We start from the raw sequence: 222,988 nt of genomic DNA on the forward strand, positions 1-222,988 counted from the left end.
GATGTCGATCGTCGGATTCTCCGCCTCGAACGCGTCGAACAGCGCCTTGAACTCCGGCGTCTGGTCGTACGCCCAGACCGCGATGGTCAGGACGTCCTTGCCGTCCGCGGTCTTGGCCGGCTCGTCACCGCCGCCGCCACAGGCGGCGGTGACCAGGAGCAGCGCGGACGCGACCGTGAGGCTTCTCATGAGGTGCCTCTTCATGAAAATGACTCCATCTCTCTTATGCGTGCGTCGTGAGCAGGTCTGCCGTGACCTCGGCGCGCAGCGGCTCGGCCGCGAGCCACCGGCCCAGCTCGTCCAGCGCGAAGTCGCTGAGCCGCAGGATCTCGGTGCCGAGAGACCCCGCGATGTGCGGCGTGATCATGACGTTGGGCAGCGACCGGAGCGGATGCGCGGCCGGCAGCGGCTCCGGGTCCGTGACGTCGAGGATCGCGAAGAGCCGGCCGGACCGGCACTCCGCCTCCAGCGCCACGGGGTCGATCAGGCTGCCCCGGGCGGTGTTGATGACGGTGGCGTGGTCGGGCAGCAGCGCCAGCTCGGCCGCGCCGATCATGCCCCGGGTCTGCGCGTTCTCCGGCGCGTGCAGCGTGAGCACGTCGCTGCCGCGCAGCAGGCCGGGCAGATCCGCCGGCACGCCACCGGCGCGGCGGACCTCGTCCGGGTCGGCGAACGGGTCGGCCACCAGGCACTGCGCGTGGTCGAGCAGGCCGAGCAGCCGGACCACGCGGCGCCCGATCCGGGAGAAGCCGACCACGCCGATCGTGCGGCGGTAGTTGGACAGGTCGCCGTAGCCGTTGCGGTGTCCCCAGCCGGTCGCCGCGGCCTGCCGGTCCGCGGCCAGGAACGGCGCCTTCTTGCCGGCCAGGATGATCGCGGCCAGCGTGAACTCCGCGACCGGGATCGCGTTGATGTCGGCCGCGTTGCTGACCCGCAGGCCACGCCGCCAGACCGCGTCGCTGACCAGCGTGCGCACCGTGCCGGCGCAGTGGATCACCGCGCGGAGCCGGTCCGCGCCGGCCAGCCGCTCCTCGGTGAGCCGGGGCGCGCCCCACGAGGTGAGCAGGACGTCGGCGCGGGCCAGGCTCCGTTGCGCGGCGGGGGAGTCGAGCTCGCCGACCCGGACGGGGTCGCCCAGCGCCACCATGCCGGCCAGCCGGTCGAGGCGCTCCGCGTCGAAGTGCGCCCGGAACGAGCTCTCGTCCATCACGAGCAGCGCCCGCGGCTTTGACACTGGTGCCTCCCGCTCGATTTCGGTAGAAGGTGAGCTGGGTTACATGAATAACGGCAGGCGAACATGGAGGGCCAGACTCCGTAACCCGCCGGACACAAACGTTCAGACTCGAACATCGCCCGTGGAGGCGCCCGTGCAGCCGGATCGCATGTTCAACCTGCAACGCCAGGAGCGCCTGCTCGGCGAGCTGCGCCGGCACGGCGCCGTCCGCGTCCGTGACCTGGCCCGCGACTTCGGCGTCTCCGAGCTGACCATCCGCCGTGACATCGCCGCGCTCGCGGAACGCCATCTGCTCACCAAGGTGCACGGCGGCGCCACGCTGCCGATCGACTTCGTGCCGCCGTCCCAGCGCGCCCGCCGCGTGGCGCCGACCCGGTTCACCATCGGAATGGTCGTGCCGTCGCTGGACTTCTACTGGCCCGCGATCGTGGCCGGCGCGCGCACCGCCGCCGCCGTGATGGGCGTCAGCATCCAGCTTCGCGGGTCCAGCTACGACCAGGCCGAGGACCGCCGCCAGATCACCCGCCTGATCGAGGCCCAGCAGGTCCAGGGCCTGCTGCTGGCGCCGAGCCTGGACGGCGACCCGCTGGACGAGATGCTGGACTGGATCGGCCGGCTGCCGGTGCCCACGATCCTGGTGGAACGGCAGCCGGCCCGGTGGACACCGACGCCGCGGCAGCTGGAGTGGGTGCGCAGCGACCACGCGCTGGGCGTGGAGCTGGCGGTCCGGCACCTGTGGGAGCACGGGCACCGCCGGATCGGGCTGGTGCTGTCCAAGGGCAGCCCCACGTCCGCGCACCTGGAGCGCGGGTGGCGGGCGGTCTGCGCGGACCTGGACCTGCCGCCGGAGCCGCTGGTGCGCGAGTCGGTGGCGCTGGACGCGCCCGGGCACCGCGAGATCATCGCGGAGATCCTGGCGGCGTGCCGCCGGACCGGCACGCGCGCGCTGATCGTGCACAGCGACCCGGACGCGATGTCCGTGGCCCAGTTCTGCGCGGAGCAGGGCATGTCCATCCCCGGCGACCTCGCCATCGTCTCCTACGACGACGAGGTGGCGCACCTGGCCGAGCCCGCGCTCACCGCGGTCCGGCCACCGAAGAACCACGTCGGCCGGGTGGCGGTGGAGCTGATGGTGTCCCGGCTGCTGGAGGGGGAGCGGCGGCCGTCCCAGCAGGTCCTGGTCACGCCGGAGCTGGTGATCCGCAGCTCCTCGCTGCCCCGCCCGGTCCGCTGAGCCGTTGCCCCGGTCTGCCGGACCGGGGCTCGGCGGGACGAGGGAGCGCGGCGCCCGGGCGCTTAGCGTGTCGCGGCAACCGTGACCCCTCGTCCTGGAGTGTGCCGTGAGCCTGACCGTCGCATCGGCCGGCCGTGTGTTCGTCGACCCGCGCGCGTACGCGGATCCCGAGCGGTTCCTGGCCGCCTGCGCCTTCCTGCGCCGGGAGGCGCCGGTCGTGCGGGTGGAGCACGAGGACTTCCGGCCGTTCTGGGCGCTGACCCGGCACGCCGACATCGTGCGGGTGCTGCGCGACCCGGGCCGGTTCCTCAGCGAACCCCGGATCACGCTGGCGCCGAAGGCGTACGAGGCGGTCTCCAAGCGCCGGTCGGTCAGCATCATCCAGATGGACGGGCCGGAGCACGACGTGCACCGCCGGATCGTCGCGGACTGGTTCACGCCGCGCGCGATGCGCCGGCTCGAGCAGGACGTCACCGCGCTGGCCCGGCGGGCCGTCGACCGGATGGCCGGGCTCGGCGGGGAGTGCGACTTCGTGGCCGACGTCGCCCGTGCGTACCCGCTGCAGGTCATCCTGTCCATGCTCGGGTTCCCCGAGCGGGACTACGACGCGCTGCTGCGGCTGACCCAGCAGTCGCTGGGCGTGCTCGACGAGGACCTGCGGCGCTCCGCGGACCCGGCGGACCAGGCCGCGGTCGTGGCCGACCTGGTCGGCTACCTCACCGACGCGGCGCGGGAACGGCGCGCGCGGCCGACCGGCGACCTGGCGTCGGCGATCGCCAACGCCCGCGTCGACGGCCGGCCGCTGGACCTGCCGGACGTCGCCGCGTACTACATGCTGCTGGTCACGGCCGGGCACGACACCACGACCAGCTGCATCGCGGGCGGCGTGCAGGCGCTGGCGCGGTTCCCGGGCCAGCGGGAGCTGCTGCGGGCCGACCCGGGGCTGCTGCCGGCCGCGGCGGACGAGATCATCCGCTGGGTCACGCCGACCACGGAGTTCATGCGTACGGCGATCGAGGACTGCGTGATCGCGGGCGTCGGCATCGCGGCCGGGGACGCGCTGTACCTGTCCTACCGCAGCGCGAACCGGGACGAGGAGGTGTTCGCGTCGCCCGACGTGTTCGACGTGCGCCGCCGGCCCAACCGGCATCTCGCGTTCGGCCACGGCGTGCACCACTGCCTCGGCGCGCCGCTGGCCCGGATGGAGATCCGGGCGTTCCTCGGCGAGCTGCTGCCCCGGCTGCGCGAGCTGGAGCAGGCCGGCGACGCGCCGCTGTCCGAGACACTGTTCGTCAGCGGGCTCAAGCGCCTGCCGATCCGCTACCGGATGGCCGGGTGAGCGTCCCGCAGCCGGGCCAGCCGCTCCGCGCCGTCCGTGCCCGGCTCGGGGCGCAGCACCATCAGCCGGTGACCGCCGTCCGAGCTGAGCTGCATGTCGCAGTTGACCCGCAGCGTCCCGGTCACCGGGTGGACGAACGTCTTGCGCGTGGTGCGGAACCGGTAGACGTCGTTGGTGGCCCAGTAGCGGGCGAACTCCTCGCTGGCCGCCAGCAGCGCGGCGACCAGGCGGGACGCGGCGTCGTCGTGCCCGCGCGCCGCGACCGCGCCGCGCAGCTCGGCGGCCCAGCCCCGGCCGATCTCCTCGTGCTCGGCCGGGACACTGCACGCCCGGGTGCGCGGGTCGGTGAACCACCGCCAGGTCATGTTCCCCCGGTAGCCCGGCAGGTCCGCGCACCGGCCGAACAGTGCGACGCTGAGCGCGTTCTGCGCGACGACGTTGGTCAGGCCGTCGAGCACGTGCGCCGGGACCGCGTCCAGGCTGTTCAGCACGAACAGCAGGCCGTCCTCGACGCCCGCGTCGTCCCGCGCGGGCCGGGCCGGGACCGGCTGCCCGGCCAGGTGGTAGAGGTGGTCGGTCTCGTCGGCGCTGAGCCGCAGCGCCTCCGCCAGCTTGGCGAGCAGCGCGGCGGACGGGTTGCCGGCGCGCGAGCGCTCCAGCCGCTCGTAGTAGTCGGCGGAGACGTCCGCCAGCGTGGCGACCTCCTCGCGGCGCAGGCCGGGCGTGCGGCGTGCGCCGCCACGGACCAGCCCCGCCGCCTCCGGCGTCAGCGCCTCCCGGCGCGTCCGTAGATAGTCACCCAGCCGCTCCGCCATGCGCCCATCCTGGCGCATGACGCCCGGCCGTGCTCGCCCCCGGCTACCGCACCGCGCCGAGGCGGGCCCGGACGCGGTCGGCTATCGCCCGGATGTGGGGCGTGCGCACGTGCGCGACCAGCGCGTTCGGCGAGCCGGGGCCGTGCCGGTGCAGCATGTCCGCGATGCGGTCGTCGATGGCGAGCGGCTCGCCGCGGGAGCCGACGGTCTGGTCCGCGAACGTCAGCGCGTCCGACGTCGGCGAGGCCTCGTCCGGGTAGTGCGCCATCTCCGCCTCGAGGCCGTGCACCGCGGCGACGAAGCAGGCGCCGGAGTGGTTCGCCACCAGGCTGGAGATGCGGATGGGCCAGCCGTGCCGGTCGAGCAGGCGGGCGCCGTCCAGCGGGTGGAAGCCGGTGGCTCGGGCCAGCTCGCCGTAGCCGATGTCGTGCAGCCACGCGGACGCGATCAGGATCTCGCGGTCCACGGGCGGGACCGCGGCGGCGAGCTGCTCCGCGCGGGCGGCCACGGCGGCGGTGTGCAGCCATCGGTTGCCCAGGTCACCGATCACGGCCCGGGCCAGCTCGCGGGCGGCGTCGGCGGTGGGTCGGAGCAGAACCGAAGGCATCTGACCACGGTACGGCCGGACAAGGGGGCGTTGACCAGGCAGTTCGCCCCCTGTTCACCCAGGTTTCAGTGGCCGGTAGCTGACTCCTTGCTCAGACGTTCCGCAATGATCGCCGTGACCCGGTTGCGCGTGGGCGCGTCCAGCGTCGTGCGGTCCAGGCGGCGGGCGGCCAGGTCGAGCACCGCGTGCGCCACGCGGCCGATCACCGGGTCGGTGAGACCGTCGCGGGCGGCGGGCTCCCAGCGGCCGGCCGCGGGTGCGGCCAGGTCGCGGGCGAGGTCGGTGGTCTCGTCGTCGGCCAGCAGCGCGGCGACGACGGCGACCGGGGCGATCCACTCGCTGCCGGGCTGCGCGTCCAGGCAGCGGACCTCGAGGTAGCCGCGCGGCCGGATCGGCGGGAACAGCAGGGTGAGGTGGTACTCCAGGTCCTCGGTGGTGGGCGGGGTGTCCAGCGCGCCGTCGATCCAGTCGTTGAACGTGAGGCCGCGCGGCGCCTCCCAGTCCCGGTCGTCGCGGCGGACGCAGAGCAGCGGCGCGGCGAGCGCGTGCCGGGCCCAGGCGTGCGCCGGGTCGGCGCCGAGGTCGATGGCGCGGGTGAGCTGGCGATCGACGCCGAACCAGGCGCGCATGCGAGCGGAGCGCCAGCCGGTGTCGATGCCGCCCTGGCGGTGCGACGTGGCGAACGCGGCCATCAGCGCGGGGCCGGCGGCGTAGAGCGCGGCCCAGCGCGCGGCGAGCTGGTGGGGCTCGCCCGCGTCCACGCACGCCTGCAGGCCGGCGGTGTTGCACATCATCACCCGCCCGGCCGGACCGGTGCGGTCGAAGGCCTTCTCCAGCGCGTCGAACCGCGGGGTGCGCAGCAGGCGGCGCGGTGACCGCCACGGGTCCAGGCCGTGCTCGCCGAGCACCAGGCCCTCGGCCGCGAGCAGCGTGGCCAGCTGGCGGCGGTCGCCCTCGGTCGCGGCGTAGAGCGCGGTCAGCGACCGGAACGGCGCGGACGAGATCTCCACCTGGCCGCCCGGCTCGACCGTCACCGGCGTGCCGTTGTCCAGCGTCTCATGGGGACCGTCCGGCGCGATCGTGTGCGGCGCGTGCGGGCCGAGCGCGCGGCGCAGGCTATCCGGGTCGAGCGGGCGGGCCGGGTCGTCCGCGTGGTGGACGGTGAACTCCAGCTCGGCGCCGATCAGCCGGGACGGTCCGGTCCGGAAGCAGACGGAGGCGATGTGCTCCTCGGCCTGATCCCGGTCGATGACCGGGGTGTGCGGCGCGATGATGGTGGATGTGGACAAGACCAGAGCCTCCGGGACGCGTGGCATCAGCGAGTTTCCCCGTGTGGACGTGCGGAATCGCGTCGCGCCCGCGCCGGCCCGGGCGGCAACAACCCACGCGACGTTACCGGCTCGCTGCGTAAGGTGATACCCCCAGGTCGTGCAAATCTCAGATCCGGAAGTTCACCGCGAGCGGCCCATCCACTCAGGACATTCGCACAGCGCGGACCTGGGGGTACGCCCACCGGGGCGCGGCGCCGGAGGGCAGGCCCGGCACCGCGACCGTCCCGACCGTGTGCCGGGCCTGCCCATCACACGACTCAGCGCCGGCCGCCGAGGTTCCGTCACGCCCGGAGGATCACCAGTGCGCCAGATCACCCCGCGCCCGAATACGGCCCGACCTGCACCCATCCCTGATGCGTCACTGTCACACGGAGTGGGTAGTTTTCACGTATGCCAGAGGCCCCCACCATGATCGCCGGTCGTTACCGGCTCGGCGAAGCGATCGGCTCCGGCGGCATGGGCCGGGTGTGGCTCGCCCACGACGAGCGCCTCGACCGCGATGTCGCCATCAAGGAAATCGTGCTTCCGCCCGGCAGCGAGGAGGACGCGGCGGTCGCCCGCCGCCGCACGCTGCGCGAGGCGCGGGCGGCCGCGCGGCTCAACCATCCGGGGGTCGTCGGCGTCTACGACGTGTTCGAGGCGGACGGCAAGCCGTGGATCGTGATGGAGCACGTGCCGTCCCGCTCGCTCAAGGAGATCGTGCAGCAGGACGGGCCGCTCGACGACCGCCAGGCCGCGGTGATCGGGCTGGACATCCTGGAGGCGCTCCAGGCCGCGCACAAGGCCGGCGTCCAGCACCGCGACGTGAAGCCGGCGAACGTGCTGATCGCCGACGACGGCCGCGTGGTGCTCACCGACTTCGGCATCGCCACCATCGAGGGCGACGGGCTGATCACCAGCTCCGGGCAGCAGCTGCACGCCTCGCTGGACTACATGGCGCCGGAGCGCGCGCAGGAGGGCGAGGCGACGGCCGCGGCCGACCTGTGGTCGCTCGGCGCCACGCTCTACGACGCGGTCGAGGGCCGGGCGCCGTTCCACCGCTCGTCCGCGGTCGGCACGCTGACCGCGATCGCGGCCGACCCGCCGGACCCGATGGAGCGCGCCGGCGCGCTGGCCCCGGTGATCGACGGGCTGCTGAAGAAGAACCCGGGCGAGCGCCTGTCCGCCGCGGAGGCGACCCGCCTGCTGCAGGCCGCCGCGGACGGCAAGGTCGCGCGCGCGACCGCGGCGCCGGTGGCGCCGGCCAAACCCGATCACAAGCCCGCCACGGTCCGGACGACGCCGCGGCGCCCGCTGCTGATCGGCGCCGCGGTCGTGCTGGTGCTGGTCGTGGCGCTGGTCGCGTTCATCGCGCTGCGGCCGGACGGCACCACCGGGCCCGGCACCGGCGACAACGTGGCGGCCGATCCGACCGGCACCGCTGCCGGCGCGCCCTCGGCCGTACCGTCGGATGATCCCGCTCCACCGTCGGCGGAGCCGACGCTGACCGGCGCGGCCAACCCGTCGCCGAGCGGCGGCGCGGCCCCCGGCGGCGGCAGCGAGGGCGACGGCACCGAGGGCGGCGGCGGGCGCCCGCAGCTCCCGCAGGGCTGGCGGGACTACACCGATCCGACCGGCTTCAAGGTGTACGTGCCGAACGGCTGGACACGGTCGCAGGAGGGGACCGAGGTGTACTTCACCGGCAGCAACGGCCGGGTGCTCCTCATCGACCAGACCAACGAGCCCAAACCGGACCCGGTCGCGGACTGGAACTCCCAGCGTGACTACCGCGTCGGTCGCGGCGAATTCCCCGGCTACACCGAGGTGAAGATCGTCGCGGTGGACTACTTCCAGAAGGCGGCGGACTGGGAGTGGCTGTACAACGAGAGCTACGGGCGGGTGCACGTCAACAACCGCGGCGTGATCACCGCGCCGGACCAGGCCTACGGCATCTACTGGCAGACGAACGAGGCGGACTGGGCGGCGTCGCAGTCCGACCTCCAGCTCATCTACGAGAGCTTCGTGCCGCGCCCGTGATCGCTTGACCTGAACCGCGATTGAGGTTCGACGCTGGGCGCATGGCTGACTCAGCGCTCGACGAGGCGTACGCACGACTGACGAACACCGGACCGGAACGGGACGGCTGGCTCTCCAACCACGCGCCGATGGCGGTGGAGGTGCTGGCCGCCCGCGGTCTCGCCGCCCGGGTGCACGGCTGGATCGACGGGTACGCGGACCGGCTCTCCGAGCGGCCGCGCGGGATCGCGCCGATCCGGCCCGCGGAGTGGCGCGACCCGCTCGGCGACCCGGTCCGCACCGGCGACTGGCTGGACTTCTTCGCCCGCGAGACGGCCGCGGCGCCGTGGCGCGAGGTGCTGGTCGCCTGGTGGCCGCGGCTGCTGCCCGGCATCGCGGCCGGCGCCACGCACGGGGTGATCAGAGTCGGTCACGCGGTGCGCGCGCTGCGCGGGGCCGAGACGCCGGAACGGGTTGCCGAGCTGGGTCAGGGGCTGGCGTACTGGGCGGCCCGCTGGCAGCCGCTGGCGCCGGCCGGCGCGGGGCCCTACCGGGCGAGCGATCCGCGGTCGGCGCTGGACGCGGTGCCGCTGGTGCGCGACCAGCGCTACGGCATCCGGTCCCGGCTGGCGCAGCTCGCCGCGATGCCGTCGTGGGCGGTCACGGCGGGCGCGATTCCCACGGTGCCGGTGGGCGCCGGCTCCGGGGACGCGCCCACCTCGTCGCCGCCCGCCGCCGCGGTGGCGGCGATCGCGGACGCGGCGGTGGCCCGGCACGCCACGCACGGTCACCGCGACCCGGTCATGCTGGTGCACGCGGCCACCGCGCCGACCGCGGTGCTGCGCGTGCTGCCCGAGCTGCCGGCCGGGCTGCACCGGGCCAGCCTGGCCGCGGCGTGGGCGGCCACCGCGGCGGTGACGGCCGCGTACGCCGCGCCGACGCCGCGCCCGGCGCCTGCCGGGCCGGTGGAGCGGGACGAGGTGCTGGACCGGGCGCTCGCCACCGGCGATCCGCACGCGATCAAGTTCGCCGACGCGGCCGTCGACGCCTACGCCCGTACCGGGGATGCCCGGCACCTGACCGCGTCCGCGGTGGCCACGGCGGACATCGGCTGAGCCGGTCACCCGGCGGTGCGGCGACGGGCGGCCTGCCGGCGGCGGTACTGGCGTTCGGCGCGGGCGAGCAGGCGTCGCCGGCCGCCGGGGAACCGGCCGGCGACGTGCGTGACGGGGAGGTTGACGGCCGCGCGCCACAGCCCGTACCACGGCAGGCGCGGCGGCAGGCCGAGGTCGCGCAGGGCGGCGGGGCCGAGCAGCCAGGTGGCGAGCGAGAGCGCGCGATCGCGCGGTTCCGGCACGCCGGCCTCGATCAGCGCGCGGGCCAGCGCCAGGCTGTTGCCGTCCGGCGGCGGGTCATGGGCGAGCAGGTGGTAGAGCAGGCGGCGGCCGTGGCGTTCGTCGCGCGGCAGCCAGCGGTCGGCCACGCCCAGCAGCCACCCGACGTAGCGCCACAGGTGCATCACGGCCGCGCCGTCCGCGCGCCCGACGCGCACCCCGAGCAGACGCAGGTGCAGCAGGAAGCTGGTGCTGAACACGCCCAGCGTGCTGGCCTGGTCGTACTGGTTGATCGGCACGCCGCGGGCCGCCCGGTCCCAGCCCGGGTCCGCCTCCAGCCGGTGATTGACCATGGCGTGCATGACCCGGACGTGCAGCGTCAGCCGGTGGCCCTCGGCGCCGGGGCGCAGACCGCCGGGCGCGGTCACGGCGCGCCACCAGTCGGTCGTCTCCGCGATCCGGAGCGCGGTCGCGTCGCCGGTCAGCCGGCCGGTGCGGACCAGCGGCTCCAGCGCGGCGGCGGTGCGGTATCCGCCGAGCAGCGAGCCGTAGGCCAGCACCAGGTCGGCGTCCGCACCGAACGCGCGGCACGTCTCCGCGCCGCGCGCCAGCAGCGCCTCGTCCAGCCAGGACGGTGGGACGCGCACCGTCTCCAGGAAGCGCTCCATCGGTGCGGGCGCGGGGGCGGCCGGGTCGGCGAGCGCGGCCCGGATCTGCGCCTGGGTGACCGTGTGGTCGTCGAGCAGCGCGCGGGCCAGCGCGGCGCCCGGCTCGTCCCGTTCCAGCAGCGCGGCGCGCAGCGCGTCCAGTTCGTCGGGGGTGGGGTGTGCGCCGGGGCCGGCCGTCAGCCGGAGCGGGCGGGCGGCACGTTCCGCCCACCCACCGCCCGCGCCGAACCGGGCAGGGGTGACCATGTTCCGACCATAAAACAGGTGGGTACGGCGTGCCGGTCGAGGAAGCGGTGGTTCCACCTCAGGCGTGCGGTGCGCGCATGCGCAGCAGGCGGCGGGCGAGGGTGAGCAGGTGGGTGCGCAGCTCGTCGTCGGTGAGGTCGGCGAGGCCGGGATCGCGGCCGGCCGTGGCCATGCCGCCGGCCAGCAGCGTGGCGGCCACCCGGCTCTCCGGGTCACCGGCGGAGGCGCCGAGGATCGCGGCGCTGAGCCGGCGGGCCTGGGTGGCGAGGCCGGCGTGGCCGCCGATCAGCGCGGCCATGGCGGGGTCCCCGGAGAGGACCGCGGCGCGCTCGCGGTCGGTCACCATCAGCTCGACCACGCCGGTGAGCGCGGTCTCGCGGCGGGCGGCCCGGGTGGGTGCGGCCTCCGCGGCGTCCGCGACCGCGGCGAGCGCGTCGATCGCGGGCTGGACGACCGCGAGCGCGATCTCCTCCTTGGTGGCGAACTGGTGATAGACCGCGGCCTTGGTGACGCCGAGCTCGTCCGCGATCATCCGCAGCGACGTGCCGCCGACGCCGTGTGCGGCGTAGAGCCGGAGCGTGGCGTCGAGCAGGCGCCGGCGGGCCTCGCCCGGTGGTCGTCTCACGCGATGAGACTAGCCGACCGGCTACTCCGTCGCGCGAGATCCGGGTGCCAGATCGATTGACCGTCATCGCTTGACCGGCTCCCGTGGGATGCCTAGCGTCGACGCCATGACGTTGCTTCGCCGGCGGCCGCTGGCTGCTCTGATGCTGTTCGTGCTGGCGATCGTGCTGCCCGGTTCCGCGGGCACCGCGCAGCCGCCGAGACCGTCCCCGGCCTGGGTCGGCACCTGGGCGACCGGGCCGACCACCGTGCCGCCCGGCTCCGTGACCACGCTGGAGCGCCAGACGTTCCGCCAGGTCGTGCACGCCAGCATCGGCGGCGACACGGTCCGGGTGCGGCTGACCAACGAGTTCGGCGAGACGCCGCTGCGGATCGGCGCCGCGCACGTGGCCCGCCGCGCCGGCACCACCGGCACCGACATCAACCCGCGCACCGACCGGCCGCTCACCTTCGGCGGTTCCGGCACCGCGCTGGTCCCACCCGGCGCGCCGCTGCTCAGCGACCCGGTGCCGCTGGCGCTCCCGGCCGGCGGCGACCTGGTGATCAGCATCTATCTGCCGGAGCGGACGCCGGTCGGCACCGTGCACGCCTTCTCCTTCCAGGAGAACGTGATCGCCGACGGCGACGTCACCGCGGCCCGCAGCGTCACGCCGGTCGCCACCGCCACCCAGTGGTTCCTGCTCTCCGGCGTCAGCGTCTCCACCCGCGCGCCGCGCGCCTCGGCCGTCGCGGCGTTCGGCGACTCCATCACGGACGGCGCCGTCACGGAGAACGGTGCGAACCATCGCTGGCCCGACCTGCTCGCGGCCCGGCTGCGCGCCACGCCCGGGGTGCGCGACCGCGGCGTGCTCAACCTCGGCATCTCCGGCAACCGCCTGCTGCACGATCCTCACCCGACGCCCGGCGCCGAGGGCTTCGCGGCCTGGTTCGGGGTGAACGGGCTGGCCCGCTTCGACCGCGACGTGCTCGCCCAGCCCGGCGTCGGCGCCGCCATCGTGCTGCTCGGGATCAACGACATCGGCCAGCCGGGCGGCCCCGCGCCGGCCTCGGAGGCGGTCACCGCCGAGGAGATCATCGCCGGTCACCGGCAGCTGATCGCCCGCGCGCACGCGGCCGGCATCGAGATCTACGCGGGCACGCTGCTGCCCTTCAAGGGCGACACCCTCGGCTTCTACACCGAGGCCAACGAGGCGAAGCGCGCCGCGGTCAACCACTGGCTGCGCACCTCGGGGGAGTACGACGGCATCGTGGACTTCGACGCGGCCGTCCGCGACCCCGCCGACCCGCTGCGGCTGCGCCCCGCCTTCGACAGCGGCGACGGGCTGCACCCCAACGACGCCGGCATGGCCGCGATGGCCGCCGCCGTCCCGCTCCACTGGTTCCGCTGACCGTCCGGATACGCGCGACGGCCGCCGGTGAGGACCCCGGCGGCCGTCGCGGTGGGCGGTCAGGAGACGCGGCAGGTGACCGTGGGCGCGGACCAGGTGCCGTTGGCCATCACCGTGAAGCCGAAGGTGGTGGACGCGCCGGGTGCGAGGTTGCCGTTGCCGTTCGGGCGCATGGTCAGCACGGTGCCGGTGCCGTCCCAGCTGGGCGTGCCGTTCCAGGTGGTGTTGATCCGCTGGCCGCCGCTGAGCGTGACCGTCGACGTCCAGCTCGTGATGGCGCTGTTCCCGGCCCGGATGGTGACCTGGCCGTTGAAGCGGTCACCCCAGCGCTGCGTCTCGGCGTAGGTGGCGGTGCACGCGCCCGGCACCGGCGGCGGCGTGGTCGGGTTGGAGCCGCCGCCGTCCGGGGCCACGGCGCGGCCGGTGGACGGCGAGATCATGCCGGGGCAGAGGCCGCGGGCGGCCAGGTTGGAGACGATCTGCGGCACCGCGTTGATCGTGTTCTGGTAGGCGTCGTGCATCAGGATCACGCCGCCGGACTGCAGGGAGTTCGCGGCGGAGACGATCTGTGCGGTGCTCGCGCCGTTCCAGTCCTGTGAGTCGACGGTCCAGATCACCTCGCGCAGGCCGAGCTGCGACGCGACGGACTGCAGCGTCGCGTTCGTCTCGCCGTAGGGCGGGCGGAACAGGCGCGGCGTCACGCCGGTGGCCTGCTGGATCGCGGACTGGGTGGAGGACAGCTCCTGCTGCATCTGCGCGGCCGACAGCTGCGTCATGTGCGGGTGGCTCCAGCTGTGGTTCGCGACCCAGTGGCCGGCCGTGACCTGCGCCTGGGCCAGGCCGGGGTTCTGCTGGACGCGCTGGCCGGTGTTGAAGAACGTGGCGCGCGCGCCCGCGTTGCGCAGCGCCGTGAGCAGCGCCTGCGTGGTGGACGGGTTCGGGCCGTCGTCGTAGGTGAGCGCGACGTAGCCGTTCTCGCAGGCGGCGGCCGCGGTGGCGGGACCGGTCGCGACGGCGGTGAGCGTGCCGGCCGCGACGGCCAGGACGGCGGCGGCGAGGGCGGTGGAGCGGGGCCGGGGCATCGGTGGACTCCTTCCGGACAACTTTTGAAACATTCCGGAGTATGAATGGAGTCGACACCCAGTATCAAGAGATGCATGTCGATTGAATCGCCGTGGCGTCAGCGCATGGCGTCGGCGCGTCCTTCCGGAAGTTTGCGGAAAGCTGGGATGGGACGGTCTCGGTGCCGAGCCGGCGCGGCAGCGCGGTTGCCGCCGCGGACCCACTCCTCGATCAGGCGGCCGGCGAGGTGCTGGCCCGGCGCCGCGGATATCGGGCTCACGGGGGCGGAGAGGCCGCCTCGATCCGCTGACGGCCCGTACCGTGCGGGACCACGAACACCGGCGGCTACCCGGTGTCGCAGGCGGTGCGGAGCAGCCCGACCGGGCCGCGACGCGGGTCAGGGCAGGTCGCGTGCGGGGCGGAGGTCGTCCGGTTGACCGCCGCCCGCGCCGGAGCGGGCCGCCATCGTCGCCCGGGGCGGACACCGGCGGCTACGGGGTGTGCCAGGCGGTGCGGAGCAGCGCGGGCAGGAGGGTGGCCGCGCCGCCGCGGAGGTTGAGGTCGCAGCTGGCGTCGAGGGCGGAGCGCTCGGGGTTGATCTGGATGACGGGCGCGCCGGAGCGGGCCGCGATCCGGGGGATCTCCGCGGCCGGGTAGACGACGCCGGACGTGCCGATGGTCAGGGCCAGGTCGCAGGCCGTGGCCGCGTCGTAGGCGGCGGCCAGCGCGTCCTCCGGCAGCAGCTCGCCGAACCAGACCACGCCCGGCCGGATCGCGTCAGCACAGATCGCACATCGTGGTGGCGCGATCCGCCGGCCCTCCGCCGGCTCCACATCGGCCGTGGCGAGCTCGGCGGGGAACGGGCGGGCGCAGCCCGCGCAGCGGGGCGCGAAGAGGCTGCCGTGCAGGTGGATGGGGCAGCTGGACCCGGCGCGTTCGTGCAGGTCGTCGACGTTCTGGGTGATCAGCGTGAGGGTCGGGACGCGCGTCTCGAGCGCGGCGACCGCGACGTGGCCGGGGTTCGGGCGGGCCGCGCGGACCCGGGCGGCCCGCCACCGGTACCAGCCCCACACCAGGTCAGGGTCGTCGCGGAACGCCTCCGGCGTGGCCAGGCGCTGGGCGTCGTACCGGGACCACAGGCCGGTCAGGTCGTCCCGGAAGGTGGGCACGCCGCTCTCCGCCGACATGCCCGCCCCGGTGAAGACCACCACGTGCCGCGCCTCGCGCAGCATCGCGGCGGCGCGCATCGTCTCGTCCATCCGGCGATTGTCCCGGCGGGCGCGGGCGGCCGGGGACGGGGGCGGGTACGGTGCGGCGATGCCGATGCCTCGCCCGTGGTGGTCCGTCGTCGTCGCGGCCGTGCTGTCGCTGGCCGGTGGGCTGGCCGGCCTGGCGTACGCGGATCACGGGCTGGCCCGCGAAGCGGTGCGGACCGGCGGCGTACCCGTGGAGATCGTCCGGGCGGGCGGCGGGACCGGCGCCCGGCCCGCGGTCGTGGTGGTGCACGGATACGCCGGTTCCGGGCGGCTGATGCGGCCGTTCGCGGACACGCTCGCCCGCCGCGGCTACGTGGTGCTGCTGCCGGACCTGGCCGGGCACGGCGCCAGCCCGCGCCGCCTGGACGTGCCGTCGGTGATCGACGCGGAGGTCGCGGCCGTGGTCGCGCACGCGCGCGGCCTGCCGGACGTGGACCCGGACCGGGTCGCGCTGCTCGGCCACTCGATGGGCGCCGGCGCGGCGGTCCGGGCCGGGGCCGCCGATCCGCGCGTCGCGGCCACGGTCGCGATCTCGCTGCCCGGCGCCGGTGACGTGTCCGCGGCCGGTCCGCGGCGCCTGCTGCTGCTCGTCGGCGCGCTGGAGCCCGGCGGGTTCCGCACCGCCGGCCGGGAGGCGGCCGCCGGCGACGACCGGCGCCTGGTCAGCGTGCCGTTCGTGGAGCACGTGAGCGTGTTGTTCGCGCCGCGCACCCACCGGGAGGCCGCGGACTGGCTCGACGCCGCGACCGGCAACGCGCCCGCCGCGACCGGCATCGCGCCGCTGCGCCGCGTCACGGCCGGCGCGCTGACGCTGCTCGGCGCGGTGTCGCTGCTGATCGCGGCGCTGACCCGCGGTCACCGGCGGGGCACAGGCGGCCCGGCGGACGCGGCGGCCGGACGGGGCCGCACCCCGGCGGCGGGCGCGCTCGCCAGGCCCCGGACGTGGCTCGCCGTCGGGCTGGGCGGCGCGCTCGGGATCGTCGGCGGCGGGCTCGGGTCGGGCCTGCTGCCGTCGCCGGTGGCCGGATATCTGGCCGGCTACGTCGCGGTGGCCGGTGGCGTCCTGACGGCGGCGGCCGGATGGCGCCGGCCGCGACCCCCGAGGTGGACGGCCGTGCTGTCGGCGGTCGCCGGGGGCGCGGCCGTGGTCGTACCGGTGCAGCTGGGGCTGACCCTGATGGTGCCGCACGGGGACCGCTGGTGGCTGCTGGGTGCGCTCGCCCCGGCCACCGCGGCGCTGCTGGCCGGGGCGCGGTCGCTGGCCGGGCCCGGGTGGGACGTGGCCGTGCTCGCCGCGCTCGGCCTGCCGCCGGCGGTCGCGGCCGTGCTCGGGCTCGCGCCGGGGTTCCTGCTGCTGATCGCGCCGCTGGTCGCCGTGCTGTTCGGGGTGTACGGCCTGCTCGCGGCCGCCGCCCGGTGGAGCGGCGCGGACTGGTGGCATCCGGTCGCGGCGGGCGCGGTGATGATCGCCTGGCCGGTCGCGGTCGCGCTGCCGGTCAGCGTCGGCTGAGGGATACGTCGCAGATCGGCGTCGCCGGGAACCGCGGGGCGGGGCCGGGTGTTGTCGGCGAACGTGAAGAAGATCGGGTTTCTGTCGTTCGGGCACTGGCGGGACATGCCGGGCTCGCGGACGCGCAGCGGCGCGGACGCGCTGTTGCAGACGATCGAGCTGGCCGAGGCGGCCGAGGAGCTCGGCGTGAACGGCGCGTTCGTGCGCGTGCACCACTTCGAGCGGCAGCTCGCCTCGCCGTTCCCGCTGCTGGCCGCGATCGGCGCGCGCACCCGCCGGATCGAGATCGGCACCGGCGTGATCGACATGCGGTACGAGAACCCGCTGTACATGGCGGAGGAGGCCGCGGCCGCGGACCTGATCAGCGGCGGGCGGCTCCAGCTGGGGATCAGCCGGGGGTCCCCGGAGACCGCGCTGCGCGGCGCGGAGACGTTCGGGTACGTGGCCGACGACCCGGCGGAGATGGCGCGGCAGAAGGCGGAGGCGTTCCTGGCCGCGATCGACGGCGCGCCGGTGGCCCGCACCGACCCGGCCCGGACCGGCGGGGTGAGCGGGCGGCTGGCGATCCAGCCGCAGTCGCCGGGGCTGCGCGATCGGATCTGGTGGGGCGCCGGCACCCGCGCGACCGGGCAGTGGGCGGCGCGGCTCGGCGTGCACCTGCAGAGCTCGACGCTGCTGACCGAGGACACCGGCGTGCCGTTCGACCAGCTGCAGGCGGAGCAGATCCGGCTCTACCGCGCGGCGTGGGCGGAGGCGGGGCACGAGCGTACGCCGCGCGTGTCCGTGTCGCGCAGCGTGCTGCCGATCACCGAGGCGATCGACGAGATGTACTTCGGCGCGCAGGGCCACGACGACCAGGTCGGGCTGCTGGAGGGCGTACGCTCCCGGTTCGGGCGTACGTACGTGGGTGAGCCGGACCGGATCGCGGCGGAGCTGGCCGCGGACGAGGCGGTCGGCGAGGCCGACTACGTGTTGTTCACGGTGCCGAACCAGCTCGGCGTGGAGTACAACGCCCGCATCCTGAGCACGATCACCGCGCACGTGGCGCCCGCGATCGGCTGGAAGCCCGCGGCCGGCGGCGAGGTGTGAAATAGATCCGACGGGGCTCCGACGGTCGGCGCGGCAGAATGGTCGTCGTGCCGACTTTCGACAAGCCGTTGCGGAAACTGGGATTCCTCACCATCGGGCTCTTCGACGAGGCCGACCCCGCGGCCGGCCACGAGTCCACGCTGCAGCTCATCGAGCTGGGGGAGCGGCTCGGCTTCGACAGCGCGTGGCTGCGTCACCGCCACTTCCAGTTCGGCATCTCCTCGCCGGTCGCGGTGCTGGCCGCGGCCACCCAGCGCACCCGCCGGATCGAACTGGGCACCGCGGTCACGCCGCTCGGCTGGGAGAACCCGGTGCGGCTCGCCGAGGACTGGGCGACCGTCGACGTGCTCTCCGGCGGCCGGCTCAACCCGGGCATCAGCGTCGGCCCGCCGATGCGCTGGGACGTGGTGAAGGACGCTCTCTACCCGGACACCGCGGACGCGGAGAACCTCGGCTACGCGCGGGTCGAACGGCTGATCGCGGCCGTGCGCGGCGACGAGCTGACCGAGGGTGACGCGGTCGAGGGCTTCGAGGCGTACTCGCGTCGGGTGCAGCCGCACGCGCCCGGCCTGGCGCGCCGCCTCTGGTACGGCGCCTCCAGCCTCCGCTCCGCGATCTGGGCCGGCGAGCACGGCATGAACCTACTGATCAGCAGCGTCGTCAAGGCCGAGGGGTCGGAGGACTTCGCGCAGCTGCAGCTGGCGCAGGTGCGCGCGTTCCGGGCCGCGCACCCGGACGGCGACGCCGCCCGCGTCTCGCAGGGCCTGGTCGTCATCCCGACCGACACCGCCACCGCGGAGCAGGCCGCGCGATACCGGGCGTACGCGGAGAAGCGCACGCCCCGCACCCGCGCGCCGCAGGGCCCGGGCCGGATGATGTTCGCACCGGACCTGGTCGGCACCGCCGAGGAGATCGCCGAGCGGCTGTCCGCGCACGCCGCGTTCCGCGAGGTGGACGAGGTGGCGTTCGCGCTGCCGTTCACCTTCACGCACGCCGACTACGTGCAGATCCTCACGGACATGGCGACCCGCCTCGGCCCCGCGCTCGGCTGGAGCCCGGCTAGCTGAAGTCGGCCGCGTGATCGCGCGCCCACGCCGCGAACCCGCGCGCCGGCCGCCCGGTCTGCTCCTCCACGGTACGGGTGACCGGCTCCGGCGTCCCCACCAGCGACGCCCAGTAGTCCAGCGACGCGTCCGCGAACTCCGGCGACGCCCAGCGGAGCAGCTCCGCGCGCGCCTCCGCCCGCGGCTGCTCCTGGACGCGCAGCTCCCGGCCGATCGCGTCGCCGATCAGGCGTACCTGCTCGGCCTGGGAGACCGCGGAAGGACCCGTGATCACGTGGGTACGGCCGGCGTGCGCGGCCGGGGCGGTCAGCGCCAGCAGCGCCACGTCCGCGATGTCCCGCTCGTGGATCAGCGACCGCCGGGCCGCCGGGTAGGGCATGCGTACCGTCCCGGTGGTCCTGATCCGCTCCGCCCACCCGAGCGTGTTGGTCGCGAAGCCGCTCGGCCGCAGGAACGTCCACCGGTCGGTGACGCCGCGGATCGCGCTCTCCACCTCGCCCCAGAACCCGGTCTCCGCGCTCATCGCGGACAGGTAGACGATGTGCCGGCCCGCGAGCCGCCCGGCCACCGGCTTCGCGAGGTCCGCGGTCATGAACGGCCAGATCAGGAACACCGCGTCCACGCCCTCGGCCGCGCGCTCCAGGTCCACCGGCGACGCGAGATCACCACCCCGCCGCCGGCTCATCCCGCGAACCGGCACCGCACGCTCCCGCAGCCCCACGACCACGTGCCGCCCGACGTTCCCCGTAGCGCCGATGACCAGCGCAGTCCCACTCATGTGGACGATCGTCATCCCTCAACGCCGGTCGAGGTCAAGGCCGGGCAGATGAGGCTAGCCTCCTAGGAAGCGGCAGGCGGCGTGACGCGGGGCCGGCCGGGGCGACCGTACCGGGAAAACGGGGTGGGCGGTCCAGGGTGGGAACTTCGTGCCCGAACGGGGGTCCCGGGCGTCGTACCCACGGATGGTTTTGATCTCCGGAGCGGCGCGGCGCGGCCAAGCGGCGCCCGAATTGATTGCAAATATCGGCATAATGTGCGTCATGAAGCGTAACTACGTGGCGTGGGCGGCGCTCGCGCTGTCCCTCTCAGGGCTGGTGGTCGGTGCGGCACCGGGCGCCGCGATGGCCAAGGGGTCGCAGGTGTCGCTCGGTGGCGTGCAGGCGCCCGAGCCGAGCGGCGCGAGCCTGCGCGACCTCACCGGTGGAAGCAGGAGCATCTGCGTGAACATCCAGGTCGAGAAGACCGGGTGGCAGGGTTGGCGGTGCGGGCGGAAGGGTGCGCGGGCGACCGCGGGCGCGGCCGGCACCACCAAGAAGGCCAGGGCGGTGGCGATCACGGCGAACGGCGTCGGGACGCTCTGCGTGAAGATCATGATCCAGTCGGCGCCGGTGCAGTCCTGCGTCAGCGACCGCACCGTGCTGGTAGCGGGCTCGGCGAGCGGCGTCCGCCTGGACACGTTGCAGGTGAAGACGAGCGGCAGCGGCGTCTGCGGCAACAGCCGGTCGATGACGGCCGCGTGGTCGTCCGTGAAGTGCGCGAAGGCGGGCCAGTGGCTCGCGGTCGGGCGCTGGGGCGCCAACGCGGTCGGGCTGTCGGTCTGACGATCGAAGACCCTTCGAGGGTACGGCCGGGAGCGCACGCTCCCGGCCGTACCGCGGTGCCGGGGCGTGTCTGGCGGATCTTCGCCGGCCTGCGGCGTGGCCCGGCCGCACGGCACGAACACCCGGATACAGCACCGGTATACCGACGCCCGCGCCGCACCCCCGGACGACACCTTGACCTCGCCTCGGCTCGACGAGTTCCACCAGACACGCCTAGTGGAAGACGATCGCGTGACCGCCGGCGATGCTGGCGCGGCACGCCTCCCACAGCGCGAACCAGATGGTGATCTCCGTGGCGAAGTCCGCGTCGTCGTCCACGTGCCCGATCCGGTGCGCCTCCGCCTCCGGCAGCGACCCGTCCGCGGCGAGCGTGATGCCGAGCGCGGGCGCGCACCGGCGCAGCTCCGCGCGCAGGCCCTGGCTGGAGCCGACCATGCCGCCGCCGGCCACGCCCGGCGCGTCCCCGAGGAACAGCGGGTCCGGGAGGTCGACCGGCACGTAGTAGCCGGCCGAGTCGGAGTGGCAGAGCAGGTGCGAGGAGAACATCATGGTCTCGTCGTCGATCAGCTCGCGGTCGGCCCGCAGTTCCTCCGGCGTGCGCGCGGGCGTGACCGGGCGCCCGGTGTCGACCAGCGCCATCACCCGGCGCAGGTAGGCCAGCGCGGAGTAGGGCAGGTCCGCGGGCACGTGCGGATCGAGCGGCACCGGCGGCGTGTCCGGCTCGGACCAGCCGATGCCCTCGGCGGCGAGCGCGGTGCGCAGCGCCTCCAGCCCGGCGCGTGCCTCGTCGCCGGAGATGCCCACGGTTATCGCAAGACCCACGCCGGGAACGTTACCGGGCGTGGTCGCCCGTGCGGAGAACCGGGCCCGGGGCCACGCGGCGTGACCGTGCTGTCCGAAGCGCGACAACCGACCGCATAGGACGGTCCGGCGGGCGAAGCTGGGACCCTCACGGTACGGAGGGGGCCTGCGATGCAGCGGGTGATGGCGGGATTCCACGCGGGGGGCGGCTGGCGTACCGACCGGCATCCTCGGCACATGATCGACCTGACCGGTGACGGGCGCGCGGACATCGTCGGCTTCGGCGAGGACGGCGTGCACACCGCGCTGGCCACCGGCGGTGGCGGGTTCGCGGCGCCGCGGCGGGCGCTGGCCGAGTTCGGGTACGCGGCCGGGTGGCGCGTCGACCGGCACCCGCGCCTGTTCGCGGACGTGACCGGCGACGGCCGGCCGGACCTCGTCGCGTTCGGCGACGACGGCGTGGCGGTCGCGCGCGGCAACGGCGACGGCACGTTCGCGCCGTCCCGGCTGGTCGTGCCGGATCTGGGCTACACCGCGGGCGGCTGGCGGGTGGAGCGCAACCCGCGGTTCGCCGTGGACCTGACCGGCGACGGCCGCGCGGACCTGGTCGGGTTCGGCGACGACGGCGTGGTCACCGCGCTCGGCAACGGCGACGGCACGTTCACCGCGCCGCGCCTGGTGCTGGCGGACCTGGCGGTGGAGGCCGGCGGCTGGACGGTGGAGCGGCACCCGCGGTTCGTGACGGACCTGACCGGCGACGGGCGCGCGGACATCGTGGGCTTCGGCAACGAGGGCGTGGTGGTGGCGCAGGGCAACGGCGACGGCACGTTCGCGCCGCCGAAGCTGGTGCTGCCCGCGTTCGGCTTCGATGCGGGTGGCTGGCGCACCACCCGGCACGTGCGGCTGCTGGCGGACGTGACCGGCGACGGCCGGCCGGACATCGTCGGTTTCGGCGAGGACGGCGTGTGGGTCGCGCTCAACGACGGCGCGGGCGGGTTCGGCCCGGCCCGGCGGGTGCTGGACGACTTCGCGATCGGCGCGGGCGGGTGGCTGCCGGACCGGCATCCGCGGCTGCTGGCGGACGTGACCGGCGACGGCCGCGCGGACGTCGTGGGCTTCGGTGACACGGGCGTGCGGATCGCCCGGAGCAACGGCGACGGCACGTTCGCCGCGCCGGTGCTCGCGCTGACCGGCTTCGGCTACCGGGCCGGGGAGTGGCGGACCGACCGGCATCCGCGGTTCGCCGTGGACCTCACCGGGGACCGGCGCGCGGACCTGGCCGGGTCCGGCGAGGACGGCGTGTGGACCGCGCCGAACGCGGGCGACGGCACGTTCCGGTCGGTGCGGGTGCGCCGGGACGCCTGGGACCTGCCGGTGTGGGACCCGGCGCTGCTGTCCTACGCGCGGGCGGTGCGGGCGATGCAGTCCCGGCCGATCTCGGATCCGACGAGCTGGGCGTACCAGGCGGCGATGCACGGGCGGAGCGGCTCCACGCCGTCCGGCGCGGACTGGAACCTGTGTCAGCACGGCAGCTGGCACTTCCTGCCCTGGCACCGCGGCTACCTGTACTTCTTCGAGCAGATCGTCCGCGCGGAGGTGATCCGCCAGGGTGGTCCGGCGGACTGGGCGCTGCCGTACTGGGACTACTCGACCCCGGCCCGGGCCGCGTTGCCGCCCGCGTTCCGGGAGCGGACGCTGCCGGACGGCACGCCGAACCCGCTGTTCGTGGCGCAGCGCGCGGCCGGGCTCAACGCGGGCGGGCGGCTGCCCGCGTCCGCGACCGGCAGCGCCACGGCGATGCGCACCACCGTGTTCACGCCGGACTTCGGCGGCGGGCGGACCGGCCCGCAGCACTTCTTCAACGCGTACGGCGAGCTGGAGTTCACGCCGCACAACGACGTCCACTCGCTGATCGGTGGCCTGATGGGCGACCCGAACCAGGCCGCGCTGGATCCGATCTTCTGGCTGCACCACGCGAACGTGGACCGGCTGTGGACGGTGTGGCTGCGGCAGGGCGGCGGGCGGGCGGACCCGGCCGACGCGGCGTGGCGCAACCAGTCGTGGGCGTTCCGGGACGCGTCCGGCAACCGGGTCACGATCACCACCGGCGCGATGCTGGACCCCGGCCGGGACCTCGGTTACGTGTACCAGGACGGCGTCGGCGCCCCGGCCGCGCTGGAGAGCATGGCGACGTTCGCGGCGGTGCCCGCGGCGGAGCCGGAGCTGGTCGGCGCCTCGGACCGCCCGGTCGACCTGGCCGGGCGGGCCACGGCCGTGGACGTGCCGGTCGACGCGCGCGCCGCCACCGAGTCGGCCGGCGCACCGCGCGCGTTGCTCAACCTGGAGGACATCGTGGCGGACGCCAACCCGGAGCTGGTGTACGAGGTGTTCGTCCGCCCGCTCGGTGCGCCGCGCGCGGTCCCGCACTACGTCGGCAACGTGTCATTCTTCGGCATCGAGCACAACGGCCCGCGCGGGGACACGCCGCACGGGTTCCGGCGCACGTTCGACATCAGCGACTGGGTGGCGGCGCAGGGCGCGGCCGTGCCGGGCGCGGCGGTGTCGTTCCGCCCGGTCGCGCTGGCGGCGCCGGAGCAGGACGGTGAGCCGGCCGTGCCGCCGGTGCGGGTGGGCCGGGTGAGCATCTTCTACGCACAGTGACCGATCCGCTGCTGTGCCGACGATCTCACCAGCCGTGACCGCCACTCCGCCCGCGGGTCTGAGCAGGAAGGATTCTCGCGTACCCGCTCGACGGCGGTGAATGTGAGGTGGGTGCGCCCTCGTGCCCGCGGCGTGATCACTACCATCGCGCCCGTGATCCACAGAAGAGTGTCCATAGTGGCCGCTCTCGGCCTGCTCGGCACCATCGCGGTCGCACCATCCGCCGCGCTCGCCGACGAGACCGAGACCGCACCGCCCGCCGAACCGGCCAAGGTCGAGCTGGTCCTCGACGTCAGCGGTTCCATGGAGGCCGCCGACATCGACGGCCGCACCCGCATGTCCGTCGCCAAGGACGCGTTCAACACGGTCGTCGACGCGGTGCCGGAGACCACGCAGCTCGGCATCCGCGTGCTCGGCGCCACCTACGGCGGCGACGACAAGGCGCAGGGCTGCAAGGACAGCCAGCAGTTGGTCGAGGTCGGCCCGATCAACCGGGTCGCCGCCAAGAACGCGATCGCGTCGCTGCAGCCCACCGGCTTCACCCCGGTCGGCCTGGCGCTGCGCGGCGCGGCCGAGGACCTCGGCACCGGCGGCTCCACCCGGCACATCATTCTGATCACCGACGGCGAGGACACCTGCGCGCCGCCCGACCCGTGCGAGGTCGCGCGCGAGCTGGCCGCGCAGGGCACCAACCTGGTGGTGGACACGCTCGGCCTGGCGCCGGACGAGAAGGTCCGGCAGCAACTGGTCTGCATCGCGACCGCGACCGGCGGTACGTACACGGCCGCGACCACCCCGACCGAGCTGACCGACCGGATCACCCAGCTGGTCGAGCGCGCCACGGACGTACCGGCCGCGGCCCCGCCGGTCGCGGTCACCGGCACCGACGCCTGCGAGGGCGCGCCGACGCTGACCGCCGGCATCTACACCGACCGGGAGCGCTTCGAGGAGCACCGGTTCTACCGCGTCGTCGTGGCGGAGGACCAGGAGCTGCGCGCGTCGGTCAGCGTGGCGCTGGATCGGCCGTTGCAGCGTGACTACGGCGTGCTGCTGCGCGCCACCGCCACGGACGGCCGGGAGCTGGTCCGCGGCACGGACGCCGGCAGCGGGCGCACCGACGTGCTCTCCACCGGCCTGCGCTACTCCGGCGCGCTGGACGCGGAGGACGCCGAGGAGGAGGACGCCGAGCGCGTCGTCTGCCTCGTGGTCAGCAACTCGTTCGCGCCCGGCGCCGGCGCGGCCAACGCCGCCAACACGCCCGGCATGCCGATCGAGCTGAGCATCGACGTGGTCGAGGCCTCGCCCGCCCCGGACGCGCCCGGCCTCGGCCGCGGCTTCCTGCTCCTGCTCGTGCTCACCGTGTCCGGCCTGGTCGCCGGCCTGCTCGCCGGCTGGCTGACCCGCTGGTGGGTCGCCACCTGGAGGGAGAACTGACATGCGTCTTCCCCTGTACCTGAGCGGCGTCGTGGCCGCCGGCGGTCTGCTGTTCGGCGCCGCGCTGCCCGCGCAGGCCGCGCCGACCCCCACGCCGGACGGCGGCGTCACGCCGTCGCCGGGCGCCGAGACGGTCACCAAGGCGGGCACCAGCTTCCTGACCGCGGCCGAGATCGAGGCCGGGCAGCCGGTCGAGGTGGACGCCGCCACCGGTGAGTACCTCTACTGGTCGTTCGCGGCGCGCGCCGGCCAGGTGCACGACATCGAGGCCACGGTCACGCTGCCGGCGGACCGTACCGGCGACCAGGCCTGGACGATCGAGGTCTTCGACGGGCTCCGCCGCCGCCAGGCGTGCGTGGACGGCGTGCAGAGCCCGGTCGCGAAGACCACCGACACGGCCGTGGAACTGCGCTGCTCGCTGCGCCGGGTGCGGTCGTGGGCCGAGCCGTGGTCCGGCGACCCGCTGCCCGGCACCTACTACGTGCGGCTGTCCATCACGCAGCTGCCGGAGGAGGACCTCGGCCAGTCCGCCACGGTGTCGCTGGTGATCGGCGCGGAGAACGCGGGCACCTCCGCGGACGACGGTGAACTGGCCGCGCCGCTGAACCCGGTCACCCGGTCCGGCACCGTCAACGCGCAGCCGTCCGCGGCGCCGTCCGGCACCCCGCTCGCGGGTGCGGCGGACGACGCGGACGGCGAGGGCTGGAGCTGGGACTGGCTGCCGGACCTGCCGAAGTTCTCCGCGCGCTGGTTCTGGACCGCCGGCGGTGGCGTGCTCGCCGCGATCGCGGGCGTGGTCGGCTTCGCGCTGACCCGCCGCCCGCGCGTACCGGCGCGCCCCTGATGCCCCACTGAATCCCCCGCACCGGCGCGGGCGCGGCCAGCCCCCACGCGCGCGCCGGTTCCCTGCCGCGGGGGAGAACGGCCGGGCCCGGTGAGAGTGCCGGGCCCGGCCGTCCGTCTCTTATGGGCGACACCGAGTGACCGCGCGTGTTTGTCTGGTACGACGGACGGGAACGCGGTCGCGGGTTCTCGCGGGGAGGCGGGCATGATCAAGCTTGACGGGGTCACCTGGTCGGTGGCCGGGGGCTGGACCGCGCGCTGGGCCGCCGGCGCGGTCCTCGGCCAGCTCATCTTCGGGCCGACCACGATGCTGTTCATCGCGCTCGTCACCGGCGTCGCGCTCGGCGCCGGCGGGATGTACCTCGTCCACCGCCGCGCCACCACGCCGCGGGTGTCCCGCCCGCGGCGGCGTACCCGCGCGGCCGTCCTCTCCGCCCGGCTGGCCGCGCTCGCGTCCCGCTCCCGGCGTGCGCTGCGCCGGCCGCGCCGCGCCCGCCCCGCGCCGGTGCGCCGCTACTCGCCGCGCGCGCCGAGGCGCTCGTTCTCCCCGCTGGCACCGCGCTGATGCGGTTCTCGCTCGGTGCGCTGCTGGCCGACGTGCCCGCGGATCAGGTCGCGCAGGCCCGGGAGTTCTACCGGACCAGGGTCGCCGGGCGCGGCCCGAGCGATCTCGACGAGCTGGCCGAGATGCGGGCGACGCGATCCGCGCCGGTTCCCGCCGACCCGCCCGCGGTCGAGGAGACGATCGGCGGGCGGGTGCCGGTCCGGATTCTCACGCCGGCCGGCGGGCCACCGCGCGGTGTCTACCTGGACATTCACGGCGGCGGGTTCTATCTGGACTCGGCGGCGCGCGGCGACGTGCGCAACCGCGCGCTGGCGGAGGCGCTGCGGCTGGCCGTGGTGAGCGTCGACTACCGGCTGGCGCCCGAGCATCCGTGGCCGGCCGCGCCGGACGACTGCGAGACGGCCGCGCTCTGGCTGGCCGAGCACGCCGAGGCCCGGTTCGGCGCGTCCCGACTGGCGATCGGCGGCACCTCCGCCGGGGCCACGCTCGCGATGGCGACGCTGCTGCGGCTGCGCGATCGCGGCCTGGCCGGCCGCGTCGCCGCCGCGGTGCTGCTGTACGGCACGTACGACCTGAGCGCGCGCACGCCGGCCGGCCGCCGCATCGCCGACGAGTACTTCATCCGCGCGTACGCCGGGCACGTCGCGGACCGCACCGTGCCGGACGTCTCGCCCGTCTACGGCGACCCGCGCGGGCTCCCGCCGGCGCTGCTGGTCGTCGGCGCCGCGGACGTGCTGCTGGAGGACAACCTGGTCATGGCGGCCCGGCTCGCCGCCGCCGGCAACGACGTGGACCTGCGCGTCTACCCGGAGGCCCCGCACGGCTTCACGCTGCACGCCACCGCCCTGGCCCGCACCGCCCTGCGCGACGCGGACGCCTGGCTGAGCGACCGCTGCTGACCGGCCGCCGCACGCGGACGCCGGTGCGCCCGGCGGGGTCACGGCGTCCGCGCCGATCCGGACCGGCCGCCCGGCAGGCCGTGGTTGTGGCATGATGGCGGCCAGCATGACGATGGTGGATCTCTGCCGGGACAGCCTGGACGGGCTGTCGGTGGGCGACGCGCTCGGCGCCCAGTTCTTCGTTCCGGGCACGCGGCCGGACAGGCTTCCGGACGGGCCGTGGCCCTGGACGGACGACACCGAGATGGCCTGCGCGATCACGGCCTCGCTGCGGGCGGGTGCGCCGCTCGATCAGGACGCGCTGGCGGCGCTGTTCGGGGAGCATTTCGAGCCCTACCGCGGATACGGCGGGGGAGCGGTGGTGCTGCTGCGGCAGTTGCGCGAGGGTGCGTCCTGGCGGGACGTGGCGCCGGCCGCGTTCGGCGGGCAGGGGTCGATGGGGAACGGGGCGGCGATGCGGGTCGCGCCGCTCGGCGCGTTCCACGCCGGGGACTCGCGGACCGCGGCCCGGGAGGCGCTGCGCTCCGCGGAGATCACGCACGCGCATCCGGAGGCGATCATCGGCGCGGTCGCCGTGGCGGTCGCGGCGGCGGAGGCCGGGTGGGCGCGGACGGTGAGTGACCGGCCGGAGCCCGCGGACCTGCTCGACGTGGTGCACGGATATCTCGTCGGCGGTCAGGTGGCCGACGGTGTGGCCCGGGCCCGGCGGCTACTCGGGGTGAGCGTGGCGGAGGCCGCGTACGAGCTCGGCAACGGATCGCGGGTGCTCGCGCAGGACACGGTGCCGTTCGCGCTGTGGACCGCGGTCACGTATCTGAACGACTTTCCGGGCGCCATCCTGGCGTGCGTGGAGGCGGGCGGGGACGTCGACACCACCGGCGCGATCGTGGGCGGGATTGTGGCGTCCTATACGGGGCGTGACGGAATTCCGGGGGAGTGGCTGGCGCGGCGCGAGCCGTTGCCGTCGTATGCGCTAAACGTTTCCTAGCGCGTACTCTCCGTTGTTTTGATCTTTCGCCGGGTCTCCGGTCACCCCGCCGGTGAGCAGCGCGAACGCCCGATGATGCCGCGATAGCGCGAAATATCGGGCGGACCGCGCGCGACCAGGTAGATCACAGACGGCGGACCCCGGCGCGCCGCCCGGGCCGGCTCGGGCAGAATCGACCGTCCCCAGTGGCCCGGCGGCGGTGGGAAATCGATGACCGGGCGGGCGCCCGAATGCGTCCCCGGTCTTTTCCGAAGAAGATTCGTTCGGTACGGTCTGGGGCGCTGTGCCGAATTAAGCAATTCTTAAAAGAGCGGTGGGAAGCCAAGTGACCGAGGGTATCGACCTCGTTGTTGCGGCCCGCGTGGGCGACCGTCGAGCGCTTGCGGAGCTCAACGCGCTCCATCTACCCCTGGTCTACAACGTCGCGGGCCGGGCGCTGCGCGTTCACGCCGACATCGAGCACGCGGTCCGCCGCACGTTCGCCCGGGCCGCCCGCGAGCTGGCCCAGCTGCGCGACCCGGAGCGCTTCCGCGGCTGGCTGCTCGCCTGCACGGTGCGTGAGATCGCGGGCGTCCAGGCCGCCGGCACCGTGGTGGCACCCGCGCTCGACGGCGGCCCCGCCGACCCGGCCGCGGACTTCGTCAGCCTCTGTGTCGTCCAGCACAGGCTCACCGGCCGGCGCCGCGAGCTGGACGAGGCCACCCGCTGGATCGACGCGGAATACTCCGTGCTGCTCGCGCTCTGGTGGCTGGAGGCCGCCGGCCTGCTCACCCGCGCCGAGGTCGCGGACGCGCTGCGCATGCCGCCGGACGACGTCGCCGGCCGGGTCACCGAACTCCGCGCGCAGTGGGAGCAGGCCCGCGCGCTGGTCGGCGCGCTCCGCGCCCAGCCCGGCTGCCCCGAGCTGACCATGCTCACCGACGGCTGGGACCGCGTGCCGCTCCCCGCCTGGCGCCGCGGCCTCGGCCTGCACGTCGGCGACTGCCCGGTCTGCGGCGCCGCCGTGGCCGGCCTGCCCGAACTGGTCCGCCTGCTCGGCGAGGAGCCGCTGGTCCCGGTCCCGGGCGCGCTGGTCGGCGCCCTCACCACGGACGGGCTCGTCCCGGCCGACGCCGCCAGGACCAACCCCATGCTCGGCGGTACGCCACCGGCCACGCCGGTCCGCTCGTCCAGCACCACGCCGAGCGGCCCGGCGTCCGGGCGCCCCGGGGCGTACTCGGCGGGCTGGGCCGGCGCACCCGGCACCCCGGCCGCGGCCGCCGCGGCGGCCGGCGGCGTGGCGGCCCGGCCGGGCACCACCCGATCGGGTGAAGTCTCCGCGGGCCCGACCGTCGACATCGCCGCCATCACGGCCGCCGCGGCGGCCGGAGCCGCCGGCGCGGTCGCGGGTGCGGCCGGTGCCGATGCGGTGTCGCGGGCCGGGTCGGGTGCCGCCCACGGCGGTGCGGCGGCGGGCGGCGCGGTCGCGGCCGCGGGCGGTGCCGGTGCCGATGCGACGTCGCGGGCCGGGTCGGGTGCCGCCCGCGCCGGTGCGGCGGCGGGCAGCGGCGGCGGAGCCACGGCGGCCGGCGCCGCGAGCGCGGGCTCCGGGCGACCGGACACGGCGGCCGGGCAGCCCGCCGGAAGCGCTCGCCACGCGGCGCCGGGCGGCGGCTCCGGGACGCGCGGTGGTGCGGGCAGCGACCCCACGGGCGCCGGCGGCGCCGGGAGCGACCCGGCGGCGCCGGGTGGCTCGCGCCGGGCGGCCACGGGCGTGCCGGAGCTCTCTCAGGGCGGCACGGCCGCCGGAGGCGCGCGGCACCCGGCCTCCTCGGCACGTGGCGGTGCGGAGCCGGGCGCACGCCCGGCCGCGCCGGGCTCGCGGCACGCGGCCGACGGTGGCGCGGCCGGGCCGGGCGGCGGGCGGCGGGCGGCCTCGCAGCCGGGAACGGACGCGCGGGACGCGGGCGCGGCGGGGCTGGGCGGCGGCGGGCGGGCGGTCGCCGGCCGTACCGTGGCCGGGTCTGCCGGGGTCGCGGCCGGAACGGCCGACGGGCGCACGGCGGCGCACGCGGCCGTCGGCGGTGACGCCACGACCTCGTCCACCGGTGAGAGCCCGGCCTGGACCGGTACGCCCACCCGCGTCCCGAGCGCGGACACGCCCGCCGCGCCGGGGGCGGCCGAGGACGGGCCGTCGTGGAAGGGCGCGCCGACGCGCATCCCGGTCACGGACGCGCCCACGTCCATCCTTCCCGCCGTGGCCGGCGCCGGATCGGCCGCCGCCGCCAAGGGCGCGCACCCGCGCGAGGTGCCGCCGGCCGCCGCGGGCAACACGGTGGCGATCCCGCGTCAGCGCGCGGCCACGCCGGACGACGGCGCCACCGCGGTGATCCCGCGGGTGCCGCTCGCCGCGGGGGCGGACGCCGCGGACACCGGCACGCTGGCCGGCGTGATCCTGCCCGGCGACCAGTTCGTGCCGCCGCAGACCGCGTCCCGGCACATCCCGCCGCCGGCCGGTGGTGACGGCGACGACTCCGGCGCGATCGTGCCGCTGGGCGACCCGGAGCCGGAGGACGGCGGCCGGTCCAAGAAGACGCTGGCGCTGGTCGGCGTGGCCGCGGCCGTGGTCGTGCTGAGCACCGCGGCCGGCCTGGTCATCAACAGTGTGATCGGCGGCGACGAGGACACGCTCACGCCGATCGCGGCGCCGTCCGACGCGCAGGCGTACGCGGTACCGACGGCCGCGGGCTCCGCCTCGGCGTCCGCGTCGCCGTCCCCCTCCGCGTCCGCCTCGCCCTCGCCGTCCGCGTCACCGTCACCGTCCCCGACCGCGGCCGGGAAGCCCTCGCCCACGGCCACGAGCCCGTCCGCGCCGTCGTCGTCGGCCGGGTCGAACGGCGGCGACAACGCGAACCTGCGGTCGATCCGGATGGCCGGCTCCTCCGACCGGTACGTGCGGGTCAGCGGCGGCAACGTGGTGGTGGAGCGGCTGACCTCCGGCAGCGCGGCGTCGAACCGGCAGCAGGCCACGTTCGAGGTGGTCCCGGGCCTGGCCGACGCGGGTTGCGTGTCGCTGCGCACGTCCGACGGCCGGTACCTGCGGCACTACGACTACCGGTTGCGGCCGTCCGCGGACGACGGTTCCGCGCTGTTCAAGGCGGACGCCACGTTCTGCATGCAGCAGGCCGCCGGCGCGGTGATGCTGCGCTCGCACAACTACCCGGACCACTTCGTCCGGCTGCGTGACTCCGCGCTCTACATCTCGCAGATCGACCGCCAGTCCGCGGCCACCATGCTGTGGGTGCTGGCCGACCCGATCGGCTGACCGCCCCCGTGGGGCGCCCGGCCTCGTGCCGCGGCGCCCTCGGGGGTCAGGAGTGCAGGCGCGCGCGGTAGGCGCGGGTCTTGGCGCGGTTGCCGCAGACGTTCATCGAGCACCACCGGCCCGCGCCGCTCTTGGACGTGTCGTGGAACGCCCAGCGGCAGTCCGGTGCCGCGCACAGCTTCATCCGCGCCCACGCGCCGGTGACGACCGCCCGTGCGACGGCCTCGACGATCCGGTCGAGCGCGGTGTCCCCGGCCGCGCGCAGCCGCAGCCCGCCCTCCGCCGCCGTCAGGTGCAGCGGAAACTCGATCAAGCCCGGGTCGCCGCCGCGCAGGCTGTCGCGCAGTGCGCCGCGCAGGCGCAGCGCCGCGTCCAGGCGGGCGCCCGGGGGCAGCCCTTGATCCGCCAGCCAGGCGTCCAGCGCGGTCTGTGAGGTGAGCCGTTCGCCGCCGGCGTGCGCGGTGCCGTGCCGCCGGAACGTGCGCTCGTCCACGGTGTTGAGAAACGACTCCACCAGCGCGAGATCATCCACGACACCAGATTAGCCCATCACTGGTGTTGCAATCTCCGACACCACTGTTATGTTTTTCTGGTGTTGGAGCCCTTCGCGCTGCACGTCAGCGACCACGACCTGGCCGACCTCCGCCGCCGCCTCCGGGAGACCCGCCCGCCCGCGCCCATCCCGCACCCCGGCTGGATCGCCGGCGCGGACGCCGCCACCGTCGCCCGGCTGGTCCGCCACTGGGCCGGTGACTTCGACTGGCGCGCGCGGGAGGCCGAGATCAACGCATTGCCGCAGTTCACCGCCGACGTCGGCGGCACCCGCGTGCACCTGGTGCGGCTGCGCGGCGAGGGCCCGGAGCCGCTGCCGATCGTGCTCACGCACGGCTGGCCGAGCACCTTCCTGGAGCTGACCGCGCTCGGCGACCGGCTGGCCCGCCCGGGCCGGTACGGCGGGGACCCGGCCGACGCGTTCGACGTGGTGATCCCGTCGCTGCCCGGGTTCGCGTTCTCCGCGCCGTCCCGCGTCCCCACGCACGAGCTGTGGCACACGCTGATGCACGACGTGCTCGGCTACCGGCGGTACGGCGCGCACGGCGGTGACCTCGGCGCGGGCGTGAGCAGCAGGCTGGCGGCGTACCACCCGGAGGCCGTGGTCGGTCTGCACCTGCTGGCCGCGATGGCGCCGCCGGACGGGCCCGTCACCGACGAGGAGCGCGCGCACGTCGCGCGGACCGAACGCTGGGACGCGGAGGAGGGCGGCTACCAGCACCTCCAGCGCACCCGGCCGCTGACGCCGGCGCACGCGCTGAGCGACTCCCCGGCCGGGCTGCTGGCCTGGATCGCGGAGAAGTACCGGGCGTGGAGCGACGCGCCGGACGCGTTCTCCGACGACGAACTGCTCACCCAGGTCTCGCTCTACTGGTTCACCAACACGATCGCCACGTCGTTCCTGCCGTACTACGACCACCGGCCGTTCTGGCGGCGGATCGAGGTGCCGACCGGGATCGCGGTGTTCCCGCACGACCTGGCCCGGCCGCCGCGTAGCTGGGTGGAGCGCACCTATCGGCTGAGCCGGTACACCGCGATGCCGCGCGGCGGGCACTTCGCGGCGCACGAGGAGCCGGCGCTGCTGGCCGCCGACCTCACCGCCTTCTTCCGCCAGCGTCGTACAGATTACAGAAGTTGAAATCTGTAACCGGCGCGCGTACGGTCGTCGGCATGGAGATGAGACGACTGGGCTCCGGTGGGCCCCTCGTGTCCGCGATCGGCCTCGGCTGCGAGCGGATGTCCGCCGGTGAGCCCGCCCCGGGTGGCGTGGCCACGATCCGCGCGGCGATCGACGCCGGCGTCACGCTGCTCGACACCGCGGACTTCTACGGCGCGGGCCACAACGAGGAGCTGATCCGGCGCGCGCTGCGGGACGGCGACCGCGACCGCGTGGTGATCAGCGACAAGTTCGGCGCCCAGCGCGACCCGGCCGGCCGGTTCATCGGGCTGGACGCGCGGCCGGCGCACGCCAAGAGCGCGCTGGCCTACTCGCTGCACCGGCTCGGCACCGACCACGTGGACATCTACCGGCCGGCGCGGCTGGACCCGGCCGTGCCGATCGAGGAGACGGTCGGCGCGATCGCGGAGCTGGTCCAGGCCGGCTGGGTGCGGCACATCGGGCTGTCCGAGGTCGGCGCGGAGACGCTGCGCCGCGCGCACGCGGTGCATCCGATCGTGGACCTCCAGATCGAGTACTCGATCTTCAGCCGCGGGCCGGAGCGCGCCATCCTGGACACCTGCCGCGAGCTGGGCGTGAGCGTCACCGCGTACGGCGTGCTCGGCCACGGCATGCTCACCGGCGCCTACGCCGGCGGCGGCGAGGTCGGGCACCTGCCGCGCTTCCACGGCGCGAACCTGACGGCCAACCTGGCGCTGGTCGAGCGGCTGCGCGCGGTCGCGGAGGCGCGCGGCGTGACGGTCGCGCGGCTGGCGATCGCATGGGTGCTGCGGCGCTCCGAGGTGGTCGCGCTGGTCGGCACCAGCCGCCCGGAGCGGATCGCGGACGCGGTGGCCGCGGCCGGGATCGTGCTCACCGACGCGGAACTGGCCGCGATCGACGAGGCGGTGCCGGACGGCGCGGTGGCCGGCGGGCGCTACGCCACCCCGCTGCTGGCGCTGCTGGACAGCGAGCGGTGAGCCGCGGCGCGGCCGGGTAGGGTCGGGACCCATGGCCGCGCTGGACACCGAGACGATCATGGTCGCCACCGAGGACGTGCTCCGGCGGTACGGCTGGTCGAAGGCGACCGTGGTGGACGTGGCCCGCGCGCTGGGCGTCAGCCACGCGGCCGTCTACCGGCACTTCCCGTCCAAGGTCGCGCTGCGGGAGGCGGTGGCGCGCCGCTGGCTGAGCCGCGCCTACGACGAACTGGCCGCGGTGGCGGCCGACCCGGACCGCACCCCGCCGGAGCGGCTTCGGGCCTGGCTGCTGACGCTGTTCCGGCACAAGCGCCGCGCCGCGGTGGAGGAGCCGGAGCTGTTCGAGACGTACGGCGCGCTGGTCCGCGAGCACAGCGCGGTGTCCGCCGAGCACGTCGCGGTGCTGCTCGATCAGCTGGAGGGCATCGTGGCCGGGATGGGCGGCGACCGGGACGCGGCGCGCGCGGTGCTCGTGGCGACCACGGCGTTCCACCACCCGGCGCACGTGGCCGAGTGGGGCCGGCCGGACCGCGAGCGGCTGCTCGACGACGTCTGCACGCTGCTGATCAGGGGGCTGGAATAGGGCGGACGCCGCCGGACGGGGGGAGTCCGGCGGCGTCCGTGGCGGTGCGAATCAGGTCTGCCGGACGCCGCCGGGGCGGCACCGGGGTGTGGCGCGGGTCAGGCGCGCGGGCCGTCCGGCGCGGCGGCGGCGCCCGCCGGTGCCGGCGTGTGCGGCTCCTCCTCCTCGTCCAGCATGGTGGCCTCGTCGAACGGGTCGCGCCCGGAGAGCACGGCCGCCATCTTCTCCCGGTCGATCTCCCGCGTCCAGGTGCCGACCAGCACCGTGGCGACCGCGTTGCCGGCGAAGTTGGTCAGCGCCCGCGCCTCGGACATGAACCGGTCGATGCCGACGATCAGGCCGACGCCGTCGACCAGCTCCGGGCGGTGGCTCTGCAGGCCGCCGGCGAGCGTGGCCAGGCCGGCGCCGGTGATGCCGGCCGCGCCCTTCGACGCGATGATCATGAAGAGGAGCAGCGAGATCTGCTCGCCGATGCTCAGCGGGTCGCCCATCGCGGCCGCGATGAACAGCGACGCCATGGTCAGGTAGATGGCGGTGCCGTCCAGGTTGAACGAGTACCCGGTCGGGACCGTGATGCCGACCACCGACTTGCTGATGCCCGCGTGCTGCATCTTCGCGATCAGGCGCGGCAGCGCGGACTCCGACGACGAGGTCGACACGATCAGCAGGAACTCGCGGCCCAGGTACTTCAGCAGCGTGAAGATGTTGACCCCGGAGACCAGCTTGAGGATCAGGCCGAGGATCACGAACACGAAGATCGCGCAGGTGACGTAGAAGCCGAGCATGATCTGCGCCAGGCTCCTGAGCGCGTCCATGCCGGTGGCGCCGACGACCGCGGCGATCGCGCCGAACGCGCCGATCGGCGCCAGCCACATGATCATGGCGAGGATCTTGAAGACCAGCCGCTGGATGACCTCGATCGCGCGCAGCACCGGCTCGCCGCGGCTGCCCATCGACTGGACCGCGAAGCCGACCAGCAGCGCCACCAGCAGCGTCTGCAGCACCAGGCCCTCGGTCAGCGACGAGACCAGCGTGTGCGGGATGATGCTGAGCAGGAACTCCGACGTGCTCTGGTGCGGCGCGTTGCCGGCCGCCTTCTGGCCCGCGTCCGCGACCGCGTCGCTGAGCTGGACGCCCTCGCCCGGGTGCACGATGTTGCCGACCACCAGGCCGATCGCCAGCGCCACCGTGGACATGGTGAGGAAGTAGCCGAGCGCCAGGCCGCCGACCCGGCCCACCCGCGCCGCCTGCCGGATCGAGCCGATGCCGAGCACGATGGTGCAGAAGATGACCGGGCCGATCATCATCTTGATCAGGTTGACGAAGCCGGTGCCGAGCGGTGCCAGCGCCTTCGCGGTGTCCGGCCAGATGAAGCCGACCGCGATGCCGAGAAGCACGGCGACGATGACGGCGATATAGAGGAGGTGGGTGCGGCCGCCCCGCCGTACCCGCGCGGTGTTCTCCGTGACGCTCATGCCGCAGACTGTGGCCTGTGTCTCACGGCGAGGCACGGTTGCGTTCATTCTGTTCATCGCGAGGACCCGGAACCGAAACATGCCGATCATCCGTCGATGGAGCATCGCGCGCGAGCTGTTCGTGTTGCAGGTGCTGGTCGTGACGCTGCTGGTCACGGCCGCGACCGTGGGCACGGTCGCGCTCGCGGCGCAGGACGCGCAGCACGCGGCCGTCGAGGAGGTCACGGCCGTGGCCGAGACGATCGCGCGCTCACCCGTCGTGGTCTCGGCGCTGCGCACCGACGACCCCACCACCACGCTCCAGCCGTACGCGGAGAGCGTGCGCGTCGCGACCGGCACCGACTTCATCGTGGTGATGGCGCCGGACCGCACCCGGTACACGCACCCGAACCCCGCGCTGATCCACGGCCCGTTCGTCGGCTCGATCGACGCCGCGCTGCACGGCGGCACCGTGGTGGAGACGTCCACCGGCAGCCTCGGCCCGTCCGTGCGCACGGTCGTGCCGGTCCGCGACGAGCGCGGCGCGATCACCGGCCTGGTCTCGGTCGGCATCACCACCGACGAGATCAACCGGCGGCTGCGCAACCAGCTGCCCGCGGTGCTGCTGGCCACCGTGCTCGCGCTCGCGCTGGCCGGGCTCGGCGCCTGGCTGCTGTCCAACCGGCTGCGCCGGCAGACGCACGGGCTCGGCCCGGCCGAGATGCGCCGGATGTACGAGTACTACGACGCGGTGCTGCACTCCGTCCGCGAGGGACTGCTCGTGGTCGACCGCGACGGGCGGATCACGCTGATCAACGACGAGGGCCGTCGGCTGCTCGGCCTGCCGGACGACGCGCCGGTCGCCGCGCTGACGCTGCCGCCCGAGGTCGCGGAGCTGCTCACCGCGGCGGAGCCGGCCGCGGACGTGCCGGTGCTCGCCGGTGACCGCGTCCTGGTCGCCAACCAGCGGGTGACCCGCTTCGACGGCCGCACCCTCGGCACGGTCCTGACCCTGCGCGACCACACCGAGCTGCGCGCGCTCGCCGGCGAACTGGACTCGGTGCGCGGCCTGACCGAGGCGCTGCGCGCCCAGGCGCACGAGGCCGCGAACCGGCTGCACACCGTGCTCACGATGGTCGAGCTCGGCCGCGCGGACGAGGCGGTCCGGCTCGCCACCGCGGAGCTGGAACTCGCCCAGCAGCTCACCGACCAGGTCGTCGGCGCGGTCGCGGAACCGGCGCTGGCCGCGCTGCTGCTCGGCAAGTCCGCGCAGGCCGCGGAGCGCGGCGTCGAGCTGGTCGTCGACCCGGAGTCCAGGCTGGACGGTGCCCGGCTGCCCAGCCGCGACCTGCTCACCGTGGTCGGCAACCTGGTCGACAACGCGCTCGAGGCGGTCACCGGCCGCCCCGCGCCGCGCCGCGTCACCGTGCTGGTCACCGAGGGCGCGGCCGAGGTGCTGGTCCGCGTCTCCGACACCGGCCCGGGCATGACGCCGGAGGAGGCCGCGGCCGCGTTCCGCCGCGGCTGGACCACCAAGCACGAGGGCCGCGGCCTCGGGCTCGCGCTGGTCCGCCAGGTCGCGGAGCGCCACAACGGCACCGCCTCCGCCACCCCGGCCTCCCCGGACGGCGGCGCGGTCATCACGGTACGACTGCCGGTGGCCGGATCGTGACCGGCATAAGGGTGCTCGTGGTGGACGACGAGCCGCTGATCGCGGAGGCGCACGTGGCGTACACTCGGCGGGTCGAGGGTTTCGCGGTGGTCGGCGTCGCGCACTCCGGACGCGCCGCGCTCGCCGCACTCCGCACCGGCGGCGTCGACCTGGTCCTGCTCGACCTCAACCTGCCCGACCTGCACGGCCTGGAGATCGTCCGCGCGCTGCGCACCGCCGGCAGCCCCACGGACGTGCTGGCCGTGACGTCCGCGCGCGACCTCGCCGTGGTCCGTTCCGCCGCCGCGCTCGGCGTCGCCCACTACCTGCTGAAACCATTCACGTTCGCCGGCTTCCGGGACAAGCTGGAGCGCTACGCCGCCTACCACCGTCAGCTGCACGGCGAGGGGCAGGTCGCGGCCCAGCACGAGATCGACCGCGTCTTCGCCACGCTGCGCGCCGCCCCGGCCGACTCCCTGCCCAAGGGCCTCGACACCGCCACGCTGGACCTGGTCCTCGCCGCGCTGCGCGCCGCCCCGCCCGCCACCGGTGGGCTGTCCGCCGCCGAGGTCGCCGCCCGCACCGGCGTCTCCCGCGTCACGGCCCGCCGCTACCTCGAACACCTCGCCACCACCGGCCGCGTCGTGCGCACCCCGCGCTACGGCGGCCCGGGGCGGCCCGAGGTCGAGTACCGGCCGGCGTAGCGCACCCGCCGTCCCGGCCGTTCGGCTTCCCGTCGCGGGCCGTCCCGAGGACGACTCCCGCCCTGGACCCGTGCGAGAGGGCGGCACGTCGTGATCCTCAACGCCGGCCGACCGGGACCCGGTGCGGGATGGCCGGCGTGCTGGTGCCGCCGTCGATGCGCTCCTCGGGACGATCCCGGCGCAGCTCCTGGAGACCGCGGTGCAGCGCCGCGCGCAGCATCGGGCCGAAGCGGCGCTCGACGAAGCGGTGCACCAGCCAGGCGGGCAGCAGCATCAGCGCCATCGTGGCCGGGACCAGGACCTCGAGCGGGATGCCGGCGTCGACCAGACCGTGGCGGATGACGATATAGCCGAGGCGCTGGTGGAGCAGGTAGTACGGGTAGGTGAGCGCGCCGGCCACGGTCAGCCAGCGCCAGTCGAAGCGGTCCGCCTTGCCGAGCGCGACGGCGATCAGGACCAGGTAGCACAGGGTGACGACGAGGACGGCGGGCCAGAGCGGGACGTGCCAGCCGGGGTTGAGCTGGACCCGCTCGCTGAGGCTGTGCAGGTTGATCAGCCAGGTGAAGGCCAGCATCGCCCACAGCAGCGGCGAGCCGCCGAACCGGCGAACCAGGTAGAGCAGGATGCCGGCGCAGAAGTAGCCGGCGTACGCGGGGACGGTCAGCATGGTGATCGCCGGGTGGTCGAGCTGCACGGCGAGGACCGACGCGGTCATCCAGGCGACGCAGAAGAGCACGGCCCGCCGGTACGTGACGCCGCGGCCGACCACGAGCGCCCACAGCAGGTAGAAGCGCAGCTCCACCCAGAGCGTCCAGTAGACGTTGTCGACCGACGGATGGCCCAGCGGGTCCTGCAGCATGGTGAGGTTGATGCCGACGTCGACCCAGGTGAACGTGTCGTAGACCGGTACCCAGCCGCCGCGGACCGGCACGAGCGTGGTGCAGGCCAGCGTGATCGCGATGCACGCCCAGTACGCGGGGTAGAGCCGGGCCACCCGGGAGACCGCGTAGTCACCGAGCCGCTTGCCCCAACTGCTCATGCCGATCACGAAGCCGCTGATCATGAAGAACAGCTCGACGCCGAGGAACCCGTAGACGGTCACCCGCCCGGCCTCCGGCAGGTAGTGCGTGGGGTTGTGCGTGCCGTCCGGTGACCAGAACGTCGTGTAGTGATACAGCGCCACAGCCAGCGCGGCTACGAGTCTCAGGGCATCCAGGGCGGGTATTCGGCGCATAACGCCCCATCTTTGCCGAACCGCCGCCCACCCACACAACGGGGTTTTGCCCGTGTGGCCTCCCGCATGGCGCAGCACCGGCCGTTGCGATCGCCACCCAGCCTGTTCGGCCCGGCCGACCCGGCCTGCGCCCCGGCGCGGAGGAGCAGCGTCAGCGGCCTCGGCCGCGGCGGCCGGTCGGGGTGTCGTGGCGGAAGTGGACGAAGAGGCGGCCCCAGTTGTCGCCGTCCTTCTCGACGCGGTGGTAGAGCTGCTTGATGTCGCGCTGGTCGAGGAAGCGGAGCACCTTCTTCTTCAGGGCGCCGCTGCCCTTGCCCGGGATGATCTCGACGGTGGCGGCCTTCTTCTGGATCGCCTCGTCGATGATGTTCCGCAGCGCGCGGTCGATCTCGTGGCCCTTGTTGAAGATGTCGTGCAGATCCAGCTTCAGCTTCACCCGACGATGATAGCTGTCGCCCACGTCTCACCCCGGCCCGGAAATCCCGGCGATCATGGTGGGGTTGGCGGGTCTGTAGAGCCTTTCTGACAGACCTTATGGGGTGACCCCGGCATGGATGGACGTGCGGACGCCGTCGTTCTCTTCGGCGTGACCGGCGATCTCGCCGCCAAGAAGCTGATCCCCGCTCTCTACGAGCTGACCCGGCGCGGGCGTCTCGACGTGCCCGTGGTCGGCGTCGCCCGGACGACGTGGGATCACGAACAGCTCGTCACGGCCGCGCGCAAGGCGGTCACCGAGGCCGTCGACGTGGTGGACGAGGCCGCGTTCGACGCGCTCGCCGGCCGCCTGACCATGGTGTCCGGCGAGTACGGCACGCCCGAGACCTACCGGCGGCTGGCGTCGGAGCTGGGCGCGGCGGTGCGACCGCTGTTCTACCTGGCGATCCCGCCCACCGTGTTCACCGACGTGGTCGGCGGGCTGGCCGGGTCCGGGCTCGCGGCGCGCGGGCGGGTGATCGTGGAGAAGCCGTTCGGGCACGACCTCGCGTCCGCGCACGCGCTCGCGGTCACGCTGCGCGGCGCGTTCGACCCGGCGCGGACGTTCCGGATCGACCACTACCTCGGCAAGGAGGCGGTCGAGGGAATCCGGGCGGTCCGGTTCGGCAACCGGCTGCTGGAGCCGATCTGGAGCCGCGAGCACATCGACAACGTGCAGATCACGCTGGCCGAGGAGTTCGGCACGCAGGGCCGGGCCGGCTTCTACGACCGCAGCGGCGCGGTCCGCGACGTGCTGCAGAACCACGTGCTCCAGGTGGCCGCGCTGCTGGCGGCGGAGCCGGGCGGCCGGGACGAGGAACTGCACGTGCTGCGCCGCATGCGGCCACTGACGCCGGCCGGCACGGTGTTCGGCCAGTACGCGGGCTACCGCGACGAGCCGGGCGTCGCCCCGGGCTCGGCCACCGAGACGTTCGTGGCCGCCACGCTGCGGATCGACACGCGCCGGTGGGCGGGCGTGCCGTTCCACCTGCGCGCCGGCAAGCACCTCGCGACCACCGCGACCGAGGTGGTGGTCACGCTGCGGCCCGCCTCCTCCGGCCTGCCCGGCGCCGCGCCGAACCTGCTCCGGCTGCGCCTCGGCCGCGGCGACGGCCTCGGCCTCACGCTCAACGTCAAGGAGCCCGGCGGTACGCTCGCGGCCCGCCCGCTCCCGCTGGACGTGGACTTCGGTACCGCGCTCGGCCGCCGGCGGGAGGCCTACGAGCGGCTGATCGACGACGCCATGGACGGCCGGCCCGACCGCTTCGCCTCCGAGGAGGCGATCCGCGAGGAGTGGCGGATCGTGACGCCGGTGCTGGACGGCAGCGTGCCGGTCCACCCGTACGAGCGGGGCGGCTGGGGGCCGACGACCGTGGGCACGCTGCCGGCCGGTGGCTGGCACCCGGTCGGCAGCGCGCTCTGACGGTCAGGGCAGCAGGTCCGGCAGCGGCACGGACTCGTCGGCCAGCCGGTCCAGGTCCACCTTGCGACCGGCCAGGCCGGCCCGGATCAGGTCCTGGATCTGATCCTGCACGTCCCAGACGTTGAGGTTCATGCCGGCCGCCACCCGGTCGCCGGCCAGCCAGAACACGATGGCCTCGCGGCCGGCGAGGTCACCGCGCACCACCACACGGGGCTGGGTGCCCGGCGGCACCCAGCCCGCGTACTCCATGCCCAGGTCGTACTGATCGGTGAAGAAGAACGGCAGTTTGTCCCACGGCGTGCCGCGGCCGAGCATGGCGCGGGCCGCGGCCGGGCCGGAGTCCAGGGCGTTCGCCCAGTGCTCGACGCGGATTCGCGCGCCCAGCAGCGGGTGGTCGACGGCCGCCAGGTCACCGGCCGCGAAGATCGCCGGGTCGCTGGTGGTGTGCAGCGCGTCCACGTGCACGCCGTCGCCGGTCGCCAGGCCCGCCTCCGCGGCCAGCTCGGCGTTGGGCACCGCGCCGATCGCGACCAGCACCGCGTCCGCCTGCAGCGTGGTGCCGTCGTCCAGCGTCACGCCGTCCGGCCGGATCTCCGTGGTGTGCGCGCCGAACCGGAACTCGACGCCGTGCGCGCGGTGCAGCTCCGCGAAGACCTCCGCCACCGTGTCGCCGAGCACCGCGCGCAGCGGCAGCCGGTCCGGCGTGACCACGGTGACCTGCGCGCCGCGCTGCCGGGCCGCGGCCGCCACCTCCATGCCGATCCAGCCCGCGCCCACGATCACCAGCCGGGCCTTCTCCTTCAGCACGGCGGCGAAGTGGTCGGCGTCGGTCCAGGTGCGCAGCGTGTGCGCGAACGTCCCGCTGCCGTCCAGGCGCCGCGGCATCGCGCCGGTGGCCAGCAGCAGCCGGTCGTAGCCGACGTCCTCGCCGGAGGCGGTGCGCACCACCCGCGCGGCCCGGTCGATGCCGGTGACCACCGCGCCGAGGCGCAGGTCGACGCCGTGCTCCGCGTACCACCCCGCCTCGTGCACGAACGGCTCGTCCGGGGCGGCGGTGCCGAGCAGCAGGCCCTTGGAGAGCGGCGGGCGCTCGTACGGCCGGAGCAACTCCGACCCGAGCAGGGTGACCCGGCCGCCGAAGCCCTCCGTGCGAAGGGTCTCGGCGGCCTTCGCGCCGGCGAGCCCGGCGCCGGCGATGACTATCGATTCAGGTTCGGACATGCTCCGTTCTTACCCCGAGAGGCACCGGACCGCTCGCCGGCTAGCCGCTTGTGAGATCGCTCAGCTCACGGCTGATCGCATCCGCCACGTTGCGCCGCTGCCACTGGCGCGCGAACGCGTCCGGCGGCACGACCTGTACCGGGCAGACCGCGTGGGACACGCAGTAGCCCGCCACCGACCGCCGGAACACCCGCCGCCACCAGCGATGCGGCGTGCGGCCGACGAACAGCACGTCGTCCTCGCGCGCGTAGTCGACCAGCGCCGCGCCGGGCCGGTCGAGCACGGTCACCGAATTGATCTGCACGTCCGGCGGCATCCCGCCGAGCGCGTCCGCGAAACACTCCCGGATCAGCTGCCGGGCCGCGTCGCGCCCACGCACGTACACCGCGTCCGTACCGTCGAGATCCCAGGCGCGCACCGCACGCAGCGGCACGCCACGCCGCCGCGCCTCCGCCACCGCCAGGCGCAGCGCCCGCAGGCCGGTCAGCGACGGCGACACGCCGACGATGACACGCGGACCCACCGAGTCGGCCAACACTCTGCCCTCCGTCCCGTCCGCCCCGTCACCCACCACGCCGATGCGCCGGCGGACGTGCCGCATCACAAGACACAACGATCGAGTGACACGGAGTGCCCGTCCGTGCCGCTCGCCGTCATGCAGACGGTAAGCCAGCAATGGCCTCTCTGGTAAGGGCCGAATTCCATCGATCTGTGACGGGCCGTTCGACCCAGCGTTCCCGGCTTGACGTCATGCAGGTATATGCCTGCATAATCGAGCCCGTGGACCGGGTCTTCAAAGCGCTCGCCGACCCCACCCGTCGCGGCATGCTCGACAGGCTCCGCGCCCGCGACGGGCAGACGCTCGGCGAGCTCTGCGCCGGTCTCGACATGGCCCGGCAGTCCGCCACCCAGCACCTCGCCGTGCTGGAGCAGGCGAACCTGATCAGCACCGTCCGCCGCGGCCGGGAGAGGCTCCACTACCTCAATCCCGTACCGATCCACGAGATTCGGCGCCGCTGGATCTCCGCCTTCGACGAGCCGCGGCTGGCGGCGCTGGAAGCCATCAAGGAGCGCGCGATGATCCCCGACTACGTCTACGTGACCTACATCCGCGGCACCGCCGAACGCGTCTGGTCCGCCCTCATCGACGCCGAGCTGACCGCCTCGTACTGGGGGCACAGCAACCGCTCCGACTGGCAGCCCGGCTCGACCTGGGAACACGTCCGCCCCGACGGCTCCGGCATCGCCGACGGCGGCGGCGTCGTCCTCTCCGCCGATCCGCCGCGCAAACTGGTCATCACGTTCGGCATGCCCGGCCAGCGCCCGGAGGACGGCGCCGGCACGGTCACCTTCGACATCGAACCCTGGCAGGAGATCGTCCGCCTCACCGTCACCCACACCGGCCTCCGCACCGACGACGACCACGCCGCGATCTCCCTGGGCTGGCCCGCGGTGTTCGCGAACCTCAAGTCGCTGCTGGAAACCGGCGAGGTGCTGCCACAGGCGCCGTGGGAGATGCGCCCGGTCCGCTGACCCGTCCGCCTTCATTCTCGCGGTGAGCTGATCGGGCCGGAATCGGTTATGTCCCGCTACCGTCCGCCGCGCTCACCGGCCGGCCGGTTCAGGCGTCCGCCCGAATTGTCGCCGCGCACCGGGTGCGTCGCCGGCTGAAGACGCGTGAGGCACGTAGAGGGCGGCTCATGACGTGCGCTACGTATCAGTAAGCATGTTGATCATGCTTTAGCCGACGGGATGGAGTATTAGCGAGACCCGATGCTGGTTGCTTCTCGGGCATAACGGATCGGGGACCGGGTGGGCCGGGCCTTGCGGCTACGAAGTGTGCGGTGGCCCGGTCGACCCCAAGCTCCAGGTGCCGAGATTCCGGTGCCCAGTTTTTATCGTCGGGTGCTGAGTGCGTCCCGGGTGCGGACCCGGGACTCGCTTCCGGCAGGGTGCCGGTCCGCATGTTCCCGCCGGGCACTGGGCAGCCTGGATGAGACCCTGAAGCCCCATATTCCCGCTTTCGGCGTGGGCGCGGTCCGCATGCTCCCGCGGGCAAACCTCGCGGCGGCTCCGCCGCCGCTCCGCCACCGCATCGGAGCCGGTTCCGCGTCGGCGAGGGTGTCCCGGGCCGGGCGCCGCGCGCCCGGAATCTCGGCCTCATGGGGGATCTCGGTGTGCGTCGATGGCCGCCACCGACAGCGCGATCGCTGTTGTGTGGGCTGTTCCAGCGACCACGCATCCACCAGACACGCCCTAGCGGTGCCAGGCGAGGCGTTGGGTGAGGAGGGTGAGGATGCCGGCGAGGATGATGGAGATCAGGTTGATCAGCAGTTGGACGGCGGAGCCGGCCGCTTCCTCCCAGACGCCGTAGGCGATGGCGACGGCCGCGTTGGCGGCGGCGGGGACCGTGGTGACGGAGATCAGGACGCCGACCAGGGTGCCCGCCTTCGAGGTGGTCAGGGAGAGCATGCCGGCGATGCCGCCCAGGAAGCCGACCACCCAGGAGAGCGCGTCGGGGCGCCAGATGAAGTCGGTGAGGGGCCGTTCCGCGAGCAGCATGGAGCGGTCGACGAGGCCGGCGGCGTCCAGCATGAGCGTGGTGGCGGCGGTGCAGGCCATGCCGACGGCGAAACCGACGGCGAGGGCGAGGAGCGCACGGCGTACCAGATAGGGCTTGATTCTCACGGCTCCGATGCAGAGCGCGGCGAGCGGGCCGAACTCGGGGCCGACCACCATGGAGCCGACGATGAGGATGGGCTGGTCGAGCAGGACGCCGATGCCGGCGAGGACGCACGCGACGGCCATGAACACGCAGAACGCGACGGAGAGCCGTGCCTCCTCGCCGGTCTTCGACTCGATCTCGTGCCAGACGACCGCGTCCACGCCGAGCCCGGGCGTACGGCGGGCGGCGCGGCCGGCGGCCCGGGAGATCGCCACGTCGACCTGCTCGATCACGATGGAGCCGGTCTGGTCGACGCCGAGGTCGCGCAGCGCGTCCAGGATGCCGCTGGCGCCCTCGCGGACCACGTCGAACTCGATCAGATCACCGCGCGGCGAGCGGGCGACCGCGGGCAGGACCACCAGGTGGGTGACGGCGTCGTCCGCGTCGAGCAGCGCCTCGACCTTGGACGTAAGCTCCTCGGGCGTGATCACCCGTACGTGCAACATGAGACACGAGTGTAGGAGGGGGAGAGCGGACGACGGGACTCGAACCCGCGACCCTCACCTTGGCAAGGTGATGCGCTACCAACTGCGCTACGTCCGCATGTCTTCCCGGGGCCGTTGCTCCGGCGACACAGAGAACTTTAGACCACGCCCACCGGTGACCGGGCACCGGGTTCCGGGTCGGCTACCGTGGTGACCATGGCGCACTGGATCGTCCAGGCGAACGCGGCGGCCTGGCACCAGCGTGCCGGCCAGGACGTGCGCGAGTGGTGCGTGAAGCGCTACCGCGACCGGATCACCCCGGGCGACGACCTCGCGCTGTGGCTGACCGGCGGCGTCGGACTGGCCGGTGTCGGCCGGTTCACCGGCGTGCCGTACCGGTGGGTGGACGGCACCTGGCACGCGCCGGTCGACCTGGTGCCGCTGGGCACGCCGGTCGGCCGCGCGGAACTGCTGTCCGACCCGGACTTCGCCCGCAGCGCGATCCTGCGCATGCCCGGCGGCGCGAACCCGTTCCCGGTGACGGACCGGGAGTGGGAGGCGATCCGGCGGCGGGTGCCCGCCGCCCGCCCACCGGGACGGGCGGCGGACAGGTCAGCCCTTCACGCCACCGGCGATGAGGTCGAGTTTCCAGTAGCGCTGGAGGAACAGGAACAGCGCGAAGATCGGGATGATCGACAGCAGCGCACCGGTGATCACGAGCGTGTACAGCGCGGGCTGTGACGCGCCGCGGTTGAGCAGGGAGTAGAGGCCGACGGTGAGCGGGAAGCGGTCGTCGTCGGCCAGCATGATGTACGGCAGCAGGAAGTTGTTCCAGATGCCGATGAACTGCAGCAGGAAGACGGTCACCAGGCCGGGCATCATGACCGGCAGGCCGATCGACCACAGCATGCGGAACTCGCCGGCGCCGTCCACCCGGCCCGCCTCCAGCATCTCGTCCGGGATCGACGCCTGCGCGTAGACCTGGCAGAGGTAGATGCTGTACGGGCTGATCACGCTGGGCAGGATGACCGACCAGTACGTGCCGACCAGCCCGGTCGAGGAGAGCAGCAGGTACTGCGGGATGGACAGCGTGATGCCGGGCACGAGCACGCCGGCCAGCAGCGACCCGAGGATCAGCTTGCGGCCGTGGAAGCGGTACTTCGCCATCGCGTACCCGCATGCGGCGGAGACGACCACGGTGAGCAGCGCGCCGCCGCCCGCGTAGATCAGGCTGTTCAGCGTCCACGTCCAGAAGCGGCCGTCGCCGTACTCGTTGAGCGCCCGCACGTTCTCCAGGAACCCGCCGTTGAGGCTGGGCAGGCCGGAGAACGTGGTGAACAGCTCGCCCGGCCCCTTGGTGGAGGCGAAGACCAGCCACACGACGGGCGCCAGCGAGTAGAGCGCGCCGAGCAGCAGCAGGATCGTCGGTACGATCTTGACGCGACGATTCACGACGACCTCCTGGCACGGAAGCGGAACACGGCCAGCGCGGCCAGGGACAGCGCCACGGTGACGAGCGCCAGCAGCACCGACGTCGCCGCGCTCAGGTAGATGTCGTTCTCGATGAAGCCCTGCTGGTAGATGCGCATCAGCGGCACCCAGTCCGGCGTGATCGCGTTGGTCATCGACTTGACCGTGTTCGGCTCGCTGAAGACCTGGAGCATGCCGATCAGCGAGAAGACCGACGTCATCACCAGCGCGGGCGCCAGCAGCGGAATCTTGATCTTCCAGGCGATCTGCCACTCCGACGCGCCGTCGATCTTCGCGGCCTCGTAGATCTCGGCCGGCATCGCGCGCAGCGCCGTGTAGAGCACGACCATGGTGAAGCCGACCGAGCCCCAGACCGCGATGTTCGCGATCGAGAAGTAGATCGAGACGTCGCCGAAGAAGTCCGGCGCGGGCAGGCCGGCCTCGGCGGACGCGCGGTGGACCGGGCTGACCGCGGGCAGGTAGGTGAAGCCCCAGAGCACCGAGGCGATCACGCCGGGCACCGCGTACGGCAGGAAGATGGACAGCCGGGAGAAGCCCTTCAGCCCGGCCCGCGGCACGTCGAGCATGAGCGCGAACGACAGCGCCAGGCCCATGGTCACCGGGACCATGATCACGCCGTATGCGAGCATGCGGACCAGCGCCTCGTACATGGCCGAGTCGGTGATCGCGGTGAGGTAGTTCTCCATCCCGACGAACACCTCGGTGCGTACGCCGAGGCCGCGCCCGCGGACGCGCATGGCGTGCAGGCTGAGCCAGATCGCGTACCCGATGGGAATGAGGAAGAAGGCGATGAACAGCAGGACGGCCGGCGCGGCCATCAGGTACGGCGCGGCGCCGGGGCCACGGCGCCGCCGCCTCGAGAGACCCGGGAGAGTTGACATGTGCGTATCCGTTCCGGCGGAGTCGGCCCGCCCGCACCGGCGACCGGCGCGGGCGGGCCGGGGGATCAGGCGACCTGGTAGCCCTGCTTCTTGAGGTCGTCGACCGAGGTGGTCTGCACCTGGTCCGCGACGGCCGCGAGATCGGTCCTGTTCTTCACCGCGGTCGGCATCAGGTCCTCGAACGCGCCGTACGTGACGTTGGTGTTCGGGCCCCAGCTGTCGAAGCCGCGCGCGGTCTTCGCGATCGCCGCCGCGGTGGTGTAGTAATCGGACTGGTTGCTCATGAACTCCGGCGCGTTGCCGAGCATGTCCGCGCCCTGGCCGGCGGTGGCGGCCGGGTACAGGCCGATCTTGACGAGCGCGGCCAGCGCCTCCGGGTCCGAGGTGATCCACCGGGCGAACTTCGCGGCCTGGGCCTTCTGCGTCGACGTGGTGGAGACGCCGGTCGACGAGCCGCCCCAGAAGCCGGTGACGTTCTCGCCCGCGGTCCACTGCGGCAGTGGCGCGACCTTCCACGTGCCCTTGGTGCCCGGCGCGACGCCGGCGAGCACGCCCGCGCCCCAGACCGCGCTCGGCCACGCGATGATCGTGCCGTCGCCCATCTGCGCGTTCCACTGTGGCGTGTACATCGGGTCGCCGAGCACGTCGCCGGTGTTCACCAGCCCGCCCCAGAACGCCAGCATCCGTTTGGTGGCCTCGTCGTTGATGCCGACGGTCCAGGCGTCGTTCGCGTTGCTCCACCAGTTCGCGCCGGCCTGCTGGGCGAAGCCGGCCAGCCAGCCCGCGTCGCCGGGGGAGAACGTGGTCAGGTAACGCTTGCTGTCCTTCTGCCGCACCGCCTTGGCCAGCGTGGCGAACTCGTCCCAGGTCTTCGGCACGGAGAAGCCCAGCTCCTGGAAGATGTCCTCGCGGTAGAACAGCATCATCGGGCCGACGTCCTGCGGGATCGCGTAGGTGGCCCCGCCGAACGAGGTCAGGTTCCAGGTGCCCTCCGCGAACGCGCCCTTGATCGGCGTGATCGCGCTGGTGATGTCCTGCAGCGCGTTGTTCGTGATGAGTGTGGGCAGCGACTGGTACTCCGCCTGGATCACGTCCGGCGCGTTGCCGGCCTTGACCGCGGTGAGGAACTTCGCGACCAACTCGTCGCTGGCCGCCTGTCCGCTCAGCTGCACCTGCTGGGTCGGGTTCTTCGAGTTCCACAGGTCCACGACCTGCTGGATGTTCTCGGCCCAGGACCAGAAGACGATGGTGGCGGGCGCGTTCTCGTCGCCCTCGATCGCCGGCGCGGTGCCGTTCTCGGCGCTCTCGTCGTCGCCGGAGCCGCACGCGGCCAGCAGGAGGGCGGTGGACGACGCGGCCAGCAGGGACCTTCTACGCATGACGTTTCTCCGCTTTGCAGGCGTTACCAGGGGTGTTCATCGGGTGGCCGGTCCGGCGGTGCCCGTACCGGCGTGCTGCCGCAGGATCGCGACACCACGGGGGGCGAGCGTCGCCCCGTTGCGCAGCGGGCTGCCGGTGAGCACGTCCACGGCATCCCCGTCGAAGGGCACGGAGACGGTGCCGTCTCCGTGATTGAGCAGGAACAACAGGTCGCCGCGGGCGACCGCCTCGACGTCCTCGGGCAGGTCGGGGAGCACGCCGGCGACGCCGGCGTCGGCGAGGAACCGCGCGGTCAGCTCGGACAGCGCGGCGGCGGACGGCAGCGTGCCGACGTACCAGGCGACGCCCGCGCCGAACTCGTGCCGGGTCACCGCGGGCCCGCCGTCGGCGTCGAACGTGGCGATCACCTCCGCGCCGTCGGCGCGCAGCGTCTCGGTCCAGTCGCGCGCCGTGAAGGAGGTGGGCGTGAAACCGGTTTCATCGCGCCACGAACAGTGCACCGCCCGGTCCGCCGGGCGCCACGCCTCTCCGGAGACGCCGAGCACCTCGCGCAGCGGCGCCGGGAACCGCCCGGTGTAGAGGTGCCCGCGGGCGTCCGCGATCCCGGAGAACGGCCCCACCACGAGCACGCCGCCGGACCGCACGAACCCGGTCAGCGCCGCGGCGCCGGCCTCGTCGAGCAGGAACAGCTGAGGAGCGATGACCAGGCGGTACGGTGTCAGCTCCGACGACGGCCGCGCCACATCGACGGTCACGCCTCGTTGCCAGAGCGGGTGATAATAATCGGTCAGCTGCTCCGTCACGGACAGCCGGTCGCTGGGCCGGGCCCGCTCCTCCGCCGCCCACCAGCTGTGCCAGTCGTGCAGCAGCGCCACGCTCGCCCGCACGGTCGTACCGGCGACGTCGCTCAGAGCGTGCAGCTCTCGGCCGTGCGCCCGGACCTCGTCGTGGGCGGCGGTGTCCGGGCCGGCCAGCGGCAGCATGGCGGAGTGGAAGCGCTCCGCACCGAACGCCGACTGCCGCCACTGGAAGTAGCAGAGCCCGTCCGCGCCGCGCGCCACCGCCTGGAACGATTCAAGTCGCAGTTGCCCGGGCGGCTTCGGCAGGTTGTGCGGCCGCCAGTTGACCGCGCCCGCGGCCTGCTCCATCAGCATCCAGGGCCGGCCGCCGGCCAGCGAGCGCATCAGGTCGTGGGTGAGCGCGGCGCGGGCCGGGAAGCGCGGGTCGGCCGGGTCCGGGTACCAGTCGTTGGAGATGACGTCCTGTTCGGGCGCCCACGCGAAGTAGTCGACCGGCTTGAAGAAGCCCATGTAGTTCGTGGTGATCGGCTTGTCCGGGGAGTGCGCGCGCAGCACGTCCCGCTCCGCCGTGAACTGGGCGAGCAGCGCGTCCGAGCAGAACCGGGCCCAGTCCAGCCGCTGCGACGGGTTCACGATGTACGGCGCGGTGCGCGGCGGCAGGATCTCGTCCCAGTCCGAGTAGTGCTGCGACCAGAACGTGGTGCCCCAGGCCTCGTTGAGCGCGTCCAGCTCGCGGTAGCGCGCCCGCAGCCAGCGGCGGAAGTGCGCGGCGCTCAGGTCGCAGTGGCAGACCTGGCCGTACTCGTTGCCGACGTGCCACATCACCACGGCCGGGTGGCCGGCGTAGCGCTCGGCCAGCGCGGTGGTGATCGCCAGCGACCGCTCCCGGTAGACCGGCGAGGACGGGCACCACTGGTTGCGCGCGCCGTACCAGAGCGTGGTCCCGGACTCGTCCACCGGCAGCGTCTCCGGCCAGCGGTGGCCGAGCCAGGGCGGCGGCGACGCGGTCGGCGTGGCCAGGTCGACCGCCACGCCCGCGCCGTGCATCAGCTCCAGCACCCGGTCCAGCCAGGCGAAATCGCGCTCGCCCGGCGACGGCTCCAGCCGGCCCCAGCTGAACACGCCCACGGTGACCAGGTTGACGCCGGCCGCCCGCATCAGCGCCGCGTCCTCCGCCCACACGTGCTCCGGCCACTGCTCCGGGTTGTAGTCGCCACCGAACAGCAGGCCGCGGCCCTCCGTCACGGTGTGCAGGCCGGGTCTCACGTCCGTACCCCCTCGTGGTCGTGCCGCGGTGGCGCGGAGCTGTCGCCGGGCACCAGGCGGCACGGCACCAGCTCGCCGCCGGGCGGCGGGCCCGCGGCGTCGTCCGCGAGCTGCTCGATCAGCATCTGCGCGCCGCGCCGGCCCAGCTCCAGGCTGGGCGGCTCCAGCGTGGTCAGTCGCGGCCGGAACATGGCCGCCACCTGCGCGGACGTCAGGACCAACAGCACGGTCAGATCCCGCGGTACGCGCCAGCCGCGCGCCTCCACGGCCGCCAGCACGCCGACCGCGGCCTGGTCGCTGAGCACCGCCACGGCCGTGACCTCGGGATGCGCGGCCAGCAGCGCGTCCAGCGCGGCCCGGCCCTGCTCCGCGGTGTCCGCGTCGAAGCCGTCCGCGTACGTCATGCCCGCCTCCTTGGCGGACGCCGCGATCTCCTCACCGATGCGCACGACCGGGCCGTACTCGCCGGCGTAGGCGTCACGGGTGTGGTTGATGAACGCCATCGCGCGGTGGCCGAGCCCGGTCAGGTGGCCGGCCACGTCCGCGCCGAGCCGGCCGAAGTCGATGTCCGCGAACCACAGCCCGTCCGGGCGCCGGGTGCGGCCGATCAGCGCGAACGGCACGTTCTCCGCGGTCAGCAGCGGCACGCGCTCGTCGTCGAGCCCGACCTCCATCAGCAGCACGCCGTCGAGCAGCCCGGTGCCGGTGAGGTAGCGCAGCTCCGCCAGGGGGTCCTCGTTCTCCGGGGAGAGCAGCAGGTGGTAGCCGAGCTCGCTGGCGGCCGCGGCCGCGCCGGTCGCGAACTGCATCTCGGTGAGGCCGAAGCCGCTGGCCGGCGCCGGGTAGTGCAGCGCCAGGATCCGGGTGCGCTTGGAGACCAGGCCGCGGGCCAGCACGTTCGGCCGGTAGCCGAGCTCGGCCGCGGCGGCCTCGACGCGGCGCCGGGTCTCCGCGGCGACCGGGCGCGTGCCGTTCAGCGCGGCGGACGCGGTGGAGACCGCGACATTCGCCCGCCTGGCTACGTCCCGTAGCGAACCCATGCGCCACCGATCCCGTCGTCCGTTGACCGTCGAAACGTTTCGCAAAAGCTAGGCCTGTGACGCAGAACATGTCAATGGTGTTACGCGCACAATTCCCGCGGCCGAACGTTGACTGTCCGTAGCTGTCCGGGCGCGGCTCCGGTCCCACCCGCGCGCGCCGGTCGTCTATTTTGGACGACATTCGCGTCCGTGGTGTGGTGAGGAGCCGACCGTGACATCCCCGATCGACCAGTCCGTCTCGCACTCCGCGCGGATCTGGAACTACTGGCTCGGCGGCAAGGACAACTTCGAGGTCGACCGGCAGATCGGCGACCAGTTCGCGCAGCTCTTCCCGGACATCGTGCCGGTGGCCAAGGGCTCGCGCGCGTTCCTGTCCCGCGCCGTGACCTACCTGGCCACCGAGGCCGGCATCCGCCAGTTCCTGGACATCGGCACCGGACTGCCCACGGTGGACAACACGCACGAGGTCGCGCAGCGCGCCGCGCCGGACGCCCGGGTGGTCTACGTCGACAACGACCCGATGGTGCTGGCGTACGCGCGGGCGCTGCTCACCGGCACGCCCGAGGGCCGCACCCGGTACATCGACTGCGACCTGCACCGGCCGGACGACATCCTGGCCGCGGCCGGCGAGGTCCTCGACCTGGACGCGCCGGTCGGGCTGATGCTGATGAACATTCTCGGTCACGTGCCGGACGCGGCCGAGGCGAAGTCGATCGTGGCCCGGCTGATGGGCGCGCTGCCGTCCGGCAGCCACCTGGTGGTCGCGGACGGCACCAACGTCATCCGCGGCGAGGAGTTCGAGGCCGCCATCGCGGTCTGGAACTCCAGCGGCTCGCTGCCGTACCACCTGCGTACCCCGGACGAGATCCTGGAGATCATCGGCGACCTCGAGGTGATCGAGCCGGGCATCGTGCCGTGCCCGCTCTGGCGCCCGGACACCACGGACCCGGCGCGGCTGCGCGAGGTCGACGAGTTCGGCGTGGTGGCGCGCAAGCGATAGGCGTTCGCCGATCTAGAATCGGCTCGTGTCCGGAATCGTCGTCGTCGGGGCCTCCGCGGCCGGCCTGACCGCCGTGGAGACGCTGCGCCGCGAGGGGTACGCGGGGCCGCTCACGCTGATCGGCGAGGAACTGGACCCGCCGTACGACCGCCCGCCGCTGTCCAAGCAGCTCCTGGCCGGTGACTGGGCGGCCGAGCGGCTGGCGCTGCGCACCGCGGACCACCTCGCCGGCCTGCACCTCGACCTGCGCCTCGGCACGGTCGCGGCCGGCCTGGACCGGGACGCCCGGGTGGTGCGGCTGGCCGACGGCGAGCCGATCGGCTACGACGGGCTGATCATCGCCACCGGCGTGCGGCCGCGCCGGCTCCCCGGCCGGGGCGGCCACGTGCTGCGCACCCTGCGCGACGCGCTGGCGCTGCGCGAACGGCTCGGCCCGGGCCGGCGGCTCGCGATCGTGGGCGCCGGCTTCCTCGGCGCCGAGGCGGCCGCGGTCGCCCGCGGGCTCGGCTGCGAGGTCGTGCTGCTCGAACCCGCGCCGGTGCCGCTCGCGCACGCGGTGGGCGAGCGGGTCGGCCGGGTGCTATCCGGCGTGCACCGCGCGCACGGCGTCGACCTGCGCACCGGCGTGGCGGTCACCGAGATCACCGACGGCGGCGTGCTGCTGGCCGGCGGCGAACCGGTCGAGGCGGACGAGGTGCTGGTCTCGATCGGCACGCTGCCCAACACCGAGTGGCTCGACGGCAGCGGGCTGACGGTCGCCGACGGGCTGGTCTGCGACGAGTACAGCGCCGCCGCACCGGGCGTCTACGGCGCCGGCGACGTGGCCCGCTGGCACAACCCGCTGTTCGGCGTCTCGATGCGGATCGAGCACCGGACGAACGCGGCCGAGCAGGGCGTGGCCGCGGCCCGCAACCTGCTGGGCGCCGCACGGCCGTTCGCGCCGGTGCCGTACTTCTGGTCCGACCAGTACGACCTCAAGATCCACGCGTACGGCTACCTGCGCGGCCACGACACCGTCGAGATAGCCGAGGGCGACCTCGCGGAGCGGCGCTTCCTGGCGGCGTACCGTCGGGACGGCCGCCTGGTCGGCGCGCTCGCGGTGAACCTGCCGCCCAAGGCGATCCGCCCGTGGCGGCAGGCCATCCTCCACGGCGGACGCTGAGGCCCGCGGGCAGGTCCGTGCGACCATGTCCGGCGTGGACTGGACGCTGATCGCGACGACCGGTGGTGGCGCGGTCTCCACGCTGCTCGGCGTGGTGGCGGGCGGGCTGCTCGGCCGCCGCAGCCAGGACCGGCAGTGGCTGCGCGAGACCAAGGCCGCGGCCTACCGTGAGCTGCTGCGGGAGTACACGCGCATCGAGTTCGACGTGCGGCGGGCGTACCTGGGGCAGCTCGACGTGCGCGAGCTGGACTGGCCGCGCTGGGGTGCCGCCGTCACGGAGCTGACGCTGGTCGCGGACGAGCCGGTCGCCGCCGCGGCGCACGAGTTGGCGGAGGCGCTGGTCGGCCTGGAGCGGTACGTGCACACCGGCGACCGCGACGACGAGCACTGGCGCGCGCTGCTGCACGCGGTGGCGGGCGCACAGGTGCGCTTCGTCAACGCGGCCCGGCGCAGCCTCAGCCGCCGCCGGCGCGCGCTGACCGCCCGGTCCGGCGGCCCGCTGATCACGGGCTGAGGGACTGTCGTAGGGGTGGCGGCCGTGAGCCCGGAGGAGACCCGCGTGGCGGCGCAGCCTGTACCCGCGACGCGGCGGCTGGTTCAGCGACGTCCGCGGGCCGGCGCCCGATCCGGCTTCGGCGGACGCGTTCGGTGGAGCGGCACGGCGAGCGGGCCCGCACGGTGCCGCACTCGGCCCGGTCACCGCGTCGGAGCTGCCGCGCGACCTGCACGAGTTGGCGCTGATCAGTCCGCGGGGGTGCAGAGGCGGGTCAACGCGGCGAGCTGGGCGCCGTGGCGGCGGGTGAAGACCTGGACCGGGGCGTGCTGCCAGCGGGCGTGCGCGTCCTCCGGGGTGAGGCCGGCGGCGGTGGCGATGTCGGTCCAGGAGGCGCCGAGCTCGCGGGCCTGGCCGACCGCGGTGAGCGCGCGGTCGGCGGGCAGGTGGGGGAGCGAGGCGAGCACGTCGTCGCGGACCGGGGCGATGTGCTCGCCGTACTCGTGACCGCTGATCAGGTCGATCGTGTCCATCGGCGGGGACGGGTGCGGCGACCAGACGCGGCGGGCGGGCAGATCCTGGTCCCGCGGCGTGGCGGCGCGCCGCCAGTGGGTGCCGCGCCAGCCGCAGGAGCAGACGTGCGCCCAGCCGGTGATCTCGTTGTCCGGGCGGACGTGGTACTCCTCCGGCTCCAGGTCGCGGTCGCCGAGCTTGACGATCAGGACCTTGCCCTCGGCGTATCCCGCGCCGACGCCGCCGTCCGCGAACGTGGCGCCGAGCAGACCCTCGTGCCGCATGACCGACCTCCTGGCAGAGACGCTCCGGTGCGAATCGCGCACAGGGTACCCGCCCGGGGCCACCGAGGGTGCGGACACGACACTTCGGACAGTCGCCGATAGGGTGGTGCCACTAAACCGTGAGATGAGGAGACGCCGTGGGCCGCTTCGACATGCCCGACGCCGACACGCTTCGCGCCCGCGAGAAGCTGGTGCTCGACCACATCCACGACGAGGGGCGCCAGGACTGGGACGACGTGCTCGCCACGTTCCCGCACCCGTACTACGAGCTGGTCGCCACGATGACCGTGCACGACGGCGAGGCCGCGGTGCGCGGCTACTGGGACGCCACGCGCGGCGCGTTCCCCGACCAGGACCACGAGATCATCTCGCTGCGGCACAGCGCGGACGCGGTGATCGTCGAGTTCTGGCTGATGGGCACGCACCGCGGCCCGCTGAACGGCATCCCGCCGACCGGCGGCCGGTTCCGGGTGCGGATGAGCGCCTACTTCATCTTCGACGAGGAGGAGAACCTGGTCTCCGAGCGCGTCTACTTCGACCGGCTCACCATGTTCACGCAGCTGCTCGGCGGGCTCAACCTGCGGAATCCGCGCAACTGGCCGTGGGTGATCCGCGCGCTGCGCGGCATGGCCGCGATGGGCGCCAACCCGGACCCGCGCCTGCTGAACACCACGCCGCCGGAGCTGTAGGTGCCCCGCGCGGTCGCGGACCGGGCTCCGGTCCGCGACCGCGCGGGCGCGCGTCAGGTGATCGAGTTGTAGACCGGCACGAAGCCGATGCTGGCGCCGGCGGCATCGAAGACCTCGATCCGGCGGACCACCGTTCCCGGGCGGGTCGCGGCGGCCGCGTTGCCGACGCCGATGCCGCCCATGGCGATCACCTTGCCGGTCGCCTTGATCATGTCGGGCTTGCCGGCCGACGGGTCCGTCACCGGCTGCATGATGACCGTGTCGGCGGGCGCGTAGGTGTGGTGCACCGCCGCGATCCGGTTCCAGGCCACGGTGACGTTGGTCGCGGGCGGGGTGACGGTGCCGTCGGGCAGCGTCTCCTGCGGCTTCACCCAGATCGCCGGGCGCTTCCCCGGGTCCTCCTGGTGGCACTCGTTGCCGACGACGACCGCGCCGTCCGTGCGCTGGTTGATCGCGATGCAGGTGCCCTCGCGGTCGTTCCGGATCACGTTGCCCGTGACGGTGACGCCCACGGTGTACAGCACGTTGATGTTGCCGAGGTTGTTCTCCAGCGTGTTGCCGGTGATCGCCACGTTGTACGCGCGCGGCTTCTCCGGCTCCGGCGTCGGCTTCGACGGCGTCTCCCCGTGCTTGCGCTGCCCGTCGATCTCGATGCCCCGCAGGACGCACCGGGTGACGGTGTTCCCGGTGATGACCAGGTTCTTCACCGCCTGCGTGTAGATGCCGGACTGACCGCAGGCGGTGATGGTGTTGCCCGAGATCACGGTGCGGTCCGCGCCGAACAGCACGCAGATGCCGTCGTAGTAGTCCGAACTCGCCTCCCACGGGCGCACCGCCTCGGGGGTGTCCCACCAGTCCATCGCCACGTGGTTGCCGACGATGCGGATGTCGCGGCCGTTGACCGAGATGCCCTGCCGGGTGCCCTCGATGACGCACTCGGTGATCAGCACGTCGTCGGAGAGCGCGGGCCGGTCCGGAGCGGCCGGCGGCTGGTCGAAGACCGAGATGCCGGTCCACCGCACGTCGATCACCCGGACGCCCCGGACGACGCACCGCTTGGCCCTGGACAGCAGCAGACCGTCGAACTGCTGGGTGCGGTCGGTGTCGCGGATCGTCAGATCCTGGACGGTGACCTCCCGGACGTCGCTCAGGCGCAGCACCCGCCGCGCGCCCTTCTCGCTCGGCTTCGCACCGGCGAGCGCCAGCGTCGCGCCGTTCCCGGCGATCGTCGCGTTCGCGTACCCGGTGAGGCTGAGCTCGTCGCTGACCCGGAACACCCGTCCGGCCGGGAAGTACACGCTCTGCTGCGGGCGCGCGGCCTGTGCCGCGTTCAGCGCCGCCTGGATCTTCGCGGTGTCGTCGGTGACCCCGTCGCCGACCGCGCCGTGGTCGAGCACCGAGACCCATCCCTCGTCCGCGGGCGCGGCCTGGGCGGCCGGTGCCATGACCGCCGCGCCGGTGGCCGCCGCGCCGCCGACCACCGCGGCGCGCAAGGCATTACGTCTGCTGAATATGTCCGTCACGGAGGAGAGGCTAGCGAAGATCCGTTACCGAGGGAATCGCCGAGTGCACGGATTGTCGATCACGGAGTGAGCACCTCGACCCTGACGGCGGTCAGGTCGCCGGTGGCGAGCTTGTTGGCCTCGCGAACCGCGCGCTTGACCGGCAGCACGTAGGAGCCGCGCCTGCTGTCCGGGAAGATCGAGGTGGACCACTCGCTGCGGCCGATCGTGGCGCGGACCTTGACCGCGCCGAAGCCGCGCCGCAACCCCTCGGTCAGGTGCTTGATGTCCTCCGAGGCGTCCGCCGGCAGGCTGACGAAGGTCCAGCTCTCCTGGCGGGCGTCCCACTCCCAGAGCGGCGCCTCGAACTCGACGATCATCGGGACAGCACCGCCACCAGGAAGTCGGAGTCCGCGGCGAACGGGCGCAGGTCCCAGGTGCCGAGCAGCACCGACGGGCCGAGGCCGGCCCGCTTGACGTCGGCCAGGTATTCCTCGAAGTCGTAGCCGCGGCCGGCGCCGAAGCCGGTCACCACCCGGCCGCCGTCGGCCAGGTGATCGGCGAAGCGGCGCAGGATCTCGACGCGGGTGGACGGCGCCACGAAGGTCAGCACGTTGCCCGCGCAGACGATCACGTCGAACCGGTCCGGCAGGCTCAGCGCGGCCAGGTCCCCGACGAGCCAGTCCGAGCCGGGGTACGTCGCGCGCGCGTCCTCGATCAGCTCCGGGTCCAGGTCGACGCCGGTCACGGTGTGCCCGGCCGCGGCGAGCAGCCCGCCGACCCGCCCGGTGCCGCAGCCCGCGTCCAGGATTCGCGCGCCGCGTGGCGCCATCGCGTCGATCAGCCGGGCCTCACCGCCCAGGTCGGCCCCGCGCGCCGCCATGTCCCGGAACCGCTGGACGTACCACCGCGAATGACCCGGGTTATCCGCGATCTGCCGCAGCCAGAGGTTCTCCTCCGCCATGGCCGCCCTCCCCCCGTACCCCCATGATCCGCTCTTGCCCGTCAACGGTAGCGGAGGACCCGGCGGCCCACTGGGCGAGGAGGCGGAGCGCGGTGTGCGCCGGGGTGCCGGTGGGTGCGGTGTAGACGAACAGCGTCTGCTCGGCGTCGTCCGGGAGGGTCAGGGCCTGGTAGGTGAGGGCGAACTCGCCGACGACCGGGTGGCGGTAGTGCTTGGTGCCCGAGGTGCGGGTCAGCACCTGATGGTCGGCCCACCAGCGGCGGAAGTCCTCGCTGCGCACGGAGAGCTCGCCGACCAGCGCGGACAGGTCCGGGTCGTCGGGATGCCGGCCGGCGTAGAGCCGCAGCGCCGCCACGGTCTCGGACGCGATCGTGGACCAGTGCGCGTGCAGCGAGCGTGCGTTCTCGTCGAGGATCACGAACCGCGCGTAGTTGCGCTCGCGGGCCGGCAGCGCCTGCAGGTCGCCGAGCAGCGCCCGCGCGGTGCGGTTGATCGCCAGCACGTCCATCCGGCGGCCGAGCAGCAGCGCCGGGCTGGCCGCCAGATCGAGCGTCTCCATCAGCTGGTACGTCGCGACCGCGATCCGCTGCGGCCGGCGCGGCGTGCGGCGCCGCGTCACCGGCGGCTTGGCCAGGTCGAACAGGTGCGCCCGCTCCGCGTCGTCCAGGCGCAGCGCGCGGGCCAGCGCGTCCAGCACCTCGTCCGACGGCCGCAGGTCGCGCCCCTGCTCCAGGCGCACGTAGTAGTCCACGCTGACGCCGGCCAACGCGGCCAGTTCCTCGCGCCGCAGCCCGGGAACCCGGCGCCCGGCCCGGGTCTCCGGCAGCCCGAGGTCGTCCGGCCGGAGCCGGGCGCGCCGTGATCGCAGGAACTCGCGCAATTCGACATTGCCACTCACGACTACGAGTATCCGCCGTGCGCACCCGGGCGGGCGGGTCCCGGGTGGTACGGGCGTTCCTAGGTTCGCCCGGGCCGGACAGCGCGCACCATCGGCCCTCCTCCGGAGCTGTGATGGATGGGCAACTTCGACAGAGAGAAGGTCCTCCGATGTCCACCATGCGTTCCGCCCTGGTCCGCGAGCCCGGCGCCGCGTTCGAGATCGTCGACCGGGAGCTGCCCGAGCCCGGCCGCGGCCAGGTGCGCATCGCGGTCGAGGCGTGCGGCGTGTGCCGTACCGACTCCGCGTTCGTCAACGCCGCGTATCCGGTGTCGTTCCCGCTGATCGCCGGCCACGAGATCGCCGGGCGGATCAGCGCGGTGGGCGACGGCGTCGAGGGCTGGTCGGCTGGCGACCGGGTCGCGGTGGGCTGGTTCGGCGGCAACTGCGGCGTCTGCGAGCCGTGCCGCGCGGATGCGGCGATCTACTGCGAGCGGCTGCAGGTGCCGGGCTGGGCGTACCCGGGCGGGTTCGCCGAGGAGGTCGTGGTGCCGTCGTCCGCGCCGGCCCGCGTCCCGGACGCGATCTCCGCGGTCGAGGCCGCGCCGATGGGCTGTGCGGGCGTGGCCACGTTCAACGCGTTGCGGCGCAGCGCGGCCCGGCCCGGCGACCTGGTGGCGGTGCTCGGCCTCGGCGGGCTCGGCCACCTCGGCGTCCAGTTCGCCAACCGGCTCGGCTTCGAGGTCGTGGCCGTGGCGCGCGGCGGCGAGCGGGAGGCGGTCGCCAAGGAACTCGGCGCGCACCACTACGTCGACAGCACCGCCGGTGACGTGGCCGCGCGGCTGCGCGAGCGCGGCGGTGCGAAGGCCGTGCTGGCCACCGCCGCCAGCGCGGACGCGATGAGCGCGGCGATCGACGGCCTGCGGTACGGCGGCGAGTTGCTCGTCGTCGGCGCGGACCCGGCGCCGATCCGGGTCAGCCCGTTCCAGCTGATCCCCGGCGGCAAGACCGTGCACGGCCACCCGTCCGGCACCGCGCGCGACGTCGAGGAGACGCTCGCGTTCGCGGCGCTGACCGGCGTCCGCCCGATCACCGAGACGGCGCCGCTGTCCGAGGCGGACGCGGCGTACCGCCGGATGATGTCGGGCGAAGCCCGGTTCCGGATGGTGCTGACGAACTGACGCCGGTCAGCGGGACTCCAGGACCGCCAGGTCCCGTTCCGCGTAGAGCCGGTGGTGCCACTCCTCGTTGAGCACGGTGAGCAGGCAGTCGGAGACCGGGTACGTGTCGTTCTCCAGCGGCCAGCCCGGACCCTTCGCCGGCGGGGTGTGCGCGGCCAGCGACTCCGGCGTGAGCGAGGCGATCACGTCGCGGACGCCGGACATGCGGTCGCGGCGCATGGCCAGCACCTCGTCCAGCGACGGCCGGGCGGCCCGGTCCCACGGCACGCCCGGCGTCTGCGGCATGCCGTCCCAGGGCAGCGCGAGCGGGTGCCACGGCGCGGCCTCGCCCCGGATCGCCCGCCGCACCCAGCAGTCGGTGGCGAAGACCAGGTGGCGCAGCGTCTCGATGAACGACCACTCGTCGTCCACCCGCTCGTGCAGCAGCGCCGGGTCGAGCCGTCGCGCGCGGTCGACCGTCTCGTCCCACATGCGCTCGACCACCTCCCAGCCGGTGACGAAGCCCTCGGGGGTGGTCGGGCGCATCAGCGCCCGGCGCGGGTCGCGGCGGTCCAGTTCCGCCTCGATCAGCGGCGCCACGTCCACGCCGTTGATCGTCAGGTTGCTGATCTCGCCGGAGATGTCGACGTCGGACAGGTAGACGCCGCGCATCCGCGCGCCGAAGAAGTCCACGTCGCGGAAGCGGGCGCCGGCCAGCCGTACCATCCGGAACCGCGCGCCGCTCAGATCCCGCTCGACGAAGTCCGTCATGGTCAGAGGGTACGCACGGCGACGGTCTCGCCACCGGACAGCTCGCCGGTGGGGACGAAGCCGAGCCGGCGGTAGAACGGCTCCGGCCCGCCGTCGCGCGGCACGTAGGTCACGTAGAACCGCGTGTTGCCGCGCGAGCGCAGTTCCGCGCAGGCCGCCTCGACCGCGAATCGGCCGTAGCCCTTGCCCTGCTCGTCGGCCGCGATGTTCAGCCGCCACAGCCCACAGCGGCGGTCGGTGTCGTCCGGGTCCTTCCACGGCAGGTCCACGAACGCCATCAGGAACCCCACCATCCGGTCACCGTCGTAGATCAGCCGCGGCCAGGCGTGCTCGCCCCACACGTACGCCTCCGCCAGTGACTTCTCGACGGAGGACACCAGGTCGCGCTGGTCCTCCCGGACCGAGAGCTTCAGCGCGTCCTCGTAGTTGCGCGGCGTGATCGGTTCCAGGCGCATACCAGCAGGATAGGTGTCATGGGTGACCGACTTTCCGGTCCTTACCGCGGCCGATCGGCCCATCGTTCCTAACGCGAAATGTAAGGATAAATCGTAATCACTTGTGTGAGGACCATTACGGTCCGGACCGGACCAGATTGGTCCATGACGGACTACGTTGGTCCATGTGCCGCGACAGACGAAGGAAGAGATCGACGAGGAGATCGTCGAGCACGCGGCCGCGCTGTTCGCCCAGCACGGCTTCAAGGACACGTCCGTGCAGCGCATCGCGGACGCGGCCGGCTACTCCAAGACCGGACTGCTGCACCGCTTCCCGAACAAGGAGGCGCTGTGGGGCGCCGCCACCGGGACCTGCGCGGCCGCCATGCGCGAGGTGGCGGAGACCGCCGCCGCGCTGCCGGACGGGCCCGCGCGCGACCGCGCGGTGATCGAGCAGCTGGTCGACCTGGCGCTGAGCAGCCCCGGGCTGGCCTCGCTGGCGCTGTCCTTCGTGGGCCGGGCCACCGAGCCCGGCGAGCAGGACCAGCTGGAGGGCATCGCGCGCCCGGTGATGACCGCGTTCGGCGTGCAGCCCGGGACCACGGACGTGGGCCGGGTGGTGCGGGTGATCGCGGCGGCCGGCGCGCTCGCCGTCGCCACCGTGGCGCTGAGCCGCGACCAGCACCCGTTCGACCAGCTCAGAAGCGGTTCGATTCGCGACCACCTGATCGACGCGATCTACGACGCGCTCGGCCATCCCCGCTGACAGCACCGAGAGGAACATCGGCATGGCAACCTTCCTGCATCGCCTGGGGCTGGGCTCGTTCCGGCACCGATGGGCGGTCACGCTCGTCTGGCTGGTGGTCTTCGTCGCCACCGGCGCCGGCGCGGCCACGCTCTCCGGCACCATGGCCACGTCGTTCAGCATTCCCGGCCAGGAGTCGACCACGGCGCTCGACCTGATCGACGAGCGGTTCGGCGGCGGCTCCGGCGCCACCGCGCAGGTCGTCGTGGCCGCCCCGGACGGCGCCACGGTCAGCGACCCGGCCGTCGCCGCGCAGATCACGGCGTACGTGCAGAAGCTCGCCACGCTCCCCGGCGTGGTCGGCGCCAGCAACCCGTTCGACCCGCAGGCGCCGTCGGTCGCGCCGGACCGCAGCGCGGCGTACAGCACGGTCTCCTACGGCGTGCCCGCGCCCGAGATCACCGCGGAGCAGCGGGAGGCGCTGCTCGACGCGGTCGCCGAGGCGCGCGACGGCGGGCTGGACACCGAGGTCAGCGGCGAGGCGAGCCAGGAGAGCGGCGCGGACATCGGCGGCCCGGCCGAGGCAATCGGCGTGGTCGTGGCGCTGCTGGTGCTGGCCGTCACGTACGGCTCGCTGATCGCGGCCGGCATGAACCTGCTCACCGCGATCGTCGGCGTCGGCATCGGCGCGCTCGGCATCACCACGCTCAGCGGCTTCGTCGACCTCCAGTCCACCACGCCGATCCTCGCGGTCATGCTCGGCCTCGCGGTCGGCATCGACTACACGCTGTTCATCGTCACCCGGTACCGGCACGAACTGCTGCACGGCCGCGACCCCGAGTCCGCCACCGCGATGGCGGTCGGCACCGCCGGGTCCGCGGTCGTCACGGCCGGCATCACGGTCGTCATCGCGCTGGCCGGCCTCGCGGTCGCCGGCATCCCGTTCCTCACCGAGATGGGCATCGCAGCCGCCGCCACCATCGTCGTGGCGGTGCTGATCGCGATCACGCTGGTCCCCGCGGTGCTCGGCTTCATCGGCCGCCGCGCGCTGCCGAGGAAGCTGCGCGCCGCCGGCGCGGTCGACCCGGAGGAGCAGGGCCGGCCGTTCTACCGCGCGTGGGCCAACGCGGTCACCCGGTTCCGCACGCTGAGCCTGCTGGCCGCGGTGGTCGTGCTGGGCGTCGTCTCGATCCCGTTCTTCTCCATGCAGACCACGCTGATCCAGACGCCGCCGCCCGGCAGCACCCAGGAGCGGGCCCAGGCGCTGATCGCGGAGAAGTTCGGCCCCGGCTTCTCCGGCCCGCTGATCGTGCTGGTCGACGGCGCCGGCGCCGGCGCGCGCGCCACCGCGATCGCCGGCACGTTCCAGGGCCTCGACGGCGTGCGGTTCGCCGCCCCGTCCCGCGTCGCCGAGGGTGACGCCGCCGCCATGGTCACGGTCGTCGCCACGTCCGCGCCGGACAGCCAGGAGACCAAGGATCTGGTCCACGACCTGCGCGCCGCCGTGGACGAGGCCGGCGACGACCGGATCTACGTGACCGGCCAGACCGCGATCAGCGTGGACGTGGCCGAGAAGCTGGACGAGGCGCTGCCGCGCTACCTGGTCCTGGTGGTCGGGCTCGCGCTGCTGCTGCTGGTGCTGGTCTTCCGGTCGCTGCTGGTGCCGGTGGTCGGCGTGCTCGGCTTCCTGCTCACCATCGGCTCCGCGCTGGGCGCGACCACCGCGGTCTTCCAGTGGGGCTGGCTCAACGAGCTGGTCAACACGGAGATCGAGGCGCCGCTGCTGAGCCTGGCCCCGATCATCGTGATCGGCATCCTGTTCGGCCTGGCCATGGACTACCAGGTCTTCCTGGTCTCCCGGATGCACGAGGCGCACGCGCACGGCGCCTCGCCGCGGGACGCCGTGATCACCGGCTTCAAGCAGGCCGCGCCGGTCGTGGTCGCGGCGGCCACCATCATGTTCGCGGTCTTCGCCGGCTTCGTGCCGGAGGGCAACGACACGATCAAGCCGATCGCGTTCGCGCTGGCCGTCGGCATCCTGTTCGACGCCATCATCGTCCGCATGATCGCGGTCCCGGCCGCGCTCGGCCTGCTCGGCCGCGCCGCCTGGTGGCTGCCGTCCTGGCTGCGCTGGCTGCCGGTGCTGGACGTGGAGGGCGCGGCACTGGAGCGCGCCGTGCCGGCCGCCACCGTCACCGAGACGACGGAGACCAGCCCGGCCGCGACCACGCCCTCGTCGGCCTCCTCGGCCCAGGGCTGACCCACGGGGTGGGTCCTCTCCCGTTGATCGTTATCCGCTCGTGTCCTCTGAGCAGGTCTGACGGCCGTCGCGGCCGGGAAGACAGGACGCCTTGACGATCTTCAAACGGGGGAGGACCCATGACCGCGGTTGTCGAGCCCACCACGGCGCACGGTGACGATCTGGAGCAGCGCCGCGCCAAGATACGCCGACGGCAGCTGCTGATGGCGGTGGAGCAGTGGGCGCCGGCCTACCGCGACGTGGCCGGCGGCTGGCTGCGGTACGTCGCCGAGATCACCGGCGCCACCGAGGAGGAACGCGCCTGGCTGGAGCAGCAGGTCGCGGCGCACGGTCTGCCGGAGGCCGTCCGTACCGACTGGTTCGAGCTGCGTCTCGCCCAGGGGCGGGAGGCGAACGCGGGCGCGACCGCGGCGTTCCTGGCCGGCGACTTCGGCCGGGCGCGCGACCTGATCGACGAGGCCCGGGCGTGCGGCGCGGTGCTGGAGACCGAGTGGGAGCACCTGCACGAGTTCATCACCGCCCGCACCCAAGGGTGACACTCAGGAAACTCACAGTGACCTCCGGGGGTGATCCCGCGGAATTCCGGGCATCAGGGGCGGCATGGATGCGCGCGTCATGGTGTTCTCGGCCGTACCGATCCTGACCGTCACGATCGAGGACCGGGCGGACCGGCCCGAGCTGCACGTGCACGCGGGCGGCCAGGGCGTCTGGATGTCCCGCATGATCGCGGCGCTCGGCGTGCCGGTGACGCTCTGCGTCTCTCTCGGCGGCGAGACCGGTGACGTCGTCCGCACCCGGCTCGGCGGCGGGAACGGCGACAACATCGACGTCCGGTCCGTGAAGCGCGACTCGGGCACCGGCTGGTACGTGCACGACCGCCGCAGCGGCGAGCGCGACGAGATCGCCAGCGACGGCGGCGAACCGCTCACCCGGCACGACCTCGACGAGCTCTACGGGCTCGCGCTCACCGAGGGCCTGCGCTCGCCGGTCGCCGTGCTCAGCGGCTCGGCCGACCCCGGCGTGGTCGACCCGGACATCTACCGCCGGCTCGCCGCGGACCTCGGCAACAACGACGTGACCGTGGTCGTGGACCTCTCCGGCGACGATCTGACCGCGGTCCTGCGCGGCAGGCCCGCGTTCGTCAAGGTCAGCCACGAGGAGCTGATCAACGCGGGCCGCGCCTCCGGCGACGACGAGAAGGCGCTGATCGAGGCCGGCCGTGGCGTGCTGGACGAGGGCGCCGGCGCGGTGCTGATCAGCCGCCCGCACGCGCCCAGCCTCGCCATCTTCGACGGCCGGGTGGTCACGGTGGAGCCGCCCGCGCTGGAGGTCGCCGACCACCGCGGCGCGGGCGACTCGATGACCGCCGGCATCGCATCCGTCCTCGCCCGCGGCGGCGACATGGAGGAGGCGGTGCGCACCGGTGCCGCGGCCGGCGCGCTCAACGTCACCCGCCACGGCCTCGGCACCGGCAACGCCGAGGCGATCGCGGAGCTGATCGGCCGCGTCCGCGTCGAGAACCGCTGATTCGCCGCTCGCCGGCCCGGGCGGATTGTTATGGTTCGGGCATGTTGCCGGTGACCGAGAGCACGCTGGTCGTGCGCACTGACTTCGCCGACCCGGACGCGTGGGCGCGGGTCCGCCGCGCCGTCGCCGAGCCACCCGGGCGCGACCTGATCAGCGCCGCGTTCACGTTCGTCGACGATCCCGCCCACGCCGGGCTGAGCCCCCGGCGGGCGCTGGAACTGGTGCCGCCGCGGCCGTCGCACCCGATGATCGCGCTGGCCGACAGCGTCACCATGTCCTCGCCGTACCTGCCGCTGCTCGTGGTCGACCTGGCCGACGATCCCGGCGGCACGTTCCGGTCCGCGCCGGAGGTGCTCTGGCACGTCGCCAGCAGCCTGTTCGTGGCGCCCGGCTACTTCCACGAGTACGTCCGCAGCGTCGACCCGGACGGCATCTACCGCTGCGGCGGCCGGGACGGCCAGATCAAGGTGCTGTCCGCGATCGCGTCGCTCAAGGGTGTCCCGTTCGACGCCGACGACTACGACTTCACCGACGCCCCGGCCGCGTCCCGCCGGCGCTGAACCTCTTCCCCGTCGCGCGACGCGCCGCGGCCGTGTCTAGCGGCGGATCAGGCGCCGCAGGACCGGGATCGCGCCGGTGGCGAGCAGCGCCCACGCGACCAGCATCGGCTGGAACAGCAGCCGCACGCCGCGGGCCAGGTCCGTGTCCAGGCCGAAGGCGTCGCGCTGCTCGGTGAACTGGGCGACGTTGCCGGGAAACACCGCGACCAGGAACGCGGCCGTGATCGCGCCCACCAGGCCCCGCGCGGGCTGCCGCCACACCACCAGCAGCGCCAGGCCCAGCGCGACCTCGACCACGCCGGACGCGACCACCACCAGGTCGGCGTCCAGCGGGAGCCACGGCGGCACCTGCGCCTGGAACTGGCGCCGCAGCACCGTGAGATGACCGGTGCCGGCGCCCAGCAACCCCAGCCCCAGCAGCACCTGCGCCACGATCGCGACCACGGGCATGGTCAGGACAGGTCCGTGCGCCACGCGGCGACCAGCGACGCGTCGACCGGCAGGTCCCAGCGGCCGTCCGGGCGTACCGCGCCGCCGGTGTGAAAGGCCGTCACGCCGGCCGCGCGCAGCGGGGCCAGGTGCGGGCGGCGCAGGCCGCCGCCGGCCAGCACCGGCACGCCCGCGGCCGCCTCCGCGGCCAGCACGGACAGGCCGTCGGCGACGCCGGCCGGTCCGCCGGCGGTCAGCACGCAGTCGAGGCCGGGCAGGCCGCGCAGCGACGCCCACAGCGCGGCGCGGTCGGTGGCGTGGTCGATCGCACGGTGGAACGTCCAGGGCGCGCCGTCCAGCACGTCCAGCACCTCGCAGACCGCGGGCAGGTCCAGGTCGCCGGCGGGGGAGAGGAAGCCGAGCACGAACTCGGCCGCGCCCGCGCCCCGGACCGCCTTGGCGGCGTGCCGCAGCGCGGTCAGGTCGTGCGGGGCGAAGCCGTCGCGGTCGCGCAGCATCACCCGGACCGGGATGTCGACGGCCGCGCACACCGCCTCCACCGTGGCCGGGTCCGGCGTCAGGCCGCCCGCGTCCATGTCGCTGACCAGCTCGATCCGGTCGGCGCCGGCGTCGGCGGCGCGGCGGGCGTCGGCGGGGCCGAGCGCGATGACTTCCAGGAGCGGGCGCGACATAGGCGGCATGGTCCCATATGCGCCGCATGCTCCACGTCGATCACCGCTGTGATCTCCCGTACCCCGCGAATTCACCGAAGTCGCTTGCTGAACCGCTCGTGCGCCGACTGCTTGGTGATCCCGAGCGCCTGCCCGATCTCCATCCAGGAGGCGCCGCCGGCCCGCGCGGCCGCGACCGCCTCGTCCAGCAGCGTGCGGTGCCAGCGCTCCACGTCGGCCAGCACGCCGAGTGACTGGAGCGGCCAGCGCGCGGTCAGGTCCTCGATCGCGGCGCGCAGCGTGTCCGACCGGTGCATCATCCAGTCCGGCGGCGCCATCGCGAAGTGCGGCCGCATGTGGTCCAGCCACTCCGACGTGGCCCGCATCCGCCCGGTCTCGTCCGGGGGCAGGTCGGCGGAGCCGGCCCAGCCGCAGGAGCAGACCGGCCGGTGCGCGATCACGTCCCCGCCGGGCCCGGTCGGCGACGTGATCGTGCCTTCGTGGCCGGGCAGGGAGATCTCGATCCGCACGACCACGCAGTCTATGCCGGTCAGGCTTCCCTGACCGCAGAAGTCAGGATATCCTGACGAGCCATGACGAGCATCGAAGGTACGGTGGCGCCCGGCTACGAGCGGGTCGCCGAGGCGTTCGCGGCGAACCTGGCGCTGGAGGCGGGCGCCGCGGTCGCGGTCTACCGGCACGGCGAGCCGGTCGTCGACCTGTGGGGCGGCGTGGCCGACCCGGGCACCGGCCGGCCGTGGCGGCGCGACACGCTCCAGGTGGTCTACTCGACCACCAAGGCGCTCCCGTCCGCCTGCGCGTGCCTGCTGGCCGAGCGCGGCGTGCTCGACCTGGACGCGCCGGTCGCGGCGTACTGGCCGGAGTTCGCGGCCGGCGGCAAGGACCGCATCCCGGTCCGCTGGCTGCTCACCCACCAGGCCGGGCTGTCCGCGCTGCCCCGCATGCCGCTGGCCGACCTCTACGCCTGGCACCCGGTGATCGAACGGTTGGCGGCCGCCGTGCCGGAGTGGGAGCCCGGCACCGCCATCGGCTACCACGCGCTGACCTTCGGCTGGCTGGTCGGCGAGGTGATCCGGCGCGCCGACGGCCGCACCCCCGGGCGGTTCTTCGCGGACGAGATCGCGGCGCCGCTCGGCCTGGATCTCCACATCGGCCTGCCGCCGTCCGAACTGGACCGGCGGGCGAGGGTGATCACGGCGCCGGGGGAGCGGGAGGCGCTCGCCCGCCTCGATCCGGCCGCGCTCGCGACCCGCACCCTGGTGATCAGCGACGAGCCGCTCGACCTCGACGCGCCGGACGCGCTCACCTGCGAGCTGCCGTCCGTCAACGGCGTCGGCACCGCCCGCGCGCTGGCCCGCTTCTACGCCGCGCTGATCGGCGAGGTGGACGGCGTCCGCGTCCTCGCGCCGGAGACGCTGCGCGCCGCCACGTCCGAGCAGGCCGCCGGGCCGGACGTGGTGATGGGCGTGCCCAGCCGGGTCGGGCTCGGGTTCGGGCTGCCGTCGCCGGAGGTCCCGTGGTACTCGCCGTCCGCGTTCGGCTTCCCCGGGCACGGCGGCTCGCTCGGCTACGCGGACCCGGAGACCGGCATCGCGTTCGGCTACCTGATGAACCGGCTCCACGCCGACTACGCGCGGCCGGACCCGCGCGCCGCGAACCTGATCCGCGCGGTCCGTGCCGCCGTCAGCCCAGCCGGGCGGTGAGCACCTCCGGGCCGGTCGGGCCCGGCTGATCGTTCTCGGACTGGAGCGTCACCACCAGCTCCGGGAACGCGGCCGGCTCGACCGCGCTCCACAGGAAGATCGGGATGCCGGTGCGCCGCTCGTGGAACGACCCGAGCGGCACGGTCGCGCCGTCCGGGCCGCGCAGCCACGCCGCGTAGTAACTGCCCTCCGGCGCCGCGGGCAGGCCGTCCGGCTCCAGCACCACGCCGGTCCCGGTCCCGGTCGGCACCAGCCGCACCGTGCCGGTCGCACCGTCGGCCCCGGTCGCGGCGTACTCCGTACCGCCCTCCAGGAACGGGTTCGGCGGCGTCAGCACACGGTTCACCACCAGCACGCCGGCGGTCAGTGCCGCGGCGGCCGCCAGCGCCGCGAGCGGCAGCGCCCACGGGCGCCGCGAACCCCGACGAGCATCAGAGGGTACGCCGTGCGGGCGGGCCGGCCCGGCCACCGAACTCACCGGCCCCGCCGGTTGCGGTGCGACCGGCCCGGCCGGCACGTCCCGCCGCCGCCTCCCCCTCCCGCGCTCCGGCCCGGCCTCCACCGGCTCACGCGGCGGCACCGGCCAGTAGTCGGCGGGCTCCGCGGGCGGGTGGCCGGGGTCGGTCGCGCGCCGCGGATCGGCCGGGTAGCCGGGCTGGCCCGTGCTCGGCGGCAGCGGCGCGGTCGGCTCGTCCGGGAGCGGGTAGGCGTCGGCATAGCCCCCGGCCGGCGCGTACGAACCGGCGCCGCCCGCCGGGTCCGCGGGCTGTCCTGGCGCGCCCGGCGGCGGTGGATACGGCGCGGGAGCGTCCGGGAAGTCCTCGAGCTCCTCGTCGTCCGGCGTGCCGAACCACTGCCCGGGCGCGCCACGGCCCGCTCCCGTCCCGGGGGCATGATCCCGTGGTGACTCCGCGTCGGTCACACCGGCAACCATACGACCCCGCCGAAACGGCCGGGCCCGTCGCGCGCCGCTCGACCGGGTGACGTCGTGCCTGATCGACGGCTCTTTACCCGTACGGCGAGAATTGGGGAGAACCGGTTCTGGATTTTCACCGTATCGGGTGTGGCGGGGCGCGTCCCGGGCCGCACGGGGGGTCCGGGCCGTGGGACGGCGATGCGGAGGCGGGCTGAGATGTCGGAATGGGAGCGGGAGCGGCGGGGTGCCGCGCTCCGGATCGTCGCGGTGGGGGTGGCGGTGCTGGTCGGCGTGGGGGTGGCGCTGGCCGGGACCCGCCTGCTGCTCGCGGACGAGGTGACCGGCTCCTCCTCGCCGAACGACGTACCGGAGATCGTGCTGACCAACGCGGCCGCCGCGATCGCCTCGAACCGGCTGGACCCGGCCGGCCCGCAGTCCCTCTTCGACAACCGCTCCGGCGAGCGCCTGGCGCCCGGCGACGAGGTCAACGTGTCACTGCTGGACGTGGCGGAGGGCAGCACCGCGGTGGTGCTCGCGGTCTCCGCGATCGACGCGCAGCAGGCCGGCGCGGTCACCGTCACGTCGTCCGCGGGCACGATCCCGGCGCTGAAGCTGGCCGGCAAGGGCGGCCAGACCAGCACCACGCTGATCGTGCCGGTCGCCGGCGACGGCGCGCTCCGGGTGCGCGACGAGGCCGGCGGGCGGCTGGTGGTGCAACTCGTCGGCACGCTCGCGCCGTCCTCCTCCTCGTCCGCGGGGCGGGTCGTGCCGGTGCCGTCGCGCGAGGTGTTCCGACTGGTCAAGGAGCCGGAGGGGGACGAGAAGGAGCTCGCGCTGGACGCCATCCCCGAGCTGGCCGACCAGTCGGTCTCGGCCGTGCTGCTCCAGGTCGCGGCGGACGTCGGCGCGGACGGCGGGTTCGTCCGCGCGGGTGACGGGGAGCGGCAGGAGCTGTTCTGGTCCGCGACCAAGGGCGCGGACCGCACCCGCGGCGGCCTGATGCTCGTCCCGGTCGACGGCGACAAGATCACGATCCACTACGAGGCGGGTACGGAACTGCGCGCGGACCTGGTCGGCTACGTGACCGGCGACGAGGCGCCGAAGTCGGCGGAGGGCCTGCTGGTCGTGGTGCCGCCGCCCGGCCCGGCCCCGTCCGCCGCGCCCGGCCTCCCCGCACCGTCCGGTGCCTCCGGCCCGGCTCCCGGCGCCGAGGTCGTGCCCACGCCGGTCGCCGGCGCGCCGTCCGCGGCGAACCCGGGCGCGCCCGGCCGGGCCGACGTGGACGCGGGCGCCGCGGAGACCGTGACCGTGGTGCCGGCCGGTGGCCTGGCCGGCGTGCCGCAGGACCGGATCGGCGGCGTGTTCCTGCGGGTCACCGCCAAGGGCGACGGCACCGGCGACGTCGCGGTCCGCGGCGCGGGCGGCGCGGCGACGGACGACGGCAACCCGACCATGCTGGCCGCGCAGGGCATCTCGCGCAGCATCCTCACGCTGGTCGCGCTGGACGACGGCGCGGTCACCGCGCGCGCCGAGGCCGGTGCCGAGCTGACGCTCACCCCGGAGGTGCTGCTGCTCACCGCGGACTGAGCGGCCGGGGCCTGCCCGGGCGGGACGTCCGGCCCATGGCCTATGTTGCTGGTACCGCCGCCGGTCGGGCGGCGGCCTGCGACGCTGGGGAGAGACGTGGAGCTGCGGGAGCTGCGGGGCCGCCGGGTGGCGGTCTGGGGTACGGGCCGTGAGGGCATCGCGGCGGTCGAGGCGATCGCGCCGGCCGGCACGCAGCGGCTGATCACCGTGCAGGACTCCGCGAACTTCCTGGCCACCACGTGGACCGGGCACCTCGCCGAGGCCGCGCCGCTGTTCGCGGGCGAGGACGCGCACCGCGAACTGGCCGGCATCGACGTGATCGTGCGGTCGCCCGGCATCCCGGACGTGCACCCGTGGATCGTCGAGCACCGCGCCCGCGGCGGCGTGGTGACCAGCGGGACCGCGCTGTGGATGGCCGCGCACCGGGACCGCACGGTCGGCGTCACCGGCAGCAAGGGTAAGTCGACCACGTCCAGCCTGGTGCACGCGCTGCTGACCGGCGCCGGCCGGCCGAACGAGCTGGGCGGCAACATCGGCATCGCGGCGCTGGCCATGCCGGACGCGCCGCTGTACGTGATGGAGCTCAGCGCGTACCAGTGCGCCGACCTGGACGACTCTCCGCGCGTGGCGGTGGTGACCTCGCTGTTCCCGGAACACCTCGACTGGTTCGGCGGCGAGGAGGCGTACTACCGCGGCAAGCTCAACATTGCAATGCACGGCGCCTCGGCGGTGGTCTACAACGGTCACGACGCGCGGCTGGCGGACGAGTTCGCCCGCCGCGCCGGGCTGCCGCTGATCGCGGCCGGGCTGCCGGACGGCTTCCACGTCGCGCCCGGCCCGGACGGCGAGCGGTGGTTCTTCCGGGCGGGCGAGCCGCTGTTCCCGCGCGCGGACCTGGCGCTGCTCGGCCGGCACAACGAGGGCAACCTGTGCGTGGCGCTGGCCGCGATCGAGGCGGCCGGCGTGGACTGCGTGGCCTCCCGGGAGGAACTGGCCGCGGCCGTGCGCGGCTTCGCGGGGCTGGAGCACCGGCTCCAGCCGATCGCGGACCCGTCCGGCCTGACGTTCGTGGACGACTCGCTCTCCACGATCCCGCAGTCGACGATCCACGCGATCGAGAACTTCGCCGACCGGCCGCTCAGCGTGATCGTCGGCGGCGACGACCGCGGCGTCGATTACACGCCGCTCCGCGACTACCTGCGGGAAAACAAGATCAACGCGACGCTGATCGGCATCCCGGACAGCGGGCCGATGATCCTCTCGCTGGTCGCGGACCTGCCGACGATCACGGTCGTGTCCGCGGCCGACATGCACGAGGCGGTACGCCTCGGCCGCGAGCACACCGCGCCCGGCGGCGTGGTGCTGATGTCACCGGCCGCCGCCAGCTACGGCCGCTACGACAATTACGCGCACCGCTCCCGCGTCTTCCGCGAGGCGATCGAGGCGACCCGGCCGTAGCCGACACGTTCGGGTAGCGGGCGTGAATGAGGGCGGTCTCACGATTCGGCGGTGACGGAACGGGCACTGCGTGGTCAGAGCACATCCCCCCTGTGGAGGTAAGCGATGACCAGCACCGATAGCCTCGTCCACGACACTCCCGCCACGCGGGACGGTAAGACCGGCACGGGCCGCGTCGGCCAGGCCGTCGCCGCCGCGCCCGAGGCCGCCCGCCGCACCGGCGCCGCGCTCCGCCGCAACCCGGCCCCGGTCGCGGCCGCGGCACTCCTCCTCGCCGGCGCGGCCGCCGCGGTGCTCCGGATGCGGGCGATGAGCGCGAAGCCGGCGCCGCTGACCCGTACGCAGCGGGTGCGCGCGGCGGTGACCTCGCTGCCGTCGCGGGTGGGCCGGCCGGCGCTGTTCGGCCGCGCCGCCGCCACGCCGGGCCGGACCGTGCGCTTCGGCGGGCGCTGACCCGGCACGGGTGCCCGGCCGCCCGCACGGCCGGGCATCACCCGTCGCCGGTCGCGGCCAGCAGCCGCTGCATGGACAGGATCGCGGAGCGGATCTCCTGGAGGTAGCGGTCGGGGCCGGTCGCGGTCGCCGGCTGCGGCGGCACCGCGCGCCCGGGATCGAACCCCACGGTCTCGATCTCACAGCCGAGCGGCAGGCCGAGCATGCGGATCGCGTCGCAGTGCTGGAACGGCACGTAGATCGGCGAGGTGACCACCAGGACCCGGTGGCCCGGCCGCACCGGGAAGCGGCGCGCCCAGAACGCGTACGTGTCCGGCGTGTGCGCCCGCCGCCGCTCCGGCTCACTGGACGGGGCCGCCAGCACGTACACCGCCGGGTCCCCGCGGAACGTGCGGATCGCCCAGGAGTCGTGGCCGATCGGCCCGTCCTCGCGGTCCACCAGCGGGCCGGCCGTGAAGCCGAAGCTCGCCCGGACCGCCACCTCCATCGCGTCCACCTCGTGCGTGGCGCCGGACAGGCCCGGCTCCGCGCGCTCCGCTTCGGACAGCGGCCGGAAGCTGCCGAGCGCCGCCACCTCCGGCGCCGTCACGCCGGACCGGAACAGCGCGGCCGTGTGCGCCACCCGCTGCAGGCATGCGCGCCCGAGCCCGCCCAGGATCAGCACGTGGTCGTAGCGCCGGTGGCGCGGCGGGCGCCCGTCCGCGAGGCCGAGCGCGGTGGCCGCCTCCCGTACCGTGGCGATGATCTCGGGGTTGAAGGCCGGCGGCCGGACCTGGTCGCGCTCGACGTTGCCGGCCCGCCGGAAGTCCCAGTGCGCGGCCGAGAAGTCGTCCAGCCAGGCCAGCAGCTTCTCCGTCGCCCCGGACGGCAGCTCACCGCCGGACGCGGCCACGAGATCGCTCAGCGGCGGTGCCGTGATCCAGGCTCGCACCTGTCCGGCGATCAGCTCCGGCTCCCCGGACGGCAACGGCACGGGCGCGTAGCGGGCCACGCTCCTCCTTCATCGGCGGTTCGGCGAAGACCCTAGTCAACGGGTACGACGGCCGCGCGCACCACCCCGGTGGCGCGTCGCCAGGTATGCGCCCGGCGCAGCGCCGTATGCAGGACTTTCATGCTTCTCTCGGGCTCGCGCCGGGAAAGCCGACGTCATGACTACCTGGTTCATCACCGGAACGTCCCGGGGTCTGGGCCGTGAGCTGACCGAGCAGGCGCTGGCCCGGGGCGACCGCGTCGCCGCCACGCTGCGCCGGCCGGAGCAGCTCGACGACCTCGCCGCCGAGTACGGCGACAGGCTGTGGCGTGCCCCCATGGACGTGACCGATTCCGCGCAGATCGAGTCGGTGCTGGCTCGGGCCTTCGCCGAACTGGGCCGGATCGACGTCGTGGTCTCCAACGCCGGGCTCGGCGTCTTCGGCGCCGCCGAGGACCTGACCGACCGGCAGATCGACAACATGATCGCGACCAACCTGACCGGCTCGATCCAATTCGCCCGCCGCGTCGTGCCCCACCTGCGGGAACAGGGCGGCGGCGTCCTGGTCCAGCTCTCCAGCCAGGGCGGCCACATCGCCTTCCCCCGCTTCGCCATCTATCACGCGACCAAGTGGGGCGTGGAGGGTTACTTCGAGGCCATGGCACAGGAGATCGCTCCCTTCGGCATCCGCACGATGCTGGTCGAACCCGGCATGGTGCCGACCACCTTCTACGCCGCGGCGGAACGGGTCCCGGTCAGCGCCCCCTACCGCGGCGGGCCGGCCGACGCGCCGCCGATGCCCGTCGAGGACATGGTCGCCACCCAGTCCGGCACCGCGCACGCGATCATCGTCGCCGCCACCTCGCCGGAGCCGCCTCTGCGCCTGCTGCTCAACGGCGACGCGTACGAGGCCGTCACCTCCACCCTCCGACAGCGTCTCGCCGACCTGGAGAGCCAGCGCGACACCGCGTACGCCGCGGACGCCGAGTACCCGAGGAGTAATCGATGACGCACCACCTGTTCACCCGACGGCGTACGCTCACCGCGCTCACCGGCGCCGCGGCGGCCACCGCGCTGGGCGCCTGCGCCCAGCCGTCCGCGTCCGCCCCACCGTCCGGCGCGTCCCCCACCGGCGCTCCGCCCACCCCGAGCACCGAGCCGGACCTCTCCGCCGACGACCCCGCGCTGGACGCCCGCGCCCGGGCGCTCATCCGGATCGGCGAGGACGGTATCGCCCGCGAGAACCAGGCCGCCCTGGAGGCCTTCTTCGCCCCCGGCTTCCGCTTCCACGGCCCCGACGGCGCCACCATCGACCGCCGTCAACTGTGGGACTACTTCGCCTCCTGCCGGCGGGCCTTCGACGACTTCCACGTCACCCGCCAGGCCATCCACTCCACCGGCGGCCCTTTCGTCGCGGCCCGCACGACGTTCTCCGGCATCTTCGCCCGCCGCTTCGACGCATCCCCGATCGGCCCCCTGGAGCCGACGGGCCGGCGGGCGATGTACCGCATCAACAACATCTTCCGCTACGACGACAACGGACAGTTGATCGAGGAGTGGGCCCAGTACGACAGCCGCCTGTTCCTGGAGACACTGGGAGTGCGACTGGTGGCCGCGCCTGCCTGAGCCGACCCGAACGGTTCCCCGGCGGCCACGCCACCGGTGTGAGGTTGCGGCAACCGCCGGGCCTCGCCGGGATCGGGCGGCATCCGGCGGCGTGCCCGTCGTCTCCGGTGCTCCTTCCACCGCGCTCGCGGCCCGCTGCGGCACTCCCAGGTGGCAGCGGACGACCGTCCGGCGCTCCGCGCCCGAAATTTCGGCATATTGAGGCCACAAGTCGATCTCCACTGTGACTTTGTGAGCCTCAGGCACGTAATTCCGCTCGAATAACGTGCCTGAGGCTCACAAAGTGGGCGAGCACCCCGGGGCCCGAGCCAGTCGGCAATCGCCAGGTCCTCCATATGCCGAAATTTCGGGCAGCTCACTCCTCGCGGTCAAGCGGACCTCGCTCCGGCGCGGGCCGGCGAGCATGCGAGTCACCGCGGCCCCGCGCCGCCCTCGCCCGCGAGCGCGCAACCTGCGCTGCCGCGCTCGTGTGCCGCCGTCCCAGCCAGAACCGCAGGCGCGGCGACAGGCGCCGGCCAACCACGGCTGCGGAACGGCACCATCGTCGGTGTCGGCCGCCAGGCCGCTTGGGTTCGCTCTCATGCGCCAGCACATACCGCCGCCGCCTGGCTGTCCCCGTCGCCGTCGACCCGCCCTTGGGGTGCAGATCATCGGCAGGGCCGCCACCACCGACGAAACCGAAGCCGGCGAGACCAAAGCTGGCGGCCCTGCCGATGATCTGCTCGGCTTCGCCCGGGAGACGGTGACGGGGACAGCCAGGCACACCAGACGCAACCAACCCACCCACGAAAAAACAGCCGGGCCGACGACCCCGCCGTGCCACCGAAGCCATGCCCATTCCCCGGAGCCAGAGGCCCCCCGGAGGGTGCCCTCGACCGCGGCCCCACCGCCCAGAGCCACCAATAGACCGAAATTTCGGGCGCGCAGCGCCCGCCGGAGGCCTTCACCACGTGTCGCAAGGTGCGGCCGAAGGGAGATGCGGCCCCGGCCTTGACCGCCCGCAAGAAAAGCGGAAGTGCCTGACGGGGGTCTTCACCGCGTGTCGCAAGGTGGGGCCAAAGGGGATGCGGCTCCGGCCTGACCGCCCGCAAGGGAAGCGGAAGTGTTTGACGCGGGCCTTCACCGCGTGTCGCAAGGTGCGGCCGAAGGGAGATGCGGCCCCGGCCTGACCGCCCGCAAGGGAAGCGGAAGTGTTTGACGCGGGCCTTCACCGCGTGTCGCAAGGTGCGGCCGAAGGGAGATGCGGCCCCGGCCTGACCCCCCGCAAGGGAAGCGGAACTGCCCGAGCCGCGCTCTTGGTCGCCCCACGCCGCGCGTGGGGGCCAGGGCGAACGGGAGTCGCACCGTGGCCGGACCCGCGCCGGAAGGGAGTGACGGGGTCGCCGTCGCGGCGGATGGAGGTGTGGCGGTGGACTTACGTGAAGAACACCGCCGGCCGTCACGCAAGGCCGGCGCGATCGCCGGTTTTTGGTGACCACGGCGGCGCCGGCAGGGAGGAGCGCCAGCGACGACCGGTGCCCGCGGGAGCGTGCGGACGGCACCACGCCGGAAGCGGGAAAGGCAAAGGCTCCTCAGGGTTTGAGTAACAGCACCCCCGCGGTGGCCAGCGCCGCCACCTTCAGCACCTCCAGAGCCACATAGATCAAATGCGCATGTGACCGCGGCCCGGTCTCCCCGGCGAGTACCCGGTCGGATCGGCGGCTCAGTGCCGGCCGTACCGCCGCGACCTGGACGACGAGCACGATGACCGCCAGGCCCAGCGCGCTCAGTGCCGCGCCGCCGATCCCGGCGAGCAGGGTGCCGGCCAGTGCCAGCGCCGCCAGGAGACCTTCGGCGATGTTGAGGGCGCGGAAGACCAGGCGGCCGATGCCCAGCCCGATCGGCAGCGTCACCCCGGGTGCGCGGAACTTGAGCGGCGCCTCGATGAACGAGATGGCGATGACCATGCCGAGCCAGACGAGGACCGCGGCGGCGCTCATGACGCGCGCCGGGGGAGGGCGGCGATGAACGGCGTGTCGGCCGGGATCGGGCCGAGTGTGGCGGCGCCGCCGGGGGACCCGATGGGGGTGTCGCGGCCGGGGAGCGGGTTCGTGAAGAACTGGGCGTTCTCGTTGGCGTATCGGGTCATCGAGTCGGGGAGGTCGTCCTCGTAGAAGATCGCCTCGGTGGGGCAGACGGGCTCGCACGCGCCGCAGTCGACGCACTCGTCGGGGTGGACGTACAGCGTGCGGCCACCCTCGTAGATGCAGTCGACCGGGCATTCCTCGACGCACGCCTTGTCCATCACGTCGACGCACGGTTCCGCGATCACGTAGGCCATGCGAGCGATTTTATACAAAACCCCGTAGTGAAAACCTCGTGGGTACGTGTGAGAATGGCGTCGTGAGCGGTCGTCGCCGGGAGGTGCTGGAGCTGCTGCGGGCCGCGCCCGGGGCGGTGAGCATCGGGGCGGTGGCGGAGCGGCTCGGCATCCATCCGAACACGGCGCGCTTCCACCTGGAGACGCTGGCGCGCTCGGGGCACGCGGACCGGGTGCACGGCGCGCCGGACGGGCCGGGGCGGCCACCGCTGCTGTTCACGGCGCGGCGCGAGATGGATCGCGGTGGGCCGCGCAACTACCGGGTGCTCGCGGAGCTGCTGGCGGACGACCTGGCCCGCGCGGACGATCCGATCGCGGCGGCGCAGGACGCGGGTCGTCGCTGGGGTGCGCGCGTCGCGGGGGAGGTGCACGTCGCGGACGGCACCGAGCCGGCCATCGTCTGGCTGCGCGACCTGCTGGACGATCTCGGATTCGCGCCGGAGGAGCCGTCGGTGGCGGGGCGCGGCGGGGCGATCGGGCTGCGGCACTGCCCGTTCCTGGACCTGGTGGACACGCACGGTGGCATGATCTGCGCGCTGCACGAGGGGCTGCTGGAGAGCGCGATGGACGGGCTGCCGGCGCCGGTCGCGGTGGAAGGCCTGACCCCGTTCGCCACGCCCGACCGCTGCCTGGTCACACTGCGTATCGAGGCGGTCTGAGCGGGCCGTCGTACCCCTCGGCTAACCTTGTCCCCCGGCGCGGAAGGTGATCGGGGGTGAGGGGTGTCGGTGCAGGTCGAGACGGGTGAGGGTGATCCGGGGGCGCTGCGGTCGCCGTCGGCGGAGGCGTCGATGCGGGCGCGCTGGCGGGCGCTGGTGCTCACCGATCCGGTCGCCCGGCTGGTGCGGAACGCGGCCTTCGCGAACGTGGACGACCGGCGGTTCGACCTGCGGCAGCTGGCGCTGGCGGCGGTCGACATCGCGGTGGCGTCGATGGGATTCGCGCGGCAGGTGACGCTGGGTGAGCTGCTGGAGTCGATCGCGGACCTGGCCGTGCGGATGGCGCCGGCCGCGCCCCGGGAGGCGTGCGCGGAGGCGGCACGCTGGGTGGTGAAGGGCCTGCTCAACGACGCGGAGGGGCAGCGCGCGTTCGTGTACGCGTTCACCGGCGAGGACGGGCGGCGCGAGGAGTTCGCGTTCAAGCTGCTCCAACTGCAGGACAGCGCGGACGGCGCGATCGTGCAGGCCTCGCCGCAGGCGGTCATGCTCTACCTCAGCGGCCTCGACCTGGACGTGGACGACGCGGAGGCGGCGTTCTCCGTGGTGCTGCGGCGGCAGCTGCGCGACCGGCGGTTCGAGGCGGCCGGGCGCACGGCCGCGCAGGCCGAGCGCGTGTCGGTGGCGATGGCCGCGTCGTTGACGGACCTGATGGAGGCGACCCGGCGGGACGTGCGCGCCGTCGACTGGTCGGTCGACGTGCCGCGCCGGCTGGAGCGCGCCCGCGAGCACGTCGAGTCGCGCGTGGCCGAGGACGCGGAGGTGCTCAACCACGTCGCGGCCGGCATCGACACGGAGACGGACGCGGCAGTGCGGCAGGCGTCCGGCGAACTGGTCGAGACGCTGCGCCGGATCCGGCAGGTGCACCTCGACCTGGCCGCCCGCGTGGGCACGGCGCACACCGTGTTCATCCAGGCGCAGCTGAGCCAGGTGTTCGCGCGCCCGGTGCATCTGCGGCTGCTCGACCCGGAGCGGGAGCTGTTCCACCCGGTGCTGCGGCTGCCGGACGCGGACGCGCTGCCGGTGATCGAGGCGTTCGGCGACCGCGTGCTCGGCCTGCGCGTTCCCCGGCTGCTGCACCTGGACGGCCTGGTCGACACCCTGCTGGCGCCGCCGCGCGCGGCCGAGCCGGAGGACTTCGACCCGGAGCGGCCGGGCGAGACCGAGGGCGTGGACCTCCAGTCGTACCCGCCGTCGGTCATCGCCGAGGCCACGCGCGTGCTGCGCGCGGCGGGCGCCGCGCCGGTGCCGCTGTCGTCGCTGGTCTCCGGCGTGGACCCGGGCGGGCCGGACGCGGCCGACGCGATAGAGTTGATCTTGCTGTCCGCTCTGTGGGCTTATGCGCCTGATGCGGCCGCGGACACGGAGACGGCCGAGGACGACGGCGGCCTCACCGCCCTGGTCGGCGCGCTGGCCGTGGAGCGCGGCGACGACGTGATCGACACGCCCGCGGCCTGGGGGGACGACCTGCTGGTCCGGTTCACACGGGAGGAGACGCGGTGACGGTGCCGCTGGAGGACGTGCGCGCGGCGGCGGAACTGGTCGCGTTCGGGCTGCGCGCCGGCGCCCGGCCCACCGACGCGAACCCGTACGGCGTGCTGCTGGAGCGGTTCCGCAGCAACACCGAGTTCCGGACACGGTCGAGGCGGTCGCGGGCGGGCTCGGCCTGACCGTGCTCGGCGCGCCCAGCCGTGGCGGCATCGTGCTCACCACCCAGCCGAACAGCGTCTTCGCGGTCCGGATGAGCGACCTGCGCAGCACCGCCATGAGCGCGGACGACAAGCTGGTCGCGGGCCTGATCGTGCTCGGCATCGCGGCCTACGCGTTCCCCCGCCAGCTCGACCTGGACAGCACCGACGTCAAGATCGTGGAGGTGGCCGCGCTGGACGCGTTCGTCCGGGACGCGATCGAGCAGGTCACCGCGCTGCCCGGCGACGAGGGCACGGTGGACGGGCAGGCCCGCGTCGCAGCGGCCGTGTACGAGCGGATGCCCTCGTTCAAGCCCAAGGACCGGCAGCCCGGGCCGGCACGCGGATGCACCCAGTTCGCGATCGCGGAGGTGCTCGGCTGGCTGGTCGAGCGCGGCGCGGCGCGCGTGATGCCGCAGATGGGGCCCACGTCGTACCAGCTCACCGACCGGTTCCGGCTGCTGGTCGCGGACGTGGCCGGCGGCGAGGCGCTGGCCGCGCTGCGCGCGCACCGGCGGACCCGGCAGGAGGCGGCCTGATGGCGGCGCCCGCGCGGCTGTGGCGGATCCGCCGCATCTTCCTGGACCGGATCGGCTCGCCCGCGGCCCGGTTCCGCGACGTCACGCTGGAACTGACCGGCCGGGACGGCACACCGCTCGACACGATCCTCTGGATGCGCAACGGCGGCGGCAAGTCCACGCTGATCGCGCTGGTCTGCGCGCTGATCCGGCCGGACCGCCGGGACTTCCTCGCCACCGCCACCACCGGCCGGCACCTGGAGGACTGCGTCCTCGGCGCGGACACCGCGCACGTGGTCGTCGAGTGGATCGACCCGTCCGGGCGGCGCCTGATCACCGGCGCGGTCTACGAGTGGGCCGACCGGGTGCAGCCCGCCGACCCGAACGCGTCGCACGACCGGCTGCGGCAGTGCTGGTACGCGTTCAGCCCGGACTCCGCGGACGCGCAGATCGAGACGCTGCCGTTCACCCGGGAGGACGGCCGGCCGGCCGACTTCCGGGAGTTCGTCAAGGCGCTCGAGGCGCTGCCGCTCGACCTGGACCCGGTCGTGGTCACCAAGCAGGAGCGATGGGCCGGCGCGCTCACCGACCGCGGTCTCGACCCCGGCCTGTTCACCGCCATCCTCAAGATCAACGCAACCGAGGGCGGCATCGAGCACCACTTCAAGTTCAAGACCGCGGACGAGTTCGTGCAGTACCTGCTCTCGCTGGTCACCGACCCCGGCTCGGCCGGCAAGATCTCCGAGATCCTGCGCACCACCCGCGACCGCCTCGCCCGCCAGCCCCGGCTGCGCGCCGAGGTCGACTTCTGCGACGAGGCCACCGGCCTGCTGGAACGGCTCGCCACCGCCCGTGACGAGGTGGACGCCGCGGAACGCACGGTCGCGCTCCGCCGCGCGGACGCGGTCTCGCTGGCCGGTGCACTGCGGGCCGCGGCAACGGACGCACGCGACCGGGTCGGCGCCGAATCCGCGGCCGCCGCCGGGCACCGGTCCGCCGAGCGCGACGCGCTGACCCGGGTGGCCACGAGCGACGAGCAGATCCGCGAGTACGCGTGGTGGGCGGCCCACCTGCGGCACGCCGAGGCGGCCGGCGCGCACGCGGAGGCGCTGGAGGACGTACGCCGCTCCGCGCTCGAACACGCGGCCTGGCAGATCGTGCCGCTGCTGGCCGAGCACCTGACCGCCAGCCGCCGCCTGGCCAGCGCCGTGCAGCGCCAGGAGGAGGCCGAGGCCGGCGCGGAGCCGGCCCGGCTGGCCCGCGCGGAGGCCGCGGCGGTGCTGGTCGCGGTGCTGCGCGAGGTGGCGCGCTCGCTGGACGCGGAGGCGTCCGCGCACGCGGAGGCGGCGGCGGAGTCCTCGGCGGCGCACGCGGCGGCCCGGGCGGCGGCGGGGGAGTTGCAGGCCCGGATCGGCGGTCTGGACGCGCGGCTGCGCACCATCGACGAGCAGATCGCGGCGTTCGCCACCGCCATCGAGGCGGCGATCGCGGACGGCCACCTGGACGCGCTCCTCGACGACGCGACGGTTCCCGTGGGTGCGGCCGGCCGGGAGGACGGGCCGGCCGTGCCGGGGCAGCGGGCCGGGAGCGGCGTGCGCCGGCGGCCGCGCACGCCCGCCGCGCGGGCGGAGACGGTCGATGACCGGGAGATCGAGGACGCCTACCGGGCCGCGCGCGACGCGGACGCCGCCGTGGTGCGGGAGCTGGAGGAGATCCTGCCCGCGGCCGTCGAGGCGCTGGCTCTGCGGCGGCGCGAACTGGACCGGGCGGCCGAGGACCTGGCCGGGGAACGGAACGCGGCGCTGGACCGGCGGGCCGGGCTGGTGGCGGAACGGGAGCCGCTGGTCGCGGAGATCGACGCGCTGGCGACGGAGCACCGGCTGCTGGTGCTGGCCGAGGCGGACAGCATCGACCCGGTCGGCGAGCACCGGCGGCTGGCGGACCTGCTCACCGAGGAGATCCTGACCGCGGACCGGCGGCGCATCGACCTCGCGGTCGCGGACGTGGAGGACCACCGGGCCACCCGCGCGCTGGAGTCGGCGCGCGGGCTGCTGCCGGCCGCGCTGGACCTGGCGATGGCCGCGGACGTGCTGGCCGAGCGGCGGATTCCGGCGATCACGGGCTGGCACTACCTGGCCGACTCGGTGCCGCCGAGCCGGTGGGCGCCGGCCATCGCGGCCGCGCCGGACCTGGTCGGCGGGCTGCTCGTACCCGCGAGTGAAGATCTTGAAAGGGCGCGGGCCGCGCTCGCGGCGGCGTCGCTGCGGCCGACCAGCGCGGTCCGGGTGTCGACCACGGCCGCGCTGCAACGGATCGTGGACGAACTGCCGGAGCCGGGCGACGGGTTCGTGATCGCGCCGGCGCAGGCGCTGTTCGACCGTACCGCCGGTGCGGCCGAGGCCGAGCGACGGCGGGCCGGGCAGCGGTCCCGCAGCGAGCAGATCCAGGAGCTGACCGACGGCCGCGACCGCGACAAGACGCTCAAGGACCGGCTGCTGATCCTCGTCGACCGGTGCCCGCCCGGCCACCGCGAGCACCTGGACGAGAGCATCGCGCGCTTGGACGAGCGGCTCAGGGACGCGGACGCCCGCGCCGCCGCGCTCGCCCGGGACCGGGCCGCGCTCGACGCCGAGCACGCGGAGCTGCAGGAACGCCGCCAATCGCGGGCGGCGGAACGGCGCACGCTGGCGATCCGGATGGGCGTGCTGGCCGACATCGTGCACCGCGTACCGGCGATGGCGGGGCTGCGCGCGGAGCGCGACGGGCTCCCGGCCGCGCGGGCCGAGGCGGAGGCGTCGCTGGCCGCGGCACAGGCCGAGGAGCAGGCGCACGCGGCCGCCGCGGGGGCGCAGACGCGGGCGGCGGAGGAGAAGCGGTCCCGGGCGGCCGAGTACCGGTCCCGGGCGGACGAGCTGCGCCGCGTCGCCGGTGCGGCCACGGCCGAGCCCGGCGAACTGCCCACGCTGGCGGACGCGCGGGCCGGATACCAGGCGGCGGACGAGGCGTACCTGCGGCAGGCCTCGGAGTCCGCGCTGGAGGCCACGATCGCCGAGATCAACAACCGGCTGGCCGCGCTCGACGACCAGATCGACTCGTTCGGCCGCGCCGAACGGGCCGCCGCGGAGATCCTCGCGGGTACGCCGGAGGCGGCCGACCCGGTGTCGGTACGCCGCTCGACCGCCATCGCCAAGGACACGCACGACGAGGCCCTGATCGCGTCCGGCACCGCGCGCGCCGACGTGCAGTCCGCCGAGCGCGTGCTCGCCGCCGCGACCGCGCGCCGCCCCGCCGCCTGCCCGGTGACGCCGCCGGACACCGCCGCCGAGGCCGACCTGCGCGCCCGCGAGGCCCGCGCCGCACTCGACCGGCACCAGCGCGAGGCCGACGGCCACGCCGCGTCCGCCGCGACCGCGGAGACCCGGGCGCAGGCCGCGACCCGCCGCGCCGAGGACCTCGACCGCGCCGCCACCGATCTGGTCGACGACGCCACCACGTACCCGCCGGGGATCATGCCCTTCGCCGGTGAGGTCTTCGACGCGGACCGCGAGGTCCGGGCCGCCCGCCGCGCGCTGCACGAGGCCGAGACCGCGCTGACCGCCGCCCGGAACGCGCTGACCGCCGGCGGGCACCGCCTCGCCCGGTGGGCGTCGCAGGAGCGGTTCGCCGTGGTCAGTCCCGAGGTGCGCGACCGGTTCCGCACCGAGAACACGGTCGACGAGCTGGCCCCGCACGCGGAGGCGCTCGCCGCGCGGCTCACCGACTACCGCGAGGGTCTGCGCGGCGAGCTGTCCGCGATCGACAAGGACAAGCACCTGGTCGTGACCGCGCTGTGCGCCGAGGTCCGCGAGGCGCTGAAGACGCTGCAGCGCGCGCAGAACCACGCCCAGCTCCCCGGCGGCCTCGGCGACCAGCTCAGCAACCGCCGCTTCCTCGACGTCGGCCCCCGCGCCAGCGTCGACACCGGCGACGCCGTGCTCCGCTCCCGCGTCGAACGCCTCGTCGACAAGCTCGTCGAACGCAAGGACCCGATCCCCGACGGCATGACCCTCGCCTGGGAGGCCACCTCCGCCGCCGTCGGCCGCGGCAACTTCGTCGCCCGCGTGCTCAAGCCGTCCACCGCGCTCGGCGAGGAACGCCAGCCGGTCGAGCTGATGAGCAAGTGGTCCGGCGGCGAGAAGGTCACGATCAGCCTGCTGCTCTTCTGCATGCTGGCCCGCCTGCGCGCCGCGAACCGCGGCTCGGACGTGCCCGGGCTGGGCGTGCTGCCGATGGACAACCCACTGGGCACGGCGAACTACGTCGCCTTCCTCGACCTGCAACGCCGGGTCGCGGCGGCGAACGGTATCCAGCTCATCTTCCTGTCCGGCCTGGGGGACATGCGCGCGGTGGGCCGCTTCCCGAACGTGGTGCGGATGCGCAACACCCAGAACCAGGGCAGGTCGTACGCGCAGGTGGTGGAGCGGGACGTGAACGAGGACACGCTGACGGCGACGATCACCACGGCCCGGCTGACGCTGCCCCGCCAGGAGCGGCTGCTGTAGATCCGGCGGCCGCCAGACCCTCGAGCGGGGACCTGCCGACCAAGGGCCGGGCTCTGCCAAGGTGGTGCGATGGAGGATCTCGGCCGCAGGCTCAGCTCGCACCGGGTCGACGGCGGGCGGTACTGGCGGACCGTCGGCGCCGCCCTGGCCTGCGTGAGCGCCGGGGTCGCGATCGCCGCCGTGGTGGTGGCCGTGCCCACTCTCACCGCGGCCCGGCCGGTCGCCTACGCCGCGCTCGCCACGCTCCTCGGGCTGCCGATCGCGGTCGTCCAACTCGGACACGCCGTGCGCAGCGGCCGGGACGAGCATCTCGACCGGTACGAGCACGGGCTCGTCCATCGCACCGCGCGACGCCGGCGCGCCTGGCGGTGGGCGGAGATCACCCGGCTGTCGGCGGGCGACGAAACCGCGGCCGACCGGGTGCCGGTGACCCCGATCGACCGGCTGGTCCGGACGCTCGGCTGGCGGTACGGGTGCCGGGTGCGGTTCGCGGACGGTGGGCGACTGCGGTTCGACGAGTACACCTCGGAGGCGGTGGCGCTCGGCCGCGCGCTGCGGGAGCGGCGGCCGGACGCGGTCTCGGACGCGTCGCGCGCGGTGCTGCTGGTGCCGGCCGGGGCGCTGGTGACGTTCGTGGGGACGGGCGCCGCGCTCGTCCTGGCGGTGCGCTTCCTGGCGTCGCCGGGCGCCGACGGCCTCGGCGGGAGCGCGTCCGCCGCGATCATCCTCGGGCTCGTCGCGGGCCTGACCGTCTGCGCGCTGTCCTTCGGCGTGCTGGTGATGACCGCCATCTCGGTGTACCGCGACCTGCGGTGAGGGAGGACGGGGTTAGGGTTCCGCCGTGCGATTGCGGGAGATGGGTGAGGACGACTGGCCCGGCGTGTGGCGGATCATCCACGAGGTCGTCCGGGAGCAGGAGACGTTTCCGTTCGATCCGGAGATGAGCGAGGAGCAGGCGCGGGCGATCTGGGTGGAGCGTCCCCCGGGGCGGACCATCGTCGCGGTCGACGGGGATCGGGTGATCGGCACCGCGAAGATGGGGCCCAACCGGCTCGGTCCGGGCGGGCACGTGTCGACCGCGAGTTTCATGGTGGCGGCCGAGGCGCGCGGGCGCGGGGTGGGCACCGCGCTCTGCCGGTACGCCGTGGACTGGGCGCAGCGGCAGGGCTACGCCGGCATGCAGTTCAACGCGGTGGTCGAGACGAACCACGGTGCGGTGCGCCTCTACCAGCGGCACGGCTTCGAGATCCTGGGCACCGTGCCGCGGGCGTTCGCGCACCCGGCGCTCGGCCGCGTTGGGCTGCACCTGATGTACCGGGAGTTCGACGCCTAACGGAGCGTGTCCGCGACCGGGCGGCGCGCGGCGCGGACCGCGGGCAGGGCGGTGAGCGCGGCCAGCGCCAGCAGGACCGCGGTCGCGGCCAGCGCCATCCACCAGGCCGGGGCGTAGGGCTCGTCGCCGTATGACTCGTTGGCGAAGCGGTAGAGCCCGATGCCGAAGAGCAGGCCGAGCGCGACGCCGGGCAGCGCGGGCAGCAGCTGGGAGATCGCGAGGCCGAGGCCGGCCTGGGCGGGGGTGGCGCCGAGCGCGCGGGCGACGGCCAGCGGCGCGCGGGCGTCGAGCGCGGCGGTCCAGGTGCTGACGATCGTGTTCAGCAGCGCGAGCACGCAGACGAGCACGACCAGCAGCATCAGCGCGTACCGCAGCCGCCCGCCGCCGGTGTCGGGGACGGTCATGCCGCCGAGATCGTCGGTGCCGGGGCGCTGCGCCAGGCCGGTGAGCACGGCGGCGATCGAGGTCATGGTGATCAGCGTGTTGACCGTGGTGAGGCGGGCGCGGCGCGGGCGGCGGGCGGTGATCCGCACGCCGAGCAGCAGCGCGGGTGGCAGCCGGCGGGACAGGCCGATGAGCAGCGAGCGGCGGTCGGGTGGTGCGGCGGAGTCGGCGAGCGCGTGCACGGTGTCGGTGGTGGCGGCGCGCAGCACCTGACCGAGCGTGGCGGTCACCGCGATGGTCAGCGCCAGCCCGAGCACGGTCCACACCAGACCGGCCGGGGGCGGTGCGGTGCCGACCGTACCGATGAGGCCGACGCTCGGGCGGAACAGCACGGGCGCGGCCAGCCAGCCGACGGTGAGCCCGGTGCCGGCCGCGACCACGCCGATCACCAGGTACTCCAGCAGGTGCAGGACAGCGATCAGGCCGGGGCCGGCGCCGACCGCCTTGAGCAGGCCGACGCGCCGGCGCTGCGCGATGACCCGGCCGCCGACAATCCCGGCGACGCCGGTGACGGCCAGGCCGGTCAGTAGCCAGCTGCCGACCAGCAGCGCCTCGAACAGCGCGCCGTACCGGCGGCCGGCGGAGTCGACGAAGTCCTGCCAGGGCCGGATGTGCCAGCCACGGTACGCGAGGTTCTTCTCGCCGGACGGCAGGCGGGTGAACGCGCGGGCGAGCTCCGGGTCCGCGATGGTGACGTTGAGGTTGTAGCTGAGCGGCTGCCCGCCGGCCAGCGCCGGGATGTCGTCGCGGTGCACCCAGACCGCGCCGCCCTTGTACGTGTCCAGCGTGCTCGGCACGTGCCAGTTCACGTTCGGGAACGGTGCCCGGGCGGCGGTGACCGCGAGGCCCTCGACCCGCAACACCCGGCCGTTGATCGTCACCGGGTCGCCGACGCGCAGGCCGAACGCGTCCGCGAACGCCAGCTCCAGCACCGCGCCGCCGGGGCGCACCCAGCCGCCGTCCAGCACGGCCGGCTGGTCGATCGCGACCGGCGCCTCGTCCCGCCCCTGCACCACGACGCGCGAGGTGAGCTCGCCGGCGTTCAGGCTCAGGAACAGCAGCGGGTACGGCCCGGACCAGCCGGTCACGTCCGGGCGGGCGGTCACCGTCGTCAGCGCGTCCAGCGCGGCCGGCCCGGTGACGCCCGGCTCGATCACCAGGTCGGGTCCGCCGGTGGCCGCGCGGGTCCGCTCGTACGGCCGGGAGGCCAGCTCGTGCAGCGTCAGCCCGAGCGTCAGCGTCGCGGTCGCCGCGGTGATCGCGACCAGCAGCAGCGCGGTCTCGGTGCGGCGCCCGCGCAGGTCCCGCCTCAGCAGCCGGAGGACGAGCAGCAGTCGGCCGGCCACGTCAGCGCGCCCCGGCCAGCATGCTGTCGTCCGCGAACGCGCCGTCCCGCATCGCGATGACCCGGTCCGCGATCGCGGCGATGCGCGCGTCGTGCGTGACCACGACCAGCGTCTGGCCGGCCGCGCGCAACTCCTCGAAGAGGCGCAGCACCTCCAGCGTGGCGGCACTGTCCAGGTTGCCGGTGGGCTCGTCGGCGAGCACCACCTGCGGCGAGTTGCTGAGCGCGCGGGCGATCGCGACGCGCTGGCGCTGGCCGCCGGACAGTTCGGACGGCAGGTGCGCGGCGCGGTCGGCGAGACCGACGCGGTCGAGCAGGTGCAGCGCGCGGCGGCGGGCCGGGCCGGGTGACGTGCCGGCCAGCAGCGCGGCCAGCTCCACGTTCTCCACCGCGGTCAGCTCGTCCATCAGGTGGAAGGACTGGAACACCAGTCCGATGTGGTGGCGGCGCAGCTTGGCCAGCGCGCGCTCACCCAGCCGGTCGATGCGCCGCCCGGCCACCCACAGCTCGCCGCTCGTCGGGCGTTGCAGGCCGCCGAGCAGGTGCAGCAGCGTGGACTTGCCGCACCCGCTCGGCCCCATGATCGCCAGGGACTGCCCGGCGGGTACGTCGAGGTCGATCTCGTCGACCGCGCGCACCAGCGAGTCGTTCCAGCCGTACCGCTTGGTCAGCCCGCGGGCCCGCAACATCATGATCTCCGTCCGGTCCAGGTGCGCTCGCACGCCTCCAGCCACTCCAGGTCGGCCCGCAGCCGCAGCACCACGCCCTCCAGCAGCAGCGCCGCGACCGGGTCGACGTCCCGGCCGAGCGCGGCACGCTGGGCGTCGCGGATGCGCCGCAGCACCTCACGCCGCTGCGCGTCGACCAGGTCGACCGGGTCGGCGAGCCGGGCGGACGCGGCGGCGACCAGCTTGAGGTGGAACTCGGTGATGTCCGGCCGTGGCCACGTCACCTCCGCCAGCCAGGCGGTGACGCGCTGCTGCCCGGCCGGCGTCAGGTGGTAGACGCGCCGGTCGGGCCGGTCCGGTAGGCCCTCGTCGTGCTCGGCGACGACCAGCCCGGCCCGGGCCAGCCGGGTCAGCGTCACGTAGATCTGGCCCGCGTTCATCGACTCGCCGAGCGGGCCCAGCGCGTCGCGCAACCGGGCACGCAACTCGTACCCGTGCGCGGGTTCCTTGGCCAGCATCGCCAGCACCACGTCCTGCACGCGGTAATGGATAACGGTTAGCCATAAGACCTGTCAAGGACCCGCCGGGGTACGGCAGGTCAGAGGCCCAGCGCCGGATGCCGCGCGCCGGCCGGCGCGAACCAGGCGGCCTCGCCGCCGCGCAGCGCGGTCTCGATCCGCAGCCGGTCGTAGTCGTCCAGCGGCGGCAGCGCGTCCGGCGCGTACCAGCCGACCTCCAGCGACTCGTCGTCCGCGACGTGCGCGTCCCCGCCGCCCGCGACCGGCCGGCACAGGAACCACAGGTTGAGGTACTGGCACTCGTCGCCGTTGGGGTAGCTGGTCGGGTGCAGCGCGGTGCCGGCCAGCCGGACCACCTCCACCCGCACGCCGGTCTCCTCCAGGACCTCGCGCACCGCCGCGTCCGCGGGCTGCTCGCCCGGGTCGATCACGCCGGACGGGATCGACCAGCGGCCGTCGTCGCTGCGCCGCTCCAGCAGCAGCTCGCCCGCGCCGTTGACCACCACGGCACTGGCGCTGGGAAGCATGAGCAGGTCATGGCCGATCCGCTTGCGGAGACCGGCCAGGTAGTCCGAGATACCCATGATCAAACTTTAGCCAGGAAGCTCCTCAGCGCCGCCATGAACGCCTCCGGCTGGTCCATGTTGACGGTGTGCGCGGCGCCCTCGATCACGGCCTGCTCCGCGCCCGGCACCGCGGCCCTGATCTGGTCCGACACGCGCCAGATGTCCGAGGTGTCCAGCGTGCCCACCATGGTCAGCAGCGGCGGGCGCAACTCGGACAGCCGGTCGATCGCGCCCACCTCGACCATCGTGCCGGTCCCCTCCGCGGACAGGCGCACCACGCCCTCCCGGATCATCCGCGCGCATTTCGCCCGCATCTCCGCCGGCACGTCCGAGGGCGCCCGCCGCGGCCCGTCCACCAGCGCGCGCAGCATCGCCTCCACGAACGCGTCCGCGTCCCGGCGCGCCGCCGCCTCCGCCTGCACCCGCCCACACTCCACCGTGAACGGGTCGGTGAACACCATGCCGCTCACCCCGGTCGCGACCAGGACCAGGGTCACCGGCACGTCCGGGTACGCCAGCGCGAAGTCGATCGAGGTGCGCCCGCCGAGGGAGAGCCCGACCAGGATCGGCCGATCCGCGCCCAGGTGCCGCAGCACGGCCGCGAGATCCTGATACGGCCGGTACTCGCCGCGCGCGGCCGTGGACCGCCCGTGGCCCCGCGCGTCGTATCTGGTCACCCGGTAGTCGGCGGCCAGCTCCTCGAACTGGCCGTCCCACATGGACGCGTCCAGCCCGCCGCCGTGCAGCAGCACCAGGTCCCGCCCGGTGCCCGCGCACTCGTAGTACAGCTGTCTGTCGTCGACCGCGATCGTGCTCAAGACCCGCTCCTCCCGCCGCGCCGCGTGAACTCCAGCGTATAGAAGCTGGTGCCGATGGACAGCGCGGAAAGAGGATCGGGCCCAGGAGTGGGTCTCGGACGATGACGTGCGGTCGAGAGGCCTACCGGACCAGATCCGGGCCGGCTTCGGCGATCGTGGAACGGAGACCGTGCTCCGTCGGTCAACTCGGGCGGTGCATCGCCCGGTAACGGCCGGGCGGGGCGCCGTGTGACCGGACGAAGGCGCGGCTGAACGCCGGCGCGGAGTTGTAGCCGACGGCTGCCGCGATGGACGCCACGGGCTGGTCGGTGGTCCTCAGGCGGCTGGCGGCGAGGTCCAGCCGCCATTGGGTGAGGTAGGCGGCGGGTGTCAGGCCGACAGCCGCGGGAAAGCGGCGGGTGAGGGTCGACCGTGAGGCGGCGATCGCGGCAGCGAGGGTCGCCGTGGTCCATTGGCGGGCAGGGTCGGCATGGAGGTGCCGCAACGCGCGATGGACCACCGGGTCACCCATCATGCCGAGCCAGGTGCCTCGGCGTTCGCCGACATGAGCGGGCAACCAGGCGCGCAGCACCTGGATCAGGACGATGTCGACAAGGGAGGCGAGCACCGCCGTGGTGGCGATCTGCGGATGGGCGAGCTCGCGGCCGAGCATCCGCACGGCCTCGTCGAGGCCGTGCGCGCCGGTGCTGCCCCGGACGTGCATCAGCTCGGGCAGGGCGAATAGGAGTTGGGTCCGTACGGTGCGGTCGCAGTCATACGCGATGGTGACGATCCTGGTGTCCGGGGCGCTGGTCCCGAACCGAACCGCCTCACCGGTCCGCCGGGCCCGGGCCAGCTCGACCGGATCACAGGCCGTCACCGGCGAACCGGGCGCGTCGCCCAGCACGTAAGGGACTCCCGCGGCTAGGAGGACGACATCGCCGGCACCCAGCCGCAGCGGCGAATGCCCTGCCAGCGTCAGCCAGGCCTCGCCCGCGGTGATGGCGTGCAGACCCGCGGCCGAGCCGTCGTCGCCGGCGACGGCCCATCGACCGCCGGCCTCGACGCAGGCGCCGAGCGTGCCCCGGACCCCGGCCACCCTGAGCACATCACTCACCACATCCATGACGCACGAGGTTAACCATCTGGCGCAGGGAAGCATCGACTGGGTCATTCTGTGGTCCGTACGGTTTCTCCATGGTCAACAAGGCAATGCGGGGCTCTGTCACCGCCGGCAACCGGCACGATCGTCGTCACCGGATGAGGGCTCTCCAGTTCGACCGCTTCGGATCCCCCGACGTCCTCGTGCTCCGCGACGTCACCACACCCGAACCGGGCACCGGCCAGATCCGGATCGCGGTGCGGGCGTGTGGCCTGAATCCCGCCGACTGGGCGAACGTCGCCGGCCTCTTCGCCGACCGACTGCCGCCACCGCCGCGCGGACTCGGACTCGAGGTCTCCGGCGTCGTTGACGCGGTCGGCCAGGGGGTCACCGACGTCGAGGTCGGCGACCGGGTGTTCGGACCGGCGCCCTACGACGGCCCGACGGCCGGCGCCGCCGAATACGCGCTGATGACCAGGTGGGCACGCCTTCCCGGCGGTGTCGCGGACGAGCAGGCCGCCGGGATACCGATGGCCGCCGACACGGCGCTGCACGCCCTCGACGATCTCGGCGTCCGGCCGGGTGAGCTGCTGCTCGTCCACGGCGCGGGCTCCACCGTCGGCGAGGCGGCGGTGCGCCTCGCTCTGCACCGCGGCGCCCGGGTGATCGCCACCGCCGGCTCGGCCAAGGCCGCCTCCTTGCGGCAGGCAGGCGCTGCCGTGACCGGCTACGGCGAAGGTATGGTCGAGCGGGTCACCACCCTGGCCCCCGGCCGTATCGACCGGGCCCTGGACGCCACCCCGACCGGGGGCCGAGCCGACCGCCCCGGCCAGGCCGGCCCGGCTGGTGGTTCGCTGCCGGCCCTGATCGAGCTGACCGGGAACCCCGACCTGGTCCTGACCATCTCGGACTTCGCCGCCGCGGCAGAACTCGGCACCCGGACCACTCAGATCGACATGCGATACGACCTGCTGGACGAGATCGCCCGGCTGGCCGGCAGCGGTGTCCTGACCGTCACGATCGCCCGCACCTTCCCGCTCGAGGCCATCCGGGAGGCCGCCGACCTCAGCCGATCCGGGCGGCCCGGCGGCAAACTCATCCTGCTCCCGTAATCCTCGATCGACCGAGCTCGTCGGGTACGGCTCGAACGCCCCTGGATCGGCCAGCGCCAGCTGCATCGCGTCCCGCCCCGTGACCGGCCGCCCGTCCGTGGACGCGCACGCCGCGGACGGCATCAGCGGTGACCCGTCGATCAACAGGCTCCGCGGTGCGCGACCGTGCCGTGTGAGGTAGGCCGCGGTGTGCGCGGTCCCGGAATCCACACCCGGCCGCATCTCGCTGGCATCCATGGCGGCCAGCGTGGAACCACGCCGCATCGTCGCCCCGCCGGAGCGACGATCGTCGCTATGATCCTCGTGCTTGTCCGACAACCACGGGGGTGTGACCTGACATGCGCCGTACGCTGATGTCCACGATCGTCCTGGCCACCGCGGCCGCCCTGCTGCCCGCCGCACCAGCCGCGGCGCGGGCCGCGGCTCCGTCGCTCGACGCGAGGCCGCCGGCCGCGGTCGGCTCCGGGCAGAACTCGATCGAATTCCCGGTGACGCTGACCGGCACCGGCGGTCAGGACCGGGCCTACCTGCGGCTCACCATCACGCCGGTGCCGGGCGGCGACGTCCGGCCGCTGGCGCGGACACTGCTGCTGACCTACGACGGCGCGAGCCGCCGGCCGCTCACCTACACCACGCAGGGCGACACGCTGATCGCCACCACGCCGTCGCTGACCGGCGTGGCCGAGGGCGACACGGTCACGTTCCAGCTAGGCATCGCGCTGCAGCCGACCACGACGGCACCGCACGTGGACGCGATGCGCGTGGACATCCGGACCGAGGCGCTCGACGCCCAGGGTGGCGTGCTCGCCGCCGACCCCGCGCCGGACCGGGTCACGCTGTTCGAGCCGCGCGCCGAGCTGATCGGACTGCCCGCGCAGGTGCGGGTCGGCACGCCGTTCGAGGTGACCGTGCGCACCACGAACACGACGCCGCTGGCGTACAACCTGCTGCTCGAGACCATCTACCTGGGCCGGACGGGAGACAGCAACCGGCTCGTGACGGTCGAGCGCCGCGATGGTGCACGGTGGACGACGGTGCCTGGACCGACCGACAACTATTTCTGGTACGTGGCCGGGAACTACCCGAGCCTGCAACCCGGCGGCGTCTTCGAGGCCCGGCTCCGGATGACGTTCACGGACGACGCGGCGGCGGGCGAGGAGCCCTGGCTTTACCACAACGTGTACACGATCTTCGGTACACCGATCGCGACCGACAGCCGCCCGTTCACGATCCTGCCGCGCGCCTGACGGTGAGGGGGCTTCCGCGCGGAAGCCCCCTCACATCCGCGCCCTCAGCACGTCGAACTCGCAGCCCGGCGAGTCCGGGTCGAAGCCGTGCTCGACCAGCCAGCGGGCCGCCACCAGGCTGCGCCACGACCACCAGCCGCGGATCACGTCGAGGTCGACGCCGGCGCCGTAGCCGGCGACCACGTCGCCGAGGCGCTCCTCGTGGCCGAGCGTCAGCACCGCGAGGTCGAACATGGCGTCGCCGCGGGCGGCCTCGGACCAGTCGATCACGCCGGTGACCCGGTCGCCGTCGACGAACACGTGGGTGATCTGCAGGTCGCCGTGCACGAACACCGGCTTCCACGGCCGCAGCGCGGCCTCGGCGACCTCCCGGTTGCGGCGGACCAGGCCGGCCGGGAGGACGCCGTTCCTGACGAGCCAGTCGCACTCACCGTCCAGGCGGGACACCAGATCGTCGAGCCGGAAGCCCGGCCAGGGTGGCAGCGGCGCGTCGTGCAGCGCCCGCACGGCCGCACCGGCCGCGGCCCACGCGCGCGGCGACGCGGGTGACGGCTCGCCGAGGCGGCCGAGCGCCATCCCGGGTACGGCGGCGAGCGCCAGCACGGGCGGCTCACGCCACAGCACCCGCGGCGTCGGCACCGGAGCCATCGCCATCGCCTCGACCTCCACGTCGATGCGCGTCCGATCGGCGTCGACCTTCAGGAACACGTCCCCGACGCGCAGCGTCGCACGCTCACTGTGGGCGACGACGACCTCGACCTCATCCACGCCGGCCATCATCACGGAACGCTCATCAACCCCGCCACGGGTTTAACCGGGCATCCGGCTGGCTCTCCTCCGACACACTGGAGGCCCATCGACGACGCGGAGGTGTGCGCAGTGGACAGCGCGCCTACCAGTCCTTTCACCGGGAGGCCTCCACGGGCCGGGGCTGGGGTGTCTGGACGGGCTCCGGACGTCGCCTGATCGGGCCGCTGAACGCGGCCGGAGTCGCCAGGGCCTACCGGCGCCTCCTCGCCGCCACGCTCCTGATCGGCGTCGTCTTCACCCTGGTCGGCGGCGTGCTGGCCCGACTCGGCACCGCACTGGTCGTCGGCTGCGTCTTCGCGTTCGGCGCCTGGATGGCGCAGGCCTGGGCGCTGTCGCGCGAGGCCGAGTTCCGGATCGAGGACATGATGCTGTCCGAGCTGGAGCGCGAACGGCTGGCGCCGCTCGCGGAGCGGATCATCGCGTTGGAGAGGCAACGGCGCGAGATCCGCTGAGAACGGGGCTCCGGCGTGCGACGCGCTACGGTCCAGCAAGCAACCCGCCTGCCGGCGTTCCCGGCGAGGACCCGGGTCGTCCGCGCCCTCCGCGCGGCACGCCTCCGGCCGCAGGGCGACACGCTGGACGACATCGAGACGTTTCCGGAGTCTCGCCTCCACGGACGTGGCTCTGAACCCGGATATCATCGCCCGATGGCCGCATTCGCGCAGATCTCGCTGGGCGTAGACGATCCGGACCGGGCCGGCGCCTTCTGGGCGCAGGCCCTCGGCTACGTCCGCCGCCCGCCGCGATGGGACGGCGACGAGTGGATCGTGATCGAGCCGCCCCCGGGCGAGCGTGGCCCCGCCATCGCCATGGACACCAGCGAGAGCCCGGCCGAGGAATTTCCCCGCATCCACATGGATCTCGACGCCGGCGACCGCGACCTGGACACCGAAGTGGATCGTCTGATCGCGCTCGGCGCGCGGCACGTCGACTGGCCGTACTATCCGGAGCCCGGCGAGCGCCACCCCGCGGAACCGCCGTACGTCGTCCTCGCGGACCCCGAGGGTAACCGGTTCTGCGTCGCCGGATACCGGACCTCCGCGTAGCGACCCATTGCTCACGCCGCGTGCGTACGCCATTCTCATCAGGCTGCCGTCCGTAGGAGCCGGGTGACGATCAGCGAGCTTGCGCAGAGCTACGACCCGCTGGGTGAGCACCTCGCGGACCCGTACCCGTTCTACGCCACGGCCCGGCGCCGGGAGCCGGTCTTCTACTCGCCGCGGCTGGACGCCTGGGTGGTCACCCGCTTCCGCGACGTGGACGCGGTGCTCCGCGACTCCGCCACGTTCTCGTCCGTCAACAGCCTGCGCCCGATCCGCCCGCTCTACCCCGCAACGCTCGCCGCGCTCGCCGACGGCTATCCGCCCGCACCGGACCACATCACCTCCGACGGGCCGGCCCACCATCGGCTGCGGGTCCCGTACACCCGGCATCTGACCGCTCCCGGCCGCGTCAAGACCCTGGAGCCGGAGATCCGCGCCCGGGCCACCACGCTGCTCGACGCGCTCGACACCGGCGCGGCCGACCTGGTCGCCGGCTACACGGCGCCACTGCCACTGGGCACCGCCGCCGGCCTCTTCGGGCTCGCACCGTCCGATGTGGAGATCGCGCGAGCGGGCAGCGAGTCGCTGTTCCGGCTGGGCAGCGCGGATCTCTCACCGGACGAGGAGGCAGCCGCCGCCCGTACCGCCGTGGCCTTCCACCGGATGATGGCCGGTTACGTGCGGTCGCGGCGCGCGGCCCCGACCGGGGACCTGATCAGCGACGTGGTGGCGGCGCTCGCGCCGGGCGCGGAGCCGCTCACGTTCGGTCAGGAGGCCGAGGTCGTCGGCACGCTGTCCAGCACGTTCGGCGCCGCGCACATCACCACCACGGACCTGATCGGCAACGCGATCCGGCTGCTGCTCGACCACCCCGACCAGTGGCGGCTGCTGCGCCGCAACCCCGACCTGATCCCCCACGCGGTCGAGGAGGCGCTGCGCTGCGAGGCGCCGGTCCCGACGATCTTCAGATACGCCACCCGGCCGGTCACGCTCTCCGGCGTGGACGTCCCGCAGGGCGCGCACGTGCTGCTGATCTTCGCCTCCGCGAACCGCGACGAGGACCGCTTCCCCGACGCGGAGTGCTTCGACGTGACCCGCACCCCGAGCCGCCACTTCGGGTTCGGCGCGGGCGTGCACACCTGCGCCGGCGCCGGCCCGGCCCGCGCCCAGGCCCGGATCGCGCTCGGCCTCCTCGCCGAGCGCCTGCCCGACCCGCGCCGCGACCCGGACCACGACATCCCGCTCCGGCGGTCGATCAACGTGCGAGGACCGCTCTCGCTGTACGTACGCCGGTAAAAGGTCTTGGTGTCCCGCTTCCGGCGCCGGTCGCTACCCGCGGGCACCGGCCCGCCGCGGGTACGGAGCGTTCACTCCGGTCAGGGCGTGGACAGCCGGGCTCCCTGCCGCGACCGTGGGTGGTCACCGAGAACCGAGGAATGTCGGGGGCCGCTGATAGCGTGCGCGGCATGACGGGGGTCGATGATGAAAAGGCCGTGTTGTGGGAGTTTTTGACGTACCAGCGGGGGGTGGTTCACGACATTGTGGCGGGTCTGAGCGACGACGCGTTGCGCACGGTGGTCCTGCCGTCGGGGTGGAGTCCGCTCGGGATGGTCGAGCACCTCGGGCACGCCGAGCGGCACTGGTTCCAGGACATCTTCACCGGCGAGTCCGCACCGCTGCCCTGGCCCGAGGACGACGCACCCCCGCTGACCACGCCGCGCCCGCCGGAGGTGGTCTTCGACTTCTACCGGGCCCAGTGCCGCATCTCCGACGAGATCATCGCCGCCGCACCGCTGACAGCCGCGCCGGTGGGCCGGCATCACGACGAGCCACTGGCCGCACAGACCACCGACCTGCGGCGCATCATGCTCCACCTGATCGAGGAAACCGCCCGCCACGCCGGCCACCTGGACACAGCCCGCGAGCTGATCGACGGTCGAACCGGCCTCGGCCCACGCTGAGCGCTCACCCCGGGGCCCGGAGCCGGTCGACCCGATCGCGGAGACCGCGTGGCATGTCGGTCAGCTGGACCCGGTGCGCGAGTTGACCGGCAGGCGGGCCGCGCTGAGTGGTCACGCGGAGGGCTGGATCCAGTCGAAGGTGTGGGCGACCGCGCGCTGCCAGTTGCCGTACTCGGTGGCGCGCAGTGCCGGGCTCATGTCCGGCTGCCACTGGCCCGCGCGGTGCCACAGGTCGCGCAGTGCGCCCAGGTCCGGCCAGTAGCCGACGGCGAGTCCGGCGGCGTAGGCGGCGCCGAGCGAGACGGTCTCCGCGACCATCGGGCGGACCACCGGCACGTCCAGCACGTCCGCGACGAACTGCATGAGCAGGTTGTCCGAGGTCATGCCGCCGTCGACCTTGAGCGTGGAGAGCGCGATGCCGGAGTCCGCGTTCATCGCGTCGACGACCTCGCGGGTCTGCCAGCCGGTCGCCTCCAGCACCGCGCGGGCCAGGTGGCCCTTGGTGATGTAGCTGGTCAGCCCCACGATCACACCGCGGGCAGAGCTGCGCCAGTGCGGGGCGTACAGGCCGGAGAACGCGGGCACGATGTAGCAGCCGCCGTTGTCCTTGACGGTCCGGGCCAGCGTCTCGATCTCCGGCGCGGTGGTGATCAGGCCGAGCTGGTCGCGGAACCACTGCACCAGCGAACCGGTGATCGCGATCGAGCCTTCCAGCGCGTACGCGGGCGCCTCCCCGGCGAGCTGGTAGGCGACCGTGCTGAGCAGGCCATGGGTGGACGCGACCGGTTCCAGCCCGGTGTGCAGCAGCAGGAAGCTGCCGGTGCCGTAGGTGCACTTGGCCTCGCCCGGCGTGAAGCACGTCTGGCCGAACAGCGCGGCCTGCTGATCCCCGAGCGCGGCCGCGATCGGCACCCCGTCCAGCACGTCCCGGCAGGTGCCGAGCACGCCGACCGACGGCCGGATCGTGGGCAGTACGGCCGCCGGGATGCCGAAGAAGTCCAGCAGTTCGGGATCCCAGGCGAGCGTGCGCAGGTCCATGAGCTGGGTCCGGGACGCGTTGGTGACATCGGTGACGTGCAGGCCGGTCAGGTTCCAGATCAGCCAGGTCTCCATGGTGCCGAACAGGATGTCCCCGGCGAGCGCACGCTCCCGCAGCCCGGGCGTGTGGTCGAGCAGCCAGCGGATGCGCGGCGCGGAGAAGTACGTGGCCAGCGGCAGTCCGCAACGTTTCGGGATGCTCTCCGCGCCCGGCGTGGCGGCGAGCGCGTTGACTAGCTCGTCCGTGCGGGTGTCCTGCCAGACGATGGCGCGCGCGACCGGGCGGCCGGTGTGCCGGTCCCAGAGCACGGTGGTCTCCCGCTGGTTGGTGATGCCGAGCGCGGCGACCTGGTCGAGCCCGATCCCGGCGGACTGGAGCGCGGCCGTGGCGGTCCGGCGGACGTGGTGCCAGATCTCCATGGCGTCGTGCTCCACCCAGCCGGGGCGCGGATAGTACTGGTGGTGCTCCTGCTGGGCGACCGCGTGCAGCCGCCCCCGGCGGTCGAAGACGATGCACCGGGTGGAGGTGGTCCCCTGATCTATGGCGACGACGTAACGCTCGGACACGGCTCAGCTCCCCGTCTCAGTGTCGCGACGACCCCAGGTCCCGGGAGATGGCGCGGGCCGCGTCCCGTACGAATCCGACAAGCCGGGCATGGGGTCGCGGCGCGGCGGAGCACAGCCGCTCCACGGCACCCGAGATCCCGATGGCCCCGACCACCAGCCCGCCGTAGCCCCTGATCGGGGCCGCGATGGACGCCTCCCCGGGCGTGAGCTCGGAGATCTCGCACGCCCATCCCGCCTCCCGAACCGCCACCAGCTCACGGGCGAGGTCGCGGCGCGAGACGAGCGTCCGGCGGGTGAAGGACTCCAGCTCGTGCAGCGCACCGAAGGCAGTCGAGTCGTACGCCAGCAGGACCTTGCCGAGCGCGGTGGCGTGCAGCGGCAGCAGCGTGCCCACGTCGAGCGTCTGCAGCGAGTCGTCCGGGCGGAACACGTGGTGCACGACCAGCACCTGGCCCTCCAGGACCGTGCCGATCCGCACCGCCTCGCCGCTGCGCGCGGCCAGCGGATCCGCCCAGTTGATCGAGCGGGAGCGCAGCTCGTTGACGTCCAGGTACGACGTGCCGAGGTGCAGGAGCGCGGCGCCGAGCTGGTACTTGCCGCCCTCGTCCTGCTCGACGAACCCGACGCGCTGGAGCGTGCGGATGATCCCGTGCGCCGTGCCCTTCGCGAGGTCCAGCGACCGCGCTATCTCCACGATCCCGAGCCGCCCAGGACTGGTCGCGAGCAGTCGCAGCATCGCGGCCGCCCGCTCGATCGACTGCACGGAGCCGGGCATTCCTACAGGGTGCATCGAAACCGGCGGTTCGACAATGTCGACCCCGGTTCGTTGACGATCAATGTCGGCCGTCCATAGCGTCGGGCAGGTAACCACAGTGCAATCACCCCGTAACTTTGGAGGCGGGATGGCACAGCGATTCAGAATCCCCGGTGGCCTGACGGGCGAACTGGCCGCGGAGTTCGCCGGAACCTTGATCCTCATTCTCTTCGGGTGCGGCGTCGTCGCACAGGTCGTCGCCGGCGGGATCGGCGACCACGACAGCATCGCCTGGGCGTGGGGCCTGGGCGTCACGCTCGGTGTCTACGTGGCGGGCCGGATCAGCGGCGCGCACCTCAACCCGGCGGTCACGGTGGCGCTCGCGGTCTTCAAGGGCTTCCCGTGGCGCAAGGTGGCACCGTACGCGCTGGCCCAGCTGCTCGGCGCGTTCGTCGCGGCGCTGATCGTGCGCTGGAACTATACGGAGGTGCTCAACGCGTTCGACCCCGGTCTGACGATCAAGTCGCAGGGCGTGTTCTCCACGTTGCCGGGCAACGGCGCGCTGCCGGTCGGGGAGTGGGGCGCGTTCCGCGACCAGGTGATCGGCACCGCGATCCTGCTGTTCCTGATCCTGGCCGTGACCGACGTGCTCAACACGCCGCCGGGCGCGAACCTGGCACCGTTCGTGGTCGGGCTGATCGTGGTCGCGATCGGCATGGCGTGGGGCACGGACGCGGGCTACGCGATCAACCCGGCCCGCGACCTCGGCCCTCGGCTGGCGTCGTTCCTGACCGGATACGAGGGCGCGTTCCGGGATCAGAACGGGTATCCATACTTCTGGATACCGATCGTCGGGCCGCTGATCGGCGGCGTGCTCGGGGCCGGGCTCTACCAGGTCCTGATCGGCCGGTTCCTGCCGGCGCGGCCCGAGCCGGTGGCCGAGCCGGACGTCCCGGCCCAGCGCGCCGGCGTGTGAAGATCCAAACGTCTCGGGGGTACGTCGTGAGCGCGTCCCCCTCGGCCAGAAAGGGCACCCATGGCTGACTTCGTCGGCGCGATAGACCAGGGCACGACCAGCACCCGGTTTATGATCTTCGACCACGGCGGCAACGAGGTCGGCCGCCACCAGCTCGAACACGAGCAGATTCTGCCGCAGGCCGGCTGGGTCGAGCACAACCCGATCGAGATCTGGGAGCGCACGGTCGCGGTCGCCCGAACCGCGATGGGCAAACTCAACCTCTCCGCCACCGACCTGGCGGCGCTCGGCATCACCAACCAGCGCGAGACCACCGTGGTGTGGAACCGGCGCACCGGCCGGCCCTACTACAACGCGATCGTCTGGCAGGACACCCGCACCGACCGGATCGCATCCGCGCTCGACCGCGACGGCCGGGGCGACGTGATCCGCCAGAAGGCGGGGCTGCCGCCGGCCACCTACTTCTCCGGCGGCAAGATCCAATGGATTCTGGAGAACGTCGACGGGGTACGCGAGGCGGCCGAGGCCGGCGAGGCGATCTTCGGCAACACCGACTCGTGGCTGCTGTGGAACCTCACCGGCGGCGTCGACGGTGGCGTGCACGTCACGGACGTGACCAACGCGTCCAGGACCATGCTGATGAACCTGGAGACGCTCCAGTGGGACGACGAACTGCTGTCGTTCTTCGGCATCCCGCGTGCGATGCTGCCCGAGATCCGGCCGTCGTCCGAGCCGGCCGGCTACGGCGTGTGCCGGGTCTCCGGCCCGCTCGGCGGCGAGGTGCCGATCACCGGCGACCTCGGTGACCAGCAGGCCGCCACGGTCGGGCAGGTGTGCTTCAACGTCGGCGAGGCCAAGAACACGTACGGCACCGGCAATTTCATGCTGCTCAACACCGGCCACGAGCTGGTGCGGTCCAGCAACGGGCTGCTCACCACGGTCTGCTACCAGCTCGGCGAGTCCGCACCGGTCTACGCGCTGGAGGGCTCGATCGCGGTGACCGGCTCGGCCGTGCAGTGGCTGCGCGATCAGCTGCGCATCATCGGCAACGCGGCGGAGAGCGAGTCGCTGGCCGCGCAGGTCGAGGACAACGGCGGCGTCTACTTCGTGCCCGCGTTCTCCGGCCTGTTCGCGCCGTACTGGCGGTCGGACGCGCGCGGCGCGATCGTCGGGCTGTCCCGCTACAACACGAACGCGCACATCGCACGCGCCACGCTCGAGTCGATCTGCTACCAGACCCGGGACGTGACCGAGGCGATGCGCGAGGACTCCGGCGTCACGCTCGACGTGCTCAAGGTCGACGGCGGCGTCACCGCGAACAACCTCTGCATGCAGCTCCAGGCGGACGTGCTCGGCGTGCCGGTCAGCCGGCCGGTCGTCGCGGAGACCACGGCGCTGGGCGCGGCCTACGCGGCCGGGCTCGCGGTCGGGTTCTGGAAGGACACCCAGGAACTGCGCGCGAACTGGAACGAGTCGCAGCGCTGGCAGCCCACCTGGGACGCGGAGCGCCGTGAGCAGGGGTACGGCCGGTGGAAGAAGGCGGTCGAGCGCACGCTCGGCTGGGTCGACGTCGACTGACCGGATGTCCGGGGCGGGCCCGCACGCCGGGTGCCGCCCCGGCTCCCGGCACGGGGCGGGCGAACCGCCGCGAGATCTTGATCGTGAGCTGTGCTTCTGGGGAGGCGGTGCAGGATGAGCAGCACGGGAGATCTGTCGCCCGCGGGCCGCGCGGCGGCGCTGGACGCGCTGGCCGGCGACCGTGAGCTGGACGTCGTCGTGATCGGCGGCGGCGTGGTCGGCGCCGGCTGCGCGCTGGACGCGGTCACGCGCGGGCTGAGCGTGGGGCTGGTCGAGGCGCGGGACTGGGCGAGCGGGACATCGAGCCGGTCCAGCAAGCTGCTCCACGGCGGGCTGCGCTACCTGGAGATGCTCGACTTCGGCCTGGTGCGGGAGGCGCTGCGGGAGCGCGGCCTGATCCTCTCCGTGCTGGCACCGCACCTGGCCAGGCCCGTGCGGTTCCTCTACCCGCTGCGGCACCGCGCGTGGGAACGGGCGTACGCGGGCGCGGGCGTGCTGCTCTACGACGTGATGGCGCGGCGGGGCGGGCTGCCACCGCATCGGCACCTGACCCGGCGGCAGGCTCTGCGTGCGTGCGCCGCGCTCCGCAAGGACAGCCTGGTCGGGGCGTTGCAGTACTCGGACGCCCAGGTCGACGACGCGCGGCACACGCTGTTTCTGGTGCGGACCGCCGCGGCCTACGGCGCGCACGTCGCGTCGCGGACCCGCGTGGTCGGCTTCCTGCGCGAAGGAGCGCGGGTGACCGGCGTACGGGTACGCGACCTCGAGTACGACCGCACGTTCGACGTTCGCGCGCGCCAGGTGATCAACGCGACCGGCGTGTGGACCGACGAGACGCAGAGCCTGGTGGGGGAGCGCGGGCAGTTCCACGTGCGCGCGTCGAAGGGCATCCACCTGGTGGTGCCGCGCGACCGCATCCAGTCGACGAGCGGGCTGATTCTGCGCACGGCCAGCTCCGTGCTGTTCGTGATCCCGTGGGGACGACACTGGATCATCGGCACGACGGACAGCGACTGGACGCTCGGCAAGGCTCACCCGGCCGCGTCCCGCAAGGACATCGACTATCTGTTGTCGCAGGTCAACCGCGTGCTGGTCACGCCGCTGACGCGCGCGGACGTGGAGGGCGTCTACGCGGGCCTCCGGCCGTTGCTGCACGGCGAGTCGGAGTCGACGTCGCAGTTGTCGCGGGAGCACACGGTCGCGTCGCCGCAGCCCGGGCTGGTCGTGGTAGCCGGCGGCAAGTACACCACCTATCGCGTCATGGCAGCGGACGCGGTGAACGCGGCGGCGCACAATCTCGGCGGCGCGATCCCGCGGTCGGTGACCGCGCGCGTGCCGCTGGTCGGCGCCGAGGGCTTCGCCGCGCTGTGGAACCAGCGGCATCGGCTCGCCGCGTCGTCCGGCCTGCACGTGGCGCGGATCGAACACCTCCTCGGCCGGTACGGCGCCCTCATCCACGAGGTGCTGCGGTTGATCGCCGACGATCCGTCGCTCAAGTCCCCGGTCGCCGGCGCGGACGACTACCTCCGGGCGGAGGTGGTCTACGCCGTGACGCTCGAGGGGGCGCGGCACATCGAGGACGTGATGACCCGCCGCACCCGGATCTCCATCGAAACGTTCGACCGCGGGATGGAGGCGCTGCCGGTGGTGGCGGACCTGATGGCCGGGCCGCTGGAATGGACGGACGAACAGAAGCGTAAGGAGATCGAGCACTATCGGCTGCGGGTGGAGGCGGAGCGCGCCTCCCAGGAGGAGCCGGACGACGAGACCGCGGACGCGACACGCCTCGGAGCGCCGGAGGTCGTGCCGCTGGCGTGAGGCCTCGGCCGCCGCCGGATTCCCGCTGCGCGGCGGCACCGGGCGGCTTCTCAGGTCGTGTAGGGCGGGCACGTCAGGCTCCCAGGTAGGTCAGGACCGCGCGGACGCGGCGGTGGCCGCCGTCGGCCGGGTCGAGGCCGAGCTTGGCGAAGATGTTGCTGATGTGCTTGTGGACCGCGTTGCCGGTGATCAGCATCCGGTCAGCGATGTCCCGGTTGTCGTGTCCCTGTGCCATCAGCGCCAGCACCTCCCTCTCCCGTGGCGTCAGTCCGGCCGTCGGATCCTCCGGGCCGCGGACGAGCAACTGGGCCACCACGTCCGGATCGAGCGCGGTGCCGCCGGCCGCGACCCGGCGCAGCGCGTCGACGAACTCCTCCACCCGGCTCACCCGGTCCTTGAGCAGGTAGCCGACCGCGTTCCCGGACCCGAGCAACTCGGCGGCGTAGTCACGCGCCACGTACTGCGACAGCACCAGCACGGGCAGACCGGCGATCTCCTCCCGGGCGCGCAGCGCGGCACGAAGTCCCTCGTCCCGGTAGGACGGTGGCAGCCGCACGTCCACCACCGTCACGTCGGGGCGGTGCGTGCGCACCGCGTCGAGGAACGTCTCGGCGTCCCCGGTCGCGGCCGGCACGGTGCAGCCGGCGTGGCGTAGCAGCAACGCCAGGCCCTCGCGCAGCAGAGCGTCATCCTCCGCGATCACGACTCGCACGGGACCTCCACGGTGACGGTCGTGGGGCCGCCCGGTGGGCTGTGCACCCGTAGCGTGCCGTCCAGCGCCTCGGCCCGGCGGGCGAGTCCGGTGAGGCCGGTGCCGCGGTGCGGGTCGGCGCCGCCGGTGCCGTCGTCGGTGACGGTCGCGGTCAGCGTGCGACCGTCGTGCCGCACGCGCACCTCCGCCCGCTGTGCGTGGCCGTGCCGGGCGGCGTTGGTGAGCGCCTCCACCACCGCGAAGTAGGCGAGCGCCTCCACCGCGGCCGGCACCGCGGTGGTGTCCGGCACGTCGAGCGTGACCGGCAGCGGGCAGTGGGCGGCGGCGCCGGTCAGCGCGCCCTTGAGCCCGTGCTCGGCCAGGACCGGCGGATAGACGCCGTGGATCACGGTGCGCAACTCGGTCATGGCGCCCTCGGTGGCGTCGTGTGCCTCCGCGAGCAGCTTCCGGACGAGCACGGTGTCGCCCTCGCCGACCCCGTCCAGCACGCGCCGGGACACGGCCAGCCGCATGGCGATCGCCACCAGGCGGGCCTGGGTGCCGTCGTGCAGGTCCCGCTCGATCCGCCGGAGCTCGGCGGCGTGCGCGTCCAGCAGGTCCAGCCGGGCACGGTGAACCTGCTGTCGCGTGGTCGGCGCCAGCACCGCGTGGCACAGGCGTGCGTGGACGCGGGCGAGGCGCGGGGCGACGAGGACCGTGGCCACGGTGAAGATCGTGGCCTGGGCAGGGCCGAGCACGAGCGCGGTCGGCCAGTCGTCGACCGCGATCTCGAAGAACAGCCGGGGCTCGACGGCGGGCCAGAGGACGGTCGAGACGGCGCCGAGCAGTGCATTCCCCACCAGGAAAACCAAGATCAAGGGTTAGGCGTGCCCGTCGTGGCGTGGATCGGCAGCCACAGCAGAGCGCGGGTCGTGGTCGGGGTGCCGGGATCGGTCGGGATCTTTCGGTATTCGTCGGCATTCTGGCGGTGCTGCACGGCCCACGGAACCGCCAGCGTGGGAAGCAGCAGCAGCGGTAACGCGAGAACGGTCAGCAGAGCCGAGTTGCAGACGCCGATGAGGTAGGTCGTCGTGCGCCACACGCCGACCATTCTGGAGCGCCGGGCCATCCGCGGCACTACCCCAAGGGGTACCTCTGATGCGGTGGCCTGGGGTATCGGTTGGCGGCGGGCGCGCTTCTAGCGTCGACGCCATGAAACCGACTCGCCGTCAGATCCTCCAGGCCGCCGCGCTCGTCCCCGCCGGGGCCGCGCTGCACGTCCCGGACGCACGGCACACCGCCGACCTCCTGAAACCGATCACCGCGCTCGGAGTCGTCGGGGTCCTCCTCCGGGCTCACCCCGGCGACATCCGCGCGACCGACGGCGTGCCGATCGACGCACGGTTCCGCATCGCGAGCACGCGCAAGCCGTTCCTGGCCACGGTCGTGCTGCAGTTGGCCGCCGAGGGCAAGCTGACGCTGGACGGCCCGGCGCCCGACCTGCGGTTCTCGATCCGGCAGCTGCTGCAGCACACCACCGGTCTCCAGGACGACCTGCCGGGGTACGAGACGGCGGAGGAATACCTGGCCCGGCGCTTCGACGTCCACACCCGGGCCGAGCTGATCGCGCGGGCGACGGCACGGCCGCTCGCGTTCGCGCCCGGCACCGGCTGGCGATACTCGAACGCCGGTTACCTCATGGCCGCCGACGTCGTCGAGCGGCTGACCGGCCGCCCTCTCCGCGCCGAGATCACCACGCGGATCCTGCGCCCGCTCGGCCTGCGAGACACCGGCTTCCCCGGCACGTCACCTTATCTGCCCCGGCCGCACGCGCGGGCATATCAACAGCTCGGCGCCGATCTGACCGACGTCACCGTGCAGGTCCCCGGCGACCCCGACTCGATGGTGTCGACCGCGTCCGACCTCGGCCGGTTCTTCCGCGCGCTGCTCGGTGGCCGGCTGCTGCCGCCACGCTGGCTGGCGGAGATGCGGCGCACGGTCCCGGTCGACGCCGGTCTCCAGGAGATCTGGCCCGGCATGGAGTACGGCCTGGGCCTGATGCGGCGACCGTTGCCGGGCGGGGGCGTCCGCTGGGGCCACGACGGTGGTGACGCCGGTTTCGCCACCGTCACGGGCGTCACGGAGGGCGGTGCCCGCAGCGTCGTCATCAGCATGTCCACCACGCTCGCCGGCGACGCCGCGGTCCGCCAGCAACAGGCCGCGGACCGCGTCACCGAGCGCCTGCTGCAGCGAACATGACGATCCGCGAGCCATCCGGCGGCTTCCGGTCGCTGTCGAATCAAGGACTGTGGTTTTCCCACTCAGTCGATTGAGTGCCGTCATCGCCTAGCGAGGGAGACGCCATGAGCACGCGTGCGAGCGAATCGTCAGCGCAGCGCCGGCCACCACCGCGCCGCAGCGGTGAGCGGAAACCCGGCAGGACGCTCCTGCGGGCCGGGGGAGCGGCCGTGCTCGCCGTGCTGCTGCTCGCCGCGCCAGTCGCGGCCCCGGCGTCCGCCGCACCCGGGGCCCCGGACGGCAACCCGGTGGTCACGTGGGACCTGCACGCCGAGCGTGCGGTCTGGGACGTGGCGCGGCAGCCGCCGTACGTGACCGGCCGAAGCTTCGCGGTCGTGCACGGTGCGGTGTACGACGCGGTCAACGCCATCGCGGGGACGCCGTACGCGCCGTTGATCAGCGCTCCGCGGGCGACCGGGCGGGAGTCGGTGCCGGCGGCGGTGGCCACGGCCGCGTACCGGACGCTCGACTGGATGTTTCCGGCACAGCACGCCGACCTGACCGCGACGTATCAGGCGTACCTCGACGAGATCCCGGACGGCCGTGCCGAGCGGGACGGCATCGCGGTCGGCAGCCGTGCCGCCGACGCCATGATCGCCAACCGGACCGGTGACGGCGCGTACGGCGACCGGACCTGGACCCAGGGCACCGCGCCGGGACAGTGGCGACCGACGCCGCCCACGTTCGCGCAGGACGGGGCGTGGGTGGGGTACACGCGCCCGTTCGTGCTGCCGTCCGCGGACCTGTTCCGCACCGCGGGCCCGCCGGCCCTCACCAGTCGTGCGTATGCCCGGGAGCTCAACGAGGTCAAGGACCTCGGCGGGATCGACAGCACGAAACGGACCGCGGACCAGACCGAGGCCGCGATCTGGTGGCACGACCGGCGCCTGACCATCTGGGAGATCCGTCGTCAGCTCGCCACCGCGCAGCGCCTCGGCACGCTGCCGACGGCCCGGCTGTTTGCGCTGGTCAACACGTCCATCGCGGACTCCGCTGTGATCTGCTTCGCGGAGAAGGACCGGTGGAGCTTCTGGCGGCCGGTCACGGCGGTCCGGCTGGCGGACACCGACGGCAACCCCGCCACGCACGGCGATCCGGACTGGACGCCACTCGCGATCACGCCGCCGCACCCCGACTTCACCTCCGGCCACGCCTGCTCGACCGGCTCGGTCACGTCGGCGTTCCGCGCGTTCTTCGGCCGCGACGACATCCCGTTCAGCGCCTACAGCGCCGACGCGGGCACCCGTCGGCACTACACCAGCTTCAGCCAAGCCCGCGACGAACTCATCGGCGCCCGGGTCTGGGCCGGCGTGCACTTCCGCTCCGCGGACGTGCACGGCACCCGGATCGGCGAGCAAACCACCGCCTACCTGCTCAAGCACGCCTTCTACCGCACCTGACCCGCCGCAGGGGGCGCCGCTCACCCGGGCGGGCGGCGTCGGGCCGCCGATCGCGGTGAGCGGACTGCGGATCGTCGGGACCGTGGATAGGCTCGATCCTCAGTGACCAGCTCAGCCTGTTTTGGGGGCCCGGTGAACGTCTACGAGCTCATGAGTGCGGCCCGGGATGCGATGACCGTGCGGCGAGTGTTCGGCGAGCCGTATGAACGGGACGGCGTGACCCTGGTCCCGGCCGCGCTGGTGGCCGGTGGGCTCGGCGCCGGCAGCGGCCGGATCAGGGAGCCCCGGACGGACGGCGAGCCAGACGCTGCACACGCGGCGGGCGGCAAGACGACCGACCACGGTCCCGCCGCCAAGGGCGCCACGGCCGACAAAGCCGACAAGGCCGAGAAGGCGGACAAGGCCGAGAAGGCGGACAAGGCCGACAAGCCTGAGAAGGTCGACAAGCGCCACGGCAAGAACGGCGAGCGGCAGGGCGACGGCGGCGGGTTCGGGATGGCGGCGATCCCGGTCGGGGCCTACAGCATCCGCGACGGTGAGGTCCGCTGGCACCCGGCGGTCAACGTCAACCTACTGATCATCGCGGCCTCCGCCGTGACCGTCACATGGCTCGCCGGCCGTGCTCTCGCCCCGCGCCGCAGACGGTAGCTCACCCGGTGACCTGCCATGAGGTAAGGCGACAACGCGGGTGTTCTGTCACGCCGCCGCGGAGGTAAGGCGGCAGCGCGGTGATGAGCCGTGCCGGCCGGCGAGCTAAGGCGACAACCCGGGTGACCTGCCGTGCCGGCCGCGAGCTAAGGCGACAACCCGGGTGACCTGCCGTGCCGGCCGCCGAGCTAAGGCCACAACCCGGGCGACCTGCCGTGCCGGCCGCGAGCTAAGGCGACAACCCGGGCGACCTGCTGTGCCGGCCGCCGAGCTAAGGCGACAACCCGCGTGACGTGCCACGCCAGTCGCCGAGGTAAGGCGCCGCAGTGACGTCCGCCGACGTCGAACGTCGCGGGTGTCTTGCGCCGGATGACCGCTGGAAATGCGCAGGGAGGCCTTGGGTGACACGGTAGGTTCTCTCCGGGCGACCGTCCGTCTCCGAGATCGGCCGGACCGTCCCTTGTGTCCGGGGCGCGAAACATGGTCGGGTGGATCACAATGTTGTGGACGAACGATGGGAGGGACGGATGGCGGCTCCGGGAATCGTCCACGGTGGAATGTTCCGTCTGGGAGCAGGTCTCTAGTGGCGGAGCCCAGTCGTCTCGTGCGGGTCGCCGGGGCCGCTGATCGGCCGCTCGGGTATGTGATCGCCGACGGTCTCGTGCTGACGGCGGAGCATCACCCGGGGCGCCTGGACGACACGGTCGAGGTGGAGGACTACCCGGACCATCCGCGCAGCACGCCCGGCCGGCTGATCTGGTCGGACCCGGTGATGGAGGTGGCGCTCGTCGAGGTGCCGGCCGCGGCGGGGGAGACCCGGCTGCCACCGGCCCGGTTCGGGCGCATCCTGTCGTCCGGCACCGAGCTGGACGTGGTCGCGCTCGCGCTGACCACGGCGGACACCGGCGCGGAGATCCCGGAGCAGCGCACGCCGCCGGAGCGCGAGTCCATCCGCCCGGTGGGGACGGCACGGCCCCGGGGCCACGAGCCGCGGCCGGCGTGGGCGGGACCGACCCGGCAGACGCGCATCGTGACCGGGCCGCCGGATCCGATCTCGGCGCTGCGCGCGCTGGAGGCGCTGCAACCGCCGGACGACGAGCCGGAGGCGCCGGCCGACGAGGACGACGAGGAGGAACCGGCCGAACAGGCGGTCATGATCCATGGCCGGGTGCGCGTCTCGGACGGCCTCTACCAGCTCGAACTCGACGCGGACCGGCTGCCGCCGGGGCTCGCCGGCGCGCCGGTGTTCGCGCGCGGGCTGCTGCTCGGCGTGATCACCGATGACGCGTACCGGCCGGGGCGCCGCTCGCTGACCCTCACGCCGGTCTGGCGGCTGCTGCGGGACCGCACGTTCTCCCGGCCGGTGGGCCGGTTCGCGAAGCGGCCGGCGGTGTCCGAGCCGGTCGAGCTGGCGCACGCGCTCGTCGACCCGTATGCGGGCCCGGACCGGATCGTGGCCCGCGCGGCCGAGGGGCCGTACCCACCGCTGCTCACGGCGGAGGCCGCGGTGGTGCCGTTCCGCGGCCGGGTCCGGGAGATCCGCGAGCTGACCGCCTGGTGCAACGCCGAGGATCGCACCGTCCACATGCTGATGCACGCGCCGTCCGGCGAGGGTAAGACGCGGCTCGCGGCCGAGCTGCTGACCCGGCTGCGCGCGCAGGGCTGGCTCGGCGGCGTCGCCGGTGACCTGCGCCGGCTGATCGCGGGGCTGGACGCGGTGGACGGGCCGACCGCACCCACGCTGATCATCGTGGACGACGCGGAGACGCGCCCGCCGGCGCTGCTGGCCGAGGTGCTGGACCGGCTGGCGATGGGCCGCCGCGCCCGGATCCGCGCGCTGATGCTGGCCAAGAGCGCCGGCTCGTGGATGCTCGGGCTGAGCGACCGCACCCGGCTGGCCGGCATTCGCACGCTCGCGCTCGGGCCGCTCTACCCGGACCCGGCGATGCGCGCGGCCGAGCAGCGCCGCGCCGCCCGTGCCTTCGCGGAGATCTTCGACCGGGGGATGCCGGGCCGGCCGTACACGGCGGTGGTCGAGCAGTCGCCGCGGCCGATGACCGAAGGGCTGCCCGCGTTCGGGCACGCGCTGACGTTGCAGGCCGCGGCGTTGCTGTGGGCGATCGGCCGCCCGCTGCCGGACGCCGGCCGGTACTACCACGACCCGCTCGCCGCGCTGCTGCGGCACGAGGACCGCTACCTCAACAAGGTCGCGGACCGGCACCGGATCGCGCCGAACCGGCAGGCCCGCACGCGGCTGGTCGCGGTCGCCACGCTGTTCGGCGCGACCACCGAGGACGAGGCGCGCACGCTGCTGGGCGGCCACAACGGCACCGGCGACGTCGACGCGTGGCTGTCCGATCTCTATCCGGCCGAGCGCGGCGGCCATTGGCGCCCGGTGCGGCCCGCCCTGGTCGCGGAGGAGCTGGTCGTTCGCGCGCTGTTGCAGAACGGTGCCGCGTTGCGCACGGCCGACCTCGCGCTGTTCGTGCCGAGGGCGACCCATCATCAGCGGGTACGGATGCTGACGCTGCTGACCGGCGCGTCCGCCCGCCATCCCGCGCTGGCCGGCGTGCTGCGCGACCTGGTCCGCCGCCACCCGGACGCGCTCGCGCCCGCGGTGCCGGACGTGCGCGTGCGAGTGCCGGACCCGAGCCCGCTGCTGCGCGCGTTCGCCGACGTCGGGCCGACCGTCGCCGCGCCCACGCCGGCCGCGACCGCCACGCTGACGCCGCCGGTGCCGGACCGCCTCTACGCGTACGTGGCGTCCGCGAACAGCCGCGGCCTGACCTGGTGGCGGATCCTCTGTGAGGTCGACGCGCCGTACCTGCGGATCAAGGCCACGACCGAGGCGCCGGGCGGCGGCGTACCGCTGGTGATCGGTTCCATCGCGTGGCTGGGCGGGGCGACGGGCCGGCACACGGTACGGCCGGCGCCGCACCCGGACGAGTGGCACGTGATCGAGATGCCCGCGCCCACCGAGGCCGTGCTCGGCTCCGTCTCCGTGGTCGGTGACCGCAACTTCCCGACGCCCGCGATGCTGCTGGTCTCGCCGGAGCCGCTGACCATCCCGCCGGTCCCGGTCGGCCGCGTCACCGAGTCGGCGAACGCGCAGCTGGGACGCGCGCTGAGCGCGCTGCCGCTGTCCCGGCCGCCGTCCGCCGATCCGCCGGACCCGTTCTATCGTTAGGATTCCTTCGTGTCTTCGACCCTGGGGCCCGCGATCGACCGGCTCTACGAGGCGTTCGGGCGCCTGCCCCGGCCCGCGTCGGTGCGGTACTGCGAGTGCTGCTTCGACGACGCGGAGGAGAAGGCGCTGCTGGCCCCGGTCCCGCTGCGCGAGCTGAGCGCGGGCGCGCTGCACCCGTACGCGATGAACGTCATGATGACCGTGGGCGCCGCCGCCGACCTGCGCTACTTCCTGCCCCGCCTGCTGGAGGTGAACCTGGCCGGCGGCGACGGCCTGGTCGACCCGGAGTGGCTGCTCATCGCGGTGCGCCGGGCGGAGTGGCAGGCGTGGCCGGCCGCGGAACGGGAGGCGCTGCGCGCGTTCCTGCGCACGCTGTGGTCGGCCGTGCTCGCCGGTCACGAGCTGGACGCGGACGCCGTGCTCTGCGGCATCGGGCACGTCGAGGACGACCTCACGCCGTACCTGCTGGAGTGGCAGGCCGCACTGACCTCGACGCCGGCGGCCGAGGCGCTGGCGGAGCTCGGCCGCGAGAACGGCCGGCTCACCAACCCGTTCTGGGAGGAGCGCCCCGAACAGCGCGCCCAGGTCGAGGCGTGGCTTGCCGGCGACGCCCTCCGCCGCGACGTCCGCGACGCCCTCTACGCCGCCGGCCCCGACGACGACCTCCGCGAGGCCCTCACCGAACTCGACCTCGCCCTCTCCTGATCCCGCCCTGTGCCAGGTGGACGGCGTCCCCGACGGCCCGCCGCTCGTAGAAGCCCGGCTCGAACGGCCGAAAAATCCATATCCATAAACGTCTTCCGGCCGTACGGTCGGAGGGTGCCCGATGCGATCTTCGACCACCCCCGGCTCGCGGCGCTCTACGACGCGTTCGACGGGGACCGCGGCGACCTCGACCACTACCTCGCGATCGCGGACGAGCTGGGTGCGCGGCGCGTCATCGACGTGGGCTGCGGCACCGGGCGCCTGGCGGCCCGGCTGGCGGACTCCGGCCGTGCCGTGCTGGGCGCCGATCCCGCCCTGGCCTCGCTGGAGATCGCGCGGGCCAGGGACGGGCGCGTCAGGTGGGTGCACGCGGGCGCGGCGGACGTGCCGCCGTGGGACGCGGACCTGGCCACGATGACCGGCAACGTGGCGCAGGTGTTCGTCACGGACGCGGCCTGGGCGGCGGCGCTGCGCGGCGTCCGCGGCGCGCTACGGCCGGGCGGGTGGCTGGTGTTCGAGACCCGCCGGCCGGAGCGCCGCGACTGGGAGAACTGGCCGTCCGGCCCGGAGACGCGCGACGGCGTGGAACGCACGCTGCGGCTGACCGGCGTGAGCCCGCGCCTGGTGTCGTTCCGCCACACCTACCGCTTCCCCGACGGCACGGCGCTGACCTCGGATTCGACGCTCCGGTTCCGTACCCTCGAGGAGATCGAAGGGTCTCTGACCGCCGCGGGATTCACGCTCCGCGACGTGCGGGACGCCCCCGACCGGCCCGGCCTCGAATGGGTGATCGTGGCGCAGGCGGCTCAGTTGCCGACGCCCACGCTCCCCATCAGCGCGGTCGGGTAGCGGTCGCCGCGCGCCGCACCCCGCGGGACCGCCCGCTCGATCTCCGCCAGGTCACCGGCGGTGAGTGTCAGTTCCATGGCGGGCAGCGCCTCGGCCAGCCGGGTCCGCGTGCGCGCGCCGACCAGCGGCACCACGTCGTCGCCCTGCGCGGCCACCCAGGCGATGGCGAGCTGGGCGACCGTGCAGCCCTTCGCGTCGGCGATCCGGCGCAGCGCGTCGACCAGCGCGAGGTTGTGCTCCACGTTGCCGGCCGAGAAGCGCGGGATCATGGCCCGGCTGTCGCCCGCGCCGGCCGAGTTGCCCACGCTCCAGTGGCCGGAGATCAGCCCACGGCTGAGCACGCCGTACGCGGTCAGCCCGATGCCCAGCTCGCGCAGCGTCGGCAGCACGTCGTCCTCGACCGCGCGGGAGATCAGCGAGTACTCGATCTGCAGGTCGGCGATCGGGTGCACCGCGTGCGCGCGGCGGATCGTGTCCGCGTCGACCTCGGAGAGGCCCACGTACCGCACGTACCCCGCCTCGATCATCTCCTTGATCGCGCCGACCGTGTCCTCGATCGGCACCCGCGGGTCCAGCCGGGCCGGGCGGTAGACGTCGATATGGTCGACGCCGAGCCGGGTCAGCGAGTAGGCCAGGAAATTCCTGAGCGCCTCGGGCCGGTTGTCCATCGGGCCGAAGACGTGCCCCGGCCCGCGCAGCGCGCCGAACTTCACGCTCAGCCGGTACGAGTCCCGGTCCCGCCCGCGCAGCGCCTCGCCGAGCAGCAGCTCGTTGTGGCCCATGGCGTAGAAGTCGCCGGTGTCGATCAGCGTGACGCCCGCGTCCAGCGCGGCGTGCACGGTGGCGATGCTCTCCGCCCGGTCCGCCGCGCCGTAGGCGTCGGACATGCCCATCGCGCCCAGTCCCAGCGCGGAGACGGCGGGCCCGGTCCTGCCCAGGTGTCGTGTCTGCATCACAGCGTCCTTTCGTCGTGTGCCGTGACCTCACGGTGCGACGGTTCCGGGCGCGGCGGGAGCGGAGAGCCGATCGTGGGAGCGGCGCTCCCTGGCCGGCCGCGACCTGGGCGGGGCAGCATGGTGGTCATGCAGCGTGACCAGCTCGCCGACTTCGTCCGCCGCCGGCGCCTCGCGATCCGGCCGGCCGAGGTCGGCCTCGCGGACGGCCCCCGGCGCCGCACGTCCGGCCTGCGCCGCGAGGAGGTGGCGATGCTCGCCGGGATGTCGGTCGACTACGTGGTCCGGCTCGAACAGGGGCGCAGCAGCCAGCCGTCGACGCAGCTCCTCGGCGCGCTCAGCCGCGCGCTGCGCCTGACCGAGGATGAGCGGGCGCACCTGTTCCACCTGGCCGGTCACCAGCCGCCGCCCGCGGACGGCACCGCCCGGCTCGCCCGGGCCGGCCTGGTCCGCATGCTGGACCTGCTGGACGGCGCGTCGGCCGTGGTCATCTCCGACCTCGGCGAGGTGCTCGCGCAGAACCGGATGTCGCTGCTGGTCTCCGGCGAGCTGACCGGCTTCGGCGGCGACCGGCGATACCTGACCTACCGCTGGTTCACCGAGGCCGGGGCGCGCGCCGTCCACCCGCCCGAGGAGCACGAGCACCACGGCCGGACCCTGGTCGCGGACCTGCGCGCGACCGCCGGCCGCCGCGCCGGGGACCCGGTGGTCACCGCCCTGGTCGCGCGGCTGCGGGCGGCGAGCGCGGACTTCCGCCGCTTCTGGGACGAGCACGAGGTGGCCGTGCGCCGGGCCGACCGCAAGACGCTGCTGCACCCACGGGTCGGCCCGCTGCTGATGGACTGCGAAACGCTGGTGACGCCGGACCTGCGCCAGAGCCTGCTGGTCCTCACCCCGGCGAACGCGGAGACCCGGGAGCGGCTGGACCTGCTCCGGGTGGTCGGGATCGAGGAGTTCGGGGTGCCGCGCTGAGCCGCGCCGGCTTGGATCAGAACCGCGCTGCCCGCTTCTCGTGGAACGCGGTCACGCCCTCCACCCGGTCCGGGCTGGCCACGCCGATCCGGTGCCAGTGCTCGACCACGGCCGGATCGTCCGACTCCACGAACGCCTTCGCCGCCGCCAGCGACATCGGCGACCGGGACGCCACCGTGGCCGTGAACTCCGCCAGCCGCTCCGGCGTCGCCACCTCGGTCACCAGCCCCAGCGCGACCGCGCGCGCCACACCCACCGGGTCGCCGGAGAACAGCAGGTACTTCGCGACCGCCGGCCCGACCACGGACACCAGGCGCCGCGTGCTCGCCGCCGGATACACGATGCCGAGCTTGCCCGGCGGCACGCCGAACACCGCGTCCGCCGCCGCGAACCGCAGGTCACACGCGACCGCCAGCTGGCACCCGCCGCCGATCGCGTAGCCCTCGACGTACGCGATCGTCGGCCGCGGGAACGCCACCAGCGCCGCCTCCGCCCGCGTCACGATCGAGTCCTCGCCGCCCGGGTACGCCTCCTCGATGTTCGCCAGGTCCGCGCCCGCGCAGAACGTGCCGCCGGCGCCGCGCAGCACCAGCACCCGTACCCGCTCGTCCGCGGCCAGCGCCGACAGCAGCTCCGGCAGCGCACGCCACATGTCCGCGGTCATCACGTTCCGCTTGCGCTCGTTCGTGATCGTGACGGTCGCGACCACGCCGTCCACGGCCGACGCCAGGAACCCCATCACGCGCTCACGCCTCGAACCGCGACGGATCGCCCGCGCCCACGCGCAGCACCTCCGGCACGTCCTCGGACAGGTCGATCACGGTGGTCGGCACCACGCCGCACTCGCCCGCGTCCACCACCGCGTCCAACTGGTGATCCAGCCGCTCCTTGATCTCCCACCCCTGGACCGGCGCCTCGTCCTCGCCCGGCAGCAGCAGCGTGGTCGACAGCAGCGGCTCACCCAGCTCGGCCAGCAGCGCCTGGGTCACCGCGTGCGCCGGCACCCGTACCCCCACGGTCTTCTTCCGCGGGTGCAGCAGCCGCTTCGGCACCTCCCGCGTCGCCGGCAGAACAAAGGTGTAGCTGCCCGGAATCGCCGCCTTCACCGACCGGAACACCGCGTTGCTGATGTGCACGAACTGCCCCACCTGCGCGAAGTCCCGGCACACCAGCGTGAAATGGTGCTTGTCGTCCAGCCCCCGGATCGCCCGGATGCGCTCCAGCCCCTCCCGGTTCCCGACCAGACACCCCAGCGCGAAACACGAGTCCGTCGGATAGGCGATCAGCCCACCCTCCCGCAGGATCGCCACCACCTGCGCGATGGCCCTGGGCTGCGGATTGTCCGGATGCACGTCGAAGTACCTCGCCACCCCGGCAGCCTACCGCCCACGATCCGCCCCTCATTCCCGGCGTGTGCAGGACCGACGGACCCATTTTCCCGCTTCCGGCGTGGTCGCGGCCCGCATGCTCCCGCGGGCACCGGTCGGCCGCGGGCGGCCTCCCTGCCGGTCCCGCCGCCGGTCACCCCACACCCCCACCCACGGCCGCTTCCCGACCGTTCACGCGGCGTATCGGCGCTCGCGAACTACCCTGGGGGGCCGGTTCTGTTCCCGGACCCTCAGATGCCACTGATCGGGCGCGGCGCCCTCGGCGCATGCGTCAGGCTGGGCGCCGCTGACCCGGACGGCTGGCTCCGGCTCCCGCCGATGAGAGTGCGCGGGTGGTGCAAATCCGGGCTATGACGCGGGCAGGAGTTCGAATCGGATGCCGATCGGCTCGTCCTCGGGTTGGGGCTCTACCGAGGCGAAGATGTATTCGCGTCCCACTCGCGATAGTGCGAAGAAGAGGAACCGCCCGTCCGTAAATCGGTACTCGACCCGTTCCTGGAGGAGCGGGAAGCCGTGCGCGCGCTCATAGCTTTCCGCTCTTTCGTAGGTCACGGGACTGAAGCCAAGAAAGGCGGCCGGTGGCCTGCAAGCAGAGTCGGGCGACTCGGAGTCGGGGATCGCGGAGGTGACGATCAGCATTGCCGCATCGGCCGACCGGGCCCACAGAACCGCGCCGACCCCGGGATCATCGGCCCCGGCCCCCATTGCCTTGTTGGCCATGAGATAGACATCCTCTCGGACCCGCAGCAGCCGGCCGCGTCTATCGGCTGTCATCCTGTGATGCGTCCCGAAGCGGGATGCGGGCGTCCATCTCGGCAGGGAGGTCAGTTGCCAGTCGAACTGCTCGCTCACTGCGGCTCGTCCTCGACGTGGGCGCCGCGGATATCTCCGGCTGTGAGCGCCTCTTCGGCGATATCGGCCATCGGGCCAGCATAGGTCGTGGCTCTCAATTGCTCCAACCGTCAACCCGGCCAGCTGCTACCGAGAGGGCGAGGGCGGCGCTCGCAAGGACGAGGTAGGCGGCCGGGAACGCTATGTTGTGGTAGACCTGTGCGCGAATATGGGCAACGATCGCCCCGGCGAAGAACAGCACGAGTCCCACGGCCGCTGCTAACCCGATCGGCTCCCATCCGAGCATGCCTACCAGCAGACCGGCCGCTCCGGCCAGCTTCAGAGCGGCCAGAAACGGCAGCCACGCCGACGGAACCCCGACCTCGGCCGAGTTGGCAACGACGAATTTCGCCTCGGCGAGGTCGGCGATCGCGATCCCGGCGTTGGCGATTATCGCGATGATCGTGACCACGGAATAGTAAATATGCATCACGCGTCCCCTTTTCGGCGCCAGGTGGTCGGTACCAGACTCGGGGAATAGTTGATGGCCGTCCAATTCCTTCTTCGATAACCTGCCGGCATGGATGTCGATACCCGACTGCTTCGGAACTTCGCCGCCGTAGCCGAGGAGGGAAACCTGACCCGTGCCGCCCAGCGTCTCTTCGTCTCCCAGCCGGCGCTCACGAAGCAGATCAGGCAGCTCGAGGAGCGGCTCGGCGTTCACCTGTTCGTCCGATCGCGAGCCGGCATGACCCTGACACCGCCCGGACGGGTGCTGGCCGAGCGCATCCCTGCTCTGCTGACCGGCTGGGACGCGGCGGTGGAAGATGTCGAGTGTGCGGCCCGGCGGGGTTCCCGGGTGCTGCGGGTCGGCTTCCTGGCCAGCGCCGCCAACGAAGCCACGCCCCAGATCATCGCGGCGTTCACCCGTGACCACCCCGGCTGGCGTGTCGAGATGCGGCAGGCCGCCTGGTCCAACCCGACCGCCGGGCTGCTCACCGGCGAGGTCGACGTGGCCTTCCTTCGGCTGCCCTGCCCCGGCCAGCATCGTCTACGGGTCCTCGAACTGTTCGCTGAACCTCGTGGGGTCGCCCTTCCCGCCGGGCATGCGTTGGCGGCACGGAGCCGGATCGAGTTCCATGAACTATGGGATGAGTCGTTCGTGGCTGCTCCCGCGGATCCGCACGGGTGGCGCGACTATTGGCTCGCGACAGCCCAGCGCGAAGGCCGTCCCGTCCGCATCGGAGCCGTCGCCGACCACCCCGACGAATGGTTGAGCGCCATCGCCAACGGAGCTGGCATCGCACTTGCCCCCGCATCGGCGGCCCGCTATTACGCTCGCCCCGGTGTCGTCTTCATACCGGTCGCCGGATTGATCGAGAGCCGGGTCGCGGTCGCCTGGATGCCGGACGCCGGCGAAGATTCCGCAGTCCACGCGTTCGTCCGTAGTTGCGCCGCGGCCACGACCTAGCGTGACCTTCGATCATGGCGCGTTCCCGGCCGAGCGGTCACACCCGTCGGCCTCCTCGCCGAGGCTCCGCGCACCTCTCGCAGGCCGGTGAAGCGCACGACCGCGTCGTCGATCGAAGAGCCCGACGGCACCGCACACGGCCATGGCGACCTCGGTCGATGCCGACGATGGCCGGACCGTGCATGCTGTGGCCGACTACGGTCCGGCTGGGGGAAGGCTCGGCGAACTACTCGACGGGACGTCTCGGGAGACGCGCCCTGGACGAGGGGGCGATCGCGTTACGGAGGTGAGCGCGAGCGTTGTGGTGCGCGGCGAAGTGGTCGCGCAGGTCGTCGTGGCGAAACTGGTACGCGATGCCCGCCGGGCGAAGAAATCCCAGATCACACATGCGCTGGAGGCTGCGGGCGGGAGCGATCGGCAAGCGGAAGGCCGAGACGATGATCATCGCGAGGTACCGGCGGCCGAGCGCGGAGGCAACCGTCTCGCCGACAACGACGCAATACGCCACGGCGAGCCCGATGCCCCACACCGGTCCCCACGATACGCTGAAGCCCCAGGCGAGCAGCGGGAAACCGCCGCGGCGGACAGCCGTGCGACCTGACGTTCCCTGCGCAGCACGCCCAGTGGGCCGACGACCTCCGGCCGGGTGCTGGCGGCGAGTGTCTGGCCGAATCCGACGGACAGCCCGATGGCGAGCCACGCGGTGGCGAAAGCGACCAAGGCCGCCGCCCACGCGCCCAGCACCAGCCATGCCGCCGCCCCGATGGCCAGCGCGGCACCGTTCTGGCGGAGGAAGAACCGTGGGTCGCTCAACCGGGTCCAGTCCGGCGTGGCCGCCGCAACCCACGGCTTGAGGCTGGTGCGGACGAGCATGACGATCCAGATGAGGCCGCCCACCAGCAGCAGAACGCGCGCGAACCAGCCGTACGGCCAGAAGAAGCCGAAGCCCCAGATGAACCCGGGCGCGGACAGCGCGGCACACAGGACGAGGTCGACGATGCGCGGGGCTCGCCGCCCGGCGATCGGCCACAGCCGGTGCAGCACGATGTCTCGTGCGGGCAGGACCCGGCCGTCCAGGACGCCGTGCGTCTTCTCATTCTCCTTCAGATATGTGGCGTAACGGGACAGCCACCAAAGATCAAGGACGTCGAGCAGCCGCCTGGGGAGCGCGCCTCTCGTGGTGCTCACCGCGGCGACGAAGTGTGCGACGAGCGATCGGAAGTCGGCCGCCTCCGCCTCGGTGACGAGGTTCGTACGCGTTTTCGGATCTGTGTCCAACCGGCTGCGGGCCAGTGCGGCAACCAGGCTGAGCTGCCACGGGCTTGCGAGCACCTGATGCTGTAGGGAATCGGCCATGCGCCGGGCAGCGGAGAGACCGTCCGCGCGGACGATGGACCGCGACAGGAAGGTGATCGCGTCCTCACGGCCTACCGGAAGGATGGTATAGACGTCCATCGCATGGTGACCGCGGGTCTCCTCGGGAAGGGAGTTCCACACCCCGCGGCGGCTGGTCAGGAGGCACGGACCGCGCTCGCCCCGGGTGCGCCAATCCGCGAGACGTCGAAGGAACCACTCGGCCGGCACCACCTCTCGGTCGTCGGCGACCAGTTCGTCGACACCATCGAACAGCGGCAGCACGGCGCCGCTTTCGACAAGCTCTCCCGCCGTACGGCCGTCCACCTTGAACTCGTCGGCGATGAACCGGGCCAGCCAGGAGCCGATGTCCTCTCCGTCGGTCCAGCGGCTGAGCGGCACCACCAGCGGGATCAGCGAATCGTGCTCGCGCGCGATATCGAGTCCGATCTGGAGGGTGCTGTAGGACTTGCCCCGGCCCGGATCGGCCAGGATGACCACCCGGGCGCTCCTGCCCACCATCGCTTCGACCAGAGCCTCTCGGACTACCCGCGCACCGCCCCCGTCCTCTCGGTAGAGCAGCGTGATGTCCTCGGCGGCGTGCCGCATGTGCTCAAGGCGGCTCTGCAGGTCACGGCCGACCGCTTGGCGGAGGCGAACGGTCAGCTCCGCGACGCCCTCGCGATGCCGTGACCAGCGCACCAGGAACTGGATCAGAACGATGATCACACTGAGCAGGGCGAGCAGCGTGCCGAGGTAGCCGGCTCTGTTCGGCAGCGACTCCTCGACGCGGTAGGCGTTGAGGAAGGGGATCGCGAGCGCACCGAGGGTGACTGCCGCCGCGGCGGCCAGCAGGCCCACAATCCAGCGCCGCAGCCGGCGCGCGACTCGGGAGGCCATTACTCAGAACCGGGCGAGCTGTCGACTGGCACGCATGCCCCAGATGGTACGAGACCCTGACCAGGACGAAGCGCCCACGAACCCGGCACGCCGACGTCGAGATGCTCGGCGAAGGCGGAGGGGCGGATCGCCGGCTGACAACGCCACCGGGATTCAGCGGATGACGTGAGGCGGCTCAGTCGAAGTCGATCCGCATGAGTCTGCTGGTGGCCCAGTCGGCCAGCCGGGTCGGCCGAATGGTGCCGGGGTCGTGGGGCTGGTTGAGGTCGTCGACGATGGCCGCGATCACCGCGGCCCGTTCCGCCGGATCGGTGACGGTGGTCGCGTGCGCCGGCAGGTCCGCTCTGATGCCGTTCTTGAGGTGGACGGTGAAAGCGGGGTTCGCCCGCAGGTTCGCGTACCAACCGGTCGGTCCTCCGCCTGCTCCGCTGCACAGGTATGTCGCGCCGTGCGCGCGGTAGAAGAAGATCTCGATGCGGCGGGGTCGTCCGGTACGCCGGCCGATGGTGGTGATGTCCACGATGCGGTCGCGGGTTCCGGCCGCGGGCGTGATCTCGATGGCGCGCCTGATCTCGTGCGGCAGGTGTGCCAGCGGGTCGGGCGTGCGGCGCCGGTCCGTGGGATTCATGCGGCTTCCTTCTGCAGTGCGGGGCCGAGGAGCAGGCCGCCGTCGATGACGTACTCGGCGCCGGTGATGAAGGCCGCGTGCGGCGAGGTGAGGAACAACAGCAGCGCGGTGACGTCGGCGGGCTGCCCGAGTCGTGGGACGGCGAACGGTTCCGGCGAGTAGAAGTCGGCGATCGGAGCGTCGCTGCCGGCCGCCGGCTCGGTGATGAACGGGGTGGCTATGACGCCGGGATGGATCGCGTTGACGCGGATGTTGTCGCGGCCCAACTCGAGGGCGGCGGTGCGCGTGAGCCCGCGAATCGCCCACTTGCTGGCGACGTAGGGCGCGTAGCGGGCGGTCCCGCCGATGCCCATGGTGGAGCCGATGTTGACGATCACTCCGCCTCCCGCGCGCCGCAGCGCCGGGGCGGCGGCCTTGATCCCGAGGAACGTGCCGGTCAGATTGACGTCGAGGATGCGGGCCCAGGTAGCCCGGTCGGTGGACTCGATGAGGGCCGGCGGGTTCTGCACCCCGGCGTTGTTGACCAGGATCGTGAGCGCACCGAAGGCCCTCTCGGTCTCCGCTACGGCGGCGTCCCACGACTCCTCCCGGGACACGTCGAGGTGGACGAAACGCGCCCCGTCTCCCAGCTCGGCGGCGAGGGCGGCGCCACGCTCGGCGTCGAGGCCACCGATGACGACGTTGGCACCCTCGGCATGCAGGGCGCGAACGTGGCTGGCGCCCTGCCCGCCGGTGCCGCCGGTCACGAGAACGGTCTGATCGGCGAAGCGAGACATCAAGAATCCTCCTGGGTAGGGACGAGGGACGAGTGGTGAGTCGAACGACTCACCACGCCGACGCTACGCCCCCGTCGAGTGGTGAGTCAACCCACTCACCTCGCTATGATGGGCGCATGACCCCAGCGCCGTCGGCCTATCACCAGCGCGTGGCGGAGGAGAAGCGCGCGCTCATCGTGCGGGCCGCCACCGAGCTTTTCCTCGAGTTCGGCTACGACCGCGTGTCACTGGCGCGCGTCGCCGACAGCGCCGGCGTGTCCAAGGCCACGCTGTTCAAGCAGTTTCCGACGAAGGCGGCGTTGTTCGACGCCATCGTCATCGACTCGTGGGCCGAGAACGACGTCGCCGACGTGCCGCCCGCCGGTGACCTGACGGCCGGCCTGACGATTCTGGGACGGCGTTACGCGACGCTGTTGAGCCAGCCGGGGATGGCCGATCTGTTTCGCATCGTCATCGCCGAACTGCCACGCTTTCCCGAACTGGCCAAAGCGCATTTCTCGCAGGGCAAACTGCCGTACTTCGAGTCCGTTCAGACCTACCTCACGGCCGAGCACGAGGCGGGGGCCGCGGACATCGCCGACCCGAAGATGGCCGCCACGCAGTTTCTCGGCATGATCTCCAACTACCTGTTCTGGCCGAGCCTGGTGCTCCCGGGCTGGACGGTGACGCCTGCCCGCACGACCGCGGTGGTGGAGGAGGCCGTCCGTACCATGGTCGCGCGGTATGGCACCGGACCCGCTGTGGAGAATGCGCGGGGCCGCTGAACCTCCCGGCAACGGAATCGGCCTTTCCGGGCGGCAGGCGACCGTCCGCTTTGTTCGCCGATTGGTTGTTCGTGTGGTCGCCGTCGACGCCGAACAAACCGATCCTGGTAGGCAGGGTGACAGCCGCCGGTAGCGACCGGCGAGCCCGCCCGGAATCTCGATGTGCCGAAGTCTCATCGGTGGCTGTCGGCGACGAGCGGTACGGGCGGAAAACCATCACTACCGCACGGGGAAGGTAGCTCGATGCGTATCCCAAGAATCATGGCCGCCGTGGCCGCGACCGCGACGTTAGGTCTCGTCGTCGCGTCCGGCACCGCCAACGCGGCCGAGTCGGCCACCGTCGATCCGCCCCAGGTCCTCCAGACCGTGGAGGGCATCGACGTGTCGCACCACCAAGGGGTGATCGTCTGGGCGACCGTCGCGCTCAGCAAGCGGTTCGCCTACATCAAGGCCACCGAGGGAAACAATTTCCAGGATCCCATGTTCGACCTCAACTACACCCAGGCTGCGCTCGTCGGGATGATCCGCGGTGCGTACCACTTCGCCCGGCCGTCCATGACGGACGGGGCGGCTCAGGCCGACTACTTCATCGACAACGGCGGCGGCTGGACTCCGGACGGCCGTACCCTGCCCGGTGCCCTTGACCTGGAGGGCAACTGCTCCGGGAAGACGCACGCGCAGATGGTGCAGTGGATCCGCCAGTTCACCGACCGGTACCAGGCACGCACCGGCCGGGAGGCCGTGATCTACACGAACCGGGACTGGTGGAACCAGTGCACGGGCGGGAGCTCCGCGTTCGCCGCGTCCAACCCGCTCTGGCACGCCGAGCCCGACTCCAGCCCCCAGGTCCCGGACGGCTGGAGCAGGTACACCTTCTGGCAGTACGACTGGGAGGGTTCCGTACTGGGCATCGTCGGAGACGTCGACCTGGACCGCTTCAACGGCAGCCAGCAACAGTTGAACACCTTCGTGAACGTCGCCTGACCGGCAACGAATCACACCGATCGGGGGTGTGCCGCCCGGGCGGCACACCCCCGCAGCAGTGCCGGCCGTCGACGCGTCAGAATCGGAACCGCAGGATGCGGCTGGACCGTTTGAAGGCCGGCACCAGATTCATGAGGCGATACACGCGCCGTATCGTCGCGGGCGCCTTGGCCATCAACTCCGGCGAGTCATTCATCGGCGCCTCGTCGACGTACTCCAGGCGGGGGTGCCAATCGGCGAGCGCGGCCGGATCGTCGAAGCCGCAATGGAACTGGGCGTTGTACTTTCGCCCTAGAGGGTCCCATCTCGCGGCCCGCCACGCCGCAACGGAAACCGTGTCGAACTCGAGCTGTCCGGCGGGAAAGGCGTCCACGATGCTGGTCAGCAGCAGCCGCGCGCCAGCCTCCGTCAGGTAGGGGATCAGTCCCTCGGCGATGACCAGCACCGGCACATCGTGGCGAACACGCGTCAGCCACCCGAGGTCGGTGACGTCGGAGCCGATCGGGGTGCAATGCTGACGTGCCGGCAGGAATTGCCGCCGGAGGTCCATGACGCCGGGATAGTCGAGGTCATACCACTCCACGGTGGCGGCCGGATCGATCCGGTACACCCGTGCGTCCAGGCCGCAACCGAGGTTCAACACGACCGCCTCGGGGTGATCGGCCAGGAAGCTCCGGGCCCAGTCGTCGAGAACCTTGGCCCGCACCACGGCGGCCAGACCGAGTTGGCTGGCGCCGAATCTCCCGCTGTCGTAGGCCGGGTCGAGGCGGCGCATAACCCGCTCGGCGTAGGCGTCGCCGAGAATCGGGACCGGCAGCCGGTTGTCCAGAGCCTTCGCCTTGAGAACGGGACTGAGAGTCTTCTGGACTCCGACGAGTTTCACGCCGGAACGGTACCCCTCGCGTCGCATGCCCGTCTATGTCGAGCGTGGGAGACGCCTCCGGATCAGGAACCGGATGGTCCGTATCGCCGATACGGTGATTGCCGTAGCAACGATTGATACCGAGACATCGACGGCGCGCTGGCGGCTTCCGGCAGGTAAGCGACGGCCGCGCAAATGAGCATGGGTACGAGTTGGTCCCATAGGCTTTCCGGTCCGCGCCCTTTCTGGCGTAGGACAGGTCCGTGTCGCACAGGCCGGCCCCCCGCGGGTCACAGCCGGAGAACGACACCCCGCGCAGGCCGGCGCCGCGGACGTCACAGGACTTGACGCGATAGCGGTCCAGCGTCCGACGGCGCAGGTCCTGGCCCGCCCAGGACCGGCGGTTCGCGGAGTTCACGGCCGTACCGTAGGGCGCCGGTCCGGCGGGGTGGAAGGGAATTGTCGCCGCACACGGGTCCGTGCTCGACGATTCCGCGGAAGCCGTGGCCACATGCCGCGATCCGCCGACACGCCGCTCCACAACAGATCGGATGCCGTCTCGCCATCATGAGTTCTGGGTGGGCCCGTAGGTGAGGGCGCCGCAGTACTCCAGTGATGACTCATGCGGTGCGGCGATCAGATTCGGTGGGAAGACGCAGATCGCGGCGTCGGCGCGAAGGGCCGGGTCGAGATCGGCGACCCATTGTTCGGCCCAGGACGCCTCCCGGAGCAAGTGCCGAACGGGTACGACCGATGCCGCGTGCACCGCCTCGATGGCGGCGGGTTCGTACCCGTCGAGGGCGATCTCCCGCATGAATGGCGATGAGACCGCGTCGCCATCGGTGGTGTAGGCCGGCTCCACGAAGGCCCACAACTCCTCCTCCGACGCGAACCGGCCGGTGGCGACGAAGACGTGCACGACGGCCATGTCCCGATCCTAGGAATCGTGGACCCGCCATGCAGCGAGGGCGTCCGGATCCGCCGCGTGTCTATCCGGCGAGCACCGCGACGAGTCTGGCCGGCGGGACATCGTGCCATGCTCCCCCCGCAGAGGGCAGACGTCGAAGATGGGGGCGCGCGATGGCGATCAGCACCGGTACGGTCGACGCGGGTGGGGTGACGATCGCCTTCCGGACGGCGGGTGACGCCGGTGCGCCACCGGTGGTGCTGCTGCACGGGGGCGGCAGTCGCGCGGCCACCTGGGACGCGTTCGCCATGTCGCTCGCGGCGGCGGGGCAGCGTGCGATCGCGCTGGATCTGCGCGGGCACGGCGGCAGCGCGCGCACCCGGGACTATCCGCTGGCCGCGTTCCGGGACGACGTGCTCGCCGCCATGGACGCGCTGGGCCTCGGGCGGGTGTCGCTGGTCGGGCACTCCCTGGGCGGCCACACCGCGACGCTCGTGGCGCAGGCGGCACCGGACCGTGTCGGCCGGCTCGTGCTGGAGGATCCGCCCGCGCCGTCCGGCACCGCGGGCGTGCGCAGCCTGCCCGCCCGGCAACTGCTGCTGCCCTGGGTCGGCATGCTGGTGCGGCGCGGTGGCTTCGACGGGCGCGCGCTCGCCGCCGCGGTCCGGCAGTTGCGCGCGCCGGATCCGGGCTGGTGGGACCGCGTCCCGCTGATCACCGCGCCGACGCTGGTGATCGGCGGTGGGCCGCGCAGCCACGTCTCCGCCGAGCGACTGGCGGCGCTGGCCCGTGCGCTCCCGGACGGCCGCCTGCTCACCATCCCGGCCGGACATCGCGTGCACAGCACCGCGCCGGCCGCGTTCCAAGACGCGGTGCTGCCGTTCCTCACCACGCGACCGTGACCCCGCGCGGCGGTGACCCCGCGCGGCGGTGACCCCGCGCGGCGGTGACCCCGCGCGGCGGTGACCCCGCGCGGCGGTGATCCGCGGGGCCGTGATCCGCGGAACCGTGAGCCGCGGGGTCGTGAGCAGCGCGACCGTGAACCAGGCGGCCGTGAGCCGCGGGACCGTGAACCGGGCGTCACGTCGGCGCCCGGATCACGGCGTGGCCGGCGTCAGGCGGCGGGGCCCACCGGGGCGTCGCCGCGGAGGGTGATGCGGTGCATGACGCGGCGGGTGCCGCCGTAGTCGCGGTTGGCGTAGTGGGACGTGCTGCGGTTGTCCCACATGGCCACGTCGCCGGGCTGCCAGCGGTGCCGGACGATGTGTTCCGGCTTGGTCAGGTGGGCGTAGAGAAGGTCCAGGATCGCGCGTGACTCCGCGTCGGACACGCCCACGATGTGCGACGTGAAGCCGGGGTTGACGAAGATCCCCTTGCGGCCGGTCTCCGGGTGCACGCGCACCACCGGGTGCTCCACCGGGTCGAGCCGGGTGACGATCTCGCCGTCCCACTCGTTGCCGCGGCCGTTGCGGCGCTGCGCCAGGTAGTACCCGAACTCCCGGTTGCCGTCGTGCACGGCGGTCAGCCCGTCCACCAGCCGCTGTACGCCCGGGTGCAGCGACTCGTACGCGAGCTGCGAGTCGGCCCAGCTGGTGTCGCCGCCGCTGGGCGGGAGCGTGACCGCGCGCAGGATCGAGCCCATCGGGGGCCGGCGCACGAACGTGACGTCCGTGTGCCAGACGTCCGCGAAGCCGTTGTCCGCGCTGTCGATCGCGTAGATCTCCTGGTGCCGCTCGCTGAGCGGGCCGATCACCGGGTGCGAGGCGGTCAGTTCGCCGAGCCGGTTGCCGAGGCGCACCTGCCCGTCCACGTCCAGGCTCTGGTTGCGGAAGAACAGCACCTTGCGGTCGACCAGCGCGGCACGGACCGCCACGATCTCCTCGTCGCTGGCCCGGGCCAGGTCGAGTCCGAGCACGTCCGCGCCGAAGCGCGGGCCGAGCGGGTCGAGCCGGAGCTCCACTGTGGTCGCGGTCATGACACAACCCCTTCGCGGGTACGGCGTGAGGACTGCTTCCTCACGACTGAGTGTGGTTTCCGGCGGCGGTCCGGACGGCGTGGCCGATCTCGGCGCGCAGCGCGGCGAACTCCGGCGAGCCGCGCAACTCGTCCGGCTCCGCGCCGGTGCGGGGGAGCGGGATCGGCAGGTCCAGCGCGACCCGGCCGGGCCGGCTGGAGAGCACCACCACGCGGGTGCCGAGGAACACCGCCTCGTCCACGCTGTGCGTGACGAAGACGCTGGTCCGGTCGACGCGGCGGAGGTCCTCCTGGAGGCGTTCCCGGGTGAGCGCGTCCAGCGCGGCGAACGGCTCGTCGAGCAGCAGCAGCGGGTTGTCCACCGCCATCGCGCGGGCGATCGCGACGCGCTGCTGCTGGCCGCCGGAGATCTGCCAGACCCGGCGGCGGGCCACGTCGTGCAGGCCGACGCGGGCCAGCAGCTCCGGGATGCGGCGTGCCCGCTCCTCGCGCGGCACCCCGGCGTAGCGCAGTGCCAGGTCCACGTTGCCGCCGACGGTACGCCACGGGAAGAGCCGCGGCTGCTGGAAGACCAGCCCGGCGCCACGGCCGGGACGAGGGGGCTCGCCCGCGGTGCGTACCGTGCCGGTGGTGGGTTCCTCGAAGCCCGCGATCAGGCGCAGCAGCGTGCTCTTGCCGCACCCGGACGCACCGACCAGCACCAGGAACTCGCCCGGCGGCACGCGCAGGCTGACCGGGCCGACCGCGGTGACCGCGGCGGCGCCGTGCCCGTACACATGGGTCACGTCGTCGATGTCGACGGCCGCGGTCGTCGTGTTGATGGCGTCCGTCATGTCCATCTACCCGTACATGTTGACGTATTGACTCGATCAGGCGAGGACACCGGGCAGCCCCTTCACGTAGATGGACCTCTGCACGGTGGCCAGGTCCGGGACCGCGTCGATCTTCTTCTGGTCGTGGAGGAACTGCGCGGCCGCGACCAGGTTGTCCGCGAGCTTGCCGGGCGCGCCCTCGGTGCCGAGCCACTCCGGCGTGGCGAGGTCGGCCGGCTTCAGGAACACGCCCTGGCTGAGCTGGTGCCGCGTGTCCTCCGGGCTGATGTTGAGTTCCGCGCCGACCGCCTGCGCCGCCGCGCCCGGATCGCTCGCGATCAGATCCAGCGCCTGCGCCTCCGCCTTGCGCCAGGCGTCCACCGCCTCCGGGTGCGCCTCGATGAACGCGGTGGAGACCACGCCCAGGTCGAGCGTGGGCTTGCCGGCCGTGGCCAGCTCACGGCTGGTGATCAGGACCGTGCCGTCCTTCTTGAGCGCGTCCAGCGTGGGCAGCCAGGTGTAGGCCGCGTCCAGGTCGCCGCGCGTCCACGCGGCCTGGATGTCCTGCGGCTCCAGGTCCACGATGGTCAGGTCGGACTCCTTCAGCCCGGCCTGGTGCAGCGCCGCGAGCAGGCTGTAGTGCGAGGTGGACGCGAACGAGGTGGCGACCTTCTTGCCCCGCAGCCCGGCCACGTCCGTGATGCCGCTGTCGTTGCGCGCGACCAGCGCCTCGTTGTCCCCGGCCACGTCCAGCACGAACGCCACCTGGTACGGGATGTTGAGCGGCGCGGAGAGGCCGCGCGCGACCGGGCTGGAGCCGATCGCGGCGATGTCCACGCTGCCGGCCACGAACGCGGTGTTGATGCTGGCGCCGGAGTCGAACTTGGTCCAGGTGATCTCGTAGTCGGGCAGTGCCTTCTCCAGCAGCCCCTGGTTCTTGACGATCAGGTCGCCACTGGGGAACGCCTGGTAGGCGATCCGGATGCTCCGGTCCGCCGCGTCGCCACCGCCGCCCCGGCCCTGGCTCGCGGCGCCGTCGCCGCACGCGCCGGCCGACAGCAGGACGACGGCCGCGGCGGCTATGGAACGCTTCAAGCTGTGCATGTTCGTACCTTCCGATGGGTTTTCAGGCGTGGCCGAGCCACGGGATGAGCCGGCGCTCGGCCTGCCGCAGCAGCGCGTCGATGAGCAGGCCGGAGAGGCCGATCGCGAAGAGGCCGAGCACGACCACGTCGGTCTGGGAGTAGCGCTGGGCGTCGCGGACCATGCCGCCGATGCCGGGCACGCCGTTGATCGTCTCGGCCGCGACCACGGACGAGTACGCGATGCCGACCGCCAGCCGGATGCCGGTCACGATCTCCGGCAGCGCGTGCGGGAGCACCACGTCCGTCACCACCTGGAGGCGCCCGGCGCCGAGCGCGCGGGCCGCCTCGACCAGGCCGGTCGGCGCCGCGTGCACGGCAGCGGCGGTGGCCACCGCGACCGGCGGCAGCGCCGCGATCGACAGCAGCCACAGCTTCGGCGTCTCGTCGATGCCGAACCAGATGATGAACAGGCTGAAGTACGCCAGGGGCGGCAGCGCCCGCACGAACGTGACCACCGGTTCGGTGACCACGCGCACCCAGCCGACCGTGCCCATCACCACGCCGAGCACCAGGCCGGCCGCGACGCCGATCACGGAGCCGATCAGGATGCGGCGCAGGCTCACGCCGAGGTGCTCGATCAGCAGGTGGCCGCTGTAGCCGTCGGTCGAGGTGACGATCAATTGGTGCCAGACCGCCGCGGGCGACGGGATGAACGTCGGATTCCGCATGAACCAGGCGGTGAACTCCCAGAGGGCGAACAGGACGGCGACGGCCAGCAGCCGCAGCGCTATGTGCCGGCGGCGGGCCGGTCTCGTGGTCACGGGCGCGCCGGCGGACGGCGGCGCCGTGGTCTCCAGTACGGCGGTCACCCTGATATTCCTATCGGATTAATCGGGATTAGGCAACGGGCAGGTGTGCGGCACCCTCCCTCGGGGTATCTGTCCGGCGCCGGCTGACCAGGAGGAACACGTGCCCACGGAACTGAACGTCCCCGCCGCCTGCGCGGTCGTGGTCAACCCCGTCAAGGTCCCCGACCTCGACGCGTTCCGGGAGACCGTCACGCAGACGCTCACCCGCGCCGGCTGGCCCGCGCCGGTGTGGCACGAGACCACGCCCGAGGACCCCGGCCGCGGACAGGCCGCCCGGGCGATCGAGGACGGCGCGGAGGTCGTGTTCGCGGCCGGCGGCGACGGCACCGTGATGGCCTGCATCACCGCGCTCGCCGGCACCGACGTGGCACTCGCCATCCTGCCGGCCGGCACCGGCAACCTGCTCGCGGCCAACCTCGGCCTCTCCACCGACCTGACCGCCGGGCTCGGCGTCGCCATCGAGGGCGGGCTGCGGCGGCTCGACGTCGGCCGCACCGAGGACTCCTGCTTCGCGGTCATGGCCGGCCTCGGCTTCGACGCGAAGATGCTCGACTCCACGTCCGAGACCACGAAGGCCAGGATCGGCTGGCCCGCCTACATCATCGGCGCGGTCAAGCACCTCGGTGACCGGCCGATGCGCGTCACGATCAGCATCGACGGGGGTACGCCGTTCCACCGTCGCGCCAAGACGGTGCTGATCGCCAACGTGGGCCGGCTCCAGGGCGGCGTCCGGCTGCTGGAGGCCGCCGACCCGGCGGACGGCAAACTCGACGTGGCCGTGCTGTCGCCGCGCACACTGGCCCAGTGGGCCGCGATGGCGTGGGCGGTCATGCGGCGGCGGGACCGCGTACCGGCGCTGGAGGTCTTCCGCGGCACCCGCGTCTCCGTCACCGCCCGCCACACCGAGCCCCGCCAGCTCGACGGCGACCTGATCGCCCCGGGGCGGGGCCTCGACGTGGAGGTGCTCCCCAAGGCACTGTGGCTGTGCGTCCCCCAGCCCGCCGACCACCCCGACCTCACCAACGACGCCGACGCGGCGGCGGAGCGCGCCAAGCGCCTGGTCAAGAAGGCGTAACCGATCCAGCCACGCCCGCGCGGGCCCGGCGGGGCTTGTTCCGTTCGTGCCGGGCCGCTCCGACCCGGCACGGCCCGCTCGGCGATCCGGTCGCGGCGTTCCGATCCAGCCGCGTCCACCGCTCGCCCGCCGAGACCGCCCGCGCGATCACTGCCGTCCGCCGGCGCCCGGCCCGCGCGGTCGCTGCCGTCCGCCGGCGGCCGGCCCGCGCGGTCGCTGCCGTCCGCCGGCGGCCGGCCCGCGCCGGGAGTGCGGTCGCGGCCTGGCCCGCGGTCACGAGCCGGTGGACCAGAGCCAGTCGCGGTGGGAGTGGGTGAGGGCCAGGCCGGCGCGGTGCAGGGTGCCGTGCGCGGCGGTGCCGGTGGTGTGGGCGAGCAGCCAGGCAGCGCCGGCGTCGCGGGCGGCTTCGGCGCGGGTCGCGATCAGGGCGGTGTGCGCGCCGCGGTGGCGGTGGCCGCGGCGGGTGGCGGCGCCGGCCAGCAGCGCGGCGTCGCCGTGCAGGAAGACCCAGCCGGCGGCGATCATCAGGGGGCCGTCCCAGACCGCATGGACGCGGATGTCCGGCCGGGTGAAGGCGGCGGCATACATCTCCAGCAGATCGGCCTCGATCATCCCGAGTGAGTGCAGCAGCAGCGCGGCCGCGTCCAGATGCTGATCCTCCGGAACCGGCCCGATCGTCAGTTCCCCACCACGCACGGCCCTGCCGATCGCGACGACGGCGGTGGCGGTGGCGGCTTCGCGATGATTCGCCGGGGCGCCGCCCGCCGCCGGCTTCTCCCGCCGGCTCGCGGCGGGTCCGCCGGAACCAGTGGACCCGGCGGAGTCGCCAGAACCGCCGAAGGCGGCAGAACCGGCGCGGTCCCCCGAACCGCGGAAGCCGGCGGAGCCGCCGGGATCGCCGACGCCGGCGCCGGCGGCACGCGCGGCTCGGGACCACGGGCCGGTGCGCGATGCGTGCCGGCGGAAGGACGCGGACAGGGGTGGAACGTCGGCAGGGTGGCCGGCGAAGCGGTAGCGGCGGGGGCCGGGACTCAGGACATGCGCGGCGGCGAGCGCCGGCCAGGTCGCCGGGAGCGCGACCGGCGCGATCTGGAGCGTGGCCGAAACGTTCCCCCCGCGCCCGGAACCAGTCGGTGATCTCGGACAGCGCGGCCCCGGTCACCGGCCGGTCCAGGCCGAGGCCGACCGCGCGCCGCCAGTGGCCGTCCGTCGGGTCATGACGCATCGCGACGGTGGCGGCCACGGGGAGGCGGCCGGTCGTCATGCCGAGGGCGGTGCGGACGTGGGCGGGTGCGGTCTCGTTGAGGCGGAGCAGATGTTCGGCGTGGGTGCGCTCGGCGAGCACCACGAGATCCACGATGGAAGACACGGGACGTCACTGAACACGCGGGGGGTTGACGCGCGGGTGATGGGAATCGACCGGCCTCGGATCCGCGGCCGCGGGAGCGGCGGGAGGTGACCAGGCCGGGAGGGGGACATCGGGGTTGATCGGCCGAGGTCATCGATGGTGCGACGCCGGTGGAATCGGCCGGAGCGACCCTCGCGTTCCGGCTCCGGGGCTTGGTAACATGCCGCGGTTCAAGCCCGTCCCACCGGCGTCTCGTCGGCACGAAGCCGCGCGTATGAAGCCCACACGTACGGAGTCAATCGTGGCTGACAATCGGATGAAGGATCGTGTCAAGGTGATGTTCAACGGCAACGCCATGCCGGACAGCACGACCTCGGAGCACCCCGAGGTCATGCCGGCTCTGGCAGCACAGGCCCTCGGCGGTCCGGCCGGTGGTCCCCCCATGCCCGGCCAGGCGCTCCAGGTCCTGACCATGGCCCAGCGCACCGCCGAGGCGCACATCACGGGCGCCCAGGCCCAGGCGGAGAAGATCCGCGCGGAGGCGGCCGCGGCGGCCCAGCAGATCGCGGAGGCGGCGGAGCGGCACGCGGAGCAGGTGCGCCGTGAGGCCGAGAAGGCGGTCGCGGAGGCGCGGGCCGCGGCCGAGCGTCTCACCCGCGAGTCGCAGACCCGCGTCGACGACGCGCACCGGATGGCCGAGAAGATCGTCGCGGACGCCCGCGCGCAGGCCAAGACGATCGAGCAGCACGCGGAGCAGAACGCGGAGCACACGCGTCAGCAGGCGCAGCGCCGGTTCGACGACGTGGTCGGCAGCCTCGGCGCGAAGCGGGAGTCGCTGCAGGACCAGATCGAGGCGCTGGAGCAGTTCGATCGGGAGTACCGGTCGCGGCTGACCTCGTTCATGCAGGGTCAGCTCCGCGCGCTCTGGGTCGACCAGCCGCAGGTCGTCGGCGAGCTCGCGGACGAGGCGGACTACGACGAGGAGGCGGACGTGGCGCCGGCCGCGATTCCCGCGCAGGCGCAGCGCGCGGTCCAGGCCGCCCAGGCGCAGGCCGCGGCGCAGGCCCACGCCGCCGCCCAGGCCCAGCAGAACCCGCCGGCCCAGCAGGCCCAGGCCCAGCAGGCCCAGGCCCAGCAGGCGCAGGCGCAGCGGCACGCCGCGCCGGACGACGAGGACGACGAGGTCGTCGACGACGAGAAGTGACTATCAGTAATGAGCCCGGGACGCCACGAATAGCGTCCCGGGCTTTTCTGCTTTATATGCGACACGGATCGAACCCTCGGCGCCTATCACTCGTCAACAGGTCGTCAACCCCGCGCGGGCCTAATTGCAGAAAGCCCGGCACTTTCGTACGAGGAGGAATCGACCGTGCAGCGAATATCGCTCACCCCCCGACCCGCCCCCGCACGGCACGTACCGCCGCCCTCCTCAGCCGGTCTCGGCTGGGCGCTGCGCACCGTGCTGCGGGACTACCTGGCCCGCGCGGACGCGGTTCTGGCCACCGCCCCGGGTGGGCAGCACGGCTACGAGATCCTGGCCGCCGTCTCCGCCGGTGACTACGGCACGCAGATCTCGCTGGCGAACCGGCTCGGCATCCACCGGACCGTGGTCACCGACCGCATCGACGACCTGGAGCGGGCCGGCATGCTGCAGCGGCACCTGTCCGCCGCCGACCGTCGCGTGCGCCGCCTGGTGATCACGGACGCGGGCCGGGCCGTGCTGACCGAGCTCTCCGCCGGGCTGGAGGCGGCCGAGGAGGAGACGCTCGCGTCGCTCGACGAGGACGACCGTGAACAGTTCCTGAACGCGCTGCATCTGCTGGCCCGCCGGCCGGTCGCGGCGGCCTGACGTAACGCACGTGTTTCACCGTCGGGTGGCAGCCCGGCGAAGTCGAATGGGGGGATCGATCTAGGGCGGACCGCCCTAGATCGCGCCCATGGTCCGTCTCGGCCATGAGGCAGAATCACCGGAATGATCCGCACATTGGCGATCGAGGGTTACCGATCGTTACGCGACCTCACCGTGGAACTCGGGCCGCTCACGGTCGTGACCGGCGCGAACGGGAGCGGGAAGTCCAGTCTTTACCGCGCGCTGCGCCTGCTGGCCGGGGCCGCGCGTAACGGTACGGTCGCCGCGCTGGCCCGCGAGGGCGGCCTGGCGCGCACGCGCTGGGCCGGGCCACCGGCGAGATCGGGCCCGGTCGCGATCCGGCTCGGCTTCTCCGGCGACGATTACGGCTACGCGATCGACCTCGGCCTGCCGCCGCCGAGCCGCACGTCGAAGTTCGGGAACGACCCGGAGATCAAGCGCGAGGCGCTCTGGTCCGGGCCGCTGCTGCGCCCGTCCATGCTGCTCGCCGACCGGGACGGCCCGCTGATCTCGATCCGGAACGGCCGCGGCCGCCTGGAGCCGGCGCTGGAGGCGGTGTCGCCGTTCGACAGCATGCTCAGTGAGTACGCGGACGCGCCGCTGATCAAGCTCCGCGAGCGGATCCGCCGCTGGCGCTTCTACGATCACCTGCGCACGGACGCGGACGCGCCGGCCCGCCGCGCCACGATCGGCACCCGCACGCCGATCCTCGGCCACGACGGCGCGGACCTGGCCGCCGCGCTGCGCACCATCGTCGAGATCGGCGACCACGACGCGCTGGACGCGGCGATCGACGCGGGCTTCCCGGGCAGCCGGATCGAGATCGCCGTCGACGAGGAGGACGGCGTCATGCGGCTCGCGCTGCGCCAGCCCGGCCTGGAGCGCCCGCTCGGCGCCGCGGAGCTCTCCGACGGCACGCTGCGCTATCTGCTCTGGGCCGCCGCGCTGCTCACGCCGCGCCCGCCGGAGCTGCTGGTGCTCAACGAGCCGGAGACCAGCCTGCACCCGGATCTGCTCGGGCCGCTGGCCGGCCTGATCGCCACCGCGGCCGCCCGCGGCCAGGTCGTGGTGGTCACGCACTCGGCCGCGCTCACCGCCGCGCTCGACGCGGACGCGCACACGATCGAGCTGGTCAAGGAGGAGGGCGAGACCCGGGTGGCGGGACTGGGCCGATTCGAGGGACCCGCCTGGAAGTGGCCCACGCGCTAATAAGATCCTTTCGAGGGGTACGCACGACGAGCGCGGCCGGGACGGGGGCTGATCCGATGCTGGACATCCGCCGCATCTACGTCGAGCCGGCCGCCGCGCAGCTGCCGCGGGGCCGGGAGGTGCTCGCCCGCTTCCCGGACGCGGAGCTGGTGGAGGTGGCCGCCCACCACCGCATCCCGGAGCTGTACGGCGACGAGACCAACGTCAACCGGTGGGTGCGGATCAAGCGGGAGGCGCTGGTGCTGGGCGTGAAGAAGTCGCTGACCGCGCGCCCGAACGGCCGCTCCGCCGACTTCATCGCGCCGTCCACGGCCAACGGCTGCGCGATGGCCTGCGCCTACTGCTACGTGCCGCGGCACAAGGGGTACAGCAACCCGATCACGGTCTTCACGAACATCGACAAGATCATGGGGTACGTACGGCGGCATGCCGGCCGGCAGGGCGTGAAGCCCGCGCCGAACGAGTGCGACCCCGAGGCCTGGGTCTACGACATCGGTGAGAACTCCGACTGCGGCGTCGACGCGCTGATCAGCGACAACGTCCGCGACCTGGTCTCGCTCTTCGGCACGCTGCCGAACGCCAAGGCCTCGTTCGCCACCAAGTACGTCAACCGGGACCTGCTCGGCTGGGAGCCGCGGGGCCGCACCCGGATCCGGTTCTCGCTGATGCCGCCCGCCGACGCGAAGGTCCTGGACATCCGCACCTCACCGGTCGCGGAGCGGATCGCCGCGATCGACGACTTCGTGGCCGCCGGGTACGAGGTGCACGTCAACTTCAGCCCGGTCGTGGTCCGCGACGGCTGGCTGGAGGACTGGGCCGGTCTGCTCGACCAGCTCGACGCCGGCATCGGCCCGGCCGCGAAGGCACAGCTGGCCGCCGAGGTCATCTTCCTCACCCACAACCGGGACCTGCACCAGGTCAACCTCGGCTGGCACCCGAAGGCGGAGGAGCTGATCTGGCGGCCGGACCTGCAGCAGGGCAAGCGCTCGGAGAACGGGTTCTGGAACGTCCGGTACCGCACCGGGGCCAAGGGCCGGTACGTGGCGTCGCTGGTCGACCTGATCGCGGCGCGCACGCCGTACTGCCGGGTCCGTTACGCCTTCTGACCGTCAGCGCACGTGCCGGGCGATGCGCAGCGCGGTGCGCGCGTCGAGCAGGCCGTCGTCCAGGCCGAGGGAGATCATCGCCTGGAAGACGCGCCGGTCCGCGTGCGAGGCGCCGACCGCGGCGTCCGCGATCCACGCGCGCCGGGCCAGCCACGCCGCGGTGGTGCTGTGCCGCAGGTGCCGGCCCAGCCGCTCGCGCAGCCGGCGGGCGTATCGCCGGGCCGCCTGCCCGGGTGGCCCGGCCGCCGCGGCCGCACCGGCGAGCGCGCCGGAGAGCACCGCGTAGAAGATGCCCTCGCCGGTGAACGGGTTGATCAGGGACAGCGCGTCGCCGGCCAGCAGCACCGGGCCGCGGCCGGGCGGCGGACGGCGGGTGGACAGCGGCAGGTGGTGGCCGCGCAGCCCGGTCACCGCGCCCGGGTCCAGCCCGGGCAGCAGCGCGGCCATCCGGGCGCGCAGGTGCTCGCGGGTGACCGGCGTGCCGCGCAGCACCTCGCCGTAGCCGACGTTCGCCCGGCCGTCACCGATCGGGAACGACCAGGCGTAGGCGGGCCACCCGGACGCGGACGTGACGATCAGCTGCTCGGCCGGCCCGCGGTGGGGCGCGTAGCCGCGGACCGCGATCGCGAGGTGCCGGTCCGGGTTCGGCGGGTGGCCGAGCGCGCGGCGGACCACCGACCCGGCGCCGTCCGCGCCGATCACGGTCCGCGCGGTGCCGATGCCCTCGATCTCCACGTGCTCCCCGGGCGCGATGCGGCGCACCGTGTGCCGGCGGAACCGAGCGCCCGCGGCGATCGCGGCGTCGACCAGGCGGGCGTCGAAGACCTCGCGCGGCACCGTGAACGACGGCCGGGCCAGCGGCCCCGCGGCCTCCCGGCCGTGCGGCGAGCGCAGGCGCAGCGCCGGGACCGGCGCGAACCCGGCCGCCGCGTCCGGCACGCCGAGCGCGGCGAGCACGTCGAGCGCGTGCGCGGTGATGCCGTCGCCGCACGGCTTGTCGCGCGGGAAGTCCGCGCGGTCGACCAGCAGCACGTCCGCGCCGGCCCGGCGGGCGGCCAGCGCGGCGGCGGCGCCGGCCGGGCCCGCCCCGATCACCACCACGTCGTACCCCATCCGGCCATGGTGGACCAGACGTCAGCTCATGTCGATGCCGTACGCCGCCTCGCGCACGTCCGGGTCCGGGTGCGCGCGCAGCTCGAGCAGCAGCGTCCGCCACGTCCCGGTCCAGCCGAAGCCGGCGCCGTGCTGCACCAGCCGCACCGCGAACAGCCCGCCGGTGACGTCGCCGCGCCGGGCGAGCCGCGCCACCGCCTCCGGGTCGGACCAGTCGCGCAGGCCGCGCATGCGCCTGCCGACCTGGTCCGCGATGTGCGCCGCGAGCACCGGCCGGCCCGCGCACAGCCCCGCGACCTCGTCCAGGTTGTCCAGCCGGCCGAGATCCACCAGCAGCACGACGCCGGTCCCGGTGAAGCCGGCGCGCGCGGCCAGCCACCGGGCCGCACCGGTCAGCGCGCTCCGGTCCGCGTCCGGCGGCAGCGTACGGGACCGGGCGGACGCGCCGGCCGCCAGCACCTGGACGCGGCGGCGTGCCGGTCGGTCCTCCAGCGGGTCGCCCGGGCGGTCGTCGGCGGCGTCGCGGGCGATCAGCCGCTCCAGCGCGGTGCCGAGCACGGCGTCGCCGCCGGCCCGCAGCAGGCCGGCCGCCTCGAGGTGGGTCAGCGACTCCCCGGTGTCGGTGAGCCGGTCCACGATCAGGTCCGCGGCGCCGGTGAGCCACGGCGACCAGGTGGCCAGTCGCGCGAAGGCCGCCCGCCGCACCTCTGCGTCGTCGGCGCGGGCCGCGTCCAGGAGGAACGCGCCGTAGCGCGCGCGGTGCCGTTCCGCGATCGCGTACGGGTAGGCGCCGAGCACCGCGCGCCGCTCCTCCCGGCTGCCGCCGACCGCGGCGCGCAGGATCGTCCAACTCGCCTCGGACCCCAGCCCCTGCCGGGCCGCGGACACGATCGCGGCGCGCACGTCCCGGTGCTGGTCCGGGCGGGTGTAGAGGTCGAGCAGCGTCGCCATCGCGTCCGGCGGGCCGAACCGGGCCAGCAGCCGGACCGCCTCCTTCCGGCTGGTCACCTTCGCGGGGCCGGCCAGCACCGGGCCGAGCACGTCCGCCAGCACCGGCGGGGGTACGTACCGGGCCGCGCGACCCGCCGCGTAGAGCGCGACCCGCGCGCGGTCGCCGCCGGCGTACCGCAGCAGCACCGGCAGCGCCTCGTCCGGCCGGTCCGTCCCGGCCAGCGCGCCCAGCGCCGCCTCCGCGATCGCCACCTCCGGATCGTCGACGTAGCGCAGCACCAGGTCACGGCCCGCGCCGGGGATCGCGGCCGCGGCCCGGACCGCCGCCGCGCGCGCCTGCACGCCCTGGCCGGCGTCCGCCGCGACCAGCGCGCTCAGCTCCACGAACCGGGCCTGCTGGCGCGGCAGCCAGCGCTCGGGCCGCACGGCCCAGCGGGGCACCCAGCGGGTGCCCCGCTCCACGAACCGGCCGGCGATCGGGGCGTGCAGGACGCGGTCGAGCAGGTCGGTCCGGGACACGCAGATCGTCGACCAGACCTCGTGCAGCGTCACCGCGGACCCGTCCGCGTCCAGCACCGCGGCGACCCGGGCGGCGCGCGTGCGCGGGTCGTCCAGCCACAGGGAGATCGCGGTCCGCGCCACCGACGGCAGCGTGTCCGGACCGGTCGCGCGGCCCAGCAGTTCCTGCAGCTCCGGTACGTGGCGAGCGCGGCGGCCGAGCGCGTGGGTGAGCGCGAACAGCGGGCCGTAGCGGGCGCGGGCGACGCCGTTCTCCACCCAGCCGCGCAGCCGGGCGAAGACCATCGCCTCCTGGCCGCGGCGCAGCACGGAGTCGAAGCGGCGCAGCACCGGTACGGTCGCGCTGCCGCTCATCAGGTCGATGGTGAACAGCGCCCACTCGCGCAGCGACGGCTCGTCCACGTGGTGCCGCAGCACGTCCGCGGCCAGGCCGGACAGCGCGGTCGTGGTGGCGGCGGAGGCGTCCCGGGCCTCGGCCGCGTCCGTGGTGAGCCGCGTGAGCGCGTCCGCGGTGCCGGCCGTGAGCAGCGGCGCCATCGCCCGGAGCGCGGCGAGCGCGGACGCGCGGACCGGGTCCTGCTCGTTGCGCAGCCGGCCGAGCCGGGCGAGGACGTCGGCGACCGCGCGCGGGTCGCGGGACCGGCGGGCGGCCGTGACCAGCAGCGCGTACCCGCGCGCCCGCTCGTCCGCGTCGCCGGAGCGAAGCGTCACGTCCAGCGCGGCGCGCGCATCCGGCCAGGCCAGGTAGGCGCTCCACGTGTCGGCCAGCTGCTCCTGCTCACGGATGCGCGGCAGGGTGAGCACGCGGGTCGCCTCGCGGACGCGTACCGGCTCCGGCAGCACCTCCATCACGGCGGGTGCCGGGACGGCCGTGGCCGTGTCCACGTCCGCCATGATCCGGTCGTAGAGCGGGCCGCGCCGGCGGGGCGGGACCGCGTCGAGCAGCGCGGCCAGCGCGATCGCGTTGTCGCGGATCCGGGCGCCGATCGCCGCGAGCACGTCCGTGGGCAGCGGCGCGAGGCGGCGCAGCAGGCCGGGCGGCAGCGTGGTGCGGTGCAGCCAGCCGGCGCGGGCGGGCGCGGTGAGCAGCGCGGCGACCCGGTCCGGCGCGTGCGCCGCGAGCACCCCGTACGCGGTGAGCGGGCCGGGCAGCGCCTCACCGGGCGGGTAGCGTTCCAGCAGGTCGAGCGCGTCGGCCGGGTCGCAGCGGAGGACGGCCGGGGCGGCGTCGGCCCAGATCGTGACCCGTTCCTCGGCGGTGGCCGCGCCGAGGCGCTCACGCACCCGGTCCAGCAGCGGGCCGGGGTGCCGGCGGACCAGCCGGACCGGCCGGATCGCGTGCTCCAGCTCGGGCAGCAGCGCCCGCACCGTGTCCGGGCCGCAGGCCGGCAGCAGCGCGGCGGCCTCGTGGTCGCCGAACCGGGCCCGGATCTCGGCGATCAGCGCGTCCGCCGTCTCCGGCCGCGGGTGCCGGCGCAGCGCGCGGTGGATTCGCCGCCGGTCGGCCTGCGGCCGGTCCGCGTGCTCACCCGCCGCGACCCCGGCGCGCACCGCGGCGCCGAGCGCGGACGCCCTGATCGACGGCATCGGGTCGTGCGCCGCGGCCGCGATCCCGTCGCGGTCCCGGGCCACCAGCGCGGCGTGCAGCGCGAGCCGCCGCTCGTACGGGCCCTGCTCCCGCAGGTCGGCGCAGACGTCGGCGCGGTCCGGCGCGGTGCGCGCCCACCGGGCGAGCGTCCTCATCCGCTCCCGGTACGGCAGCGGTTCCAGCGACGTGAGCAGGTTGCGGGTGGCGGTGAGCACGCCGATCATTGTGCCCGCGCGCGTCTCGCGACGACGCGAATAATGTCAGCGTCCGCGCGGCGCCACCAGCCCGCTCTCGTACGCGACCACCACCGCCTGGGCGCGGCTGGCCAGGCCGAGCTTGCCCATCAGGCGCTTGACGTGCGTCTTCACCGTGGCCTCGCTGAGCACCAGGCGCTCGGCGATCTGCAGGTTGGACAGGCCGTTCGCGACCAGGCGCAACACCTCGGTCTCGCGCGCGGTCAGGCCGTCCAGCGCGGGCGCGGTGGCGGCGGGGGAGCGGTGCCGGTCCGCGTACGCCTCGATCAGCCGCTGCGTGATGCGCGGCGCCATCAGCAGGTCGCCGGAGACGATGGTGTGCACGGCCGCGATGATCCGCTCGGGCGGCGTGTCCTTCAGCAGGAACCCGGACGCGCCGGCGCTGAGCGCGGCGTAGACGTACTCGTCCAGGTCGAACGTGGTCAGCGCGACCACGTGCGGGCGGGGCTCGGCGGCCAGGATCGCGCGGGTGGCCGCGATGCCGTCCATGTGCGGCATGCGGATGTCCATCATCACCACGTCCGGTCGCGTCTGGGCGGCCATCGCGATCGCCTGGGCGCCGTCCGCCGCCTCGCCGACCACCTCGATCCCGGGCGCGGCCGTGAACAGCGCGATCAGACCGGCGCGGATCAGCGCCTGATCATCGACGACCAGCAGCCGGACGGTCATGCGCTCTCCTCGATCGGGAGTCGTAACAGGACTCGGAAACCGCTCTCATGACGGCCGGCGGTGAGCACGCCGCCGTAGAGCGCCGCGCGCTCCCGCATGCCGCGGATGCCGTGCGAGTCCGGCGACGGCACCGGCTCGTGCGTCTTCGTACCGTCGTCGGTGATCGTCACGGTGAGCGTCAGCTCGCCGTAGTCGACCTCGACCCGCGCGGCCGCGGGCCCGGCGTGCTGCAGCACGTTCGTCAACGATTCCTGCACCACCCGGTACGCGCACAGGTCCGGCCCGGCCGGCAGCGGCCGCACCCGCCCGGTGACGGAGATGTCCACCGCGAGCCCGGCCGACCGGATGCGCGCGGCCAGTTCCTCCAGGTCGGCGAGGCCGGGCTGCGGGCGCAGCGACTCCTCGCCGTGGTCGATGCGCAGCACGTCCAGCAGGCGGCGCATCTCGGTCAGCGCCTCGCGGCTGGCCGCGCCCACCGTGGAGATCGCGACCTTCGCGGTGGGCGGGTCGGTGTCCAGCACGTACGCGGCCACGCCGGCCTGTAACGAGATCACCGACATGTGGTGCGTGACGATGTCGTGCATCTCCCGCGCGATCCGCACCCGCTCCTCGACCACCGCCTCCGCGGTCTTCGCGGCCGCCCGCTCCGCCCGCAGCGCCCACCGCCGGGTGCCGTCGCCGACCGCCCAGGTCACGGCCATCACCAGCACGTACTGCAGGATCTCCGGCACGGTCAGCGGCACCGGGAACGTCCGGTACGCGATCGTGGCGACCAGCAGCGTCAGCACGAATCCGGCCGCGGCCGCGGCGCGCGAGCGCAGCGTCGCGACCGTGAACAGCCCGATCACCATGCCCAGCCCCGAGTTCGGCCAGGCGCCGAAGCCGAGCAGCCCGTAGAGCCCGAGTGCGCTCACGATGACCACCAGCGTGCCGAACGGAGCCCACTGCCGGAACGCCACCGGCGCCGCGGAGAGGAACCCCAGCGTGGACGCCAGCCAGTGCGGCGGGCCCTCACTCTGGGTGACGAGGCTGATGGTGGTCAACCCGGTCAGTGCGGTGGCCAGGAGCACGTCGGTCAGCACCGGGTCGAACAGTCTGCGCACCTCACCGACGCTATCGTGTGCGGGTCACCGTCCGCGTCTCTCCCGGGACGGACTGCGGCCTACCCCCAGAGGGGTATGTACATTTGCCGCTCTCGGGTGACGACGCGTGCGCACGGCTGTTCGTAGGTTCGGATGATGCGGGCGGGGATCTCGGACGGCCTCGAAGACCTCTATCGGGAGCACGGCGCGGTGCTGCTGGCCACACTGACGCGGGTGACCGGCGGCGACGCCCACCTGGCCGCGGACGTGTTGCAGGAGACCGCGATCCGGGCGTGGCAGCACCCGGAGGCGCGCAACGAGTGCGGCACGTGGAACAGGGCGTGGCTGATCACCGTGGCCCGCCGGATCGCGATCGACCACCTGCGGTCGGCCCGCGCGCGGACGATCGCGGTCGCGGACGAGCACCTCGAGGGCCGCATCGCGCGCGCGGAGGACGAGGCGCCGCGCATGATAGACCGGCTGGAGGTGCGGGCCGCGCTCGCGTCGCTCTCCGACAGCTACCGGAAGATCATCGTGAGTACGTACTTCGAGGGCCGGACCGTGGCCGAGTTGGCCGGCGCGCTCGGCATCCCGGAGGGCACCGTCAAGTCGCGCACGTTCTACGCGCTGAAGTCGTTGCGGGCGGCGCTGATCCGGCGCGGTTACCTCGACGGCTGACCCGGTTTCCCGGCGCGACATACCGGGCATTGGGGGGCATGACACACCCCGAACCGTTCCCGCTGATCGACCCGAACGAGCCGGTCCCGGACGACCCCGGCGAACTGCTCCCGGACACGCCGGACACGCTGCCACCGGCCCCGATCGAGCCGACCCCGGACGACCCGGGCGGCGACCCCGGCGCCGTCCCCGAACCGGCCTGACCGCTCGGCCGGTCTCCGCCACCGCGCCGGCAACGGCGGCACCGCGGCCAGGAATCCTCCTGGCCGGCCGTGACGCTCGCCCGCACGGCGGCGGGTGCGTAATCGGTTGCGCGGGCCGGCGCGGGTGTGCACGATGAGGATTCGATCGCGAGTGGGAAGGAGGGCGGCGATGTTTCGGATGACCGGTTCGCCCGTGCCCTCCCGGGGACTCTCCGCGGGGTGACGCACGGGCACTCACTCTCACAGGAGAGCCGTGACGCTCATGATTCGCCCGATCTCCGGGCCGACCGAGATCGACCTGTTCAACACCCTGCCGTACCAGCTGAACGACCAGATCGCGAAGGACCTCGCCGAGGGGCGGCGGCACGACCGCTGGCTGTGGATGGGGCTGCGCGCCGGCCGCCTGGTCGCGCGCGCCGGCTTCTGGTCCCGGCCCGGCGACGCGGACCCGCTGGTCATCGACATCTTCGATGTCGCCGCGGACCACGATCTCGATGACGGGGTACGGGTGCTGGAGCGCGCCCTGGCCACCGTCCGCACCCGGCCGGAGTACACGCGGTTCGTCGCACCGGACTGGCGCGACGAACCCGGGCCGACCACGCTGCGCATGCGCGCGATCGAGACGCTCGGCGGCCGGCTGTTCGTGGAGCGGCTGCGCCTGCACCGGCCCGGCACCGCGCCGCTGCCCGCGCCGGCCGGCCGGCTCGCGTTCCGTGAGCCGCGCGACGCGGACGAGCTGATCGCGCTGATGACCCGCGTGCTGGACGGCACGCTGGACGCGCACGGCCGCGACGAGCTGACCCGGCGCTCCGCCGGGGAGGCCGCCCGCGCCCAATACCACGAGGAACTGCTGCGCTACCCCAGCCCGCGCGAGTGGTGGCGGGTCGGCGTGCTGCCGGACGGCACGCCCGCCGGATTCGTGCTGCCCGCCCACAACGGCTACAACCCGGTCATCGCGTATATCGGCGTGGTGCCGGAGCTGCGCGGCCGGCGCCTGGTCGACGACCTGCTCGCGGAGGGTACGCGCCTGCTGATGGAGCAGCGCGTGCCGCACGTGCGCGCCGCCACCGACGTGGGCAACGCGCCGATGGCCGCCGCGTTCGCGCGCGCCGGCTACCGCGTCTTCGAGCGGCAGCTCGACATGGTCTGGCCCGGCTGAGTGTGCGGTCAGGCCGCCGCCGCGGTCCCCCCGGCCGGGGCCGGCGGCCCGACCGCCCCACGGCGCGCCCGGAAGACCCTGATCAGGCGGTACGCGAGCCGGCCCGGCAGCACCGCCAGCAGCCCGATCAGCACCCACGGCGGCGCCCACAGCGAGGTGCCGGGCGTGACCGGCCCGAGCGGTGTGTCCGGTGTGGACGGCACCACGGAGACGGTCGCGGTGAGCCGCCCGCGCTCGGTCGACGGCTGCACCGCCCACTTCGTGTCCGCGGACGCGCGCACGGCGACGGGACCGGCGCCGGTGGCCGCGGCGGCCGGCACCGGTGCGGACGCGACGATCGCGGCGATCGCGAGCAGCGCCGTGGCCGGGCGGTGGAGGTGTCGGATGGTGGTCACGGCGCGAAACGCTCCAATGTGGTGGGATTGTGAGGGCGGCGCCGGCTCAGGGGAGGGGCCTACGCCGATCCGGTGCGGTGCCGGCCCGAGTGATCGCGGCCGGCACCGTCCGAACCTGAGGTGTCGGGCCGGCGTCAGCGTGAGCACCGAGGGGTACGCGCCGGCCGCGCTGGACTCCGGCACGGACCCGCGCGCCTACCAGGACGCCTACCGCGCCCGCCTGGACGCGCTGCCGTACCCGCCGGAGGAACTGGAGCGCCTGTCCGCCGAGGCGGCGATCGCCTCCCGGCTCACCATCGACGTGCTCGGCGACCTCGGCCGCGCCTTCCCGACGACCTGCCCTCGGCCGCGGTGAACCTACGGACCCGTGTTCCGGTGCGGGAGCGCGAGCAGCTGGATGATGACCACGAAGGACGGCAGGACGATCGAGCCGAGGGTGACGGAGACGTAGCTGACCGGGTCCGCCTCGGTGGACCAGTAGCTCGCGGGAACCACCGTGAGCAGGCCGAACGCGAGCGCGGACGCCAGCGCGTAGCCGATCGCGACGTAGGCGGACACGCCGACGCTGCGGCGGGCCCACCCGCACAGGCGCGCGGCCAGCACGGCGTGACCGGCGATGACGGCGAGGCCGATCACCAGGCCGACGGTGAGCAGCCCGTCGAGCCAGGCGCCGTCGCCGGCCGGGCGGATGTCCCGCAGGTAGTCGCGTGCGGTCGCGTTGAGCTGGGCGACCTCGATGATCACCAGGGCGTACACGATCACGCGGGTGACCCGGAACGGGACCGTGTCGCCGAGACCCCGCTCGTACAGCAGCCAGGCGATCCCGACGAACAGGCTGACCGCGCCGTAGCCGAGCAGGCCCGCACCGATCATCGTCTCGGTCCAGGCCCGCGCGCACGTGCGGTCGCCGGCGATCACCGCGAACAGGAAGCTGTCCAGCGCGAACGTGAAGAACCCGGCGAGGAACATGGTGAGCGCCTCGGTGGGGCGCGCGGTCGCGCTCGGCCGCTCCACGATCACGATGATGGCGGCGAACACCAAGCCCGCGACCACGCCGGCGAGCTGCGAGTGCGAGGCGGCGGAGCCGATCGGGCTCCAGTCCAGTGCGTCGCAGCCCGACCCGATCACCTCGGCGGCGCCCGACCAGGACATCCGCCGAGGGTATCAGCGCCGGACCGGGAGTACGGACCTCATATTCCTCTTCCGGCGTGGTCGGTTCGGGGCGGCAGCAGGGCTTCCTGCCTGTTCCGCGGTGGTCCGATCAGACCTCGCGCCCGCACAGGGAGATCAGTTGCACGGTGGGGTCGGTGCTGGTGGTGGGCACCGGGGGAGCGGTGACGCCCATGCCGATGAACCGCTCCACGTTCGCCCGCGCGTACGCCAGGCCGTACGCGACCGCGGCCGGGTCGAGCGTCTCGTCCTGGCCGGATCCGCGCGCCAGGTCCCACTGGTGGACGGTCAGGTCGACGAGCATCTGGTCCGCGTAATCCCGCAGCGGCACCGTCCCGAACGAGAGCTGGACCGGGCCGGCCGGGTCCGCGGCGGGCCACAGGGCCCGGGAGCGCGCCGCGGCCCGCTCCCACGCGGCGACCGGGTCGGCGCCGACCACGTCGCCGTCGTACCGGTTCCCGACCTGCTCCAGCGGCTCGCCGGCCAGGATGTGCGGCGCCCACAGGTGCTCCCCGACCAGGTGGTTGACGAGGTCGCGGACGGTCCACTCGGTGCACGGGGTCGGATCGTCCCAGCGGTCCGCCGGCACCCCGCGCACCCGCGCGCCGAACCGGTCGATGGCCTCGGGGATCATGAGCAACGCCGAAGTCGTCATGCCGGCAGGCTATGTCACGATCATTGTCGGCCGGTGGTCGGCATAATGCCCGGTCAGAAGGCGTCCCGATGATCTTCCGCCCAGGCACGGAACGTCGTGGGCGGACGGCCGAGCAGCCGCGCCACGTCATCGGTCACCACGGCGTTGTGGCCGTCGCGGGACCAGGCGATGCCGCTCGCCCAGGCCGCGGCCGGCGGTGGCGCGGTGGTCACCCGGACCGGGCGGCCCAGCACGTCGGCCAGGATCAGCGCCTGCTCGCCCACGCTGATCGGCGCCGGGCCGGTCAGCGGGTGGACGGCCTCGTGGTGGCCGGTGCCGGTCAGCGCCTCCACCGCGACGGCCGCGACGTCGCGCGGATCGACCACGCCCTGGCGGGCGCCGTCGACCGGGTCCGGCACCGGCGCGCCGGACCGGATCGCGGGTGCCCACCACAGCGCGTTCGAGGCGAACACGGACGGGCGGAGAATCGTCCAGGACAGGCCGCTGGCGCGCAGCGCCTCCTCGCCGCGCAGGTGCCACTCGCCGATGACGCCGCCGGCGTACCGCTCGCCGGTCCCGATCGCGGACAGCTTCACCACCGAGGCGACACCCGCCGAGACCGCGGCGCCGATCATGGCGAGGTCGTGGCGCGCGGTCGGCTCCGGCGGCGCGGTGATCAGCAGGATCTTCTCCGCGCCGGTCGCGGCCTTGCGCAGCGAGTCCGGGTCGTCGAGGTCGGCGGCGACCACCTCGAGTCCGTCCGCGGGCGCGATCCGGCGTGGATCGCGGGTCATCGCGCGGACCGGGACCCCGCGCGCGAGCAGCCCGGCGACCGCCGGACGTCCGATGGTGCCGGTGGCACCGGTTACCAGAATCATGGCGTCGATGCTGCTCCGCGCCGTGCGGCGGCATCTAGGACGGATCGGCACGCTTTCCACGTTGAACAAAGCAGCGATTAAAGTTGCCTTAAACAAATTCATGATGGTCGAAGCCTGAGTGCGGCATATGGTCCGTGTGTGCCCCACCTTGACCGGAAGAGAGTGGGTAACGACGAAAGGTCGAGACCATGAGAACACCACGCATGCTCCTCGGCGCCGCCGTACTGGTCGCGGCGATGGCCGGCTCCGTCACGCTGACGGGTGTGGCCTCCGCCGACGCCGACGTGCCGGTCTCCGCGACGATCGAGGTGTCCGGCACGTTCAACGGCAACGGAAACCGCTACTACGGCACCGGCCCGCTGGGCAGCGGCGGCCAGAACGAGGACCAGGACCCGCTGTTCCGCCTGGCCGCCGGCGCCACCCTGACCAACGTCGTGCTGGGCGCCCCGGCCGCCGACGGCATCCACTGCGCCGGCAGTTGCACGCTCCGCAACGTCACCTGGCAGGACGTCGGCGAGGACGCCGCCACCTTCCGCGGCACCAACGCCACGGTGCTGGTCGAGGGCGGCAGCGCGGCGAAGGCCGCCGACAAGGTCTTCCAGGACAACCGCGGCGCCGGCGGCTCGGTGACCATCCGCAACTTCTCGGTCAACGACTTCGGCAAGCTCTACCGCTCCTGCGGCAACTGCTCCACGCAGGCCGCCCGCTCGGTGACCCTGCAGAACATCACCGCCTCCGACGGCGACGTCCTGGTCGGCATCAACGTCAACTACGGCGACCGGGCGCGGCTGTCCGGCCTCAACATCGGCTCCATCGGCGTCTGCGACCTCTACAACGGCAACAACAGCGGCGACGAGCCGGTCAAGGTCGGCGAAGGCCCCAACAGCACCACCTGCATCGTCTCCTGACCCCCGTCACAACCCGGCCCCTCGGCGAATGCCGAGGGGCCGGCCCACGTCCACCTCCCGGTGCCGAGCCCGGTGGCCGCCGGCCCTCCGCACGCCGGGCGAGGGTGGCGGTGGTGGCGGTGCGGCATGGCGCGGGGCGGCCGGCCGATGTGGAGCGTCTGGCTCGGCGGGCCTCTCGACCCGGATGGCGGTGCTCCAGTGGCGGCCGGGTCGTTCCCCAGGGGCTGGGCGCCGACCGCGGAGTCCGGTGGCCTCCGGGCGGTGACCGGGGCCCGCCGCGTTGGAGGTTTCGGCACGATCGGCGGTCAGGGGGCGCGGAAGCCGTGGGGAGGGCCTACGGTGGCGGGGTGAGCAGCTGGTTCGAGGGGCCGCCGAGGGTGGTGCCGCATCGGTGGCACGGGGGTGCGGCCATGGTGGAGCCGGACCACGGGGTGGAGCTGGCCTGGCCGGCGGACGGGGCGGCCGGCGCGGGGGACGTGGTGGTGATGGGGCCGCGGACGCGCGCGCACTACTGGGACGGCATGCGGTCGCCCGCGGGATGCGTGCGGATGCGGCTCGCCCCCGGGCGTGCGCCGGACCTCCTCGGACTGCCGGCGCAAGCGATCACCGACCGCGCCGTACCGCTGAAGGAATTTGATCTTGATCTTGCGGAGTTGCTGGCGAGCGTGCCGCCGGGGCCGGACGGCCGGTCGCGGCTGTTGCGGGACGCGGCGGCGCTGATCACCGGGGCGCGGCCGGAGCCGGTGCATCGGGCCGCGCGGCGCCTGCACGTCAGCGAGCGGCACCTGCGTGGGCTGTTCGCGTCCGGGGTCGGGCTGCCGCCGCGGCTGTACACCCAGATCGAGCGGGTACGGACCGTGCTCGCCCACCCGGAGGTGCCGTTGCCGGAGGTGGCGGCGCTGGCCGGCTACTACGACCAGTCGCACATGACGGCCGAGTTCCGGCGGTTGATGGGTGCGCCGCCGGGAGCGTTCCGGGCCGGTCGATGGCCGGCGCCGGAACGGTGCGGACGGGCCTAGCGCACGTTCAGAAGGTCCTTCACGCCGAGCATGGCGAGCACCTGGCTGACCCGGGACGTCGGGCGGAGGAACGTGAGCGTGGTGCCGGCCTGTTCGGCCGCGAGCTGGCAGCGCATCAGGCACCGCACGCCGGCGGCGTCGACGAACGTGAGGCCGGACAGATCCAGTTCCGCGCCGCAGTCCTTGCGCGTGAGGTCGAACAGCCCGGCGAGCGCCTCTTGCAGGACGGGGACGGTGTCGCGGTCCAGCTCGCCGATGATGACAAGGCGGTTGGGCGGTTCGCTCTCGACCTGTAGGTAGTCGAGGTCAGACTCGGTGCGGAAGGAGTTCATGACTCCTCCGTCCTGTAGGTTGTGCCCTCACCCTACCCGCCCGACCTCGGGAAAGCTCACGGCCGGGGCGACACCCTCACCCATCCGCGCCCGCGGGCACCGCGCGGACGCGTGCCGGCGAGGCAGCGTTCACACAGGTGACGCACGTCGTCCGCGTCGGTGAGCACGTCGGATGAGCGATATTCCCATGGTACGTGTGGGAAGCGACGCAGCCCGGCCCGGGCCAGCGGCACGCCGCACAGCGTCTGGTTGGTGCCGGGCAGCCAGGCGTGCGCGTCCCCGGCCGGCTGCCGCGCGCCGTCGCCGCCCCGCGCCTGCCCGGAGGCGGCCACCGCGTATCGTGCCATGACCCGCGGGTACCCCGGGTGACGCCCGGCTACGCGTGCACGATGGGGACGCCCGCCTCGCCGAGCCGCCGTACCGTGTCGTCGCCGGCCGGCGCGTCCGTGACGATCCCGGCCACCGCGTCCAGCGCCAGCACCGCGAACCGCGACGCGGCCCCCACCTTCTCGGCGCTGGCCAGCACGATCGTGTCCGCGGCGCGCCGGGACAGTGCCCGCTTCATCGCCGCCTCGTCCGCGTCGCCGGTGGTCAGCCCCGCCTCCGGATGCACGCCCGTGACACCCAGCAGGAACAGATCCGCGTGTACGGACTGGGCCGCCTCCACGGCCGCGGCACCGCACGCCACCATCGAGTGCTTGAACACCCGGCCGCCGAGCAGGTAGATCTCCACGTGCGGGTGCTCACCGAGCGCCGCGGCCACGGTCGGGCTGTGCGTCACCACGGTCGCGTGCAACTCGTCCGGCAGCGCGTGCGCGACCGCCAGCGCGGTGGTGCCGCCGTCCAGGATCACGGTGGCGCCGGGCCTGACCAGCTCCGCCGCCTTCGCCGCCACGCGCCGCTTGCCGTCCACGGACACGGCGCCGCGAGTGGCGTAGTCCGCGGTCGCGGGGGAGGCCGGGAGCGCGCCGCCGTAGACCCGCTGGCACAACCCGGCGGCGGCCAGATCGCGCAGGTCACGGCGGATGCTGTCCTCCGAGATGCCGAGCTCGGCGGCGATGTCCTTGGCGACGACGCGCCGGTCCCGCGCCAGGCGGTCCAGCAGGAGCGTGCGGCGCTGGGCGGCGAGCATGCGCAAATCCTTCCCGTTGTTGCATGTTGTTGCGTAGTCTAGCGGGCATGAGTTCCGTGATTGTGCGTATTCCTGGTGTCGATGTGCCGGACGAGCGCGGACGCACCGGGCTGGACCGGGCCGGCCGCGACCTGACCGGCAATCCGGACGTGGTGGTCCGCGACGTGGAGCTGATCGCCTCCGGGTGGCACGTGCTGCGCCGCACCACGTTCGACTACCGGCATGCGGACGGGCGCTGGACGCGCGAGCGGCGGGAGACCTACGACCGGGGGAACGGGGCCACGGTTCTGCCGTACGACCTGGCGCGTGGCACGGTGCTGCTGGCGCGTCAGTTCCGGTATCCGGTGTACGTCAACGGCCACCCGGACGGGATGCTGCTGGAGGCCGCGGCCGGCCTGCTGGACGACGACGAGCCCGAGGCCGCGATCCGGCGCGAGGCGGAGGAGGAACTCGGGGTCACGCTCGGCGCGCTCACCCACGTGTTCGACGTCTACATGAGCCCGGGTTCGGTGACCGAGCGCCTGCACTTCTACGCGGCGCCGTACCGGCCGTCGGATCGGACCGGGGCCGGTGGCGGCATCGCCGACGAGGGCGAGGACATCGCGGTGGTCGAACTGCCGTTCGCCGAGGCGCTCGCCATGATCGGTGACGGGCGGATCGCGGATGCGAAGACCGTCATGCTGTTGCAGTGGGCGGCGCTGCACGTCTTCTCGTAGCGCCCCGGGGTGGTGCCGGTCAGACGACGGCGGTCACGCGGATCTCCACGCGCATCCCGGGGCCGCGACCCCCCGCCCGGTCCAGATCGGCGCCCGGTCGCCATGCGCGTGCGGAACTGCTCGACCATCACCCGGTGGTGCGCCTCCCGCACGACCTCGTCCTCCAGGCTCTCGGGGAACGTGAGGTCGTCGTACCAGCCGCCCTGGCCGGACGTCTCGATCCGGTCGCCGACGCGTACCGGGCTCAGGCACCGTATCCGCGCGGAACACGGTGCCTGAGTCTCGAACGGTGGGCGATGAATCGATCAGGCCGGTTGGCGGGCGGGGCGCAGCAGCAGGCGGAACCCGGTCCACACGCTCCACACCAGGTAGCTCGGCACCAGCACCGCGATCCCGAGCACCGACAGCCCCTGCATGGACGGTGGCAGGCCGCCCCGGCTCAGCCCCACGCCGAAGCAGATCAGCATCACCGCGAGCGCGGCGCCCGCCAGCAGTCCGGCCGCGCCGAGGCCGGCCGGTGCGTGCCCGCCGCGCAGGTCGGCCACGGACGTCGTGATCAGCCAGCCCGCCGGGCCCAGCGCGCTGAGCACGGCCGCGAAGACCAGGACGCCGGTGAACGGGCCGTCCAAGCTGGCCAGGGCCACCAGGATCGCCGCCAGCAGCGCGCCGAAGCCGCAGACCGCCACGGTCAGCGCGGTGCGCAGTGGCCCGCCGTCGCCCGCGGCCGCCCGGAGTGCCACGGCCGGTGCGATGCCCAGCGGGCCGACGAGGAACAGGGCCTCCGCGTTGTCCTCGCCGATCACGGGGGCGAGGATCGGGGCGCCGGCGACCAGCACGGTGGTGAGCAGCATGGCGGCGCCGCCGAGCACGGGCAGCAGCCGCGGGCGGCCGGTGAGGGAGCGGCGCAGGGCGGGCAGCTTGATCAGGACGTCGGCGGCGTAGCGCCAGCGGCGGGTGCCGTGGACGTCGGCGAGCAGGCCGAGGGTCTCCTCGCGCCAGCGATCGCGGTGGCCGGGCGGCAGCAGCCGGGCGCCGGCCCGGATCAGGGCGTCGATCATCGGGTGAGGCCTCCGAGCGGGGGGTGCGGGAACGGGACGGCGGGTCGGCGGTGGGCCTGGCGGCGCTGCGCGGACGCGGCGAGCAGCGCGCGGGCGGGCTCGACGCTGTCCGGCGTCAGGCGGTAGTAGCGGCGGCGTGGCCGGCCCTCGGCGTGCTCGCCGTCCTCCCAGCGGCTGGTCACCCACTCGGCGCTCTCCAGCCGGGCGAGGATCGGGTAGATGGTGCCGGGCGGGAGCCCGGTGGCGTCGACGATCTGCAGCCCGTACAGCTCGGCCGGGGGGTCGGCGAGCAGCGTCTCGAGGACGAGCCGGGTTTGCAACGTAGCGCGGAACGGCGGCATGTTCCGTACTCTATATAGGGTCCGGCGTTGTTTCAAGCAGAGATCGAGACGTTGACGAATGGAGATGTGTCGTTAACACTGTGGGCGCTGTGTTAGCGCTCACATGACCCCCGGGAGTCGCTGTCATGTCCCGACGACGCATCCTCACCAGGGCCGGGGCGGCCCTGCTCCTCAGCACCGCGCTGCTGGCCATGCCCGGCACCTCCGTGGCCGCGCCGGAGTACACGATCACGCTCGACCCGGGCGCGGCGGGCGTCGAGATCCCCGACTCGATGTACGGCGTGTTCTTCGAGGACATCAACTACGCGGCGGACGGCGGCCTCTACGCCGAGCTGGTGCGGAACCGCTCGTTCGAGTTCCTCCCGGCGGACAACGCGTCGTTCACCGGCCTGACCGCCTGGATCACCCCCGGCACCACGGCCGACGACGACGGCCGCCTGCACGAGCGCAACCGCACCTACCTGCGGCTCGCGGGCGGGCAGTCGCTCACCAACGCCGGTTACAACAGCGGGATCGCGGTCCGGGGCGGAGCGCTCTACGACTTCTCGATCTGGGTGGCCGGGAGCGCGCCGCTGACCGTCACGCTGCACGACGCCGCGGGCCAGGCGCTCGCCGCACCGCTGACGATCACCACGCGCGGCGACGGCTGGGCGAAGTACACCGGCACGCTGCGGGCCACCCGCACCACGGACGCGGGGCGGCTGACCGTCCGGGCCGGGGGCACCGGCGCGCTGCGGGTGGACGAGGTCTCGCTGTTCCCGCGCGACACGTTCAGGAACCGGCCGAACGGGCTGCGCCGGGACCTCGCGGAGAAGATCGCGGCGCTCGACCCGGGCTTCGTGCGCTTCCCCGGCGGGTGCCTGGTCAACACCGGCAGCCACTACGGGTACGACGCGGCCTCGAACTACGAGCGGGCCCGGTCGTACCAGTGGAAGGACACGGTCGGGCCGGTCGAGCAGCGGGCGACGAACAGGAACTTCTGGGGCTACAACCAGTCGTACGGCCTGGGCTACTACGAATACTTCCAGTTCTCCGAGGACATCGGCGCGATGCCGCTGCCGGTGGTGCCCGCCCTGGTGACCGGCTGCGGGCAGAACCGGGCCACGGACGACGAGGCGCTGCTGCAACGGCACATCCAGGACACGCTCGACCTGATCGAGTTCGCCAACGGGCCGGTCACGTCGACGTGGGGCAAGCTCCGGTCCGACATGGGGCATCCCGAGCCCTTCGGTCTGACGCACGTGGCGGTCGGCAACGAGGAGAACCTGCCGGACGCGTACTTCGCGCGGTTCGTGAAGTTCCGCGCCGCGATCGAGGCCCGCTACCCGCAGATCACGGTGATCGGCAACACCGGGCCGGACGACACCGGCGCCACGTTCGACCGGCTGTGGGAGCTCAACCGCCAGGCCGGCACGGAGATGGTCGACGAGCACTACTACAACAGCCCGGCCTGGTTCCTGTCGCACAACGAGCGGTACGACGCGTACGACCGGAACGGCCCGGCGGTGTTCCTCGGCGAGTACGCGTCGCTGGACAACAAGCTGTTCAACTCGCTGGCCGAGGCCGCGTACATGACCGGGCTGGAGCGCAACGCCGACGTGGTGCGGATGGCCTCCTACGCGCCGCTGCTGGCCAACATCGACCACGTGCAGTGGCGGCCGGACCTGATCTGGTTCGACAACGACGAGTCGTGGGGCTCGACCAGCTACCAGGTGCAGAAGCTGTTCATGAACAACGTGGGCGACCGTACCGTGCCCAGCTCGCTCGCCGGGCCGGGCCTGGAGCCGCAGCCGATCACCGGCGGCGTCGGGCTCTCCACCTGGGCCACCTCCGTGCGCTACGACGACGTGCGGGTCACCACGCCGGCCGGTGAGACGCTGTTCGCGGACGACTTCTCCGGCGGCGCGGACGCGTGGCGCCCGTTCACCGGCCGGGGCGCCTGGTCCGTGGTGGACGGTGCCTACGTGCAGTCGGACACCGCGGCGCAGGACACGATGGTGCGCGGCGCGGACATCACCGCCACCGACTACGACTACTCGGTCAAGGCCACCAAGCTCTCCGGCGCGGAGGGCTTCCTGATCGGCTTCGGCCTCAAGGACACCGGCGCCTTCTACTGGTGGAACCTGGGCGGCTGGAACAACACCCAGGGCGGCATCGAGAAGGGCGTCGGCGGCGCCAAGGAACAGGTGCTGCTCAAGCCCAGCACGGTGGAGACCGGCCGCACCTACGACATCACCATCCAGGTCCGCGGCACCTCGGTGAAACTGCTGCTGGACGGCGTGGAGTGGGCGAGCTTCACCGACGACCAGGTGACCGCGCCGGTCGCGCAGGTCGTCACGCGCGACGGCGACGACCTGATCGTCAAGGTGGTCAACGCGCAGGACCGGCCCGCCGTCACCCGCGTCGACCTGGGCGGGCTGCGGGTGGACGGCCGCGCCCGGGCCACCGTGATCACCGGCGACCCCGCGGAGCAGAACACCCGGTCCGCCGAGCCGATCCAGCCCGTGACCACCACGGTCACCGGCATCTCGTCCGACTTCACCCGGACCTTCCCGGCCAACTCCGTCACGTTCCTGCGACTGAAGACCAAGTGAGGGGTGCACAGATGACCAGCCGTCGCAACCTGCTGCTGGGCGTGGCCGGGGCCGGGATGCTCGGTGGCCTCGGCGCCGCCACGCCCGCGACCGCGCGGGACGACCGCACGGACGCGGAGATCTACGGCGTACCCACCGCCGATCCGCTCATCGCGCAGCGCGCCGACCCGTTCATCACGCCCCGCACCGGCGGGCGGTACTACTTCACCGCGTCCGTCCCGGAGTACGACCGGCTGATCGTGCGGGGCGCGAGCACGATCGCCGGGCTGGCCACCGCCGCCGAGTCGGTGGTCTGGCGGCGGCCCGCGTCCGGGCCGATGGGCGGCCACATCTGGGCGCCCGAGCTGCACCGCATCGACGGCCGCTGGTACATCTACTTCGCGGCCGGCGACTCCGACGACGTGTTCCGCATCCGCACGTACGTGCTGGAGTCCCCGCTCGCCGACCCGGCCGACCCGGCCGGCTGGACGCTGCGCGGCCGGCTCGCCACCGAGTGGGACGGGTTCACGCTGGACGCCACCACGTTCGCCCACCGCGGCCGGCGCTACCTGGTGTGGGCGCAGTCCGAACCGGAGATCGCGGTCAACTCCAGCCTCTACATCGCGCCGATGAGCAACCCGTGGACGCTCGGCGGCAAGCCCACCCGGATCGCCACGCCCACCCGCGACTGGGAGATCCAGGGCTTCAAGGTCAACGAGGGGCCGGCCGTGCTGATCCGCAACGGCCGGGTCTTCGTGACGTTCTCCGCCAGCGCCACCGACGCCCGCTACGCGATGGGCCTGCTCACCGCACCCGCCTCCGCCGACCTGCTACGCCACGCGTCCTGGACCAAGACGCCCGGGCCGGTCCTCACCACGAACGAGCACACCCGGCGGTACGGGCCGGGGCACAACTCGTTCACCGTGGCCGAGGACGGCGTGACCGACGTGCTGGTCTACCACGCGCGCGACTACCGCGACATCACCGGCGACCCGCTCTACGACCCGAACCGGCACACGCGCGTGCAGAAGCTCTACTGGCATCCGGACGGCACGCCGATGTTCGGCATCCCGGTCGGCACCGGCGGCCCGATCGTGCGCATCTCCCCGGCCGGCGTGCGCGACGCGTTCGTCCGGCACGACCCCGCGGACGGCACGGTCACGGTGCCGGTCGCGCCGCGCGACCTGGAGAACACACAGTTCCGGTTCGTGCCGGGCCTGGCCGGCGCGGGCACCGAGTCGATCGAGTCGGTCAGCCGCCCGGGCCGGTACCTGCGCGTGGTGAACGGCACGGTCCGGGTGGAGCCCGCCGCGGCCGGCGACGGCCCGGCCAGCTTCCGGCGGACCCGGCGGCCGGGCGGCGGGATCACCGTCCAGCTCGCCGCCGACCCGGCCGTCCACCTGCGCCACGAGCGGGGCGCGCTGGTCGCGGGCACCCGGCCCGGCGCGTTCACGCTGAGCTGACCCTCCCGAGTGTGACGCGGGGACCGGTTCCGGCCGGTCCTCGCTTACCATCTGCTGCGTGACCAGCCCGAACCGGCGGACCGCGCACGCGGAGGCCACGCGCCAGGCGATCCTGGCCGCGGCCCGGCGGCTGTTCGTCGAGCGCGGCTACTTCGAGACCCGGGTGGAGGACATCGCGCGCGCCGCCCACGTCGGCGCGCCCGCGGTCTACGCCACCGGCGGCGGCAAGAGCGGCCTGCTGCGCACGCTCATCGAGGCCGGCACGCACGGCGGCGACGCCGACGCGATCCACGCGCGGATCGCGGCCGAGACCGACCCGGACGCGCTGCTGCGCTTCATCGTGGACGCCACCCGCGGCGTCTTCGAGGAGTGGGCACCGCTGATCCGCCAGGTCACCGACGCCGCACCACAGGACCCGGCCGTCCGCGAGAGCCTGGAGACCGCGCACGCCGGCCTGCGCCGCGGCCTGTTCCGCACCGCCGACCGGCTGGCCGAGCTGGGCGCCCTCCAGCCCGGCCTGGACGCCGGCGAGGCCGCCGACCTGCTCTGGTACTTCCTGAACGACCAGTCCTACTTCACCCTCACCGGCGACCTGTGCTGGCCACCGTCGCGAGCCGCCGACTGGCTCCACCACCGCCTCCGCACGGTCCTGCTCCACTGACCCGCGCGGCGCGGCGGGCCGCGGAGACGGTTGCGGCCGGTGACGCTCACGCCGTACTGAACGGTCAGAGCACGCCCTGGTGGCGGGCCAGGTGGCGGTCCAGCACGGCCAGGTAGCCGGCGCCGTCGTGGGCGGCGAGCAGGCGGGCGAGGTCCTCGTGCTCGTCGAACGCCTCGTCCGCCTTGAGCCCGCCGACGGTCAGGACCTGGTGGAATAGGCGCAGCTGGCGGTCCCGCAGCAGGTCGTAGTAGTGCGCGGCGATGCGGTTGCCGGACAGCGAGATCACGGCGCCGTGGAAGTCGCAGTCGGCCACCACGTACGCGTTGAGGTCGTCGCAGTCCAAGGCCTCGCGCTGGTAGCCGAGCGGCGTCCGCAGCGCGGCGGTGATCCGTGCCGGGTCGACGCGGTCGGCGACGACGCGGGCGGCGGCGGTGCGCTCCAGCGCGCCGCGCATCTCCAGGACGTCACGCGCCTCGCCCGGCGGGATCGCGGTCACCACCGCGCCCTGCCGGCTGGACAGCGTCAGCAGCCGCTCCGCCTCCAGCCGCAGGAACGCCTCGTGCACGGGCGTCCGGCTCAGCTCCAGCTCGGCGCAGATCTGGCCCTCGCTGAGCCGCGCGCCGCCGACGAGCTCGCCCCGGATGATGCGCTCCTTCATGTACGCGTACGCGCGCTCGGCCGCCGTCATCCCGCCACCATATCGCGACCATGAAAGACCAAAATCAAGATCATTCAACGGTACGTACGACCCCGTGCCACCTCGCCGACAGCCTGCTCCACGCCTCAGATCAGCAGCAGGGACTTGCCCACCACGCTTCGGGCGGCCAGCGCGCGGTGCGCGTCCGCGGCCCGCTCCAGCGGGAACGTGGCCCCGATGACCGCGCGCCACCGGCCCTGGGCGACACGATCCAGCGCCTGCTCCAGGAGCACCCGTTCGACTTCCGGCGCCGGCCGGCCCTCGGACAGCGGCGTGAAGACGCGGATGCCCCGCCGGACCGCCGCGTCCACGTCGGGCGGGAGCAGACCGCCCGCGGTGCCGAACACGACCACGCGCCCGCCCGCCGCGGTCGCCTCCACCGCGGCCGCGCCCGGCGCGCCGCCGGCCCCGTCGTAGGTCAGCGTCGCGCCACCCCCGATCGTGGCGCGTACCGTGTCGGCCCAGTCCGGCCGCGTGTAGTCGACCGTGACCTCCGCGCCCAGCTCGCGCGCGAGGGCCCGCTTCCGCTCGGTGGAGGCGGCCGCGACGACGCGCGCGCCGGCCTCGACCGCGAGCTGCGTCAGCAGCGATCCGGCGCCGCCGGCCGCGGCCAGGATCAGCACCCACTCGCCCTTCTGCGGCGCGCCGAGCGCGTGGAAGCGCAGCGCGGTCACGCCGTCGTGCATCATCGCGGCGGCCTGGTCGAGCGCGACCTCGTCCGGAACCGGCACGATCCGGTCGACGCCGGCCGCGATCCGCTCCGCGTAGCCGAGGTCCGCGCGCACCACCACGCGCCGGCCCACCCAGCCCGGGTCCACGCCGTCGCCGGTCTCCAGCACGGTGCCGGCGCCGCCGAAGCCCGGAACGTACGGCAGCGCGCGCGGGAAGAACGCCTGCCCGTCGCCGCTGCGCAGCATGGTGTCCAGGAACAGCACGTCGGCCGCGTGCAGGCCGACCACCACCTGTCCCGGTGCCGCCGCCGGATCGGGCAGCCGCACCGGCAGCAACTCCTCCGGACCCCCGAACGCGCCCACCTGTACCGCCCGCACCCCGCACCCCTTTCGGCCCGCTCCCGGGTGAAAGCGTCCAACCTGAACCGGGGTTGAGGTCAAGCGTCGATGAGCGCCTTCGCCAGCGCGTTCCGGGCGGCCTCGTCGTCGATGGTCGCGGTGCCGTCGCCGCCCTGCTCGCCGTACGCGCCGAACTGCGCGTGGCTCATGCCGTCGATCTGCACGAACGTCGCGTCCGGGGGCAGCAGGTGCGCCTTCTCCCCGATGTCCCGCGGCGTGCTGAGCGCGTCCGCCGAGCCGCCCACGCTGAGCACCGGGAGCGCGGTGCCGGAGATGTCGTCGTCGCAGTACGACCCGAGCAGCACCAGCCCCGCGATCCGCTCCGGCGTCTCCGCCGCGTACGCGCAGGCACGCACGCCGCCGAGCGAGTGGCCGCCGACCCGCCAGGTGCTGATCTCCGGTGCGAGCGCGGTGAGGGCGGCCAGCGCGCGCGTCTCCAGGATCGCGAACCGCACCGGCGGGCGCACGATGACCACGGTGGTGCCGGCGTCGACCAGCGGCGCGAGCGTCCACGCGTAGGCCTCCGCCTCGACCCGGGCGCCCGGGATGAACAGCAGCCCCTCCCCGGTCGAGGCCGCGGCCGGCCGCATCACGATCCCGTCCCCGGCGTCCTCGACCTGGCGCTCCACCTCCGCGAACCGCGCCGCGTCCGCCCGCAGCGGCACCGCCAGCCACACCCCGGCGGCGGCCACCGCGGCGACGGCCACCGCGGCGAGCCCGCCGGCCACCCACCGCCACCAGCGGATCTTCCTGGCGCCGGCCGCATCGGTCCCGGGTGCGTGGTCCGGCCCGATGCCGGCGTCGTCCGTCGCGTCGGCCTCGGGTGACCGGTCGGTGTCCATGAACAACTCGCTCTCCAGGCGGCGGGGTGCCCGAGCAGCCTAGGGCATGTCTGGCGGATCTTCGCCGGCCTGCGGCGTGGCCCAGGCGCCGCCTGGCCGCACGTCGCGAAAGCCCACATACAACACCGGTATGCGGACTTCCGCGCCGCACACCCAGACGACACCTGGACCTCGCCTCGGCTCGACGACATCCACCAGACACGCCCTAGCCGGGGGAGATCACCTCACTCGCGGACGTCGGCGGGCCCGGCCGTGGTCGGCAGTCCGGCCGTGATCCACGCCTCCACGCCGCCCGCCAGGTCCGTGGCCCGGTGCAGGCCGATCGCGCGCAGGCTGGCCGCCGCCAGGCTGGAGCTGTACCCCTGCCGGCACACCACCACGACCGGCACGTCGTAGCCGGTCGCCTCCGGGATGCGACTGCCGGACGCGGGGTCGAGCCGCCACTCCAGCACGGTGCGGTCGATCACGATCGCCCCCGGCAGCTCTCCCTGCCGTGCCCGCTGCCGGTCCGTGCGCGTGTCGACCAGCAGCGCCCCGTCGGCCACCGCCGCCCAGGTCTCGCGCGGATCGAGCCGTCGCATCCCGTCCCGCGCCCGTTCCAGCAGCGCGTCCACCCCACCAACCGCCGTCGTCATGTCCCGATCATGCCCGCTTCGCCGCCATCCGGCCGGATTGCCGCGATGCATACGTGGCCGCCCGTGACAGCGGCGACGTGCGCATGGCCGCCGTCACCACATCCCTGAAGGCGACATAAGGCGAAATGTCGGGCGCGCGGCGCCCTGTCGTGTGCCTCCCGCCGCCGCGGAACCGGCTCCGACGCGGCGTCGGAGCGGCGGCGGAGCCGCCGCGAGGTTTGCCCGCGGGAGCATGCGGACCGCCACCACGCCGGAAGCGGGAATATGAGGCCCGTGTCGTTCCCGGACCGGCTGAGTGCCTGCGGCGGCAGGCGGGCCGCGACCATGCTGGGAGCGGATATGCAGCTCCGGGCCGGCGGGCACGCGGGGAGCGGTACGAGGGTCCGGGGCCGCCCGCGGGAGCGTGCGGGCCGCCGTGGGTGATCTTGTGGAGGGGTGGAATTGGGGGGTGGAGGGGGCGGGCCAGTACAGTTCGCGGACGTGAGTGGAGCGGGGCTGGATCCGGAGCGGCTGGCGGTGTGCCTGGAGGTGATCGCCGAGGCCGAGGCGCTGCCGCCGGAGCATCCGGACGCGGTCGCGGTGCGGCGGGCGACGGCGGGGCTGTTCAAGACGGTGAAGCTGCAGCGGCGCAAGGAGCGGCGCGAGGCGGTGCTGGAGGCGGACCGGGCGGTGACGGCGGCGACCGCGACCGGGGCGCCGGGGCGGATCGACGACGAGACCGCGGGACTGCCGTTGCAGAGCCGGGTGCGGGGGCGGACCGCGGGGGTGCTGCGGCAGCCGCGCGGCTGTTACGTGTGCAAGCAGCGGTATACGCAGGTGGACGCGTGGTATCACCAGCTCTGCCCGAGTTGCGCGGAGATCAACCACAGCCGCCGGGACGCGCGGACCGACCTGACCGGGCGGCGGGCGCTGCTCACCGGCGGGCGCGCCAAGATCGGCATGTACATCGCGCTGCGGCTGCTGCGGGACGGCGCGCACACCACGATCACCACGCGGTTCCCGCACGACGCGGTGCGGCGCTTCGCGGCCATGCCGGACAGCGGCGACTGGCTGCACCGGCTGCGCGTGGTCGGCATCGACCTGCGTGATCCCGCCCAGGTGGTCGCGCTGGCCGATTCGGTCGCGGCCCGCGGGCCGCTGGACATCCTGATCAACAACGCGGCCCAGACGGTACGGCGCCCGGCCGGCAGCTACGCGGCGATCGTGGCGGCGGAGTCGGAGCCGCTGCCCGCGGGCCCGCTGCCGGAGCTGGAGTTCCTCGGCGGCCGGTCCGCGGCGGGCGAGCTGACCGGCGGCGTGCCGACGGTGAGCGCGCACAACGTGACCACGCTGGCGCTGACCGCCGGGTCCACGCTGATCGACGCGGGCGGGCTGGTGCCGGACACCGCGCCGACGAACAGCTGGAGCGACCGGGTGCACGAGGTGCCGCCGATGGAGCTGCTCGAGGTGCAGCTGTGCAACGTCACGGCGCCGTTCATCCTGGTCAGCCGGCTGCGGAAGGCGATGACCGCGTCGCCGCACCCGCGCCGGTACGTGGTGAACGTGTCCGCGATGGAGGGCGTGTTCACGCGCGGCTACAAGGGCGCCGGCCACCCGCACACGAACATGGCCAAGGCCTCGCTGAACATGCTCACCCGCACCAGCGCGGACGACCTGTTCGCCGACGGCATCCTGATGACGAGCGTGGACACCGGCTGGATCACGGACGAGCGCCCGCACCCGACGAAGATGCGCCTGCACGAGGAGGGCTTCCACGCGCCGCTCGACCTGGTGGACGGCGCGGCCCGCGTATACGACCCGATCGTGCGCGGCGAGCGCGGCGAGGACGTGTACGGGTGCTTCCTGAAGGATTACGCACCGGCTGCCTGGTAGCTCGTACCCGCCGGAGGCGTACGGTCTGGGGGAGAGCCTCGTTGATGCGGTGAGGACGGGCAGGGGGTGATGGCGATGGTGGAGACGCTGCGACCGGGTGACCATGTGTGCTGGACGGTCGGCACCGACGACGAGCAGTTGGACGTGACCGCGCGGTTCATCGCCGACGGCCTCGCCCGCCGCCACCGGATCGTGTACTTCACGCACAGCCTCCTGCCGCTGGCCGTGTCCGCCGGCCTGACCGCGCGCGGCGTGCCGGTCGCGCGCGCCGTCGCCGACGGCCAGTTGCGGATCACGCCGTCGTCCGGCGGCTACCTGGCGACCGGCCGGTTCGACGCGTCCGCGATGCCCGGCGCGTGGGCGGCCGAGCAGGACGCGGCGCGCGCGGCCGGCTGGTCCGGGCTGCGCGCGATCGGCGACATGGCGTGGGCGGCGTCGCGGCTGCCCGGCGCGGAGGATCTCGCGGCGTACGAGGCCCGGGTGAACCGGGTCTTCGCCGAGGGGTACGCGATGGCGCTGTGCCTGTACGACCGGCGCCTGTTCACGGCCGCGGAGCTCAACCCGATCATGTCGGCGCACCCGTGCGCGAAGGGCGCGGCCGACGAGCGCGGCTGGCGCCCGGCGCTGCGCATGCGGGTCACGGCCACGCCGCCGCGGCTGACGTTGCGCGGCGAGATCGACGCCTCGAACCGGGACGCGGTCGCCGCCATGCTGGAGACGCTGGCCGCCGAGTCCGCCACCGTGGAGGTCGACCTGGCCGGCGCGGCCGTGTTCGACGTCTCCACGGTCACCCGGCTGGTGCGCGGCGCGGGCACCTTCCGCCTGGTGGGTCAGTCGCCACAGGTCGACCGCCTGATCGGCCTGGTCGGCGGTGGCGCGCGGTGACGGTGTCCGCCCCCGGACTGTGCCACGAGGCCCTGTTCTACGACAGCGACGACGCGTACCGCGACGCGCTGCTGCCGTTCCTCCGCGACGGGCTCGCGGCCGGTGACGCGCTGGTCGCCGCGGTCCGCCGGGAGAACATCGCGCTGCTGCGCGACGCGCTCGGCCCGGACGCGCCGCACGTCACCTTCATCGACCGGGACGAGTGGTACCGGCGGCCCGCCGTCACGATCGCGGGCTGGTGGACGCTGCTGGCGCGGGCCCGGGCCGCCGGGCACACCGGCGCCCGGATCGTCGGCGAGGTCGCGTTCGGCGGGCTGGAGCGGCACCGGACCTGGACGCGGTACGAGTCGGCGGTCAACGCGGTGTTCGCGGACGCGCCCGCGTGGATCGTCTGCCCGTACGACACGCGCGCGCTGCCCGGCCGGGTCCTCGCGGACGCGCACCGCACCCACCCGGTGATCCGCGACCCGGGACGGCGGGACAGCGCCGGCTATCGCGCGCCCGGCTCGCTGCTGCGCGAGCTGCCCGAGGAACTGCCGCCGGTCTCCGGCCCGCCGCTGGCCGACCGGCCGCTGCACGACGTCACCGACCTCGCCGCGGTGCGCGAGACGGTCCGCGCGATCGCGGCGGGCTGGCCGGCCGAGGCGCTGGAGGACCTGCTGCTGGTCACCACGGAGATCGCGGTCAACGGCCTGCGCCACGGCCGCGGCGAGCGCCGGCTGCGCGTCTGGCGGTCCGGCGACACGGTCGTCTGCGAGGCGGCCGACGACGGGCCCGGCCCGGCGGACCCGCTGGTCGGCTACGGCGCGCCGGCCGAGGGCAGCCAGGGCGGCCGGGGCCTGTGGATCGTCCGGCAGCTCTGCGACGAGGTGGCGATCGCCGCCGAGCCGGCCCGCACCCGCGTGCGGGTCGCGATGACCGCGGCGCCGGGCGTCACGACCGGGTGATCGCGGCCACCACCGCGTCCGGGTCGTCGGCCGGGATCTGGTGCCCCGCGCCGTCCGCCACCCGCAGTTCGCCGCGCGGCGAGAGGCCGGCCAGGCGCTGCTGCGCGGCGATCCAGGCGTCGGTGGCGTTCTCACCGCGGCGGAGCACGGTGAGCGGCAGCCCGGCGAACACGTCCGGCCGGGCGACCGCGTCCCGGGCCTGCCGCTCCACGGTCTCCAGCGCCAGGCCCTCCTTCGCCATCGACACGTCCGCCCAGGAGCCCGCGCCGAGCGCGGGCAGCAGCCCGAAGGCCGGGTCCACGCCGTCGACCAGCACCACCCCGGCGACGCGGTCCCGGTGGGCCGCCGTGTAGATCAGCACCGGGTAGCTGCCGAACGAGTGCCCGGCCAGCACCACCGGCGCGCCCGCCTCCGCCACCACTGCGTCCAGTTCGGCCGCGAGCGCGGTGCCGTCGCGGCCGGACGCGCGCGGCGCCGGGCTGTCCCCGGCGCCGGGCCGGTCGTAGCGGCAGACCCGCCGGTCGTCCGGGAGCAGGTCCAGCACCTCGGACCAGGACGCGGAGCCGGCCCGGTCGCCGATGCCGTGCACCAGCACCACCGCGGGCGTGACCGTGCCGCGGCACTCCACCCGCTGCCGCTCGCCCGCCGCCTCCGTCACCGTCCCCCAGTCGGATTCGTTTCCGCAGGCCGTGAGCGTCAGCACGCACGCCGCCAGGCACGCCGCGATGGTCCGGGTCACGGTTCTCCTCCATTCGAGTGGATCACCACGCCCACAGCCTGGCAGCGGCCGCGCACGTCCACATCGGGGTTCCCACCCACCGGCCCCGGAACACCCGCCGAGCCGGGTCATGGCAGGCTTGCCCGGGTGACCGTTGATGTCGATCTTGCGCTGGTGGGTGGCGGGGGTGCCGCGTCGCTCGTGCTGGCCGCGCTCGGCCGGGCCGGGGTGGGTGGCCTGCGGGTGGCGGTGGTCGACCCGGTGCACAAGCGCGGGCAGGACCGGACGTGGGCGTTCTGGGGCCGGCCCGGCACGTTCCTGGACCCGCTGCTCAGCGCGAGCTGGGACGAGGTGGACGTGGTCACGCCCGCCCGCCGCCGGGTGCTGAGCCTCGACCCGCTGCGGTACGCGATGCTGCGCTCCGCCCCGCTCTACGACCTCGCGGCCGGCGCGGAGAAGCGGCTGGACGCCACGCGGCTCACCGCGCCGGCGGGCGCGCTCGCCGACGACGGCGCGCGGGTCACGGTCGCCGGCCCGGACGGTACGCCGCTGGTGCGCGCCGCGTGGGTGCTCGACTCCCGCCCGCGCCGCCCGGACCGGCCCGGCGTGACGAGCTGGCTGCAGCACTTCCGCGGCTGGTGGCTGGAGGCGGACCGGCCCACCTTCGACCCGGGCCGCGCGGTGCTGATGGATTTCCGCACGCCGCAGCCGGCCCGGGGGATCTCGTTCGGCTACGTGCTGCCGGTCAGCGACCGGTTCGCGCTGGTCGAGTACACCGAGTTCTCGCCCGCGCGGCTGGACGGCGACGCCTACGACGCGGCGCTGCGCGACTACGCGGCGCTGCTCGGCCTCGATCTGGCCGCGCTGCGCGTGCGCGAGGTCGAGGACGGCGTGATCCCGATGACGGACGGCCCGTTCACGCCGCGGCCGTCCGCGCGCGTGGTCCGGCTCGGCACCGCGGGCGGCGCGACCCGGCCGTCGACCGGCTACACGTTCTCCGCGATGGCCCGGCAGGCCGACGAGATCGCCCGGGCGCTCGCGGCCGGCCGCCCGCCGGTGCCGGCGCCGGCGTACCCGGGCCGGCACCTGTGGATGGACGCGGTGCAGCTGCGCGCGCTGGACCGCGGCCTGGTCGACGGCGTCGCGTTCTTCGACCGCCTCTTCGACCGCAACCCGGCCGACCGGGTGCTGCGTTTCCTGGACGGCGCCACCACGTGGCGGGAGGACCTGACGCTGATGGCCTCCAGCCCGCTGCTGCCGATGACCCGGGCGGCGGCCGAGGTGGTCAATGAGAATCGTTCGGCGCGGCGGAGACCATCGCACTGACGATCGGGCGCCGAACAACCCTCATTGCTTCGCGTTGGCCGCGTTCCGGATCACGCTGAGCCGCAGTTCCAGCTCGTCGGAGACCATCGACGCCAGATGTTGCAGCGCCTTGAGCTGACGCGGCGTGGCCGTCCGCGGCCGGCTGTCGATCACGTTGACCGTGCCCAGCCGGTAGCCGTCGTGGGTGCGGATCGGCGCGGCCGCGTAGAAGCGCAGGCCCAGCTCGCCCCGGACCAGCGGATGCTCCAGCGTGCGCGGGTCCACGGCCGCGTCGGTGACCACATAGGTGTCGTCCTGCGCGATGACCGAGGCGCACAGCCCCGGCTCCCGGCCCACCTGGCGCACGCCGGTGAGCCCCTGGCAGGCGGCGAGCCAGACCCGGTCCTGCTCCACCAGCGACACCGTGGCGATCGGCGTGTCGAAGATCGTCCCGGCGAGGAACGCGATCCGGTCGTACGCGTCCTCCACCGGCTGGTCCACCAGCACGTAGCGCCGCACCGCCGCCAGCCTGCGCCGCTCCGCCGCCTCCGCGGTGTCCAGGTATTCGTAGCTGTTCCCGCCCGTCACGACTGTCCCTTCCAGATCATCCCCCGTCCAGCGATCGTGCGAGTGTAGTGACGCCGCCACCCCGCCCCGCAACGCTTGAGCCCCGAATGCGACACACCCCGGCGCGCGGGAGTGAATCATTCACGCGATCTACCGATTGGTGACGACCACGTTGTCGAAGCCGGCGGGGGTGTTGAAGACGCGGAGGCCGGAGCGGCCGGAGGAGAAGGTGGCATCGGTGACGGTGAGCTTCGGGGTGGTCAGGTCGTCGACGTAGACGCGCAGCGTGCTGCCGGTGGCCTCGACCCGCAGGTGGTGCGGGCGGCCAGCGGTGATCGTCGCGGGCGCGGTGGCGAGCGGGGTCCAGCCGTTGTCGGCGCGGCCGAGCAGCACCTGCCCGCGCGCGGTGATGCCGGCGTAGTAACCGCGGTAGGCGTCCACGCCGGTCGCGGGCGACGTGGCGCGGAAGACCAGGCCCGCATCGCCGGAGGCGGAGCCGGGATCGAGCGTGACGTCGACGTCGTAGACCGCGTCGGTGTGGTTGTCGTCCAGCAGGGACTTGCCGCCGTACGAGTGGGTGGCCCGGTACTGCCCGCCGGTCGCGGTCCAGCCGCCGCCGTAGGTGCGCCAGCCGAGCGCGTTGCCGTCCGCGAAGTTGTCCTTGACCAGCATGGTGACCCGGCGGATGGTGCCGTCCGCGTTGAAGTGCATCCGGTCGTACGCCAGCTCGCGCGAGTTGCCGTCGGTCTCGCTGAGCGGGCGGCGGTGGTAGACGATGTACCAGGTGTCGGTGCCCGGAATGTTGATCACCGAGTTGTGGCCGGCGCCGCGCGCCACCGCGGGGTCCTGCGCGAGCACCCTGTCCAGCCGGGTGAACGGGCCGGTGGGGGAGTCGGACCGGGCGTAGGCCACCGAGTAGTTCGGGCCGGTCCAGCCACCCTCGGACCACATCAGGTAGTAGACGCCGTCGCGCTTGAACATCTGCGGGCCCTCGACGTACCCGCTGGGGGTGATCTCCTTGAACGTGCTGCCGTCGGGGAAGGTGCCCAGGCTGACCATGTCGGCGTTCAGCTTGGCGACGTTGGCGTGACCCCAGCCGCCGTAGTAGATGTAGGCCTGGCCGTCGTCGTCGATGAAGACGTCCTGGTCGATCGGCTGCGCGCCGTTGACGAACCGGTCGATGAGCGGCCGGCCGATCGCGTCCGTGTACGGGCCCTCCGGCCGGTCCGCGACGGCCACCCCGATGCCGCCCAGCTCCGCATCGCTCTGGATGTCGTTGGCGGCGAAGTAGAGGTAGTGCCGGCCGTCGCGCTCGATCGGCGCGGGCGCCCACACGGCCCGTCGCGCCCAGGAGACGTTCGCGGTGGTGAGCACGTTCGGGTGTTTCGTCCAGGTGACCAGGTCGGTGGAGGAGAACGCGTCGAGATAGGTCTGCTGGTCGTACGGCCGGGAGGACGTCGGGAACACGTAGTAGCGGCCCTGGTGGATCGCCACGTCCGGGTCGGCGTACCAGCCGCCGACGAACGGGTTCCCCGCCTCGGCGGTGGTGTGGTCCGGTGGCGCGGCCGCGGCGGGTGAGCCCGCCACGGTGGCGGCCAGCACGACGGCGACGGCGGTTACCCTCTTCGCGAAACCTCCGAGTATCGACATTGGACGATGCTGTCCCGTTCGCCCGCCGCCGTCAAGGGTGGCTCAGACGACCAGCCGCCGCTGCCAGGCCCAGATCGCGATCTCGGTACGGTTCCGCGCGGCCAGCTTCTCCTGCACGCTCGCCAGGTGCGACTTCACGGTCGACAGCGAGATGCGCAGGTCGGCGGCGATCTCCGCGTTGGTGCTGCCGCGGGCCACCGCGAGCACCACGTCCAGCTCGCGGCCGGTCAGCGGCAGGTCGGCGCGCTCCGCGGCGCGCTCGGTGATGTGCCGCAGCAGCCGTACGGTCACCGACGGCGAGACCAGCGCCTCGCCCTTGGCCGCGGCGCGCACCGCCTCGGCCAGCCACCCGGGCCCCACGTCCTTGAGCAGGAAGCCGCAGGCCCCGGCTTGCAGCGCGGCGTAGATGCTTTCGTCGACGTCGTAGGTGGTCACCACCACCACCTTGAGCGGGTCGGTCACCCCCGGGCCGGCCAGGAGCTCGGTGGCGCGCACGCCGTCCAGCTTGGGCATGCGCAGGTCCATCAGCGTCACGTCCGGGCGCAGCGCGCGGGCCAGCCGCACCGCGGCCTCCCCGTCGGCGGCCTCGCTGATCACCTCGATGTCCGGCTCGGCGTCGAGGATGAGCCGGAACGCGGCGCGGATCAGGCTCTGATCGTCGGCCACCAGGACCCGAATCGGCATCGGTCTCCCCTCGTCGGTGCCGCGGCCCGCCTCGACCCACCGGTTGCCTGCGGTTCCTCGTCCGAAAGTACTACCTTTCGGCAATCCGCCGTGACGCGGAGGCGCTCGCGATGGTGATATCGATGCCACCAGATCCCTGCCACGAAAGGACTACCGTGCGTAGATCCACCGCGGGCGCCGCGATCATGCTCACCACGGCGCTGGTGATCACCGGGAGCGGTGTTCCGGCCAGCGCCGCGGTCGACCCGTTCGCCGCGTTCGCCGACCAGGAGGTGACCTGGGGGCCGTGCGCGTTCACCCCGGAGCCGGATGCGCGGCCCGCCGAGTGCGCGGTCATCACGGTGGCCCGCGACTGGGCCACGCCCGGCAACGGGCGCACCATCCAGGTCTCCATCAGCCGGGTCGCCGCGAGCGGTGAGAAGCTCGGCTCCCTGCTCATCAACCCGGGCGGCCCGGGTGGTCAGGGCACGTCGCTGCCCGGCGCGCTGGCCGCCGTCCAGCCCGGACTGCACGAGCGCTACGCGCTGATCGGGATGGACCCGCGCGGCACCGGGCAGGAGGGCGGCACCACGCCCGAGTTCGAGACCTGCGAGGTGCCGCTCGACCGGATCTCCCAGCGCACCGACCTGGACGCCCGGGACCGGTCGGCGGAGAGCATCGCCGAGCACCAGAAACTGCCGCGCGCGATGGCGGAGGCCTGCCAGAGCGAGGCGCTCGCGCCGTTCATCACCACCTGGCAGACCGCGCACGACATGGAGCTGATCCGGATCCTGCTCGGCGAGCCGCGGCTGGACTACCTCGGCTACTCGTACGGCACCTGGCTCGGTGCCAAGTACGCGTCGCTGTTCCCGGGCAGCGCCGGCAAGATGGTGCTGGACTCCAGCATGAACTTCCAGGGCCGCCTGCAGGCCACGTTCGAGGCCTGGCCGCCGATCAACCAGCGGCTCTTCGACGCCCAGTTCCTGCCGTGGATGACGCGGCAGTTCCCGGACGTGGTCGGCACCACGCCCGAGGAGGCCAAGGCCAACTGGGAGCGGGCCCGGGTCTGGTTCGCGGCCCAGGAGGTCAGCCCGAACGACTACGACCTCGCGTTCGCCGGCCTCGGCTCGCCGTTCGCCTGGATGCTGGCCGCGCTGGTGTTCACGATCGGCGTGACCGGCGCCAACGGTGGGGAGCCCACGCTGACCGACTCCCCTCTCGCGCCGATGCTGGACGCGCAGTCCCGGGAGCGGTTCGGCGTGCCGCTGGGCGAGCTGACGCCCGCGGTGGCCGCCAAGGCGCTCGCGGACGACCCGGAGGACTACGGGCTCGTGCCGACCACCCGGCTCGCGGTGGCCTGCGGTGACCAGCCGACCCGATCGGCCGCCTGGTACAAGCGGCTCAGCGACGAGCAGGGCCCGCGCTACCCGCTGCTGGGCTGGGAGTACGGCATCTACACCGAGCCGTGCGCGTTCTGGTCGGACGCGCCGCGCCAGCAGCTTCCGCAGCTGCCCGCGGAGGTCACCGGCCGGCTGCTGGTGGTGCAGAGCGAGTTCGACCCGCAGACCGGCTACGAGCAGGCCCGCGGCGCGGTCCGGGCCGCGCCCGGCGTCAGCATGGTGTCGGTGGACGACAGCCCGTTCCACGGTCAGTACGCGTTCGAGGGAAACCCGTGCGTGGACGGCATGGTGAACGTGTTCCTGCTGCACAACTCGCGTCCGGCCTCGGGCACCTGCCCGGGCCTGCCGCTGCCGGCCGAGACCGAGGTGTTCCCGGTGGACGGCCCGGTCCGCACGCCGGCCGCCGCGACGATGTCGGCCTCGTCGGTCGCGCCGCTGCCCGGGCTGCGCGCCGCGGTGCAGGACATGATCAGTGAGGTGAACACGCCGCCGGGCGTGGGCCGCTGACCTGACGCCGATCCGATGACGGGGTGCGCGGGCTCCGCGGAGCCCGCGCACCTCACGCGTCCGACGTGGCGGCGTGGCGGACCCGCTGCGCCCGCGGGTCCGGGACCGGGGCCGCGGCGAGCAGCCGCTGGGCGTACGGGCAGTGACGGCCGCAGCGCCAGCGCCCGCGCGATCACCACCCGCTGGCGCTGACCGCCGGACAGCTCGTGCGGGTACCGCTCGGCGAACGACGCGTCCAGCCGTACCGCCTCCAGCAGCTCGGCCACCCGGGTGCGCGCGCCGGTGCCGCGGGCGTGCAGCTCGACCGGCTCCGCGATGCTGTCGCCGACCGTGCGGCGCGGGTCCAGCGCGGCGGCCGGATCCTGGAAGACCACGCCGAGTCCGCGGCGGCCCGCCTCGATGCACCGGCTGCCTACGGTTCCTCCTCCGAAAGTACTACCTCTCATCAATCCGCCGTGACGCGGAGGCGCTCGCGATGGTGATATCGATGCCACCAGATCCCTGCCACGAAAGGACTACCGTGCGTAGATCCACCGCGGGCGCCGCGATCATGCTCACCACGGCGCTGGTGATCACCGGGAGCGGTGTTCCGGCCAGCGCCGCGGTCGACCCGTTCGCCGCGTTCGCCGACCAGGAGGTGACCTGGGGGCCGTGCGCGTTCACCCCGGAGCCGGATGCGCGGCCCGCCGAGTGCGCGGTCATCACGGTGGCCCGCGACTGGGCCACGCCCGGCAACGGGCGCACCATCCAGGTCTCCATCAGCCGGATCGCCCCGAGCGGTGAGAAACTCGGCTCCCTACTGATCAATCCGGGCGGCCCCGGCGTCCAGGCGACGTCGATGCCCAGCGCGCTGGCCGCGGCGCAGCCCGGACTGCACGAGCGGTACGCGCTGATCGGGATGGACCCGCGCGGCACCGGGCAGCAGGGCGGCAACTCGCCCGAGGCGGAGACCTGCGCGGTACCGCTCGACCGACTCTCCCAGCGCCTCGACCTCGATGCCCGGGACCGGTCGGCGGAGAGCATCGCCGAGCACCAGAAGGCACCCCGCGCGATCGCGGAGGCCTGCCAGAGCGTGGCGCTCGCCCCGTTCATCACCACCTGGCAGACCGCGCACGACATGGAGCTGATCCGGATCCTGCTCGGCGAGCCGCGGCTGGACTACCTCGGCTACTCCTACGGCACCTGGCTCGGTGCCAAGTACGCGTCGCTGTTCCCGGGCAGCGCTGGCAAGATGGTGCTGGACTCCAACGTGAACTTCCAGGGCCGGTATCAGGCCGCGTTCGAGTCGTGGCCGCCGATCAACCAGCGGCTCTTGGACGACCAATTCCTGCCGTGGATGGCCCGGCAGTTCCCGGACGTCGTCGGCGCCACGCCGGCGGAGGCCAAGGCCAGCCGGGAGCGGGGCCGTGCCTGGTTCGCCGCCCAGGGCGAGAGCCCGGACGTCTACGACCGCGTGTTCGTCGGCATGGGCTCGTCGCAGGCCTGGGTGGTGGCCGCGCTGGTGTTCGTGCTGAGCGTGTCCGGCGCGGACCAGGAGGAGCCCACGCTGGTCGATTCCGCTCTCGCACCGGCGCTGGACGCGCGGTCCCGGGAGCGTTTCGGCCTGCCGCTGGCCGAACTGACGCCCGCCGCGGTCGCCGAGGCGCTCGCCGACGACCCCGAGGATTACCTGCACGCGCCGGTCACCCGTTTCGCGGTGGCCTGCGGTGACCAGCCGACCCGCTCGGCCGCGTGGTACAAGCGGCTCAGCGACGAGCAGGGCCCGCGGTACCCGCTGTTCGGCTGGCTGTACGGCATCGGCCTCGAGCCGTGCGCGTTCTGGTCGGACGCGCCGCGCCAGGAGCTGCCGCAGCTGCCCGCGGAGGTCACCGGCCGGGTGCTGATGGTGCAGAGCGAGTTCGACCCGCAGACCGGGTACGAGCAGGCCCGCGCCGCTGCCCAGGCCGCGCCCGGAGTGAGCATGATCTCGGTGGACGACAGCCCGTTCCACGGGCAGTACGCCTTCGAGGGCAACCCGTGCGTGGACGGCATGGTGAACGTGTTCCTGCTGCGCAACTCGCGTCCCGGCTCGGCCACCTGCCCCGGCCTCCCGCTGCCTGAGGAGACCGAGGTGTTCCCGGTGGACGGCCCGGTCCGCACTCGCGCGGCCGCGACGATGTCCGAGTCGTCCGTCGCGCCGCTGGCCGAGCTGCGCGCCGAGGTGCAGAACATGATCAGTGAGGGCAACACGCCGCTGGGTCTGGCGGACTGACCTCACCGTCGATGGTGAGGTGCGCGGGCTCCGCGGAGCCCGCGCACCTCACGCGTCCGACGTGGCGGCGTGCCGGGCGCGCTGCGCCCGCGGGTCCGGCACCGGGGCCGCGGCGAGCAGCCGCCGCGTGTACGGGTGGGACGGCGCGGTCAGCACCTCGCCGGTCGGGCCCTCCTCCACGATCCGGCCGCGGTGCATCACGGCCACCCGGTGCGCGATCGCGCGGACCACGGCCAGGTCGTGGCTGATGAACAGGCAGGCGAAGCCGTACTCCCGCTGCAACTCGGCCAGCAGCGACAGCACCTCGGCCTGGATGGACACGTCCAGCGCGCTGGTCGGCTCGTCCGCGATCAGCAGCGACGGCCGCAGCGCCAGCGCCCGCGCGATCACGACCCGCTGGCGCTGACCGCCGGACAGCTCGTGCGGGTACCGCTCGGCGAACGACGCGTCCAGCCGTACCGCCTCCAGCAGCTCGGCCACCCGGGTGCGCGCGTCGGTGCCGCGGGCGTGCAGCTCGACCGGCTCCGCGATGCTGTCGCCGACCGTGCGGCGCGGGTCCAGCGCGGCGGCCGGGTCCTGGAAGACCACGCCGACCCGGGCCCGCACGGACCGCAGCGCCCCGCGCCGCGCCGTGCCGATCTCCAGGCCGTCGACCGTGACCGTGCCGGAGGTGATCGGGGCCAGCCCGACCAGCGCGCGGCCGATCGTGGACTTGCCGGAGCCGGACTCGCCGACCAGCCCGGTCACGGTGCCGGCCGGGAGGTCCAGGGACACGCCGTCGACCGCGCGCACCCGCCGGTCGTACACCACGGACAGGTCGCGGATGGACACCGCGGTCCCGGCCGCGTCCGGCGCCGCGGGGAACTCGCCGGTCAGCGACGGGACCGCGGCCAGCAGCGCGCGCGTGTAGTCGTGCGACGGCGCGCCGAACAGCGACTCGACCGGCGCGGACTCCACCACCGAGCCGGCGCGCATCACCACCACGTCGTCCGCGAGGTCGGCGACCACGCCCATGTCGTGCGTGATCAGCAGGATCGCCGTGCCGTGCGTGTCGCGCAGCCGGCGGAGCAGCGCGAGGATGCCGGCCTGCACGGTCACGTCCAGCGCGGTGGTCGGCTCGTCCGCGATCAGCACCTCGGGTTCGCAGCTGATCGCCATCGCGATCATCGCGCGCTGGAGCTGGCCGCCGGAGAGCTGGTGCGGGTACGACGCGGCCACCCGCTCCGGCGCGTCCAGCCCGGCCTCGGCCAGCAGCGACAGCACGCGGTCCCGCAGCGCCGCGCGCCCCGGCCGGCGGTGGACCGACACGGCCTCCGCGATCTGCGCGCCGATGGTGTGCACCGGGTTCCACGCGCTCATCGGCTCCTGGAAGATCGTGCCGATCCGGGCGCCGCGGACCGCGCGCAGCGCCGCCGGTGACGCGCCGACCAGTTCCTCCCCGCCGAGCCGGATGTGCCCGGACACGGCGGCGGACGGCGGCAGCAGGCCGAGCGCGGCCATCGCGGTCACCGACTTGCCCGACCCCGACTCGCCGACCAGCGCGAGAATCCGCCCGCGGCGCAACGCGAACGTCACGCCGCGGGCGGCCCGCACCTGGCCGAAGGCGACGGAGACCCCGTCGAACTCCAGCACGTCGCTCACTGCTTCAGCGACGCCTTCAGGTAGTTCGGGTACGCCGGGAACTCGCCGATGTAGAAGTTCTCCACGTTGGACCCGCGCAGGAACGAGTTCTTCGTGTAGATCAGCGGTACCACCGGCACGTCCTGGAGGATGCGCCGGTCCGCCTGCGCCCACAGCGCCTGCGACTTGGCCGGGTCGACCTCCGCGGTGGCCTGTGCGATGAGCTGGTCCACCTCGGGCACCGAGTACCGGGAGAGGTTGAACCCGCCGCCACCGATCTCGCTGGAGGCGAACAGCGGCTGGATGTTGCCGTTCGCGGACGGGAAGTCCGGCTGCCAGGAGGTGAGCGTCAGGTCCCAGTCGTCGCGCTCGCCGCTGGTGACGTGCTCGAACCAGGACTCGTACTCCTCGGTGCGGATGGTGACCTCGATGCCGGCCCGCGCGAAGCCCTGCTGCAGCGCCTGCGCCTGGCTGCTCCACTGCCCGTCGCTGCGGGCCAGCAGCGTCAGCTTCGGCGCGGTCTGCCCGGCCTCGGTCAGCAGCGCCTTGGCCTTCTCGACGTCGCCGGACGGGTCCGCCGGGAAGAGGTCGTACTCCACCCGGCCGGGGATGCCCGGCGTGATCAGCGTGGTGGCCAGCCCGCCGCCGATCTCGCCGCCGGACGCGACCTGGTAGGCGCGCTTGTCCGCGGCGTAGGCGAGCGCCTGGCGTACCCGCACGTCGGTGATCTTCTTGGTGTTGATCGCCAGGTAGGCGAGCGCGCCCGGCGACGAGGTGACGATCCGGTCCTTGACCGCGGGGTTCGCCTGCGCCTGCGCGAGCTGGGCCGGCGGCACGAAGTTGGCGCCGAAGGCGAAGCGGTCGTCGCCGGAGTCCGCGACCAGCCGCTGCGCCGCGACCGTGGTGTCCTGCCCGAGCTGGAAGATGATCTTGTCAGGACCGGCGGTACGCACCGGGTCCGTCTCCTGCTTCCACGCCGGGTTGCGCTCCAGCACCGCCTCGGACCCGGCCGTGTAGGAGGTGATCTGGTACGGCCCGGACGCGACCGGGCTCCGGCCGTACTCCGCCGGGTTGTCCTTGGCCTGCGGCACCGGCGCGAACGCGGGCATGGACGCGATCCACGGCCAGTCGCCGTAGGCGTTCTTCAGCGTGAACGTGATCGTCCTGTCGTCCGGCGTGGCGATCGAGTCCAGCGACTGCCCGTCGTACGGTCCCTCGTAGGTGTCCCCGCCGGCCAGCAACGCCTTGTGGTAACCGAGACCGCCGCCGAGCTCCGGCGCGAACGAGCGCTCCAGGCCGTACTTGATGTCCTTCGTGGTGATCGGCGAGCCGTCCGGGTAGGTCAGCCCGTCCTTCAGCGTGAACGTCCAGGTCTTGCCGCCGTCCGTGGTGGTGCCGGTGTCGGTGGCCAGGTCCGCCACCACCGCGGGCGGCTTGCCCGGCGAGATGTCCCAGGTGGTGAGCCGGCGCAGCACCAGGCCGCCGGAGGTGATCGCCAGCGTCTGGCTCTTGGCCGGGTCCAGGTTGAACTCCGACGCCGAGGACAGGATGCGCAGCGTGCCACCCTTCTGTGCGGCCGTCGTCGCCTCCGCCGAGGGGGAGGGGTTGGCGTTGCACGCGGTCAGCCCCAGGATCACTGCGGCGGCCGCGGCAACGGCTAGGCGGGCTCTCATCTCATTCCTCTCTACACATGGGTGACACGTGGGTCGAGCAGGCCGTGCGCGACGTCCACGGCGGCGTTCGCGGCCACGATCACCGCGGCGGCGAAGAGTGTGACGCCGATGATCACCGGCAGGTCGGCGTTGCCGTACGCGTCGATCAGCAGCGAGCCGAGCCCGGGCAGGCTGAACACGCGCTCGGTCAGCACCGCGCCGCCGAGCAGGCTGCCGAGGTCGAGCCCGAAGTAGGTGACGATCGGCACCAGCGTGTTGCGCAGCCCGTGCCGGCGCAGCACCGCGCCCTCGCGCAGTCCCTTGGCCCGGGCGGTGCGCACGAAGTCCTCGCTCAGCACCTCCAGCAGCTGGGTGCGGGTGAGCCGCGCGTAGACGGCCGCGGAGATCAGCGCGAGCACCAGCCACGGCAGGATCAGGTGCCAGGCCCACCGCACCGGGTCCTCGGTCAGCGGCACGTACCCGGAGACCGGCACCATGTTCAGCGTGAACCCGAAGATCAGCAGCCCGATCAGCCCGACCAGGTAGGCGGGCGCGGACACGGCGGCCACGGACAGCGTCATCGCGGCCCGGTCCAGCAGCGAGCCGCGCCGGACCGCGGAGATCGTGCCGGCCGCCACGCCGAGCAGCAGCCAGAGCACGGCCGCGCCGATCGCCACCGAGAACGTGACCGGCGCGCGCTCCGCGATCAGCTCGGTGACCGGCTCGCCCAGCCGGAACGAGTAGCCGAAGCACGGTGCCGCGCACTCCACCGCGGCGGCCCCGGAGCCGAACGTGCGCCCGGTGGCGATCCCGCCGAGGAACGACAGGTACTGCGCGAGCAGCGGCTCGTCGTAGCCCATGAACGCGCGGGCGTCCGCGAGCCGGTCGGGCGTGCACGGGCGGCCGCAGGACATCAGCGCGGGATCGGACGGCGCCGCGATCAGCAGCGTGTACGTGAGCAGGCTGACCACGAACAGCACGCCGAGCATGCCGCCGAGCCGCCGCAGGATGAAGATCATCGGTGCAGCTCCCGCAGCTTCGGGTCGAGCGCGTCCCGCAGCCCGTCGCCGAGCAGGTTGAACGAGAGCGTGGCGGCGAACAGCGCGCCGCCCGGGAAGATCAGGTACATCGGGTCCAGCTGCACCCAGGAGATCGCGTCGCCGATCGAGCGGCCCCACGACGGCGTGGGCGGCGGCACGCCGACGCCGAGGAACGACAGCGCCGCCTCCGCGCCGATCATCGACGGGACCAGCATGGTGCCGAAGACCAGCACCGTGGGCACCAGGTTCGGCAGCACGTGCCGCCACAGCACCTGGTGCGGCCGGGCGCCGAGCGCGACCGCGGCGACGACGAACGTGCGGTGCCGCAGCGCGATCGTCTGCGCGCGGACCACCCGCGCGATCGGCGGCCAGCCGAAGAAGCCGATGACCAGGACGACCAGCAACAGCCGGGGGACCCGCGGCGGCGCCACCGCGCTGAGCGCGATCATGAAGATCAGGGCCGGAAACCCGAACACCACGTCGGTGGTACGGCTGGCGAGCGCGTCCCACCAGCCGCCGGCGAAGCCCGCGGTGGCGCCGAGCGCGACCCCGATCACCACCGCGACCACGGTGGCGGCCACGCCGACCAGCAGCGACGTGCGCGCGCCGTGCAGCACGATCGCGAACAGGTCGCGGCCGGTCATCGGCTCCACGCCGAACCAGTGCTCACCGCCGATCCCGCCGCCGGCGCCGAGCGGCACGCCGCCGTCGGAGAGCGCGTCCAGGTCGTAGGTGTAGGGGTCGTACCCGGAGAGCCGGGTGAGCAACGGCGCGGCCAGCGCGGCCACGATCATCGCCAGCGCGATCACGCCACCGGCCACGGCCCAGTGGTCCCGCCGCAGCCGCCGCCACACGTGCCCGCGCTGCGCGGCCGGTGGTGCGGAGAACGCGATCTCCGACACGGATGTCCCTCCGTCACTCCAATTAGCGGCTAATCCTATGTGCTTAGGGGGAGATGTCCAGCGATCCGGCGCAGTGATCACGGTTACGTAGGCGCGCGGACGATGTGGGCGCGGTCACGGCCGCGCACCTTCGTCTGTTGATCTTCCATGTTGCCGGGCGGATAACGGTGGATTAATGTGTCTCGACCCGCGACGACGGGCAGGGACCTGGGGAGACAGCATGAATCCGCTCGGAAGCACCCGAAGGGTGGCCGCGCTGGCGGCCGCCGCGACGCTGGCGATCGGCGGGCTCGCCGGCTGCGCCAAGGAGGACACCGGCGGCACCACCGCCGGCGGCGTGTCACTGGTCAAGGCGGGCGCGCTCACCACGTGCACGCACCTACCGTACGCGCCGTTCCAGGCCAAGGACGAGACCGGCAAAGTGGTCGGCTTCGATGTCGAGCTGATCGACCTGGTCGCGAAGAAGCTGGGCGTGACCCAGGAGATCGTCGATACGCCGTTCGAGGGCATCAAGTCCGGCTCCGACCTCAACGCCGGCAAGTGCGACGTGGCCGCGGCGGGCATGACCATCACCGACGAGCGCAAGCAGGTGCTGGACTTCTCCGACCCGTACTTCGACGCCACCCAGGCGCTCGCCGTGCTCACCGGCAGCTCGGTCAAGACGCTGGAGGAGCTGGCGGGCAAGCGCGTCGGCGTCCAGGGCGGCACCACCGGTGAGGAGTACATCAAGACCCAGGTCGAGCAGAAGGGCCTGAACATCGAGGTCGTCTCGTTCCGGGACCTCGCGGCGCAGCAGCAGGCGCTCGCCACCAACCAGGTCGAGGCGGCCGTCAACGACCTGCCGGTGTGGAACGAGTACATCAAGAACAACCCGGGCAAGGTCGTCGTCGCGGCCGGCTTCGACACCGGCGAGCAGTACGGCTTCGCGGTCAAGAAGGGCAACGCGGCGCTGCTCCAGGCCGTCAACGAGTCGCTGGCCGCGGCGCGCAGCGACGGCACGTACGACAGGATCTACGCGACCTGGATCGGCGCCAAGCCGGCCAGCTGACACACCACCGATGAAGCTCACCCGACGCCGGCGGCAACGGCTCGCCCGTACCGCCGGCTATCTCGTCTTCGCTCTGATCATCCTGGCCGTGGTGGCCGCCGCGGACTGGGCCACGCTGTCCGAGGCGTTCTTCCGGCTCGACGTCGCCCGGAGCATGTTCCCCGAGGCGATCACGGTCGCGCTGCGCAACACCGTCCTCTACACGCTGCTGGCGTTCGCGTTCGGGTTGATCCTGGGCCTGGTCCTGGCGCTCATGCGGCTGTCGTCGGTCCTGCCGTACCGCTGGTTCGCCACCGCCTACATCGAGCTGTTCCGCGGCCTGCCCGCGCTGCTGGTGCTGTTCATGGTCGGGTACGGCGTGCCGCTGGCCTTCCCGGACCGGGAGATCCCGGGCGGCGTCTACGGCTCCGTCACGCTCGGCCTCGGCCTGACCGCCGCGGCGTACATGGCGGAGACGCTGCGGGCCGGCATCCAGGCCGTGCCCAAGGGGCAGCTGGAGGCCGCGCGCACGCTCGGGATGTCGCACACCCGGGCGATGATCTCGATCATCCTGCCGCAGGCGTTCCGGATCGTCATCCCGCCGCTGACCAACGAGATCATCCTGCTGACCAAGGACACCTCGCTGGTGTACGTGCTCGGCGTGACCTCGACCACGATCGAGCTGACCAAGTTCGCCGGCGACGCGCTCAACACGCGCGTCAACCCGACGCCGCTGGTCGTGGCCGGCCTGCTCTACCTGCTGATCACGCTGCCGCTGTCGCAGCTGGTCCGTGCGCTGGAGCGCCGCGCCGCGAGGGAGAGGTGACCGCCATGTCCACCATCGAGATCAGCGGGCTGCACAAGTCGTTCGGCAAGCTGCCGGTGCTGCGCGGGATCGATCTCACGGTCGACCCGGGCGAGGTCGTCTGCGTGATCGGGCCGTCCGGCTCCGGCAAGTCCACGCTGCTGCGCTGCGTCAACCTGCTGGAGACGCCGACGTCCGGCACCATCCGGGTCGGCGGCGTCGAGGTCACCGACCCGGACTGCGACATCGACGCGGTCCGCCGCCGGATCGGCATGGTGTTCCAGCAGTTCAACCTGTTCGGCCACCTGACCGTGCGGGAGAACGTCACGATCGCCCAGCGCCGGGTGCTCAAGCGCTCGCGCGCGGAGGCGGACCGGATCGCGGGCCTCAACCTGGAGCGGGTCGGCCTGGCGGACAAGGCGGGGTCGTACCCGGCGCAGTTGTCCGGCGGTCAGCAGCAGCGCGTGGCGATCGCCCGTGCACTGGCCATGGACCCGCAGCTGATGCTCTTCGACGAGCCGACGTCCGCGCTCGACCCGGAGCTGGTCGGTGAGGTGCTCGCGGTCATGCGCGGGCTGGCCGCGGAGGGCATGACCATGCTGGTGGTCACGCACGAGATGGCGTTCGCCCGGGAGGTCGCGTCCCGGGTGGTCTTCATGGACGGCGGCGTCGTGGTCGAGCAGGGGCCGCCGGCCGACGTCTTCGGCAGCCCGCGCGAGGAGCGCACCCGGACGTTCCTGCACCGCGTGCTGGAGCCCACCCGGGTCAGCGAGACCGAGATCGGCGCGCACCTGACCGAGTGACCGATGTGGAACGGCAGGGCCTGCCCGGCGACCGCCGGGCAGGCCCGTTCCGCATCAGGAGAAGTTGATCGGGACGCCGGCGGCCTTGCAGGCGGCGTCGAAGTCGGAGGCGGCCTTCTGGAACTCGGGCGTCTCCGAGGCGGTCGCCGGGTCGGCCGCGGCCAGTGCCTTGGAGTTCTCCGCCACGTACGCCTGCGCGGCCTTCGCCACCGCGCTGTCGCCGCCCTGCGCGATCGCCAGGCCCTCGCCCATGGTCGCCATGGCCGCCTTGATCTCGGCCTCGCCGGGCATCGTCCCGGACGCGATCGCCTTCTGCACCTGGTCCTGGAACGCCTTCGCGCCCGTGACCGCGGCCTCGCAGATCTCCTTGTCGGAGGCGGCGGTCGTGGCCGGAGCCTCGGACGCGGCCGGCGCGGCCGTGGTGGCCGCGGTGGTGGCCGACGCCGCCGGCGCGGCGGTGTCGGTGGTGGTCGAGTTGTCGCCGCCGCACGCGGACAGCATCAGCAGGGAGGTACAGAAAACGGTAGACGCCACCAGGCGAATGTTTCTCACGGCGGCGGATGGTAGTGGATCAACTACGTGATGATCAAACCATGAGCCGGTTGTTCACCCGCACCGATAGGTGTGGAGGGTGACCGAGTTGGATCCGAGCCGGCTGGCCGCCATGGTCCGCGACAGGGCCGGCCATCTACCTGAAACTGCTGCGGAATCCGGTGATGCGCGACCTCGCTCCGCTGCGGACGGCGCACCGCCTGCGGGTGCTGCATCTGGCCAGTTGCCCGCTGATCCGCGATCTCGGGCCGCTGCGCGACACCGGCGTGACGGACCTGCGCATGTACCTGATGAGCTCCCGCCTGGAGACGCTGGCGGGTGCGCCCGTGACCCGCCTGGCGATCCGGGACCGCAGCCCGGTGGCCGACCTGTCCCCGATCTGCCGCTGACCCGGCTCAGTTGTCGAACAGGCGCAGCGCGCTGAGCCAGATGGCCCACGGGTTCACCCGGTCCGGATAGCGCGTTTTCAGCGCGTGGAAGAACCCGGTGGCGTCGGTGGCGTGGTCGAGGACGCCGGCCGCGGCGTCGAGGTAGCGGCGGGTCTCGTCGATGTCGGCGGGGGAGTCCGGGCGGCCGGGGTCCTTGTGGCTCGCCACGACCACGCTCGGGGAGAGCGCGGCGACCGTGTCGAGGGCGCGGTGCCAGGCGGCCAGGCCGCCGTCCCGGCCCTCGCCGACGTACTGGTGCATGTTGTTGTAGACGACGTCGCCGGCGACGACCAGGCCGAGGCCGGGCACGTGCAGCACGCTGGTGTCGTCGGTGTCCGAGTGCCCGGTCTCGACCGCGAACAGCTCGTGCCCGTCGAGCGTGAGCCCGCCGGCCGGGAAGACCGTGCCGTGCACGGTGACGGGCGGCTCGGGCAGCGCGTCGCCGAAGAAACCGGTGTAGCGGTTGGAGATCTGTCCGCCCGGCGTCTCCCGGGCGATGCGCCGGAGCACCGCGTCCGTGGCGACGACGGTCGCGTCCGGGAAGCGATCGAGGATGCGGTTCGTGGTCAGGAAGTGGTCGAAGTGCGCGTGGGTGAGGTGGATGTAGCGCAGCGGCACGTGGCGCCCCTCGATCCACTCGATGAGCGTGTCCGCCTGCGCGCTCGTGATCGGCGGGTCGGTCAGCAGCGCCTCGGACTCGCCGTAGATCAGCGTGTGCGAGAGCGGCGACCACCGCGACGGGCCGCCGTCCGGCGGCGGCGGGCTGGCGGCGGGCGCCATGCCGGAGACGAACACCTCGTAGTGCAGCTCGGTCATGACATAACCTTAGCACTTACGACTATGTCGTTACAGCTGGGTGGTCGGCGTCAGCCGCAGGGCTTGTCGCCGGGTATGTGCGTATGCTTATGTCATGGAAGCTGATCGCCGGGAGAGTCGCTTCCGGGTCGCGGTGGCGCCCGGGGAGCTGTGGCTCGTGCAGGACCTGCTCAACACCGCCGGCATCCGCAAGCCCCGCGAGAACGTGCCCGACCTGCTGGACGCGCCGGACACGGCCGCGCGCTGGCTGAGCCGGCACGGCATCGGCGGCGACAGTCCCGGCGTCAGCGCGCTGCAACGGCTGCGCGACACCGTCCGCCAGGCGCTCATCGCCCGCGACCACGACTCGGGCGCCGCGCCGGCCCGGCCGGTCGAGGCGGCCCCGCGCATGCGGCTGGACGCGGACGGCACCGTCCGGTTCGTGCCCGGCGCCGCGGCGATTCCCGCGCTGGTCGAGCGGGTGCTGATCGCGATCTACGACGCCCAGCGCGACGGCACGTGGCGCCGGCTCAAGGTCTGCCGCAACCCACAGTGCCTGGTCGCCTTCTGGGACGCCTCCCGCAACACCAGCGGCGCCTGGCACGACGTCCGCACCTGCGGCAACGCCGAGAACCTGCGCCGCTCCCGCGCCCGCCGCGCCGCCGGTGGGCATCGCGCGGAGGGTGCGGCGCCGCTAGAGCAGCCCGGCCAGCCGGTACAGGACGAGTGAACCGGCGACCGCGACGTTGAGGCTCGAACCCGTGCCGATCATGGGGATCTCGACCGCGCCGTCGAGGAGGCCGAGGGCTTCCGGCGGGATGCCGGTGGCCTCATGCCCGAGGACCATGATGGTGCGGCGGCGGGCGGGCGGCAGGTCGGCGAGCCGGATCGCCTCGTCGGCCAGTTCCACGCCGAGTACGGCGGCTCCGGCGCGGCGTTCGTCGGCGAGCCATCGCAGGGGGCTGCCGACGCGGTGTACGCAGGCGGGCTGCCGCAGTGTGTTGCCGCGGGCGAGGGCGCCCTCGACCCAGGGGAACGGCGGCACGGCCAGGCAGGCGCCGACCGCGTCGCAGGTGCGCAGCAGCGTGCCGAGGTTGGCGCCGTGCATCGGCCACAGCGGGGCGGCGACCAGGTGGCCCCAGCATCGGTGCCGGCGTGGGCGGCGGGCGGACCTGATCTCCCGGGGCGTCCTGGCCCGGATTGCGGACGTCACCGTACGGGAGCGAAGGGGCTCCGGGGTGTGAAGGTCATGTGTGGCGTGCTTCGCGGCGCACGCGGGCCATCGACGAGTGAGCGCACAGCATAGCGCACCGGTCGGCCGTGAACGGTTCCGATCGGGCGTGAACGGTCCGTTCAGGCGGGCGACCGGCCTCTATAGAGTCGGGTCGATGCCGCCGGGAGGATGGATCGTCATGAGGCGTAGGCGCGTGTCCGCCGCTGCTGCCGTGGGCCTGCTGGTGTGCGGCCTGATCACGCCGGTGCGCGCGGCGTCCGCGGCGGCCGCGGTTCCGGCGGTCGAGATCGCGGTGAACGCGGCCGACATCGCGGCCGGCAACGTGAACGGGCTGACCTTCAAGGGCTTCGGCGTGCTGACCGCGAACAGCACGAGCGCGCTGCTGCTGGACTACAAGGCGCAGCATCCGGAGAGCTACGCGCGGCTGCTGCGGGTGCTGTTCGGCGGCGAGCGCCCGATCATGACGCACGTCAAGATCGAGATGGGGAACGACCGCAACAACTCGACCGGGCCGGACCCGGCGACCAAGCGCTGGGCGACCGAACCGGCCAACGTGGCGCGGGCGCCGGGCTTCCAGCTGGCCGCGGACGCCAAGCGGGTCAACCCGGGCCTCAGGGTGAGCATCCTGCGGTGGAACGCGCCGGCCTGGGCGGACACCAACGACGAGATCTACACCTGGTACAAGGAGACGATCCTCGCGGCGTACCGCACGTACGGTTTCATGGTCGACTACGTGAACCCGGGCGTGAACGAGGCACCGGCCGACCTGACGTGGACGAAGACGTACGCCGAACTGGTGCGCACCGACACCACCGGCTTCCGGCCGGGGGAGGCGGACGCGTACCGCCGGATCAAGGTCGTCATCTCGGACGAGGCCGGCATCGGCGGTTTCGGGTCGGCGATGATCGCGGACGCGAGCCTGCGCGAGGCGGTGGCCGTGGCCGGCTACCACTACAACACGGACGACGACGCCGGCGGCAACTTCACCCGGCTCGCCGAGACGTACGACAAGGAGGTCTGGAACAGCGAGGCGCAGGCCACGTTCAGCAACTCGCGGTTCCGGCCGAACAACAACACGCCCGACCCCACCGTGCCCGGCACCGGCCTCGGCGGGTCCGGCAGCGCGCTGGAGATGGCCAACACCGTGGTCAAGGGCTTCGTGCGGTCGCGGCGGACGCACTTCGTCTACCAGCCCGCGATCGGCTCGTTCTACGAGGGCGGCCAGTACTCGTTCAAGGAACTCGTCTCGGCGCGCGACCCGTGGTCGGGGTTCATGCACTACGACGCCGGTCTCGCGGTGCTGCAGCACTTCACCGGCTTCGCGGAGGCCGGCTGGGAGAACGCGGACAACACCGCCGGCATCTGGCGGATCGTGCCGCGGGCCAGCGCGTCCACCGCCACCGGCACCAACCCCGTGGTCGGCCGCAACGGGCTGCCGAACTACCTGACCATGGCGGCGCCGGACGCGAGCGACTTCTCCACCGTGATCGTCAACGACTCGGAGTACCCGCGGACGTACCGGATCACGCCCTCCGGCTTCCCGGTGAGCAGGCTCGCGTCCTGGGAGACCAGGGCCGCGGACCCGGGCCAGGCCTACGACGCCGACTACAAGCGGCACGCCGGCGACCTGCGCCCGGACGCGGCCGGCGGGTACACGGTGGAGGTCAAGCCGTACTCCGTCGTCAGCGTCACCTCGCTGGACGTCACCCGCGACCCGCAGTGGACGGCACCGCTGCCCGCGGACGGCGCGCGCCCGGTGCTGGACGCCGACCCGGCGCGCGGCGTGCTCTGGGCGGACGGGTTCGACTACCGCGGCAAGACCGTGCCGGTGATCGGCCCGGGCGGCGCCGTCACGCCCGGGCGCACCGACTTCCTCGCCACCCGTGGCGGCGACGCGCTCTACACCTGGGACCGCAACGGCGCGTTCGAGGCGGTGCGCACCGGCGACCGCGAGCACGTGCTGCGCCAGCAGATCGACCGCGCCACGACCGGCGTCGGCCGCGCCTGGAACAACGCCGACCCGATCACCGGCGTCGGCGACCCGCGGTGGACGGATTACCAGGCCCGGGTGGACGTGCGGTTCGAGCGCGCACCGGCGGCGGACAACTACGCCGCGATCGGGGCGCGCTCGACCGGCGGCGGCGCCTCGCACGGCCTGCACGGCACGCCGTACGCGCTGTGGCTCGGCTCCACCGGCACCTGGGAGTTCCGCCGGCTGGGCAGCACGATCTCCAGCGGTACGCTGGCCGGCTTCGACCCGGCGGCGTGGCACCGGCTGACGATCCGGGTGACCGGGGACCTGGTCACCGGGTTCGTGGACGGGCGCGCCGTGTTCGGCTGGCGCGATGACGCGCCGTTCCGCTCCGGGCGCGTCGACCTCGCCAGCGGCTTCCACCACACCCAGTTCGACGATCTCACCATCGAGCGGGTACGCGGTCACCGTCCCTATTACGCCGCGCTGCTCGACAACCTGCAGTTCGGCCCGGCGCTGGTCTACGGCGGCGACTGGCGGCACGCGAACGGCCGCGGCATGTACGAGTACCACCGCTCCGCGTCGACCAGCCAGGGCCCCGGGGCCACGCTCACCTACACGACGGCCGGCTCCGGACTGGACGTCATCGGCCCCAACGACGGCACCGCCCGCCTCGACGTCCGCGTCGACGGCCGCCTCGTCGCCACCGACCAGCCCACCACGGCCTCCACCGACTTCCAGCAGACCTTCAGCCTCACCGGCCTGCCACCCGGCCGCCACACCATTACGCTCGAGGTGGTCGCCGGCACGCTGGTCGTTGATGCGGTGGGGGTGCGATGAGCGAGCTTGCGAGCGAATCATCGGCTCAGCGCCGGCCACACGGATACCGCGGCTGTCGGGGTGGCCGGGCATGAGCCAGCTTGCGAGGGAATCATCGGCTCAGCGCCGGCCACACGGATGCCGCGGCTCTTGGGGGTGTCAGGCATGAGCGTTTTCGTGCGGGCGCGGTTCGAGCCGCTGGCGGGGCGGCGGGACGACTTCGTGGCACTCGCGCGGGCGTTGACCGCGCGCGCCGCGGACGAGCCCGGCACGCTGACGTACCGCTGGTTCGGCCCGGACCGCGGCGGTTACCTGGTGATCGAGCAGTATGCCGATTCGGCGGCGGCCCTGGCCCACAACGCCCGCTGCGCCGACCTGCTCGCCGAGGTGCCGCGGACCGCGACCATGGTCACGGCCGAGCTCTACGGGCCGCTCGGCCATGACCTGCTCACCTGGGCATCCGCCCACCCCCAGGTGACCACCTATCCCGACCTGGCCCTCGTCCCGTCAGGATCGGCGGCGGCCGATCCTGGACCAGACGATGGCGCCGGTCAGCAGTGACAGTCCACCGGCTCCGATCAGATACCACGGCCGCCACGCGGCGTCGGCGCGGAACGCCTCCGCGATCAGGTAACCGATGAACAGCGTCTCGGCCACCACGAGCGCGACGAGCGCCCAGCGCTTACCGTCCATCCCGTCGGCTCTGTTCCGTGCCTACGTGGCGTCCGGCAGCCGGCCGACGCCGCCGAAGAGGTAGACCTCCGGTTCGCCGGAATCGGGGTCGGGGCGCCAGCGGGAGCACGTCACGACGCCGGGGTCCAGCAGGTCGAGGCCGTCGAAGAAGCGCTCCAGCTCCACCTTGGTCCGGGCGCGGATCGGGGTGCCGCCGCGCTCGGTGGTCTCGCGCATCACGCGCAGCATCGGCTCGCCGTGGATCTCCGCGGTGGAGTGGGTGAGGACCAGGTAGCTGCCGGCGGGCATCGCCTGCACCAGCCGCGCCACGGAGCCGTACGCCACGTCGTCGTCCATCAGGTGGTTGACCACGCCGAGCAGCATGAGCCCGATCGGCTGGGAGAGGTCCAGCGTCTCCCGCGCCGCCGACAGGATCGTCTCCGGCTCGCGCAGGTCCGCCTCGACGTAGTGGCAGGAGCCCTCCGGCGTGCTGGCCAGCAGCGCCCGCGCGTGGGCCATGACGAGCGGGTCGTTGTCGATGTAGAGCACCCGGCAGCGCGGGTCCAGCGACTGCGCGACCTCGTGCGTGTTGTCCGCCGACGGGAGCCCGGTGCCGACGTCGAGGAACTGACGGATGCCGGCCTCCTCGACGAGGAATCTGACCACTCGCTTCAGGAACGCGCGCTCCGCCTTCGCCCCGATCGGAATGTCCGGGATGTGCGCGATGACCTCGTCACCAGCGGCTCGGTCGGCCTCGAAGTTGTCCTTGCCGCCGAGCCAGTAGTTCCAGATCCGCGCCGAGTGCGGAACCGTGGTGTCCAGTTTGGAGTCCTCGGGAAACTCCCAATCCTCGGTCATGAAGACATTCTTCCGCCTCGACGGCCCGGTTCCGCAAGGGGGCCGGGGTCAGCGGAGGCCGGGTGGGCGGGCCGCCCGGCCTGACGAAGACGGCTCGTCGGACGCCATGCCTCATCATCGGCCGTTGCGTGCCGAGGCTGAGCAGTCGCGTACGTGGTCGCCGGCCGTCGTGCGGCCTGAGATCATGGCGGCGTGGAGTACCTCGATCTGAGCCCGTACGCGTACACCGCGTCGCCGCTGCCGATGACGTCCGTGGGCTGGCTCGGGAGCGAGCACGGGGTGCAGGGCGGGACCGGGTCGCCGCTGACGGAGGCCGAGTTGCGCACCCTGCGCGCGGCGTCGCGCAGGGTGTGCAACGTCATGCTGGGCTTCCACCCGTGCGAGTTCTGCGAGGCCGTCGAGGGCAACGGCGAGTACCGGTACTACCTGCCCGGCGGCCGCACCTTCGCGGCGCCGGCGATGATCGTGCACTACGCCGAGCGGCACGGCTACCGGCCGCCCCGCGAGTTCCTCGACGGGCTGCCCGAGGCGGTACGGCCCGCCTGGGACGGCCGGGCCGAGTCCCTCCGCGAGGTGCTCCTCGACGGCGCCGCCGGCCTCGAGTGGCGCGCCGAGGCCGCGGTCGACCTGGCACAGTGGAACGACCGGCGGGCGTTCGACGCGCTGCGGCAGGCCGTGGCCGATGCGGAGCTGGCCGATTGCGCGGGCGACGAGATCGGCCGGTCGCTGGCCGCCTTCGCCGGCCGGGACTACGCGGCCGGCCTCGACCGGGACGGCCTGCCCCCGTCGGTCCGGTTCGGGGTGGCGGACGCGGCCAGGAACGACGCGCTCACCCTGGTGCGCCGGAGGGGATAGGCCGCCGGTCGGTCGGGATCTTCATGTCGCCACGCATCACCGACCGGATGTGGTCGCCGGCCAGCAGGGCGTGCGGTTGGCCGGGATCGACCGCGCTGACCTGGTCGAGGCGGGACAGCTGCGCGGCGGTGAGGTCGACGGCCAGCGCGGCCAGGTTGTCCTCCAGCTGCGCGGGCGTGCGCGCGCCGACGACCGGCGCGGTCACGTCCGGGTTCCGCAACACCCAGGCGAGCCCGGCCTGCGCGGGCGTGCAGCCCAGCTCCGCCGCGACCTCTTTCAGGACGTCCGCCACGTCGAGGTTGCGTGCCGTGACGGTGCCGAGCGCGGCGGCGTTGAAGGCCTTGCGGGTGCCGTCACCGGGCGTCACGCCGGCCAGGTCGGCGCGATCGTACCGGCCGGCCAGCACGCCGCCGGCCAGCGGGGAGTAGGGGACCACGCCCAGGCCCAGCTCGCGGGCCATCGGGATCAGGTCCCGTTCGGCCGTACGCTCGACGAGGTTGTATTCGAGCTGCACCGCGGCCAGGGGCGACCAGCCCCGCAGGTCGGCGATCGTCTGCATGCGCGCGATCTGCCAGGCCGGCGTGTTGGAGATCGCCACGTGCAGCACCCGGCCCTGCCGGACCAGGTCGTCCAGGCCGCGCAGGATCTCCTCGACCGGGGTGGTGAAGTCCCACACGTGCAGGTAGAGCAGGTCGAGGTAGTCCGTGCCGAGCCGTTCGAGGCTGGTCCGCACGGACGCGGCCAGGTTCTTCCGGGAGCCGCCGGTGGAGTTCGGGTCGCCGGGCCGGCGCAGCGTGCTGTACTTGGTGGCCAGCACCAGGCTCTCCCGCCGGCCGCGGATGAACTCGCCGAGCAGGCTCTCCGAGCTGCCGTAACCCACCGCGGTGTCGATGAAGTTGCCACCGAGCTCGACGTAGCGGTCGAACAGCCGGCGGGCGTCGTCCTTGCCGGCTCCCCAGCCGGTCTCGGTGCCGAACGTGGCCGTGCCCAGCGCCAGCGGGGAGACCCGCAGACCGGACCGGCCCAGCAGGCGGTAGCTGTCGAGAGTGAGCGGCATCGTGTTTCTCCTGTACTCGTACCGGGTCGTCCGCTGAAGTCTGCGAGCGCCGTGAGCCAGGGGTAAGGGAGGAGACTTCCTGGGAAGGCCGATCCCACCCCCGCGTTACCATCGGCCTCGATGAGCGACACCCTTGACACCAGCCGCGAGCTGGGCGCGTTCCTGCGCAGCCGGCGGGAGCGCCTCGACCCGCGCGACGCCGGGCTCCCGGAGCGGCGCCGGTCCCGCCGGACGCCGGGGCTGCGCCGCGAGGAGGTCGCCGAGCTGGCCGGGATCAGCATCGACTACGTCGTACGGCTGGAGCAGGCTCGCGGTCTGCGGCCCTCCGCGGAGGTGCTGGAGGCGCTGTCCCGGGCGCTGCGGCTGGCCCCGGACGAGCGCGCCTACCTGTTCGACCTGGCCCGCCACCGGTCCCGGCCCGCGGGCGAGCCCGCCACCGCCGCCGCGCCGCCGCTGGCCCGGCTGGTGGCCGACCTGTCGCCGCTGCCGGCCATGGTGATCAACCACCGCTTCGACATCCTGACCTGGAACCCGGAGATGGCGCGCCTCCAGCTCGACTTCGACACCCGGCTGCCGCCCGCCCGGCACAACTCCGCGTGGCTGTGCCTGATGCGCCCGGAGATGCGCGACTACTACCTCGACCGCGACCGTGTCGTGCACGAGGCCGTCGCCCACGTGCGCGCCGCCTGGGCCGCGCACCCGGAGGACCGCGCGCTGGCCGGCCTGATCGCCGAGTTCAGCACGGACGAGCAGTTCGCGCGGGTGTGGGCCCAGGGCGAGGTGCGGTCGAACGGCCGCGGCAGCAAGGCGGTACGGCATCCCGGCGCCGGCACGTTCGCGGTGGACTTCGAGACGCTCACCCCGCTCGGCGACCGTGACCAGCGCCTGGTGATCTGCCGCCCCGCCGACGACGACAGCCGCGCGGCGCTGCACCGCCTCACCGCGAGCCCGGCCGGGTAGCCGCGGTTCGCTACCGGTCGTTGCCGGCGCGCAGCCAGTCGACGTAGTCGGCCGCGGCGGCCGCGGTGTCGTACCGCGGCTGGAAGCCGGTGTCCTCGCGCAGCCGGGTGATGTCGAGCCAGCGCTGCGGGCGCGGGCCGGCCGAGGGGAGTTCGGCGCGGAAGCCGGGCTCGACGGAGCGCAGCGCGGCGATCACGTCCGCGTTGCTGGTGGCGTGCCCGGAGGCGACGTTGTACGTCGAGTGGCGCAGCTCGTCGGTGAGTTGCAGCAGGGCCAGCGCGCGGCCGGTGTCCCGGACGTAGAGCAGGTCGAGCGCGTCCTCCGCGTGCGGCGGCGCCAGCAGGCCGGACAGGTGGGGCTCGGTGCGCCGGGCCGCCGCGTGGGCGAGGGACGGCGCCGCGAAGAACGGGTCGGGCAGGTGGCCGCCGGGTCCCCAGGTCCCGGAGATGCGCGCGTTGACCACCTCCACGCCGGTCACGGCCGACAGGTGGCCGCCCAGCAGCTCGAAGATCTTCTTGAACGTCGGGATCACGTGCGTGTACCCGAGCCAGAGCGGCAGGTCCTCGGTGAGCGCGCCGGTGCCGTCGAAGCCGTAGACACCGATGGTGCTCGCGCTCACGACGCGGCGTACGCCCCAGGCCCGCGCCGCGCGGGTGATGTTGAGGAACGCCTCGACGGCGCGGCCGGTGTCGCCGATCGGGTCGTCGCCGGTGACCGGCCACGGCAGCGCGACGGCGAGGTGGACCACGCCGGTGATCGGGTGCTTGTGGCCCACGGCGAGCAGCGCGTCGAGGTCGGCGACGTCCGCCTGCACCACGTGCACGGGCAGGTCGGCCAGGTGTGCGGGGACCTCCGGGGTGCGGCGCTGGAGCAGCACGCACTCCTCACCGGCCTCGGTGAGCGCGCGGACGGTGTGCGAGCCGATGAAGCCGGCTCCGCCGGTCACGAGGATCATGGCAATCTCCAGTCGTGGCGCTGATCGTCAGTAGTGCTGACAATCAGCCTACGCATAAGATGGCCGGCATGTCCACCGACCCGCACGACGTCCTCAACTACCTGCTCAAACACGCGACCATGCGGCTCGCCGCGCTGACCGACACGGCGTTGGCCCCGCTCGGCATCGACGGCAAGGACTTCGGGGCGCTGCGCGTGCTGGCCGGCGGCGAGCCGGCGTCCCAGCTGCAGGTGGCGCAGCGGCTCGGCATCGACCGCACCACGATGGTGGCGCTGCTGGACGAGTTGGAGCGGAAGGGCATCGTGGTGCGGCGGCCGGACCCGGAGGACCGACGGCGCAACATCGTCGCGCTCACCGAGCAGGGGCGGCGGACGTTCGAGGCGGCGCGGGCGGCACACGCCGAGGCCGAGAGCGCGTTCCTCGCCGCGGTCGGGCCGGGCGCCGCGGACGAGCTGCGCCGCACGCTGAGAGCCCTGGTGTCGCCCTGATGCTGTGGCGGGTGCTGACCGGCGTCGACGCGCTCGTGATCGCGGTGTTCGCGGTGGTCGCGACGCTCGATCCGTCCCACGTGCTGGAGTCGGAGGGCCTGGACGTGCTCAACTTCCAGGGCCTGCTGCCGTCCGTGCTCGTCCTGGCCGTGCGCGGTGGCGTGCTGGCCGCCGAGAGCCACCTGCTGCGCACCGCCGGGCCGAGGCCGGTGCTGATCGCCCGCGCCGCCTCCGCGATCGGCGCCTTCTACACCGGCCGGTGGCTGGCCGTCCAGACGTACAGCCGATGGCAGGATTTCCTGCTCGGTGCCGTGCTCGGATACGCGCTGGTCGGGCTCGCCGCCATCGGCGTGGCGCTGCTGGTGCACGTGTCGAGGCGGCGCCCGCCCACGCGGCCCGCCGCCCCGGCGCGGGAGTCCGCCGGCCGCGGCGCGATCGCGCGCGAGACCGTGTTCGGCCTGATCGGCGTCTTCACCGGCGTCGCCGGGCTGCTGGCCGGCGTCGCCGACCCGCGGCGCCTGGCCGTCGCGGTGGCCGCGGGCGCCGCCGCCACCGCCGTCGTCATGCTGTTCCCCCGCCGCCCGGGATGAGGCCGGAGATGACGACGTCAGCGCTGGGTAGAGTGGCGCCATGACCAGCCGGATGGAGTCCGCCGCCGCCACCCGCCGCGCCCTGCTGGAGGCGGCGGACGCGCTGCTCGACCTCGGCGGCCCGGAGGCGGTCACGCTGCGCGAGGTCGGCGCGCGCGCCGGCATGACGCGGGGCGCGCCCTACCGGCACTTCGCGGACAAGGAGACGCTGCTCATCGCGGTCGGCGCGCGGGCGTGGCAGGACATCGAGGAGCGGGCGCGGGCGCTGGCCGCCGACCCGGCCCTGACCCCGGCCGAGCGGCTCCGCGCGAACCTCGCCGCGGTCGTCGACATCGCCCGCACGCGGCCGTACCTCTACGAGCTGATGTTCAGCCGGCCGGCCGGCGACCCGGAGGCGCTGGTCCGCGCGGCACGGGGCAGCAACGAGGTGTTCGTCGAGACCGTCGCGGCCCTGGTGGGGGAGCGCGACGCCCGGCGGTACGGCGCGCTGCTGATGGCCGGCGTGGACGGCATCGCCAACCTGGAGGCCGGCGGCCAGCTCGACGGCGAGAAGTGGGGCACCTCCGCGGACGAGCTGATCGACACGCTGGTCGCGATGGTCGCCCGGCATGGTGCGAACGGATAGCTGCGCGGGAGCGGAAACCGGAGGAAGGTGTGCGCAACGCGCGTCACCCTCCTGAGAGGACCTCCGCCATGAGCTTCCCTCCGATACCCGGCCGCGGCGCCGGAGCGCGGCCCGTGCCCGCGACCCGCGGCCTCGTCCTCGGCCCGGACGAGGGCGACCCGTACCACTGGCTCGGCACGCTCAGCATCACCAAGATCCTCGGTTCCAGCACCACCGGCAACCTCGACGTGGTCGACCATCGGGTGCCGCCGGGCTTCGCGGCGCGGTGGCACGTGCACCGGGACGCCGACGAGGTGTTCTACCTGATCGACGGCGACCTCGAGGTCCGGTGCGGGGGCGACGCGTGGCGGGCCGGGCGCGACTCGCTGGTGTTCCTGCCGCGCGGCGTACCGCACGGGTTCGTGAACTCGACGGACGGTCCGGCCCGAATCCTGATCTTCTGCGCGCCGGCGGGCTTCGGCGACCTGATCGTGGCGCTCGGGGAGGAGGCGCCGCAGCTGGACCTGCCGCCGGCGGACGCGCCCGTGCCGCCACCGGACCGGATCGCCGCGGTGGCGGCGGCGCACGGCATCTGCCGCACGCAAGAACCGGAATCGACCAAGATCTCTTGACAGCGGGCCGAGGTCGCGGGCCATGATGTAACACCCCATCGACCCCCGTGGAGAGACGATGATGGACTCCTCCGCCCGGCGCGGCCTGCTGCGCCTGGCGACCGCCGCGACCGCCACGCTCGCCCTGGCCGCCGGCCTGCTCACCGTCACGGCCACGCCGTCGGCCGCGGTCGCGTCCGGCCCGGTCATCGATCAGAACTTCGCGGACCCGGACGTGATGAAGGTCGGGCGCACCTACTACGCCTACGCCACCAACAGCGACGGCCGGCACATCAAGTGGGCCACCTCCACCGACCTGGTCACCTGGACCGTGCAGGACAGCGACGCGCTGCCCACGCTCGGTGCCTGGGTCGACCCGGACTGGTCGTTCCCGCCCGGCGGCTCCGGCGACCACGGCATCTGGGCGCCGGAGGTGTTCGCCACCGGGCCGCGCAGCTTCGTGATGTGGTACACGGCGCACGACCGCGCCTCCGGCAAGCAGTGCATCGGCGCGGCCACCGCCACCGCGCCCGGCGGGCCGTTCGTGCCGCAGGACACCAGCCTGGTGTGCACGCCCGAGATCGGCGGCGCGATCGACGCGTCGTCGTACCAGGAGGACGGGCGCCGCTACATCCTGTGGAAGAACGACGGCAACTGCTGCGCGCAGGACACCTGGCTGCGCCTGCAGCAGGTCAGCGCGGACGGGCTGCGCCGGACCGGCACCGAGACCCAGCTGATCAAACAGAACAAGCCGTTCGAGGGCATTCTCGTCGAGGCGCCGACGCTGTGGAAGCGCGGTGGTACGTACGTGCTGTTCTACTCGGCCAACTTCTTCGGCAACGGCAGCTACGTCAGCGGCTACGCCACCTCGACGCGGCTGCGCGGGCCGTACACCAAGGCGGAGACGCCGCTGATGACCACGGACGCGTTCGCCGGCTCGGTCCGCGGCCCCGGCGGCCAGGACGTGGTGACCGGCCCGGACGGCCGGGACCGGATCGTCTTCCACGGCTGGAACGCGGACTTCACCTACCGGGCGATGTACTCCCAGCGGCTCGACTGGCAGGGCAGCCGGCCCATCGTGGACGGTGCCAAGGTGCGCTACGAGGCCGAGGACGCGGACTTCACCCGCGCCAACGCCCGGTACGCGGCCGGCGGCGCCAGCGACGGCGTGGTCGTCGGCGGCATCGACTTCGAGGACAGCCGCGTCACGTTCACCGTCTACGTGCCCCGGGCCGGCACCTACCGGCTGTACACCCGGTTCGCCAACGGCTCCGACGCCGGCCCGGCCAGCCACACCCTGACCGTCAACGGCACCGCGGCCGGCACCGTCGACTATCCCGTCACCGGCTGGGACAACTGGGAGGTCAGCGAGCGTGACGTGACGCTGCGGGCGGGCACGAACACCGTCTCGTACGGCAAGGGCGCGCACTTCGCCGAACTCGACGCTATCGACGTGGCCTGACCCGGACCGGCAGGAGGTTGCGCAGCCCCAGCATCAGCAGCGGGTAGATGAAGTAGCCGTACCGGGTGGACGGCGCCAGGCTGAAGACCAGCGCCCAGATGACCGCCATCTGGAGCACCGCCGTGGACACGGTCCGCGCGGGGCGCCGCCACAGGTACACGCACACCGCCACCATCAGCACCACCAGCAGCGCGATCATCACGACCCGGCCGCCGGACCGGTCGGTGGCGATCACCTGCCCGGGCATCGGGCTGGCGGCCGTGGTCTGCTGCGGCGTCAACCGCAGCGGGAACAGCACCATGTTGTGCACCAGGTCGCTCGGGTCGGCCAGCATCGCCGGGGCGGTGACCGCGGACGACCCGAGCGCGGCCAGCACGCCGGACCCGGCGAACGCCAGCGCGCGCCGCCACCCGTCCCGGGCCACCAGCATCGGTACGAGCACGAGCGCGGCCGGCAGCGCGGTGGCCTTCATCGCGCACGCGATCCCGAGCGCCACGCCCGCGAGCCCGGCGTGCGAGCCGCGTGCCAGCAGCGCGACGCCGAGCGCCACCAGGCCCAGCACCGGCAGGTCGGTGCCGCCGAGCACCAGCGGCAGCGCCAGGATCGGCGAGGCGAACGCGGACGCCAGCGTCCACATCGGCCGCTCGGCCCGCAGGTACCGCAGGGTCAGGTAGCCGAGCACCACCGCGCTGAGCGCGAACCAGGTCCGCGGGTTGCCCGCCCAGCCGTCCAGCCCCAGCGCGTGCGGTAACCCGAAGATCGTCAGCGGCGGGCCGTACGGGTTGAGCGACTCGGGCCCGGTCAGCTGATCCTTCGGCAGGTACGGGCTGCCGTGCTCGACCAGCAGCCGGGCGGCGCGCGTGACCACGGTCAGCGCGCCCATCCCCACGGTGGACATGTGCCGGCCGCCGGTCACCATCCACACCAGCGGCGCCACGACGGCACCGAGCAGGGCGGCCGAGGTCGCGGTGGTGCGCGCGGCGGGGTGCCGCCACAGCAGCGTGATCAGCGCGGCCAGCACGTATCCGCCGGCCGCCCAGCGGCCCCAGGACGCCTGCACCTGCTGCCCGGCGAACGCGCCGACCCCGGCCGCGAACCCGGCGGCGACCGTGTAGCCGGCGATCCGCCACGCCCGCTGGCCGGGATGGTGCCGCGCGGCGGGGGAGTTCCTTGTCTGGTCGGCTGTCCCGGCGAAAACCATTCGACGATCATGGTTATCCCGCCCCGGTCCGCGCATCCGGCTTCCGCCGGACCTCGGCGGCCGCCACGGTACGACTTTCGGCTGATACCGGTGTCCCGTCGCGCGCGACCCCGCCGAGATCCCCGCAGGTCAGGGGATGTGCCGTGGCGCCGATCAGCGGCTATACGGCGGAGGATGATGTGTCACACCGGTCGAACGCCGGAGGGGTGTGCCCCGTTTAATGTCCCATGACTTCGGACTCGAATTTCAGCGGCACCGCGCAACCCGCGCACCTGCGTGACTACCTGACCACCGCGGCTGGGTCGTCCAGCATCCGGTGGATCCGGGCCGCCGCGCTCGGCATGTGGGAGGTCGGCGACGGCGGGCGGCTGCTGGACGTGGGCGCCGGCAACGGTGAGGTGGCTCGGGAACTCGCCGGGCTACTGCCCGGCACCGAGGTGACGGCGCTGGACCACTCGGCCGAAGCGATCGCCAACGCCAGCGGGCTGCACGACGGCAGCCGGGTGAAGTACGAGGTGGGCAACGCGTACGAGCTGCCGTACCCGGACGGCCACTTCGACGGCGTGCGCAGCGAGCGCGTCCTCCAGCACCTCGCCGACCCGGACCGGGCCGTGGCCGAGATGGCCCGGGTGCTGAGGCCCGGCGGCCGGATCTGCCTGATCGACACCGACTGGGACTCGCTCCAGTTCGACGGCACCCCGGAGGGCTTCCACGAGCGGGGCGTGGCCCTGCGCCGGGAGTGGCTGGCCCAGACGCGGACCGTCGACATCCCGCCGTCCGGCCGTACGCTGCGGCGGCGCCTGGTCACCGCGGGGCTGACCGGCGTCCGTACCGAGCCGGTGACCATGGTCTTCACCGACCTCACCGAGGCACGCCAGATCATGCCGTTCAGCCGCGAGATGTTCGCGGCCATCGGCATGCCGGACAGTGCGGCCGGCTGGCTCGGCGACCTCGAGACCGCCGACGCGGACGGCACGTTCCTGGTGGCGCTGACCATGTGGATCGCGGTCGGGACGCGCTGATGAACATCGTCCTCGTGCCGGGGGTGAACCACGGCGGGTGGTGCTGGTACCCGGTCGGGCAACGGATGCGCGCGGCCGGTCATGCCGTTCACCCCCTGACGCTGCCGGGGCTCGCGATGGGTGACGACCCGGCCGGGCTGCGCCTGGCGGACGCGGTCGATTTCATCGTGTCCGAGGTGGAGCGCCGCGACCTGCGTGACGTGGTGCTGGTCGGGCACAGCGCCGCGGGCATCCCGATCACCGGTGCCGCACCCCGGATCGCCGGCCGCCTGGCACACGTCGCGTTCTTCAGCGGGTTCATCCCGAGGCGCGGCGAGTCCATGGCGGACGCGCTCGGCCCGGAGACGGCCGCGTGGATGCGCGCCACGGCCGCCGCCAGCCCGGACGGGACGATCCCGATCGACTTCACGACGTTCAGCACCCGGCTGATGCAGGACGAGCCGGTGGCGTTGCAGCGCCTCGTCTTCGATCAGCTGACGCCGCAGCCCGGTGGTTACGTGCTGGAGTCACTGGACGTCGACGGGCTTGACACGCTGGGCGTGCCGATCACCTATCTGCTCGCCGAACGCGACATCGCGCTCGCCGCGCCCGGCGCCGAACCGGCCGCGCGGCTCGGCGTCACACCGATCATGGTGCCCGGCACCCACGAGGCGATGCTGACGCATCCCGACGAGGTGGCCGCGGCGCTGTTGCGGCAGATCACGCGCGGGTGACCCCGGGGCCCGGTGACCGGTGCGGACGGGAGCCGGTCACCGGCCCGCGGCGGTCAGGCCGCGGTGCCGCGGGCGGCGGCCGCGCGGTCGGCCTCCGCGCGCATGGCGGCCAGGAACGCGGCCGTCTCCGGGCTCGCCGGGATGTGGTAGACGTGCTCGGCGCCGGTGCCGCCGGCGTAGACGTCCCAGAAGAACGGCGCGATCTCCTCCGGGGCGGACCTCGGGCCGCCGGTGCCGATGATGCCGCTGATGCCGGTGAACGCGACGTGCACGCCGCTGCCGTCGAGCGCCTTGTGGAGGTTCACGGCCCAGTGGCGCTGCGCGCCCGAGGCGAGCCCGGCGTTGCCCAGCCCGGGGGCGGGGTCGATGGCGGAGCCGCCGGCCACGATGAGGATCGTGCCGCTGCCCGCCTCGCGCATGTCCGGGAGCACCTGGCGTACCGCCGTGATCATGCCGTTGATCCTGATGTCCAGCCACGGCGCGGTGTTCTCCACCGTCACGTCCAGCGCGCCCACGACCGGCACCAGGCCCTCGCGGAAGTCCGGCGCGGGGTTGTAGATCATCACATCGGCCCGGCCGTAGCGCTCCTTGATCTCCGTGAACGCGGCGGTCAGCGCGGGCGCGTCGGTCACGTCCGCGGGGAACGCGCCGGCCTCGATGTCCAGCTCCCGCAGCCGGGCGACCATGCCGTCCAGCTTCCGGCGGCTCCGCGAGATCAGCGCGACCCGGAACCCCTTGGCGCCGAACACCGTCGCGATGCTGAGCCCCATCCGCGGCCCCGCGCCCACGAGCACGAGCGTCTTCTCGCCGGTCATCGCGTCTCCTGAGTTGGCGATCAGCGTGTCCGGTGCACCGTAGCACCGGGTTCGCGGCATCCCCGGCGCACCGATCGGTGTGCAGGCGGACGTATCAGCCGGTCTCTCGCCGAGGTCCGAAAGTTTCGGAGATTTTCACTCGTCCGTGCGCTGGTATGCGGAATGGTGCATGGCCATTCGCGAACGCCTTGCTCCCCGCTCACCTGGGAAAAGCCGTGCACCGGCGGATGCGGCCGAAACGATGTTTCCGGATAATTGCCGGAAGTTGTTGCCAAGGTAACGGCCGCAACCCTACGATCGGCATCGATAGGCGTTCATGTCTGTCGATGTCACCCACCACGGTCCACCCCTCCGGCCGACTGGGACGACGCGCCCGTGTCGCACGACGCCGCTCACGCCGCCGTCGTCACCCGGCCGCCGGGGTCGCACCGAGCCGCTGGCCCCGTGCCAGCCGACACGAAGAGGAAGCAACACCATGACCGACACCTCCCCCGCTCCGAGGAGTCGCCGCGGCCGCATCCGGATGCTCCTCGGTGCCGCCTGCGCCATGATGGTCGCGATCTCGGGCATCGCGCTGACCGGCACCGCGCATGCCGAGGCCGACCGGACCGTCAGCTCGAACACCACCGGCACGCACAACGGCTTTTTCTTCTCGTTCTGGAAGGACAGTGGCAACGCCAGCGTGACGTTGCGCGAGAACGGGCGGTACACCAGCAGCTGGGACCGCAGCACCAACAACTGGGTCGGCGGCAAGGGCTGGGCCACCGGCAGCCGCCGGACGGTCACCTACTCGGGCTCGTACAACCCGGGGAACAACAACACCTACCTCGCCCTGTACGGATGGACGCGTAACCCGCTCATCGAGTACTACATCGTGGAGAACTTCGGCAGCTTCAACCCGAGCAGCGGCGCGACCCGGTTCGGCACCGTCACCACCGACGGTGGCACGTACGACATCCTGCGCAGCCAGCGGGTCGACAAGCCCTGCATCGACGGCGACCGCTGCACGTTCTACCAGTTCTGGAGCGTCCGCCAGCAGAAGCGCAGCAGCGGCACCATCACCACCGCGAACCACTTCGACGCCTGGGCCCGCGCCGGCCTGAACCTCGGGACGAACCACAGCTACCAGATCATGGCGACCGAGGGCTACCAGAGCCAGGGCAGCTCCGACATCACGGTCCGCGAGGGCGGCGGCGGCAACCCGACCCCGGGCCCGACCACTCCCGGCAACCCCGGCGGCGGCAACTGCACCGCGACCCTGTCCGCCGGCGACCAGTACGGCGACCGGTTCAACCTCAACGTCGCGGTCAGCAACGCCAGCAACTGGACCGTGACGCTCAACCTCAACGGCGGCCAGAGCATCCAGAACAGCTGGAACGCCGCGGTCACCGGCACCACGGGCAGCGTCACCGCGCGGCCCAACGGCAACGGCAACAACTTCGGCGTGACCATCATGGCCAACGGCAACTGGACGTGGCCGACGATCACCTGCACCACCGGCTGACCCGGCACCCCGCACCGCGGCAGCGCGCACGGCCGAGACGACCACCGTCGTCTCGGCCGTGTCGTACGGAGCCCGGGTGCCTAGCCGGCCGACTCCGGCGCGCTGCTGCCGGTGTACTCCGGCAGGTCGGCCACGAGCTTGGTCAGCTCGGCGTCGTTCGCGTAGCGCCGCCGGTGCAGCTCGGCGATCTTGGCGCCTATCTCCGGGTCCGGGTCGTCGGTGATGTCGAACGAGTGGAACTTCTCCACCAGCGGCAGGCCGACCCGGTCGGTGTTGGAGTGGGCCGGGTGGGTCAGGTACTCCCAGTAGCCGTCCAGGTCCTCGATGACGAACACCGCGCCCCAGTCGAACTCGCCGCCGAAGTCCGGACCGACCACGAACGACTTCACCGACGGGATCACCCGGCCCTGGTTGCGCAGGCTCTCCAGCGCGATCTCCAGCTCCTCCGGCGTGACGCCTTCCTTGATCTTGATGCGGTTACCGTGGTAGATCATCTTTCTTCTCCTCTGTGATTCGGATGGGATCCTCAGCGCCGGAGGTAGCCGGCGATGAGGCTCGTCGCGGCGCCGGCGAGCAGGACGGCGCCGGAGTACGTGAAGGTCGCGGCGATGCCGAACAGGTCGACGGCGGGCTGCACGACCAGGGGTGACAGGAACTGGCCGAGGAAGATCGCCATGACCAGGCCGCCGAGGACGCGCCCGCGCCGGGCCGGTGCGGCGAGCTCGGCGAGCCGGGTGTTGAGGTTCGGCACCACCAGCCCGACGCCCACACCGCCGATGAGCACGCCCGCGGCGAGCTGCGCCAGCGTGTTCGCGGTTCCGGCGACCGTCCAGCCGGCGCCGAGCAGCGCGACGCTGAGCGCGGTGATCGTGGCCGGGCGCAGGCGCCGCCGCAGCCCGGGGAAGGCCAGCGCCCCGACGACGCCGGTCAGGGTGCTGCCGGCGATCACCATGCCGGTCACGGCGGTGCCGGTACCGAAGGCGGTGAGCCAGAACGGCAGCTGCGTGGGGGCCATGTAGAAGATCACCGTGGCGGCGGCCGCCAGGGCGTACACCCCGATGATCTCCCGGCTCGCGCCGGCCGGCGCCGTGACCTCGGCGGCGGAGCCGCCCACCGGGCCGGTGCGCCGGGCCGACTCTCCCAGGAAGAGCGCGGCGGCCGGCAGGATCAGCGCGGCGGCGGCGTAGAGCAGGAACGGTGCGCGCCAGGAGACGCCGGCCAGCACGCCGGCGAGCGGCAGGAACACCACGCCGCCGAGGCTGGCGAACGCCTGCTGCAGTCCGAGGAACCTGGCCCGGGCCGGACCGTCGAACCAGTCCGCGATGACGGTGCTGACGGCGGTCATCACGCCGCCCACGGCCGCGCCGAGCAGGGCACGGCTGGCGATCAGCACGCCGAGGTCCGTGATCAGGTATCCGGCGGTGCCGGCGAGCGCGTACAGCGCCAGCGAGGCGAGCAGCAGCGGTCGCCGTCCGATCCGGTCGGCGAGCAGCCCGGCGACCGGTGCGGTGACCGCGATGGCCAGCGACGTCACGGTGAGGGTGAGCCGGACCAGGACCTCGGCCGCCGGGGTGCCGGCGTACGCGGTGGTCATGGCGGGCAGGCTGGGGGCGATGATCGCCGCCGCCATGATGGTCAGGCCGGCCGAGGCCAGGATGGTGGCGCGCGCGGCGGTCGCCGGTCGCCGCGGCGGTGCCGAGGTGGTCGTCATGGGTTCGTCTCCGCGGGCCGGACCGGACTCAGGAGGCCGGGGTCTCGGCGGCCTCGCGCAGCCGCTCGAGCCAGGACACGATCGAGGCGTCGAGGGCCTGGCGCAGGTTTTCCGGGTCGGCACGGACCGGGTTGCCGTCCCAGGACTCCGCGGTGCCGACGACGGTGGTGTCGCCGTCGGCGGTGAAGGTCCACTCGTGGATGCCGACGATGCCGTGCGCCGGACCACCCCAGAGGATTCGGTGCGGCGCGTCGACCGCGTAGACCGTCGAGACGATCGACATACCCGCGGTCGTCCACTGGAACGTGGAGCCCGGCCGCAGCGGCCCGTCGGCGTACGCGGTGTCGATGTCGGTCTGCCACCCGGTCCAGTTGTTGACGTCGGTGTGCAGCGCCCAGACCCGGTCGATCGGGGCGTCGATGCGGATCTCGTGACGGACGACGACGGCGGCGTCGTGGTCGATGTCGGTGATGGCCATGTCTGTCCCTCCAGGTGGGAGCGGCTCGTCCGAACCGCCCCGCGTTCTCCGGTACGTTGTGAACTGTGGTCGCCGCGGCCGGTCTTCGGCTGGTCATCGGCTGTCCAACACTGGTCATCGCTGTTCAGCTCGCGCGGAGCCGGCAACGCGAAACCGCCCGGGCCCGCCCCGGAACGGGGGCGCGCACGGGCGGCGGATGTGGTGGCCGGCGGTCAGCCCCGGAAGCGCAGTCGGGTCTCCCACAGGGAGGAGCACACCGCGTCGATGCCCTGGCGCAGGTGACGCCGGTAGGTGCTGAACGACATGCCGGACCGCCGGGCCGCGGCCTCCTGGGTGGGCGCGCCGGAGAAGTACGTGGCGACCAGCGCCTGGTGGGCCTTGAGCAGCCCGGAGTCCCGGCCGACCTCGTCCACGGCCTGCTGCACCAGCGCGCGCAGGGCTGCCACCGGATCGTCCGCGTCCGCCACCGGCCGCGATCGCAGCAGCTCACTCAGGGCGAACGCGCGTGGCGAGCGCCAGTTCTGCAGGGCCTCGCGAACCGACCGGTCGAAGTCCGCGCGGCTGATGGCCGGTGCCGGCGCGGGCACCTCGGTCTCGTCCAGGATGCGGTCGAGCCACATCTCGAACGGCACCTGCCGCCAGTCCGTGACGAACAGCCCGTACGTCCGGTCGCCGACCCGCGGTCGCACGCCGGCGTCGGTGAGAGCTCCCCGCAGCAGCCGGCCCCACAGCTCGCAGTCGTGCAGCACGATCATCCCCTGGGCGAGGCCCCGGCTGCGCGCCGCCGTCGCCTGCACGCGGGAATGGTGGAGGTTGGTCACCGGCGACGGCACCTGGTAGGCCTCCGGATGGATGATGAACCGGGTTATCGCTATGTGCTCGCCGGGCGCGGGCGGCGCGGTGCTGGTGCAGTGCTCCCAGGCCGCCGCGACGACCGGATCCACCGCCACGTCCTCCGGGTCCGGCGGGGCGGGCAACTCCAGGCGGGCGACGAAGGCCACGGCCTTCCCGGTGTCGATCGACCGGTAGACGCTGAACCCCTCGGGCTGCTTGCCGGCCCAGTAGCGGACGAGCGCCGCGGACTCCGGGCCCTCCGTGTCGGCCGCCATCCGCACGACCGTGTCGACGTCCTCCGGCCGCAGCGGATCGTCCTGCACCTGGCCCGTGCGCGGCCACACGTAGAGGTCGCGCACCTTCTTCAGGTCGCGGAACAGGTAGAACAGCTGACTCATGACGCCGAGCACCTGCCGCTCCGGCAGCTCCCGGATCTGGCGCAGGTACTCGGCCGAGAGCGTGCGCTTCATGGCCTGGAACGCCTCCGGCGCCCGCCACCGCAGGTCGGCGACGACCGACTCCCGGACCGCGTCGTGCGGGTAGCAGCCGTGCGGCGTGCACTCCATGAACGGCAGGCCGCGCAGCCAGGCGAACAGCGCGTGCGAGTCCAGCCCGGGGAGCGCGGCCTGCAACAGCCGCTCCGTGGTGTTGTACGCCTGCGCGGCGACCTCCAGGGCCCGCCGGTGCTCCGGCGACGGCACCTCCCCGATCAGGCCGGCGATCAACGTACCCAGCGCCGAGGCAGACGGCGACCACTCCTGCGCCGCACCCGGGCGCGCCGAATCGGCCGCCGCCGCCAGGGACAGCGCGAGCGGGTTGCCGCCGGCGAATCGCAGCACCGCCTCCGTGTTCTCCGGGCGGACGCCGTTGACCGTCAGCAGCCGCCTCGCCTGCTCCTCGGTCAGCGGCCCCAGCTCGGCCGCGTGCAGCGCGCCCGCCCAGCCGGGATCGGCGGTCCACTCGGTCGCCGGCGCCTGCCGGCCGGCGAGTACCACCAGCGCGCCCTCGGCGATCCGGGGCAGGAACCGCTGCCACAGCCAGGTCTCCAGCCACTGGCAGTGCTCGAACGAGTCGACCATCAGCACCGCGTCCGGCCGGTCGAGCAACGCCTGGGCGGTCCGCTCGAAGTCGGCCGGCGAGTGGCTGACGAACCGCCCGTCCAGCTCGACGATCAGCCGGCCGGCGTGCCGCGCCTCGTCGGCCAGATGCCGGACCAGCGTCGACTTGCCGACGCCGCCGGGACCGTGCAGGTAGAAGACGAGCGCGGCGGACGGCTCGTTGCGCAACGCCGCCCCGAACGCCGCCACCTGCTCCTCCCGGCCGACGAACGCCCGGGAACGCGCCTGCCGTAACCGTTCACCCAGCGACCGGACCGCCGGCCGCGACTCGGTACCCACCGCCGATCTCCCCCTCCGACCCGACGACACCGCGAATCCTGCCAAGGTACCGATGACGGGCACGGGTTCTCGCCCTGATGCCGCGCTGATCACACCCGCGGCCGGCGGTTGAGCCGCAGGTCAGGATGCGCGCTCTGGTGCGTACGCACCAGTCGCGCCCGCAGGCCTGGTGTGGACGGACCAGCCGGGAACGGTGGCGGAGAACGATGCCGGGCGGGGCGCCGAACCGGAGTGTGGGAGACGTCGATCTGCTCACCACATGAACGGAGTTGCCGTGTCCACACCCGTGGTCTCCCCGGTCCGCATCGGGAGGCGGGCCGTCGGCGCGCTCGGCGTGCTGGCGCTCTCCCTCGGCACCCTGCAATCGGTGGTGGAGCCCGCGCTTCCGCTGCTGCAGCGCGAGCTGGGGATCAGCCCGGCAGAAGGTGCGCTGGTCGCCAACGCGCTGCTGATCACCGGCGCGGTGCTCGCCCCGGTCGCCGGCAAACTCGGCGACCGCTACGGCGGACGGCGGGTGCTGCTCTGGCTGATGGCGGTGGTCTCCGCCGGTGGCCTGCTGGCCGGCACCGCGCCGAACCTGCCGGCACTGCTGGTCGGCCAGATCCTCCAGGGCGTGATGGTGGGCGCGCTGCCGCTCTCCTTCATCCTGGTGCGCCGGCACCTCTCGGCCGGTGAGTCGCAGGCGGCCATCGGCGTGGTGCTCGCGCTGTTCACCGGCGGCGGCGTGATCGGCACGCTGGTCGCCGGGCCCATCGCGCACGGACTCTCCTGGCAGTGGATGTTCGCTCTGCCGACGCTGGTGATCATCGCGGCGACCGTGGCCGTGGCGCGGCTGATGCCGGACGACCCGCCCGCGGCGTCCGACGACCCGATCGACTGGCCCGGCGTGGTACTGCTGAGCGGCACGCTGCTCGCGCTCATGGTCGCGCTGGTCACGGTGACCGGCGGTGACCTGCCGCCGCTCGCGGCCGCCGCGGTCGTGACGGCCGTGGCCGCGCTCGCCACCGGCTGGGTCGTCGTCGAGCGCCGGGCGTCCGCGCCCATGGTCGACCTGCGGATGCTGGGCCGGCCGGCGATGCGCAGCGCGTTCGTGCTCACGTTCGTCATGTCGATCAGTTTCGGGATGGTGGTGCTGCTGCTTCCGCAGCTGTTCGCGGCGCCGGCGGACGGGTACGGATTCGGGCTCGGTACCACACAGATCGGGCTGCTCCTGCTGCCCGGCGCCATCGCCGGCGCGGTGAGCGACTCGATCGGCGGGTTCGCGGCCCGGCGCTTCGGCCCGCGCGCCGTGGTCGTCGCCGGCATCGCCGTCACGGCGGTCGCGATGATCGGGCTGGCCCTGCTGCACGACGCCGCGTGGCAGCTCTCCGTCGCGAAGGTGCTGACCGCGTTCGCGGCCGGAGCCGGCACCACCGCGTTGCTGGCCGGCACCGCCTCGGCCGTCGACGCCCGGGACACCGGCATCGCGACCAGCCTGCTCGTGGTGACCCGCCTGGTCGGCGTGATCGTGGGCGCCCAGGCCGGCGGCGTGATCCTCGCCGCCGGGACCGACGCGGCGACCGGCGTGCCGGCCGAGGCCGCGTTCGTCACCGGGTTCGTCGCGGCCGGCCTGATCGCCGCGTCGGCGCTCACTCTCATCCGGATCAGGAAGAACGGGGTTCGCGCATGACCACCACGGTTCTGGTGTCCGGGGCGAGCATCGCCGGGCCCGCGCTGGCGTACTGGCTGCACCGGGCCGGATTCGCGGTCACGGTGGTGGAGCGGGCCGGCGCACCGCGCGACGCCCCGGACGGCGCAGTCGGCACTGGTACTGCCGGACCCGGCGGGAGAACGAGGCCGCCGCGCCGCCGTCAGCGGGCCAGGCCCGACCGGTACGCGAGGACGACCAGCTGCGCCCGGTCGCGGGCGCCCAGCTTCGTCATGGCGCGCTGCACGTGCGCCCGGACGGTGAACGGGCTGAGGAACATCCGCTCAGCGATCTCCTGATTGGACAGCCCGGTGGCGACCAGCGCGACCATCTCCCGTTCCCGGGCCGTGAGCACCTCCAGCGGTACGGCATCCCGCCGCGGCTGCTCGTCCGGCGTGGCCAGGAACCGGGCCACCAGCGAGCGGGTCGCGGCGGGGGAGAGGAGCGTGTCGCCGGCCGCGATCGTGCGCACGGCGTCCAGCAGCGCCTCCGCCCCGATCCCCTTGCCGATGAAGCCGCCGGCGCCCGCGCGCAGCGCCTGGGCGACGTGCTCGTCCGTCTCGTAGGTGGTGAGGATCAGCACGCGGGTGTCGCGCAGGTCCGGGTCCGCGCAGATGTCCGAGGTGGCGCGCAGGCCATCCAGCTCCGGCATCCGGATGTCCATGACCACCACGTCGGGGCGCAGCTCACGCGCGAGCCGCACCGCGTCGCGGCCGTCGGCGGCCTCACCCACCACGGTGATGTCGTCGGCGCTGTCCAGCAGCAGGCGGAACGCCTGACGGAGCAGGGCCTGGTCGTCGGCGAGGAGCACCCGGAGCGTCACGGTCGCGCGTTCTCCCCGCGCGACGGGACCGGCAGCTCCGCGCGGACCTGGAAGCCGCCGCCCGGGCGCCGGCCGGTGGCGATGCTCCCCCCGGCCGCGGCGGCGCGCTCGGCCATCCCGATCAGGCCGTAACCCGGGGCGCGATCGGGCGCGGTGCGGGCACCCGGGCCGTCGTCGGTGATCGTGATGGTGACGCGCTCCGGGTCCCAGCTCAGGCGGACGCGGGCGCGGTCCGTACCGGCGTGCTTGGTCACGTTCGTCAGAGCCTCCTGGATGATGCGGTACGCGGTGAGGTCCACGCCCGGCGGCAGCGGCCGGGCCGGGCCGTCCTCGTCCACGGACACCGCCAGACCCGCGCGGCGGAACGAGTCCAGCAGCGTGGGAAGCCGGGACAGTCCCGGCGCCGGCTCGGCGGTCGCGTCCGGGTCCCCGGACGAGCGCAGCAGGCCGACGGTCGCCCGGAGCTCGTCGAGCGCCTGGGCGGTGGTCTCGACGAGCTCGGTCAGGCTCCGCCGGGTCTGCTCCGGGCGCACGTCGAACAGGTGGGCGGCGACCGTGGCCTGCGCGTTCGCGAGGGTGATCTGGTGGGCCACCAGGTCGTGCAGCTCCCGGGCGATGCGCAGCCGCTCCTCGGCCACCCGCCGGCGGGCCTCGTCCTCCCGGCTCCGCTCGGCGCGCCGGGCCCGGTCCTCCACGGCCGCCAGGTAGGCCCGCCGGGTCCGTACCGAGTGCCCGAGCACGCCTGCCACCAGCGGGAACGCGGCCACCGCGCCGATCCGGCCCGCGTCCTGCCACGACTGGTCCGCCGGGGAGGGAACGGCGGCGGCCAGCAGCGCCCCGGACGTGAGCAGCACCGCGACCGCCGCGCGTACCTCGGTGCGCGCGGTGAGCGCGTAGCCGTAGGCGGCGACCACGACGGCGGCCTCGATCAACGGGCTCAGCAGCAGGCCCAGCGGCTGCGCCGGCAGCACGGCCACGGTCGTGACCAGCAGCACGGCCGGCGGCGCCCGGTGCCGCAGCGGCAGCACGCCGCAGGACACCACGGCGATCAGCCAGGCCGCGGCGTCCGGCGGCGACAGCGTGCCGTCGGGCCGCACGGCGGCACCGACCAGGCAGACCGCACCGGCCGTCGCCGTGATCGCGGCCTCCCGCCACCACGCGCCCTGGCGGCGGCCGGAACGTACCCGCACGGTGCCTCGCCTCCGTGGTCCACATCGGTGCGTGCCCGATCCAGGATATGGGGTGCCGAGACTTCTCTCAGAAGCTCTGCGGAGCCGGTCAGCTCGGTCGGTCAGCATCGGGGCCATGAGAACGTTCGAGATTCGGGGGCTGTCATGAGCACCGTGCTGATCTCCGGAGCCAGCATCGCCGGCCCCGCGCTGGCCTACTGGCTTCGTCGTCACGGCTTCGACGTCACGGTCGTGGAGAAGGCCGGAACGCCGCGGGGCGGCGGTTACCCGATCGACATCCGGGGCACCGCCGTGGACGTGGTCGAGCGGATGGGGCTGCTCCCCGCGCTGCGCGCCGCCCACGTGGACACCCGCGCGCTGACCTTCCTCGAGCCCGACGGCAGCCCGGTCGCCTCGCTCCGCCCGGAGGCGCTCGCCGGCGGCGGCGAAGGCCGCGACCTGGAGGTGGTCCGCGGCGATCTCACCCGGCTGCTCTACGACGCGGTCCGGGACGAGGTCGAATTCCTGTTCGACGACGCGATCGTCGCGCTCGACGAGCACCCGGGCGGCGTGGACGTGACCTTCCGCGGTGGCGCCCGGCGCACGGTCGACATCGTCGTCGGCGCGGACGGGCTGCACTCCGGCGTGCGGGCGCTGGCCTTCGGCCCCGAGGAGACGTTCCACCGCTACCTCGGCTACTGCTTCGCCGGCTTCACCATGCGCAACGACGCGGGCCTGTCGCACGAGGGCGTCATCTGGAACGCGCCGGGCCGTGGCGCCATACGCTACGCCGTGGGCGACGGCGAGACCCTGCACGGCCTCCTCTGCTTCGCCCGCGCCGAACCGCCGTTCCACGCGTTCCGGGATCCGGCCGCCCAGCGCGACCTGGTCGCCGCCGTGTTCGCCGACGACGAGTGGGAGATCGTCGCCGGGATGGTCGACGCGATGCGCGCCGCCGACGACCTCTACTTCGACGTGGTCAGTCAGATCCGGCTGCCCCACTGGTCGGCCGGGCGCGTCGTGCTGGCCGGTGACGCCGCGCACGCGCCGTCGTTCCTCACCGGTCAGGGCTCCAGCCTGGCACTGGTGGGCGCGTACATGCTGGCCGGCGAACTGGCGGTCAACCCCGATCACCGGACCGCGTTCGCCGCCTACGAGCGGGCCACCCGTCCGTTCGCGGAGGCCAACCAGGCGCTGGTCACCGCGGGCGACGCCCGGCTGGTGCCGCGCACGGCCGAGGCGCTGGCCCGGCGCAACGCCGCACTGCGGGACCTCACCGCCGTGCCGGAGCCCGGCGGGCGTCCCGCCCACACCGCGCTCCGGCTGCCCACCTTCGCCACCCCCTGAAACGGCGCGGAGGCCGGCGTCCGCCGGCCTCCGCGAGGGCCTCATCCGACGAGCTCGGGCTCGCGGGCGGTGGTGGCCGGCGGCTTCTCTCCGGTCAGGTGGTGGCCCTCGACGTCGACGTCGGGGACGATCCGGTCGAGCCAGCGGGGGAGCGTCCACGCGCGGTCGCCGAGCAGCTTCAGCACGGCGGGGACCAGCGTGAGCCGGACGACGAAGGCGTCGACCAGGACGCCGAAGGCCAGCGCGAGCGCGATCGGCATGACGTTCGGATCGTGGGAGAACAGGAAGCTCGCGAACACGATGATCATGATGACGGCCGCGGCCACGACCACCCGCCCGGAGTCGCGGCCGCCGGCGCGGATGGCCTCGGTGGCGTCCCGGTGGCGGGCGTAGTGCTCGCGCATCGCCGAGACCAGGAAGACCTCGTAGTCCATGGCCAGCCCGAACAGCACGGCCATCACGATGATCGGGGCGAAGCTGGGCACCGGGCCGACCAGCGGCACGCCGAGCGGTCCGGCCGCCCAGCCCCACTGGAACACCGCGACCATGGCACCGAACGCGGCGCCGACCGAGAGCAGGAACCCGGCGGTGGCCTTGAGCGGGACCGTCCAGGAGCGGAACGCGATCAGCAGGAGCAGCAGGGACAGCCCGACCACCACCACGGTGAACGGCAGCAGCGCGCCGTTGAGCTGCTTCACGGCGTCCAGGCTGACCACGGTCAGGCCGGTCACCTCGACGTAATCGCCGGCGCCCGTGCCGATCGGGGCGAGCGCGGCACGCAGGTCCTCGACCAGGGCGCTGGTGGCGCCGTCGCGCGGGCCGGTGGCGGGCACGATCTGCACGACCGCGGCCCGGCCGTCCTCGGCGATCAGTGGCCCGTTGACCTCCACGACGCCGGCCATCGGCGTGACGGTGTCGACCACGGCCTCGGCGGTCGCGGCGACCGAGTCACCCTCCACCAGCACCGCCAGCTTGCCGTTCACGCCGGGGCCGAACGCGTCCGCGATCAGGTCGTACGCCTGCCGTGGCTCGGAGTCCCGGGCCGCGGAACCGTTGTCGTTGAGCGCGAGCTGCAGCTGCGCCGCGGGGACGGCCAGGACCGCCAGCCCGAGCACCACCGCCACCAGCATCTTCCACGGGTGCCGGATCACCAGGCCGACCCAGGCCGCGGCGGCGCCGCCCGAGCGGGTGCGCAGGATGCGGCGCGCGGCCCGCGAGCCCGGCTTCGGGCGCAGCCCCTCGCCGGCCAGCGACAGGATGGCGGGCAGCATCGTCAGCGCGAGGACCACCGCGATCGCGACCGCGCCGGCCGCGGCCAGACCCATCGAGGTCAGCATGGGTACGCCGGCCAGCGTCAGCCCGACCAGGGCGATGATCACCGTCAGGCCGGCGAAGAACACCGAGCTGCCCGCGGTCGCGGTGGCCAGTGCGATCGAATCCGGGATGCCCATGCCCCGGGTGAGCTGGTCGCGGTGCCGCGACACGATCAGCAGCGCGTAGTCGATGCCGACCGCCAGACCCAGCATCAGCGCCAGCGTCAGCGCGTTCTGCGAGACGTCGAACAGGTTCGCGGCCAGCAGCGTGCCGGCCGCGGTGCCGCCCACGCCCAGCGCGGCGGTGAGCATCGGGATGCCCGCGGCCAGCATCGAGCCGAACGTGACCAGCAGGACCAGTAGCGCCACGCCCAGGCCGATGATCTCCGGAGTGCCGAACGGCTCGAGTTCCTCCTCGAAGGCGTCACCGCCGAACAACACCCGGCCGCCGTGCGCGCCGAACCGCTCGCCGTAGGCGGCGCCGGCCGCACGTACCGTCTCCTGCTGGGCCGGCTCCACCTCGGTGCCCGACGGGACGTCGAAGGCGAGCGACACGACCGCGACCCGGCCGTCCGCGGACACCTGCTCCAGCGGGTCGCCGACCTCGGCGATGTGCTCCACCTCCCGGACCCGCTGCGCCGCCGCGCGCACCTGCGCGGCGACCGCCTCGTCGGTGATCCGCGCGCCGCTCGGCGCGACGAACACCATGTCGCCCTCGACGCCGCCCTCCTGCGGGAAGTGCTGCCGCACCTTCTCCAGGGCGAGCTGGCCGGGAGAGCCGGGAATGGCGTGACCGGGCGCGAACGAGCCCGCGAACACGAACATCGCGCCCAGCGCCGCGGTGATGACCGCGAGCGACACACCCAGGAAGATCAGCCGGCGTCGCGCGGCGACCGCGCCCAACCGGTACAGGAACCGAGCCATCGGATTGCCCTTTCAAGCAGGGATTGAAGACCTGCTCACCCTGGCTCCCCGGCTTGACGGCCGGCCCCCGTCGGGCTTGACGACTTCTTGAGGACTGGCCCCTGACCTCCTCAGGTTGCTACGGCGTCAGGCCGAGCGCGGCGCGGGCGGCGAGTTCGGCGTCCGTGGGCGTGGCGGGGCCCACCGCGGCGAGCGCCTCCGTGAACGACTCGTCCGTGCGCGTCTCGGCCACCGTCATCCACCGGTCCCGGGCCTCCGTGGACTCCTCGGCGAGCCGCGCGATCGCGGGCTCCGCCGCCGCGGGCCAGGGTCCGCGGCCGAGCTGCGACGGAAGCAGGCTGTATCCGGCGGCGACCTTCGCCGCGGCCGTCCGCCGGTCCGCGATCGGGCCGTCCGCCAGCGCGATCGGCGCGTGGTAGCGGATGTCCAGCACGGCCACCAGGAACCGCAGCTGCACCTCGGTGACCCGGTCGGAGGTGAGCCGGGCCGGGCGGGACGGGCGCTCGCCGTCGAACGACAGGTAGCAGGACATGGCCCGGCCGCCCTTCGCCCACTCGGTCTCGCGGGGCACGTACCAGCGCAGGTGGGCGCCGGCCGGCTGGGTCGGCGGATCGATGATCACGTCGCGGTGGATCCGGCGGCAACCGGCCGCGGCCCACTCGGACAGCAGCGCCTCACCCGGGTACGCCCGGAACTCGTACCGCTGATCGTCGGTCGTCGCCCAGCCGAGCAACTCGGCGTCGTGCGGTGCCGTGCAGTCGCGCCGCTCGACGCCGGCCGGGATGAACGGCCGCTCCGGGTCGCCCTCGGTGCGGTCGAAGCAGTCGCCCGCCCGCAGGCCGGTGACCGACTCGTACCGCTTCGCCGCCGCCGCGGACCCGCCCAGCCCGACCGCCAGCAGCACCGCCCAGACCACCGTCAGCAGCAGCGGCGACACCGCTAGCCCGAGCCCGCGCCGCAGCCCACGGCGGACCTGGATCACGGCCGCGAGCCCGAAGCCCGCGGCCGGCACGGCGAAGAACAGCGACGCCAGCCCGATCAGCAGCACCGCCACGATCGACGCCACCCCGGCCACCACGCCGGCGACCGCGAGACCGCTGATCCGGTGCGGCACCGGCGCCCAGTCCCGCGCCCCTCCGCCGTACCGGTCCTTCTCCTCGCCCCATGCGGCTTCCGTCAGACTCACGTGCCCCCGTGCCCTTCCACAGTGGTTCGACGGGCAGGACCATAGCCATCCCGATCAAGCGGTGCGCAGGCCGCCACCGGCGTGGCGGGCCCGGCCGGTCACGCCGGGGGCGATCCGGCCCGGCGCAAGCCCGTCCGGCGTCGCGTCGAGGCGGCTGGATCACCGTGCTCGCGGTCGGCGAGCGCCCTGTCGGACGGCGTACGGATGTTCGTCCATGTCCCTTTCTGGTCGAGCGTGCACGGGAGATCGCGGCCCCGTCCACGTCGGATGAACAATGTGTTGCCGGCGTGTTGCGCCCGTCGGCGGTATCCGGCGACATGGAAGGACGACACATGACGACGCAGCGGACGTACCGTCGGCGGTCCCTGGGCCGTGTTCTGGCCGGCGCGGTGGCCGCGCTGGCGATGATCCCGGTCGCCGCGGTCGGCGGCGCATCGCCGGCCGTGGCGGCGACCAACCAGTTCAGGGGCATGAACTGGGCGGTGCTGGGCGACAACTTCAGCACCGGGCCGCTGGTGGTGCAGGGGCTCAGCCAGTCCGACAGCAACGCCACCGTGCGGGCCAAGGCCAACGCGCTCTACGACGACATGGCCGCGATGGGCGTCAACACCGTCCGGCTGCCGATCAACACGCACACCGTGGGCACGGCCTGGTGGAACGCCTACCGGGGTGCGATCGACGCGGCCACCGCGCGCGGTTTCAAGGTCATCCTCGCCTACTGGGAGGACGGCGCCGCGTCCGGCGGCCGGATCACCAACCTCGCGGCGTGGAACACCATGTGGTCGAACGTGACCTACCTCTACGGCGCCGACCCCAACGTCTACTTCGAGCCGATGAACGAGCCGCACGGCTACACCTCGGCCGAGTGGCGGACCGTGGCGGCGAACTGGATGAGCTACCACTACTCGGCGGTGCCGGCCCGGACGCTGATCGGCGGCACCGGCTACAGCCAGGACCTGCGGGACGTCTGCAACGACAGCCGCTTCAACGGTACGCTGCTCTCCTTCCACCACTACGCGTTCTTCTACAGCCCGATGACGTACGACGCGTTCCGTACCCACATCCAGACCCGGCTCGGCACCTGCGCCTCCCGCGCGGTGGTGACCGAGTACGGCGCGCCCATGTCCACCGGCCTCGACTACGCGGACGCGAACAGCACGGACAACTTCGTGCGGCACATCCGCGCGGTCACCCAGGTCATGCGGGACAACCAGATGGGCGGCGTCTACTGGCCCGCGCTCGGCGGCAAGCCCACCGGCACCAGCGGCTTCGACTACTACTCGATGTTCGCGTTCAGCGGCAGCGGCACCGACCTCAACCTCACCGTCCGCAACGCCTCCGGCCGCGACCGCATCCGGTACGGCTGGGGACTGTGAACCCGGGCGCCACCCGCACCGTCACCCGCGGTGGAGGTGGCGCCATTCCCGCGCGCTGATCCCGTACTCCGCGCGGAAACGCCGGCTGAAGTGCGTGGCGTCGGCGAACCCCCACCGCTGCGCGATCGCCCCGATCGGCTGCGGGCTCGGCAGCGTGAGGTCCCGGCGCACCGCCTCCAGCCGCTCCCGCATGATCCACTGCGCCAGGCTGAGCGTGGGATGCCGCCACAGGTTGTAGAGCGTGCGCAGCGAGATGTCGTGCTCGTCCGCGATCCGCGCCGGGCTGAGATCCGGGTCGCCGAGATGCCGCATCACCCAGTAGCGGATGCGGGCCAGCCGGTCGTCCGCGTCCGCGGGCTGGTCGGCCGCCGTCATGATCAGCGCGCGGACCAGGGACGCGGTGGCGGTGCCGACCAGCGCCGCCGGGCCGGGCAGCGCGTCGATGCCGTCCACGTCGCGGCGCAGCTGGACGAGGTGGTCGCGCAGCATGCGGTACGTGGCCGGATCGCGGTCCAGGTGGCGGGCCGCGCGCCGGATCGTCTCCACCGGCAGCCCGAGCCGCCCGTGCTCCACCTGCACCGCGAACGATCCGCCGGTGCCGGTCCACCGGTAGTCGTACGGCGCGGTCAGGTCCACCAGCATCAGGTCACCGGCGCGGACGGTGCGGCAGATCCCGTGCTGGCGGTAGTCGCCGACGCCGGAGGTCTGCACGGCCAGCGCCACCAGGTCGGGCGCCGCCTCGCGCAGTTCGTCGGGGCCGCGGCTCAGCTGCAGCCCCGAGCCCTCATGGCTGTAGACGCTGGTCGCGGTGCCCAGCCGCCAGAAGCCGAGCCGGGCCTCCGCGGGCTGCTCCAGCCGTACCGCGGCCGGCACGGTGGCTTTCAGCATCGCCTCCCGGAGCGCGTCGGCGCGGTGCTCCGGCGGCAGGTCGCGGGTGTCGAGGTGGATCACCATGGGGTGGTCACGGCTCCGCGCGCCAGTCGCGGGGCGCCACCCCGAACGCCTGCCGGAAGCGGCGGCTGAAGTGGCTGGCGTCGGCGAAGCCCCACTCGTGGGCCAGCGCGGTGATCGGCCGGCCGGCGGCCAGCTGGGCCCGTGCGCCGGTCAGCCGCTCCATCATGATCCACTGCTCCAGCGTGCTGCCGGTGCCGGCCGACCAGAGCGCGTGCAGGTGCCGTACCGAGATGTTGTGGTGCGCGGCGACCCGGGCCGGGCTCAGGTCCGCGTCGGTCAGGTGCGCCCGCAGGTACGCCGTGATCCGGGACAGCAGCGTCTCGTGCATCGCCTCGCGCCGCGCCGCACCCTCCTGCGCGGCCAGCACGAACGCGCGCGCCAGGTCCACCGCGGCGGCACCGGCCGCGGCGGCGCCGGCCGACATCGACAGCGCCTCCGCGTTCTCCAGCACGTACGTGAAGTGCTGCCGGGCCAGCCCGAGCAGCGGGTTCGCGGCGAACGTGCGGCCGGCCAGCCGGATCTGGCCGACCGTGACGCCGAGCGTGTCGAGGTCGAAGCCGACCGACCGGGTGCCGCCCTCGGCCGGGCGGTGATACTCGTACTCCCCGGTCAGGTCGGTCATCATCAGGTCGCCGTGCCCGAGCGCGCGCTCGTCGCCGAAGCCGCGCGTCACCCCGGGCGCGATGTCCTGGACCGCGAAGCTGAGCTGCTCCGGCGTGCCGTACCGCAGATGCCGCGCGGTCTGCG

At 73.5% G+C, this 222,988-nt stretch carries 215 protein-coding genes, 1 tRNA gene and 1 pseudogene (2 of these 217 only partly in view); 107 read left to right on the forward strand and 110 right to left on the reverse strand.

Going from position 1 to position 222,988, the window contains the following annotated elements:
• Positions 1-189, reverse strand: partial view of an ABC transporter substrate-binding protein gene (locus tag J2S41_RS09060; protein WP_310365468.1) — the 5' end (the start) only. The gene continues 1,062 nt to the left of window position 1, outside the view; the window shows 189 of its 1,251 coding nt (coding positions 1-189); it begins with the start codon at positions 187-189; its stop codon lies beyond the left edge, outside the window.
• Between the two features lie 34 nt (positions 190-223).
• On the reverse strand, positions 224-1,234 hold the full coding sequence (locus tag J2S41_RS09065) for a hydroxyacid dehydrogenase (RefSeq protein ID WP_310365471.1): 1,011 nt from the start codon (positions 1,232-1,234) through the stop codon (positions 224-226).
• A gap of 133 nt (positions 1,235-1,367) precedes the next feature.
• Here J2S41_RS09065 and J2S41_RS09070 point away from each other — a divergent pair, with 133 nt between their 5' ends.
• Positions 1,368-2,468 (forward strand): substrate-binding domain-containing protein, encoded by a 1,101-nt coding sequence (locus J2S41_RS09070; protein WP_310365474.1) that lies wholly within the window; start codon positions 1,368-1,370, stop codon positions 2,466-2,468.
• A gap of 106 nt (positions 2,469-2,574) precedes the next feature.
• Entirely contained in the window at positions 2,575-3,807 is a 1,233-nt protein-coding gene (locus tag J2S41_RS09075) for a cytochrome P450 (RefSeq protein ID WP_310365475.1), read from the forward strand.
• On the opposite strand, the gene J2S41_RS09080 is transcribed toward J2S41_RS09075, so the two are convergent.
• The 3 genes from J2S41_RS09080 to egtA form a co-directional block, all read right to left on the reverse strand.
• Positions 3,789-4,622: a helix-turn-helix transcriptional regulator gene (locus J2S41_RS09080; protein ID WP_310365479.1), complete on the reverse strand. Its 834-nt coding sequence runs from the start codon at positions 4,620-4,622 to the stop codon at positions 3,789-3,791. The genes J2S41_RS09075 and J2S41_RS09080 overlap by 19 nt on opposite strands.
• A gap of 43 nt (positions 4,623-4,665) precedes the next feature.
• Positions 4,666-5,229, reverse strand: a complete 564-nt coding sequence (locus J2S41_RS09085) for an HDIG domain-containing metalloprotein (RefSeq protein ID WP_310365481.1) — start codon at positions 5,227-5,229, stop codon at positions 4,666-4,668.
• Between the two features lie 65 nt (positions 5,230-5,294).
• Positions 5,295-6,518, reverse strand: a complete 1,224-nt coding sequence (egtA, locus tag J2S41_RS09090) for an ergothioneine biosynthesis glutamate--cysteine ligase EgtA (RefSeq protein WP_310365484.1) — start codon at positions 6,516-6,518, stop codon at positions 5,295-5,297.
• A gap of 432 nt (positions 6,519-6,950) precedes the next feature.
• Here egtA and J2S41_RS09095 point away from each other — a divergent pair, with 432 nt between their 5' ends.
• Together J2S41_RS09095 and J2S41_RS09100 are read left to right on the forward strand one after the other, a co-directional pair.
• Positions 6,951-8,576 (forward strand): serine/threonine-protein kinase, encoded by a 1,626-nt coding sequence (locus J2S41_RS09095; protein WP_310365485.1) that lies wholly within the window; start codon positions 6,951-6,953, stop codon positions 8,574-8,576.
• A 41-nt stretch (positions 8,577-8,617) separates the two neighbouring features.
• Entirely contained in the window at positions 8,618-9,670 is a 1,053-nt protein-coding gene (locus J2S41_RS09100; protein WP_310365487.1) for a questin oxidase family protein, read from the forward strand.
• 5 nt (positions 9,671-9,675) lie between these two features.
• Here the strand turns inward: J2S41_RS09100 and J2S41_RS09105 are convergent, their stop codons facing one another.
• Together J2S41_RS09105 and J2S41_RS09110 are read right to left on the reverse strand one after the other, a co-directional pair.
• Positions 9,676-10,803, reverse strand: coding sequence for an oxygenase MpaB family protein (locus tag J2S41_RS09105; protein ID WP_310365489.1), 1,128 nt, complete (start codon positions 10,801-10,803; stop codon positions 9,676-9,678).
• Between the two features lie 58 nt (positions 10,804-10,861).
• Positions 10,862-11,428, reverse strand: a complete 567-nt coding sequence (locus J2S41_RS09110) for a TetR/AcrR family transcriptional regulator (RefSeq protein ID WP_310365494.1) — start codon at positions 11,426-11,428, stop codon at positions 10,862-10,864.
• A gap of 106 nt (positions 11,429-11,534) precedes the next feature.
• Between J2S41_RS09110 and J2S41_RS09115 the strand changes: the two genes are divergently transcribed.
• Positions 11,535-12,815 carry an SGNH/GDSL hydrolase family protein gene (locus tag J2S41_RS09115; protein ID WP_310365495.1) on the forward strand — a complete coding sequence of 427 codons (1,281 nt, stop codon included), beginning with the start codon at positions 11,535-11,537 and terminating at the stop codon, positions 12,813-12,815.
• Between the two features lie 59 nt (positions 12,816-12,874).
• On the opposite strand, the gene J2S41_RS09120 is transcribed toward J2S41_RS09115, so the two are convergent.
• Positions 12,875-13,897, reverse strand: coding sequence for a polysaccharide deacetylase family protein (locus tag J2S41_RS09120; protein WP_310365497.1), 1,023 nt, complete (start codon positions 13,895-13,897; stop codon positions 12,875-12,877).
• A gap of 471 nt (positions 13,898-14,368) precedes the next feature.
• On the reverse strand, positions 14,369-15,136 hold the full coding sequence (locus tag J2S41_RS09125; protein WP_310365499.1) for an SIR2 family NAD-dependent protein deacylase: 768 nt from the start codon (positions 15,134-15,136) through the stop codon (positions 14,369-14,371).
• Between the two features lie 58 nt (positions 15,137-15,194).
• Here J2S41_RS09125 and J2S41_RS09130 point away from each other — a divergent pair, with 58 nt between their 5' ends.
• From J2S41_RS09130 to J2S41_RS09140, 3 genes are all read left to right on the forward strand, one after another.
• Positions 15,195-16,643, forward strand: coding sequence for an alpha/beta hydrolase (locus J2S41_RS09130; RefSeq protein ID WP_310365502.1), 1,449 nt, complete (start codon positions 15,195-15,197; stop codon positions 16,641-16,643).
• A gap of 63 nt (positions 16,644-16,706) precedes the next feature.
• Positions 16,707-17,732: an LLM class flavin-dependent oxidoreductase gene (locus J2S41_RS09135; protein WP_310365505.1), complete on the forward strand. Its 1,026-nt coding sequence runs from the start codon at positions 16,707-16,709 to the stop codon at positions 17,730-17,732.
• Between the two features lie 47 nt (positions 17,733-17,779).
• The gene (locus tag J2S41_RS09140; RefSeq protein WP_374728122.1) at positions 17,780-18,799 is read left to right on the forward strand and encodes an LLM class flavin-dependent oxidoreductase; all 1,020 of its coding nucleotides are present in this window, start codon (positions 17,780-17,782) and stop codon (positions 18,797-18,799) included.
• Here J2S41_RS09140 and J2S41_RS09145 read toward each other — a convergent pair.
• The gene (locus J2S41_RS09145) at positions 18,792-19,574 is read right to left on the reverse strand and encodes a Rossmann-fold NAD(P)-binding domain-containing protein (protein ID WP_310365513.1); all 783 of its coding nucleotides are present in this window, start codon (positions 19,572-19,574) and stop codon (positions 18,792-18,794) included. The genes J2S41_RS09140 and J2S41_RS09145 overlap by 8 nt on opposite strands.
• 262 nt (positions 19,575-19,836) lie before the next feature.
• Here J2S41_RS09145 and J2S41_RS09150 point away from each other — a divergent pair, with 262 nt between their 5' ends.
• Positions 19,837-20,397 (forward strand): hypothetical protein, encoded by a 561-nt coding sequence (locus J2S41_RS09150; RefSeq protein ID WP_310365514.1) that lies wholly within the window; start codon positions 19,837-19,839, stop codon positions 20,395-20,397.
• Between the two features lie 213 nt (positions 20,398-20,610).
• Here the strand turns inward: J2S41_RS09150 and J2S41_RS09155 are convergent, their stop codons facing one another.
• On the reverse strand, positions 20,611-21,219 hold the full coding sequence (locus J2S41_RS09155) for a putative DNA-mimic protein (protein ID WP_310365518.1): 609 nt from the start codon (positions 21,217-21,219) through the stop codon (positions 20,611-20,613).
• 216 nt (positions 21,220-21,435) lie between these two features.
• On the opposite strand from J2S41_RS09155, the gene J2S41_RS09160 reads away from it, so the two are divergent.
• The 7 genes from J2S41_RS09160 (at position 21,436) to J2S41_RS09190 (ending at position 31,892) form a co-directional block, all read left to right on the forward strand.
• Positions 21,436-23,859, forward strand: a complete 2,424-nt coding sequence (locus J2S41_RS09160) for a tyrosinase family protein (protein WP_310365521.1) — start codon at positions 21,436-21,438, stop codon at positions 23,857-23,859.
• Positions 23,860-24,012: 153 nt separating this feature from the next.
• Positions 24,013-25,293: a VWA domain-containing protein gene (locus J2S41_RS09165; protein WP_310365524.1), complete on the forward strand. Its 1,281-nt coding sequence runs from the start codon at positions 24,013-24,015 to the stop codon at positions 25,291-25,293.
• Between the two features lies 1 nt (position 25,294).
• Positions 25,295-26,137 carry a peptidase gene (locus J2S41_RS09170; protein ID WP_310365528.1) on the forward strand — a complete coding sequence of 281 codons (843 nt, stop codon included), beginning with the start codon at positions 25,295-25,297 and terminating at the stop codon, positions 26,135-26,137.
• 204 nt (positions 26,138-26,341) lie between these two features.
• A complete protein-coding gene (locus tag J2S41_RS09175; RefSeq protein WP_310365530.1) occupies positions 26,342-26,701 on the forward strand; it encodes a hypothetical protein in 360 nt (119 codons plus the stop codon).
• Positions 26,701-27,600 (forward strand): alpha/beta hydrolase, encoded by a 900-nt coding sequence (locus J2S41_RS09180; RefSeq protein ID WP_310365532.1) that lies wholly within the window; start codon positions 26,701-26,703, stop codon positions 27,598-27,600. The genes J2S41_RS09175 and J2S41_RS09180 overlap by 1 nt, the downstream gene beginning before the upstream one ends.
• Before the next feature lie 106 nt (positions 27,601-27,706).
• The gene (locus J2S41_RS09185; protein WP_374728123.1) at positions 27,707-28,588 is read left to right on the forward strand and encodes an ADP-ribosylglycohydrolase family protein; all 882 of its coding nucleotides are present in this window, start codon (positions 27,707-27,709) and stop codon (positions 28,586-28,588) included.
• Between the two features lie 325 nt (positions 28,589-28,913).
• Entirely contained in the window at positions 28,914-31,892 is a 2,979-nt protein-coding gene (locus tag J2S41_RS09190) for an AbfB domain-containing protein (RefSeq protein WP_310365535.1), read from the forward strand.
• Positions 31,893-31,938: 46 nt separating this feature from the next.
• Here J2S41_RS09190 and J2S41_RS09195 read toward each other — a convergent pair whose 3' ends face one another.
• Positions 31,939-32,424, reverse strand: coding sequence for a CGNR zinc finger domain-containing protein (locus tag J2S41_RS09195; protein WP_310365537.1), 486 nt, complete (start codon positions 32,422-32,424; stop codon positions 31,939-31,941).
• Positions 32,425-32,484: 60 nt separating this feature from the next.
• Between J2S41_RS09195 and J2S41_RS09200 the strand changes: the two genes are divergently transcribed.
• Genes J2S41_RS09200 through J2S41_RS09210 form a run of 3 tightly spaced genes read left to right on the forward strand, consistent with a single transcriptional unit; the run spans position 32,485 to position 35,163 of the window.
• Complete coding sequence (locus J2S41_RS09200) at positions 32,485-33,582, forward strand: epoxide hydrolase family protein (RefSeq protein WP_310365541.1); 1,098 nt, start codon at positions 32,485-32,487, stop codon at positions 33,580-33,582.
• A gap of 32 nt (positions 33,583-33,614) precedes the next feature.
• Positions 33,615-34,580 (forward strand): aldo/keto reductase, encoded by a 966-nt coding sequence (locus tag J2S41_RS09205; protein ID WP_310365545.1) that lies wholly within the window; start codon positions 33,615-33,617, stop codon positions 34,578-34,580.
• 31 nt (positions 34,581-34,611) lie between these two features.
• Positions 34,612-35,163, forward strand: a complete 552-nt coding sequence (locus J2S41_RS09210; protein WP_310365548.1) for a TetR/AcrR family transcriptional regulator — start codon at positions 34,612-34,614, stop codon at positions 35,161-35,163.
• Positions 35,164-35,261: 98 nt separating this feature from the next.
• On the opposite strand, the gene J2S41_RS09215 is transcribed toward J2S41_RS09210, so the two are convergent.
• The gene (locus J2S41_RS09215) at positions 35,262-36,638 is read right to left on the reverse strand and encodes a cation:dicarboxylate symporter family transporter (protein ID WP_310365551.1); all 1,377 of its coding nucleotides are present in this window, start codon (positions 36,636-36,638) and stop codon (positions 35,262-35,264) included.
• A 79-nt stretch (positions 36,639-36,717) separates the two neighbouring features.
• On the opposite strand from J2S41_RS09215, the gene J2S41_RS09220 reads away from it, so the two are divergent.
• Positions 36,718-38,289, forward strand: coding sequence for a sensor histidine kinase (locus J2S41_RS09220; RefSeq protein ID WP_310365553.1), 1,572 nt, complete (start codon positions 36,718-36,720; stop codon positions 38,287-38,289).
• Positions 38,286-38,972, forward strand: a complete 687-nt coding sequence (locus tag J2S41_RS09225) for a response regulator (RefSeq protein ID WP_310365556.1) — start codon at positions 38,286-38,288, stop codon at positions 38,970-38,972. The genes J2S41_RS09220 and J2S41_RS09225 overlap by 4 nt, the downstream gene beginning before the upstream one ends.
• A 97-nt stretch (positions 38,973-39,069) precedes the next feature.
• Here the strand turns inward: J2S41_RS09225 and J2S41_RS09230 are convergent, their stop codons facing one another.
• On the reverse strand, positions 39,070-40,206 hold the full coding sequence (locus J2S41_RS09230) for an acyltransferase family protein (RefSeq protein WP_310365558.1): 1,137 nt from the start codon (positions 40,204-40,206) through the stop codon (positions 39,070-39,072).
• A gap of 151 nt (positions 40,207-40,357) precedes the next feature.
• Complete coding sequence (locus J2S41_RS09235) at positions 40,358-40,642, reverse strand: Smr/MutS family protein (protein WP_310365562.1); 285 nt, start codon at positions 40,640-40,642, stop codon at positions 40,358-40,360.
• Positions 40,643-40,756: 114 nt separating this feature from the next.
• Here J2S41_RS09235 and zwf point away from each other — a divergent pair, with 114 nt between their 5' ends.
• Positions 40,757-42,103 carry a glucose-6-phosphate dehydrogenase gene (zwf, locus tag J2S41_RS09240; RefSeq protein ID WP_310365564.1) on the forward strand — a complete coding sequence of 449 codons (1,347 nt, stop codon included), beginning with the start codon at positions 40,757-40,759 and terminating at the stop codon, positions 42,101-42,103.
• Positions 42,104-42,106: 3 nt separating this feature from the next.
• Here zwf and J2S41_RS09245 read toward each other — a convergent pair whose 3' ends face one another.
• Positions 42,107-43,324, reverse strand: a complete 1,218-nt coding sequence (locus J2S41_RS09245; RefSeq protein ID WP_310365567.1) for an NAD(P)/FAD-dependent oxidoreductase — start codon at positions 43,322-43,324, stop codon at positions 42,107-42,109.
• Between the two features lie 40 nt (positions 43,325-43,364).
• The gene (locus J2S41_RS09250) at positions 43,365-43,862 is read right to left on the reverse strand and encodes a universal stress protein (protein WP_310365570.1); all 498 of its coding nucleotides are present in this window, start codon (positions 43,860-43,862) and stop codon (positions 43,365-43,367) included.
• A gap of 242 nt (positions 43,863-44,104) precedes the next feature.
• Between J2S41_RS09250 and J2S41_RS09255 the strand changes: the two genes are divergently transcribed.
• Positions 44,105-44,857, forward strand: coding sequence for an ArsR/SmtB family transcription factor (locus J2S41_RS09255; RefSeq protein WP_310365572.1), 753 nt, complete (start codon positions 44,105-44,107; stop codon positions 44,855-44,857).
• A gap of 723 nt (positions 44,858-45,580) precedes the next feature.
• Here the strand turns inward: J2S41_RS09255 and J2S41_RS09260 are convergent.
• The 7 genes from J2S41_RS09260 to J2S41_RS09290 all read right to left on the reverse strand — a co-directional run bounded on the left by J2S41_RS09260 (position 45,581) and on the right by J2S41_RS09290 (position 53,332).
• Complete coding sequence (locus J2S41_RS09260; protein ID WP_310365574.1) at positions 45,581-46,495, reverse strand: DUF389 domain-containing protein; 915 nt, start codon at positions 46,493-46,495, stop codon at positions 45,581-45,583.
• A 24-nt stretch (positions 46,496-46,519) separates the two neighbouring features.
• A tRNA-Gly gene (locus J2S41_RS09265) sits at positions 46,520-46,592 on the reverse strand.
• 494 nt (positions 46,593-47,086) lie between these two features.
• Entirely contained in the window at positions 47,087-47,926 is an 840-nt protein-coding gene (locus J2S41_RS09270) for a carbohydrate ABC transporter permease (protein WP_310365576.1), read from the reverse strand.
• Positions 47,923-48,846, reverse strand: a complete 924-nt coding sequence (locus tag J2S41_RS09275) for a carbohydrate ABC transporter permease (RefSeq protein WP_310365579.1) — start codon at positions 48,844-48,846, stop codon at positions 47,923-47,925. Before J2S41_RS09275 ends, J2S41_RS09270 begins: the two co-directional genes overlap by 4 nt.
• Before the next feature lie 65 nt (positions 48,847-48,911).
• Complete coding sequence (locus tag J2S41_RS09280) at positions 48,912-50,225, reverse strand: ABC transporter substrate-binding protein (RefSeq protein WP_310365581.1); 1,314 nt, start codon at positions 50,223-50,225, stop codon at positions 48,912-48,914.
• Between the two features lie 36 nt (positions 50,226-50,261).
• Positions 50,262-52,292, reverse strand: coding sequence for a beta-galactosidase (locus tag J2S41_RS09285; protein WP_310365583.1), 2,031 nt, complete (start codon positions 52,290-52,292; stop codon positions 50,262-50,264).
• Positions 52,289-53,332 (reverse strand): LacI family DNA-binding transcriptional regulator, encoded by a 1,044-nt coding sequence (locus J2S41_RS09290; protein WP_310365586.1) that lies wholly within the window; start codon positions 53,330-53,332, stop codon positions 52,289-52,291. Before J2S41_RS09290 ends, J2S41_RS09285 begins: the two co-directional genes overlap by 4 nt.
• 211 nt (positions 53,333-53,543) lie before the next feature.
• Between J2S41_RS09290 and J2S41_RS09295 the strand changes: the two genes are divergently transcribed.
• From J2S41_RS09295 to J2S41_RS09305, 3 genes are read left to right on the forward strand one after another with little or no spacing between them, the layout of a single operon-like run.
• Positions 53,544-54,332, forward strand: coding sequence for an SAM-dependent methyltransferase (locus J2S41_RS09295; protein WP_310365589.1), 789 nt, complete (start codon positions 53,544-53,546; stop codon positions 54,330-54,332).
• 25 nt (positions 54,333-54,357) lie between these two features.
• Positions 54,358-55,494 (forward strand): NAD(P)/FAD-dependent oxidoreductase, encoded by a 1,137-nt coding sequence (locus J2S41_RS09300; protein ID WP_310365592.1) that lies wholly within the window; start codon positions 54,358-54,360, stop codon positions 55,492-55,494.
• Between the two features lie 34 nt (positions 55,495-55,528).
• Entirely contained in the window at positions 55,529-56,008 is a 480-nt protein-coding gene (locus J2S41_RS09305) for a hypothetical protein (protein WP_310365595.1), read from the forward strand.
• 227 nt (positions 56,009-56,235) lie between these two features.
• Here the strand turns inward: J2S41_RS09305 and J2S41_RS09310 are convergent, their stop codons facing one another.
• Positions 56,236-56,784: a hypothetical protein gene (locus J2S41_RS09310; protein ID WP_310365597.1), complete on the reverse strand. Its 549-nt coding sequence runs from the start codon at positions 56,782-56,784 to the stop codon at positions 56,236-56,238.
• Positions 56,785-56,936: 152 nt separating this feature from the next.
• On the opposite strand from J2S41_RS09310, the gene J2S41_RS09315 reads away from it, so the two are divergent.
• Complete coding sequence (locus J2S41_RS09315; RefSeq protein WP_310376332.1) at positions 56,937-57,473, forward strand: ester cyclase; 537 nt, start codon at positions 56,937-56,939, stop codon at positions 57,471-57,473.
• Positions 57,474-57,526: 53 nt separating this feature from the next.
• Here the strand turns inward: J2S41_RS09315 and J2S41_RS09320 are convergent, their stop codons facing one another.
• Genes J2S41_RS09320 through J2S41_RS09335 form a run of 4 tightly spaced genes read right to left on the reverse strand, consistent with a single transcriptional unit; the run spans position 57,527 to position 60,837 of the window.
• Positions 57,527-58,996 carry a right-handed parallel beta-helix repeat-containing protein gene (locus tag J2S41_RS09320; protein ID WP_310365599.1) on the reverse strand — a complete coding sequence of 490 codons (1,470 nt, stop codon included), beginning with the start codon at positions 58,994-58,996 and terminating at the stop codon, positions 57,527-57,529.
• A gap of 59 nt (positions 58,997-59,055) precedes the next feature.
• Positions 59,056-59,355, reverse strand: a complete 300-nt coding sequence (locus J2S41_RS09325; RefSeq protein WP_310365601.1) for a DUF1905 domain-containing protein — start codon at positions 59,353-59,355, stop codon at positions 59,056-59,058.
• Entirely contained in the window at positions 59,352-59,939 is a 588-nt protein-coding gene (locus J2S41_RS09330) for a class I SAM-dependent methyltransferase (RefSeq protein WP_310365604.1), read from the reverse strand. The genes J2S41_RS09325 and J2S41_RS09330 overlap by 4 nt, the downstream gene beginning before the upstream one ends.
• The gene (locus J2S41_RS09335) at positions 59,899-60,837 is read right to left on the reverse strand and encodes a helix-turn-helix transcriptional regulator (RefSeq protein WP_310365607.1); all 939 of its coding nucleotides are present in this window, start codon (positions 60,835-60,837) and stop codon (positions 59,899-59,901) included. Before J2S41_RS09335 ends, J2S41_RS09330 begins: the two co-directional genes overlap by 41 nt.
• A 149-nt stretch (positions 60,838-60,986) precedes the next feature.
• On the opposite strand from J2S41_RS09335, the gene J2S41_RS09340 reads away from it, so the two are divergent.
• Entirely contained in the window at positions 60,987-61,997 is a 1,011-nt protein-coding gene (locus J2S41_RS09340; RefSeq protein ID WP_310365609.1) for an alcohol dehydrogenase catalytic domain-containing protein, read from the forward strand.
• A gap of 6 nt (positions 61,998-62,003) precedes the next feature.
• Here J2S41_RS09340 and J2S41_RS09345 read toward each other — a convergent pair whose 3' ends face one another.
• Together J2S41_RS09345 and J2S41_RS09350 are read right to left on the reverse strand one after the other, a co-directional pair.
• On the reverse strand, positions 62,004-62,747 hold the full coding sequence (locus J2S41_RS09345) for a DinB family protein (RefSeq protein ID WP_310365611.1): 744 nt from the start codon (positions 62,745-62,747) through the stop codon (positions 62,004-62,006).
• Between the two features lie 2 nt (positions 62,748-62,749).
• A complete protein-coding gene (locus J2S41_RS09350; protein WP_310365613.1) occupies positions 62,750-63,202 on the reverse strand; it encodes a GNAT family N-acetyltransferase in 453 nt (150 codons plus the stop codon).
• Between the two features lie 166 nt (positions 63,203-63,368).
• Here J2S41_RS09350 and J2S41_RS09355 point away from each other — a divergent pair, with 166 nt between their 5' ends.
• From J2S41_RS09355 to J2S41_RS09375, 5 genes are all read left to right on the forward strand, one after another.
• Complete coding sequence (locus J2S41_RS09355) at positions 63,369-63,947, forward strand: TetR/AcrR family transcriptional regulator (RefSeq protein ID WP_310365614.1); 579 nt, start codon at positions 63,369-63,371, stop codon at positions 63,945-63,947.
• Positions 63,948-63,969: 22 nt separating this feature from the next.
• Positions 63,970-66,186 (forward strand): MMPL family transporter, encoded by a 2,217-nt coding sequence (locus J2S41_RS09360; RefSeq protein WP_310365619.1) that lies wholly within the window; start codon positions 63,970-63,972, stop codon positions 66,184-66,186.
• A gap of 119 nt (positions 66,187-66,305) precedes the next feature.
• Positions 66,306-66,722: a hypothetical protein gene (locus tag J2S41_RS09365; RefSeq protein WP_310365622.1), complete on the forward strand. Its 417-nt coding sequence runs from the start codon at positions 66,306-66,308 to the stop codon at positions 66,720-66,722.
• Positions 66,723-66,786: 64 nt separating this feature from the next.
• Positions 66,787-67,713 (forward strand): 1-phosphofructokinase family hexose kinase, encoded by a 927-nt coding sequence (locus tag J2S41_RS09370; protein WP_310365625.1) that lies wholly within the window; start codon positions 66,787-66,789, stop codon positions 67,711-67,713.
• Positions 67,714-67,754: 41 nt separating this feature from the next.
• Positions 67,755-68,273: a DUF6924 domain-containing protein gene (locus tag J2S41_RS09375; protein WP_310365627.1), complete on the forward strand. Its 519-nt coding sequence runs from the start codon at positions 67,755-67,757 to the stop codon at positions 68,271-68,273.
• A gap of 36 nt (positions 68,274-68,309) precedes the next feature.
• Here J2S41_RS09375 and J2S41_RS09380 read toward each other — a convergent pair whose 3' ends face one another.
• The 3 genes from J2S41_RS09380 to J2S41_RS09390 all read right to left on the reverse strand — a co-directional run bounded on the left by J2S41_RS09380 (position 68,310) and on the right by J2S41_RS09390 (position 69,903).
• The gene (locus tag J2S41_RS09380) at positions 68,310-68,747 is read right to left on the reverse strand and encodes a DoxX family protein (protein ID WP_310365628.1); all 438 of its coding nucleotides are present in this window, start codon (positions 68,745-68,747) and stop codon (positions 68,310-68,312) included.
• Positions 68,726-69,394, reverse strand: coding sequence for a copper homeostasis protein CutC (locus J2S41_RS09385; RefSeq protein ID WP_310365631.1), 669 nt, complete (start codon positions 69,392-69,394; stop codon positions 68,726-68,728). Before J2S41_RS09385 ends, J2S41_RS09380 begins: the two co-directional genes overlap by 22 nt.
• Positions 69,395-69,465: 71 nt before the next feature.
• Positions 69,466-69,903 carry a hypothetical protein gene (locus J2S41_RS09390; protein ID WP_310365633.1) on the reverse strand — a complete coding sequence of 146 codons (438 nt, stop codon included), beginning with the start codon at positions 69,901-69,903 and terminating at the stop codon, positions 69,466-69,468.
• Between the two features lie 63 nt (positions 69,904-69,966).
• Between J2S41_RS09390 and J2S41_RS09395 the strand changes: the two genes are divergently transcribed.
• Positions 69,967-71,097, forward strand: a complete 1,131-nt coding sequence (locus tag J2S41_RS09395) for a serine hydrolase domain-containing protein (RefSeq protein WP_310365635.1) — start codon at positions 69,967-69,969, stop codon at positions 71,095-71,097.
• Here the strand turns inward: J2S41_RS09395 and J2S41_RS09400 are convergent.
• Complete coding sequence (locus J2S41_RS09400; protein ID WP_310365637.1) at positions 71,078-72,019, reverse strand: anti-sigma factor; 942 nt, start codon at positions 72,017-72,019, stop codon at positions 71,078-71,080. The two genes, J2S41_RS09395 and J2S41_RS09400, sit on opposite strands and share 20 nt — an antisense overlap.
• Before the next feature lie 210 nt (positions 72,020-72,229).
• Between J2S41_RS09400 and J2S41_RS09405 the strand changes: the two genes are divergently transcribed.
• The 3 genes from J2S41_RS09405 (at position 72,230) to J2S41_RS09415 (ending at position 75,511) form a co-directional block, all read left to right on the forward strand.
• Entirely contained in the window at positions 72,230-73,600 is a 1,371-nt protein-coding gene (locus tag J2S41_RS09405) for a hypothetical protein (protein WP_310365639.1), read from the forward strand.
• Between the two features lie 96 nt (positions 73,601-73,696).
• Positions 73,697-75,058, forward strand: coding sequence for a UDP-N-acetylmuramoyl-L-alanine--D-glutamate ligase (murD, locus tag J2S41_RS09410; protein ID WP_310365642.1), 1,362 nt, complete (start codon positions 73,697-73,699; stop codon positions 75,056-75,058).
• A gap of 105 nt (positions 75,059-75,163) precedes the next feature.
• Positions 75,164-75,511 carry a hypothetical protein gene (locus J2S41_RS09415; RefSeq protein ID WP_310365645.1) on the forward strand — a complete coding sequence of 116 codons (348 nt, stop codon included), beginning with the start codon at positions 75,164-75,166 and terminating at the stop codon, positions 75,509-75,511.
• Positions 75,512-75,548: 37 nt separating this feature from the next.
• Here J2S41_RS09415 and J2S41_RS09420 read toward each other — a convergent pair whose 3' ends face one another.
• Positions 75,549-76,502 carry a hypothetical protein gene (locus J2S41_RS09420; RefSeq protein WP_310365648.1) on the reverse strand — a complete coding sequence of 318 codons (954 nt, stop codon included), beginning with the start codon at positions 76,500-76,502 and terminating at the stop codon, positions 75,549-75,551.
• Between the two features lie 157 nt (positions 76,503-76,659).
• Between J2S41_RS09420 and J2S41_RS09425 the strand changes: the two genes are divergently transcribed.
• Both J2S41_RS09425 and J2S41_RS09430 read left to right on the forward strand, forming a co-directional pair.
• A complete protein-coding gene (locus J2S41_RS09425; protein WP_310365650.1) occupies positions 76,660-77,490 on the forward strand; it encodes an SDR family oxidoreductase in 831 nt (276 codons plus the stop codon).
• Positions 77,487-78,107 (forward strand): ester cyclase, encoded by a 621-nt coding sequence (locus tag J2S41_RS09430; RefSeq protein ID WP_310365653.1) that lies wholly within the window; start codon positions 77,487-77,489, stop codon positions 78,105-78,107. Before J2S41_RS09425 ends, J2S41_RS09430 begins: the two co-directional genes overlap by 4 nt.
• Before the next feature lie 1,571 nt (positions 78,108-79,678).
• Here the strand turns inward: J2S41_RS09430 and J2S41_RS09435 are convergent.
• Together J2S41_RS09435 and fdxA are read right to left on the reverse strand one after the other, a co-directional pair.
• A complete protein-coding gene (locus tag J2S41_RS09435) occupies positions 79,679-80,086 on the reverse strand; it encodes a hypothetical protein (protein ID WP_310365656.1) in 408 nt (135 codons plus the stop codon).
• The gene (gene fdxA, locus J2S41_RS09440; protein WP_310365659.1) at positions 80,083-80,427 is read right to left on the reverse strand and encodes a ferredoxin; all 345 of its coding nucleotides are present in this window, start codon (positions 80,425-80,427) and stop codon (positions 80,083-80,085) included. The genes J2S41_RS09435 and fdxA overlap by 4 nt, the downstream gene beginning before the upstream one ends.
• Before the next feature lie 62 nt (positions 80,428-80,489).
• Between fdxA and J2S41_RS09445 the strand changes: the two genes are divergently transcribed.
• The 7 genes from J2S41_RS09445 (at position 80,490) to J2S41_RS09475 (ending at position 89,262) form a co-directional block, all read left to right on the forward strand.
• Complete coding sequence (locus J2S41_RS09445; RefSeq protein ID WP_310365661.1) at positions 80,490-81,125, forward strand: helix-turn-helix transcriptional regulator; 636 nt, start codon at positions 80,490-80,492, stop codon at positions 81,123-81,125.
• 69 nt (positions 81,126-81,194) lie between these two features.
• Positions 81,195-82,685 carry a hypothetical protein gene (locus J2S41_RS09450; RefSeq protein WP_310365664.1) on the forward strand — a complete coding sequence of 497 codons (1,491 nt, stop codon included), beginning with the start codon at positions 81,195-81,197 and terminating at the stop codon, positions 82,683-82,685.
• Positions 82,682-82,852 carry a hypothetical protein gene (locus J2S41_RS09455; protein WP_310365667.1) on the forward strand — a complete coding sequence of 57 codons (171 nt, stop codon included), beginning with the start codon at positions 82,682-82,684 and terminating at the stop codon, positions 82,850-82,852. The genes J2S41_RS09450 and J2S41_RS09455 overlap by 4 nt, the downstream gene beginning before the upstream one ends.
• A 2-nt stretch (positions 82,853-82,854) precedes the next feature.
• The gene (locus tag J2S41_RS09460) at positions 82,855-83,409 is read left to right on the forward strand and encodes a hypothetical protein (protein WP_310365670.1); all 555 of its coding nucleotides are present in this window, start codon (positions 82,855-82,857) and stop codon (positions 83,407-83,409) included.
• Complete coding sequence (locus tag J2S41_RS09465; protein ID WP_310365672.1) at positions 83,409-87,929, forward strand: hypothetical protein; 4,521 nt, start codon at positions 83,409-83,411, stop codon at positions 87,927-87,929. Before J2S41_RS09460 ends, J2S41_RS09465 begins: the two co-directional genes overlap by 1 nt.
• Positions 87,930-87,998: 69 nt before the next feature.
• Entirely contained in the window at positions 87,999-88,745 is a 747-nt protein-coding gene (locus J2S41_RS09470; RefSeq protein WP_310365675.1) for a hypothetical protein, read from the forward strand.
• Between the two features lie 25 nt (positions 88,746-88,770).
• On the forward strand, positions 88,771-89,262 hold the full coding sequence (locus J2S41_RS09475; RefSeq protein WP_310365677.1) for a GNAT family N-acetyltransferase: 492 nt from the start codon (positions 88,771-88,773) through the stop codon (positions 89,260-89,262).
• Here J2S41_RS09475 and J2S41_RS09480 read toward each other — a convergent pair.
• From J2S41_RS09480 to J2S41_RS09505, 6 genes are all read right to left on the reverse strand, one after another.
• Positions 89,259-91,052 (reverse strand): ABC transporter permease, encoded by a 1,794-nt coding sequence (locus J2S41_RS09480; RefSeq protein WP_310365680.1) that lies wholly within the window; start codon positions 91,050-91,052, stop codon positions 89,259-89,261. The two genes, J2S41_RS09475 and J2S41_RS09480, sit on opposite strands and share 4 nt — an antisense overlap.
• Before the next feature lies 1 nt (position 91,053).
• Positions 91,054-91,773 (reverse strand): ABC transporter ATP-binding protein, encoded by a 720-nt coding sequence (locus tag J2S41_RS09485; protein ID WP_310365682.1) that lies wholly within the window; start codon positions 91,771-91,773, stop codon positions 91,054-91,056.
• Positions 91,740-92,258: a PadR family transcriptional regulator gene (locus J2S41_RS09490; protein ID WP_310365684.1), complete on the reverse strand. Its 519-nt coding sequence runs from the start codon at positions 92,256-92,258 to the stop codon at positions 91,740-91,742. Before J2S41_RS09490 ends, J2S41_RS09485 begins: the two co-directional genes overlap by 34 nt.
• A 59-nt stretch (positions 92,259-92,317) precedes the next feature.
• On the reverse strand, positions 92,318-92,821 hold the full coding sequence (locus J2S41_RS09495; RefSeq protein WP_310365685.1) for an NUDIX hydrolase: 504 nt from the start codon (positions 92,819-92,821) through the stop codon (positions 92,318-92,320).
• Positions 92,822-92,823: 2 nt separating this feature from the next.
• Positions 92,824-93,621: an alpha/beta fold hydrolase gene (locus J2S41_RS09500; protein ID WP_310365687.1), complete on the reverse strand. Its 798-nt coding sequence runs from the start codon at positions 93,619-93,621 to the stop codon at positions 92,824-92,826.
• A gap of 181 nt (positions 93,622-93,802) precedes the next feature.
• The gene (locus J2S41_RS09505; protein ID WP_310365689.1) at positions 93,803-94,726 is read right to left on the reverse strand and encodes an AraC family transcriptional regulator; all 924 of its coding nucleotides are present in this window, start codon (positions 94,724-94,726) and stop codon (positions 93,803-93,805) included.
• Positions 94,727-94,797: 71 nt separating this feature from the next.
• Here J2S41_RS09505 and J2S41_RS09510 point away from each other — a divergent pair, with 71 nt between their 5' ends.
• Positions 94,798-95,814, forward strand: coding sequence for an NADP-dependent oxidoreductase (locus tag J2S41_RS09510; protein WP_310365691.1), 1,017 nt, complete (start codon positions 94,798-94,800; stop codon positions 95,812-95,814).
• Between the two features lie 338 nt (positions 95,815-96,152).
• Positions 96,153-97,061 carry a hypothetical protein gene (locus J2S41_RS09515; protein ID WP_310365692.1) on the forward strand — a complete coding sequence of 303 codons (909 nt, stop codon included), beginning with the start codon at positions 96,153-96,155 and terminating at the stop codon, positions 97,059-97,061.
• Between the two features lie 30 nt (positions 97,062-97,091).
• Here the strand turns inward: J2S41_RS09515 and J2S41_RS09520 are convergent, their stop codons facing one another.
• Positions 97,092-97,838, reverse strand: coding sequence for a phosphotransferase family protein (locus J2S41_RS09520; protein ID WP_310376333.1), 747 nt, complete (start codon positions 97,836-97,838; stop codon positions 97,092-97,094).
• A gap of 95 nt (positions 97,839-97,933) precedes the next feature.
• Between J2S41_RS09520 and J2S41_RS09525 the strand changes: the two genes are divergently transcribed.
• The 4 genes from J2S41_RS09525 to J2S41_RS09540 all read left to right on the forward strand — a co-directional run bounded on the left by J2S41_RS09525 (position 97,934) and on the right by J2S41_RS09540 (position 100,875).
• Complete coding sequence (locus J2S41_RS09525; RefSeq protein ID WP_310365695.1) at positions 97,934-98,323, forward strand: hypothetical protein; 390 nt, start codon at positions 97,934-97,936, stop codon at positions 98,321-98,323.
• A gap of 195 nt (positions 98,324-98,518) precedes the next feature.
• Complete coding sequence (locus J2S41_RS09530; RefSeq protein ID WP_310365698.1) at positions 98,519-98,917, forward strand: VOC family protein; 399 nt, start codon at positions 98,519-98,521, stop codon at positions 98,915-98,917.
• 63 nt (positions 98,918-98,980) lie between these two features.
• A complete protein-coding gene (locus J2S41_RS09535; protein WP_310365701.1) occupies positions 98,981-100,210 on the forward strand; it encodes a cytochrome P450 in 1,230 nt (409 codons plus the stop codon).
• Between the two features lie 119 nt (positions 100,211-100,329).
• Positions 100,330-100,875: a DinB family protein gene (locus J2S41_RS09540; RefSeq protein WP_310365703.1), complete on the forward strand. Its 546-nt coding sequence runs from the start codon at positions 100,330-100,332 to the stop codon at positions 100,873-100,875.
• Positions 100,876-100,986: 111 nt separating this feature from the next.
• Here the strand turns inward: J2S41_RS09540 and glpK (J2S41_RS09545) are convergent, their stop codons facing one another.
• Positions 100,987-102,480, reverse strand: coding sequence for a glycerol kinase GlpK (glpK, locus tag J2S41_RS09545; RefSeq protein ID WP_310365704.1), 1,494 nt, complete (start codon positions 102,478-102,480; stop codon positions 100,987-100,989).
• A gap of 16 nt (positions 102,481-102,496) precedes the next feature.
• On the reverse strand, positions 102,497-103,255 hold the full coding sequence (locus J2S41_RS09550) for an IclR family transcriptional regulator (protein WP_310365705.1): 759 nt from the start codon (positions 103,253-103,255) through the stop codon (positions 102,497-102,499).
• A gap of 127 nt (positions 103,256-103,382) precedes the next feature.
• Here J2S41_RS09550 and J2S41_RS09555 point away from each other — a divergent pair, with 127 nt between their 5' ends.
• The 3 genes from J2S41_RS09555 (at position 103,383) to J2S41_RS09565 (ending at position 107,606) form a co-directional block, all read left to right on the forward strand.
• Positions 103,383-104,210 carry an MIP/aquaporin family protein gene (locus J2S41_RS09555; RefSeq protein ID WP_310365706.1) on the forward strand — a complete coding sequence of 276 codons (828 nt, stop codon included), beginning with the start codon at positions 103,383-103,385 and terminating at the stop codon, positions 104,208-104,210.
• Positions 104,211-104,270: 60 nt separating this feature from the next.
• Entirely contained in the window at positions 104,271-105,788 is a 1,518-nt protein-coding gene (gene glpK / locus J2S41_RS09560) for a glycerol kinase GlpK (RefSeq protein ID WP_310365707.1), read from the forward strand.
• Positions 105,789-105,902: 114 nt separating this feature from the next.
• The gene (locus tag J2S41_RS09565; protein WP_310365708.1) at positions 105,903-107,606 is read left to right on the forward strand and encodes a glycerol-3-phosphate dehydrogenase/oxidase; all 1,704 of its coding nucleotides are present in this window, start codon (positions 105,903-105,905) and stop codon (positions 107,604-107,606) included.
• Between the two features lie 73 nt (positions 107,607-107,679).
• Here J2S41_RS09565 and J2S41_RS09570 read toward each other — a convergent pair whose 3' ends face one another.
• The 3 genes from J2S41_RS09570 to J2S41_RS09580 are packed head-to-tail and all read right to left on the reverse strand — an operon-like array spanning position 107,680 to position 109,399.
• A complete protein-coding gene (locus tag J2S41_RS09570) occupies positions 107,680-108,318 on the reverse strand; it encodes a response regulator (RefSeq protein WP_310365710.1) in 639 nt (212 codons plus the stop codon).
• Positions 108,306-109,157, reverse strand: a complete 852-nt coding sequence (locus J2S41_RS09575) for a sensor histidine kinase (RefSeq protein ID WP_310365712.1) — start codon at positions 109,155-109,157, stop codon at positions 108,306-108,308. The genes J2S41_RS09570 and J2S41_RS09575 overlap by 13 nt, the downstream gene beginning before the upstream one ends.
• 14 nt (positions 109,158-109,171) lie before the next feature.
• The gene (locus J2S41_RS09580; RefSeq protein WP_310365714.1) at positions 109,172-109,399 is read right to left on the reverse strand and encodes a hypothetical protein; all 228 of its coding nucleotides are present in this window, start codon (positions 109,397-109,399) and stop codon (positions 109,172-109,174) included.
• A 110-nt stretch (positions 109,400-109,509) separates the two neighbouring features.
• Here J2S41_RS09580 and J2S41_RS09585 point away from each other — a divergent pair, with 110 nt between their 5' ends.
• From J2S41_RS09585 to J2S41_RS09610, 6 genes are all read left to right on the forward strand, one after another.
• Positions 109,510-110,556, forward strand: coding sequence for a serine hydrolase domain-containing protein (locus J2S41_RS09585; RefSeq protein ID WP_310365715.1), 1,047 nt, complete (start codon positions 109,510-109,512; stop codon positions 110,554-110,556).
• 104 nt (positions 110,557-110,660) lie between these two features.
• Complete coding sequence (locus J2S41_RS09590) at positions 110,661-111,995, forward strand: vanadium-dependent haloperoxidase (RefSeq protein WP_310365717.1); 1,335 nt, start codon at positions 110,661-110,663, stop codon at positions 111,993-111,995.
• A gap of 132 nt (positions 111,996-112,127) precedes the next feature.
• Positions 112,128-112,643, forward strand: coding sequence for a hypothetical protein (locus tag J2S41_RS09595; protein ID WP_310365719.1), 516 nt, complete (start codon positions 112,128-112,130; stop codon positions 112,641-112,643).
• A 643-nt stretch (positions 112,644-113,286) separates the two neighbouring features.
• The gene (locus tag J2S41_RS09600; RefSeq protein ID WP_310365720.1) at positions 113,287-115,830 is read left to right on the forward strand and encodes a hypothetical protein; all 2,544 of its coding nucleotides are present in this window, start codon (positions 113,287-113,289) and stop codon (positions 115,828-115,830) included.
• Positions 115,831-115,839: 9 nt separating this feature from the next.
• A complete protein-coding gene (locus J2S41_RS09605; protein WP_310365721.1) occupies positions 115,840-116,535 on the forward strand; it encodes a hypothetical protein in 696 nt (231 codons plus the stop codon).
• Positions 116,536-116,649: 114 nt separating this feature from the next.
• On the forward strand, positions 116,650-117,384 hold the full coding sequence (locus J2S41_RS09610) for a class I SAM-dependent DNA methyltransferase (protein WP_310365723.1): 735 nt from the start codon (positions 116,650-116,652) through the stop codon (positions 117,382-117,384).
• On the opposite strand, the gene J2S41_RS09615 is transcribed toward J2S41_RS09610, so the two are convergent.
• Positions 117,342-118,337: an aldo/keto reductase gene (locus tag J2S41_RS09615; protein ID WP_310365726.1), complete on the reverse strand. Its 996-nt coding sequence runs from the start codon at positions 118,335-118,337 to the stop codon at positions 117,342-117,344. The genes J2S41_RS09610 and J2S41_RS09615 overlap by 43 nt on opposite strands.
• A 129-nt stretch (positions 118,338-118,466) precedes the next feature.
• On the opposite strand from J2S41_RS09615, the gene J2S41_RS09620 reads away from it, so the two are divergent.
• A complete protein-coding gene (locus J2S41_RS09620) occupies positions 118,467-119,309 on the forward strand; it encodes a helix-turn-helix transcriptional regulator (protein ID WP_310365728.1) in 843 nt (280 codons plus the stop codon).
• A gap of 16 nt (positions 119,310-119,325) precedes the next feature.
• On the opposite strand, the gene J2S41_RS09625 is transcribed toward J2S41_RS09620, so the two are convergent.
• The 4 genes from J2S41_RS09625 to J2S41_RS09640 all read right to left on the reverse strand — a co-directional run bounded on the left by J2S41_RS09625 (position 119,326) and on the right by J2S41_RS09640 (position 122,252).
• On the reverse strand, positions 119,326-120,048 hold the full coding sequence (locus J2S41_RS09625; protein WP_310376335.1) for an enoyl-CoA hydratase/isomerase family protein: 723 nt from the start codon (positions 120,046-120,048) through the stop codon (positions 119,326-119,328).
• Positions 120,049-120,055: 7 nt separating this feature from the next.
• Positions 120,056-120,679, reverse strand: a complete 624-nt coding sequence (locus J2S41_RS09630) for an L-threonylcarbamoyladenylate synthase (RefSeq protein ID WP_310365730.1) — start codon at positions 120,677-120,679, stop codon at positions 120,056-120,058.
• Positions 120,680-121,045: 366 nt separating this feature from the next.
• Positions 121,046-121,549 carry a hypothetical protein gene (locus J2S41_RS09635; protein WP_310365733.1) on the reverse strand — a complete coding sequence of 168 codons (504 nt, stop codon included), beginning with the start codon at positions 121,547-121,549 and terminating at the stop codon, positions 121,046-121,048.
• Between the two features lie 94 nt (positions 121,550-121,643).
• Positions 121,644-122,252, reverse strand: coding sequence for a DoxX family protein (locus J2S41_RS09640; RefSeq protein WP_310365737.1), 609 nt, complete (start codon positions 122,250-122,252; stop codon positions 121,644-121,646).
• Here J2S41_RS09640 and J2S41_RS09645 point away from each other — a divergent pair.
• A complete protein-coding gene (locus J2S41_RS09645) occupies positions 122,166-122,999 on the forward strand; it encodes a LysR family transcriptional regulator (RefSeq protein ID WP_310376336.1) in 834 nt (277 codons plus the stop codon). The two genes, J2S41_RS09640 and J2S41_RS09645, sit on opposite strands and share 87 nt — an antisense overlap.
• A gap of 441 nt (positions 123,000-123,440) precedes the next feature.
• Here the strand turns inward: J2S41_RS09645 and J2S41_RS09650 are convergent, their stop codons facing one another.
• The 3 genes from J2S41_RS09650 to J2S41_RS09660 all read right to left on the reverse strand — a co-directional run bounded on the left by J2S41_RS09650 (position 123,441) and on the right by J2S41_RS09660 (position 126,656).
• Positions 123,441-125,252 carry an NACHT domain-containing protein gene (locus tag J2S41_RS09650; RefSeq protein WP_310365740.1) on the reverse strand — a complete coding sequence of 604 codons (1,812 nt, stop codon included), beginning with the start codon at positions 125,250-125,252 and terminating at the stop codon, positions 123,441-123,443.
• Between the two features lie 175 nt (positions 125,253-125,427).
• Entirely contained in the window at positions 125,428-125,880 is a 453-nt protein-coding gene (locus J2S41_RS09655; protein ID WP_310365744.1) for a nitroreductase family deazaflavin-dependent oxidoreductase, read from the reverse strand.
• Positions 125,877-126,656: an SDR family NAD(P)-dependent oxidoreductase gene (locus J2S41_RS09660; protein ID WP_310365747.1), complete on the reverse strand. Its 780-nt coding sequence runs from the start codon at positions 126,654-126,656 to the stop codon at positions 125,877-125,879. Before J2S41_RS09660 ends, J2S41_RS09655 begins: the two co-directional genes overlap by 4 nt.
• 116 nt (positions 126,657-126,772) lie before the next feature.
• On the opposite strand from J2S41_RS09660, the gene J2S41_RS09665 reads away from it, so the two are divergent.
• Both J2S41_RS09665 and J2S41_RS09670 read left to right on the forward strand, forming a co-directional pair.
• Positions 126,773-127,420 carry a TetR/AcrR family transcriptional regulator gene (locus J2S41_RS09665; protein WP_310365751.1) on the forward strand — a complete coding sequence of 216 codons (648 nt, stop codon included), beginning with the start codon at positions 126,773-126,775 and terminating at the stop codon, positions 127,418-127,420.
• A 243-nt stretch (positions 127,421-127,663) separates the two neighbouring features.
• On the forward strand, positions 127,664-128,404 hold the full coding sequence (locus J2S41_RS09670) for a GH25 family lysozyme (RefSeq protein ID WP_310365754.1): 741 nt from the start codon (positions 127,664-127,666) through the stop codon (positions 128,402-128,404).
• 76 nt (positions 128,405-128,480) lie between these two features.
• On the opposite strand, the gene J2S41_RS09675 is transcribed toward J2S41_RS09670, so the two are convergent.
• Both J2S41_RS09675 and J2S41_RS09680 read right to left on the reverse strand, forming a co-directional pair.
• The gene (locus tag J2S41_RS09675) at positions 128,481-129,287 is read right to left on the reverse strand and encodes a class I SAM-dependent methyltransferase (RefSeq protein ID WP_310365757.1); all 807 of its coding nucleotides are present in this window, start codon (positions 129,285-129,287) and stop codon (positions 128,481-128,483) included.
• Positions 129,288-129,831: 544 nt separating this feature from the next.
• Positions 129,832-130,194, reverse strand: a complete 363-nt coding sequence (locus J2S41_RS09680; protein ID WP_310365759.1) for an immunity 22 family protein — start codon at positions 130,192-130,194, stop codon at positions 129,832-129,834.
• Between the two features lie 152 nt (positions 130,195-130,346).
• Here J2S41_RS09680 and J2S41_RS09685 point away from each other — a divergent pair, with 152 nt between their 5' ends.
• Entirely contained in the window at positions 130,347-131,075 is a 729-nt protein-coding gene (locus J2S41_RS09685; RefSeq protein WP_310365763.1) for an alpha/beta fold hydrolase, read from the forward strand.
• A gap of 212 nt (positions 131,076-131,287) precedes the next feature.
• On the opposite strand, the gene J2S41_RS09690 is transcribed toward J2S41_RS09685, so the two are convergent.
• From J2S41_RS09690 to J2S41_RS09705, 4 genes are read right to left on the reverse strand one after another with little or no spacing between them, the layout of a single operon-like run.
• Entirely contained in the window at positions 131,288-132,148 is an 861-nt protein-coding gene (locus J2S41_RS09690; RefSeq protein WP_310365765.1) for a TauD/TfdA dioxygenase family protein, read from the reverse strand.
• Between the two features lie 40 nt (positions 132,149-132,188).
• On the reverse strand, positions 132,189-132,986 hold the full coding sequence (locus tag J2S41_RS09695; RefSeq protein WP_445343919.1) for an ABC transporter ATP-binding protein: 798 nt from the start codon (positions 132,984-132,986) through the stop codon (positions 132,189-132,191).
• 30 nt (positions 132,987-133,016) lie between these two features.
• Positions 133,017-134,063, reverse strand: a complete 1,047-nt coding sequence (locus tag J2S41_RS09700; protein WP_310365770.1) for a taurine ABC transporter substrate-binding protein — start codon at positions 134,061-134,063, stop codon at positions 133,017-133,019.
• A gap of 22 nt (positions 134,064-134,085) precedes the next feature.
• On the reverse strand, positions 134,086-134,913 hold the full coding sequence (locus tag J2S41_RS09705) for an ABC transporter permease (RefSeq protein WP_310365773.1): 828 nt from the start codon (positions 134,911-134,913) through the stop codon (positions 134,086-134,088).
• A 100-nt stretch (positions 134,914-135,013) separates the two neighbouring features.
• On the opposite strand from J2S41_RS09705, the gene J2S41_RS09710 reads away from it, so the two are divergent.
• Positions 135,014-135,988 (forward strand): diacylglycerol/lipid kinase family protein, encoded by a 975-nt coding sequence (locus J2S41_RS09710; RefSeq protein WP_310365776.1) that lies wholly within the window; start codon positions 135,014-135,016, stop codon positions 135,986-135,988.
• Positions 135,989-136,261: 273 nt separating this feature from the next.
• On the opposite strand, the gene J2S41_RS09715 is transcribed toward J2S41_RS09710, so the two are convergent.
• Positions 136,262-136,684 carry a hypothetical protein gene (locus J2S41_RS09715; RefSeq protein WP_310365778.1) on the reverse strand — a complete coding sequence of 141 codons (423 nt, stop codon included), beginning with the start codon at positions 136,682-136,684 and terminating at the stop codon, positions 136,262-136,264.
• Positions 136,685-137,637: 953 nt separating this feature from the next.
• Here J2S41_RS09715 and J2S41_RS09720 point away from each other — a divergent pair.
• The 4 genes from J2S41_RS09720 to J2S41_RS09735 all read left to right on the forward strand — a co-directional run bounded on the left by J2S41_RS09720 (position 137,638) and on the right by J2S41_RS09735 (position 141,521).
• Positions 137,638-138,540, forward strand: a complete 903-nt coding sequence (locus J2S41_RS09720) for a hypothetical protein (protein ID WP_310365781.1) — start codon at positions 137,638-137,640, stop codon at positions 138,538-138,540.
• 165 nt (positions 138,541-138,705) lie between these two features.
• Positions 138,706-139,185, forward strand: coding sequence for a MarR family winged helix-turn-helix transcriptional regulator (locus J2S41_RS09725; protein ID WP_310365784.1), 480 nt, complete (start codon positions 138,706-138,708; stop codon positions 139,183-139,185).
• Between the two features lie 123 nt (positions 139,186-139,308).
• Positions 139,309-140,415 (forward strand): AAA family ATPase, encoded by a 1,107-nt coding sequence (locus tag J2S41_RS09730; protein WP_310365788.1) that lies wholly within the window; start codon positions 139,309-139,311, stop codon positions 140,413-140,415.
• A 56-nt stretch (positions 140,416-140,471) separates the two neighbouring features.
• Positions 140,472-141,521 carry a spore photoproduct lyase family protein gene (locus tag J2S41_RS09735; protein ID WP_310365790.1) on the forward strand — a complete coding sequence of 350 codons (1,050 nt, stop codon included), beginning with the start codon at positions 140,472-140,474 and terminating at the stop codon, positions 141,519-141,521.
• A 3-nt stretch (positions 141,522-141,524) separates the two neighbouring features.
• Here the strand turns inward: J2S41_RS09735 and J2S41_RS09740 are convergent, their stop codons facing one another.
• Genes J2S41_RS09740 through J2S41_RS09755 form a run of 4 tightly spaced genes read right to left on the reverse strand, consistent with a single transcriptional unit; the run spans position 141,525 to position 147,718 of the window.
• Entirely contained in the window at positions 141,525-142,634 is a 1,110-nt protein-coding gene (locus tag J2S41_RS09740) for a geranylgeranyl reductase family protein (protein ID WP_310365792.1), read from the reverse strand.
• Between the two features lie 21 nt (positions 142,635-142,655).
• Positions 142,656-145,916, reverse strand: coding sequence for a hypothetical protein (locus J2S41_RS09745; RefSeq protein WP_310365794.1), 3,261 nt, complete (start codon positions 145,914-145,916; stop codon positions 142,656-142,658).
• 36 nt (positions 145,917-145,952) lie between these two features.
• Positions 145,953-146,615, reverse strand: coding sequence for a response regulator (locus J2S41_RS09750; protein WP_310365796.1), 663 nt, complete (start codon positions 146,613-146,615; stop codon positions 145,953-145,955).
• Positions 146,612-147,718, reverse strand: coding sequence for a sensor histidine kinase (locus tag J2S41_RS09755; RefSeq protein ID WP_310365798.1), 1,107 nt, complete (start codon positions 147,716-147,718; stop codon positions 146,612-146,614). Before J2S41_RS09755 ends, J2S41_RS09750 begins: the two co-directional genes overlap by 4 nt.
• Positions 147,719-147,853: 135 nt before the next feature.
• On the opposite strand from J2S41_RS09755, the gene J2S41_RS09760 reads away from it, so the two are divergent.
• The 3 genes from J2S41_RS09760 (at position 147,854) to J2S41_RS09770 (ending at position 149,737) form a co-directional block, all read left to right on the forward strand.
• Positions 147,854-148,375: a sigma-70 family RNA polymerase sigma factor gene (locus J2S41_RS09760; RefSeq protein WP_310365800.1), complete on the forward strand. Its 522-nt coding sequence runs from the start codon at positions 147,854-147,856 to the stop codon at positions 148,373-148,375.
• A gap of 38 nt (positions 148,376-148,413) precedes the next feature.
• Positions 148,414-148,578, forward strand: a complete 165-nt coding sequence (locus J2S41_RS09765) for a hypothetical protein (RefSeq protein WP_310365801.1) — start codon at positions 148,414-148,416, stop codon at positions 148,576-148,578.
• A 262-nt stretch (positions 148,579-148,840) separates the two neighbouring features.
• On the forward strand, positions 148,841-149,737 hold the full coding sequence (locus tag J2S41_RS09770; protein ID WP_310376338.1) for a GNAT family N-acetyltransferase: 897 nt from the start codon (positions 148,841-148,843) through the stop codon (positions 149,735-149,737).
• 8 nt (positions 149,738-149,745) lie between these two features.
• Here the strand turns inward: J2S41_RS09770 and J2S41_RS09775 are convergent, their stop codons facing one another.
• Positions 149,746-150,132: a hypothetical protein gene (locus tag J2S41_RS09775; protein WP_310365802.1), complete on the reverse strand. Its 387-nt coding sequence runs from the start codon at positions 150,130-150,132 to the stop codon at positions 149,746-149,748.
• A gap of 139 nt (positions 150,133-150,271) precedes the next feature.
• Between J2S41_RS09775 and J2S41_RS09780 the strand changes: the two genes are divergently transcribed.
• Positions 150,272-150,487 carry a hypothetical protein gene (locus J2S41_RS09780; RefSeq protein WP_310365805.1) on the forward strand — a complete coding sequence of 72 codons (216 nt, stop codon included), beginning with the start codon at positions 150,272-150,274 and terminating at the stop codon, positions 150,485-150,487.
• 2 nt (positions 150,488-150,489) lie between these two features.
• Here J2S41_RS09780 and J2S41_RS09785 read toward each other — a convergent pair whose 3' ends face one another.
• From J2S41_RS09785 to J2S41_RS09795, 3 genes are all read right to left on the reverse strand, one after another.
• Positions 150,490-151,284 (reverse strand): hypothetical protein, encoded by a 795-nt coding sequence (locus J2S41_RS09785; RefSeq protein ID WP_310365807.1) that lies wholly within the window; start codon positions 151,282-151,284, stop codon positions 150,490-150,492.
• A 109-nt stretch (positions 151,285-151,393) separates the two neighbouring features.
• Positions 151,394-151,957, reverse strand: coding sequence for a TIGR03086 family metal-binding protein (locus tag J2S41_RS09790; protein ID WP_310365810.1), 564 nt, complete (start codon positions 151,955-151,957; stop codon positions 151,394-151,396).
• A 53-nt stretch (positions 151,958-152,010) separates the two neighbouring features.
• Positions 152,011-152,814 carry an NAD(P)H-binding protein gene (locus J2S41_RS09795; RefSeq protein ID WP_310365815.1) on the reverse strand — a complete coding sequence of 268 codons (804 nt, stop codon included), beginning with the start codon at positions 152,812-152,814 and terminating at the stop codon, positions 152,011-152,013.
• A 188-nt stretch (positions 152,815-153,002) separates the two neighbouring features.
• On the opposite strand from J2S41_RS09795, the gene J2S41_RS09800 reads away from it, so the two are divergent.
• Together J2S41_RS09800 and J2S41_RS09805 are read left to right on the forward strand one after the other, a co-directional pair.
• Positions 153,003-153,722, forward strand: coding sequence for a pectate lyase (locus J2S41_RS09800; protein WP_310365817.1), 720 nt, complete (start codon positions 153,003-153,005; stop codon positions 153,720-153,722).
• A gap of 347 nt (positions 153,723-154,069) precedes the next feature.
• A complete protein-coding gene (locus J2S41_RS09805) occupies positions 154,070-154,741 on the forward strand; it encodes a helix-turn-helix transcriptional regulator (protein ID WP_310365820.1) in 672 nt (223 codons plus the stop codon).
• Here the strand turns inward: J2S41_RS09805 and J2S41_RS09810 are convergent.
• The 3 genes from J2S41_RS09810 to J2S41_RS09820 are packed head-to-tail and all read right to left on the reverse strand — an operon-like array spanning position 154,738 to position 156,205.
• Positions 154,738-155,073, reverse strand: coding sequence for an STAS domain-containing protein (locus J2S41_RS09810; RefSeq protein ID WP_310365822.1), 336 nt, complete (start codon positions 155,071-155,073; stop codon positions 154,738-154,740). The two genes, J2S41_RS09805 and J2S41_RS09810, sit on opposite strands and share 4 nt — an antisense overlap.
• A gap of 56 nt (positions 155,074-155,129) precedes the next feature.
• Positions 155,130-155,420 (reverse strand): hypothetical protein, encoded by a 291-nt coding sequence (locus J2S41_RS09815; RefSeq protein WP_310365825.1) that lies wholly within the window; start codon positions 155,418-155,420, stop codon positions 155,130-155,132.
• Between the two features lie 29 nt (positions 155,421-155,449).
• Positions 155,450-156,205 (reverse strand): DeoR/GlpR family DNA-binding transcription regulator, encoded by a 756-nt coding sequence (locus tag J2S41_RS09820; RefSeq protein WP_310365828.1) that lies wholly within the window; start codon positions 156,203-156,205, stop codon positions 155,450-155,452.
• Positions 156,206-156,252: 47 nt separating this feature from the next.
• Between J2S41_RS09820 and J2S41_RS09825 the strand changes: the two genes are divergently transcribed.
• Positions 156,253-156,921, forward strand: coding sequence for an NUDIX domain-containing protein (locus J2S41_RS09825; protein WP_310365832.1), 669 nt, complete (start codon positions 156,253-156,255; stop codon positions 156,919-156,921).
• 305 nt (positions 156,922-157,226) lie between these two features.
• Here J2S41_RS09825 and J2S41_RS09830 read toward each other — a convergent pair whose 3' ends face one another.
• Both J2S41_RS09830 and J2S41_RS09835 read right to left on the reverse strand, forming a co-directional pair.
• Positions 157,227-157,979 carry a hypothetical protein gene (locus J2S41_RS09830; protein ID WP_310365834.1) on the reverse strand — a complete coding sequence of 251 codons (753 nt, stop codon included), beginning with the start codon at positions 157,977-157,979 and terminating at the stop codon, positions 157,227-157,229.
• The gene (locus J2S41_RS09835) at positions 157,976-158,320 is read right to left on the reverse strand and encodes a PadR family transcriptional regulator (protein ID WP_310365836.1); all 345 of its coding nucleotides are present in this window, start codon (positions 158,318-158,320) and stop codon (positions 157,976-157,978) included. The genes J2S41_RS09830 and J2S41_RS09835 overlap by 4 nt, the downstream gene beginning before the upstream one ends.
• A gap of 125 nt (positions 158,321-158,445) precedes the next feature.
• On the opposite strand from J2S41_RS09835, the gene J2S41_RS09840 reads away from it, so the two are divergent.
• The 3 genes from J2S41_RS09840 to J2S41_RS09850 are packed head-to-tail and all read left to right on the forward strand — an operon-like array spanning position 158,446 to position 163,017.
• On the forward strand, positions 158,446-160,914 hold the full coding sequence (locus J2S41_RS09840) for an alpha-L-arabinofuranosidase family protein (RefSeq protein WP_310365838.1): 2,469 nt from the start codon (positions 158,446-158,448) through the stop codon (positions 160,912-160,914).
• An 11-nt stretch (positions 160,915-160,925) separates the two neighbouring features.
• Positions 160,926-162,356, forward strand: coding sequence for a family 43 glycosylhydrolase (locus J2S41_RS09845; protein WP_310365841.1), 1,431 nt, complete (start codon positions 160,926-160,928; stop codon positions 162,354-162,356).
• A gap of 58 nt (positions 162,357-162,414) precedes the next feature.
• A complete protein-coding gene (locus J2S41_RS09850) occupies positions 162,415-163,017 on the forward strand; it encodes a TetR/AcrR family transcriptional regulator (RefSeq protein ID WP_310365844.1) in 603 nt (200 codons plus the stop codon).
• A gap of 64 nt (positions 163,018-163,081) precedes the next feature.
• Here J2S41_RS09850 and J2S41_RS09855 read toward each other — a convergent pair whose 3' ends face one another.
• The 4 genes from J2S41_RS09855 to J2S41_RS09870 form a co-directional block, all read right to left on the reverse strand.
• Positions 163,082-163,705, reverse strand: coding sequence for a GntR family transcriptional regulator (locus tag J2S41_RS09855; RefSeq protein WP_310365847.1), 624 nt, complete (start codon positions 163,703-163,705; stop codon positions 163,082-163,084).
• A 95-nt stretch (positions 163,706-163,800) separates the two neighbouring features.
• Positions 163,801-164,763: a zinc-binding dehydrogenase gene (locus tag J2S41_RS09860; protein ID WP_310365848.1), complete on the reverse strand. Its 963-nt coding sequence runs from the start codon at positions 164,761-164,763 to the stop codon at positions 163,801-163,803.
• Between the two features lie 59 nt (positions 164,764-164,822).
• Positions 164,823-165,626 (reverse strand): alpha/beta hydrolase, encoded by an 804-nt coding sequence (locus J2S41_RS09865; protein ID WP_310365850.1) that lies wholly within the window; start codon positions 165,624-165,626, stop codon positions 164,823-164,825.
• Positions 165,627-165,850: 224 nt separating this feature from the next.
• Positions 165,851-166,261, reverse strand: coding sequence for a rhodanese-like domain-containing protein (locus tag J2S41_RS09870; RefSeq protein WP_310365852.1), 411 nt, complete (start codon positions 166,259-166,261; stop codon positions 165,851-165,853).
• A gap of 480 nt (positions 166,262-166,741) precedes the next feature.
• Here J2S41_RS09870 and J2S41_RS09875 point away from each other — a divergent pair, with 480 nt between their 5' ends.
• From J2S41_RS09875 to J2S41_RS09885, 3 genes are all read left to right on the forward strand, one after another.
• Positions 166,742-168,133, forward strand: a complete 1,392-nt coding sequence (locus J2S41_RS09875) for an SDR family NAD(P)-dependent oxidoreductase (protein WP_310365854.1) — start codon at positions 166,742-166,744, stop codon at positions 168,131-168,133.
• Between the two features lie 75 nt (positions 168,134-168,208).
• Positions 168,209-169,018 (forward strand): MEDS and STAS domain-containing protein, encoded by an 810-nt coding sequence (locus J2S41_RS09880; protein WP_310365855.1) that lies wholly within the window; start codon positions 168,209-168,211, stop codon positions 169,016-169,018.
• Positions 169,015-169,965 (forward strand): anti-sigma factor RsbA family regulatory protein, encoded by a 951-nt coding sequence (locus tag J2S41_RS09885; RefSeq protein WP_310365858.1) that lies wholly within the window; start codon positions 169,015-169,017, stop codon positions 169,963-169,965. The genes J2S41_RS09880 and J2S41_RS09885 overlap by 4 nt, the downstream gene beginning before the upstream one ends.
• Here J2S41_RS09885 and J2S41_RS09890 read toward each other — a convergent pair.
• Positions 169,952-170,704 carry an alpha/beta fold hydrolase gene (locus J2S41_RS09890; protein WP_310365861.1) on the reverse strand — a complete coding sequence of 251 codons (753 nt, stop codon included), beginning with the start codon at positions 170,702-170,704 and terminating at the stop codon, positions 169,952-169,954. The genes J2S41_RS09885 and J2S41_RS09890 overlap by 14 nt on opposite strands.
• Before the next feature lie 126 nt (positions 170,705-170,830).
• Between J2S41_RS09890 and J2S41_RS09895 the strand changes: the two genes are divergently transcribed.
• The gene (locus J2S41_RS09895; protein ID WP_310365863.1) at positions 170,831-172,009 is read left to right on the forward strand and encodes a lycopene cyclase family protein; all 1,179 of its coding nucleotides are present in this window, start codon (positions 170,831-170,833) and stop codon (positions 172,007-172,009) included.
• Between the two features lie 21 nt (positions 172,010-172,030).
• Here the strand turns inward: J2S41_RS09895 and J2S41_RS09900 are convergent, their stop codons facing one another.
• The 3 genes from J2S41_RS09900 to J2S41_RS09910 all read right to left on the reverse strand — a co-directional run bounded on the left by J2S41_RS09900 (position 172,031) and on the right by J2S41_RS09910 (position 174,889).
• A complete protein-coding gene (locus J2S41_RS09900; RefSeq protein ID WP_310365865.1) occupies positions 172,031-172,576 on the reverse strand; it encodes a GAF domain-containing protein in 546 nt (181 codons plus the stop codon).
• A gap of 129 nt (positions 172,577-172,705) precedes the next feature.
• On the reverse strand, positions 172,706-174,205 hold the full coding sequence (locus J2S41_RS09905) for a glycoside hydrolase family 43 protein (RefSeq protein WP_310365866.1): 1,500 nt from the start codon (positions 174,203-174,205) through the stop codon (positions 172,706-172,708).
• A gap of 42 nt (positions 174,206-174,247) precedes the next feature.
• Entirely contained in the window at positions 174,248-174,889 is a 642-nt protein-coding gene (locus J2S41_RS09910) for a response regulator (protein WP_310365869.1), read from the reverse strand.
• 155 nt (positions 174,890-175,044) lie between these two features.
• On the opposite strand from J2S41_RS09910, the gene J2S41_RS09915 reads away from it, so the two are divergent.
• Positions 175,045-176,775: an alpha/beta fold hydrolase gene (locus tag J2S41_RS09915; protein WP_310365872.1), complete on the forward strand. Its 1,731-nt coding sequence runs from the start codon at positions 175,045-175,047 to the stop codon at positions 176,773-176,775.
• Between the two features lie 134 nt (positions 176,776-176,909).
• Here J2S41_RS09915 and J2S41_RS09920 read toward each other — a convergent pair.
• Positions 176,910-177,182, reverse strand: a pseudogene (locus tag J2S41_RS09920) (ATP-binding cassette domain-containing protein); the annotation flags it as partial.
• 113 nt (positions 177,183-177,295) lie between these two features.
• Between J2S41_RS09920 and J2S41_RS09925 the strand changes: the two are divergent.
• Positions 177,296-179,026, forward strand: a complete 1,731-nt coding sequence (locus tag J2S41_RS09925) for an alpha/beta fold hydrolase (protein WP_310365875.1) — start codon at positions 177,296-177,298, stop codon at positions 179,024-179,026.
• Between the two features lie 48 nt (positions 179,027-179,074).
• Here J2S41_RS09925 and J2S41_RS09930 read toward each other — a convergent pair whose 3' ends face one another.
• The 4 genes from J2S41_RS09930 to J2S41_RS09945 are packed head-to-tail and all read right to left on the reverse strand — an operon-like array spanning position 179,075 to position 184,240.
• Positions 179,075-180,667 carry an ABC transporter ATP-binding protein gene (locus J2S41_RS09930; protein WP_310365878.1) on the reverse strand — a complete coding sequence of 531 codons (1,593 nt, stop codon included), beginning with the start codon at positions 180,665-180,667 and terminating at the stop codon, positions 179,075-179,077.
• Positions 180,664-182,319 carry an ABC transporter substrate-binding protein gene (locus tag J2S41_RS09935; protein ID WP_310365882.1) on the reverse strand — a complete coding sequence of 552 codons (1,656 nt, stop codon included), beginning with the start codon at positions 182,317-182,319 and terminating at the stop codon, positions 180,664-180,666. Before J2S41_RS09935 ends, J2S41_RS09930 begins: the two co-directional genes overlap by 4 nt.
• A gap of 11 nt (positions 182,320-182,330) precedes the next feature.
• Positions 182,331-183,317: an ABC transporter permease gene (locus tag J2S41_RS09940; protein ID WP_310365884.1), complete on the reverse strand. Its 987-nt coding sequence runs from the start codon at positions 183,315-183,317 to the stop codon at positions 182,331-182,333.
• Positions 183,314-184,240, reverse strand: a complete 927-nt coding sequence (locus J2S41_RS09945) for an ABC transporter permease (protein WP_310365887.1) — start codon at positions 184,238-184,240, stop codon at positions 183,314-183,316. Before J2S41_RS09945 ends, J2S41_RS09940 begins: the two co-directional genes overlap by 4 nt.
• 220 nt (positions 184,241-184,460) lie before the next feature.
• Between J2S41_RS09945 and J2S41_RS09950 the strand changes: the two genes are divergently transcribed.
• The 3 genes from J2S41_RS09950 to J2S41_RS09960 are packed head-to-tail and all read left to right on the forward strand — an operon-like array spanning position 184,461 to position 186,875.
• Positions 184,461-185,288 (forward strand): basic amino acid ABC transporter substrate-binding protein, encoded by an 828-nt coding sequence (locus J2S41_RS09950; protein ID WP_310365889.1) that lies wholly within the window; start codon positions 184,461-184,463, stop codon positions 185,286-185,288.
• A 10-nt stretch (positions 185,289-185,298) separates the two neighbouring features.
• The gene (locus J2S41_RS09955; RefSeq protein ID WP_310365891.1) at positions 185,299-186,093 is read left to right on the forward strand and encodes an amino acid ABC transporter permease; all 795 of its coding nucleotides are present in this window, start codon (positions 185,299-185,301) and stop codon (positions 186,091-186,093) included.
• A 5-nt stretch (positions 186,094-186,098) separates the two neighbouring features.
• A complete protein-coding gene (locus J2S41_RS09960) occupies positions 186,099-186,875 on the forward strand; it encodes an amino acid ABC transporter ATP-binding protein (protein ID WP_310365893.1) in 777 nt (258 codons plus the stop codon).
• A 54-nt stretch (positions 186,876-186,929) separates the two neighbouring features.
• On the opposite strand, the gene J2S41_RS09965 is transcribed toward J2S41_RS09960, so the two are convergent.
• On the reverse strand, positions 186,930-187,427 hold the full coding sequence (locus J2S41_RS09965) for a hypothetical protein (RefSeq protein WP_310365895.1): 498 nt from the start codon (positions 187,425-187,427) through the stop codon (positions 186,930-186,932).
• A 164-nt stretch (positions 187,428-187,591) separates the two neighbouring features.
• Between J2S41_RS09965 and J2S41_RS09970 the strand changes: the two genes are divergently transcribed.
• Positions 187,592-187,816, forward strand: coding sequence for a hypothetical protein (locus J2S41_RS09970; protein WP_310365897.1), 225 nt, complete (start codon positions 187,592-187,594; stop codon positions 187,814-187,816).
• Between the two features lie 6 nt (positions 187,817-187,822).
• Here J2S41_RS09970 and J2S41_RS09975 read toward each other — a convergent pair whose 3' ends face one another.
• The gene (locus J2S41_RS09975) at positions 187,823-188,671 is read right to left on the reverse strand and encodes an MBL fold metallo-hydrolase (RefSeq protein WP_310365900.1); all 849 of its coding nucleotides are present in this window, start codon (positions 188,669-188,671) and stop codon (positions 187,823-187,825) included.
• A gap of 94 nt (positions 188,672-188,765) precedes the next feature.
• Here J2S41_RS09975 and J2S41_RS09980 point away from each other — a divergent pair, with 94 nt between their 5' ends.
• Positions 188,766-189,380, forward strand: a complete 615-nt coding sequence (locus tag J2S41_RS09980) for a CGNR zinc finger domain-containing protein (protein ID WP_310365903.1) — start codon at positions 188,766-188,768, stop codon at positions 189,378-189,380.
• On the opposite strand, the gene J2S41_RS09985 is transcribed toward J2S41_RS09980, so the two are convergent.
• The gene (locus J2S41_RS09985; protein WP_310365904.1) at positions 189,345-189,863 is read right to left on the reverse strand and encodes a TrmH family RNA methyltransferase; all 519 of its coding nucleotides are present in this window, start codon (positions 189,861-189,863) and stop codon (positions 189,345-189,347) included. The genes J2S41_RS09980 and J2S41_RS09985 overlap by 36 nt on opposite strands.
• Positions 189,864-190,062: 199 nt before the next feature.
• Between J2S41_RS09985 and J2S41_RS09990 the strand changes: the two genes are divergently transcribed.
• The gene (locus J2S41_RS09990) at positions 190,063-192,696 is read left to right on the forward strand and encodes a sugar-binding protein (RefSeq protein ID WP_310365906.1); all 2,634 of its coding nucleotides are present in this window, start codon (positions 190,063-190,065) and stop codon (positions 192,694-192,696) included.
• A gap of 144 nt (positions 192,697-192,840) precedes the next feature.
• The gene (locus tag J2S41_RS09995; protein WP_310365907.1) at positions 192,841-193,236 is read left to right on the forward strand and encodes an antibiotic biosynthesis monooxygenase family protein; all 396 of its coding nucleotides are present in this window, start codon (positions 192,841-192,843) and stop codon (positions 193,234-193,236) included.
• Here J2S41_RS09995 and J2S41_RS10000 read toward each other — a convergent pair.
• Complete coding sequence (locus J2S41_RS10000; RefSeq protein WP_310365908.1) at positions 193,183-193,368, reverse strand: hypothetical protein; 186 nt, start codon at positions 193,366-193,368, stop codon at positions 193,183-193,185. The genes J2S41_RS09995 and J2S41_RS10000 overlap by 54 nt on opposite strands.
• Positions 193,369-193,389: 21 nt before the next feature.
• Positions 193,390-194,205 (reverse strand): SAM-dependent methyltransferase, encoded by an 816-nt coding sequence (locus tag J2S41_RS10005; protein WP_310365910.1) that lies wholly within the window; start codon positions 194,203-194,205, stop codon positions 193,390-193,392.
• A gap of 192 nt (positions 194,206-194,397) precedes the next feature.
• On the opposite strand from J2S41_RS10005, the gene J2S41_RS10010 reads away from it, so the two are divergent.
• Entirely contained in the window at positions 194,398-195,060 is a 663-nt protein-coding gene (locus J2S41_RS10010; protein ID WP_310365913.1) for a DUF7919 family protein, read from the forward strand.
• Here the strand turns inward: J2S41_RS10010 and J2S41_RS10015 are convergent.
• Complete coding sequence (locus J2S41_RS10015) at positions 195,035-196,117, reverse strand: aldo/keto reductase (protein ID WP_310365914.1); 1,083 nt, start codon at positions 196,115-196,117, stop codon at positions 195,035-195,037. The two genes, J2S41_RS10010 and J2S41_RS10015, sit on opposite strands and share 26 nt — an antisense overlap.
• A 120-nt stretch (positions 196,118-196,237) precedes the next feature.
• Between J2S41_RS10015 and J2S41_RS10020 the strand changes: the two genes are divergently transcribed.
• Positions 196,238-197,077: a helix-turn-helix transcriptional regulator gene (locus tag J2S41_RS10020; RefSeq protein WP_310365917.1), complete on the forward strand. Its 840-nt coding sequence runs from the start codon at positions 196,238-196,240 to the stop codon at positions 197,075-197,077.
• A gap of 10 nt (positions 197,078-197,087) precedes the next feature.
• Here the strand turns inward: J2S41_RS10020 and J2S41_RS10025 are convergent, their stop codons facing one another.
• The gene (locus J2S41_RS10025) at positions 197,088-198,032 is read right to left on the reverse strand and encodes an NAD-dependent epimerase/dehydratase family protein (protein WP_310365918.1); all 945 of its coding nucleotides are present in this window, start codon (positions 198,030-198,032) and stop codon (positions 197,088-197,090) included.
• Positions 198,033-198,100: 68 nt separating this feature from the next.
• Here J2S41_RS10025 and J2S41_RS10030 point away from each other — a divergent pair, with 68 nt between their 5' ends.
• From J2S41_RS10030 to J2S41_RS10050, 5 genes are all read left to right on the forward strand, one after another.
• Positions 198,101-198,520, forward strand: coding sequence for a MarR family winged helix-turn-helix transcriptional regulator (locus J2S41_RS10030; protein ID WP_310365922.1), 420 nt, complete (start codon positions 198,101-198,103; stop codon positions 198,518-198,520).
• Positions 198,520-199,110 carry a hypothetical protein gene (locus J2S41_RS10035; RefSeq protein WP_310365925.1) on the forward strand — a complete coding sequence of 197 codons (591 nt, stop codon included), beginning with the start codon at positions 198,520-198,522 and terminating at the stop codon, positions 199,108-199,110. Before J2S41_RS10030 ends, J2S41_RS10035 begins: the two co-directional genes overlap by 1 nt.
• A gap of 40 nt (positions 199,111-199,150) precedes the next feature.
• On the forward strand, positions 199,151-199,735 hold the full coding sequence (locus J2S41_RS10040) for a TetR/AcrR family transcriptional regulator (RefSeq protein ID WP_310365927.1): 585 nt from the start codon (positions 199,151-199,153) through the stop codon (positions 199,733-199,735).
• Positions 199,736-199,848: 113 nt separating this feature from the next.
• Entirely contained in the window at positions 199,849-200,346 is a 498-nt protein-coding gene (locus tag J2S41_RS10045) for a cupin domain-containing protein (RefSeq protein WP_310365928.1), read from the forward strand.
• Between the two features lie 58 nt (positions 200,347-200,404).
• The gene (locus J2S41_RS10050; protein ID WP_310365929.1) at positions 200,405-201,787 is read left to right on the forward strand and encodes a family 43 glycosylhydrolase; all 1,383 of its coding nucleotides are present in this window, start codon (positions 200,405-200,407) and stop codon (positions 201,785-201,787) included.
• On the opposite strand, the gene J2S41_RS10055 is transcribed toward J2S41_RS10050, so the two are convergent.
• On the reverse strand, positions 201,771-202,988 hold the full coding sequence (locus J2S41_RS10055) for a glycosyltransferase family 87 protein (RefSeq protein WP_310365932.1): 1,218 nt from the start codon (positions 202,986-202,988) through the stop codon (positions 201,771-201,773). The genes J2S41_RS10050 and J2S41_RS10055 overlap by 17 nt on opposite strands.
• A gap of 227 nt (positions 202,989-203,215) precedes the next feature.
• Between J2S41_RS10055 and J2S41_RS10060 the strand changes: the two genes are divergently transcribed.
• Together J2S41_RS10060 and J2S41_RS10065 are read left to right on the forward strand one after the other, a co-directional pair.
• Entirely contained in the window at positions 203,216-204,010 is a 795-nt protein-coding gene (locus J2S41_RS10060; RefSeq protein WP_310365934.1) for a methyltransferase domain-containing protein, read from the forward strand.
• On the forward strand, positions 204,010-204,723 hold the full coding sequence (locus tag J2S41_RS10065; RefSeq protein ID WP_310365937.1) for an alpha/beta fold hydrolase: 714 nt from the start codon (positions 204,010-204,012) through the stop codon (positions 204,721-204,723). The genes J2S41_RS10060 and J2S41_RS10065 overlap by 1 nt, the downstream gene beginning before the upstream one ends.
• A 53-nt stretch (positions 204,724-204,776) precedes the next feature.
• Here J2S41_RS10065 and J2S41_RS10070 read toward each other — a convergent pair whose 3' ends face one another.
• Complete coding sequence (locus J2S41_RS10070; protein ID WP_310365940.1) at positions 204,777-205,538, reverse strand: SDR family oxidoreductase; 762 nt, start codon at positions 205,536-205,538, stop codon at positions 204,777-204,779.
• Between the two features lie 475 nt (positions 205,539-206,013).
• Here J2S41_RS10070 and J2S41_RS10075 point away from each other — a divergent pair, with 475 nt between their 5' ends.
• A complete protein-coding gene (locus J2S41_RS10075) occupies positions 206,014-207,042 on the forward strand; it encodes a glycoside hydrolase family 11 protein (RefSeq protein ID WP_310365943.1) in 1,029 nt (342 codons plus the stop codon).
• Between the two features lie 80 nt (positions 207,043-207,122).
• Here the strand turns inward: J2S41_RS10075 and J2S41_RS10080 are convergent, their stop codons facing one another.
• From J2S41_RS10080 to J2S41_RS10095, 4 genes are all read right to left on the reverse strand, one after another.
• Complete coding sequence (locus J2S41_RS10080) at positions 207,123-207,536, reverse strand: Dabb family protein (protein WP_310365946.1); 414 nt, start codon at positions 207,534-207,536, stop codon at positions 207,123-207,125.
• Positions 207,537-207,568: 32 nt separating this feature from the next.
• Entirely contained in the window at positions 207,569-208,753 is a 1,185-nt protein-coding gene (locus tag J2S41_RS10085; RefSeq protein ID WP_310365949.1) for an MFS transporter, read from the reverse strand.
• Between the two features lie 28 nt (positions 208,754-208,781).
• Positions 208,782-209,231, reverse strand: coding sequence for an SRPBCC family protein (locus J2S41_RS10090; RefSeq protein ID WP_310365951.1), 450 nt, complete (start codon positions 209,229-209,231; stop codon positions 208,782-208,784).
• Between the two features lie 212 nt (positions 209,232-209,443).
• Positions 209,444-211,462, reverse strand: a complete 2,019-nt coding sequence (locus J2S41_RS10095; protein ID WP_310365954.1) for an ATP-binding protein — start codon at positions 211,460-211,462, stop codon at positions 209,444-209,446.
• A gap of 274 nt (positions 211,463-211,736) precedes the next feature.
• Between J2S41_RS10095 and J2S41_RS10100 the strand changes: the two genes are divergently transcribed.
• On the forward strand, positions 211,737-213,131 hold the full coding sequence (locus J2S41_RS10100; protein WP_310365957.1) for an MFS transporter: 1,395 nt from the start codon (positions 211,737-211,739) through the stop codon (positions 213,129-213,131).
• A gap of 181 nt (positions 213,132-213,312) precedes the next feature.
• Here the strand turns inward: J2S41_RS10100 and J2S41_RS10105 are convergent, their stop codons facing one another.
• Together J2S41_RS10105 and J2S41_RS10110 are read right to left on the reverse strand one after the other, a co-directional pair.
• Entirely contained in the window at positions 213,313-213,972 is a 660-nt protein-coding gene (locus J2S41_RS10105) for a response regulator transcription factor (protein ID WP_310365960.1), read from the reverse strand.
• On the reverse strand, positions 213,969-215,162 hold the full coding sequence (locus J2S41_RS10110) for a sensor histidine kinase (RefSeq protein ID WP_310365963.1): 1,194 nt from the start codon (positions 215,160-215,162) through the stop codon (positions 213,969-213,971). Before J2S41_RS10110 ends, J2S41_RS10105 begins: the two co-directional genes overlap by 4 nt.
• Before the next feature lie 144 nt (positions 215,163-215,306).
• Here J2S41_RS10110 and J2S41_RS10115 point away from each other — a divergent pair, with 144 nt between their 5' ends.
• Complete coding sequence (locus tag J2S41_RS10115) at positions 215,307-216,488, forward strand: FAD-dependent monooxygenase (protein WP_310365966.1); 1,182 nt, start codon at positions 215,307-215,309, stop codon at positions 216,486-216,488.
• A 41-nt stretch (positions 216,489-216,529) separates the two neighbouring features.
• Here the strand turns inward: J2S41_RS10115 and J2S41_RS10120 are convergent, their stop codons facing one another.
• Positions 216,530-218,725, reverse strand: a complete 2,196-nt coding sequence (locus J2S41_RS10120) for an MMPL family transporter (RefSeq protein WP_310365969.1) — start codon at positions 218,723-218,725, stop codon at positions 216,530-216,532.
• Positions 218,726-218,843: 118 nt separating this feature from the next.
• A complete protein-coding gene (locus tag J2S41_RS10125; protein ID WP_310365972.1) occupies positions 218,844-219,911 on the reverse strand; it encodes a septum formation family protein in 1,068 nt (355 codons plus the stop codon).
• Between the two features lie 332 nt (positions 219,912-220,243).
• On the opposite strand from J2S41_RS10125, the gene J2S41_RS10130 reads away from it, so the two are divergent.
• Entirely contained in the window at positions 220,244-221,287 is a 1,044-nt protein-coding gene (locus J2S41_RS10130; RefSeq protein ID WP_310365974.1) for a glycoside hydrolase family 5 protein, read from the forward strand.
• A gap of 21 nt (positions 221,288-221,308) precedes the next feature.
• Here J2S41_RS10130 and J2S41_RS10135 read toward each other — a convergent pair whose 3' ends face one another.
• The gene (locus J2S41_RS10135; RefSeq protein WP_310365978.1) at positions 221,309-222,241 is read right to left on the reverse strand and encodes a helix-turn-helix domain-containing protein; all 933 of its coding nucleotides are present in this window, start codon (positions 222,239-222,241) and stop codon (positions 221,309-221,311) included.
• Positions 222,242-222,248: 7 nt separating this feature from the next.
• Positions 222,249-222,988: the 3' portion of a helix-turn-helix transcriptional regulator gene (locus J2S41_RS10140; RefSeq protein WP_310365980.1), read on the reverse strand. 199 nt of this gene lie beyond the right edge of the window; the window shows 740 of its 939 coding nt (coding positions 200-939); the start codon falls outside the window, past its right edge; the stop codon is at positions 222,249-222,251.

The sequence above is a fragment of the Catenuloplanes atrovinosus genome (assembly GCF_031458235.1).
GTDB lineage: Bacteria > Actinomycetota > Actinomycetes > Mycobacteriales > Micromonosporaceae > Catenuloplanes > Catenuloplanes atrovinosus.

Excerpts from the sequence above, each read along its gene's own strand:
- J2S41_RS09160 (WP_310365521.1), top strand. The coding sequence starts at position 21,436 with ATGATCGACCTGACCGGTGACGGGCGCGCGGACATCGTCGGCTTCGGC.
- J2S41_RS09405 (WP_310365639.1), top strand. The coding sequence starts at position 72,230 with ATGTCGGAATGGGAGCGGGAGCGGCGGGGTGCCGCGCTCCGGATCGTC.
- J2S41_RS09230 (WP_310365558.1), bottom strand. The coding sequence starts at position 40,206 with ATGCGCCGAATACCCGCCCTGGATGCCCTGAGACTCGTAGCCGCGCTG.
- J2S41_RS10080 (WP_310365946.1), bottom strand. The coding sequence starts at position 207,536 with ATGATCTACCACGGTAACCGCATCAAGATCAAGGAAGGCGTCACGCCG.
- J2S41_RS09220 (WP_310365553.1), top strand. The coding sequence starts at position 36,718 with ATGCCGATCATCCGTCGATGGAGCATCGCGCGCGAGCTGTTCGTGTTG.
- J2S41_RS09855 (WP_310365847.1), bottom strand. The coding sequence starts at position 163,705 with ATGACGGCGGCCGAGCGCGCGTACGCGTACATGAAGGAGCGCATCATC.
- J2S41_RS09685 (WP_310365763.1), top strand. The coding sequence starts at position 130,347 with ATGGCGATCAGCACCGGTACGGTCGACGCGGGTGGGGTGACGATCGCC.
- J2S41_RS10055 (WP_310365932.1), bottom strand. The coding sequence starts at position 202,988 with ATGGTTTTCGCCGGGACAGCCGACCAGACAAGGAACTCCCCCGCCGCG.
- J2S41_RS09310 (WP_310365597.1), bottom strand. The coding sequence starts at position 56,784 with ATGCGGCACGAGGGTCTGCTCGGCGCCACGTTCGCGGACGGCGGCGTC.
- J2S41_RS09955 (WP_310365891.1), top strand. The coding sequence starts at position 185,299 with ATGAAGCTCACCCGACGCCGGCGGCAACGGCTCGCCCGTACCGCCGGC.
- J2S41_RS09290 (WP_310365586.1), bottom strand. The coding sequence starts at position 53,332 with ATGGGTTCGCTACGGGACGTAGCCAGGCGGGCGAATGTCGCGGTCTCC.
- J2S41_RS09530 (WP_310365698.1), top strand. The coding sequence starts at position 98,519 with ATGGCCGCATTCGCGCAGATCTCGCTGGGCGTAGACGATCCGGACCGG.
- J2S41_RS09615 (WP_310365726.1), bottom strand. The coding sequence starts at position 118,337 with ATGCAGACACGACACCTGGGCAGGACCGGGCCCGCCGTCTCCGCGCTG.
- J2S41_RS09150 (WP_310365514.1), top strand. The coding sequence starts at position 19,837 with ATGAAGCGTAACTACGTGGCGTGGGCGGCGCTCGCGCTGTCCCTCTCA.
- J2S41_RS10015 (WP_310365914.1), bottom strand. The coding sequence starts at position 196,117 with ATGCCGCTCACTCTCGACAGCTACCGCCTGCTGGGCCGGTCCGGTCTG.
- J2S41_RS10115 (WP_310365966.1), top strand. The coding sequence starts at position 215,307 with ATGAGCACCGTGCTGATCTCCGGAGCCAGCATCGCCGGCCCCGCGCTG.
- J2S41_RS09330 (WP_310365604.1), bottom strand. The coding sequence starts at position 59,939 with ATGGCGGAGGAGAACCTCTGGCTGCGGCAGATCGCGGATAACCCGGGT.
- J2S41_RS09280 (WP_310365581.1), bottom strand. The coding sequence starts at position 50,225 with ATGCGTAGAAGGTCCCTGCTGGCCGCGTCGTCCACCGCCCTCCTGCTG.
- J2S41_RS10085 (WP_310365949.1), bottom strand. The coding sequence starts at position 208,753 with ATGACGACCACCTCGGCACCGCCGCGGCGACCGGCGACCGCCGCGCGC.
- J2S41_RS09115 (WP_310365495.1), top strand. The coding sequence starts at position 11,535 with ATGACGTTGCTTCGCCGGCGGCCGCTGGCTGCTCTGATGCTGTTCGTG.
- J2S41_RS10120 (WP_310365969.1), bottom strand. The coding sequence starts at position 218,725 with ATGGCTCGGTTCCTGTACCGGTTGGGCGCGGTCGCCGCGCGACGCCGG.
- J2S41_RS10025 (WP_310365918.1), bottom strand. The coding sequence starts at position 198,032 with ATGATCCTCGTGACCGGCGGAGCCGGCTTCATCGGCTCGCACACCGTC.
- J2S41_RS09425 (WP_310365650.1), top strand. The coding sequence starts at position 76,660 with ATGACTACCTGGTTCATCACCGGAACGTCCCGGGGTCTGGGCCGTGAG.
- J2S41_RS09740 (WP_310365792.1), bottom strand. The coding sequence starts at position 142,634 with ATGGGGTACGACGTGGTGGTGATCGGGGCGGGCCCGGCCGGCGCCGCC.
- J2S41_RS09665 (WP_310365751.1), top strand. The coding sequence starts at position 126,773 with ATGACCCCAGCGCCGTCGGCCTATCACCAGCGCGTGGCGGAGGAGAAG.
- J2S41_RS09880 (WP_310365855.1), top strand. The coding sequence starts at position 168,209 with ATGGTGGAGACGCTGCGACCGGGTGACCATGTGTGCTGGACGGTCGGC.
- J2S41_RS09085 (WP_310365481.1), bottom strand. The coding sequence starts at position 5,229 with ATGCCTTCGGTTCTGCTCCGACCCACCGCCGACGCCGCCCGCGAGCTG.
- J2S41_RS09245 (WP_310365567.1), bottom strand. The coding sequence starts at position 43,324 with ATGTCCGAACCTGAATCGATAGTCATCGCCGGCGCCGGGCTCGCCGGC.
- J2S41_RS09430 (WP_310365653.1), top strand. The coding sequence starts at position 77,487 with ATGACGCACCACCTGTTCACCCGACGGCGTACGCTCACCGCGCTCACC.
- J2S41_RS09170 (WP_310365528.1), top strand. The coding sequence starts at position 25,295 with ATGCGTCTTCCCCTGTACCTGAGCGGCGTCGTGGCCGCCGGCGGTCTG.
- J2S41_RS09495 (WP_310365685.1), bottom strand. The coding sequence starts at position 92,821 with ATGGGTATCTCGGACTACCTGGCCGGTCTCCGCAAGCGGATCGGCCAT.
- J2S41_RS09990 (WP_310365906.1), top strand. The coding sequence starts at position 190,063 with ATGAGGCGTAGGCGCGTGTCCGCCGCTGCTGCCGTGGGCCTGCTGGTG.
- J2S41_RS09950 (WP_310365889.1), top strand. The coding sequence starts at position 184,461 with ATGAATCCGCTCGGAAGCACCCGAAGGGTGGCCGCGCTGGCGGCCGCC.
- J2S41_RS09750 (WP_310365796.1), bottom strand. The coding sequence starts at position 146,615 with ATGACCGTCCGGCTGCTGGTCGTCGATGATCAGGCGCTGATCCGCGCC.
- J2S41_RS09770 (WP_310376338.1), top strand. The coding sequence starts at position 148,841 with ATGATTCGCCCGATCTCCGGGCCGACCGAGATCGACCTGTTCAACACC.
- J2S41_RS09415 (WP_310365645.1), top strand. The coding sequence starts at position 75,164 with ATGACCAGCACCGATAGCCTCGTCCACGACACTCCCGCCACGCGGGAC.
- J2S41_RS10030 (WP_310365922.1), top strand. The coding sequence starts at position 198,101 with ATGTCCACCGACCCGCACGACGTCCTCAACTACCTGCTCAAACACGCG.
- fdxA (WP_310365659.1), bottom strand. The coding sequence starts at position 80,427 with ATGGCCTACGTGATCGCGGAACCGTGCGTCGACGTGATGGACAAGGCG.
- J2S41_RS09565 (WP_310365708.1), top strand. The coding sequence starts at position 105,903 with ATGAGCAGCACGGGAGATCTGTCGCCCGCGGGCCGCGCGGCGGCGCTG.
- glpK (WP_310365707.1), top strand. The coding sequence starts at position 104,271 with ATGGCTGACTTCGTCGGCGCGATAGACCAGGGCACGACCAGCACCCGG.
- J2S41_RS09810 (WP_310365822.1), bottom strand. The coding sequence starts at position 155,073 with ATGAACTCCTTCCGCACCGAGTCTGACCTCGACTACCTACAGGTCGAG.
- J2S41_RS09980 (WP_310365903.1), top strand. The coding sequence starts at position 188,766 with ATGGAAGCTGATCGCCGGGAGAGTCGCTTCCGGGTCGCGGTGGCGCCC.
- J2S41_RS09905 (WP_310365866.1), bottom strand. The coding sequence starts at position 174,205 with ATGTCGATACTCGGAGGTTTCGCGAAGAGGGTAACCGCCGTCGCCGTC.
- J2S41_RS10050 (WP_310365929.1), top strand. The coding sequence starts at position 200,405 with ATGATGGACTCCTCCGCCCGGCGCGGCCTGCTGCGCCTGGCGACCGCC.
- J2S41_RS09590 (WP_310365717.1), top strand. The coding sequence starts at position 110,661 with ATGAGCACGCGTGCGAGCGAATCGTCAGCGCAGCGCCGGCCACCACCG.
- J2S41_RS09315 (WP_310376332.1), top strand. The coding sequence starts at position 56,937 with ATGCCCGACGCCGACACGCTTCGCGCCCGCGAGAAGCTGGTGCTCGAC.
- J2S41_RS09345 (WP_310365611.1), bottom strand. The coding sequence starts at position 62,747 with ATGACGGACTTCGTCGAGCGGGATCTGAGCGGCGCGCGGTTCCGGATG.
- J2S41_RS09205 (WP_310365545.1), top strand. The coding sequence starts at position 33,615 with ATGGAGATGAGACGACTGGGCTCCGGTGGGCCCCTCGTGTCCGCGATC.
- J2S41_RS09690 (WP_310365765.1), bottom strand. The coding sequence starts at position 132,148 with ATGACCGCGACCACAGTGGAGCTCCGGCTCGACCCGCTCGGCCCGCGC.
- J2S41_RS09125 (WP_310365499.1), bottom strand. The coding sequence starts at position 15,136 with ATGGACGAGACGATGCGCGCCGCCGCGATGCTGCGCGAGGCGCGGCAC.
- J2S41_RS09785 (WP_310365807.1), bottom strand. The coding sequence starts at position 151,284 with ATGTCCTGGTCGGGCGCCGCCGAGGTGATCGGGTCGGGCTGCGACGCA.
- J2S41_RS10040 (WP_310365927.1), top strand. The coding sequence starts at position 199,151 with ATGACCAGCCGGATGGAGTCCGCCGCCGCCACCCGCCGCGCCCTGCTG.
- J2S41_RS09835 (WP_310365836.1), bottom strand. The coding sequence starts at position 158,320 with ATGCCGCCGTTCCGCGCTACGTTGCAAACCCGGCTCGTCCTCGAGACG.
- J2S41_RS09510 (WP_310365691.1), top strand. The coding sequence starts at position 94,798 with ATGGTCAACAAGGCAATGCGGGGCTCTGTCACCGCCGGCAACCGGCAC.
- J2S41_RS09095 (WP_310365485.1), top strand. The coding sequence starts at position 6,951 with ATGCCAGAGGCCCCCACCATGATCGCCGGTCGTTACCGGCTCGGCGAA.
- J2S41_RS09745 (WP_310365794.1), bottom strand. The coding sequence starts at position 145,916 with ATGATCGGCGTGCTCACCGCCACCCGCAACCTGCTCACGTCGCTGGAA.
- J2S41_RS09960 (WP_310365893.1), top strand. The coding sequence starts at position 186,099 with ATGTCCACCATCGAGATCAGCGGGCTGCACAAGTCGTTCGGCAAGCTG.
- J2S41_RS10070 (WP_310365940.1), bottom strand. The coding sequence starts at position 205,538 with ATGACCGGCGAGAAGACGCTCGTGCTCGTGGGCGCGGGGCCGCGGATG.
- J2S41_RS09940 (WP_310365884.1), bottom strand. The coding sequence starts at position 183,317 with ATGATCTTCATCCTGCGGCGGCTCGGCGGCATGCTCGGCGTGCTGTTC.
- J2S41_RS10005 (WP_310365910.1), bottom strand. The coding sequence starts at position 194,205 with ATGACCGAGGATTGGGAGTTTCCCGAGGACTCCAAACTGGACACCACG.
- J2S41_RS09080 (WP_310365479.1), bottom strand. The coding sequence starts at position 4,622 with ATGGCGGAGCGGCTGGGTGACTATCTACGGACGCGCCGGGAGGCGCTG.
- J2S41_RS10060 (WP_310365934.1), top strand. The coding sequence starts at position 203,216 with ATGACTTCGGACTCGAATTTCAGCGGCACCGCGCAACCCGCGCACCTG.
- J2S41_RS09970 (WP_310365897.1), top strand. The coding sequence starts at position 187,592 with ATGCGCGACCTCGCTCCGCTGCGGACGGCGCACCGCCTGCGGGTGCTG.
- J2S41_RS10135 (WP_310365978.1), bottom strand. The coding sequence starts at position 222,241 with ATGGTGATCCACCTCGACACCCGCGACCTGCCGCCGGAGCACCGCGCC.
- J2S41_RS09815 (WP_310365825.1), bottom strand. The coding sequence starts at position 155,420 with ATGGCACGATACGCGGTGGCCGCCTCCGGGCAGGCGCGGGGCGGCGAC.
- J2S41_RS09585 (WP_310365715.1), top strand. The coding sequence starts at position 109,510 with ATGAAACCGACTCGCCGTCAGATCCTCCAGGCCGCCGCGCTCGTCCCC.
- J2S41_RS09100 (WP_310365487.1), top strand. The coding sequence starts at position 8,618 with ATGGCTGACTCAGCGCTCGACGAGGCGTACGCACGACTGACGAACACC.
- J2S41_RS09260 (WP_310365574.1), bottom strand. The coding sequence starts at position 46,495 with ATGTTGCACGTACGGGTGATCACGCCCGAGGAGCTTACGTCCAAGGTC.
- J2S41_RS09865 (WP_310365850.1), bottom strand. The coding sequence starts at position 165,626 with ATGGACACCGACCGGTCACCCGAGGCCGACGCGACGGACGACGCCGGC.
- J2S41_RS09975 (WP_310365900.1), bottom strand. The coding sequence starts at position 188,671 with ATGACCGAGCTGCACTACGAGGTGTTCGTCTCCGGCATGGCGCCCGCC.
- J2S41_RS10000 (WP_310365908.1), bottom strand. The coding sequence starts at position 193,368 with ATGGACGGTAAGCGCTGGGCGCTCGTCGCGCTCGTGGTGGCCGAGACG.
- J2S41_RS09360 (WP_310365619.1), top strand. The coding sequence starts at position 63,970 with ATGGCAACCTTCCTGCATCGCCTGGGGCTGGGCTCGTTCCGGCACCGA.
- J2S41_RS09660 (WP_310365747.1), bottom strand. The coding sequence starts at position 126,656 with ATGTCTCGCTTCGCCGATCAGACCGTTCTCGTGACCGGCGGCACCGGC.
- J2S41_RS09550 (WP_310365705.1), bottom strand. The coding sequence starts at position 103,255 with ATGCCCGGCTCCGTGCAGTCGATCGAGCGGGCGGCCGCGATGCTGCGA.
- J2S41_RS09830 (WP_310365834.1), bottom strand. The coding sequence starts at position 157,979 with ATGATCGACGCCCTGATCCGGGCCGGCGCCCGGCTGCTGCCGCCCGGC.
- J2S41_RS09555 (WP_310365706.1), top strand. The coding sequence starts at position 103,383 with ATGGCACAGCGATTCAGAATCCCCGGTGGCCTGACGGGCGAACTGGCC.
- J2S41_RS10065 (WP_310365937.1), top strand. The coding sequence starts at position 204,010 with ATGAACATCGTCCTCGTGCCGGGGGTGAACCACGGCGGGTGGTGCTGG.
- J2S41_RS10020 (WP_310365917.1), top strand. The coding sequence starts at position 196,238 with ATGAGCGACACCCTTGACACCAGCCGCGAGCTGGGCGCGTTCCTGCGC.
- J2S41_RS09105 (WP_310365489.1), bottom strand. The coding sequence starts at position 10,803 with ATGGTCACCCCTGCCCGGTTCGGCGCGGGCGGTGGGTGGGCGGAACGT.
- J2S41_RS09790 (WP_310365810.1), bottom strand. The coding sequence starts at position 151,957 with ATGACGACTTCGGCGTTGCTCATGATCCCCGAGGCCATCGACCGGTTC.
- J2S41_RS09765 (WP_310365801.1), top strand. The coding sequence starts at position 148,414 with ATGACACACCCCGAACCGTTCCCGCTGATCGACCCGAACGAGCCGGTC.
- J2S41_RS10035 (WP_310365925.1), top strand. The coding sequence starts at position 198,520 with ATGCTGTGGCGGGTGCTGACCGGCGTCGACGCGCTCGTGATCGCGGTG.
- J2S41_RS09470 (WP_310365675.1), top strand. The coding sequence starts at position 87,999 with ATGGAGGATCTCGGCCGCAGGCTCAGCTCGCACCGGGTCGACGGCGGG.
- J2S41_RS09515 (WP_310365692.1), top strand. The coding sequence starts at position 96,153 with ATGCGCCGTACGCTGATGTCCACGATCGTCCTGGCCACCGCGGCCGCC.
- J2S41_RS09370 (WP_310365625.1), top strand. The coding sequence starts at position 66,787 with ATGGATGCGCGCGTCATGGTGTTCTCGGCCGTACCGATCCTGACCGTC.
- J2S41_RS09995 (WP_310365907.1), top strand. The coding sequence starts at position 192,841 with ATGAGCGTTTTCGTGCGGGCGCGGTTCGAGCCGCTGGCGGGGCGGCGG.
- J2S41_RS10090 (WP_310365951.1), bottom strand. The coding sequence starts at position 209,231 with ATGGCCATCACCGACATCGACCACGACGCCGCCGTCGTCGTCCGTCAC.
- J2S41_RS09620 (WP_310365728.1), top strand. The coding sequence starts at position 118,467 with ATGCAGCGTGACCAGCTCGCCGACTTCGTCCGCCGCCGGCGCCTCGCG.
- J2S41_RS09680 (WP_310365759.1), bottom strand. The coding sequence starts at position 130,194 with ATGGCCGTCGTGCACGTCTTCGTCGCCACCGGCCGGTTCGCGTCGGAG.
- J2S41_RS09385 (WP_310365631.1), bottom strand. The coding sequence starts at position 69,394 with ATGTCGCGCCCGCTCCTGGAAGTCATCGCGCTCGGCCCCGCCGACGCC.
- J2S41_RS09215 (WP_310365551.1), bottom strand. The coding sequence starts at position 36,638 with ATGAGCGTCACGGAGAACACCGCGCGGGTACGGCGGGGCGGCCGCACC.
- J2S41_RS09935 (WP_310365882.1), bottom strand. The coding sequence starts at position 182,319 with ATGAGAGCCCGCCTAGCCGTTGCCGCGGCCGCCGCAGTGATCCTGGGG.
- zwf (WP_310365564.1), top strand. The coding sequence starts at position 40,757 with ATGGATGGACGTGCGGACGCCGTCGTTCTCTTCGGCGTGACCGGCGAT.
- J2S41_RS09120 (WP_310365497.1), bottom strand. The coding sequence starts at position 13,897 with ATGCCCCGGCCCCGCTCCACCGCCCTCGCCGCCGCCGTCCTGGCCGTC.
- J2S41_RS09180 (WP_310365532.1), top strand. The coding sequence starts at position 26,701 with ATGCGGTTCTCGCTCGGTGCGCTGCTGGCCGACGTGCCCGCGGATCAG.
- J2S41_RS09795 (WP_310365815.1), bottom strand. The coding sequence starts at position 152,814 with ATGATTCTGGTAACCGGTGCCACCGGCACCATCGGACGTCCGGCGGTC.
- J2S41_RS09435 (WP_310365656.1), bottom strand. The coding sequence starts at position 80,086 with ATGAGCGCCGCCGCGGTCCTCGTCTGGCTCGGCATGGTCATCGCCATC.
- J2S41_RS09365 (WP_310365622.1), top strand. The coding sequence starts at position 66,306 with ATGACCGCGGTTGTCGAGCCCACCACGGCGCACGGTGACGATCTGGAG.
- J2S41_RS09760 (WP_310365800.1), top strand. The coding sequence starts at position 147,854 with ATGCGGGCGGGGATCTCGGACGGCCTCGAAGACCTCTATCGGGAGCAC.
- J2S41_RS09395 (WP_310365635.1), top strand. The coding sequence starts at position 69,967 with ATGACGAGCATCGAAGGTACGGTGGCGCCCGGCTACGAGCGGGTCGCC.
- J2S41_RS09845 (WP_310365841.1), top strand. The coding sequence starts at position 160,926 with ATGACCAGCCGTCGCAACCTGCTGCTGGGCGTGGCCGGGGCCGGGATG.
- J2S41_RS09625 (WP_310376335.1), bottom strand. The coding sequence starts at position 120,048 with ATGGGGTTCCTGGCGTCGGCCGTGGACGGCGTGGTCGCGACCGTCACG.
- J2S41_RS09130 (WP_310365502.1), top strand. The coding sequence starts at position 15,195 with ATGCCGATGCCTCGCCCGTGGTGGTCCGTCGTCGTCGCGGCCGTGCTG.
- J2S41_RS09825 (WP_310365832.1), top strand. The coding sequence starts at position 156,253 with ATGAGTTCCGTGATTGTGCGTATTCCTGGTGTCGATGTGCCGGACGAG.
- J2S41_RS09175 (WP_310365530.1), top strand. The coding sequence starts at position 26,342 with ATGATCAAGCTTGACGGGGTCACCTGGTCGGTGGCCGGGGGCTGGACC.
- J2S41_RS10130 (WP_310365974.1), top strand. The coding sequence starts at position 220,244 with ATGACGACGCAGCGGACGTACCGTCGGCGGTCCCTGGGCCGTGTTCTG.
- J2S41_RS09840 (WP_310365838.1), top strand. The coding sequence starts at position 158,446 with ATGTCCCGACGACGCATCCTCACCAGGGCCGGGGCGGCCCTGCTCCTC.
- J2S41_RS09505 (WP_310365689.1), bottom strand. The coding sequence starts at position 94,726 with ATGGATGTGGTGAGTGATGTGCTCAGGGTGGCCGGGGTCCGGGGCACG.
- J2S41_RS10075 (WP_310365943.1), top strand. The coding sequence starts at position 206,014 with ATGACCGACACCTCCCCCGCTCCGAGGAGTCGCCGCGGCCGCATCCGG.
- J2S41_RS09870 (WP_310365852.1), bottom strand. The coding sequence starts at position 166,261 with ATGACGACGGCGGTTGGTGGGGTGGACGCGCTGCTGGAACGGGCGCGG.
- J2S41_RS09695 (WP_445343919.1), bottom strand. The coding sequence starts at position 132,986 with ATGGACATGACGGACGCCATCAACACGACGACCGCGGCCGTCGACATC.
- J2S41_RS09800 (WP_310365817.1), top strand. The coding sequence starts at position 153,003 with ATGAGAACACCACGCATGCTCCTCGGCGCCGCCGTACTGGTCGCGGCG.
- J2S41_RS09185 (WP_374728123.1), top strand. The coding sequence starts at position 27,707 with ATGACGATGGTGGATCTCTGCCGGGACAGCCTGGACGGGCTGTCGGTG.
- J2S41_RS09670 (WP_310365754.1), top strand. The coding sequence starts at position 127,664 with ATGCGTATCCCAAGAATCATGGCCGCCGTGGCCGCGACCGCGACGTTA.
- J2S41_RS09730 (WP_310365788.1), top strand. The coding sequence starts at position 139,309 with ATGATCCGCACATTGGCGATCGAGGGTTACCGATCGTTACGCGACCTC.
- J2S41_RS09520 (WP_310376333.1), bottom strand. The coding sequence starts at position 97,838 with ATGGCCGGCGTGGATGAGGTCGAGGTCGTCGTCGCCCACAGTGAGCGT.
- J2S41_RS09910 (WP_310365869.1), bottom strand. The coding sequence starts at position 174,889 with ATGCCGATTCGGGTCCTGGTGGCCGACGATCAGAGCCTGATCCGCGCC.
- J2S41_RS09735 (WP_310365790.1), top strand. The coding sequence starts at position 140,472 with ATGCTGGACATCCGCCGCATCTACGTCGAGCCGGCCGCCGCGCAGCTG.
- J2S41_RS09820 (WP_310365828.1), bottom strand. The coding sequence starts at position 156,205 with ATGCTCGCCGCCCAGCGCCGCACGCTCCTGCTGGACCGCCTGGCGCGG.
- J2S41_RS09275 (WP_310365579.1), bottom strand. The coding sequence starts at position 48,846 with ATGTCAACTCTCCCGGGTCTCTCGAGGCGGCGGCGCCGTGGCCCCGGC.
- J2S41_RS09145 (WP_310365513.1), bottom strand. The coding sequence starts at position 19,574 with ATGAGTGGGACTGCGCTGGTCATCGGCGCTACGGGGAACGTCGGGCGG.
- J2S41_RS09340 (WP_310365609.1), top strand. The coding sequence starts at position 60,987 with ATGTCCACCATGCGTTCCGCCCTGGTCCGCGAGCCCGGCGCCGCGTTC.
- J2S41_RS09655 (WP_310365744.1), bottom strand. The coding sequence starts at position 125,880 with ATGAATCCCACGGACCGGCGCCGCACGCCCGACCCGCTGGCACACCTG.
- J2S41_RS09465 (WP_310365672.1), top strand. The coding sequence starts at position 83,409 with ATGGCGGCGCCCGCGCGGCTGTGGCGGATCCGCCGCATCTTCCTGGAC.
- J2S41_RS09375 (WP_310365627.1), top strand. The coding sequence starts at position 67,755 with ATGTTGCCGGTGACCGAGAGCACGCTGGTCGTGCGCACTGACTTCGCC.
- J2S41_RS09650 (WP_310365740.1), bottom strand. The coding sequence starts at position 125,252 with ATGGCCTCCCGAGTCGCGCGCCGGCTGCGGCGCTGGATTGTGGGCCTG.
- J2S41_RS09700 (WP_310365770.1), bottom strand. The coding sequence starts at position 134,063 with ATGCACAGCTTGAAGCGTTCCATAGCCGCCGCGGCCGTCGTCCTGCTG.
- J2S41_RS09210 (WP_310365548.1), top strand. The coding sequence starts at position 34,612 with ATGGCCGCGCTGGACACCGAGACGATCATGGTCGCCACCGAGGACGTG.
- J2S41_RS09350 (WP_310365613.1), bottom strand. The coding sequence starts at position 63,202 with ATGCGCCTGGAACCGATCACGCCGCGCAACTACGAGGACGCGCTGAAG.
- J2S41_RS09325 (WP_310365601.1), bottom strand. The coding sequence starts at position 59,355 with ATGATCGTCGAGTTCGAGGCGCCGCTCTGGGAGTGGGACGCCCGCCAG.